The sequence below is a fragment of the Aestuariivirga sp. genome, from assembly GCF_047602625.1.
In the GTDB taxonomy this organism is placed as follows: Bacteria; Pseudomonadota; Alphaproteobacteria; order Rhizobiales; family Aestuariivirgaceae; genus Aestuariivirga.
In genome coordinates this window covers 1227420-1458105 of record NZ_JASGGV010000002.1, presented here as the reverse complement: position 1 = coordinate 1458105, position 230686 = coordinate 1227420, and the positions used below count along the sequence as shown (strand labels likewise).

Below are 230686 nucleotides of genomic sequence, written 5' to 3'. Positions count from 1 at the left end.
CACTTGCGGATGAATCGTGCTCTCTCTAGTGTCCGGCCTCCTTCAGGCCCCAGGAGTTCAGGCACATGGTAAAGGAAATTGGACATTTCGTGGGCGGCGCCCATGTGAAGGGCACATCGGGGCGTTTTGCCGACATCTACAACCCTAACACCGGCGAGGTTTCGGCCCGCGTGGCGCTGGCGAGCGGGGCCGAGCTTCGCGCGGCCATCGAAAATGCCAAGGCGGCGCAGGTGGGCTGGGCGGCGAAGAACCCGCAGTTCCGCGCCCGCGTGATGATGAAGTTTCTGGAACTTGCAGCGAAGCACAAGGAGGAGCTGGCCACGCTCATCTCCATGGAGCACGGGAAAACCATTCCCGATGCGCTGGGCGATCTGCAAAGGGGCGTCGAGGTGGCGGAATTCGCCGTTGGGATACCGCATCTCCTCAAGGGCGAATATACCGATGGCGCGGGCCCGGGGATTGACATGTTCTCGATGCGCCAGCCCTTGGGCGTCGTGGCGGGCATCACACCCTTCAATTTTCCGGCCATGATCCCGCTGTGGAAATGCGCACCGGCCATTGCCTGCGGCAACGCCTTCATCCTCAAGCCCTCGGAACGCGATCCGTCCTGCCCGATGCGGCTGGCGGAACTGTTCCTCGAAGCGGGGCTGCCGCCCGGCATTCTCAATGTCGTCAACGGCGACAAGGAAGCGGTGGACGGCATTCTCGACGATCCCGACATCAAGGCGGTGGGCTTCGTCGGCTCAACGCCGATCGCCCAATATGTCTATGGCCGCGCCGCCAATGCGGGCAAGCGCGCCCAGTGCTTCGGCGGCGCCAAGAACCACATGATCATCATGCCCGATGCCGACATGAACCAGGCCGTGGATGCGCTGATCGGCGCTGGCTATGGCTCGGCGGGTGAGCGCTGCATGGCGATCTCCGTCGCCGTGCCGGTGGGCGAAGGCACCGCCAATGCGCTGATGGAAAAACTGGTGCCCCGCGTCGAGAAGCTGAAGGTAGGCCTCTCCACAGACCGCGAAGCCGATTACGGGCCGCTGGTCACCAAACAGGCGCTGGAACGCGTGAAGGGCTATATCGACCTGGGCGTGAAAGAGGGCGCGACGCTCCGCGTCGACGGGCGCGGATTCAAAATGCAGGGCTATGAGAACGGCTTCTTCCTCGGCGGGTCGCTGTTCGACAATGTCACCAAGGACATGCGCATCTACAAGGAAGAGATTTTCGGGCCGGTGCTGACCGTGGTGCGCGCACAGACCTATGATGAAGGCGTCAAGCTGGTGAACGATCATGAATATGGCAACGGCACCGCGATCTTCACCCGCGACGGCGACACGGCGCGCGACTTCGCCTCGAAAATCCAGATCGGCATGGTGGGCGTCAACGTGCCGATCCCGGTGCCCCTGGCCTATCACACCTTCGGCGGCTGGAAGCGCTCGGGCTTCGGCGACCTCAACCAGCACGGGCCGGATTCGGTGCGCTTCTATACCAAGACAAAGACCGTCACGACACGGTGGCCCTCCGGCATCAAGGAAGGCGCGCAGTTCTCCATTCCGACCATGAGGTGAGGATGACGCCGCAGAAGCAGTTCGACGTGAACATGGCCGCCGCCGAGACCATCGCGCGGCGGCTGCCGATGATGTGGTGGGCGATGATGAGCCCCTCGCCGCAACGCTCGGCCGAGATGCTGCGCATGGTGGCTGAGAAGCAGCAGGCCTTTCTCGAAGGCGTGTGGGCGATGCAGCTTCAGATGGGCCAGGAGATGCTGCGCTTCTGGAGCGGGCAATCCATGGCGCGTTCGGCGGAGCGGGTGAGCGAAGCGGCGGCGGCCCCTGCCGTGACGCGGGTGCTGGCCAACCGGCGGCGTCTCCGGGCGAGGAAACGGATCTGAAGCATGGCGCTTGAGAAGGGCTATCATGTGCTGACGGCCGGGCAGCTTGCCAATGTGGTGACCTGCCTTGAGATGACGGCGAAACCGGCGCTTCGCCCGGCGCCGGGCGGCGAGGCATTTCGGCTGGAGCGCATGAGCGGCACGGACACCGAGCGCTTCCGCGCGCTGTTCTCCGCGATCGGCCGCGATCTCATGTGGTTCTCGCGCCTCGTCATGCCGCGCGAGAAACTGGCGTCGATCATCGGTGATGCAAATGTCGAATCCTATGTGCTGATGGATGACGCGCAAGAGCTTGGGCTTCTCGAACTGGATTTCCGCGAGGCAGGCGTGTGCGAACTCTCCTTCTTCGGGCTGGTGCCTCAGGCCATCGGCAAGGGGGCGGGGCGTTTCCTGATGAACGAGGCAATTGCGCGGGCCTGGGCCAGGCCGATTAAGCGGCTGTGGGTGCATACCTGCACCTTCGATCATCCCGGCGCGCTCGCCTTCTACCGCCGATCCGGCTTCGTGCCCTACCAGATGATGGTGGAGGTGCATGACGATCCGCGCCTGACGGGCCACATGCCGAAGGAGGCGTCCGCCAACGTGCCGCTCCTCGAGGTTTAGTCCGGCCGCCGGAGACGCGGCGTTTACCCTGTTTCCGGGCTCGTGTTGGGCGGCAACTTTCCCGTGACCATTTTGCGCCCACTGTCAGAATCGATGGTGGGAGTTTGCTGACATGGCAGGTTTGGCTGAGACGTTCGGGCATGAGCTGCCGCTGGTGCTGCTCCTGATCGCGCTGCTGGGCTTCCGGCGGCGGGTGAGCCCACGCGCCTCCATCCTGATCCGCGCGCCAATCGAGAAGGTGTTTGAACTCGTCGACTTCCGCGCCGGTGACATGCAGCGCTGGCAGCGCACCAAGGTGAGGTGCGAGCTTCTCGATGATGCACGGCAAACATACCGGCTGCATTTCACGACGCCCCTGGCGACGGGCGCGGTGTCGTCCTCGCAGGCCGATTTTCAGGTGACGCGGCGGCTGGCGCCGCGCGCCATCGACATCAAACGCATTGGCATCGACCATCTGCCGGAAAACAACCAGCTTCTCACCATGTCGGCCAGGCTTGCCCCGGAAGACGGCGGCACGCGGCTGACCATGGTTTATGAATGGGGATCGCGGCCCTTGCTGGCGCAGCTTCTGGCGCGCACCGATCTGTGGGGCAGCGTTTACCGTCTCAAGGGATTGGCCGAAACGGGCGTTCCCGACTACCGCACCGATGCGATGATTTCGGCCAGCGTGGCGCTGCTGACGGGCGCGCTGACGCTGATGACCTTTTCCTACGCCTTTGGCCACGCGGTTGCCGTGCTGGTGGTGGGGGCGCTGTTCCTGCACGAGATGGGGCACCTGCTCGCCTACCGGATGATCGGCCAGCCGTGGGGGCGCATTCTCTTCCTGCCGTTCCTCGGCGCCATCGCGGTGCCGCGCATCGGTTTCGTGACGCAGGCGCAAGTGGTGTTCTCGGCCATCATGGGACCGGCGATGAGCGTGATCATTCCGCTGCTGGCGGCTGTCTATGCGGCGGCGGACGGCCCCTATCAGGAGGGCGTGGTGCTGGTGGGCATCGTGGCGGCGGCACTCAACCTCTTCAACCTGCTTCCCGTCGAGCCTCTGGATGGCGGCGTGGTGCTGCGCTCGGTGCTGGCCCGCCTCATGGGGCAGAAGGCCCGCTTCGGGCTGATCGCCATCGGCGGCCTACTGCTGGCGGTGGGCGCTTACATTCACATGCCGATCATTTCGATCTTCGGCGGCATCGCCATTCTGGCAAACATCCGTCCACGGAAGATCGACGGCGGGCTTGAGCCTTTGTCGTCGCTGCAGGTGGCGATCTCGGCCTTCGGCTTCATGGCGACGGTGGCGGCCTATGCGGTGCTCTTGCGGTATCTCATCAGCTATGTCCCCATGGCGGCGTGACGATTCTCGACGCCTATAGCCAAGCCATCGCTGAGGGAACGGTGCGACCAGACGGCGCGCAGGCCCAGGTGGCGGCGCGACTCTCGGCATTGGCCGAAGAACTCGCTGAAAGCCGGCCGGCGGCCAAGGGCTTTTTCGCGCGGCTCCGCAAGGCCACGCCTGCCGCTCCTCCCAAAGGGCTTTACATTTATGGCGAGGTTGGGCGCGGCAAGACCATGCTGATGGACCTGTTCTTCTCAGGCGTTCAGGCGGAGCCCAAGCGGCGCATCCATTTCCATGCCTTCATGCAGGATGTGCATCAACGCCTTCACGCGGCGAGGGCCAGCAAGGCGGCAGATGCCATCGCACCCGTGGCGAAAGCCCTGGCGCAGGAGGCGCGGCTTTTGTGTCTCGATGAAATGCAGATCACCGACATTGCCGATGCTATGATCGTCGGGCGGCTGTTTGAAGGGCTGTACCAGGCGGGCACGGTGATCGTCACCACCTCGAACCTGCCGCCCGAAGGCCTCTACAAGGATGGGCTGAACCGGCAGCTTTTCCTGCCCTTCGTCCAGCTCATGCGCGAGAAGCTAGAGGTGGTGGCGCTGGACAGCACAACCGATTACCGGCTGGGCCGCATCAAGGCGCATGAAACCTATGTGACGCCGCTGGGGCCCGAGGCCGACAGGCGGATCGCGGCGCTGTGGCAGCGGCTGACCGACACGGCGCATGGCGCCCCGCTCGACCTTGACGTGCTGGGCCGCAAGCTGCATGTGCCGGAAGCCGCGCATGGCTGCGCGCGCTTCGATTTCGCTGATCTCTGCACGGCGGCGTTGGGGCCGCCCGACTATCTGGCGCTTGCGCAAGCCTTCACCACGGTGTTCGTGGAGAATATCCCCGAGCTTTCCCCGGCGCGGCGCAACGAGGCCAAGCGCTTCGTGACGCTGATCGACACGCTTTATGACGCGAGAGTCAGGTTTGTGGCCTCCGCAGCCAGCGAGCCCGAGGGCATCTATCCGGCGGGCGATGAGGCCTTTGCTTTTGCCCGCACGGTATCCCGCCTGCGGGAGATGCAATCGGCGGGATGGTGGGGCAAAAAAATCGCGGAAACTTGACGTTTTGGTCAAGATTTATGCGGATTTGAATGGCCCTTCGTCTTGAAGGTGCTACAGAAGGGGCCTACACAGCCGCCGTTTTTGCTTGGCAGGACGGCGTTTTCGCCCTTCGGAAGGATATCCAGACATGGCTCGGAAGAAAATCGCGTTGATCGGCGGTGGCATGATCGGCGGCACCCTCGCGCATCTCGCCGCCCTCAAGGAACTGGGCGATATCGTCATTTTCGACATTGCCGAGGGCCTGCCGCAGGGCAAGGCGCTCGATCTTTCGCAGTCAGGCCCGGTCGAGGGCTTCGACGCCAAATTGTCGGGCGCCAATTCCTATGAGGCGATTGCCGGGGCCGATGTCTGCATCGTCACGGCGGGCGTGCCGCGGAAGCCGGGCATGAGCCGCGATGACCTTCTCGGCATCAACCTCAAGGTGATGGCGTCAGTTGGGGCCGGCATCAAGCAGCATGCCCCCAATGCCTTCGTCATCTGCATCACCAACCCGCTCGACGTGATGGTGTGGGCGCTGCAGAAATATTGCGGGCTTCCGCCCGCCAAGGTGGTGGGCATGGCGGGCGTGCTCGACTCGGCGCGCTTCCGGCACTTCCTGGCCGACGAATTCAACGTCTCGGTGGAAGACGTGACCGCCTTCGTGATGGGCGGCCACGGCGACACCATGGTGCCGCTGATCCGCTATTCCACGGTGGCCGGCATTTCGGTGCCCGACCTCATCAAGATGGGCTGGAGCACGCAGGAGAAGATCGACAAGATCGTGCAGCGCACCCGCGACGGCGGGGCCGAAGTCGTGAGCCTGCTCAAGACGGGCTCCGCCTATTACGCGCCCGCCTCCTCGGCCATCGCCATGGCCGAGAGCTATCTCAAGGACAAGAAGCGCGTGCTGCCCTGCGCGGCGCAGCTGACCGGGCAATATGGCGTCACGGACACCTATGTGGGCGTGCCGGTGGTGATCGGCGCCAAAGGGGTGGAGCGGATCGCCGAAATCGCCCTCAACGCCGAGGACAAGGCGGGCTTCCAGAAATCGGTCGATGCGGTGCATGGGCTGATGGCGGCGGCCAAGACCATCGCCCCCGATCTCGCCTGATTGACCGGCACGTAAGGACAATTCCCCATGAACATTCACGAATATCAGGCCAAGGAAGTCCTCCGCGGCTTTGGCGTCGTCACCGGCAAGGGCATTCCCGCTTTTTCGGTGGATGAGGCGACGAAGGCGGCGGAGCAGCTTCCCGGCCCCGTGTGGGTGGTGAAGGCGCAGATCCATGCCGGGGGCCGCGGCAAGGGCGGCGGCGTCAAGGTGGTGAAATCCATCGCCGACGTCACGGCGGAAGCCAAGCGCATGCTGGGCATGACGCTGGTGACCCACCAGACAGGTCCCGAAGGCAAGACCGTGCAGCGCCTCTATATCGAGGACGGCACGGCGATCGCCCGCGAACTCTATCTCTCGATCCTCGTCGACCGGGCCACCTCGAAGGTGGCCTTTATCGCCTCGACCGAAGGCGGCATGGACATTGAGGAGGTGGCGCACAAGACACCGGAGAAGATCATCACCGTGCAGGTTGATCCGGCCGCAGGTTACCAGCCCTATGTGGGCCGCCGCATCGCCTCCGCCCTCAAGCTCGAGGGCGATCAGGTGAAGCAGTGCGTGAAGATGATTGGCCAGCTTTACAGCGCGTTCACGAGCAAGGACATGAGCCTGCTCGAGATCAATCCGCTCGTCGTCACCAAGGACGGCAACCTCGTATGCCTCGACGCCAAGATCAATTTCGATTCGAACGCGCTGGAGCGCCATCCCGACATCAAGGCGCTGCGCGATCTCTCGGAAGAAGATCCGAAGGAAATCGAGGCGTCGAAGTTCGATCTCTCCTATGTGGCGCTCGATGGCTCGATCGGCTGCATGGTGAATGGCGCCGGGCTGGCGATGGCCACCATGGACATCATCAAGCTCTATGGCGCGGAACCGGCCAACTTTCTCGATGTGGGCGGCGGTGCTTCCAAGGAAAAGGTGGCGGCGGCGTTCAAGATCATCACCGCCGACCCGCGCGTCAAAGGCATTCTCGTCAACATTTTCGGCGGCATCATGAAATGCGATGTGATCGCCGAGGGGGTGATCGCGGCGGTGAAAGAGGTGGGCCTCAAGGTGCCGCTGGTGGTGCGGCTTGAGGGCACCAATGTGGAGCTTGGCAAGAAGATCATCAAGGACTCCGGCCTCAACGTGATCCCCGCCGATGATTTGAACGATGCGGCGGAGAAGATCGTGAAAGCGGTGAAGGCGGCGTGATGGAGCGAAATCACGCTTCATTCCGTCACCCCGGCGAAAGCCCGGGTTCCGCTGCGGCTGCCGTGAAGCGGGATGCCAGCTTTCGCTGGCATGACGGCAGAGGGAGGGCATGGTCATGAACGAGGAGATCGCAGAGGCGATCCTCTACTACCTGCCTGCCGTCATTTTCCTTGCGGTGTTCGTCTGGATGAACATGCGCATCGGCAAGATTGCCAAAAGCACGAACGAACTTGTCATTCACAACACGGCAATGGCTGAGAGTCCCCGCGAGATTCGGGCCTTGCTTGAGAACAGGAAATCCTGATGTCCATTCTCGTCAATAAAAACACCAAGGTCATCTGCCAGGGCATCACCGGCAACAATGGCACGTTTCACACCGAGCAGGCGAAGGCCTATGGCACCAGGATGGTGGCGGGGGTGACGCCGGGAAAGGGCGGCACCACCCATGTGGGGCTGCCCGTCTATGACACGGTGATGGAAGCCAAGGAAAAGACGGGTGCCGATGCCAGCGTCATCTATGTGCCGCCGCCGTTTGCGGCCGATGCCATCCTCGAGGCGATCGACGCGGAAATTCCGCTGGTCATCGCCATCACCGAGGGCATTCCAGTGCTCGACATGGTGAAGGTGAAGCGGGCGCTTTCGGGCTCCAAGTCGCGCCTCATCGGGCCCAATTGCCCGGGCGTGCTGACGCCCAACGAATGCAAGATCGGCATCATGCCCGGCAACATCTTCAAGAAAGGTTCGGTGGGCATTGTCTCGCGTTCGGGGACGCTTACCTATGAAGCCGTGTTCCAGACGACGCAGGAAGGCCTTGGCCAGACGACCGCCGTCGGCATCGGCGGCGATCCCGTGAAGGGCACGGAGTTCATCGACATGCTGGAAATGTTCCTCGCCGATCCCGAGACCACCTCGATCATCATGATCGGCGAAATCGGCGGAGCGGCGGAGGAAGACGCCGCTGACTTCATCGCCCGCAGCAAAATCAAGAAACCGATGGCCGGATTCATCGCCGGGCGCACGGCGCCGCCGGGCCGCCGCATGGGCCATGCCGGGGCCATCATTTCGGGCGGCAAGGGTGGCGCTGAATCGAAGATCGAGGCGATGAAGCGGGCGGGCATCGCCGTCGCGGATTCGCCCGCTTTGCTCGGCAAGACACTGGTGAAGAAGCTGAAGGGGTAGCCCCCACCCGCCGCGCCTGGCGCGGCACCCTCCCCGCAGCGGGGGAGGGAAGATTTGCGGAGACGGTGAGATGAACAAGACGGACCTGACGACGGCCTTCGAGCAGACCTCCTTCCTCTATGGCGGCAATGCACAGTTCATCGAGCAGCTTTACGCGAGCTATCTCGAAGACCCGTCCAAGGTCGATCCGCAATGGCGTTCGTTCTTCGCAGGCCTTGAAGACAACCAGGCGGAAGCGAAGCAGCAGGTGGCGGGGCCTTCGTGGAAGCGCGCCGACTGGCCGCGACCGGAATCAGGCGATCTCGTTTCGGCGCTTGACGGCAATTATCCCGCACCACCGCCCAAGCCCGCTGCAAAAGGGGCTGCACCGGCGCCCGCCGCCGAAGGCAAGCCCGCGCTTTCGGTCGAGGAAGTGCGGAAAGCCACGATGGATTCCGTCCGTGCGCTGATGATGATCCGCGCCTATCGCATCCGCGGGCATCTGGCGGCGGACCTCGACCCCCTGAAGATCAAGGGTGCGCAAAGCAATCCCGAGCTTGACCCCGCCACTTACGGCTTCACCGAAGCCGACATGGACCGGCCGGTGTTCCTCGACAAGGTGCTGGGCCTCGACAAGGCCACGGTGCGCGAGATCGTCGACATCCTGAAGCGCACCTATTGCGGTACGCTGGGCGTCGAGTTCATGCACATTTCCGATCCCGACCAGAAGTCATGGATCCAGGAGCGCATCGAGGGGCCGGACAAATCCATCAGCTTCACGGCGCAGGGCAAAAAGGCGATCTTCACCAAGCTCGTGGAGGCGGAAGGCTTCGAGCAGTTCCTCAATGTGAAATATACCGGCACCAAGCGCTTCGGCCTCGACGGCGGTGAATCGATGATCCCCGCCATGGAGCAGATCATCAAGCGCGGCGGGCAACTCGGCCTCAAGGAAATCGTGCTGGGCATGGCGCATCGCGGGCGGCTGAACATGCTGGCGAACGTCATGTCAAAGCCGTTCTCGGCGATCTTCCACGAGTTCAAGGGCGGCTCCTCGACGCCGGGCGAAGTGGAAGGCTCGGGCGACGTGAAGTATCACCTTGGCACGTCGTCAGACCGCGCCTTCGACGGCAATACGGTGCATCTCTCACTGACCGCCAACCCCTCGCATCTGGAAATCGTCGATCCCGTGGTGCTCGGCAAGGCGCGCGCCAAGCAGGACCAGCGGCAGGACAAGGAGCGCACCTCGGTACTGCCGCTGCTGATCCATGGCGATGCGGCCTTCGCGGGGCAGGGCGTGGTGGCGGAATGTTTCGGGCTTTCGGGCCTGCGCGGCCACCGCTCCGGCGGCTCCATCCATTTCATCGTCAACAACCAGATCGGCTTCACCACCTCGCCGCATTTCTCGCGCTCCTCGCCCTATCCCTCTGATGTGGCGAAGATGATCGAGGCGCCGATCTTCCACTGCAACGGCGATGATCCGGAAGCGGTCGTCTATGCCGCCAAGGTGGCGATCGAGTTCCGGCAGAAGTTCAGGAAGCCGGTGGTCATCGACATGTTCTGCTACCGGCGCTTCGGCCACAATGAAACCGACGAGCCCTCCTTCACGCAGCCGCTCATGTACAAGCGCATCGCCCAGCATGAAACGGCGGTGACGCTTTATGGCCGCAGGCTCGTTGCCGAAGGCGTGATGACCGAGGCCGAGCTTGATGCGGTGAAGGCCGAATACAGGAAGACGCTCGACACCGACTTCACGGTTGCCGAGGCCTACAAGGCCAACAAGGCGGACTGGCTGGATGGCCGATGGGCCGGCATGAAGGCGGCGCGCGACCATGAGGATGCGCGCAAGGGAATCACCGGCGTTCCGGTGGAAAAGCTGCGCGAACTCGGCCTCAAACTCACCAAGGTGCCCAAGACCTTCAAGGTTCACCGCACCATGCAGCGCGTGCTGGATGCCAGGCGCAAGATGATCGAGGACGGTCAGGGCATCGACTGGGCGATGGCCGAGCATCTGGCCTTTGCCACGCTGGTAACCGAAGGCTTCCCGGTGCGGCTTTCGGGGCAGGACGTGCAGCGCGGCACCTTCTCGCAGCGCCATGCCGTTCTGATCGACCAGGACACGGAGAAACTCTATACGCCCGTCAACCATCTGGTGAAGGACCAGAAGGCCAAGCTCGAGGCCATCAACTCCATGCTCTCGGAAGAGGCGGTGCTGGGCTTCGAATATGGCTACTCGCTGGCCGAGCCCAACAAGCTCGTCATCTGGGAGGCGCAGTTCGGCGATTTCGCCAATGGCGCGCAGGTGGTGTTCGACCAGTTCATCTCGAGCGGCGAACGCAAGTGGCTGCGCATGTCGGGCCTCGTCTGCCTTTTGCCGCATGGCTATGAGGGGCAGGGGCCGGAACATTCTTCCGCCAGGCTCGAGCGCTATCTGCAGCTCTGCGCGGAAGACAACATGCAGGTGGCGAACTGCACGACGCCCGCCAATTACTATCACATTCTCCGGCGGCAATTGAAACGCGACATCCGCAAGCCGCTGATCGTGATGACGCCCAAATCGCTGCTGCGCCACAAGCGCGCCACCTCGCGGCTGGACGAGATGGGGGAGGGCACGAGCTTCCACCGCATTCTCTATGACGATGCGCAGACGGGCCCCAACGAGGCGATCAAGCTTGTCCCCGACGACCAGATCCGGCGCGTCGTGATGTGCACGGGCAAGGTCTATTACGATCTCTACGATGAGCGCGAGAAGCGCGGCCTCACCGACATCTACCTGATGCGCATAGAGCAGCTTTATCCCTGGCCGCACAAGGCGCTGATCCAGGAGCTGTCACGCTTCAAGAACGCCACCGATTTCGTGTGGTGCCAGGAAGAGCCCTACAATATGGGCGCATGGAGCTTCGTGCAGCCCAATATCGAGCGGGCGCTGGAGTTCGCGGGCGCTACCGTGACGAGGCCGCGCTATGCCGGCCGCGCCGCATCGGCCTCCACCGCGACGGGATTGATGAGCACGCATCTCAAGGAACTCCGGGCCTTCCTCGACGAAGCCCTGGGCGACAACAAGAAATAAGGGAAGAACCAGATGGCGAAAGAAATCCGCGTTCCGGCGCTGGGCGAGTCCGTCACCGAAGCGACCATTGCCAAATGGTTCAAGCAGCCGGGCGAGGCGATCAAGGTGGATGAGCCGCTCGTCGAGCTTGAAACCGACAAGGTGACGGTCGAGGTGCCCGCACCTGCCTCCGGCAAGCTGCTGGCCATCGACGCGCAGGCGGGATCGACGGTGAATGTCGGCGCGCTTCTTGGCTCGATCGAGGAGGGCGCGGCTGGTTCCGCATCCGCCGCCAAGCCCGCAGAGAAGAAAGCCGAGCCCGCGCCTGTTGCGGCAAAGGCCGAAGCGCCGCTGTCTCCCGCCGTGCGCAAGATGGTGGAAGAGAACAAGGTGGACACCGCCGCCGTAACGGGCACCGGCAAGGATGGCCGCATCACCAAGGGCGACGTGATGGAGCATCTGGCGAAGCCTTCATCCTCAGCACCGGCGGCGGAGGTGAAGCCGGTCATCATTCCGCCCGCACCCGTGGCGGTGCGCGCGCCTTCGGCACCCGAGGATGCGGCGCGCGAGGAACGTGTGAGGATGTCGCGCCTCCGCCTCACCATCGCCCGCCGCCTCAAGGATGCGCAGAACACGGCGGCCATGCTCACCACCTTCAACGAGGTGGACATGACGGCTGTGATGGCGCTGCGCAATTCCTTCAAGGACCTGTTCGAGAAGAAGCATGGCGTGAAGCTGGGCTTCATGAGCTTCTTCGTGAAGGCGGCGATCCAGGCGCTGAAGGAAATCCCCGCCGTCAACGCCGAGATCGACGGCGACGACATCGTCTACAAGAATTTCTACAACATCGGCGTGGCGGTGGGCACCGACAAGGGCCTCGTGGTGCCTGTGCTGCGCGATGCCGACCGCCTCTCCTTCGCGGGCGTGGAAAAGACGATCTCGGAGTTCGGCAAGAAGGCGCGTGACGGGCAGTTGCAGATCGCCGACATGCAGGGCGGCACCTTCACCATTTCCAATGGCGGCGTCTATGGCTCGCTGATGTCGACGCCGATCCTCAACGCGCCGCAGTCCGGCATCCTCGGCATGCACAAGATCCAGGAGCGGCCGATGGCGGTGAACGGGCAGGTTCTCATCCGCCCGATGATGTATCTGGCGCTTTCCTATGACCACCGCATCGTGGACGGCAAGGAGGCGGTGACCTTCCTCGTGCGCATCAAGGAAAATCTCGAAGATCCGCAGCGCGCGCTGCTGGACCTTTAGGATATGAGCAAGAATGTCGCCATCGTCACCGGCGGAAGCCGCGGCATCGGGCGCGCGGCGGCGCTGAAACTGGCGAAGGCCGGTTACGCCGTGGTTGTGAATTACACCGCCAATGCCACCGCCGCCGATGAGGTTGTGTCCGCCATCAAGGGCGCGGGCGGCGAAGCCGTGGCTGTCAAAGGCGATGTGGCACAGGAAGCGGATGTGCTGGCGATCTTCGCCGCCGCGGAAAGGCTGGGCCCGCTCAAGGTGCTGGTCAACAATGCTGGGGTGATGGACTCACAGGCGCGGCTGGACGAGATGAGCATTGCGCGCCTCACGCGCATTTTCGATGTGAACCTGACGGGTGCGTTTCTCTGCGCGCGCGAGGCGGTGAAACGCATGTCCATGAAGCATGGTGGCAGCGGCGGGGCGATCGTCAACCTCTCCTCCGCCGCTGCCGTTCATGGCGCGCCGGGCTTTGGCGTTGAATATGCGGCGAGCAAGGGCGCCATCGATCTGCTCACCATCGGACTTGGCCGCGAAGTGGCGGCGGAGGGCATCCGCGTGAACGCCGTGCGGCCCGGCATCATCGATACCGACATTCATGATTCATCCGGCATTCCCGGCCGCGTGAAGATGATGCGCGATGCGATCCCCATGAAGCGTGAGGGATCGGCGGATGAGGTAGCCGATGCCATTTTGTGGCTGGTGTCGGACCAGTCCTCCTATGTCACCGGAACCATTGTCGCGGTGGCCGGCGGCCGCTGCTGAGACGAGACAGGAACGAGAGCATGGCAGAGCATTTTGACGTGACGATCATCGGCACCGGTCCCGGCGGCTATGTGTGCGCCATCCGCGCCGCGCAGCTTGGCCTCAAGGTGGCGGTGGTGGAGAAGCGGGCGACGCATGGCGGAACCTGCCTCAATGTCGGCTGCATTCCCTCCAAGGCGCTGCTGCATGCCAGCGAGCTTTACAATGAGGCGGGCCATTCCTTCGCGAAAATGGGCATCACCGTGCAGCCGAGCTTCGATCTCGGCAAGATGATGGGCTTCAAGCAGGAGGCCATCGACGGCAACACCAAGGGCATCGATTTCCTGTTCAAGAAAAACAAGATCACCGTGTTCCGGGGTGCAGGCGTGATTGAAGCGCCGGGCAAGGTGAAGGTCGGCGACCAGGTTGTGGAGTCGAAATCCGTTATCATCGCCACCGGGTCCGATGTCGCGAAGCTGAAGGGCATCGAGATCGACGAGAAGACCATCGTTTCGTCCACCGGTGCGCTGGCGCTGGAGAAGGTTCCGGCCCGGCTGGCGGTGATCGGCGCAGGGGTGATCGGGCTTGAACTGGGCTCCGTCTATGCGCGGCTCGGATCGCAGGTGACGGTGATAGAATATCTCGACCGCATCCTGCCCGGCATGGATGGCGAAACCGCCAAGGCTTTCCAGCGCCTTTTGCAGAAGCAGGGCTTCACCTTCAAGCTGTCGTCAAAGGTGATGGGCGCAACGGCGGGCAAGGGCGGCGTGTCGCTGTCGGTGGAACCCGCGGCGGGCGGCGCCGCTGAAACCATCGAAGCCGATGTGGTGCTGGTCGCCGTGGGGCGTGTTCCGTATACGGAGGGTCTTGGGCTCGATGCGGCGGGCGTCAAGCGTGATGCGAAGGGCCGGGTGGAGGTGGACGATCATTTCGCCACCAGCGTGCCCGGCATCTATGCGATCGGCGACGTGATCCGCGGCCCCATGCTGGCGCACAAGGCGGAAGATGAAGGCATCGCAGTGGCGGAATTGCTGGCGGGGCAGGCGGGCCATGTGAATTATGATGTGATCCCCGCCGTCGTCTACACGACGCCGGAAGTGGCTTCGGTGGGCAAGACGGAAGAAGAGCTGAAGGCGGCGGGCATCGACTACAAGGTGGGGAAATTCCTGTTCCTCGCCAATGGCCGCGCCAAGGCGAACCAGACGACCGACGGCTTCGTTAAAATCCTCGCCGACGCCAAAACCGACCGCGTGCTGGGCTGCCATATCCTCGGCCCCCAGGCGGGCGAGTTGATCCATGAGGTGGTTGTCCTGATGGAATTCGGCGGCTCGGCGGAAGATCTGGCGCGCACCTGCCATGCCCATCCAACACTCGCCGAAGCCGTCAAGGAAGCGGCGATGGCGGTGGCGGGCCGGGCCATTCACGCATAGCGCGTGACGTCATCCTCGCCCAGATAATCGCCGGTCCGCACCTCGATCAGGACGAGCGGTTCGGACTTCCGGTTCGCCAGCCGGTGGCGCGCGCCAGGCGGAATGAAGAGCGACTGATTGGCTGATACAGTGCGGGTGATGTCATCCGCCGTCACCTCCGCCTCGCCCGAAATGATGATCCAGTGTTCGGCGCGGTGCTGGTGGCTTTGCAGCGACAGCGCCGCATGCGGATTGACGGTGATGCGGCGCACCGCGAAGCCTTCGCCGGACGCCAGCCTGTCGATGGTGCCCCAGGGCCGGTGGTCGCGAGTTGAGGTTTCGGCCTGCGGAACGGATTTTTCCCTGAGCGCCGCCACGGCCAGTTTCACATCCTGGGCGCGCGAGAGAGGGGCGACCAGAACGGCATCGCGCATCGCCACGGCGATCATGTCTTCAAGGCCGATGCCGACCAGCGCGATGTTTTCGGATTCGGAGCGCAGAAGCGTATCGCGGCAGGCGATGGCGGTGGCATTGCCTGAGGTGGCGGTGCCGGTTTCATCAGGCTTCGCCGCCGTCCACACGGCATCCCAGCCGCCGAGATCGGACCATGCGCCGTCGAAATCAACCACGGAGAGATTTTGCGCTTTCTCCATGATCGCGTGGTCGATGGAGATGGCGGTGGCGCTGCTCCAGGCTTGAGGGTCAAGGCGCGTGAAGGCGAGATCGGATGTTGCCCTGGAAACCGCTGCCTTGACGGCTGCAAGGATCGCTGGAGCCTCACGCGCGAAGGCGTTCACAATTATGCTGACGGAGAACAGGAAGATGCCTGCGTTCCAGAGATAACGCCCGGAGGCCAGCATCGCTTCGGCTTGGGGTTTTTCCGGCTTTTCCACGAAGCGGCGCAGCGGGCGCACGCCGCCTTTCGCACCTTCTGCGGGCTCGAGATAGCCATAGCCCGTTTCGGCGCGGGTGGGCGTGATGCCGAAGGTGACGATCTGGTTAGATGCTGCGGCCCCCGTGCCCAGCGTCACGGCGGCGCGGAATTTTGCGTCATCGCCGATTGCGTGATCGGACGGGGCCACCAGCATCAGCGCTTGCGGATCGCGCGCTTCAAGCCAGAGCGCTGCGGCCAGAACGGCGGGGGCGGTGTTGCGCGGTTCGGGCTCGATCAAAATGGCCTCAGGCGTGACGCCGATGGCGGCGAGCTGCTCGGTGACGATGAAGCGGAAATCCGCCGCCGTGATGATGACGGGGCGTGCAAAGTTTTCGCCGGAGAGACGCCGCACCGTTTGCTGGAACAGGCTTCCCTCGCCCACCAGATTTGCAAACTGCTTGGGATAGCTCTTGCGCGACAGGGGCCAGAGCCTGGTGCCGGAGCCGCCGCAGAGAATGACAGGATGAATCGCCATGCCGCCTAATAGCTTTTGAGAAGGCTCACATAGCAGCCTTCGACATCATCCGGAATGGCCAGGCCTTCGAGGAAGGCGCGCTGCCCGGCCAGAAGTTCATCGCGCTTCGTTTCCGCAGTTTCGGCGAAGGCCCGCCAGTCCTCTCCTTTGTGAATGACGGGAAGGCCGGGATAGTTGCGAATGTCGATCCCGCCATCCTCATCCTGCCAGACGGCGGCGGGAATCCCCGCCACAATGAAATCAAACAGGATCGAGGAGGGGGCCGACACCGCAAAGCGGAAGCGGCCAAGATTTTCGCGGTAGATCGGTTTTGAACTTTTCTTCACGCCCTCCGGCAGGGCCACACCCTTGATGTCGGTGTAGCGGCCGGCGGGGTGCGGGCGAAGCCACACCTCAAGCCCCAGCCCCCGCGCCTCTTCGGCGAAATCGGTGAACTGGGCGAGAAAGCCGGATTTGAGAATGGCGCTGCCGAGCCGCACGGAATGAAGGTTCTCGCAGATTAGGCAGGGCCGCATGTGCTTGCTTGGGGCGGTCCGGCGATGCGGCTGTTCGCCGGTCACCCGGGTTTCGCCCGTCAGGCCCTCGATCACGCGCGGCAGGGAAAACGTGTCATCGACTTCGCCGGAGTCAGGCTGCGGCAGCAACAAGGGCGGGCCGGTGATGATGAGCTTGGAGGATTCCCACGGGCCGACGGAGCGCAGGATGTCATTTCCGAACCAGCCGCAAATCACGTCGGCATTGAAGACGGCGTGGCGGCCGTGGGCGCGGTCATGCGCGGCATTGTGCAGGAAGCCCACGCATTCAAAACCGTGCTGCAGCGTCACGCACAGGAAACCCGATGGCGCGGCAGCAAAGATGTCATGCGCCGCCGCATGGGCATCGGCATTCGATTTCGGCGGCGGCAATCAGCAATCCATGATTGCCCTGCAGAAGCCGCACGGCCTCGAACGGGCTGGCACACTCATAAACGGGAATGCCCAGCCGCCCGCAGATGGCGCGCAATTCCATTTGCCAGACGCCTGTGCCATCGCGGCTAAAGAACTGGGAGGTGGCCATCACCATCACATCCGCCTGCGTGTGGCGGCGCGCCAGGGCGAGCAGCGGGCGGATGATGTTCACATCCTGCACCTGGTCGGCGAGGAATATGATGGAACGGCTCATGCGCTGCTCCATGAGGAGGGTTCCCCCAGCGCCAGCCTGTCGTTGACCACCAGATGGGCGCCGGGAAACAGCGCTTTGAGAATCGCTGCGGTCTGCTGCCTGATGGCGGGTGCGGCGGCGGCGAGCCTCGCAATGCCGGGCATTGCGAGAAGACGGGAGACAGCCTGATCCATCACCGGCACGCCTTGCCCCGGCATCAGTTCGCGGAAATTTGCGCCGCCGATCATGCCGTGCGGCTTGAGATGCTGATGCCATCGCGCTGCCAGCAGCCCGGCGGTGTTCTCCTCCACGAAGACCCGAACGCCAGCGTCCGTGGCCGTGAAGCGGATATTGCAATTCAGGTTTTCACGGCAGTCGGGGCCCAGCACCGTCAGGCAATTGAAGCGGGCGGCCAGCTTGTGGGCGCGGCCATCCGGCTGGGCGCCGTGGACGACCAGCAGGTGAGATGAAAACGCCTTGCCGTGTGCCGGTGCGTGCTCTGCAGGAGACTTGCAGGCGGACAGGGCGGCGAACATCGTTTCAACGCCGCTCACCGGATTGGCGAGCCTTTGCAGCGCGGCTGAAAAGGCTGGAAGGGTTTCGGGGCGGAGGCGGGAAAGCCCTCCGGCGTAATCCTTCATGAGCAGGCCTGCGTCTTCATAGATGAACTCCGCCAGCGGATCATACAGCGGAAAGCCCGCCGCCAGAACCTGCGTGCCCGACGCCAATGCGGTGATGGCGCGGTTGAGCGACTTCACGCGGCTGAAGGGCTGCGCGCTGACGGGAAGAAAGGCGGCATGGGCCTGCGCCAGCTCTTCCGCTTCGCGCTGCTCCGTCCATTCTTCGATTGTATAGGGGATGGGCAGGTGGCGGAGCCGGGCAAGCCCTTGGGCATTCAGGGCGCGGAGATTCGTCAGTATGCGGAGGGTCACCTCCACGCCCGGCGCCGCAAGGCCCGCCAAAAGCGCGCCATGGGCCGCAAGGTCATGGATGCCGACCGGAAAATAGGGATTGTCGCCGATGCCGAACCACAAGATCCGCAATTGGCGGCTGGCCGCGAATGATTCCTGCTTGCGCCTCAAGGCAAGGGCCATGTCTTCAATGCCCACGGCGGGCGCCGGATCGGCGATGATATGGACCGGCTTGCCGCCTGTCAGCGGCGCCATCGCTTCCGCGAGCCGCGGCGTCGAGCACAGATAGAAATCAACCGGCGCCTGCATGGCGGAAAACCATTGCCGGTAGCGCAGCAGGCGGGCGTCCTCATGCTGGGTGAAATAGTCGTCGAACACATCGATCCCAACCGGCTTTCCCGCCTGCCGCATGCGCCAGGCGAGGAGAACCGCAACCGGGGAATAGGTCTTGGCAAACACATAGGCATCGTGGCGGAAATCGCCGGGCGACAGAAATTCCGTGATGGGGATAATGTCGATGGCGTGCCCCATGCCGGGTGCTGCCGCCTGAAGCCGGTCATAGCGGATGCGGACGCCGGCGGAGGCCGCGAACTCTTCGGATGGTGTGACGACGCAAAGACGCATCAGCCGAGCCGCCGCAGGAGCGTGGTGGCGGACAGCAGCCGGTCGAGATCAACGGGGTGGATGTGCGCTGGTGCGAAGCCGTCGAAATCCGGCCCCCGCGTGGCGCGCCCCACATGGAAGGCGGAAACGGCGGTGGTGCACAGATTGGTCAGCCCGGCGGCAAGGGCGCGGACGCCGAAATCCGTGTCATTATGGTCTGCCGCCAGCCGGTCGTCCGCCACGCCGCCGAGCTTGATCCAGACATCGCGGCGAAAGGCCGAGAGCGTGAAGCTGTTCGCGGCGACGGGATATGTGGCCGTCCCAATCGCCGAGGCGCAGTCAGGCTCGCTCCAGGTGATGCGGGGCTTGCCGCCGAACGCTATTCCCATGGGGAACAGGCCGGCGGACTGATACCGTAGGCTGTCGGGCTTGCCGGGCGTTCCCTGCAGCAGCATGCAGGCGGCGGTTCCCACGCGCTGATGGGCAGCCAGGGTTGCCAGCACGGCCAGGGTGCGCGGATCGTGCAGGATCAAATCGCTGTCGATCACGCAGAGGGTGTCGCTTGTGGCGGCGGCGGCAGCGAGGTTGATGGCGGCGCTGTGGTTGAACGGTGCGTCAAGGTCCAGAATGCGCGTCGCGCCGGGGAATATCGCGTCAGCCGCCTGTTTGATGGCGCGGCGCTCTGCCGGGCCGGAGCGGTTGTCGACGATCAGGATTTCAAGCCATTTGGCGATCGTCTGGCTGGCAAGAGAGGCAAGCAGCGCCGTGGCATGAACAGCGCCGTTCCGCACCGGAATGATGACCGAGACTGCCGTGCCCCCGCGTTCAATCCCAAGCCTTTCCGGCGCAGGAAAAAGAGAGGCGCTATCCACCAGAGAAACGGGAGCGGTAAAGCGGATGGCCATCGGCGCCTCCGGAAGCGCGCCGTCAAGCCCGGCGTTCCCGGTATCCGAGAGTTGGGGATACACGAGCGGTCTTCCCTGCGGCTGAAAGGGCGCAAGCCAGCCGATGCCGGTCGGCAGTGAGACATACCAGCGTGGCCTGCCGTCACCCGCATCTGCGGTGACGAAGGGAACGGCGGTCCTGCCTCCGGCATCCGCCGGGGCTTGAAAAGCGAGGGCCGCAAGGGTGGGGAGAGCAGCGGCAGGCAGCGCAAGCGTCAGGGTTCCGCTGCGTTTGGCCGCCCCGTCCTGAGATCCGAGGCTCTCCGGCAAATGCACGCGCTCCGGTGCATCGCCGGGGATGGCGATGGTCAGCCCATGCGTCTCCGTTAGCCAGCGTAACATCGGTGCCTGCAGCAGCGGCTCGCCACCGTTGCAGGAGCGCGTATCGATATCGAGCGTGGAAATCCGCTTTGCGGTATTGTCCTGCGAACCGGAGGTGAAGGCGCGGAACAGCGTCATGGAATAGGCGCGGAGATCGGCGATGTAACCGGCCTCGCCGCCCATGGCGCGCAATTCGTCATGATGGAGGCCGCCCCGGCACAACGAGGGAAAGAGAACGGCATCCATCGCGACGATCTGGCCGTTGGCCGATGAAACCGTGAGCAGCATGGGGAGGCAGGGATTGGGCAGCGACGCGGAGAGAAATGCGATGCCATCCTCTTGAATCTGGGTGCTGCTCAACAGGTTCAGTTGAACTTCGGGGCCGCTTCCGGGCTGATAGATATTCACGCGATAGGGCGGGCGCTCGCCAAAGGCGGGTTTGACCGCCTCGATCCGCATCCTGAGTTCGTTGCTGGTGGCAAACCAGAGATCGGCGATGGTGAAGGCGCCACCGGGGGCGGCCAGATGAAGCATGCGAAACAGGCTGAGGTCTCGCAGTTTTGCCGCCTGTTCCGCCAGTTTCAGGCGCACGCTGCCGAATTCCAGGACGAGGGATTCGCAAGCCCCCCGTCCAGAAAGTTGCGCCATGGCCAGCAGCGGCGCGGCGGGAATGCGGAACCCCTTGGCTATTCCGGGCTGGCCCTTGATGCGGTCAACATCCGGCCGGGCGATCATCCGGCGGGCGGTGGCAACGGGGGTTCCGGCCATGCTGAGCACAAGGCCAGCGTTTTGCAGCGAGGCATCACGCGCCACATCGGCGTCGGCGATCGAGGCCCAGCCGTGAAAATCCCCGCCCGCCAACTGGTCAATGACGGCGGTTCCGGAAAAATTAAGATTTTTCATTCTGTTAACAATCCCGCCGAAAGCCCGGTTCTATCATGTTTCGGTCCGCTGCAACCAATTTTCAGCAGCGGTGATTGGCGGTTGACCGCGCCCGGAATAGTTTTCTAATGCGTAATATTGCGGTGCAACGGCATGATGGAGCGGGCCATGAAAATCTATGTCGGGTATGACAGCCGGGAAGACATTGCATGGCAGGTCTGCCGCCATTCCCTGCTGCGCCACAGCACGGCAGATTTGCCGGTGTTTCCGCTGAAGCTCCAGGCGCTGCGCGAGTTGGGGCTCTACACGCGGCCCGTGGATGCCAAGGCGTCCACCGAATTTTCGATCTCGCGCTTCCTGACGCCCTATCTGGCGGCTTATGACGGCTGGAGCATCTTTGTCGATTGTGACTTTGTGTTTACAACCGATGTGCGCAAGGTACTTGACACGCTCGACCCGGCCAAGGCCGTTTATGTGGTTCAGCATGATTACACCCCGGCGCTGGCTGTCAAAATGGACGGCAAGGCGCAGCATGTCTATCCGCGCAAGAACTGGTCTTCCTTCATGGTCTTCAATGGCGGGCATGAGGCAGTGAAGGCTTTGACGCCCGAGGTTGTGAACAGCCAGACGCCGCAATATCTCCACCGGTTCAGCTGGCTCGAGGACAAGGATATCGGCTCGCTGCCGCTGAGCTGGAATTTTCTCTCCGGGGAATATCCAAAACCAGCGGAGATTCCCAACGCTATTCACTACACCAATGGCGGGCCATGGTTTGAAGGGCATCAGAACACCGACTTCGGCGAATTCTGGCTTGAGGAACGCGCGCTTTACGAGAAAAGCCCGATCGCTACAGCTTAGGGCAGGCCTCAGCGCGGGCGATGGCGGAGAGCACGCGCGCCACATCGCCTGCCGTTATGTCCACGGCAACCGGCAGTCCGATCACCCGGGGGGCCAGATCATCGGTCACCGCCATGGCGGTGCGGGGGCAGGTGGAAAACTCCGTTTGCCTGTGCAAACCGCCGCCATACCATAGGCGCGTGTCGATACCATCTTCCCTCAACTCCCTCAAGACAACGCCAGCCGTGCCGGGCAGAGTTTCATAGAGCACATAGGGGTTGGCGTGGCTCTCCGTTGCGTGAAGCAGGCCAGAGACACCCAAGTGCGATGCTTCCTGTCTATACAGGTTTGCCAAGCCTATGAATGAAGAGCGCTTTTGTGCCCAGCCATCAAGATCGGCGAGGCCTACGGCAGCGTGATATTCGCTGAGTTTTCCGTTGATGCTCGGCCCGACGCTGTTGCGGCCGTCGAAGAAACCGAAATTCAGGGCGCGCAGGCACCTGTCGATCAGCGGCGGATTTTCGGCCATGATGAAGCCGCCCTCGCCAGAACTCAGCGTTTTGGTGGCGTGGAGACTTACAACAATGGGAACTTCCGCCGAAATTTCTGGAAGCGCATCAAAGGATGCAGCGGCATCGATGACTGCAGGAATATTAGTTTCGATCCGAAACTGTTCCCATGACCTCACACTGCACAGTTTCCCATAAGGTGCTACGGGTATGACAGCGCCGATCTTGTCGCGTTCGGGCAAAGCGGCAATCACGCGAGGATCAAGCGCCCAGCTTTCCCTGTCCACATCGACGAGGAACGGCGTGTAGCCGCAGGCGGCGGCGGCAACTGCCGTGGCCACGAATGTGTAGGAGGGGATGGCGCAGAGAGGTTTTTGCGGCGTGGCCCGCCCGGCCACCGCGAGCAGGGTGGCGGTGAGCCCTGCCGTTCCCGATGCGGCCAGGGTGAGGCATTCGGGCCCCATGCCCAGATGCCCGGCCAGCCTCAGCCGGAACTCGCTCTCGAGCGGCCCGAAATTGGTGTAATGGCGGCTTTCGTCGATGCGGCGGAGGTATGGAAGCAGCGCCGCGGCATCCGGCAGGCGCGGACGGTTGACGGGCAGCAGCGGGCGCGCGTCCCGCCGCTGTCTATCGCGTTCCGCCGTTTTTCCGGACAATTTCACGCCATTCGGCAATGTCGCCCGCATAGATCTCGGCGGGAACGCGTCCCTCCTGAAAGCCGGACCGTGTGAAATGGTCGGCGCTGTCCTTGAACTGCCCGGCGGTGATCTGCTCGGCCACATCGGGATAAATCTTGCGATACCACGGATCATCCACCGGAATTTTCAGGGAGGCGCGCCTCTCGGTATAGCCGTCAGAGACATAATGCTGGAGGCCGGAGAGCAGCGTTCCCTTCTCGACCAGCGCGCGCACATCGTCATTGCGGCTCAAATAGTCAGCTTCGTCGAACACCGCGGCGGCGGCGGCGGCGAGAAGCTTGCGATAGGCTTCGACCGGCATCGTTACGCTCTCGCGGCCATTCGGCCCGCGCTCACGCCGCACCAGCGCGTTGAGAAACATGGGCGGCGGAACATAGGATGGCAGCCGTGCCGTGGCCGGAGCCCCGGCCTTCGCCACAACCGGCGCATCCTGTGCCGCCGGCTTCTGTTTTTTGACATCCGCTTTGGCAGCCGATGCTGCCGCCTTGCTGGGCCGTTCTGCCATGTTTCACTCCCGTCCCGGGTTTTGTAAGTTTGTCAGGCGGTTTTTTCAAGCGCGCCGGAGGCCGTGGCGCCGAACAGCGCGGCATCGCCAAGGCGCCAGCACCACATGGCGCGGCGCGGCCTGCCGTCCAGCATGCGCGACCAGAAGGCCAGCGTATAAAGCATCAGCAGGCGGAGGGAAGAAACGCGCGGCGGCAGCCGGAACATCTCCGCCATCGGCCCCAGCGCAATGCCCTCGCGCTGCAAGGCGGCGGCGATCGTCCGCCGGTCTTCAAACACCCGCGCCGAGGTCTGCCGGTAGGCCCTGACATCCTTCAGCACGAAGGACCTTTGCCACCAGTGCGGCAGCGGCGGAACGCTGGCGCCCAAGACATTTTCCCCGTGCTGCACATAATCGACAAGCGGCTGCGGAACCCGCACCACGGGCCCCATCGCCATCGCCGCCACGGCCGTCACATGATCATGGAGAACGGCGGAGGGAAGTCCGTCCATCAGTTTCACCGCAAGGCGGGCGGTGGCGGCGGTGAACACCGCCGTCATGCCGGTGACGCTGTTGAGAAGAATGGCGTCCAGAAGATCGGCCGCCTCCTCGCGGCGCTCGAAGCGGTGCAGGGACGGAGACACCACGCTACCATCGGCCCGCACCACCCGCGCATCGCAATGGGCCAGCGCGGCATTTGCCCCGCGCAACGCACTTGCGGTTTCAGCCAGCTTCCGCGGATGCCAGACATCATCCTGATCGCAATAGGCGAAGAGGCGATCCTCCGTGCCGCCGGCGGCCAGTGCCGCGGCGAGCCCCGCGGCAAAGGCCCCGCGCGCGCCCAGATGATGCGGCGGCTCGATGAGGCGCAGGGGATACCGGTGCAGCACGGGAGGCTGTGCCGCCCCTTCATCTCCCGCCCGGTCGAGCACGGCGAAGACCTCGATGGCCACGTCCTCCTGCGCGAACAGGCATTCAAGCTGCCGCTCCAGGCGCTGCGCATCGGGCTTGTAAATGGCGAGGATCACGGCAACGGAAAACATTGCCGGGCGGGCGGGCATCTGCCTGTTCGTCCGGTCTTATGCGGGGACGGCGCGGCGGGCCAGGACAGCGCCCGTTCCGGCATCCCGCACCTCGACCGACAGGGGCTTTCCGGCATAGAGGCCAGCCTCCAGCGGCACCTCGAAGGCATAGTCGCCGGCATCGCCGAAATGGCGCGAAAGATCATCGCGGGGGCGGTCGGCCACCACCTCGGCCACGGCTTCGCCGTTCACGGTGATCCTGATGTTCAGATGCTTGCCCGAAGCGGCGCGCGCCCACCCGGCGATCCGGTGCGGATTCACGATGTCGAGATTGCAGGAGACATTGCTGGCCAGCCTGTCCATCACCTCGGCATATTCGGAATCATTGGGGCGGATGACCGCCATCATGGCGGCCCGGGTGGCGGCATTGCTGCCCGCACCGCAGAAATCCTGAAGCGCTGTGATGATGGGCTGCGGCTCCAGCACGGCCTTTTCATAGGAAAACATGAAGACCGGGCGGCCGCTCTTGGCGATGAACCGCGCAAGCTGCGTTTGCAGTGCCAGGTTGGCGGCCATGTTGGACAGGAGATCGGCGCTGGTGGAAATGCGGTTGCGGTTGGCCACCGCCAGCACATCGCGGAAGACCACGACGAAGCGGGAATCGGGGATAGCGTCCAGCAAGTCCCAGTGGTTCTTGTAAGGCGCCTTGAAACCCCAGCGCCGGTGCGCCCCGAAGCGGGTGGCCAGCAGCGCGTCGAATTCGCCGCGATCCGGAGCCTTGTCTTTCAGGAGCTTTGCAAAATCCGGGTCTTCTGCCGTCACCGGAAGGGACTGGCCCATGAAAATGCCCGCCGCCTGCAGCAGCTTGGCCGTCATGGTGGTGCCGCCGCGCGGCATGCCAAGCACGCAAAACGCCGCCCGCGCGCCATCCGTCAGGGGTGCAGCATTCTCGACGAAAAAACCTTCATTGGCAGCCAAGGCAGCACCCTCTCATTGAACGGCGCATTGTGGCGTGCCGGACATTGAAATCACAGATTGTCCCGATAGGAAACAAAGTCAATTGCATAGATTTGTTCGATTTTCCGGCGGGTCCGGGGCGAGAGAAGCTGGGAATAGCTGGGGAATTTCTTGGCCGCAACATCATGCTTGGTGATTGGCGTGTCCTCGAAATTGCCGCCTGCCTGATCTTCCTGCGCCGCCTTCCGCTTTCCTTCCATCACGTGGAGCCACTCCATTGCGGTGAAATCCGTTTTCCGCAAGCCGAACCTATCTTCAAACACATTCAATTCCGCGAAGAGATCCTGTTTGCTCAGATTAATAACAAACTTGGGAACAGACCTGCGTTCAACAGGGTGAAACTGCGGTCTTAGGTGAACATCGACGTTCCAGAGATCAATCGATTCAAGCAATTCCAAATATTGCAAAAAAGAATATCCTGTCAACGAATTTACTGCCGGTCGCCGTTGATGCCTGTCAAAGAGCGGATCACAAATGCCGCACGCCAGTGCGTGCCGATACATGCTCACCGCACGGTCAAAAGGATCGCGGATCACTTTAAGGAACACATATTCGCTAAAGTCTTGCATCAGCGCGCTATGCCGCAATTCCGATTTTTCGTATATCATTTTGCGATGATCATGCGGCCAATTGGATAATTCAGAAATTTCGTCTCCAAAACCTGAAGCATGCGCAAACCACACGTAGATACTGGTACAGGCAGATTTTGCAGACCAAGAAACCATGAGATTGAGATCTTTGTTCAGCAGGACCGCTGGCCGCACGTCAGCAACAGATATCTCCGCTTCGCTCAAGGCAGAGGCACTCAAGCGGCTCACAAATCCAGGCTTCAATCTTGCAGCGCGTTTTTCTTCTCGACTGCGGTCCGATTTTCTTTTCGGTTTCAACGGTCTAATCATCCTCGAATTTTCTGGCTTGCTGGACCGGCTTCGATCCGCCGCTCAAGTCTTTGAGCTTGGGAATAGTAAAAGTGCTGGTTCCACACAATTCAATCCGCAAGTCATTTTCAGAAGCTGTTTCGGGAATCGCGAATTGGAATCCGCCTACTCCGTGCTCAATAATCCCCTTTTGTTTCAGATCGGCACGGAAGATATCAGCGGGTTTCTTCTCTAGAATTTCCCCGCGGCCGTTGCAAAGCGCTACCGTCGCAATCTTCCGCCCTCCGTCTGCAATCGCCCATCCGCGGATTTCTCGTGCGCTAGACTCTCGTTGCATTCACAACACCGCCGCCTATTTTTTCCTCCGCCCTCTTTCTCTTATCTGCTACCACAGCTTTGGCATGTTCGTAGAGTTCGAAGTCCAGGGGATTAAATTTTTGAACCATCGCCTCATATTTTTCACGGACTAAATCGCTGTTAAGCGCGTAGTTACCCACATTGCGGTGTTTTAACTCGAGTGGAATTCCCAGAAACTCAACTAGTCTCGGCAAGTCATCTTCTACTTGCTCCAATAGCCCGACGAAACCAATTTCTGAAATATCCAATTTGTTGCAAAGCCGCCATTGTATATTCTGGAAAAGAGGCGTCGCAATGAATTCTTCGAATGTTTTTGTATATCCGTGATGGCTCACGTGATGATTGTAATTAGAATAAATTTGGGCAAATGGTTCTCGCAAAAATGTGAAAAAAGAAGCGGGATGAAAGCTAGAGATAAATTTACTAGCTGGAAAATGCCCTATGAGCAGCATTTCTTTTGCGTGCTCTACATTGTTTCGAACTAACGCGCCCGCGTCGCCGGAAGTTGCAGCGCTGCGCAGCCATGGCGTGGAAATTTCATGGTTCACGTAGTCATAAATAACCAAATAGCCTTTTTTCTCGAATGATTGCACGATCGCAGTGCGAAGCGAGGTGCCCCCGGTCTTGGGGATGTGGAGGAAAACATAGTTGCGCAGCATGGCGTGTTCCAATTCTGCTCACTCAGATATTATCGAAAAGTCTTCGTATTTCTTTGTTAAGTTCGGCGAATAGAATTTATCGCGCAGGAGTTCACCGCCCCATTTCGATTTCATAAACAGGATCTCGTTTTTGAACCGTTCCTGTTTTACCGGGTCGTCTTCCGCACCCCGGCTGATCGAATTCATGGTGATAGAGTTCGGCGAAAGGAGTCCACACATTGTAGTACCCCGCCCTATGGACTTTCATGCAGAAATCGACATCGTTAAAGGCGACTTTGAGGTTTTCCTCATCGAGTCCGCCAACCTCATTGAATATCTTTTTCTTCACGACAAGGCAGGCCGCCGTCACCGCCGTAACATTATGCACCATGCGCAGACGGCCGAAATAGCCCTTGGCTTTGCGGTCGAAATATTTGTGGCTGTGACCGGCAACGCCACCAAGTCCGACGATCACCCCTGCATGCTGGATCGTGTTGTTGGGATAATACAGCTTCGCGCCAACGCAGCCAGTATCGGGGCGGGCCGCGAGGGAGACCATTTCGGTGAGCCAGTCCGGTGAAATCACCGTAATGTCGTTGTTGACCAGCGCCAGATATGTTCCCTTGGCGCTTTTGACGGCAAAATTGTTGATGGCCGAATAGTTGAAGGGATGCGGATAGGGCAGCACGCGGGCTGTTCCCGATTGCTCAAGTTCGCGGAAATATGAAAGTGCCACCGGATCGTCGCTGTTGTTGTCAACGACGATGATTTCGTATTTGGGGTAGGTGGTTTTCTCACGGATCGAGTCGATGCAGGCCTTCAGAATGTCATAGCCATTCTTCGTGGGGATGATGATGGATACGAGCGGCACTCTTTTCGGAAGGCTGTATTTGAGGCGATACCAGTTGGTATCGGGAATCTGCTCGACGCTTGCCGCAATCCCGTTATCGGCGGCGAACGACGAAAGCGCCTTGATGGCATTATCGATCGCATAATTCTTTGAGGACTCGTCATTCGCCATGGATTCTGCCGCAGCGCGCCAGTGATAGAGAACCTGCGGGACATGGACGATGGTTCCCGGCTTGATCATGGAGGTGATGCGCAAATTCAGGTCGTAATCCTGGCTGCCATTATAGACCTTCCGCCAGCCGCCCGCCTTCTCGATGTTCTTCCGCCGGTGAACGGTGAGATGGTTCAAATAGTTCTGGCTTAGGAACAGGTCAGGGTTCCAGTCGGGCTTGAAATAGGGGTCATAACGTTCGCCCTTCTCATCGAGCTTGTCCTCGTCCGAATAGAGGAGCTGCGCGTCCGGGCGCTTGGCGATGGTGATGGCCATTTCGGCCAGCGCATGCGGGCGCAATTCGTCATCATGATCGAGAAGTGCGATCCACGGCGCGGTGGAGAGGGCGAAGGCGGAGTTCGTGGCTTCGGCGATGTGGCCGTTCGCCTTGCGGTGAACGACCTTGATGCGCTTGTCGCGCGCCGCCCACGCATCAAGCTGCGGCCTGATCCACGCGGCGCTTGAATTGTCATTGGCGATGCAGAATTCCCAATGGGGATAGATCTGGTCAACAACGCTCTGAATCGCCTTGTCCAGCAGATCGGCGGGCGTGTTGTAAACCGGCATGAGCACGGCGAAGCGCGGCGGATCGGCGAGCGCGGCAACCTGGCTTTCATACGTGCCGCGGTCGGCGGGCGAATAATCGAAACGCCTGATCCAGGTCTGGTATTTTCCCGCCGCGCCGCTGGTCTCCTGCACCTGTTCGGTGCGTTCGAAGGCCACGCCATGCGCCATGCCATGGCGGATGGCCTTCACCAGGCGCCGCAGCTCGGGCTTTTCATCCCCGGCATTGGCGCCGTTGCGCATGGCGCGCATGGCGAAGGTGGCGTGCGTGACTTTGGTGACGCTGAACTGGCGGATGCGAAAGGCGCATGGCGCTTCGGCGGGATCGAAGCGCAGCAGCTTGCAGGCCTTGGGCACATAGGCATAGAGCCTGTAATGCCCGGATCCCGTCTGCCGCATCAGCTGCGAGGCATCCTCGCTGAAGCCATTGCGGCGGTGAAAATAAATGCGCGGAGCAACACGGTTTTCAAGAACTTCGAGATCAAGCTCCACCAGCAGCGGGCCGGAATTGGCGCGCTTCTCGAGACTGTAGATGATATAGGGATCAGGCCCGGTCGCCCGCCAGACATTGCCGTCAAGAACGAGATCGTTGGACGCCCCGGCGCGGAATGGCGCCAGGAGATCAGTGGAATGTTTTCTCGTTCTGCGTGGCCACATTATGCCTGTGTCATTTCACTGCCGGGGAAGCTCAGGACTTGGCCGGCTTTTCCGCCGCCACGGCCTTGCGCAGGCCCTCACGCTCCTGCACCAGCTTCTGGCGCTCCGCCGCGAGTTCCGTCAGGCGGATGTTCACATATTGCAGGCGCGCCCTGGGGGTTACGGTTTTCGGGGCGCCGGTTTTTTTCGCTGCTGCGGGTCCTGCCATTTTAATTAAACTCCCGGTGTTTTCCGCCTGTCCCTTCGCCCTGTTTAAAGTGCCGCAATGGCATGTCAAGACGGCTTTGTGCAATGCGGCATTAACCTCTGGCGCCTTGTTCTCGCCAAGTCTTCCTGCGCAACATCGCAGGACATCATGAGAGGTTCGCCCATGAAACTTCTGTCCCGCCTTGCGGCTGCTGCCCTCATCCCCCTGTTCGCCACGCAGGCGCTGGCGCTGGACTGCGCGCCGGGAAGCACGGGCCTCACTGCCCGTCCCCGTCCGGCGGAGACAGAACAGGGACGGTTCAAGATCTTTTGGCATGTGGCGACGCAGATCGAGGAACTGGCCGATGCGGCGGGCAATGCAGCCTATCAGCGTGACATTCAGGCGATCCAGCCGCTGGTCGATGGATATTACGTGAATGTGGTGCCGCCCGGCCTGCTGGCCTATTGGCCGGGGCGGCCCGTCCAGTGCTCAGTGAATTTCGGCAATGCTTTCAATGCCGGAAAAACCCTGCCGCCGGTTGTCGATGGAAAGGCAATATTGGCAGGCCCGGGTTCGGACAATACCGAGCAGCAATGCAAGTTAGAGCGCGCAAAGGATGGCGGGAACGCTACTGATGTTGGCGTCAAACATGCCGAGAAAATCAAGGAAGCGCTTCACAATCTGCAGCTTTCCAATGAGCAGAAGCGCGGCAAACTCGTGATGGGCGAGATGCTTCTTGCAACACCAGACCTTGCCGTCGATCAATCAAGTGGCAAAATTTCCGTGCAAACATTACCGCGCACCCTGTGCGTGTTCGCGCAAAGCGGCTTCGCGCCAGACATCATGATGATGTATCAGGAGCCCGTTCCTCAACTCCGGCAAGGAAACATGCTGAACCTGCCTGTGGGACCGGGCCGCTTTGGCAACGGGCCGCGCGTGGGCATGGTGAACAACAGCCCCTATAGCTTTGCCGCGGTCGCCAATGCTTTCAAGAGTGCGGGCGCTCCAGTTACGAATTTCGCGCCTAATCTCCGCGTCTGGAATCAAAATCTCGAACAGTCGAAATATTCCCGCTTTGCAAAGGACCCGTCTCTGGCGGCATTCGTTTTTGAAGGCGGCACCGCGCCCGTGAAAGGGCAGTCCACCCCGCGCATCCTGGGCTATGCGCAGGGTGCAGCGTGGATTCTGCAAAATACCGATGATGAGGTCGTTTTTCTTATGCCGACTTTTTACCTGCCGCAGGAAGCTGCGGCGCCAAATGGCGTCGATGGCCTTATTCCCCGGCTGGAGAAAACCATCCGTGATCTCAATGGCCGCATCGGAAGCGCCATGGGCTTGCCGCCCGGCAAGAACGCGATCTGCACCAGCCGCATCGCGCTGATCCCCGCCAGCTACGGCTCGCCTTTGCATCCGCAGACCTTCCCCGCGCAGCGCACCGGCGGGGCGTTCGCGGGCACCGTCACGGGCCAGATCGAGATGCTGGCGAAGCTCCGCACCGAACTGTGCGGAAAGGGCTAGAACCTGAAGGTGATGCCCGCCACCGGCCCTGCCAGTTTCGTATCGAACACGTGGCCGTCATTGCGGTAATCGACAGCCAGGATCTTGTAGCCCGCCGACATCGAAATGTTATCGGTGAAGCGGTAGTTCGCCGTGCCCAGCACCTGCCAGGTCGATTTCGAACCGATGCCGAAGCCGCCCACGTCAGCCTGCGCCAGAATCGAGAACTTGTCAGTGATGTTATAGAAAGCCCTAAGTCCGATGACGGGATCGACCCAGCTGAATTTCTCGCCGTATTTTCCGGTGAGCGGGCCAGCCGTCGCCGTCACATCGTTTGAAATGTGCCAGAAGCGCCCGCCGGCCAGCGCGTCGAGCGTAAAAGCCGCGTCATCGAGAACGCGGTAGCCGCCCATCAGCGTGGAGGTGAACTGCTTGGTATCAAGCTGGCCGGTGAGCGGTATGTCGCTGATGCTCAAATGACGCTTGTCTGTCGTGCTGACATACATGATGTCGCCTGAAAACACGAAGCGGTCATAGCGGCCCCAGATATTCACGAAGCCTCCCATGTTCAGGTGTTCGAGAATGTCGGAGAAATCCTTGTCCACATCGATTGTCGGCCCGCGCTTGAAGGGCGAGACATCGCCTTCAAGCCCCGCGCCCCACAAATACGGCGTTATCTGCAGAACCAATCCGGGATCGGAGGTTTCGGGAACCGAAAGATCGGCGGCCTGCGCGCTGCTTCCCAATGAGGCCAAAGCCGCCGCCGTCAAAATCCATTTCATTGTAAGCCCCCTATTGCAGCCGGTTCTTGTAGATGCGCCCATCTTTCATGATAAGCGCCAAATTCCTTTCCGGATCGGCGATCAGCTTGATGTCGGCCAACGGATCGCCATCGACGATCAACAGGTCTGCGAAGGCGTCCGGCTCGATGACGCCGACCCTGGCGGGGTAGGGCGTGCGCGGGCCTGACATGGCAAGCAGTTCGGCGTTGGTGCCCGTCGCCATGATGAGAATGTCGGCGGGTTCATACCAGCGCGTCAGCGTGGTGAGCAGCGCGCCCTGGTTGGCCGTGCCTGCGGGATTGAACAGGATATCGGTTCCCCATGCCGTCTTGAGCTTGAGGGACTTGGCAAAATTGTAGGCGTTGTCGGTGCCGGCGGCCACCTGAAGCTGCTTCTGCCGCGCCTCGCCGGTTTGCGGATTGGAAAATTCATTGTCGAGGAAGGCCTGGGTCGAAAGCCAGATGTCCTTCTCCTGCATCATTTTCGCCGTCGTCTCATCCATCAGCTGGCCATGCTCGATGCATTTGACGCCGCCCCGGATGGCCGTCTGGATGGCGCGCGGCGTATAGGCGTGGACGGCGACATAGGTGCCCCAATCCTCCGCCGCATCCGCGGCGGCGCGGAATTCCGGCTCCGTATACTGGCTGACATCGATGGGATCATAGGGGGACGATACGCCGCCGCCCGCCGCCAGCTTGAGTTGGCTGGCGCCCAGCATCAGCTGCTCGCGGGCGCGCTTGAGCACTTCGGGAACGCCATCGGCAATCGCACCCACGCCTGCCGCATCGGCGCGGCTCAACGGCGCATTGGGGCTTGAAGGGATTTCATAGGGAAAGCGGAAATCGCCATGGCCCGAGGTCTGCGAGATCATGGCGCCCGACGGCCAGATGCGGGGGCCGGGCGTCATTCCCATGTCGATGGCGCGCTTCAGGCCGAAGCTCGGCCCCGCCATGTCGCGCACCGTGGTGAAGCCGCGCAGCAGCGTGCGCTCGGCTTCCGCCGCCGCCGCGAGGTTGATGAAGCCGATCTCGGCCATCATCAGCACCTGCATGGGAAGCGAGGCCATCATGGTGTGCCAGTGATTGTCGATCAGTCCCGGCATCAGCGTCTTGCCGCCGCAATCGATCTTCTGCACATCGGGCGCGAGCGGCGCTTCTGAGGATTGAACAGCAGAAATCTTGTTGCCGCTCACGATCACCGTCTTGCCATCGGACAGCTTGCCGGCCTTGCCGTCAAAGAGGCGGATGTTGGTGAAAGCGATGGAGGATGGAGGAGCTGCGGGAATGCCCGCCATCGCCTCTTTCGGCCAGAACGCCATGAGCCCGGCAACGCCTGCGCCGCCCAGGAAGGCCCGGCGGGTGAATTTAAAGCTGAGGATGGCGTTCAGCCTTGCAAAGGCTGGCGTCTGGCAGAGGCAGCCGGGCGTGTGTGCGTGGCCATGCTCAAGCGCGTGCGGCATTTTCATCCTTCCCCCTCAAGGCGGGGAAGGATGAGCGTTCGAGCCTTCATGCGCAAGAGGCCATGCGGTCTCAGGCCAGCGCCTTCAATTCGCCGAGGATCGCCTCGCCCATCTGGGTGGTCGTGGCATTGGCCGCCGCGCTCCCTGCGATATCCTTGGTGCGGATGCCCTTGGCCAGCACATTGGCGATCGCCTGATCCACCTTGTCCGCCCATTCGCCGAGCCCGAAGGAATAGCGGAGCGCCATGCCGAAGCTGGCGATCATGGCGATGGGGTTGGCGGCGCCCGTGCCCGCGATGTCGGGTGCTGAGCCATGCACCGGCTCATAGAGCGCCTTGCGCCGCCCCGTCTTGGCATCGGGTGCGCCGAGCGAGGCGGAAGGCAGCATGCCAAGCGAGCCGGTGAGCATCGCCGCCACGTCGGAGAGCACGTCGCCGAAAAGGTTGTCGGTGACGATCACATCATACTGCTTCGGCCAGCGCACCAGCTGCATGGCGCAATTGTCGGCCAGCACATGCTCGAGCGTGATGTCCTTGTAGCTTTCGGCGTGAACGCGGGTGACGACCTCGTTCCACAGCACGCCCGTCTTCATCACATTGCGCTTCTCGGCGGAGGACACTTTCTTGCGCCGTGTGCGGGCGAGTTCAAACGCCACCTTGGAAATGCGCTCGATCTCGAATGTGTCATAGACCTGCGTGTCGATGCCGCGCTTCTGGCCGTTGCCGAGGTCGGTGATGGTCTTGGGCTCGCCGAAATAGACGCCGCCCGTCAGTTCACGGACGATCAGGATGTCGAGGCCTTCAACTACCTCGCGCTTGAGGGAAGAGGCATCGGCGAGGGCGGGATAGCAGATGGCGGGGCGCAGGTTGGCGAACAGGCCCAGATCCTTCCGGAGCCGCAGCAGGCCCGCCTCGGGGCGCACGTCGTAAGGCACCTTGTCCCATTTGGGTCCGCCCACCGCGCCGAACAGCACGGCATCGGCCGCCATGGCCTTCTGCATGTCGGCTTCGGAAATCGCCTTGCCATGGGCATCAAAGGCGCAACCGCCAACGAGGCCGCGGTCGATCTCGAACTTGGCAATGCCTTGTGCGTTGAACCAGCCGAGGATCGCCTCGACCTCGCGCATCACCTCGGGGCCGATGCCGTCACCGGGAAGCAGGAAAATCTTGAACGATGCCATGCGCAATCCTCACGCCTTGAAATTGTGGCGCGATGGGTAGCGGGGCCAAGCCCCCGAGGCAAGCGCGTTCTAAATATCCCTCACCTGCGTCACCCTGAAGGTGCGCAGGCGGTCGTCGTCTTCCTTGACGGACACATATTCGCCGGGCGCGAAGGCGTGGTCGCCGAAGCGGTAGCCTGACTCGTCGTCTTCCTCATCGCTATGAATGTCATAGTGAAAGGCCCATGAGCCGCCGGGCTTGCGCACCAGATGGCCCACGTCATCGGCTTCGCCGGGGCGGAAACGGCGGACGCGGCAGCGCTCTTTCAAGTCGTGGAAAGCCGCCACATCGATATGACCCTTGCCGTCGAGCGGGGCTGAAAACTCATAGCCGTAGTTGGGCGAGCCTTCGGGGAAATCGGCGTCGCGCGCCAGTTCCAGCCTGATCTTTTTTAACATGATGGTCCTGTCCTCAATGCGACATCAGCACGGGGCGGTTGAGCTTGGTGAGAACGGCCCGCGTCGCGCCGCCGAAAATGAACTCGGTGAGGCGGCTGTGGCCATAAGCACCCATGACGATGAGCCCGGCACCCGCGTCACTGGCGCAACGGAGCAGCGCCTGCCCCGCATCGGTGCCATCGGTGGGGAAGCCTTCCGTCTGCGCCTTGACGCCATGGCGGGCCAGGCTTTCGGCCAAATCGGCGCCCGGCACGGTGCCCTTGAGCGCCGGATCCTTCTGCGGATCGGCGCGGATGATGCGCACCTTCTTTGCCGCCTTGAGAAGCGGCAGGGCATCGAAGGCGGCGCGCGCCGCTTCGCGCCCGCCATCCCAGCCGACGATCACCTCGTCGAGCGACAGGGTGATGTCGCCGGTGAAGGGAAGGACGATGACCGGTCGGCCGGCGCCCAGAATGACCTGCTCGACGAAATCGCGCTCCACGCCGGTCGCGGCGTCAGGATTGGTGGTGGAGACAACGATCACATCGGCGGAGCGCCCCTGCGCGATGGTGTCGTCGGCGATCAGCGGCGTCTGCGCCTCGATCTCCTGATAGGAGAAGGGAACGCCTTCGCCGTTCATCGCCGCCTCGAAGGCCGAGCGCACGCTTGCGGCGGAATCCTTGAAATAGGTGCGGTTGCCTTCAAAGACCTGCGGCGCAGCTTCAAAGCCGACTGACGGATAGACCTGCACCGCCGGCACCACATAAAGCCCCGCCACATGGGCGCCGAGCGCCCGCGCCAACACGCCTGCGGATTTCGCCACGGCTGCAATGCGTGGCACTTCGTTCAGAGACACCAGAATGGTCTTGTAGGACATGCGGCCCTCCTCGCAATTTTCCAGTTTCCACCGGAAAGCTAGGGTGCGGGGCGGGAAGGTGCAATGACTATTCGGCGGCCTTCAGTGACGCAGGGTTGTTGGGGTGCTGCGTCCAGTTGGCATAGGCGGGATCGATGCGCCGTCCCGTGCGCGGATCGGTGCCGGAGGTCTGGCGCACCATGGTGATGCACTCATCCACGGGGCACACTTCCACGCAGAGGTTGCAGGCCACGCATTCATTGTCCATCACCTCGAAATGGCGCTTGCCATTCTTCTCCTTCATGATGGCCTGATGCGAGGTATCTTCGCAGGCGGCATAGCACCTGCCGCATTTGATGCAGAGATCCTGGTCGATCTTCGCCTTGGTGACATAGTTCAAGTTGAGATATTGCCAGTCCGTGACATTGGGCACGGCGCGGCCGCGGAACTCCTCGATGGTTGCGTAGCCTTTCTCGTCCATCCAGCGCGACAGGCCCGACTGCATCTCCTCGACGATGCGGAAGCCATAGGTCATGGCGGCGGTGCAGACCTGCACGGAGCCCGCCGACATGGCGATGAACTCCGCCGCATCGCGCCAGGTGGTGATGCCGCCGATGGCGGAAATGGGAAGCCCCCGGGTTTCTTGATCACGCGCGATCTCAGCCACCATGTTGAGCGCGATGGGCTTCACCGCCGGGCCGCAATAGCCGCCATGCGAGCCCTTGCCGTCAATCGTCGGCATGGGCGCGAAATTGTCGAGATCGACGGACACGATGGAGCTGATGGTGTTGATGAGCGACACGGCATCGGCCCCGCCCTGCAGCGCCGCGCGGGCGGGCTTCCTGATGTCGGTGATGTTGGGCGTGAGCTTGACGATCACCGGCATCCGCGTGTGCTGCTTGCACCAGCGCGCCACCATTTCGATATACTCAGGAACCTGGCCCACCGCGGCGCCCATGCCGCGCTCGCTCATGCCATGCGGGCAGCCGAAGTTCAGTTCCACCGCATCGGCATCGGTTTCCTCGACGCGCTTGAGGATTTTCTTCCACGGCTCTTCCTCGCACGGCACCATGAGGGAGACGACGACGGCGCGGTCCGGCCAGTCGCGCTTCACGCGCTTGATCTCCTGAAGATTTATCTCCAGCGGACGGTCGGTGATGAGTTCGATGTTGTTGAGGCCGAGCAGGCGGCGGTCAGCGCCGTGGATGGCGCCATAGCGAGGGCCGTTGACGTTGACGATGGGCGGGCCTTCCTCGCCCAGCGTCTTCCACACCACGCCGCCCCAGCCCGCCCTGAAGGCGCGGACGACGTTGTATTCCTTGTCGGTGGGCGGGGCCGAGGCCAGCCAGAAGGGATTGGGAGACTTGATGCCGACGAAGTTGGTGCGAAGGTCAGCCATGATATTACTCCTCGCGGGCTTGTGCCTACCGGCCCCGGCCGTCAAGATCGCTATCGCGGCGGTTGGGATAGTAGGGCTTTTTGAACTCAAGCTGGTAAAACAAGGTGCCGTGGATTCCCTGAACGGACGCCTTTTTCACCGGGCGTTTCCAGAGGTCCTCCATCATCTTCTCCATGTCGTCTACAGACGGGGCGTCGTCGAATACTTCATCGATGAAGGCGATATCCTGCCCCTCGCCTGGAAAGATCACGCTGAACAACTGTTCCGACGCAGCGAAGATGTCATAAGCACAATTGTCCGCGCCGTCGATGACCAGGATGTTCTTCATCTTGCGTTCAGCGCGCGGTGAATGGATTCGGCGGCAACTTTGCCGTCTTGGACGGCCGCGACCGTCAGGTCCTGGCCGCCCGCCACGCAATCGCCGCCCGCCCAGATGCCGGAGACGCTGGTGCGTTTTTCCGCGTCCACAGCGATGCGCCCGCCTTCCAGCAGCAGCGCGCCATCGAGCACATCCACATAGGTCTGGCCGATGGCCTTGAAGATCATGTCGGCGGCGAGATCGAAGGTTTCGCCGGTGCCCGCGAGCTTACCCTTCTTTTCTTCCGTATATTCGCAAGCGAGGCCCACGGCCTTGCCGTTCTTCACCAGAACCTTCTTCGGCATGACCCAGTGCTTGATGGTGACGCCGTTGATCTGCGCCAGATCCTGTTCATAGGGGCTGGCCTTCATTTGCGCTTCGCCGCGCCGGTAAAGAATCGTGACATCCTCGGCCCCCAGCTTTTTCGACTGCACGGCGGCGTCGATGGCCGTCATGCCGCCGCCGATCACCAGCACGCGGCGGCCTACGGGAATTCTACCGAAATTTTTTGCCTGCCGGAGACCGGCGATGAAATCGACGGCGTCCTCGATTCCCTCTGCATCCTCGTTCTTGGCGTTCAGCGCGTTCACACCGGCGAGGCCCAGGCCTAAGAACACCGCATCGAAACGAGCCTGAAGATCGGCGAGCTTCAGGTTCTTGCCCAGCGCCTTGCCATGTTCCACGCTGATGCCGCCGATCGCCAGGATGAAGTCCACTTCCTTCTGCGCGAAATGATCGACGGCCTTGTAGGTGGCGATGCCATATTCATTGAGGCCGCCGGATTTTTTGCGCGCCTCGAAGATCGTCACCTCATGGCCATGGAGCGCCAGGCGGTGGGCGCAGGCGAGGCCCGCCGGCCCCGCGCCGACCACAGCCACTTGCTTGCCGGTCGACTGCGCGCGCGCATAGGGGTGGCGCTCGTCGCCCATGGCGGCGTCTGTCGCGTAGCGTTGCAGCATGCCGATCTTGACGGGCTTTCCCTCCGCCTCGTTGCGGACGCAGGCTTCCTCGCACAGCGTTTCGGTGGGGCAGACTCTCGCGCACATGCCGCCCAGAATGTTCTGGTCGAAGATGGTCTTGGCGGCGCTCTTGGGCTGGCCGGTCTGAATCTCGCGGATGAAGAGGGGAATGTCGATCGAAGTAGGGCAGGCCGTCTGGCAGGGCGCATCGTGGCAGAAATAGCAGCGGTCGCTTTCCACCAACGCCTCGTGGTGATCGAGCGGCGGATGCAGGTCGGCGAAATTCGCCGCATAGTCTGACTTGGAAAGCCGGTGGGCCTGAATGTCGGGCCCCTTCGCTGCCGCCATGCGCTTCCTCCGCCGAAGCAATTGTCTTTTCACGGAGGATTACAGATTTTGTTCAAACGGTCAAATTTTTCCGTTTGCTTGACGGCCCATGCCGCGCCGCTTAACTCGCCTCCATGCCGCCGCCGCCCTCCGCCGATCCGATGGACCTCTTGCACGATCCCGCCATCGGCATGGCGGAGCTCAAAGAGGCAATCACCAGCGTCATGGCGCGCGACGATGATGCCGATGTGGCTCAAGCCATATCCGGAATTTTTGCAGGCGGTGCGGGGTTCCGGTCAAAGCGCCCGGCGCAAATCCTGTGGTGGTATCTGGCGCGCGAACAGGCCGCGCCGGACCGCCCGCGCCGCCGCGCGCTGCTGCCCGATGTGATGGCGGCGGCGGCCGATGAAACACCCTCAGCGGAGCGGGTGAGCCTGCTGGTTTCGCTTCTGGCGCGCTGCGTCTCAGCCCCGGCGGGCCTTGCGGATGCCGCGCGGCTTTCCGCCGTGCTGGAAAAAATTCTGCGCATCGCGCCGGAGCAACTGCTCACACCGCAGGTGATGGCATCGGCGCGGCGGCTGTCGCATGTGGGGTTGATGCGGGCGATGGCGGAACGCAGTTCCGGTGCGCCGGATGATGCGGACACGCAGCAAAGCCTCGCGGCAATTCTGCAGGCGCTGTTCAAGCTCAATGACCTGCAAGGCCTGGAGAATGCCGTTGATGGCGTCTGGCGGCGCGATCCGGCCAATGCGCAGATGAGCCTGCTTCTGGCGCGCGTGAAGGCTGGACAGGGAGCGGAGCCTGCGGAGGTTGCGCCGCTGTTCGAGGCGCTCGGTGAGGCGTGTGATCCGGCGGTCCAGGCCGCGCTGCTGTGGGCGGCGAGTTTCTGTTACGGCTGGCGCGATTATGACCGGGCACGGGCGTTCTATGCCTGCCTGCCCACCGATGCCCGCGTGCCGCCCAAGAATCGCGGGCAGATGAAGCTGCTCGGCTTTGCCGTTCCAGACGAGGCTGAAGCGGGGCAAACGCCTCTGTCGCCACTCGCCCTGGTCCTTGCGGAAGCCGGGGCGCTGTCGCGCGCCAGCATGGGATATGACAGTGCTGATGGCCCCGGTGATCTGGCGCAGGCGTTGCGCGCGCTGGCCGATGCGGCAGCGAAACTCACACTTGAAGACTCGCCAGACCTCACGGCAGGCCCGGCGCGCCTGCTGCAACTGGCGCGCGGGCGGTTTTCGCATTTCGAGATGGGTCCGCTGTCTCACGAAGAAAAATATGGCTGGATCGATCCCCGGCGGATGAGGGCGATCCATGACGGTCTTCTGGGCGTCGCGGCAGCCATTGCGGTAAATGCGGTGGAGGCGGCGCGGCTGGGCCATCTCCGGCTTCCTGTCGCCAGCCTTGTGAGGCTTGCCGAACTTGCAACCGATTGCCTGATGCACCGCGACGAGGCCCATGCGGCGCGCGCCATGCTGCTGCCGCTGGCCGATCTGGGCATTTCAGGTGCCGTCGTGAACCGCCTGCTGCAACGGACCGATTTGCAGGATGGCGCCATTGCGCAGGCGATGGCGCGCACGGACGATGCCGGGATGACCGGCCATGCCGTTCTCGACCGTGACGCATGGACGTCGCGCGAAGGGATCATCTGGACAATCCTGCTGGACGAAGCCCCGGTGTCATTCGATTTCGACATGGTGCTTCCCGATGGGGCCTTACGGCGCGAGGGCCATCATGTGGCGGGGACGCAGCTGATGGCCGCCCACGTGCCCGGCCTCACGCTCCGCGAGGCGGAGATTGTGTTGGGTCCACGGGGCTCCGTGTTGCGCGCGCAGCTCTGGCATTATCCGCAGGACTATCCGCCGCGCTCACCGCGCACCGTTGCGCAGGAAAAGCGCGGGGTGATCTGGCGCTGTGTGCCGCGGCGGGTGATTGCGGAGCCAGTGGTGGTTCTGGAAAGTTTCGACGTGCTGAGCCACCGCAACTATTATCACTGGACGCTGCTGATCCTCTCCCGCATCCGCTATCTGCTCGCCGAAGGCCATCTCGCGCGCCGCAAACTTGTGGTGCCGGATGATCTTTCTCAGTGGATGGAGGCGATGCTGTCGCTCATCGGCTTGCCAAGGGAACAGCGCGTGTCCATCGGGACCGATGAGGAGGTCGTGTTTTCCGATGCGCTGCTGGTGTCTTCGGTGGAACTCGCGTCCCCAATCCTCACGCTGGGATTGCGCGGCGCGATGATCAAGGCGGCGGAAGGGGATGACGCGCCCGGATTTCTCTATCTCGCGCGGCGCGGCAATCTCCGGCGCGCGCTTCTGAACGAGGACGAGATCGAGCAGGAGGCCGTGGCGCAGGGCTTCCGCGTGGTCTATCCTGCCGAGATGACGGTTGCCGAGCAGGTTTCACTCTTTTCCAGGGCGCGCGGCGTGGCGGGGCCGGAAGGCGCTGCCTTTACCAATACGATGTTCTGCAGGCCCGGCACCCGCATCCTGAGCATCCTCAGCCGCAACGATCTTTATCCGACTTTCACCGATCTGTCCGCCGTGTGCGGGCTCGCGCACCGCCAGCTTCTGGGGCGAGGCGAGCCCGATGCCGAGGGCTATCAATATATCTATGGTGCCTATGCCATCGACCGGCAGCAGGCGCGCGAGGCGCTGGCGTGGGTGACAGGAGGCCCGCGATGAATGATCACCCGGAACGTGCGATTGCCAAGGCCTGCGAAGACCGGCTTGCGCAGCACGGCGATACGCATCTGGGAAACGGCTATACGCGCAGCCCGGAAGAGGCTGAGGCGCAATATGCGATGATGCTGGAGGTGATCCGCGAGAAAGTCGGGCCCGTGACGGTGCTCGATTTCGGCTGCGGCCTCGCGCATCTCTTCGATCACATCAAGGCCAGGCCCGGGCTGTCGCATCTCGACTACACCGGCGTTGACCTTTCGGAAAAATATCTCGAGCTGGCGCGGCAGCGGCAGCCCGATGCAAAGCTGCTGTGCCTCAACATTCTTGAAAATGACAGCCGGCTTCCGGTGTTCGACTATGTGATCATGAACGGCGTGTTCAATTACCGCGGCGCCATCCCGCGCGGCGAGATGGTTGCCTACTGGCAGCGACTGCTCAGGGTGGCTTTCGCGCATTGCCGCAAGGGGCTCGCTTTCAACGCCATGTCGAAGCTGGTGGACTGGGAGCGCGATGACCTGTTTCATCTCTCCTTCGACGAGATGGCGGCGTTCGTGGGGCCGAACCTCAGCCGGCATTTCGTGATCCGTCACGATTATCCCGCCTATGAATTCACAACTTACGTCTATCGCAGCGCGACGCGGTTGTGATCACGCCCGAAGGCTTCGCTCATCCCGCCTATGCGGCGGTTTTCCGGGACTGGGGAGAGCCCTATGCGCTTGCCCGCTCGGGGGGAAGCGTTCTTCTGCGTAATATTCTGCATACGGACTATCGGGATGCGATGGGGTGCCATCCGCTGTTCTGCTGCCGTGACTGGTCCGGGCTCGGCGATGATCTCGACGATCTCGCGGCGCATGCCATCAGCGCCGTGATGGTGCCCGACCCCTTCGATGCGCCGGATGAAGAGAGGTTGCGCCGCATCTTCACGCGGGTGACGCCATTCAAGACCCATTATGTAACCGATCTTGCGCCGCCCATCGAAAGCTATGTTCCCCGCCGCAGGCTGGCCAGCGCCTCGCGGGCGATGGAGGGGATGCAGATCGGATTTGTTGACGCGCCCCACGTCCTGGCGGACTGGCTGCGCCTTCAGGAGGGCGATGCGGCCCGGCGGCTCAGAACCGGATTCAACACGCTGACGGAGGCGATGCTGGAGAGGTTTCTCTCCGTGCCCGGCGTCTTCGTGCTCGCCGCCCGCTATCTGGGAAAGACGGTGGGGATGCATCTCGGCTTTCATCAGGGCGATATCGTCTATCCGCATCTCGGCGCCTTCGATGATGCGGGATACCGGCTGGGCGCTTCCGCGGCGATGCAGATATTTGAAATCCGCCACTTCACGGGGAAGGCGCGCTTCATTGACTGGGGCGGCGTGCCGGGCGCCGCAAATGCCGAAACCGGCCTCAGCCGCTTCAAGCAGGACTTCTCGAACATGCGGCGCATGACCTATCTGTGCGCGAAGATTCTCAACCCGCAGGCTTATGATGAATTGTCCCGCCGCTGCCCGCCCACCGCTTATTTTCCAGCCTATCGCGCCGGCGAGATGACAGGGGGAGGCCCATGAAGCTCGAATTCCTGATGTGCGGCAATCACACCGACGCCTTCCTGTCGCAGGCCGCCATGTACCGGATGATGCTCGACTCGCATGGCGGCGATCACGCGCGGGCGCGGCTGGTGCTGTGCGTCGGCGGCCCGTCACGCGAAGCGTTGCCCGCGCGGTTCCGGCGCGCCTTTGAAAACATCGATCTCATCTGGGCCGGCCTCGAAGAATATGCGGAACGCGGCGACTATGCGCAGAGCGACCTGATCTACCGCGTGCTGGATGAGACAGCCGATCTTTCGGTGATCTGCGATGCCGATACGATGCTGGTGCGCCCGCTGCCGGAGGATTATCTCAAGGAGATGCAGCGCGGGCCGGCGCTCACCGGCTGCATCGCCCATTACCAGCCACCGCTGAAAGACTTTCGTGTGCCGCCGCCGCCCGCCATCGCAAGCGTGGAGGCGCTGTGGCAAATCCTCGGCGAGCGGCTGCTGGGGCACGGGATTGAAACGCCTTACCGTTACACGCTGAAAAAGAAGCCGGAGGATGTGCCGGGGCTTTGCCCCTTCTATATCAATCTCGGGTTCTTCGCCGGGCCGCCCAAAATGCTGAAGGCGTTTCATGCCGAACATCAGAAGATCGTGCCGGTGGTTCGCGGCATTCTGGATAACATGTTCTACGAGCAGCTCTCGGTGCCCTATGCCGCCGCGCGCGCCGAGCTTGCCACGCGCGCCTTGCCGATGCGCTTCAATTTTCCCAATGATCCGATTGCCGACCGCATGCACCCGGATGAGTTACGGCAGGCGGTGAACGTCCACTATCTCCGCACCACTCTTTTCGACCGCCACCGCATCTTCGCAACTGCGGAAGACTTTGCAGCCTTCCTTGCGCTGCACCTTGAGGGATCGAACAAGGTTTTCCGCGACGCCATAGCGCATGTGACGGGCAGTCACTATCCTTTCGGAGCCTGATAGACAGAGGGCGGCAGACGCTCTAATTGTACGACAATTAAAAAATCGAGGCACCCCATGACCGGCAACCCGAAGAAACCCCTCAAGTTCCGCTCGCAGAACTGGTTCGACAATCCCGCCAATGCCGACATGACGGCGCTTTATCTCGAGCGCTATCTGAACTTCGGCCTCACCAAGAACGAGCTGCAGGGCGGCAAGCCGATCATCGGCATCGCGCAGACGGGCTCCGATCTCTCGCCCTGCAACCGCGCCCATGTGGACCTCGTGAAGCGGGTGCGCGACGGCATCTATCAGGCAGGCGGCATTCCGCTGGAATTTCCGGTGCATCCCATTCAGGAAACCGGCAAGCGCCCCACCGCCTCGCTCGACCGCAACCTGTCCTACCTGTCGATCGTCGAAGTGCTTTATGGCTATCCCATCGACGGCGTGGTGCTGACGGTCGGCTGCGACAAGACCACCCCCGCCTGCCTGATGGCGGCGGCGACGGTTGACATTCCGGCCATCTGTCTGTCCTCGGGCCCAATGCTGAACGGCTGGTACAAGGGCCAGCGCACCGGCTCCGGCACCATCGTGTGGATGGCGCGCGAGAAGCTCGCCACCGGCGAACTCGACTATGAAGGCTTCGTCGATCTCGTCGCCACCTCCGCACCGTCCACGGGCTTCTGCAACACCATGGGCACGGCGACGACGATGAACTCGCTCACCGAGGCCCTGGGCATGTCGCTGCCCGGCAATGCGGCGATCCCCGCGCCCTACCGCGAGCGCGGGCAGATGGCGTTTGAAACCGGCAAGCGCATCGTCGGCATGGTGCATGAGGACCTGACGCCGTCGAAGATCATGACGCGCAAGGCGTTCGAGAACGCCATCGCCGTCAATACCGCCATCGGCGGTTCCACCAATGCGCCGAACCATTTGAACGCCGTGGCGCGGCACATGGGAGTCGAGCTCAATGTCATCGACTGGGAGAAGGTGGGCTACAATCTGCCGCTGATCGTCAATTTGCAGCCGGCGGGCGAATATCTGGGCGAGGATTATCACCGCGCCGGCGGCGTTCCCGCAGTCATCGCCGAACTCATCAAGGCGGGAAAGATTCACGAAGACTGCATGACCGCCAATGGCAAGACTATCGGCGAGAACTGCAAGGACAAGTTCTCCTGGGACAGGAGCGTCATCAAGGAATATGGCCAGCCGCTGAAGGAACATGCGGGCTTCAAGATGCTGAGCGGCAATCTCTTCGATTCCGCCATCATGAAGACCAGCGTGATCTCCGAGGAATTCCGCCAGCGCTATCTCTCGAATCCAAAAGATCCCAATGCCTTCGTGGCGAAGGCCATCGTGTTCGACGGGCCGGAGGATTATCACGCCCATATCGACGATCCGAAGCTCGGCATAGACGAGAATACCATCCTGTTCATCCGCGGCGTCGGGCCGCTCGGTTATCCCGGTGCCGCTGAAGTGGTGAACATGCGGGCGCCCAACTATCTTCTGGAAAAGAACATCCGCTCGCTCCCCTGCGTGGGCGACGGGCGGCAGTCCGGCACATCCGGTTCGCCGTCGATCCTCAATGCCTCGCCGGAAGCGGCGGCGGGCGGCGGCCTTGCCATTCTGAAAAACGGCGACAAGGTGCGCATCGACCTCAACAAGGGCACCTGCGACATGCTGGTGCCGGAGGCCGAGCTTCAGGCGCGGCGTGATGCGCTGGCCAAGGCCGGCGGCTACAAGGTACCGGAGAGCCAGACGCCGTGGCAGGAAATCTTCCGCGCCAATGTCGACCAGCTTTCGAACGGCATGGTGCTGAAGGGCGCCGTCAAGTTCCAGCGCATTGCCAAGACCAAGGGCATCCCGCGGGACAATCACTGAGATGATCGAGATCAGGTCGAAGTCGCTGCGCGCGGTGTTCAATCCGTTCGGCGCGAGGCTCGTGTCGCTGTTCACCGATGGCGTGGATGTGGTGGCGGGCGGCGATGGCATCGCCGATGTGGCGGTGGGCGAAATCTATGCCGGCACCACCTGTGGCCGCATCGCCGGGCGCATCACCAATGCGCGCTTTCCACTGGACGGCAGGATCGTAGAAGTCGCCCCCAACATGGAAGGCCGCCACCAGCTGCACGGCGGGCCAGACAATTTCGCCATCCGCACCTGGGAGGCGAAGGCCACCGGCGACAGCGTGCGTTTTTCGCTGACCTCGGCCGATGGCGACCAGGGCTATCCCGGCAAGCTGGACGTGACGGCGACCTATGCGATCGAAGACAATGTGCTCTCCGCCGATTTCGAAGCGAGGACGGACAAGCCCACGATCATCAACCTTACGAACCACGCCTACTGGAACATGGCAGGCAAGGGCAGCGGGCTGGCGCAGGCGGCGGTGATCGACGCGCACTCCTATCTGCCGCTTGATTCACTGAAGCTCCCGACCGGCGAGGTGAAGCTGGTGGACGGCACGCGCTTCGATTTCCGCAAGGAACGCGTGGTGGGCGAGGTCTATGACCATGCCTTCATCCTCAACGGCGCGCGCGGCGATTTGAAGCGCGCCATCCGCCTCAGCGATCCTGAGTCAGGCCGGGCGATGGAAATTTTCTGCACCGAAGGCTGCCTGCAATTCTATACCGCCGAACACTGGGGCCCGTCGATCCCCGGCAAATATGGCCCCCTTGCGCAATATGGCGCCATTGCGCTCGAAGCGCAGAACTTTCCCGACGCGCCAAACCATGCGAATTTCCCAAGCGGTGTGCTGCGCCCCGGCGAAACGTATCGCCACCGCATCGAATGGCGGTTTTAATTTGTCTTCTCCCCGCGGGACGCGGGGAGAAGGTGGACGCGCCCCGCGCGGCCGGATGAGGGCCGATGGCTCGCGAAGCGAGGCATCGGTGCCGAAAGTTCCGTCTTGCTTCGCAAGCCGGCCCTCATCCGCCCTTCGGGCACCTTCTCCCAAATGAATTTGGGAGAAGGGTGATCACAAAAAATTATACGGATCGACGTCCACCTGCAGCGATAGCGCGCCTTTGGGTTTTACGTCCTTCAGCCATTGCTGCAGGAAGGCCTGGATGTTCACGTCACGGCCGGCCTTGACGAGGAAGCGCCAGCGGTGGCGGCCGCGCACGATGGCGATGGGGGCGGGGGCGGGGCCGAGCACAGTGACGCCATCGCCCAACGGCACCAGCCGCGCCACATCGCGCGTGACGCGTTCGGTCTCCGCCGCATCAGTGCCGGACAGAATCACGGCAGCGAGGCGGCCATAGGGCGGGAGGCCCGCCGACTCGCGAATGGCGCGTTCCTGCGCCAGATAGCCGTCGCGGTCGCCATTCTTCAGCGCCCGCATCAGCGGATGATCGGGCACATAGGTCTGGATCAGCGCGCGGCCCGGTTTCTCGCCCCGCCCCGCACGGCCCGCCACCTGCGCCAGCAGCGCCCAGGTGCGCTCGGCCCCGCGCGGATCGCTTGATTCCAGCGCGAGGTCGGCATCGACGACGCCCACGAAGGTGAGATGGGGAAAATGATGGCCCTTGGCCACCAGCTGCGTGCCGATGACGAGGCGCGTTTCGCCATCCTCCACCTCGCGCAGCGCATCGCGGAGCAGCGTGCCGCGCGAAAGGTCGCTGGAGAGCACGCCGATCCTGACATCGGGAAACAGCCGCGCCGCTTCCTCCGACAGACGCTCGATGCCGGGGCCAACCGGCGTCAATTTGTTTTCGGCACCACAGGAGGGGCAGGCATGGGGGATCGGTTCCACATGGCCACAGTGATGGCACATCAGCTGGCGGCGGAAGCGGTGCTCCACCAGCGCCGCCGCGCAGTTCGGGCAATTCATGCGGTGACCGCAGGCGCGGCACAGCGTCAGGGGCGCATAGCCCCTTCGGTTCAGGAACAGCAGCGCCTGATCGCCTGATTGAAGCGTGCGGGTGACGGCCTCGACCAGCGGCGGCGACAGCCAGGCGCCCGGTTCCAGCTTCTGCAGCTTCATGTCGAGAAGCCCGACCTCGGGCAGTTCCGGGCGGCCATGGCGATCCGTGAGCCTGACGATGCCGTAGCGGCCGCGATCAACATTGACGAGCGACTCGAGCGAGGGTGTGGCGGAGGAGAGCACCACCGGAAACTTGCCGATCGATCCATAGAGCACGGCCATGTCGCGGGCGTGATAGGGAACGCCCTCATCCTGCTTGTAGGCGCTTTCATGTTCCTCATCGACGACGATGAGGCCGAGCTTCTTCCATGGCAGGAACAAGGCCGAGCGCGCGCCGACGACGATCTTCGCCTCGCCAGTGGCGATGCCCCTCCACACGCGCTCGCGTTCACGGGGACGGAGATCGGAATGCCATTGCGCGGGATCGCATCCGAAGCGCGCTTCGACGCGGGAGAGAAAACTTTGGGTGAGCGCGATTTCCGGCAGCAGCAGCAGCACCTGTGCACCGGACGCCAGCGCCGCCGCCATGGCCTCGAAATAGACTTCCGTTTTGCCCGATCCCGTCACGCCATCGAGCAGCATCACCTTGTGGGCGCGCGCCGCCACAACAGCGCGAAGCTCCTGCGCCGCCTTCTGCTGCTCGCGCGAGAGCCTCAATCCCCCCGCATTGAGATCGGGGGCCACGAAGGCGCGCAGGGCGGGCAGCGCCACGGCTTCCAGCGCGCCGTCCTTCACGAGGCTCTTGATGACCGAGGTGCCGACGCCTGCCGCATCGGCCAGTTCCGAGGCGCGCATGGCAAAGCCCTCGCGCGCTTCCTCCAGCACGCGGGCGCGCTGCGGCGTCATACGTTTGGGCGTTGCGCCCGTGGTGCGATAGGCGGTCTGCCCGCGGGGTTCGGCAAAGGCTGAAGGCACGCGCAGCACCATGCGCAGCACATTGCCCATGGGTTCGAGATAATAGGCGGCCAGCCAGCTCACGAATTTGCGGTGCGTCTCGGGCATCGGCGCCATGTCGAAGACGCCCAGCACATCACGGAGCCTCGTGCCTTCGGGCGCCTCCTGCCTCAGCGCCCAGACGACGCCAATCATCTGCCGGGGGCCGAGCGGCACGGCCACATAGCTTCCCGGCACAAGCGGCAGCCCCGGCGGGATGCGGTAGGAATAGGGGCCGTCCAGCGCCAGCGGCAGCAGCACATCGGCAATGGGGGCGGAATCGGCGGTCATCGCGTCTGAAATAGACGTGGAGGGAACCGGCTTCCAGCCCTATATCGGCAGCCATGACGGCCCCGCATGCGCGCGAAATCATCTGCTGGGAACCCGCCGCGCTGGCGCAGCGGCTGCGCGGGCAGAAACACCTGACGCTGCTCGAATCGGTGGCGCGGCAGGAGCATCTGGCGCGCTATTCCTTCCTCGCCTGCAATCCCGTGCAGAGCTTGCGCGTCGAGAAGGGCCGCGCGTTTCTCGATGACGTGGCGCGGGACGAAGCGCCGCTGGCGCTGCTCGACCGGCTCATGGCTGACAATGCGCAAGCGCACCTCGCGCATCTGCCGCCGTTTCAGGGCGGCTTCGCGGGCTTCATCTCCTATGAATTCGGGCAGGCGCTGGAGCCGTCGCTGCGGCTTCCCGGCTTCAGGCCCATTGTGCCTGATATGGTGCTGCACCGCTATGACACGGTGATCGCCTTCGACCACATGCAGGAGCGCGCCTGGATCATCGCGCGGCATGAACAGGATGCGGACGAGCTGGAGCGGCTGCTGAAGGCGAAGCCCGCGCCTTTGGGAAGCGCCGTCATCGAAGGCTGGTCTTCCAACTTCACGCGCGCGGCTTACGAGGCGGCGATTGCGCGAACGGTTGAGTATATTCTGGCCGGGGATATTTTTCAGGCCAACATCACGCAGATGTTTTCCGCCGCCATCCCGCAAGGCTTCGATGCTTTTGCATTCTATAAAGTGCTGCGGCAGACCAATCCCGCCACCTTCTCGTGTTTTCTCGATTATGGCGACGTTCAGGTGGCGTCGAGTTCGCCGGAGCGGCTGCTCAATTGCATGAACGGGAAAATCGAGGCGCGGCCGATCAAGGGCACACGGCCGCGCGATGCCGATGCGGCGCGCGATTCCGCCCTCATCATGGAACTGGCCACCAGCCGCAAGGACCGCGCCGAGAATGTGATGATCGTCGATTTGCTGCGCAACGATCTCTCGCGCGTGTGCCAGCCGGGCAGCGTGCGCGTGCCGGTGCTGTGCGGGCTTGAATCCTATGCCAATGTGCATCACCTCGTCTCGGTGGTGACTGGCGAATTGCTCCGTGAACAGACGATTGGCGGCCTGGTCGCCGCCGCCTTTCCCGGCGGCTCGATTACCGGGGCTCCCAAATTCCGCGCCATGGAAATCATCGGCGGCATCGAGCAGGCGCCGCGCGGCGTCTATTGCGGGTCGATCGGCTATCTCGGCTTCAATGGCGCGGTTGACCTCAACATCGCCATCCGCACGGCGCAGTTTTCGGGCGGCGTGGCGCGGGTGCAGGGCGGCGGCGGCATCACGGCGCGCTCGCAGCCGGCCGCCGAATATGAGGAAAGCCTCACCAAGGTGAAGCGCATCATGCAGGCTTTCGCGCCATGATCCTCATCGTCGATAATTACGACAGCTTCGTGCACAATATCGCGCGCTATTTCGTGGAGCTGGGCGAGCGCGTGCGGGTGGTGCGCAACGATGCGGTGACGGCTTCCGATCTTGATGCCAAGGCCATCGTCATTTCGCCCGGCCCCTGCACGCCGCATGAGGCGGGGCAATCGATCGGCATCGTCCGGGAGTTTTCGGGCAGGCTGCCCATCCTCGGCATCTGCCTCGGGCACCAGGTGATCGGTGAGGTTTTTGGCGGCGCCGTGACGCGGGCACGGCGGCCCATGCATGGCGAAAGCTCCGACATCCTGCATGATGGATCAGGCGTGTTCGAGGGCCTGCCCAACCGCTTTTCCGCCGGGCGCTATCACTCGCTGATCGTCGATCTCGAAGGCGCCGCAACGCCGCTTGAGGTGACGGCGCGCAGCGAGGACGGCGAGATCATGGGGCTGAAGCACCGCCATCACGCCACATTCGGTGTCCAGTTTCATCCCGAATCGATTCTGACCGAGCACGGATATGACATGCTGCGGAATTTCCTGAAGGTCACGGCATGAGTGCCGCGTGGTTCAACGGCGCCTTTGCCGATGGCCCGCTGGCGCTCGATCCGCGCGACAGGGGCCTGCTGCTGGGCGACGGGCTGTTCGAGACGCTGCTGGTTCTGAACCGCGTGGCCCTATGGGCGAACATGCATTTCGCCCGCATGGAAGGTTCGGCGCGGGAACTCGGCATTGGCTTCGACCGCGACCTGACGGACCGCGGCGTGGCCGAGGTGGTGGAGCGGCTGGACGATCAGCCTCACGTGTTGCGCGTGACGCTGACGCGCGGCTCGGGCGTGCGGGGCCTCGCGGGCACTGGCGGCACGTCGTCATTGCTCATCACGGCGGAACCGTTCGACAAGGCGCTGATGTTCAAGCCGGTGTCGCTCATCACTGCCTCCGTCACACGCGGTGTGCAGTCGATTGCGGCGCGCATGAAGACGCTCTCCTACATCGACAATATCTGGGCGGCGCGCGAAGCCCATGCACGGGGCGCTGAAGATGCGCTGATGCTGAACAGCGAGGGCCGCGTGGCCTCCAGCACCATCGCCAATGTGTTTCTTGTCAAAGGGCGCAAGCTCATCACGCCGGGGCGCGATCAGGCGATCCTCACCGGCGTCACGCGGCAGGCGCTGCTGGCCGCCGCAGCACGGGCCGGCTTCAAGCCGGAGGAACGCGCGGTGAAGCCGCAGGAGCTTCTCAAAGCCGATGCCGCGTTTCTCACCAATTCGCTGCGCTTCATCCGCCCCGTCACGGCGCTGGACCAGCAGGCGCTTGAAACCGCAGACCTTGCGCCCCTCACCGAAGCCCTGTGCGAAGCGGCACGGCTGCAATGCGGGGTTGATCCCCGGTTGATTTGAGACCCCTCCCGGCCTAGGGTCCGCGCCATCCCCGAACCCTTGAGAGAGGCAGCCCCCATGAAATTCTTTGTCGACACCGCCGAAGTGAAGGACATCCGCGAGCTCCAGGACATGGGGCTCATCGATGGCGTCACCACCAACCCGTCGCTGATCGCCAAGTCGGGGCGGAATTTCAAGGAAGTGATCGCCGAAATCTGCGCCATCTGCCCCGGCCCCATCAGCGCCGAAGTGGTGTCGCTTGACGCCGACGGCATGATCCGCGAGGGCCGCGACCTGCGCAAGATCGCCTCCAATGTGACGGTGAAGGTGCCGCTGACGCTCGATGGCCTCAAGGCCTGCAAGACGCTCACCGGCGAAGGCGCCATGGTCAACGTCACACTGTGCTTCAGCGCCAACCAGGCGCTGCTCGCCGCCAAGGCAGGCGCCACCTTCATCTCGCCCTTCATCGGCCGCCTCGACGACATTCATCAGGATGGCACGGAGCTCATCGCCGAGATCCGCCAGATCTATGACAACTACGCCTATGAGACGGAAATCCTCGCCGCCTCGATCCGCACGCCCCTGCATGTGAAGCAGGTGGCGCTGATCGGCGCCGATGTGGCGACCTGCCCGCCCGCCGTCATCAAGGCGCTGGCCAAGCATCCGCTCACCGACAAGGGCATCGAGCAGTTCATGGCCGACTGGAAGAAGACGGGCCAGACGATTTGATCGTCGAGCAGGCGATCCTGTCGATCCGGGCGGGGCAGGCGCAGGCCTTCGAGGAGGCCATGCGCCAGGCCCTGCCGCTGATTTCGGCCACGCCAGGCTTCATGGGGCTTGAGGTCAGGCCCTGCATGGAGACCGAAAACCGCTATCTCCTGCTGGTGCGGTGGGAGACTCTGGAGGCCCATACGGCGGGCTTTCGAGGGTCAGACCGCTATCCCCGCTGGAAGGCGCTGCTGCATCACTTCTACGATCCCTTCCCGCTGGTCGAGCATTACGGCGAGCCGGTGGCGAAGGCTTAAGCCGCTCACCATCCATAAACCATTCGGCCCTAGCCTTGAGCGCATGGCCGATTTCGCGACATGCCTGGCTGATGATGCCGCCGCCGCCGCCCAGCGCTGGCTGGCGGGGCTCAAATCCGAGCGCCGCATGTCCCTCCACACGCTTGAGGCCTATGGGCGCGACATGGGGCAATTCGCCTCTTTCCTGCAGCGGCATCTGGGGGGATCCGCTACGCTCAGCGATCTCGAAACGCTGGTCGCCTCCGATTTCCGCGGCTTCCTGGCGGCGCGGCGGGCCGAGGGCGCCGAAAGCCGCACCATCGCGCGCCAGCTTTCAACGCTTCGCTCCTTCTTCCGTTTCGCCGAACGGCAGGGGCTGTTCCGCAATGCGGCGCTTTCCGCCATCCGCTCGCCCAAGCTGCCGCATGCGGTACCGAAGCCCCTGTCGCCCGAAGCCGCGAAGGCCGTCACGGAAGCCGATGCTCTGTATACGGAGGAAACGCCGCAATGGGTGCTGGCGCGCGACCAGGCGGTGCTGACGCTTCTCTATGCCTGCGGACTCCGTATTTCGGAAGCCGTATCGCTCACGCCACGCGAGGCGGCCACCGATCCCTTGGTCATTCTCGGCAAGGGCAACAAGACGCGCATGGTGCCGGTGCTGCCCGCCGCGCGCGCGGCGATCAACGCTTATGAACGTCTATGCCCGTTTGCGCTCAAACCCCATGAGCCGATGTTCCGCGGCGTGAAGGGTGGGGCGCTGTCGCCGCGCATCGTGCAGCTTCTGGTCGAGCGGCTGCGCGGCGCGCTGGGCCTTCCCGATACGGCGACGCCGCATGCGCTCCGCCATTCCTTCGCCACGCATCTCCTCGGCAATGGCGCGGATTTGCGGGTGATCCAGGAACTCCTGGGCCATGCGAGCCTCTCCACCACGCAGATCTATACCGATGTGAACCGCAGTCATCTGCTGGAGCAATACCGGAAGGCTCACCCCCGCGCATGAGATATGTCCTGCTGCTTCTGTGCCTCTGCCTCGCGCATCCGGCACTTGCCGAACCGACGCTGTGCCATGGCAACGATCTCGCCGCCAAGATGCAGGCGGAAGACCCCAAGACCTATGCGGATGCCGAGGCCGAAGCGCGGGCGATCCCCAATGGCGAGGCGATCTTCTGGAAGATCGAAAAGCAAGGCATCGAGCCCAGCTATCTCCTCGGCAGTGCCCATGTGACGGACCCGCGCGTGACGGACATGCCGCCGGGCGCGGAAGAGAAACTCGCCAGCGCATCGGTGGTGGCGCTGGAACTCGCCGAACTCGTGGACAAGCAGAAGATGGCGGCGGCGATTTTCGGCAACGCCATCCTCATGGTGCAGCCGCCGGGGCAATCGCTGTGGGACATGATCCCCGATCAGGACGAAGCCCTGATCCGCGACAATCCAAACCTGCCGCCCCATGCGGGCGGGTCGCTCTACGGCTATCAGCCCTGGGTGGTGGCCGCCATGCTGGCCGTGCCGCTCTGCGAGACGCAGCGCAAGGCCGATGGCCTTCTGGTGTTGGACGAGAAAATCGGCGCGGCGGCCGCCGCCAATCATATTCAGGTGGTGGGCCTTGAAACAGTAACGGAGCAGCTCACCGTGCTGGCCAGCATGGCGAAGGAGGACCAGGTCAAATATCTGATCGCCACGGCCAAGCTCGGCGCCAAGGCCAGCGACTATCTGGAAACGATGATCAGCCTTTACATGCAGCGGCGCATCACCCTCTATATGCCCTTTGCCGAACACGCGCAGGCGATGACTGAGGATGACCGCAAGATCATGGCCTATGTGGACGAAGAGCTGATCCGCAAGCGCAACCACCGCATGGCCGAGAGAGCCGGGCCGCTCATCGACAAGGGCAATGCCTTCATCGCGGTGGGTGCATTGCACCTGCCGGGCAAGGAAGGGCTGGTGGCGCTGCTCAGGCAGGCAGGCTATAAGGTGACGCCCCTCAACTGAGCGTCTTTCCGTGCCTGTCATCACTTCCGTTTCTTCCGACATCACCCTTCCCAAAGAGGCCGCCGTCTGCGTCATCGGCGGCGGCATTGCAGGCGTTGCGACAACCCTTGAACTGGCCGAGCGCGGCGTTGACGTGGTGCTGCTGGAGAAGGGCGAGATCGCCGCCGAGCAATCCAGCCGCAACTGGGGCTGGTGCCGCCAGATGGGGCGGGACCCGCGCGAAATCCCGCTGATCCTCCAGGCGCTTGATTTGTGGCGCGGCATGAACCGCCGCATCAATGGCGATACCGGCTTCACCGAATGCGGCATCGTCTATCTCTGCGACAGCGATGCCGCGCTGGCGCGGCGCGAGGCCTGGTATGGCGAATATGCCAAGCCCTTCGGCCTGAGCAGCAGGCTGGTTTCCGCAGCCGAAGCGGCGTCGCTGATGCCGGGAAGTGCGGTGGCGTGGAAGGGCGGGCTCTATACCGCCAATGACGGCCGCGCCGAACCCTTCATCGCCGTTCCCGCCATGGCGGAAGCGGCGCGCCGCAAGGGCGCAAAACTCTTCACGCGCTGCGCGGTGCGCGGCCTTGAGACGAAGGCCGGGCGCATTTCATCGGTCGTCACTGAAAAGGGCGTCATCGCCTGCGATACGGTGGTGCTGGCGGGCGGCGTGTGGTCAAGGCGCTTCTGCGGCAATCTCGGCATCGAGCTGCCGCAGCTTGGCATCATCAATTCGGCAATGCGGACGGAGCCGATCGACACCGGCCTCACGCATACGGCCTCAGCCGCAAAATTCGCCATCCGCAAGCGCGCCGATGGCGGCTTCACGGTGGCCCACAGCCATCTTTCGACGGCGGATATCACGCCCGATTCCTTCCGGCTGTTCGGGCATTTCCTTCCCGCTCTGAAAACCCAGCTCGGCGGCCTGCGGCTCAGGCTGGGCAAGCGTTTCATCGATGAAGCGCGGCTGGCCAGGCGCTGGAATCTCGATGAGGTTTCGCCCTTCGAGCAGGTGCGGATCATGGACCCCGAGCCCGAACGCGCCATTCTCGATCAGGCGGAGACGAGCCTCAAGGCGCATTTCCCGGCCTTCCAGCCCATGAAGATCGCCGAACGCTGGGCGGGACTCATCGACGTGACGCCCGATGCCGTGCCGGTGATTTCGCCGGTTGAAAAGCTGCCCGGCTTCTTCATCGCCACCGGCCTTTCGGGCCACGGCTTCGGCCTTGGCCCCGGCGTTGGCAAGCTGATGGCCGAGCTGGTGACCGGCGAAACGCCCTGCGTCGACCCCTCCGCCTTCCGCCATTCCCGCTATTTCGACGGCAGCAACCCGAAGATCATCGCGGGATTCTAGGCTACGGGAAATCAGGCTGTTGCCGGGCCAAATTTTTCGTCAGCACGCTCAAGATAGGCTGAAATTTCATCCGGCGAGATAATCTGCCTGCCTATTGAGGAACGTTCGTCAGTATAGCCCAGTGCCGAGAGTTCGGAAATCATCGGGTCAACAAAGTAGCGGAAGTCTTCCGGCAAGAACCAATTCTTCCAGTTTCCGGAGGACGCTGTGCGGCGGATGAGCTGAGCGTTGACCGGAAGTTCGAATCGCTCAGGCAAGGGAAATCCCAGATATTGCTCCAGCGCAGCAACATTATGAGCGATGAAATCCTCATAGTGGATATTGAACAATGGCGAGTCATCCTTCACCAGAACTGCGGGAAGATATGCCAGCTCGCGCGTCAGCGAGAGAAACCTGTCGGGGTATTCATGCAGGGTTCCCACGACTTTACACAGTTCCATCACGCTCAGCGACGATGGCGTGTTTTCTTTCCGGAGCAGCGCGTTTCTGACTTTGCGCTGATGATCGGAACCTACCCGATTCAGACGCGTCGCCGCGATCCACATAAGCCTGCTGATGATGCTGTCGCGCGGGTCGCGTACGATCGCCACGCGGGCGGAAAAGCCTCTTACCAGCGCATGCCAGTCAGGCATTTTCACCAGCCGCTCAAGCAGAACCTTTGTGACGCCGGAAGCCTGGGAAAAATCGGCTATCTGTTCGGGTGTCTTGGGTTCGAACAAACCACGCAGGCTCTTGCCGTAATGCCGTTCGGCAGCGGATTTGAGAGAATAGTAGAGCGCCGAGGTTCCGGACTTTCCGGCGCCAACGACGATGATCCGGGCTGCGGCGGGCGTGGCTTTTGTCATGCGAAAGATCCGGAGACCGCTGTTTTCCAAAGCGCTGCCCGGCGCGGCGGGAAGGCCAGGCGGCAGTCCAGCGCTTCGGCCGTGAGGTTGGGATTGTAGTAGGGATCAATATCAAGGGCATCAGTCCATCGCGCGGCGAGCATGGCCTTTTCGCGGTTGAAGCGCGCCTGCTTTTCCGGCGTGTCTTCATATCCCCGGCTTGCCGACTCGAGATGATAAAGCCGCGCATGCGGGGTCCAGATCACCCGGTAGCCGGCCTTGCGGATGCGCAGGCAGAAATCCACATCGTTGTAGGCAACGGCAAAGCCTTCATCGAGGCCGCCGGTTTCCTGCCACACGCCGCGCGGAACCAGCATGCAGGCCGCCGTGACAATGGAGACATCCTGCGCCAGCCTCATGCGGTTTGCGTAGCCGGGCGCATTGGCGGGCTGGCCCTTGAACAGATGCGAGGGGCCGCCGCCCACGCCCAGCACCACGCCCGCATGTTGCACTGTGTTGTCGCCATACCAGAGCATCGACCCCACTGCGCCGATGCCATCGCGCATGGCGTGGCCCGCCATTTCGCGCAGCCATCCAGGTTCCGTCACCATCACATCGTTGTTCATCAGCAGCAGAAGGCTGCCGGTGGCATGACGGACCGCCTCGTTGTTGATCGCCGCATAGTTGAACGCGCCGGGGCAGGGAATGACCCGCACGCGCTGGTCGAGGGAAAGCTCTCTCAACACCGCATGCGTCGCCTCTTCCGCCGAGCCGTTGTCGGCGATGAGGATTTCGAGGTCAGGCCAACTGGTGCGGAGGCGCAGGCCGTTGACGCACTGTTCCAGAAGATCGGCCCGGTCACGCGTCGGGATAACCACCGAAATGCGCGGCGGTTTCACCGGCAGGGGCCAGATCACCCGGTGAAGGCCCGGCGCGATGCGGCGCACGGCAGGCGCGGGGAATCCGGGTTGGCGCGGCAATGCCCCTACATGCTCTTCGGCGCTGCGCTGAAGCTGTGCCGCTTCAACCTCGCTCAATGCGCTTGTGGCCTGCTGGTGATAAAGGACATGCGGCACGTGGGCGATTTTCAGGCCCGGATGGTTTCCCACTATCTGGAGGATGAGATCATAGACGGCACGGCGGCTGGGCAATCCGCGCCCCAGGCCGATTGCCAGTTCCGCGCTGAGCAATGCGAGGCGGCAGGCATAATCCTGCCCCAGAAAAAAATCGGGATTCCAGCCCATCTTGAAATGCGGCTTTTGGCGGATGCCGTCATCCGAAATTTCATCCTCGTCGGAATAGACGAGCGCGGGATGGCTGGGGACATGCGCCAGCAGCGTTTGCAGGGCGTGGGGCGGCAACATATCTCCCGCGCCCACGAATGACAGAAACTTCCCCCTGGCCTCGCCAAGCGCCGCATTGAAACTGCCGCACGCGAGGATGCGCACGCGAGGGTCCGGCCCCGCCGCATCTTCGGAGCCGCCAAGCGGGATCAGCAATTCCCAATTCGCATAAGTCTGGCCCAGCAGCGAAGAGGTGGTGCGGGCACGGTCGCTGGCGCGTCCCATGCCGGCGGGTGTGCCAAGCATCACCACGCTGATGAGCGGCGCGTGAGGCATTGCTGCCGCTTCGGCGCGCAACGCCTCCAGTTCTTCAGGGGATGGCGTATCGAAACGCCGCACCCAGTCGCCGTAGCTTCCCTGGGGCTGGGCGGGCAGTGGTTTGGGAGGCGTCGCCATCGGCTTTTGATAGGGCGGTGGCAGCGGGCTGTCACATGGTTTTTGCTGCAGTGGCCCGCCGTTCATGTCTTTGCTAGGCTGCCATGATGGCTGGCGAGACACATGCGGTATTTGTGGCGGGGTGCCACCGCTCCGGAACGTCAGCCATGGCGCGGGCGCTCAATCTCGCGGGGCTCGCGCTCCCCGGCGAACTCAGGGGGGCTGGCCGGGGCAACGACCACGGCCATTGGGAACCCATTGCCGTCACGCGGCTGAATGAAGACTTGCTGGAGTCCGTTGGGCGGAGCTGGTTCGATCCCAAGCCCTTGCCCGAGGGGTGGAGCGCGTCCGAAGCGGCCCGCGCCTGCGGCGGCAAGGCCGGCGACTTCATGCGCGATGCGGCGGCGGAGTCATTTGCCATCAAGGATCCGCGGCTGTCGCGCACCGGATCCGTGTGGCGCGCTGCAGCGGAGGCGCAAGGCCTTTCTCCCGCCGTGGTGATCATGTGCCGCAATCCCTATGACGTGGCGCGCTCGCTGGTGAGCCGGAATGGATTCAGCAAGATGCATGGCCTCCGGCTTTGGCAGAGCTATATGCTGGAGGCGTTGCGCGAAAGTGCGGGATTGCCGCGCGTGCTGGTGCATTATGAGGATCTCCTGGCCGATCCGCAGCGGGAGCTTGGCCGCGTCAGCGAGGCGCTCCGCATATCCGGCCTGAAAACCGGGGAAGCCGTGCCGTCCATCCGGCCGGAAGAATCGCATTCGCATGAGACGGCCGAATTTTTTCTCGCCCGCCCCACGGTGCCAGACGACATCAGGCAGCTTTACCGCCTGTGCCTTGATCCCCATGCGCGCGATGGCGTGGGCGCATTTGCCAGCCTTGAATGCGCATGGCGTGCGTGGTGGAGCAAGACGGATGGCGGCGATGGGCCATCGGCGCTCGCGCGCGGCAGCCCGGAGGCGTTCCTGAGCCTGAGCATGCAGGCGCTGAACGGCGGGCATCTTGGCGAAGCTTTGGAACAAGCGCGCAAGGCCGTTGCGGCGTCGCCCGCCCATGCGCCGCTTCATGCGCACCTGGGCAATATCCTGATCCATTGCGGGGATGCCGAAGACGCAATTGCATCGTACAGGGCAAGCCTTTCACTGGACGGCAAGCAGGCCGGCCTGGCGCTCACGCTGGCGCATCTGCTACGGAAGCGCGGCGAGCAGGCCGCCGCTCTAGACACGCTTGCAGCCTGCGCCGCCGCCAATCCCGGCGACGCCAAACTCAATCACGCCTTGGGCGACCAACTGCTGCTTGGCGGTGACCTGCCGGGCGCCGCCCTAGCGTTCGTAGCCGCGCTGGGACTTGAGGGGGAGACAGCACCCCTTGCCTTGAGTTTCGCACGTCTTGCACTGGCGGGCGGCGCAAGGGACGCGGCGCGCGGCCACGCCATGCGTGTTCTTCAGCTTGATGCCGCGAGCGATGCGGTCAGGGAGGCGGCGGAGCGTCTGCTCGAGAAGCTCCGCCGCTGAAGCTCAGGTGTGTTCGCGGATGATCGCAATGAGAAGCGAAATGATGAAGAACACCATGATCAAAATCATCGCCGCGGTGCCGATGACATAGACGTGATCGGGATAGATCGAGGAATCGGCGATCGATGGCTGGGTGACGACGACGAGGAACTTGCGCCGCTCCGCCGCCGCCATGCGCGCCGTTTCGAGCTGCGTGAGATTGGATTTGTAGACGCCCGTCAGAAAGTCGAGGTTGAACTGCATCTCCTTGAATTTCGCATCCAGTTCGGACAGCGCGTTGTCGGACGATCCGGCAAGCCGCCGCTTCTCGTTGTCGAGTTGCGTCTTGAGGGAAGCGATATCCGACTTCAGGCTCTGGATGATGGGCGAGGAGGCGCTCACTTCCGTCAGGCGCGCCTCCAGCTGGCTTTGCTTGCCGATCAGGCTTTTTTCAATGTCGCCGATGTTCGTTGTAACGAGGATGGCTTCGGATTGGGTGGTGAGCAGGCGGTTGTCGCGCTGGAAAGCGAGCATGGTGTCGCGGACATCGCGCATGCGCTTTTCGGACGCTGCGAGCTGCTGTTCGAAAAACGATGTCTGCTCGGTGTTGATCTTGTCGTTGAGCCTGTCGACGAAGATCTGGCTACGCTCGAGGATCGCGTTCAGCAGCGCCTGGGAATATTCGCGGTTGAAGGATTCGACATGCAGAAAGACCATCCCCGAATCGAGGTCGTATGTCGCCGTGATGTAATGCGCGATGTAGTCGTGAAACTGCTCCAGCGAATATGAGGCGGGCATACGGCTGAACCAGTCCACCTTGGGATCGGAATAATGCGCCCGCAAATTCATCTTGGCGTCGAGGTACTGCAGCATGTCGACGGACTGGACGAATTGCAGCAGCACCAGAGGATCATTGCCGCCCGAGCTTCCGCCGCCGACCAGTCCCAGCAGGGACGACGCGGCTGAACTGGTCGAGCCTCCATCCTGCTTGCTGATGGTGATCGCCGAATCCGAATGATATCGGTCGGTGGCGATCCGCAGCTCATAGACCGTCACAGCCAGAAGCGGCAGAACAAACAGAAGAAGAAACAGAACGGCGTTGGCGCGGCTTCTCATGGGCGGGCGGTTTCCTGAACTTATTCGCTGGATATTTTGGGTTCCGCGGCCTGGGCACGCCGCGACGACTGTTCTTCCCGGAGCCCGCGCAATTTCTGATTGGCTTCGGCCATCTGGCCGCGGAGGTCCGACATCGTGGCGCGCCTGTCCTTGCCCGGCGGCTCGCTCTTCAGGGCTTCGATCCTTTCGCGAATCTCACGCAATTCGGCCACGGCAAGTTTTATCGGGCCGCCGTGCGGGCGCTCGCGCGGCTGGTCGAGCAAGGGATGCTGCTGCCCAACCCTGGCGGCGCGCGCCAGCCTGCGCTTTTCCCGCCGTTCCTCAAGATCGACGGCCACCTGGCTGTGTGCATCGGCAAGTATTGCCGCCACACCATCTGCTTCCTGCACACCCTCGGCCGGCGCTCCTGCACCGGCGCTTGCGTGCTCCGCGGCCTTGCGCTCGGCCGCCACGGTGAATTTCGATTTCTTGGGTTTTTCGACGTTCAGTTTTTCGCGGCCGCCGAAGCGCTTTCCATAGGCGCGCAATCCCTCGCGCGCGTCATCGAAAAAATCGAGTTGGCCGTCGCCCAGAAGGATCACCGACTGGCAGAGCGCCAGCACTTCCTTCACATCATGGGTGGCGAGGATGAACCGCGATTCGGACAGGCGGTCCTTGATCATCGCCATGGCCTTGTCACGGAAGGCCTTGTCACCACCGGCGGAGATTTCGTCGAACAGGTAATAATCGAACTGCAGCGCCATCGACAGCGCAAAAGCCAGGCGCTGGCGCATGCCGGCGGAATAGGTTTTCACCGGCATGTCGAAGAACTTGCCGATATCCGCAAGTTCCCGCGTTTTTTCCATGGAGCCCTTCGTATCGGCGGGCGACAGGCCGTTGATGCGGGCCGCGAAGCGGGCATTCTCGGCGCCGGTCATGATGGTCTGCAGTCCCGGCGAAAGGCCCATGGACCAGGAAATCTTGCCGGTGCGCACGACGCGGCCTTCGCTTGGAATGTCGGCGCCCGAGAGAATGCGCAGCAGCGTGGATTTGCCGGATCCATTCGGCCCGATCACGCCGATGTTGCGGTCGCGCGGCAAAACCAGCGACACGTCCCGGAACACATAGTGTTTGCCGAAGCTGGTCGGATAATATTTCCCTGCCTTGATGAGCTCGATCATTTCTTTTCCAGCAGGCGGAAGCGGTTGGCGTAATAGCTGATGAAGCCGAGAAAGGCCAAGACCAGCGTGAACATCATCACATACCAGACGCTGGCCTGCTCGAACGGCCGCAGGCCGAGCGCGTAATAGCGGGTAAGCTCGGTCAGATGCGCAATGGGATTGTAGGCAAGGATCGCCGTGATCTCCGACGGCAGATGGCCGGCGGGGTAAAACACCGCCGAGAGAAACATCAGTGCGCGCGTCATCAGGCGGATGACCGTCTGCATGAATTTGTAGAGCGCATAATAGACGCTCAGGAAGAAAGCCAGCGCGAAGGAAAACGCCGTCGTGAGGATCAGCATCCCAATGAGCTGGGCGATCTTGTCGGTGCGGATTTCCAGCCCCACGAACCAGTAGAGAAAAAACAGGGTCAGCGCTGCGCCCAGAGTCACCAGCGCCCACTCGAGGATAAAGCGCGCGATGACGGCGTCGAACGGCTTGACCTGCTGATAGCTGTAGAAGGACACATTGGCGGTCAGGGCGCGCGGCACGCTGCCCATGGCGCGCTGGACCATGGCATAGGGCACCATCGACAACGCCACGAAAATGATTGTGCTGACGCCCGAGACTTCCGGCCTGCGCAGCATATACCAGAACAGGCACATGGCGAGCGTCTGAACCGCGGGCTCGATCATCACCCACAGCAGCGAGATCGCATAGCGCTTGCTGGCGCTGGTGACGAAATCCTTGAAGATCAGCGCGAAGACGACGTTGCGCTGGCGGCGGAAGCCCAGCACAAGGCTGCGGAAAAAGCCATCGGGCGTGACGTGTTCCGGAACCGCCGTCATTGGCCCGCCCCCATGCGCTGCCGGACCTTGCGATAGGCGATGACAGTGCGTCCCAGCGCGGTGCGCCAGATTTGTTCGGCTGCTTTGCTCCGTGCGACGGCGATGCGGTCGAGCACAACATCAGGCGGGCAGGGCAGGCCGGAAACTGGATCCCAGTATTTTGGATAGGCAAGGAGCGTCCCGGCCACGAGCTGATCGAGCGATAGCTTGATGCCCCGGCGCGCCGCAGGGTGCACATCCCCGGTCAGGCCCCAGCCAGCGTAAAACGGAATGCCATGAACGGTCACGGGAAGGCCTCGCAACAGGGCTTCGAATCCGGCGAGTGATCCATAGGTTTCGAGACGGTCAACACGTGCCAGTAATTCATCGAGGGATGCCGTCCGCGCGATCTCATCCGCATAGCGCCGTTCCTCTTCCGCCGTCAACGCCCCAGCACGGCCCAACCGCTCAACATCCGGGTGGGGCTTAAATATGACATGGGCCTCTGGCCAGCGCTCCCGCACGCTTTTCAACAGCGCAAGATTGATGTTGCCGGACTGTTCCTGCGGCCCGCCGAGGCGGACGGCCCAGTCATCGCCCACCTGCCCGATGGCCAGAATGCGTTGCCTGCCATCGCTTCTCACGGCCTGCGCGTCATCGCCATGAGGCAAATTGTATTTGGTGATTCGTTCGGCCACCAGCCGCTCGCGCAACACTCTGGCGCGCGCCAGCATCATGCCGTCAAAGTCATGGCCGCTCAGGATATGCTCGAGCCGCGAAGGGGCCGCCGCGTCGTAGTAAATCCCGATATCGTCAAAGACCAGCGAGAGGGGCGGATTGAAGGCCGCGCCCAGCCCGGCGGAGCGGATGAAGCCATCTTCGATGGCTAGGCAGGTGATGCCATGCCGCCGGGCCTCGGGGCGGAGCTTCCGGGCTTTTGGCGCCCAGGCCGCCAGCATAGCACCCTTGCCGTTGGCGGCCATGATGGCCTTGCCGGAATTGCCCTGAAACTCAGGCTTGCCATGCGGGCCTTCGAGCAGAACGGAGACGGCCTTGCGTTTCCAGCGCGGCAAGCCAACGCAGATCACCGGGCGTGAATTGGAAAAGTAGTGACGGCGGAGAAACCCCAGTTGCTCCACCGCCGTTTCGGCTGAGACGGGTGTGCGCCGCCAGGCATCGAAATAGTACGAGTAACGCAGATAGACGCCCGCCGCGAGTTCGGCCCGGCTCAGCATGCGCTTGCGGCGATCGCTCGTTTGCCTGTCATCGGTCAATCCCCAGCCGGCATAGAAAGGCATTCCGAAGCAAACCACCTCAAGACCCGCCATCACGCCTTCAAAGCCAAGCTGGCTGGAGACGGTGTAGATTTTGGGATGGAGATCAAACAGCGCCCACGGACAGAGATCGGCAGCGATCACCGGCGCATTGCGCGCCTCTGCGAGTTTCCGGAGATAGCCCTGTTTGGTTCCCGCCGCCGTTTCAGGGTGGAGCTTGGCAAATACTCCCGCGCCGGGATTTTCGTTGATGGCGGCGTTGAGCATCGCTTCAAAGGTCTTGCCATCCGCCATGCCGCCGATGACGGACTGATCGCCGAATGTCTGGTCTGTGACGATGACCAGCGGCTTATCGCGCGGCAGGCCGAGGCTTTCGAGGTTCTCGGCTCCGGTGTTGTATTTGGAGAGCCTGAGGCGGGCGATTTCGCCGAGCAAGGCTTCGGCGCGGCGGCATTCGTCAGCGCTGAAGGTTTCGCCGGCCAAAATCCGCTCGAGATCCGAAGGCTGCCGGGCGTCATAATAAATTCCGCTGCGGTCCATCACCAGCGCGGAAGGGCGCTGGGCCATGCCGGGCTTCAGGGAGCGCAGGAAGCCGTCTTCAATGGCGACATAGGGCAGGCGCCCTCGTTCGGCTGCGAGCCGCGCGCGATGCGCCGTGGGCTTGTGGCCCCATCCGGCCACGGCCAAGGCGTTTCCGGGCGAGAGCCATGCGCGGTTTGGAGTCATGCCTGTCAGGGCTTGCACCTCATCGGCCAGCCGCCACAGGCCGGCGGAAAAGATTGCGATGGAATGATCGTCTTTCATCCGTGCGGGATGTGCTGCGCGCCCCGGCGTGGAGACGTCAAGAGGCCTTGGCCTTGTCTTCCGCCAGCGTGATGTAATCCTGGGGCAGGAGGGGCGGCGCAACCATCCTTTGCACGAGATCGGGCAGCAGCGCGACGCGCCCCTGGCGGCTGTAGAAACCGCCATTCACCTGGCAGGTAAGCCGCAGAAGATTGACCAGCCGGTCGTAATAACGGATGTCCTTTTGCGGCCTTGCCCGGAAGAACGCCGCAAGGCGCATGCGCGGCACGATTTGCGGATGATTAAAGACGGCCTTGCCCAAAACCATGGTGGGGATGCCGCGGCGCAGCGCCTGATGGCAGGCGGTCGAATTCACCGCCGTTGCCGACACTGATTTTTCCAACAGCGGCACCAGCTTTCCCGTTTCGACGAAGAACACGCGGCCTTCGAGGTTCAGCCTTGCCGATTCCTCACGGATGAGGCGGGCGAGATTGATGACACCATTATCAAGCGGATGGTTCTTGAAGACGAGGATTGCGTCACGGGTTTCGCTGGCGGCAAATTCGGCGAGGCAGAACTCGACGAAGCCGCGCACCGAGGCAAAGCGGCTGTGCTCGCGAATCTGGGAGTCGCCATTCAATTGCAGGAGAACCAGATGCACGGGTTTGCCGAGGAGGTCGATCTCACGCATCGCGCGTTCGGTCTGCCTGCGCCGGTAGGGCCAGGAAAAAAGGCGTCCGAGCCACAGGGTGGCTTCTCCCGCGATGTCGAGTTCGCGGTGCGATAGATAGCGTGGGAAAACCGGCGTCAGCAGGAGGCAGTATAAATAATAGAGTATTCCTGAGAAGGCATAGCGGCCCAGCGTGCCGCGCAGCTGCAGCTCCGGTTGCGTGGGGATGTGATCGAGTTCGGGTGCGGAAAGCGCATCGAGGTCCAGCCCGGCGATGCTTGAATTGCCGTTCACGCCGTTCTGCTCGTAGGTGATCCAGTTTGGCCTGAGATAGCCCTCCTCAAGCACATGGATGCGGATGCCGAGCGGCTTCAAGACGGAAATCGCCACGCGGTGATAGGGGCGGCAGTCGCCATAAAGGACGAGGTCCGTGACCTGTCTCTGACGCGCGGCCGCAGCGATCCATTCCGGCCAGTCCGCAAAAGCGCGGCGATAGAGCAGGGCGCGGGCGAAGATGGAATCCACCAGGTCTCCGCCATTGAGAACGACGCGTGTTGCCTGATGGCCCTTGGCCATGAGCTCGCGCTGGAGATGGCGGAAGAATCCGCCGCACGGGCCCTGCAACAGAAGGAAATGACGTTCAGCCGGAACGTCCTGCGAATAGCCGCCAGCCGCCGCCGATACCGCTCTCACACAACCCCCTGCGCACCGCGCGCAAAATCACCCGACCATGCCTATCATAGCCATCCGCCCCAGCTATCGCAAGTTTCTGTTGCGCTGCATCAAGTGATTGATTCTCCAAAATTTAATCAATTTTTGCGGGGTTAATAACCTAAAAACGGGAGGCCAGCCAAATTCGTTAACATTTTATAAACCCGGTTAGTGCACGCGTAATGGACGGACGCGAAACTGAACCCCTGTTACAACCGGAATCTGTTCATGCAAGAATGGTCGCTTTCGCAAATCATCTCCAACCTGTTGCGTGAAGACGCGTCGTGGACGACGTCCAACATCACCTATTCCTTTCCCACCTCCGCGCCTTCCTGGTCGGTGTCGGCGGAGGGGGCCGGGTTCTCCGCCTTAAGCAGCGCACAGAAGGATGCCGCCCGCGTGGCCCTTTCGCTGTGGGACGACCTGATCGCCAAGAACATCACCGAAGTTTCCTCTGGCGGCCAGATCACCTTGCAGAACACCTCGGCCACCAGTTCCTATGCCTATACCTATTTTCCCGGAAGCTGGGCGGGTTCTGGCTCGGTATGGTTCAACAAGTCCTACGATGCCTCCTCAGGCACCAATGACCTGATGACGCCCAAGGTAGGCAACTGGGGGTTCACGACCTATCTGCATGAGCTTGGCCATGCCCTGGGGCTTGATCATCCCGCCGACTACACCAGCAGCTCCACCTATGCCAACAGCGCGCTCTATCCGGAGGATTCAACGCAATATACCGTCATGTCGTATTTCGACGGCAATGCCACCGGCGCCGACTGGCGGGCCAGCAACGGGGTCTGGTACGAGCCGCAGACGCCGATGCTGGATGACATCGCCGCCATCCAGGCGCTCTATGGCGCCGACACCACGACGCGCACCGGCAATACTGTCTACGGCTTTCATTCCACCGCCAACCGCGACGTGTTCGACTTCACCAAGAACGCCCATCCCGTGCTGGCCATCTGGGATTCGGCGGGCACCGACACGCTCGACCTCTCGGGCTTCTCCACCAATTCGCGCATCGATCTCGGGCAGGGGGCGTTTTCCGATTGCGACGGCATGACCGATAACATTGCCATCGCCTATAACTGCAATATCGAAAACGCCACCGGCGGTTCGGGCAATGATTCGATTACCGGCAATGCGCTCAACAACCGCCTGACCGGCAATGGCGGCGCCGACACGCTGCACGGCCTCGACGGCAATGACGTGCTGATCGGCGGCACCGGCAATGACGTGCTGGATGGCGGCAACGGCATCGACACCGCCAATTATTGCGCGGGCGGCGCCATCTCCATCAATCTCACGACGGGCGTTTTGGGCGGCGCCGCGGCGGGCGACAGTTTTGTCTCGATCGAGCGCATCACGGGCTCGAACACGGCGGGCGACACCATGGTGGGCAGCGCCGCAAGGGACCAGTTCTATGGCATGGGCGGCAATGATACGCTGAGCGGCGGCGGCGGCAACGACGTGCTGGCGGGCGGGGCCGGCGGCGATACGCTGACGGGCGGCGCGGGATGTGACGTCTTCCTGTTTCAGTCGCTCACCGATTCCACCGTTGCGGCCAGCGATACCATCACCGATTTCAAGCAGGGGCAGGACAAGATCCGGCTTTCCGCCATCGATGCCATCACCGGCGGCACGGACGATGCCTTTCATCTGGTCACCGGCGCCTTCACTCATCACGCGGGCGAATTGCACGCCATCATTTCCGGCGGGCAGACCTTCGTGGAGGGCGACGTGAACGGCGACGGCGTGGCGGATTTCCGCATCACGCTGACCGGCGCGCTCACCATGACGGCGGCGGACTTTATCCTTTAGTCCCGGGGCCTCAGGCCATCCAGCAAGAGCGTGAGCACGGCGGTTTCGGCCGCCCGCATATGATCGCCATCGCTTCCCAGCACGGCGCGCACCTGCGCGTCGAAATCCGCGTAGTGCTGGGTCGTCGCCCAGATGGCAAAGATCAGATGGCGCGGATCGACAGGGTTCAGCTGCCCCTCATCCATCCAGCGCTGGATGACCGCCGCCTTTTCATCCACCAGGTCACGCAGGGGCCCTTGCAGGAAATCGCTGATCGCTGACGCGCCATGCAGGATTTCATTGGCGAACAGGCGGGAGGCTTCCGGCCTCTCGCGGGAGAGGCGGATCTTCACCGTGATGTAGCGGGTCAATTCCTCCAGCGGATCGCCCGCCGCATCCATCTTGCGCAGGGGTTCGAGCCACAGGGTGAGCGTGCGCTCCAGCACGGCGGTATAGATGTCTTCCTTGCGGCGGAAATAATAGAGCAGGTTGGGCTTCGAGAGGCCGCAGCGGCTGGCGATCATGTCCACCGTGGAACCCCGGAAGCCGAAGGCCGAAAATACTTCCAGCGCCGCATCCAGAATCAGTTCCTCGTTCTGGGCCTGTATGCGGGTTTTCCGGGCAGGGTCTGGCGGTTCCTGAGGCATCTTGCCCATCCTGTTAATTCTTGATCAGATGGTCAAGAGCGGATAGTTTTTTCGCAAAGCACAAAAGCCTTGGGGAGCGAGATGGCGGCAAACGCCGTGATAGCGGCGAAGGATCTGAGCCTGACCTTCTCGACCGCCGATGGTCCGGTCTATGCGCTCTCCCAGGTCAATCTTGAGGTTGAGGAAGGGGATTTCGTGTCCTTCATCGGCCCGTCGGGCTGCGGAAAGACGACGCTGCTGCGCGTCATCGCCGATCTTGAGCAGGCAACGTCGGGCACGATCACCGTAAATGGCATGACGCCGGAACAGGCGCGGCTGGCGCGCGCCTATGGTTATGTGTTCCAGGCCCCGGCGCTTTATCCCTGGCGCACCGTCGAACGCAATGTCGGCCTGCCGCTCGAGATCATGGGGCTGGACAATGCCGCCGAACGCATACGCCGCAATCTCGATCTCGTGAACCTCTCGGGCTTCGAAAAGAAATTTCCCTGGCAGCTGTCGGGCGGCATGCAGCAGCGCGTGTCGATCGCCCGCGCGCTGGCCTTCGACCCGACACTGCTCCTGATGGATGAACCTTTCGGCGCGCTGGACGAGATCGTGCGCGACAAGCTGAACCAGCAATTGCTGGAACTGTGGGAGCGCACGGGCAAGACTGTCGTCTTCGTCACCCACTCCATTCCGGAAGCGGTGTTTCTCTCCACCAAAATCGTGGTGATGAGCCCGCGCCCCGGCCGCATCATCGACGTGATCGAAACGAAGCTGCCGCGCAACCGCACGCTCGACATCCGCGAGACGCCGGAGTTCCTGAAAATCGCCCACCGCGTGCGCGAAGGCCTGAAGGCGGGGCACAGCTATGAGGATTGACGCCATGTTTTCCTTCTCCCGTACGGGGAGAAGGGTTATTCCATGACCGCCCGCGGCACAGTCTGGCCCGTCACGGTGGTCTGCCTGGTGCTGATCGCCGTCTGGTATCTCGCCGCCATTCCGATGAACAGCGTCATCACCGCGCCCAAGATCGCGGCGGCGGGCGGCGGCTTGTGGAATACGCTTTCGTTCTCATGGAACGAGACGCGGCCCGTGCTGCCCGCGCCCCATCAGGTGGCGCAAGAAATCTGGAACAGCGTGTTCATGGTGGCGCCATGGAAGGTGAAGTCGCTGCTCTATCATCTCTGGGTCACGCTCTCCTCCACGCTGGCCGGATTCGTGCAGGGGACACTTTTGGGCATTCTCCTCGCCATCGGCATCGTGCATGTGCGCTCGCTGGAGAAAAGCCTGATGCCGTGGATCATCGCCTCGCAGACCATTCCGATTCTCGCCATCGCGCCGATGATTATCGTGGTGCTCGGCAAGACGGGGCTACCCGATATTGTCACCAAGTCGATCATCTCCACCTATCTCTGCTTCTTCCCGGTGGCGATCGGCATGGTGAAGGGCCTGCGCTCGCCCGACAAGCTGCAGCTTGACCTGATGCGCACCTATAATGCCAGCGCGTGGGATGTGCTGTGGAAGCTCAGGCTTCCGGCCTCGGTGCCGTTCCTGTTTGCCTCGCTCAAGGTTTCCGTCGCCATTGCGCTCACCGGCGCCATCGTGGCGGAATTGCCCACGGGTGCGGTGGCGGGCATCGGCGCGCGGCTGCTGCAAGGATCTTACTATGGGCAGACGCTGCAAATCTGGGCGGCGCTGTTCGTGGCGGCCTTCGCGGCGGCCGCCCTTGTGTGGCTCCTGGGGCGGCTTGAACTCATCAACGCGCGGCGTATGGGGGCAGCGCCTTGATCCGTGCACTGATCACCCTTCTGGTTCTTATGGCTTTGGCCGTGCTCATCTATCAGGGCTTCGGCGCGGTGGCGCCTCTGAAAGGTGGATACTGGCTGCTGTCCTTCCTGTTCATGGCCACCGGCTGGGCCGTTGCCTGGGCGGCGGGATGGGTGGCTGATGGCGCGCTGACGCGCGCCCATGCGCCTGAGCGCCTCGGCAATCTTCTGGTGCCCGCCCTGTTCGGCGTCGTCATCCTCATGGGATGGGAGTTCTATGTGGCGGGCTCCAAAATCCCGCTGGTGCTGCTGCCCGCGCCGTCGCAAATCTGGGCCAAGCTCATCTCCTCGGTGCCGGTCCTCGCCGCCGATTTCATGCAGACCATCGTGCGCGCGGTGATCCCCGGCTGGATCATTGGCTGCCTGTCCGGATTCCTCGTGGCGCTGCTGTGCGACCGAGTGGATTTCCTCAGGCGCGGGCTTCTGCCGCTCGGCAATCTGGTGGCGGCGCTGCCCATCGTCGGCGTGGCGCCCATCCTCGTCATGTGGTTCGGCTTCGACTGGCCCTCCAAGGCGGCGATGGTGGTGGTGATGACGTTCTTCCCTATGCTCATCAACACGCTGGCGGGACTTTCATCCGCTTCCGCCATGGAGCGCGACCTGATGCGGAGCTATGGCGCGTCGTGGTTCACGGCACTCGTCAAGCTCAGGCTTCCCGCCGCCATGCCGTTTATTTTCAACGCGCTCAAGATCAACTCGACATTGGCGCTGATCGGCGCAATCGTAGCGGAATTCTTCGGCACTCCGATCGTCGGCATGGGATTTCGCATGTCGACGGAGGTGGGGCGTCAGGGGCTCGACATGGTGTGGGCGGAGATCGCGGTGGCCGCGGTCACGGGGTCATTGTTCTACGGCCTTCTCACCCTCATCGAACGGCAGGTGACATTTTGGCATCCGTCCTATCGCAAATAGGCGGCAACTCAGGAAGAAGGAGTACAGGGAGATGAAGAAGTTTCTGATGGCGGCGGCGGCCGCTTCGGCCATGCTCGCCACATCCGTGGCGGCGCATGCGGAGGCGGTGACGCTGCAGCTCAAATGGGTTACGCAGGCGCAGTTCGCGGGCTATTACGTGGCGCTCGCCAAGGGCTACTACAAGGACGCCGGGCTCGACGTGACGATCAAGCCGGGCGGCCCCGACATCGCGCCGGAGCAGGTGATCGCCGGCGGCGGCGCCGACGTGATCGTCGACTGGATGCCCGCTGCGCTTGCCTCGCGCGAGAAGGGCAACATGCTCGTCAACATCGCCCAGCCTTTCAAGCGGTCGGGCATGATGCTCACCTGCCGCAAGGATACCGGCATCACCAAGCCGGAAGACTTCAAGGGCAAGACGCTGGGCGTGTGGTTCTTCGGCAATGAATATCCGTTCCTGTCGTGGATGGCCCATCTCAAGATGCCCACCACCGGCGGCCCCGATGGTGTGACGGTGCTGAAACAGGGCTTCAACGTCGATCCGCTGCTGCAGAAGCAGGCCGACTGCATTTCCACCATGACCTACAATGAATATCATCAGGTGCTGGAAGCGGGCATCAAGCCCGAAGACCTCGTGGTGTTCAAATATGAGGACCAGGGCGTGGCGACGCTGGAAGACGGCCTCTATGCGAGCGAGGACAAGCTGAAGGACCCGGCCTTCGTCGCCACCATGGCGAAGTTCGTCAAGGCGTCGATGAAGGGCTGGGACGACGCGCGTGCCAATCCGGCCGATGCGGTGAAGATCGTTCTCGAGAACGATGCCTCGGGCTCGCAGACCGAAGCGCACCAGACGACGATGATGGAAGAGGTGAACAAGCTCACCGAAGGTTCCGACGGCACGCTCGACGTGGCCGCCGCCGACCGCACGGTCGAGACGCTGCTTTCCGGCGGTTCCGATCCCGTCATCACCAAGAAGCCCGAAGGCGCCTGGACCAGCGCCGTGACAGACGCCGCGAAGGCGCTGAAGTAGGAACGCAATGTTACCCTTCCCCCCTCGCGGGGGAAGGTGGCGCGAAGCGCCGGATGAGGGGGCGAGGCGGTGGTCTGCGCAGCAGATCAATCGCTCCAGTGGAGCGATTGAAACCGCCGAACGCCGTGAGCAGAAGCGAACGGCCGGACAAATCCGGCCCTGCGCTTGCGCTCCGGGCGTTCGAGGCTCGAAATGGTCCACTGGACCATTTCGCAAGACGCCTCTCACCCCTCATCCGTCTCGCGCTGAGGCGCGATCCACCTTCTCCCGCAGGGGGAGAAGGGTGAAGGTAATTGAATCTCAAAACACCTGCTTCCGGATATATTCGCGCCATGTGGAGTTTCAGCCGCAATATCCTGCTGCTCTTGATGTTGCCCCTTGCTGCCCTCGCAGGCCCGGCCCGCGCCGAAACAACCCTGGTGGTGCGTATTGATCCCAATTCGTCCGAGCTCAATCCGCCGATTGGGCCCATTCTCGCGTGGTCCCGCGCCAAGAGAGTGACCTTCCAACAGGAATCGCAGGTCTTGCTGTTCCAGCAGGATAGAAAGGTTCCGCAGGCGCGGCTGATCGTTTACGGCACCAATCAGGAAGCTGCGATTCTGCAAACTCCGCCAGCCGCCGTCATTGTCACAATGCGGGCATATCTCGCCAATTTTACGGCGTCGGGAAACAGAAAGCCCGCTGCCATCATGATGGCGTTCGCGCGTGATGGGCAGTTTCAAGGAAATATCTTCTATGAGATCGCGCCATTTTTCGACGCGATCGGGCTGCCGGAGAAGCGCCAGCTCGACGACATCTTCGAGGTCGACTACGTGAATATCGTGAGCGGTCTCAGGCCGCCAAAACTCAAGTGACGAAGGCCGTCATCGTTCAGTCAAAACACCTGCTGCTTCGCCCGCGAGACAAAAAATCCGTGGCCCTTGGCGTTCACGCAGGCGAGGCCTTTCATGCTGGAGGTGCAGGTGATGCCGCCTTGCTGGAAGGAGCGGTTGTAGGGCAGCGGCGCGGCATCGGGCGTCATCACCGTGTCGCCATGGCAGACCACTTCGCCGCGCTTGGCCGTCGCCGAGACCGCGAAGCTGTCGCCCCATTCGAGATCGCAGTCGGATGGCGGCTTCCGGAAGCTGCGCGTGGAATTGAGAATGTCGCAGCGCACCTCGGGCGGCCCGTCATAGTCGAAATAGCTGCAGAAGATATTGCCCGATGGCGATTTGAAATTCGCCTGATCCGCTATCGCCACAGCAGCGCCGCCGATGAGCAGCACAATGACAGCGCCGCAGAGTTGGAGAGTCCGACGCATTTATTTACTCCCTCGCGCAGCTATCCTAGGCTGTGGTTGAAACGTCTTCAAGGCTGCACTGTGACCACACGCAGGCTTGCCGATCGTTCCCGAAGCCGTCACATTGACCAGCGCAATTCCACGAAGGAGCCTTTCCCATGACAACCCTCATCCGCGGCGGCACGGTCGTCAATCATGATTATTCCCGGCGCGCCGATGTGCTGATCGACGGCGGCCAGATCGTTGCGGTGGGCGAGGGGCTGTCTGGCACGGAAACCATCGACGCTGGCGGCTGCTATGTGATGCCGGGCGGCATCGATCCGCACACCCACATGGAATTCCAGTTCATGGGCACCGTGTCGGCGGATGATTTCGAATGGGGCACCAAGGCAGCGCTGTCCGGCGGCACCACGATGATCGTCGATTTCTGCATTCCCGCCCCCGGCGAATCCATGCTCAAGGCCTATCAGGCGTGGCGGCACAAGGCGGAGAAGGCGGCGTCGGACTATTCCTTCCACATGGCCGTCACGCAATGGAGCCCGCAAATCCACGACGAGATGGAAACCGTCGTCAAGACCTACGGCATCAACACCTTCAAACATTTCATGGCCTACAAGGGCGCCTTGATGGTGAATGACGACGAGCTCTACAATTCCTTCAAGCGCTGCGCCGAGCTTGGCGCGCTGCCGCTCGTTCATGCCGAGAATGGCGATGTGGTGGCGCGCATGCAGCAGGATTTGCTGGCCCGCGGCGTCACCGGCCCGGAAGGTCACAGCTATTCGCGCCCGCCGGAAGTGGAGGGCGAGGCGGCGAACCGCGCCATCATGATCGCCGACATGGCGGGGTGCCCGCTCTATATCGTGCATGTCTCCTGCGAACAGACGCATGATGCAATCCGCCGCGCCAAGCTGGCAGGACAGCGCGTGTGGGGCGAGCCGCTGGTGCAATATCTGGTGCTCGATGATTCTGAATATCAGAACAAGGACTGGGACTATGCGGCGGGCCGCGTGATGTCGCCGCCGTTCCGGAACAAGAAGCATCAGGATACGCTGTGGGCGGGCCTGCAATCGGGCACGCTGTCGGTGGTGGCCACCGATCACTGCTCGTTCAAGATCGCCCAGAAGCGCATGGGCGCCAAGAACTTCACCATGATCCCCAATGGCACCGGCGGGCTTGAAGACCGCATGCCGGTGTTGTGGACGGCGGGCGTCAATACCGGGCGGCTGACCAAGGAAGAATTCGTGGCCGCCACCTCCGCCAATATCGCGCGTATCCTCAACATGTATCCCAGGAAGGGCGCCGTGATGGCGGGCTCGGATGCCGATCTGGTGATCTGGGATCCCAAGGCTTCGAAGAAGATCAGCGCCAAGAAACAGGTGAGCCGCATCGAATATAATGTGTTCGAAGGCTTTGAATGCACGGGCGCTCCGAAAACGGTGATCTCGCGCGGCAAGGTCGCGTGGGAGCAGGGCGACATGCGCGCCAGGCCCGGCGACGGCGATTTCATCCCCCGCCCCGCCAACGCCCCCGTGCATCAGGCCAACGCCATCTGGAAGGGGTTGACCAAGCCGAAGGGCGTGACGCGCGTGGACGTGGTGCCGTGAAAATAAAAATCATTGCGGCGGTTTTATTGATCGGATTGGGACAACAGGTTCATGGAGCCACAAAGGATAAACCCAAGTTTCCATCCGGAAAGTGGGTTTTGTGCAATAGCATGAAGGAAAAGAAATCCGGCCGCATCGACATCATGATCGACAAAAGCAAAAATCCGACGGGCATCTGGTATTGCCGGGTCAAATAGCCGGTGTGTGAGCATCAAAGGTGGCTCGTCTTGTCTCTCCATGGCAGGCCCTCGAGCCTGCCATCCAGTGGTTCAGCATTCGCGCGGGTTGAAAGTCTGGGTCGCTGGGTTAGGCCAATCGCTGCGGATATGGCGGCCACGGGGAATGTGATAGTGATGCGGGCTCACACCGTCCTATTGCGCCGCGACCTGAAGTCGAAATGAGGAGAATGAGAATGGTCCGCTTGATATTTTCGATGGCTGTTTTGGCCGCGCTGGTCCTGTCAGGCCCAAGTGTCCGTGCTGGCACGCCGCAGGCCATCGACGACCCCGCCAAGTTCGCGCAGGAGATCAGTGATTTGATTGCGAAGTCACAAACTGAAGAAGCTGCATCACAGGTTGCAGCCATTGTTGGCGTTCCAGAACAGACGGCAATGCTTTCAGGCCTTGTGTCCACTTTCAAAGGGCATCCTCTGGGCGTGGAAGATAAGGTGATTGACAAAACGTTTGGGACCTCGTTGCACCAGATCATCTATATGTTCAGCTTTGATCAGGCGTCCTTTGTTTATGTGAGATACAATTTCAAAAAAACGGGGATTGGATGGATTCTCGCCAATTTCAACTACCAGACTGAGACGCAGGGGTTGTTTCCGCCGTCATTTGTCGAAAGCTATTGATGCCGCTACGCTGATTGGGGGGAAAGGACGCGCAATGCGAGGTGCGTATATTGGGCTTCTCCTCCTCCTCTCCGCTCCCGCGTCCGCCATGAACTGGGAGGGGCATGAGGACTGGTTTCTCGATGCGCCGATGTTCGATGCCTTCACCAGCCAGATGCCGAAGCCCTTGCCCAAGCCCTGGCCCTCCTGCGCGGAGATGCGGGCGCGCGCAAAATCCAACCCGTCCGAGCAGGTGGCGATCCCGGGTGCTAATTGCCATGAGCGGCGATGACAAGTTGCGTGCACAATGGCACTCTCGCCTAAAGCGAATCGAAAGGGCGGGGATAATCATGCGGCGAATGATCGGGGCGGTTCTGGTGCTGGCCTTGAGCGTGGGCGCGGCGGAGGCCGCCTCCTGCAGCAGCACCTCCGGCGCATTCCAGAGCTGGAAGCCCCAGATGGCAGCGGAGATGAAGGCCAAAGGCATCGGATCGCGCGGCATCGCGGCGCTGATGGCGGCGAGCTATTCCACCGGCACCATCAGGGTGGACCGCAACCAGCATTTCTTCCACCTCTCGCTCGACCAGTTCATGGCCAAGCGCGGGGCGGCGGGCATCATCGCGCAGGGCCGCAGGCTGAAGGCGGCCAATGCGGCGCTCTTCGCCCGGCTCGAAAGCCGCTATGGCGTGCCCGCCGGCCCCCTCATCGCCATCTGGGGCATGGAGACGGGCTTTGGCGCGGTGACGGGCAACCAGCCGACGATCTCCGCCGTCGCCACGCTTTCCTATGATTGCCGCCGCACCGATTATTTCACTGACCAGCTTTTCGCGGCGTTGAAGCTCGTCGATCGCGGCACGCTCTCCTCCTCCACCCGCGGCGCCATGCATGGCGAAGTGGGGCAGACGCAGTTCCTGCCGAAGAACATCCTGCTCTATGGCGCGGATGGCGACGGCAACGGATCGGTGAACCTCAATTCCAAGGCCGATGCGCTGGCGTCCACGGCCAATTTCCTCAAAGGCCAGGGCTGGGGTTCGGGCTCCTACCGGGCAGGCTCCTTCGCCATCTGGAATGCGGCGAGTGTCTATCAGAAGGCGCTGGCCATCATCGCGACGAAGATCGACGGTGGTTGACCGCCGCCATTGACGGGGCAAGCGCCCCTGTGGCCTGATGGCCGTTCAACGGGAGACAGTAACCATGGAATACCGTCAACTCGGCCGCTCGGGCCTGCGCGTGTCGCTGCACACGCTGGGCACCATGAATTTCGCCGGCGAAGGCTTTTTCAGCATGGCGGGAAGCCTCGGCCCCAAGGAGGCGGCGCGCCTTGTCGATGTCGCCATCGAAGGCGGCGTCAATCTTTTCGACACCTCCAATGCCTATACCACCGGGCGCTCGGAAGAGGCTTTGGGGGCGGTGCTGAAAGGCCGGTCGGACCAACTTCTGGTGGGCACCAAGGTGCGCTTTCCGATGGGCAAGGGCCCCAATGAATCGGGCCTGTCGCGCTTTCACATCATCCATGAATGCGAGGCCAGCCTGAAGCGCCTGCAGCGCGACCGGATCGACGTCTATTTCCTGCACGAGTGGGATGGGCTCACCCCCATCGAGGAAATCATGGAGGCGCTGGACACGCTGGTGAAGCAGGGCAAGGTCCGCTACACGGGCTGCTCCAATTTCTCCGGCTGGCACATCATGAAAGCGCTGATGGCGGCGGACAAACACAATTGGCAGCGCTTCTGCTGCCAGCAGATTCACTACACCATCGAGGCGCGCGAGGCGGAATATGAACTCGCTCCCATCGCCATCGACCAGGGCGTGGGCATTCAGGTGTGGAGCCCGATCGCCGGCGGCCTTCTCTCTGGCAAGTTCCGCCGCGACCAGCCGCCGCCGCAGATTTCGCGCCATACCGCCGGCTGGGGAGAGCCGCCGATCCGCGACGAGGACAGGCTCTACCGCATCATCGACGCGCTGGTGAAGGTGGGCGAGGCGCGCGGCGTTTCGGCAGCACAGGTGGCGCTGGCGTGGCTGGCGGGAAGGCCCGGCGTGTCGTCGCTGATCGTCGGCGCCCGCACCGAGGCGCAGCTCAAGGACAATCTCGCGGCGGCCTCGCTCACGCTGTCGGCGGAAGAGCGCAAGGGGCTCGATGATGTCAGCCAGCTGCCGCTTCTCTATCCCTACTGGCACCAGTGCAGCACCGCCGCCAATCACATGAGTGCCGCCGATCTGGCGCTGCTGGCGCCCCACATCGCCAGCCGCAAGCCGCGCATGTAACAGGCGCATTTGCGCGGTATATATTTCTCTCAGCGAAGTATATACCCAGGAGCAGATCATGGGCATTTCCATCAAGGACCCGGCCACCGACAAGGCGGTGCGCAAGCTGGCGAAGCTGCGCAAGGTCACGCTGACAGAGGCGATCCGCAGCGCCGTCATGCATCAGCCTGAACGGAGCAAGCAGGACAAGCAGGATGCGGCGCTGAAAAAATTGCAGGAGAAATGCGCCTCCTATCCCGCCACCGGCCTCAAGGCCGACAAGGCGTTTTATGACAGCCTCTACGAGGATTGAGCGTGTTCGCTGATGCATCGGATGTGGCCGCGCTGGAGGCCTTTGCGCGTTTTGGCAAGGGGCAGGGCCATCGCGCCGGACTCAATATGGGCGATTGCTTTTCCTATGCCTGTGCGAAGACGCGGAATGTGCCGCTGCTGTGCAAGGGCAATGATTTCATCCATACCGACATTTCACTCGCTTGAGGACATCATGACATCGAAGACCAATCTCACCATCAATCCGCAGCGCCTGTGGGACGCGCTGATGGAAACCGCGAAGTTCGGCGGCACGCCCAAGGGCGGCATCAAGCGCCTCACGGTATCGGACGAAGACAAGAAAGTGCGCGACTGGTTCAAGGCGGAATGCGAGAAGCTGGGCTGCAAGGTTCAGGTGGACTCGGTGGGCAACATGTTCGCCACAAGGCCCGGCAAGAACAATGCGCTGCTTCCCATCGCCATGGGCTCGCATCTCGACACGCAGCCGACGGGCGGCAAGTTCGATGGCGTGCTGGGCGTGCTGGGCGCGCTGGAAGCCATGCGCACTTTGGTTGACATGGGTTATGAAACCAATGCGCCTGTCATGATCGTCAACTGGACGAATGAAGAGGGCTCCCGCTTCGCCCCCGCCATGCTGTGCTCGGGCGTCTATGCCGGAGTATTCACGCCCGACTATGCCTATTCCCGCGCCGATCGCGACGGCATCACGCTCGGCGATGAGTTGAAGCGCATCGGCTATCTCGGCAGCGAGCCTGTGGGGTCGCACAAGTTCCAGGCGATGTTCGAGCTTCACATCGAGCAGGGGCCGATCCTCGAGGCCGAGGACAAGATGATCGGCGTCGTCACCGGCGTTCAGGGCATGCGCTGGTATGAGGTGACGGTGAGGGGCCAGGAATCCCACACCGGCGCCACGCCCATGGGGCTGCGCAAGAACGCGCTGCTGGCTTCGGCGCGGATGATCGAGGCGATCCATCAGGTGGGCATGGCGCATCTGCCGGGCGTCGCCTCGGTGGGGCTGATCGAGAACCGTCCCAACAGCCGCAATGTGGTGCCGGGCGAAGTGTTCTTTACCGTCGATCTCCGCCATCCCGATGAAAGCGTGCTTGACAAGATGGAAGCGGAATACCGCGCGGCGCTGCCGAAGATCGCAGCCGAGCTCAACGTCGAACTCGAAGAGAAGTGCATCTGGAAATCTCCCGCCGTGAAATTCGCGGCTCCCCTCATCGAGTGCGTGCGGAAGGGGGCCCAGCAGGCAGGCTACAGGATGCGCGAGATGGCTTCGGGTGCGGGCCATGACGCCGCCTATATCGCCCGCGTGGCGCCGACGACGATGATCTTCGTGCCCTGCCTCGGCGGCATTTCGCACAATGAGGCGGAGTCGACCACGCTCGAGGAATGCGGTGCGGGTTCGCAGGTGCTGCTCAATGCGGTTCTGGACTATGACCGGGCGCTGGCGTGAGGAATGACCTTGCGGCCCGGGCGCGCGAGATCGCGCTCAAGCTGACGGCTATTCCATCTGTCACCGGTTCAAAGGCCGAAGCGGAACTCCCCGCCTCGCTTGCGCAGATGCTGGGCGGCTTCGGTGAGGTGTGGACCGAGGCCGTTCCCGGCGATGCGGCGGGGCGCAGCAATCTTTTTGCGCTGAAGCGCGGCAAGGGCCGCCGCGCCATCGTGCTCACCGGCCATTTCGATGTGGTGCCGGTGGATGATTATGGCGCGCTGCAATCCCTCGCCTTCGATGCGGAGGGGCTGCTGCCCGCCATCATCGCCAGGCTGAAACAGAGCGGAGATAATCCGCAGGCGCTGGCCGATTTTGAAAGCGGCGATTATCTGCCGGGCCGCGGCCTTCTCGACATGAAGGCGGGCCTTGCGGCAGGAATTGCCGCCGCTGAAGCGTGGACCGGCGAAGGCAATCTGCTGTTCGTGGCCGTCTCCGATGAGGAAGACCGCTCGGCGGGTGCGCGCGCCGCAGCGCCGATGCTCAGCCGCATCGCACAGGCGCATGACCTCGATATCGCGCTGGTCATCAATCTCGATGCGATTTCCGATCAGGGCGACGGCGCCTTCGGGCGCAGCGTGGCAATGGGCTCGATCGGCAAGCAATTGCTCACCGCCTTCGTGGCGGGCAAGGAGGCGCATGCCTGCTACCCGGAAGATGGCGCGAATGCGGCCTATCTGGCCGCCGAACTGCTGAGCGAATTTGAATTGGCCCCGGAACTTGCGGAACACTCAGGCGATGAGACCGCAGCGCCGCCCACGGCGCTGGCCGCCAAGGATCTGAAGCAGGGCTATAATGTCACGACGCCCGCGCAGGCCTGGGTTTACTGGAACACGCTGCAACACCGCCGCAGCGCCGATCAAGTGTTGTCGATCGCCATGGATCTGGCACGGCGCGCCATGGTGCGGGCGGCGAAAAAAGTGAAGCGCGGCATTCCGGTGATGAGCTACGCCGATCTCGCGGCGCGGGTGCCGGAGGCCGAGCGCCAGCGGATTGCGGCGGAGATGGCTGCGCTTACCACGCTTGATTTTCCCGAGCGCGCCAAGCGCATGACGGCGGCGCTATGGGCGCTGTCGGGATTGAGCGGCCCTGCGGTGGTGATGGGCTTCGGCTCCATTCCCTATGCCGCCGTCTCGCTCAGGGACAAGGCGCTGGAAGAGACCATCATGGACGCCGCTGCGCCCTTCGGCCTCGGGCGCCTCCGCTATTTTCCCGGCATCTCCGACATGAGCTTCTTCGGCGAAGCGCCGGGCGGCCTCTCTGCCGCCGCCGCCAACACGCCGATCTGGGGCACAAGTTTCGCGATGCCCGAAAGTGCGGGCCTTCCCTGCATCAACATCGGGCCATGGGGGCGCGACTATCACCACTGGCTGGAGCGCCTTCATGCGCCTTATGCATTCGAGATATTGCCGCTGGCGCTGCTGGCGGTGATTGATGCGGTGATGAAGAGGCGCTAAGCGACGAAGCGCCAACGCAGGGAGATTCCATAATGGCGAATAAGGTTGTGAAGAAGGCCACCAAGAAACCGGCCAAGACGGTTGCGAAGAAGCCCGCCCGCAAGGCGGCGAAGAAGGCCTCCGCGCTCAAGCGCATCGGCGCGGGCAACCGCATGAGCGAAGCGGTGATCCATGGCGGCAAGGCCTATCTCGCGGGCTTCGTGGCCGAAGCCGCTGCCGGCAAATCGGTGAAGGAGCAGACCGCCGACATTCTGGCGCAGATCGACGCCACGCTGAAGCAGGCGGGTACCGACAAGACGCGCATCCTCAAGGCCAATATCTGGCTCACCGACATCGGCACCTGGGCCGAGATGAACGAGGCCTGGGACGCCTGGGCGGTGCCCGGCCAGACCCCGGCGCGCGCCACCGTCGAATCGAAACTCGCGGCCCCCGGCCTCGACGTCGAGATCATGGTGGAAGCGGCGATCTGACATTTAACACCCTTCTCCCAAATTTATTTGGGAGAAGGTGCCCGAAGGGCGGATGAGGGCCGTCTTGCGCAGCAAGACGGGACTGCCGCCACCGATGCCTCGCTTCGCGGGCCATCGGCCCTCATCCGGCCGCGCGGGGCGCGTCCACCTTCTCCCCGCATTCCGCGTGGAGAAGGGTGAAGAGAGAAGCATGATGGAAAGCCGCATGTTTTCACCCACGCTGAAATCCGTTTCCGCCGGTGTGCTGGAGATCGCATATTATGAAAGCGGCCCGGCGGATGGCGCGCCGGTGATCCTGCTGCATGGCTTTCCCTATGATGTCCACGCCTATGATGCAGTGGCGGAGAGCCTCGCAGGTGATGGCTTCCGGGTGATCGTGCCCTATCTCCGGGGCTATGGGCAGACGCGCTTTCTGTCGCCCGATACCATGCGCTCCGGCGAACAGGCCTCGCTCGGCTTCGATCTTCTGGCGCTCATGGATGCGCTGGCGATCCCCAAGGCCATTCTCGGCGGTTATGACTGGGGCGGGCGCGCCGCCTGCATCGTGTCAGCACTCTGGCCGGAGCGGGTCAAAGGCCTCGTCTCCTGTGGACAGGGATACAATATCCAGGACATCGCTGCCGCCGTCGATCCGGCACCGCCTGAGGAAGAGGCGCGCTACTGGTATCAATATTATTTCCACTCCGCCCGTGGTCGCACGGCGCTGGAGCAGAACCGCAGCGGCCTCTGCCGTTTCATCTGGAAGCTGTGGTCGCCAAGCTGGGCTTTCGATGACGAAACCTATGCGCGGTCCGCGCAGGCCTTCGGTAATCCCGATTTCGTGGACATCGTGGTCCACTCCTACCGCCACCGCTATGGCGGCATTCCCGGTGATCCCGCGCTGGCCTCCATCGAGGCGCGGCTGGCGCGGCAGCCTTCGATCGGCGTTCCCACCATTGCGCTCCAGGGCGGCGATGACGGGGTTGATCCTCCGTCCACGGAGGATCGTGACGCACCCCATTTTACCGGGCCTTACACGCGGCGGATCATCGCGGGCGCGGGGCACAATTTGCCGCAGGAAGCGCCGCAAGCCTTTGCCGATGCGATCCGCGAGGTTTCGCGCTGATCCTCAGCGCCCATCCTGCCAGCCATACCAGAGATAGGCGCCTTTCAGATAAAGCGGCCGGAACATGGGCAGCGGAAAGCGCGACAGCCTACGGGTCAGCACGGCGGGCATGGCGGCGCGGGCAGAACGGTCCAGCATCATGCGCGCCGCCGCCCTGCCGCACCATGTCGCCATCGCCACGCCATTGCCGTGATAGGCGAGCGAGGTCCATACGGATTTCTTCTCATCCATTGCCCCCACATAGGGCACGAGATCATAGGCCAGGCACACGAAGCCGCGCCAGAAATGGGTGATCTCGACGTCACGCCAGGCGGGGAACAGCTCATGGAAACTCTCGGTCAGCGACAGCCGCCGGGGTTCCGCGCCATCATCCGAGGCATCGGTGCCGCCCCGCCCACCGAACAGGAAGCGCCCGTTGGGCAGCAGGCGGAAATAATGCAGGAGGTTCCGCGAGTCATAGGCCATGAGCTCTGAGGTCCAGCCTTGCGCCTCGCGCTCCTCGAGCGTCAGGGGCCGCGTCACGATGATGCTGGAGAGAGCGGGCATGAGTCGCCCGGCGTGCCGCCATGACATGTCTTCCGGCGTATAGCCATTGGTGGCGATCAACACCTGCTTCGCCTTCAGCCGCCCCTGTGCGGTGGTGAGGATATGGCCGTCCTCATGCTCCTCCCAGCGCATCACCTGCGAGCGAGAGTGAATCTGCGCCCCCGCCCTGTGCGCGGCGCGGGCCAGCCCCCGCACATAGTTCAGCGGGTGCACGCCAAAGCCGATCGTGCTTCTTAAGCCGCCATGGAAGTTCGGCCCCCAGAGGCCTTGCGCCTTGAGATCGCCAGCGGAAAGAAATTCGGTCTCCTCGCCAAACGTCGCGCGGAGAAACGCCTGCTCCTCGCGGAAGCCCTCCACGCGGTTCGGCAGATGGGCCAGCGTCACCTCGCCCTGGCCGGTGATCCAGGCATCGATGCCGTGGCTGGCGCAGAGCTCGCGCACAAGCTCCACCGATTCCGCCATGGCGTGGTGGAAGCGCTTGGTTTCATCAAGGCCATAGCTCTTGATGAGCGAGGCATAGCTCCGCTTGTGGCTGCCGATGCAGGCAAAGCCGCCGTTCCGCCCCGAAGCGCCCCAGCCAATGGGGCCTGCCTCCAGCACCCGCACGTCGACGCCGCGCGCGGCCAGTTCCAGCGCCGCCGACAACCCTGTGAAGCCGCCGCCGATGACCGCCACCTCGCAGGATAGATTGCCCTCAAGGGTTGAAAGATCGAGCCCCAGCGGGTCGGCGGACGCCTCCCAGTAGCTGTCAACGGGCCTGTCGAAATGGAAGGCATGCGGATGGGTGGTGGATGGCATGATGCAGGCTTGCTAGCATCAGGGCCTTGCACACGCAAAGAGGATGGCATGAAGGCACTTGTTCTGGGGGCGGGGATCGTCGGCATCACCACGGCCTATGAGTTGAACCGCGACGGCTATGAGGTGACGGTGATCGACCGCGAGGCCGAGCCCGCCTCCTTCACCAGCTATTCCAACGCCGGGCTGTTCGCGCCCGCCCATGCCTATGCCTGGTCGTCGCCCGCCGCACCCGGCATCCTGCTCAAAAGCCTGTGGAAGGGCGATCAGGCGCTCAGGCTCAAGCTCTCGGCCGATCCCAAGTTCTGGCGCTGGATGTGGCTGTTCTGGAACGAATGCACGGCGGAGAGGGCGGCGCTCAACACGATGCGCAAGGCGCGCCTCTGCAATTACGCGCAATCGGTGTTCCACGAGACGGTGGCGCGCAGCAAGGTCGCCTATGACGGGCGGATGGGGGGCTTGCTTTATCTCTACCGCTCGCCCTCTGCGCTGGCGGCGGCCTCGGCTAAGTCCCGCGTCCTCACCGACAATGGCTGCGTGATCGAGACGCTGGACCAGGACGGCGTGGCGGCGAAAGACCCCGCACTGGCGCCCGTCAAATCCCGTTTCGCGGGGGCGCTTTATGCCCCCAATGACGAAAGCGGCGATTGCCGCCTGTTTGCCCGCAACATGGGCCAATGGCTTCAGGGCCAGGGCGTCACCTTCAAATTCGGCACCACCATCACCGGCTTCGAGACGGAGGGCGGCAAGATTTCAGCCGTCATCACCGACAAGGGCCGCGAGACGGCTGACGTGATCGTGCTGTCGCTCGGCGTCTATTCGCCGGCCTTGGCGAAGCAGCTTGGGCAGGACCTGCCGATCTATCCGGTCAAGGGCTATGCCTTCACCGCGCCCGTCGCAGGCCGCAACAACCCGCCCACCATCGGCGGCGTCGATGAGGAAACGCTTGTCGCCTATGCGCCCTATGGCAAGGACCGCATCCGGGTCACGGGAACGGCGGAGTTCTCGGGCTATGGCCGGGATTTTGCGCCCAAGGATTTCGCCACCATGCTCTCAACCATGCAGGCGCTATTTCCCGATGGCGCGGAGTGGTCGAAAGCCTCCTATTGGGCAGGCCTCCGCCCGATGACGCCGCAGGGCACGCCCATCCTCGGGCGCTCGCGCTACGCTAATCTCTGGTTCAACACGGGCCAAGGCCACATGGGTTGGACCATGAGCCATGGCGCGGCGCGCATCACGGCCGACCTCATTGCCGGGAAACCTGCGGCCATCCCGCTCGACGGTATGGCTTACGCAACGTAATGTAGCGCCTCATTCTCGCCCCATCCCGCTGTTTGTTGCGGCCCATCGCAACAAGGGGATGACCTAACGGAATGAGAAAACTGTTTGTGTGTGCATGCGCGGCGGCCCTGCTGGGTATTTCAGGGTTCGCCACCGGGGCCATGGCCAAATCGATGACCGGCATGGCCTCCTACTACAAACACGGAAAGCGCACCGCCAATGGCGAACGCTTCAACCCCGGCGGACTGACCGCCGCTCACCGCTCGCTGCCTTTCGGCACGCATGTCCAGGTGACCAACCTTGGGAACGGCAAATCCGTGGTGGTCAGGATCAATGACCGCGGGCCCTTCGTCAGAAGCCGCATCATCGACCTGAGCTATGGCGCGGCGCGCGCCGTGGGCGTTGCCTCCTCGGGCGTCGCCAAAGTGAGGCTCACCGTCCTCGACTGAAGTTTGTCCTGCGTAAAAAGTGCCCGGCCTTCGCGCCGGGCATTTTTGTCTCAGGGCCACGGGGTTGACCGCCCGGAACGGCTTTGCGAGGCTCGCCCTCCATTTTGAGGAGGGGCCGTTCCATGCAGATCATTTTCAGTGAAGATCACCGCCTGCATTTTCCGCAAGGCGAAATCTTCGGCGGCGAGTTTGTGACGCCCTTCGAGCGCCCTTCGCGCATGGAATATATCCTGCGCGAACTGAAGGCGCGGAAATTCACCGACATCAAGCCGCCCTCGGCACTCGACATGGGGCCGGTCAGAAAAATCCACGATGCCGATTATCTCACTTTCCTCGAAACCGGCTGGGCGGAATGGACGGCGGCGGGCTATCGCGGCGAAATGCTGGCGGCGGGGGTTCCCAACCGCTCGCTCCGCCAGAAGTGCCCCAAGAGCATCGATGGCAAGGTGGGCTATTACACCCATTCGGTTGAAACCTGCATCACCGCCGGCACATGGGGAGCCGCCAAGGCCTCCGCCGCCGTGGCGCAGACGGCGCAGAAGCTGGTGAGCGGCGGCGCACCCCATGCCTTCGCGCTCTGCCGCCCGCCCGGCCATCACGCGCATGACGACCTGTTCGGCGGCTATTGCTTCCTCAACAATGCGGCGATCGCCGCCGAAGGCTTCCGCGCCTCGGGGGCCAGGAAGGTGGCGATCCTCGATGTCGACGTGCATCACGGCAACGGCACGCAGGATATTTTCTACCAGCGCAATGATGTGCTGTTCATCTCGCTGCATGGCGCGCCCGAATATACCTATCCCTATTTCCTCGGCTACGCGGACGAGAAGGGCGAAGGCCCGGGTGAAGGTTTCAACATCAACTACCCCATCCCGCCGGGCGGTGCCTATGACGTGTGGGGCGCTGCGCTAGAGGATGCCTGCACGAAGATCGCCGCCTACAAGCCCGATGTGCTGATCGTGTCGCTGGGGGTCGATACGTTCAAGCTCGATCCGATTAGCCCGCTCAAGCTTGAGCATGAGGATTTCACCACCTATGGCGGGCGCATCGCCAGGCTGAAACTTCCGACGCTGATCGTCATGGAGTGCGGCTATGCCGTCGAGGCCATCGGCATCAACACGGTGAATGTGCTCGAAGGCTTCCTCAATGCGTGACCCGCGCTACGACATCCTGTTCGAGCCGGTGAAGATCGGGCCGGTCACGGCCAAGAACCGCTTCTATCAGGTGCCGCATTGCAATGGCGGCGGCTACCGCGACCCGTCCGCCGCCGCCGAGATGCGCCGCGTCAAATCGGAAGGCGGCTGGGGCGTCATCTTCACCGAGCAGGTGGAAATCCATCACACCTCGGAGATCACGCCCTTCATCGAACTCCGCCTGTGGGACGAGGACGACATGCCGGGACTCGTGAAAATGGCGGATGCCATTCACAGCAACGGCGCGCTGGCGGGGATCGAGCTCGCCTATAGCGGCGCCAACGGCCCCAATCTCTACACGCGCGAGGTGCCGATGGGGCCGGGACATTCGCCCATCCTCACCTTCACCAGCGATCCCGTGCAGGCCCGCGCCATGGACAAGGAGGACATCCGCAACCTCCGCCACTGGCACAAGCTTGCCTACCGCCGCGCCAAGCGGGCGGGCTATGACATTCTCTGTCTCTATGGCGCGCATGGTTTCGGCATCGTCCAGCATTTCCTCAGCCCACGGACGAACCAGCGGACGGACGAATATGGCGGCTCGCTGGAAAACCGATCGCGCCTTCTGAAAGAGCTGATTTCCGACGCCCGCGACGAGGTGGGCGATACCTGCGCCATCGCCGTCCGGCTGTCGCTCGACGAGATGGCGGGCGAGCAGGGCTTCTCCAACGCGCAGCTGCGCGACATGGTGGCGATGCATGCGGAGCTGCCCGATCTCTGGGATTTCGCGCATGGCACATGGGAGGCCTGTTCCGGCACCTCGCGCTTCAAGCCCGAAGGCGCGCAGGAAGACCTCATCCGCGGCATCAAGCAGTTGACGCCGAAGCCGGTCGTCGGCGTTGGCCGTTTCACCTCAGCCGACATGATGGTCCGGCAGGTGAAGCAGGGCATTCTCGATTTCATTGGCGCGGCAAGGCCGTCAATCGCCGATCCCTTCCTGCCCAAGAAGGTGGATGAAAACCGCATCGAGGACATCCGCGAGTGCATCGGCTGCAACATCTGCGTGACGGGTGACATGACCATGTCGATCTCGCGCTGCACGCAGAATTCCTCCTTCATGGAGGAATGGCGGAAGGGCTGGCATCCCGAGCGCATGCCGGCGAAAAAATCCGAAACGAAAGTTCTGGTGGTGGGCGCGGGGCCTGCGGGTCTTTCCGCCGCGCACCGGCTTGGCCTGCGCGGCTATGAGGTGGCGTTGGCGGAAGCGGGGGCCGACCTCGGCGGCCGCGTGACACGCGAGTCGAGACTCCCCGGCCTTTCCGCCTGGGCGCGGGTGCGCGACTATCGCGTCGGCCAGATCCAGAAGATGACCAATGTGAATGTCTACCGCGACTCGGCGCTCTCGGCGGATGACATTCTGGGCTTCGGCTTCGAGCATGTGGCGATCGCCACCGGGGCTACATGGCGGCGCGATGGCGTGGCGCGCTATCACCTGTTCCCGGTTGTCCTCGACAGCGCCATGCCGGTGTTCACGCCGGACGACCTCATGGCGGGCAAGCTGCCCTCCGGCCATGTGGTGCTCTATGACGACGATCACTATTACATGGGCAGCGTTCTCGCCGAGCTTCTGCTGAAGCAGGGCTGCCGCGTCACCTATCTCACCCCCTCCACCAAGGCGTCTGAATGGGCGACGAACACGCTGGAACAGGGCTATATCCAGCAGCGGCTTCTGGAGTCGGGCGTCGATGTGAAGGTCACGCGCGCGCTTTCTTCGGTTCAGACGGGCGGCGTCACCGCGTCCTGCACCTACACGGGGCGGACGGAGGAGATTGCCTGCGACGCCGTGCTGATGGTCACGGCGCGTCTGCCGGATGAATCGGTGTTCCTCGACCTGAAGACGCGGCAAGCGGAGTGGGCGGACAGTGGCATTCTCTCGGTCAAGGCCATTGGCGATGCGCAGGCCCCGGCGGCCATCGCCTGGGCCACCTATGCGGGCCATCGCTATGCAGAAGAACTGGATGAGCCGGATCAGGGCGATGCGCTGCCGTTCCGCCGCGAAGTTGCTAGAGTGAAGGACTGACCGCATGAGAAACGTCACCATGGCCATCACGCAAATGGCATCCCGGCAGGACTGGCAGAAGAACTGCGACACAGGCGAGGCGCTGGTGCGCGAGGCGGCATCGAAGGGCGCCAGGCTCATCCTGCTGCAAGAACTGTTCGACGCCGACTATTTCTGCATCGAACAGCATGTGCGCTTCTTTGCATCCGCGCATGAGCTGGAAAGCCATCCCACCGTCAGGCGTTTCGCGGCGCTGGCGAAGGAACTGGGCGTGGTGCTGCCCATCAGCGTGTTCGAGCGCGCGGGGCAGGCGCATTACAACACCACGGTGATCGCCGATGCGGATGGCAAGCGCCTCGGCTTCTATCGCAAGTCGCATATTCCCGATGGCCGGGGCTATCAGGAGAAATTCTATTTCTCGCCCGGCGATACGGGTTTCAAGGTGTGGGATACCGCCGTGGGCCGCATCGGCCTCGGCATCTGCTGGGACCAGTGGTTCCCCGAAACGGCGCGCGCCATGGCGCTGATGGGGGCGGAGGTGCTGCTCTATCCCACCGCCATCGGCTCCGAGCCGCCCAATCCCGGCTATGATTCCAGCACGCACTGGCAGAACACCATGCGCGGCCATGCGGCGGCAAATATCATGCCGCTGCTGGCCTCAAACCGGGTGGGCAAGGAAACCGCGCCCGACGGACGCTCCGACATTTTCTATGGCCGCTCCTTCATCGCCGACTATCAGGGCGAGAAGGTTGCCGAGATGGATCGCACAGAAGAGGGCGTGAAGCTCGCCACCTTCGACCTCGACGCATTGAGCGAACTCCGCCGCACTTGGGGCGTGTTCCGCGACCGCCGCCCCGAACTCTACGGCGCGCTGATGACGCTCGACGGCAAAACCAGAAGCGCCGCCGTCTAAACGTCCTCGCCCCGCGATAGCGGGGAGAGGAAAGGGGCCCGCCGCGCAGCGGTGGGAGAGGAGAGGGGCCAACGGATGTTCTCACAAAGAGTCCGGGTGCCCCTCTTCTCCCCCATCGCTCACGCGATGGGTCCCCTTCTTCCCCCCGTTGGCACGGGGTGAAGACAATTCCTCATCTCAGAGTTCAGGCCGCTTGTTCTTGCCTGTGTACCACCCGCCCACCGCTTTCTCGAACGCCAGCGCCGCCTTGAAGACGCGCGCATCATCCCAGGTGCGGCCGACGATCTGCATGGCGGTGGGCACGCGCGTTTCGGCGTGGCCGGTGGGCACCGACATCACCGGGCAATTGTGCAGCATGTTGAACTGGTGCGTCATCACCCAGCCGAATTCGGGGTCGGCCTTTTGGCCGTTCACGGTGAAGGATTGATCCCACGGATCGTGATCGGCCTTCACAGAGGGCGCATTGTTGGTGGGGCAGATGAACACGTCATGCGCGTCCAGCAAAGGCCCCAGCGTCTGGTACATCGCATGGGTGCGCGCCCAGGGCTTGTGCACATCGTCCAGTGTTGAGGCCTTTGATGCGGTCTCGGCGAATTTCAGCGCGTAGTCGGTCATCAATTCGGCATGCTCTTTTCGCTGCCAGATCGTCTGGCGGCCGAAATTCATCATGTTGTACCAGTGCAGGCAGTCGGCATCGACCTCCGCTGTCCAGCCGAGGTCCACTTCCGTCACCTTGGCCCCCAGCGCACGGAACACATCCAGGGCTGTCAGCAGATTGCGCCGCACGTCCGGTTCCACCTCCACGTAGCCCAGGTCGACGGAATAGGCGATCTTCATGCCCTTGATGGCGGCGGGCGCGAGCGGCACGGTCATCCGTGTACGGATCGAATCGTGGTCGCGCGGATGCGGCCCCGATGTCACGTTCTGCATCAGCGCCGCATCTCCCACGCTCCGCGTCATCGGCCCGCAATGGTTGAAGCGGTCGAAATTGGCGGGCGGGCCATCGGGGTTGCGGCCATGCGGCGGCTTGAAGCCGATCACGCCGCAGGCCCCGGCGGGAATGCGGATCGAACCGCCAATGTCGGTGCCCGTCGCCAGCGTGGTCAGCCCCGCCGCCAGCGCCGCGCCCGATCCGCCGGATGAGCCGCCCGGCCCCCAGTCCCTGTTCCACGGGTTGCGCGTCAGGCCCCAGATGCGTGATTGTGTCACGCCGGAGAGGCAGAATTCCGGCGTGGTGGTGCGGGCGAAGATGATGGCCCCGGCATTCTCAAGCCGCTCGATCATGGGGTCGGACTGATCGTCCACCGCGTCCTTGAAGATCAGCGAGCCATGGGTGGTGCGCTTGCCGCCCACCCGCTGCGCGTCCTTCACCGCCAGCGGCACGCCATCCAGCGCGCCGGTTGCCGCCCCGCGCTTCATGTAGCGCGCCTCGGCGGCTTTGGCCTTCGCAAGCGCCTCGCCGAAGTAGCGGTCGGCGAAACAGTTGATGGCCGGATTGACCGTTTCGCCGCGCGCAATCAGGGCTTGCAGCAGCTCAACCGGGCTCAGCTTTTTCTTTTTGAACAGCGCCCGCGCCTCCGTGGCCGTGAGATAGCAGAGTTCTTCGTTGGTCATGGACAGAGGCCTCGGTCTCAAGCTAGGGAGTGCGCCACTCTGATCTGGTTTCGGGAGGAAATCCATGGGCGGCAGGCTTCAAGGCAAGACGGCGATCGTGACTTCGGCGGGGCAGGGCATCGGGCGGGCTTCCGCCATCGCCATGGCGCGCGAGGGCGCAAAGGTATTCGCCACCGACGTGAACCCCGAGACGATCAAGACGCTGGCCGCCGAACATCCCGGTATGGATTGCTTCGTGCTCGACGTTCTCAAGCAGTCCGACATTGATGCGGCGGCGAAGCGCATCGGCACGCCCGACATTCTCTTCAACTGCTCGGGCTATGTGCATGCCGGCACCCTCATGGAGACCGACGACAAGGCGTGGGACTTCTCCTTCGACCTGAACGTGAAAGCCCACTTCCACATGATGAAGGCCTTCATGCCGGCGTGGCTGGCCCGCGGCAATGGCGTCATCATCAACATTTCCTCCGCCGCCTCATCCATCAAGGGCGTGCCGAACCGCTTTGTCTATGGCGCCACCAAGGCGGCGGTGATCGGCATGACCAAGGCGCTGGCCGCTGACTATACGTCAAAGGGCATCCGCGTGAACGCCATCTGCCCCGGCACGGTGGACAGCCCTTCCCTCATGGAACGGCTGAAAGCGCAGGGCGATTTCGAGAAGGCCAAGGCCGCCTTCATTGCCCGCCAGCCGATGGGCCGCATGGCCGATGCCTCGGAAATCGCCAATCTGGTCGTTTATCTGGCAAGCGATGAGGCAGCTTTCATCACCGGCCAGACATTTGTGATCGATGGGGGCTGGTCGATCTGAGTTTAATTCGCGCACCCCATTGGCAAGGCCTGAAACTTCGGCATAGGATGATCTCAACAGCCGCGTGTAAGCGGCGTTTGGGGAGAAGTCATCTTGGCAGCAGGCCAATACGCCATCGAGGCGATGGGCGTTACCAAACAGTTCCAGAGCGCGGGCTCCGACGCTTTCAAGGCGCTCGACAACGTCTCGGTCCGCATCAAGGAAAATGAATTTTTCACATTGCTGGGGCCATCGGGCTGCGGAAAGACCACGCTGCTCCGCCTGATCGCCGGATTCGATTTTCCGACCGAAGGGCAGATCATGCTCTACGGCCAGGACATCGCGCCGCTGCCGCCCTTCAAGCGGCCGGTGAACACGGTGTTCCAGAGCTATGCGCTGTTCCCGCACATGACGGTGGCGCAGAACATCGGCTTCGGGCTGGAAATGCAGGGCAAGCCCAAATCCGAAATCGACGCGCGCGTTTCCCAGATGTTGAAGCTGGTGCGCATGGAGGATCTGGCCAAGCGCAAGACCAGCCAGATTTCCGGCGGCCAGCAGCAGCGCGTGGCGCTCGCCCGCGCCCTGGCGCCGCAGCCAAAAGTTTTGCTGCTCGATGAGCCGCTCTCGGCGCTCGACTACAAGCTGCGCAAGGACATGCAGATCGAGCTGAAGCGCCTGCAGAGCGAGACGGGCATCACCTTTATCTTCGTCACCCACGACCAGGAAGAAGCGCTCACCATGTCAGACCGCATCGCGGTCATGTCCAAGGGCCACATCCTGCAGGTGGGCGGCCCGCGCGACATCTATGACCGCCCGTCCGAACGCTTCGTCGCCAACTTCATCGGCGAAACCAATTTCCTCGAAGGCGAAGCCAAGGGCGTGAAAGACGGCGTGGCACAAGTGAAGCTCGCAAGCGGGTCGGTGATTTCGGCCGGCTGCCCCGAAGGCTTCAAACCATCCGGCAAGGTTACGGTTGTTGTGCGCCCCGAGCATGCCGATCTCAAGAAAGAGAAGAAGGGCGCCACCGTCACCGGCACCCTCTCCACCATCGTCTATTTCGGCACCGACACGCATTATCACGTGAAGCTCGACAAGGATGGCGGCGAGTTCGTGGTCCGCCACCAGAACAGCCGCACCGGCAGCATGGGCTTCAAGCAGGGCGACGCCGTGGGCATCGCCTTCGACGATGACGCCGCCCAGGTGCTGAGGGACTGACCATGGCAGAGCTGTCGCAAGCCGCCGCCGTTGCCCTCGCTGCCGACAAGGCGGCGACCAAGCGCAACATCTGGCTCACCATGCCGGCGATCATCATTATCGCGGTCTTCGGCATCCTGCCGCTCGTCATCATCGCCATCTATTCCTTCCTGAAGGCGGCGGATTACGGCGGCGTGGAATGGCAGTTCTCGACCGACGGCTATACTGGCTTCCTGTTCCAGCGCGACATCTTCGACGACTCGCTGCAATTCTCGCCCGATTATCTGATCATCTATTTCCGCACGCTGATCTATTCGATCATCACCACGGTCGTCTGCCTGCTGATCGGCTACCCGACTGCCTATTACATGGCCACCCGCCCGCCCGAGCAGCGCAACTGGTGGGTGCTCATCATCACCATTCCCTTCTGGTCGAACCTCCTGGTGCGCACCATCGCCATCATGGTGATCATCCGCGATGAGGGCCTCATCAACACGGTGCTGATGAAGCTTGGCATCATCAGCCAGCCGATCACCATGCTCTATACCGATTTCGCCATCATGCTGGGGCTGCTCTATGCCTTCCTGCCCTTCATGGTGCTGCCGCTCTATGCCAGCTTGGAAAAACTCGATTTCCGCATGGTGGAGGCGGGCTACGATCTTTATGCCAGCAAGTGGGAAGTGCTGAAGCGCATCATCATTCCGCTGTCGATGCCGGGCATCATCGCCGGTTCGCTCCTGGTGTTCATTCCGGCGCTCGGCGCCTATGTGACGCCGGTCATCCTCGGCGGCGGCACGCATCTGATGATCGGCGACCTGATCGCTCAGCAGTTCGGCACCGGGCGCAACTGGCCGCTCGGATCGGCGCAGGCGCTGATCCTCATGGCGGCGGTGCTGGTGGCGCTCATCTACTACGTGCGCAACACCTCCGGGCAGGTGAAGCATGGCTGAGAATCGCGCCCCCATCGACATCAAGGCCCAGCCCGGCTTCAAGGCGGCGGCCTTCTTCTGCGTGTTCCTGCTTTATGTGCCCATCGTCATGCTGATGGTGCTGTCGCTGAACTCGGGCGACGCGGTCAGCTATTTCGAGGGCTTCAGCTTCAAATGGTATGGCGTGGCGCTGCAGAATGACGATTTCTACAGCGCTACCCAGAACACCCTCACCATCACCATCGTTGCCACCATCGTCTCGACCATCGTCGCCACGCTGGCCGCCATCGGCACCACGCGCGTCAAGCCGTGGAAAGGGCTGGGCAGCGCCTTCATGGTCATCAACCTGCCGCTGATGGTGCCGGAGATCATCACCGCCGTCGCCACGCTGTCGTTCTTCGCGCTGCTGGCGGGGGCGCTCGGCCTCAATTTCGGCATCGGCAACCTGATCCTCGCCCACACGGTGTTCTGCATTCCCTTCGCCTACATGCCCATCAAGGCGCGGCTCGAGGACATGGACCTGACGCTGGAAAACGCCGCCGCCGATCTCTACGCATCGCCCTGGCAGGCGTTCCGCCGGGTCACGCTGCCGCTGCTGATGCCCGGCATCGCATCGGGCGCGGCGCTGGCGTTCATTACTTCATTCGACGACTTCACCATCACCCAGCTCGTGGCGGGACCGGGCCAGACCACCCTGCCGCTGTTCATCTGGAACCAGACACGCAAGCCCATGACGCCGGAGATCAACGCCATCTCCACAATTCTGCTGCTGGTATCGATCATCTTCGTGATGTCGTCGTTCATCATCGCACGGCGGCGAAAATAGGAAGACTTCAAAACACAAGGGAGACGAACGTGAAGAAAGCACTTTTGGCGGCCATTTCCATGATGGCCATTGGCGCCCTCGCGGGGCCTGCCCTCGCGGATGGCGAATTGCACATCTACAACTGGGGCAACTATACCAACCCCGACCTCATCAAGAAGTTCGAGGAGACCTACAAGGTCAAGGTCACGATGGATGACTATGACTCGAACGAAACCATGCTCTCCAAGGTGCGCGCCGGCAATTCCGGCTACGACATCGTGGTGCCTACGGACTACACCGTGCAGATCATGATCGGCGAAGGCCTGCTCGAGAAGACCGAGCCCAGCCAGATGGAGAATTTCAAGAACGTCCGGCCGGAGTTCGTGAACGTCTATTGGGACGATGGCCGCCACTATTCGGTGCCGTGGCAGTTCGGCACCACGACCTTCACGGTCAACATCGCCAAGTACAAGGGCGACATCAACACCCTCGCCATCCTGTTCGATACGCCGGCCGACCTCAAGGGCCGCATCAACATGCTGGACGACATCAACTCCGTCATGCATGCCGCCGAGCGCTATCTCGGCATTCCCCGCTGCGGCGACGACAAGGCCAATCTCAAGAAGCTGAACGACCTCTTGCAGAAGGCCAAGCCCGACTGGCGCACCTTCAGCTACGACACACAGGCCAAGATGCTCTCGGGCGACGTCGACGTGACGCAGGACTGGAACGGCGACAGCTTCCGCATCCGCCAGAAGCTGCCCACCGCCACCTATGCCTGGCCCAAGGAGGGCATTGAAGGCTGGATGGACAATGTCACCGTTCTCAAGGGCGCCAAGAATCTCGAGAACGCCAAGCTGTTCCAGAACTTCATCATGGACCCCAAGAACGCCGCGCTGATCTCGGACTTCGCGGGCTATGATAACGGCATCAAGGACAGCCACCAGTATGCCGCGAACCCCGACTGGGCGTCCTCGCCGGAAATCAACATTCCGAAGGATGCGCCGACGCCGGAATTCGTGAAGCCCTGCTCGCCGGAAGTGGTGGCGATCTACAACAAGATCTGGACCAACCTGCGCAAGTAAGGTTTGATCCCGCAAGGCTTTGAGGGAGGCTTCGGCCTCCCTCTTCATTTGAGGAGAGCGTCATGGCGTCGTTCCGCAATTCCGATCCGAAGGTGCCGTTGATGGAAGGCTCGCCGCCGCAGCTCATTCCGCCGCGGATGGATTGGGACAGGCCGCCGTGGAACCGCTGGGCCTTCCAGCATATCCGCGAAATCCTGCCCACCGCCGAAGTGTGGCGGGGCTATGGGCCGGTGCGCATCCTGGGGCGGCAGGACGCTGATCTTGATGCGTTGCCCGTGAAAGCCGTGGGCGAGGGGATGACGACCCTCTCGGGCCTCCTCGATGAGACGTATACGGACGGTTTTCTGGTGCTCAAGAACGATGTCATCGTCCATGAGCGCTATTTCAACGGCATGACCTACCGCACGCCGCATCTCTCGCAGTCCGTCGCCAAGTCGGTGACGGGAACGGTGGCGGGCATTCTCGTGGGCCAAGGCGTTCTCGATGTGAACGCGCCCATCACGCAGTATCTTCCCGAACTCTCCGACACCGCCTATCGCGGCGCCACGCTGCAGCATGTGCTCGACATGACGAGCGGCGTCACCTTCAGCGAGGACTACACCGATCCCTATTCGGAAATCGGCAAGGTGGATGTGGCCTCGGGCTGGAAGCCCATCCCGCCCGACACCAATCCCTCCTTCCGCTGGCCGCGCCATGTTTTCGAACTCATCCTCGAACTCGACAGGCTGGAGCGGCGGCACGGCGATCTCTTCGCCTACCGCTCCATTGAAACCGATGTGCTGGCCTTCTGCATGGAGCGCGCCACCGGCCGCCGCCTGCCGCAGCTTGTCTCGGAAGAGCTGTGGCAGAAGATCGGCGTCGAAGAGTCCGCTTACTTTACGCTGGACCCTGCGGGCTATGCGCTGGCAGACGGCGGCTTCAACGCGACGCTTCGGGATTATGGCCGCCTCGGCCTCTTGTGGCTTGAGGGCAGCGGCGGGCTTCTGCCGCCCGAATGGATCGAGGCCACGCGCACCGGCAATCATGCGATCTTCGGCGAGCCCTATACGTTCACGCTGCCGGAAGGCGCCTATAAAAACCAGTGGTGGGTCGAGGACCCGCGCGCGCGTTCGCTCATGGCGCGGGGCGTGTTCGGGCAGATGATCTACATCAACTGGGCCGAGCGCATGGTGGTGGTGAAGCTCTCCACCTGGCCGGATTTTCTGTCCACGCCCTTCACGCTTGCCACCAACGCCGCCCTTCACGCCATTGCCGAGGCCATCAGATGAGCGATCCCGATCTCTGCTACATGCCTGCCACCGAAGCGATCCGCCGCTTCAAGGCCAGGACTCTCTCGCCGGTGGAGTTGATGCAGGCCGTCATCGCCCGCGCCGAGGCGGTGCAGAAGAAGGTCAACGCCTTCACCTACACGCATTTCGACGAGGCCATGGATCTCGCCCGCAAGGCGGAAGCGAAATACGCCAAGGGCCAGCGCACCGGGGTTCTGGAAGGCCTGCCCATCGGCATCAAGGACGAGAGCTATATCAAGGGCAAGCCGACATCGGGCGGCTCGCTCATCATGAAGGACTATGTGGCGAAGCACACCTCGCCGCAGAACGAGCGCATTTTGAAAGCGGGCGGCATTGCCCATGCGCGCACCGCCACGCCGGAATTTTCCTGCGCGGGCTATACATGGTCGAAGCTGTGGGGCGTCACGCGCAATCCGTGGAACCGCAAGTTCACGCCGGGCGGATCATCGGGCGGTTCCGCCGCCTCGCTGGCGTCCGGCACTTCGGCTATCGCCACGGGCTCCGACATCGGCGGCTCGATCCGCATTCCCGCTTCCGCCTGCGGGCTGGTGGGCTTCAAGCCGCCCTATGGCCGCAACCCCGACGATCCGCCCTTCAATCTCGATTTCTACTGCCACACCGGCCCCCTGGCGCGCACGGTGTCTGACGCCATTCTCCTGCAGAATGTGATGAGCGGACCCTATGCGGGAGATATTTCCACGCTCCGCCCCAAGCTCACGCTGCCCACCGCCTACAAGCCCATCAAGGGCATGAAGATCGCCTTCTCGATGGACCTGGGCTTCTATGAGGTGGACCGTGACGTGCAGAAGAACACGCTGGCGGCGCTCGATGTGTTCCGCTCGCTCGGCGCGCAGGTGGATGAGGTTGATCTCGGCTGGACGCACAAGACGCTTCAATCCGGCATGGCCTATCTCGATCATCTCTTCGGCGCCTCGCTGGCGGGCCTTCTCAACACGCACAGCCGCGAGATGACGAGCTATGCGCGGCACTTCGCCAAGTCCGGGCAGAAGTCCAAGGCCACGGATTTCGTGGCGACGCTGTCGACCGTCAACGAGATGTATGCGAAGCTGGGGCCGCTGCTCGAGCGTTATGACGTGCTCATCTGCCCCACCAATGCGCTGCCAGCGGTCGCCGCGGATTTTGATCAGTCCACGGATAAACTCAGGATCAACGGCAAGCCGGTCAATCCGATGCTGGGCTGGGTGATGACACTGCCCTTCAACATGCTGAGCCGCTGCCCGGTGCTCACCATGCCGTCGGGCCGGGCCAGAAACGGCGTGCCCACCGGCATCCAGATCGTCGGGCGCAGCTATTCCGATGCCGATGTGTTCCGCTTCGGCATGGCTTACGAGGCGGCGGCGCCCAAATGGTATGAAACGGCTGCTACGCGCCCGGCGCTTTAGCCCTTCATCGCCCCGTAACAGTGTGTTTCTATGGGCTGGCCATCGCCATCAAGGAGACATTCCATGCGCCGCACCCTGCTTCTGTCCGCCGCCGTTCTGGCGGGCCTCGCCCTTCCCGCGGCGGCCGATCCGCAATCGCTCACGCTGCTCAGCATGAACATGTGGGGTGCGGGCGCCAATGCGCAGAAGCCCATCGATGAAACGGTGGCGGTGTTCAAGGCGGTCAACGCCGACATCATCGCGGTGCAGGAAACCGTGCCAGAGCCCGATCCCTGCACGGCGGAGGTCTGCCAGGCCACGGAGAACAGCCGCCTCAAGGACCTCGCCGATGCGCTGGGCTATCACTATCACGAGTTCAAGCACAACACCGACAATCACTGGGCCGATGGCGTCTTGAGCAAATATCCCTTCGGGCAGGAGACGCCCAATGGCGTCGGCGTCGAGATCGACGTGAACGGACGCAAGATCGTCGTCTATTCGATGAACCTCGATGATGCGCCCTACCAGCCCTATCAGCTTCTCAATATCGAATATGATAAGTCGCCCTTCATCAAGACGGCGGCGGAGGCCGAGGAATGGGCGTCGAAGACGCGCGGCAAGGCGCTGGAGCTTCTGGTGGCCGACATCAAAGCCGAAGAGGCAGCCGACGCGCAATTCGTGATGGGCGATTTCAACGAGCCCAGCCATTGGGACTGGACGGAGAACGCCGTGAAGGCGGGCCACCAGCCCCTCGCCGTCAACTGGCCGACGACGCGCGGTGTCGAGGCGCAAGGCTTCGTGGATACGTTCCGCACCGCCTTTCCCGATGAGGTGGCCAAGCCCGGCATGACGTGGACACCCACCACCTCTCCCGATGACAAGGAAGATCATCACGACCGCATCGATTTCATCCTGGCGAAATCGAAAGAGCTGAAGGTCATCAGCGCCGGGATCGTCGGCGAGAAAGCGCCGGAGGCCGATCTGGTTGTCACACCGTGGCCGTCGGACCATCGCGCCACCATGGCGAAGGTGGCGTTTTAAATCCCGTCTTTCCCGCGCAGGCGGGAACCCCGCTTCTCTATCGCGAGCCTCACCGCTTCAAGCGGGGCCCCCGCCTGCGCGGGGGTGACGGACATTTTCAGTTCAGATGAACACCCGGCGCTGCCGCGCTACTCCGCCACTTCCTGCGCTGACCAGATGCGCTCGATGCCATCTACCTTCTTCACGGCAAAGCGCTTGTAGCCCTTGCCTTTGCGAAACGTGACGAGATCGGCGCCATCGGCGGCGGCAAACGACATGCTGCCGTCCGTGTAGACGCGCCAAGCCACCACCTTGGCCATCACCGGAAAGGCCTTGGCACAGGCGTTGTTGTCTTCGTAAAAAGTGAGCCTGTAGCCCTGCTCCACCTTGTCTTCGTAGAGCGACACGGTGCAGCGGTCGTCATTGGCATTGGCCATCACGCCCACATCACCCAACATCTCTTTCACCTTGCTGGCGGGCGCCAGCTTGGGTGCTGCTGTTGCAATCGGAATGGCTGACAGGAGAGCAAGAAAGGTGAGCGCCGCGCGTGTCATGAAAACCTCGCAGAATGACAAAGCCCCCAAGCGGCAAGCTTTGCACACAATCGGCCAAGCGAAAAGGGGCGTTACGTTCCGTCCACCTTCTCGATGGTGAAGATGCCGTCCGTCTCGGGCTCGGAGATATAGCGGTCGTCGGGCGTGTAGAAGCGGATCAGCTCATGGCGCTCGGCATCGGCGAAGACGATGGCCCAGCCTTCCATCAGCCGCCACGCCGTCACCTTGTCCATCACCGGAAACAGCTTGATGCAGCGCTTCGAGACATCAATCTCCATGCCGCCGATCGTCGTGTCGCGCTTCAGCACCACGGTGCAATGTTTCTTGCCGCTCTCGTTGCTGATCTTGTAAGTGCCGAACATGTCGTCATACATCGCCTTGTCGACGGTGGCCGGATCGATCGGTTCTTCGGCAAGGGCGGGCGTCGTCAGCAGAACGAGGGTGAGAAGAAGTTTGCGCATCGCGACTCACATGGTGATTCCGGGAAGCTTCAGGCCCTGTTCCTTGGCACAGTCCACGGCGATCTCATAGCCCGCATCGGCATGGCGCATCACGCCGGTGCCGGGATCGTTCCACAGCACGCGTTCGAGCCTTCTCGCCGCGTCATCGCTGCCATCGGCCACCACGACCATGCCGGCATGCTGCGAATAGCCGATGCCCACGCCGCCGCCGTGATGCAGCGATACCCAGGTGGCGCCGCTCGCGGTGTTGAGCAGCGCGTTGAGCAGCGGCCAGTCGGAGACGGCATCGGAACCGTCCTTCATGCTTTCCGTCTCTCGGTTGGGCGAGGCGACGGAGCCTGAATCGAGATGATCGCGGCCGATCACGATGGGCGCTTCCACTTCGCCGTTCTTCACCATCTCGTTGAAGGCGAGCCCCAGGCGATGGCGTTGGCCCAGCCCTACCCAGCAGATGCGGGCGGGCAAGCCTTGAAAGGCAATCCTCTCGCGCGCCATGTCCAGCCAGTTGTGCAGATGAGGATCGTCGGGGATCAGTTCCTTCACGCGCTGGTCGGTCTTGTAAATATCGTCCGGGTTGCCGGAGAGCGCCGCCCAGCGGAAGGGGCCGATGCCGCGGCAGAACAGCGGGCGGATATAGGCTGGCACGAAGCCCGGAAAATCGAAGGCGTGGGTCAAGCCCATTTCCAGCGCCATCTGGCGGATGTTGTTGCCATAGTCGAGGGTGGGAACGCCCATGTGCCAATAGTCGAGCATCGCCTGCACATGCACCTTCATGGAGGCCATGGCGGCGGCCTTCACCGCCTGCGGATCGGTGGCGCGCTTGTCTTCCCATTCCGCCAAGGTCCATCCGGCGGGCAGATAACCGTTCACGGGATCATGGGCCGAGGTCTGGTCGGTCACCGCATCGGGCCGGATTCCGCGCTTCACCATTTCGGGAACGATCTCGGCGGCATTGCCGAGCAGGCCGACGCTCACCGGCTTTCCCTGCTTGTGGGCGCGGTCGATGATCTCCAGCGCCTCGTCGATGGTCGAGGCCTTGGTGTCGAGGTAGCGGGTGCGCAGGCGGAAATCGATGCGCGAGGGCTGGCATTCGATGGCGATCATCGAGGCGCCGGCCATGGTGGCGGCCAGAGGTTGCGCACCACCCATGCCGCCCAGGCCCGCCGTCAGAAACCATTTGCCCTTGAGGTTGCCGCCATAATGCTTGCGGCCCACTTCGGCGAAGGTTTCATACGTCCCCTGCACGATGCCCTGCGTGCCGATATAGATCCATGAGCCGGCCGTCATCTGGCCGTACATCATCAGGCCCTTCTTATCGAGCTCGTTGAAATAGTCCCAGTTGCCCCAGTGCGGCACCAGGTTGGAATTGGCGATCAGCACGCGCGGCGCATCCTTGTGGGTGCGGAAAATGCCCACGGGCTTTCCCGATTGCACCAGCAGCGTCTCATCGTCTTCGAGTGATTTGAGCGAGGCGACGATCCTGTCGAAGGCTTCCCAGTTGCGCGCCGCGCGGCCGATGCCGCCATAGACGACCAGTTCCTCGGGCCGTTCGGCAACGCCCGGATCGAGATTGTTCATCAGCATGCGGAGCGGCGCTTCGGTGAGCCAGGATTTGGCCGAGAGCTTTGTGCCGGTGGCGGCCTTGATGACGCGGGAATTGTCGCGGCGGGTGGTCATTGGGGTCTCCTTCAGGATTGCGGCTGGCCGTTGGGCGTGGTGCGGTAACGGCTGTAAAGGGCGTAGCGGCTGGCGGGATAGGTGAGGGTGGCCACCGTCACCACCTGCCCCTCGCTCCATGAGCGGCGGTGGAGGACGAGGCAGGGTTCTTCCGGCCCGATGCCGAGCAGGCGCTGCTGGTCGGGTGTGGGCATCGCCGCTTCCACCGTGTGTTCCAGTTCATCCACCGGCAGCGTCGCCACCAGATAGGCGGTGGGCGTGGTGTGGCTGAAATCCTGGGTGAGGAAATCGGGCGCCGCGGCCGGGTTCACGTAGCGGTCCTCGATCTGCACGGGAACGCCGTTCTCCTCATGCACGAGGCGGAGATGATAGACGCTACGCGGCAGGCGGAGTTCAAAGGCATCGGTCAAGGGCGGCGGCGAGGTGATCTGCTCGCGGTGGACGATGCGCGCCGTGTGGCGGTGGCCCCTCTGCTCGATTTCCTCGGCGATGTTACGAAGCTCCATCAGGCTGGTGCGGGCGGGCGGTTCCTTCACGAAGGTGCCCACGCCCGGCACGCGATCCACGAAGCCTTCCGCCGTCAATTCGCGGAGCGCCCGGTTGGCCGTCATGCGGCTGATGCCGAAGCTCTCCACCAATTCGTTCTCGGAGGGCACGCGGCTGCCAGGCGCCAGTTTGCGGCTCCTGATCTGGGTGACGATGTGATCCTTCACCCGCGCATAGAGGGGCTGGGCGTCGGTCATGCGAGGTCTCCGCGCACGATCCTGCCGTTCTGGATCACGGCGGCCAGCGGGTTGAAGCCCAGCGGATAGGCGAGGTCGCCGGGGCGGGGCACGTCCCACAGCGCCAGGTCGGCGCGAAGGCCCGGCGCGATGCGGCCGCGATCCGCGAAGCCGAGTGCGCGGGCGGCGTGGGCGGTGACGCCGAGCAGCGCCTCTTCCGGCGTCAGGCCGAAGAGCACGCAGGCCATGTTCATGGCTGTCAGGATCGAATGGACGGGCGAGGTGCCGGGGTTGAGATCCGTCGCCACCGCCATCGGCACTCCGGCCTTGCGGAGGGCCGCGACCGGCGGAGCCTGTTTCTCGCGGAGGTAATAGAAGGCGCCGGGCAGCAGCACGGCCACGGTGCCGGAGGCGGCGATGACGCCGACGCCGGCCTCGTCCAGATATTCGATGTGGTCCACCGACAGCGCGCCGTGGCGGGCGGCCATGGCGGAGCCGCCCTGGTTCGAGAGCTGTTCGGCATGCAGCTTCACCGGCAGGCCCAGGCTTTTCGCCACTTCAAAAACTGATTCAACTTCCTCAACCGAGAAGGCAATGCCTTCACAAAAGGCATCAACGGCGTCCGCTGCCCTGAATCTGGAAACGTCCAGAAGTACCTGATTTTTCACGATATTCAGGTATTCCTCACGCTTCTCCTTAAACTCCGGCGGCAGCGCGTGGGCGCCCAGATAGGTGGTGGTGACGGAGACCGGGCGCTCCTGTTCCAGCGCCTTCGCCACCTTCAGCATGCGGAGTTCAGTCTCGCGGTCGAGGCCATAGCCGGATTTGATTTCGATGGTCGTCACGCCCTCGGCCAGCAAAGAGTCGAGTCGCTTCAATGCACTCTCGGCCAGTTCTTCATCGCTGGATGAGCGGGTGGCGCGCACCGTGGCCATGATGCCGCCGCCCGCCCTGGCGATCTCGGCATAGGGAACGCCGGTCAGGCGCAGTTCAAATTCATTGGCGCGGTTGCCACCGTAAACGAGATGCGTGTGGCAATCGATGAGGCCGGGGGTCATGAGCCTGCCGCCGCAGTCGATGGCCTTGCCCTCTGGCGCATCCGCCGCCGGCCCCGCCCAGCGGATCAATCCGTCTTCCACAAGCACCGCCGCGTTGGGCATCAGGCCATAGCCGCCGGTCATAGTCGCGAGGGTGAGGTTGGTGAGGAGCATGCCAGAATCCACTTGTATAAGGTTGTATATACAGTATAGTGCGCAACATGGAAAGCCGAAAATTTCATTTCGCGCAGGCGCTGCTGCCGGAAGGCTGGGCGAAGGACGTGAGCGTCGCCGTGGGTGCGAACGGGATGATCCAGTCCGTCACCGCGAATGGGCGCGGCGGGCGCAAGATCATGGGCGCCGCCATTCCCGCCATGCCCAATGTCCATTCCCACGCGCATCAGCGGCTGATGCAGGGGCTGGCGGAGAAGGCAGGCCCGGGCGCCGACAGTTTCTGGACGTGGCGCGAGGTGATGTACGGCTTCGCGCTGAGGCTCGGGCCGGATGATCTCGAAGCCGTGGCGGCGCAGCTCTATGTCGAAATGCTGAAAGCCGGATTCTCGGTGGCGGGCGAGTTCCAGTATCTCCACCATCAGCCCGATGGCGCGCCCTATGACGAACCGGCGGAGCTTTCGCTGCGCTGCCTCTCGGCGGCGGAGCAGGCGGGCATCGCCATCACGCTCTTGCCCACGCTCTATGCCCATGGCGGCTTCGGCGGGCAGCCGCCGGTTACGGGCCAGCGCCGCTTCATCCATTCGGCGGACAGCTATCTCCGCATGCACGAGACGCTGGCCAAGGCCTGCGCCACGCACCCGCTGCGGCGGCTCGGCATTTCCCCGCATTCGCTCCGTGCTGTCACGCCTGCCTTATTGCAAGAGGTGCTGAACGGCATCGCCCCCGATGCGCCTGTCCATATCCATGTGGCGGAGCAGGTGAAGGAGGTCGAGGACTGCGTCTCCTTCTCGGGTCTCAGGCCTGTTGAAATGCTGCTGGAGAACTTCGATCTCTCCCCGCGCTGGACGGCCATTCACGCCACCCACATGACAGCGCGCGAGACGCAGCGCCTCGCGGCGTCCGGTGCCGTCGCCGGCCTCTGCCCCACCACCGAAGCCAATCTCGGCGATGGCATTTTCCCGGCCACCGATCATCTGAAAGAGGGCGGGGCCATCGCCATCGGCTCCGACAGCCACATCACCGTCTCGCCTTCGGAAGATCTGCGCATGCTCGAATATTCGCAGCGCCTTCGTGACCGCACGCGCAATGCGCTGGCCTCTGGCCCCGGCGCTTCGACAGGGCGCACGCTTTATGCTGCGGCGCTCAAGGGCGGGGCGACATCCATGACCCAGCCGGTGGGGGCGATCGCGCGGGGGCATCGCGCCGATATCGCCGTGCTCGACACAGAACACCCTTCGCTCATCGGCCGCAGCGAAGACCAGCTTCTCGACAGCTGGATTTTTTCCGCCGGCAATCCGGCCGTCGCGCATATGCTGGTGGGCGGCGAACATGTGGTGAAGAACGGCCGCCATATCCGCGAAGACGACATCGAAACCCGCTTCCGCAACACCGTCCGGAGACTGATGACATGATCCGCATCGGCGACACGCCGTTAAGCCTCGATGATGTGAAGGCCGCGCTCGCAGGCCCCATCCAGGTTGATCTCACGCAGCACGCGCGCGCCCGTATCACGCGGAGCGCGGAGACGGTCACGCGATTGCTGGCCACGGGCGATGCGATCTATGGCGTCAACACCGGCTTCGGCAAGCTGGCCAAGACGCGCATCGCCAACGATCAACTCAATCTGCTCCAGATCAATATCGTGCGCTCACATGCGGCGGGGGTGGGCGAGTTGTTGCCGCGCGCCGTGGTTCGCCTCATTCTTCTCCTCAAGCTCAATTCGCTGGCGCAGGGCGCTTCGGGAATTTCGCTGCGGGCCATGCAGACTTTGGTGGCGCTGATCAACACCGATGTGCTGCCTTGCATTCCGGGCCAGGGTTCGGTCGGCGCATCGGGCGACTTGGCGCCCCTCGCGCATCTGAGCCTCGTGTTGATTGGAGAAGGCGAGGCGGAGGCTCACCACAAGCGGGTCGGCGGGCGTGAGGCGTTGCGCATCGCCGGGCAGCACCCGGTGCCGCTCGGCCCCAAGGAAGGGCTGGCGCTGCTGAACGGCACGCAGGTCTCCACCGCGCTGGCGCTGGCCGGCTTGATCGGCGCGGAACGTAATGCCGCCGCGGCGATCCTTTCCGGCGCCATGTCGGTTGATGCCGTCATGGGCTCCGATACGCCCTTCGATCCGCGCATCCATGCGCTTCGTCCCCATCCGGGGCAGACGCTGGCGGCCTCGCATTTTCGCAGGCTGCTGGCGGGCAGCGCCATCCGCGCCTCGCATCTCGAAAATGATGACCGCGTGCAGGATCCCTATTCCTTCCGCTGCCAGCCACAGGTGATGGGTGCCTGCCTCGATCTTCTCGCCAATGCGGCGCGCACGCTGATGATCGAGGCCAATGCGGTGTCCGACAATCCGCTGGTCTTCGCGGAAGATGGCGCGGTGCTGTCGGGCGGCAATTTCCATGCCGAGCCCGTGGCCTTCGCGGCTGACATGATCGCCATGGCGATTGCCGAAATGGGCTCGCTTTGCGAGCGGCGCATCGCGGCGCTGATCGACACGACGATTTCGCTGCTGCCGCCCTTCCTCATCCGCAATCCCGGCCTCAATTCGGGCTTCATGATCCCGCAATGCACCGCTGCCGCGCTGATGAGCGAGAACAAGCAGATGTCGCATCCGGCATCCGTCGATTCAGCGCCCACCTCTGCCAATCAGGAAGATCACGTCTCGATGGCCACCCACGGAGCGCGCAGGCTCGGGCCGATGAATGCCAACCTGTCGCGCATCATCGCCATTGAAATGATGGCGGCGGTGGAGGGCTTCGAGTTCCGGCGGCCGCTCGCCTCGTCGGTCATTCTCGAAGCCGCGCATCTCCTGATCCGCAGCAAGGCGGCCAGGCGCGATGAAGACCGCGAGTTCTCAACCGACACCGAGGCCGTGGCGGGGCTGGTCGCCTCCGCCGCGTTTGATCCGTTCGTGCCGCAGCTTCTTCCGGATCTGGGATGCCGCTAGAGATTTTCGATCACCCCTGGCCGGCGCTCAGGCGCGCCGCAGCCCTTTGGCCTGATGCCGATGCGCTGGTGTTTCCGCATCAGGGCGCGCGTTACAGCTTCCGCCGCTACCATGATGAGGCGCTGGCGCTTGCCGCCGCCCTTTCGGCGCGCGGCCTCAAGGCGGGGGATCACATTGCGTTGCTGGCCGAGAACCGCGTGGAATGGCCGGTGGTGCAGATGGCCTCAGCTGCTTTGGGTGCCGTGTTCGTGCCACTCAACACGCACTACAGGAAGGATGATCTCGCTTATGCGCTGAAACAGTCCGATGCCAGGGCATTGATCTGCTCCACCAGCTACCGTTCCAATCCCTATCTTGAAAATGTCACGGCGCTCCGGCCGGAGTTGCCGCTGCTCCAGCATGTCTTCACGCTGGAAGAGGACTATCCGCAGCTCATCGCCGAGGCGCATGACTTCACGCCCGCCGTGGCCGATCCAGCATCCGTGGCCGCTTTGCTTTATACGTCGGGCACCACCGGATTTCCAAAAGGTGCGCTGCTTTCCCACCGCGCCATGATGATGAATGCGCGGGGTGCCGCCACCCGCATGGGGTTCCGCACCGGCGACCGTTGGACGTCGATCATCCCGCTCTTTCACTGCGCGGGCTGCATCATGAATATTGAGGGCGCGCTGCAATTCGGCGGTGCCTATGTGGGCGTGCCGAGTTTCGATCCAGAGCTGATGTTCAAGGTGATCGAGGCCGAGCGCTGCACCTTCATGTCGGGCGTTCCAACCTCCTATCTCGCCATGCTCGATCATCCGGCGCGGAAGCAATATGATCTCTCAAGCCTGCGCGCCGGCTCTTGCGGCGGGGCCGACTGCAACCCCGATGTGCTGAAGCGTTGCGCGGGGGAATTTCCGATGCCCGGCCTTGCCCAAGTCTACGGGCAGACGGAAGGGGCGACGCTCTTTGCCTGCCCGCGCCATGACGATCCGCTGCGCTGGGAGACGGCGGGCGAAATCCTTCCCGGCTATGAGGTGCGGATCGCCGATCCCGTGTCCTTGGCGCTGATGCCGGATGGCGAAATTGGCGAGGTACAGGCGCGCGGCCCCATGGTGATGGAAGGCTATTACAAAAAGCCCGAGGACACGGCGGAGACGATCCTGCCCGATGGCTGGCTGCGCAGCGGCGATCTTGGTTACCTGCGGCCCGATGGCCGTCTTGTCGTCGCAGGCGGGCGTTTGCGCGACATGATCATCCGCGGCGGCGAGAACATCTATCCCGCCGAGATCGAAAACGTGCTGCAGCAGCATCCCGCCGTGGCGCAGATCGCCGTCTTCGCGGTGAAGGACGATTATTATGGCGAGGCGGTCGCCGCCGCCGTGGCGCTCGCTCAGGATGTGAAGGCCGATGATCTCCGCGCCTTCTGTTCATCGCGCATTGCCAAGTTCAAGTCTCCGGCGGTGATTTACAAAGTGAAAAATTTTCCGCTCACGCCATCGGGCAAGATCCGTAAGATTGAACTTCGTCAGTGGGCGGAGGAGAAGCGCATGGACATTCTCGCATGACGCTCACCTTCTGGTTTGATGTGCATTCGCCGTGGTGCTACCTGGCCGCGCATCGCATTGGCGATCTGGCGCGCAAGCACAAGCGTGAGTTGTTGTGGCGGCCCCTTCATCTCCCCACCATGGCGGACCAGATCAACGGGCGGCGCCCGCTCGAAGCCAATCCGGCTTTCGTTGCCTGGTATCAGCAGGATTTGCAGGACTGGGCGGCATTGCAAAAACTTAATGTGCACTATCACTCACACTACCCGCTGCGCAATTCGCGCGCCCTGCGCGCCTGCCTGTGGGCTGCGGAACAAAACAAGGCCGAATCATTCGTCAAACGGGTTTTGCTTGGTTATTGGGCGGAAGAAGGCGACATCAGCAGCCTCGATCAACTTGCATTGTGGGCCGGGGATTGCGGCCTCGATGGCGAGGCCGTGAAAGCGGCGGCGCAGAGTGAAACTTACAAGGCGCAAGTTGCGTCAAATACACAGGAAGCCATAGCGCGCGGCGTATTTGGCGTGCCCACTGTTGATACGGGAACGAAACTTTATTTTGGTAACGACCGGCTTGATCTGCTCGATCTCCATCTAACTTCGCAGCCGATTTGATTTGATTCGCTGGGTCAACCGCGCTAGGCGGGGTTATTCACATCACAACATGGATCGACACGCATGTACCTGACCAAGCGGCAAACTTCCAATTTGAAGAAGATCATCGCGACCGCACAGAAACTTCTCGATCAGGCCGCCAAGGCCCCGGCGCCCGTCAAGGTTTCAAAAACCGGCAAGAGCAAGCGCCATCGCCGCACCGCCGTTGAGGCGAAGAAGATGCGTGCTGAAATCATGGCCCAGCGCAAGAAGGGCGTCCCCGTCACCAAGCTGGCCGAACGCTACAACGTCAGCACAGCTTACATTTACATGATCAAGTAGCGGGTCGAGAGGCTCAGCCCTTGCTGAGCCTTCCCGTTTCCGCGAGATAAGCCACGATGCGGTCGGCCGCCGCTTCGGCGGGCGTAATCACCGTATCGACGCGGATTTCCGGGCGCTCCGGCGCTTCATAGGCCGATGAAATGCCGGTGAAGTGCTTGATCTCGCCGCGCCGCGCCTTGGCATAAAGTCCCTTCACGTCGCGCTTCTCGGCATCGGCCAAAGGCGTATCCACGAAGACCTCGACGAATTCTCCCTGCGCCACCATTTCGCGCGCCATCAGCCGTTCCGAACGGAAGGGCGAGATGAAGGAGACGAGCACGATCAGCCCCGCATCCACCATCAGCTTCGAGACTTCGGCCACGCGGCGGATATTCTCCACGCGGTCGGCGTCGGAGAAGCCCAGGTCGCGGTTCAGTCCGTGGCGGATGTTGTCGCCATCCAGCAGATAGGTCATGTGGCCTGCTGCGTGCAGTTTCTTCTCCACCAGATTGGCGATGGTTGATTTGCCCGCGCCCGAAAGGCCGGTGAACCACAGGATCGCCGGCTTCTGGCCTGAAAGTGCCGCGCGCGAGGCCTTGCTCACATCCACCGCCTGCCAGTGAATGTTGGCGGCGCGGCGCAGCGCGAAATGGATCAGTCCCATGCCGACCGTGTTGTTGGAGAACCGGTCGATGATGATGAAGGAGCCGAGCTGCTTGTTCTCCTTGTAGGGCGCGAAGGCCAGCGGCTTGTCAAGCTCGAGGTTGCAGACGCCGATCTCGTTCAGTGACAGGCTCTTCGCCGCCACATGCTCCATGGTGTTGACGTTCACCTTGAACTTGAGTTCCTCAAGCGAGCCGGGGATCAGCGAGGTGCCGGACTTGATGAGATAGGGGCGGCCCGGCAGCATGGGCTCGTCACCCATCCACAGGATCTCGACTTCAAACTGGTCGGAGACTTCAACAGGGTCATTGGCAATCGAGATCACGTCGCCGCGGCTGGCGTCCACTTCATCAGCGAGCGTCAGCGTGATGGACTGCCCGGCCTTGGCCTCCGCCAGATCGCCGCCATAGGTGACGATGCTGGTCACTGTGGACGTGCGCGCCGAGGGCATCACCTTGATGGCGTCGCCCGGCTTCACGGTGCCCGATGCGATGGTGCCGGAGAAGCCGCGGAAATTCTGGTTGGGCCGGTTCACCCATTGCACCGGCATGCGGAAGGGCTTGGTGTCGAGATCATCGCCCACCGGCACGGTTTCCAGATGCGCCATCAGCGTCGAGCCGTGATACCACGGCATCTTGGGCGAGCGGTCGATCACGTTGTCGCCGGCCAGTGCCGAGAGCGGGATGACGGTGATGTTCTCGGCCCCCAGCGTGCGTGCGAAGGCGCGGTAGTCCGCCTCGATCTTCTCGAAGACGTCCTGCCGGTAGTCCATCAAATCCATCTTGTTCACCGCCACCACGAGATGGCGGATGCCGAGCAGCGTGCAGATGAAGGTGTGGCGGCGCGTCTGCGTCAGCACGCCCTTCCTCGCGTCGATCAGGATGATGGCGAGATCGGCTGTTGATGCGCCGGTCGCCATGTTGCGCGTATATTGTTCATGCCCCGGCGTGTCGGCGACGATGAACTTGCGCTTGTCGGTGGTGAAGGCGCGGTAGGCCACATCGATGGTGATGCCCTGCTCGCGCTCGGCGGCGAGGCCATCGACGAGCAGCGCGAAATCGAGATTGCCGCCCTGCGTGCCCATCTTCTTGGAGTCGGCTTCGAGCGCCGAAAGCTGATCCTCGAACAGCATCTTCGCTTCATAGAGAAGCCTGCCGATCAGCGTCGACTTGCCATCGTCCACGGAGCCGCAGGTGATGAAGCGCAGCAGATCCTTCTGCTCCTGCGACTGCAGATAGGCCTCAACATCGCCGCCGGTATATTCGATAAAGCGGGTCATGCGAAAACTCCTCCCCCAGCCGTCATCCCCGCGCAGGCGGGGATCCCGCTGCGATTGACGGGCATGAATGGCGATGCAAATTTGAACCGATGCGCGATGAAAAGTTCCCGGCCGTCTACATCATGGCCAGCCGCTACCGCGGCACGCTCTATGTCGGCGTCACCAGCGCGCTGTGGACGCGCGTGTGCGAGCACAAGAACGAAGCGTTTGGCGGCTTCACGAAGCAACACAACGTCAAGACGCTGGTATGGTACGAGCATCATCACACGATGGAAGATGCGATCCGCCGCGAGAAGCGCCTGAAGAAATGGAATCGCGCGTGGAAATTCCGCATCATCGAGGAGATGAACCCGGCGTGGGCCGATCTCCATGAGGCGATTGATCCCATCGCCACGCTCGTGCCGCTCGACGCGGGCCCCCCGCCTTCGCGGGGGTGACGGCATTTTTAGTGCCATCAGAAATATCCTTCCTGCTTCTTCTTCTCCATCGAGGCGGCCTGGTCCTTGTCGATGACGCGGCCCTGGCGTTCGGAGGAGGTGGCGACGAGCATTTCCTCGACGATGTCGAGCAGCGTCGTGGCGTTGGATTCGATGGCGCCGGTCAGGGGATAGCAGCCCAGCGTGCGGAAGCGGATGCGCTTCATCTCCGGCGTCTCGCCGGGATTGAGGCGCATGCGGTCGTCGTCCACCATGATCATCTGGCCGTCGCGCCACACCACCGGTCGTTCGGCGGCAAAGTAAAGCGGCACAATGTCGATCTTCTCGCGGTGGATATATTGCCAGATGTCGAGCTCGGTCCAGTTCGACAGCGGGAAGACGCGGATCGACTCGCCCTTGTTCTTCCTCGTGTTGTAGAGGTTCCAGAGTTCGGGGCGCTGGTTCTTGGGGTCCCAGCGGTGGCGCGTATCGCGGAAGGAGAAGATGCGCTCCTTGGCGCGGGATTTTTCCTCATCGCGCCTTGCGCCGCCGAAGGCCGCGTCGAAGCCATATTTGTCGAGCGCCTGTTTCAGCCCATCGGTCTTCATGATCTGCGTGTGAAGGGCCGAGCCATGGTCGAAGGGGTTGACGTTCTTGGCGACACCTTCGGGATTGATGTGGACGATCAGTTCAAGGCCGAGCTTCGCTGCCGTCTCATCGCGCATCTTGATCATGTCGCGGAACTTCCAGCGCGTATCCACATGCATCAGCGGGAAGGGCGGTTTCGAGGGATAAAAGGCCTTCATGGCGAGATGCAGCATCACGGCTGAATCCTTGCCGATGGAATAGAGCATGACAGGCTTTTCGCATTCCGCCGCCACTTCGCGGATGATGTGGATCGATTCCGCCTCAAGGCGCTCGAGATGGGTGAGGCGGCCGGGATCGAGGGCCGGGGCAGCGGGGGAAACGGGCATGGTTTTCTCCGGGGCGGGGGTGGCTGCGGGTCTTTGCTGGCCCATCCAGCCCCTCACCTTGTTGATGGTGCGGGTGGAGGGCGAGCGGCCTTTGCGCAGGTCGAACACGAAGGAGGGGTCGCCCAGCGCCTGCTTGCCGAGCGAGGTCGGGTCGATCCCGCTGGCCAGCAGAAAGCGGTCGATCTCCGACAGGAAAGTCCTGGCAATGTCATCCATGGAGGCGCGATAGCACCGAATGGCCTACCCGTCGAGAGGGAATATCCTATTTTAGTGCATAAATGCCCCGAGCCAATCCTATCAAAAGGATAAGTCCTATTCTCGGTGATAAAATTTTACTGCCATCCAAATTATTTTTCCTGTAGGGAAAATCATGGACCAGAAACCGCGCGCGAAATCCCCAAAATCCTCCGCCTTGCCCTATCAGGAGCCACATGCCGGCCGCACCGTGATGGATGGCAAGCTGCTGGAGGAGGCGATCGGACGCGAGGTGAAGGGCTTCCGCGAAAAGCTGGGCCTCACCATTTCGGAACTGGCGAAATCGGCTGACATGTCGGCGGGCATGCTGTCGAAGATCGAGAACGGCGCCACCTCGCCGTCGCTCGCCTCGCTTCAGGCGCTCGGCCGGGCGCTGCAGGTGCCGGTCACCGCGCTGTTCCGGGGCTTTGAGGAAACCCGCGATGCCACCTTCGTCAAGGCGGGGCAGGGGCTTACCATCGAGCGCCGCGGCACCCGGGCCGGCCACCAATACCAGCTTCTCGGCCACAGCCCGCACGGCCCGGTGATGGTCGAGCCTTACATGATTACCCTGACGCACGAGTCAGATGTATTCCCCACCTTCCAGCATGCGGGGCTCGAATTCCTCTATATGATCGAGGGAAACGTAGTCTACCGCCACGGCGACAAGACCTATGACATGCACCCCGGCGATGCCCTGTTCTTCGACGCCGACGCGCCGCACGGGCCGGAAGAACTCCGCAAACTGCCGATCCGCTATCTGTCGGTGATTTCCTACCGGAGGGAGGAATGAAGGGCTGGCTGCGAACATGCGCCTTCGCGTTCATCTTTAGTTCGATTTGGTTGTTAAAGGCTGAGGCATCTGAAATGGATTTGAGGCTGAACACAAATGCGAAGGCGTTTCAGGAATTTCTTGGCGATCCGGAGAGCGATCCCTGGCAGTTCCTGTTTTTTGATAACCCCAAAATGGATGATCACGGGAAATGGGGCGAAATCGATAGCGCAGATTTCAAGTTGCTGAATCCTGACCAGCAGCTGTTTGTGTTGGCTGGAGATGCGGATGGAGAAATCCAGAATGGCGGCGTAGGCCAGCTTTTTTTCAATAAGGGCGGATATGTGCCGCAAATGGAATCGGCATTCGCGGGGAAGGGATGCACGGAAGCCGCGAATTTGCTTGGCAAAGAAATTGAGAGGCTGTCGCACACAAGCTTCATGGCTGACTGGACTGCGGCTCAACAGCAATTTACCGCCAATAACCAGAGTGGAGACAAAGAAGCGGCATGGGAAAAATATATGGGACTCATGGAGAAATACTTTCCCGAGAATGACGACGGCGATGACTCATCGCAAGCTTACGATGTCATACGGGACAGTACGCTGGCCTGCATTCGCAGATACATTGCGCGCCACGCCGACAGCTTTGTCGTCATTTCAAAATGACTGTTGCGAGCCATCCTGACGCGAGGCAAGAAGTGACGCGCCTGTCAATCACCGAAATCAAGGCGCGATGGCTGGAAATCATGGCGCGGGTCGAAGCGGGTGAAACTATTGTCGTCACCCGTCACGGCAAGCCCGTGGCCGATCTTCACCCGCACCGGCCAGCGGATCGTTGATCATTTGACGTTTGATCATGTTGGCGGTTCGAGCAGCAAGACTCTCCCCCCTATCCGTCACCCTCGCGGCGGCGAGGGTCCCGCTTCATGGCGGGGGCAAGCGGGATTCCCGCCGTCGCGGGAAAGACGGCATTTCGCATCGTGAGGTTTGAATGAACGTGCTTCTCCGCTCCCTGTTCTGCGTGGCCCTTCTCCTCGCAAGCCTGCCCGCTTCGGCCCAGGTGAAACTCTCCGGCACCTTCACGGCGTCGAAGGATTGCCCGGCTGTCGTGTCGATCAAGAAGGGAACGAACCCCGACAATGCCGCGGTGTCCCCGGGCCACAGCTATGATCTCCTCGGCAAGAACAAGGACGACGCCACGCACTACTGGATCACCGTGCCCGATGCCAAGCCACCGCAGCGCTGGGTGGCGATCGGCTGCGGCGTGATCGGCACTGCCGATGCAGCACCACCCGCCACAACTCCGGATGACAAGGGCAAGGATAAAACCGCCGTCAAGCCGGGCTCGCAGCTCTATGTCCTGGCGCTCTCCTGGGAGCCGGCCTTCTGCGAGGAGCTGCCTGACAAGGCTGAATGCAAGGCGCAGACACCGGATGGATTCGACGCGACACATTTGAGTCTGCACGGCCTCTGGCCGCAGCCGCGCCGCATTGCCTATTGCAATGTCTCCACCGCCGACATTGATGCCGACGGCAATCACCGCTGGGACGATTTGCCCGAACCCGATCTCACCCCTGCCACCAAGGCGGCACTCGATAAAGTGATGCCCGGCACCCAGTCGGTGCTGGAGCGCCATGAATGGACAAAGCACGGCACCTGCTATCCCGGCGGCAATGCCGACCAATATTTCCGCGATGCCATCCGCATGGCGGAGGCTATCAACGCCTCGCCCGTTCAGGCCCTGTTTGCCCAGAGGATCGGCCAGAAGGTGACAAATGCGGAAATCCGCGCAGCCTTCGATCAGGCGTTCGGCGTGGGCGCCGGGCAGCGCGTCAGGCTGTCCTGCAAGAGCGACGGCGGGCGGCAGCTCATCGTGGAAATGACGGTGGGCCTCAGGGGCGACATTTCATCGGGCACTTCGGTGGCCGATCTGATCGCCGCCGCAGGCCCCACCGATCCCGGCTGCCCGGGCGGCATTGTGGACCCCGCAGGGCTGCAATGACATTCCCCAAGTGAAAAAATAGTTCCTGCTGGTTGAAACGGCCAAAATGCCCTGATATGACTCCCGCACCACTCGTCAGGGAGCATGCGCCATGTGCGGCATCGTCGGACTTTACCTCAAGAACCCCAAGCTGCAACCCAAGCTGGGCGAGATGTTCAAGCCCATGATCATCGAGATGACCCACCGGGGGCCGGACTCGGCGGGCGTCGCCGTCTACCGCAACCCGGTGAAGAAGAATCACACGAAGTTTTCGCTCGCCCATGACGATGCGAAATATGACTGGAAGAAGATCGATACCGGCCTCGAGAAGGCGCTCAAGTGCGATGCCACCATCAAGGTAATCGGCAACCACTGCATCCTCGTCACCACCGGCAAGGAAGATGCGGTTGTCGCCTGGCTGAAGAAGCATCACCCGGAGGTGCGCGTGGTGGGCTCGGGCCATACCATCGAAATCTTCAAGGAAACGGGGCTGCCCGAAAACGTCTATGAGAAGTTCGATCTCGAGAAGGCCAAGGGCACGCACATCATCGGCCACACCCGCATGGCCACCGAAAGTGCGGTCACCACGGCAGGCTCGCATCCCTTCGCCACCGGCGCCGATCTCTGCCTCGTCCACAATGGCTCGCTCTCCAACCACAACCGCCTGCGCGAAAATCTCAAGCGCGAGGGCATGGAATTCCAGACCGAGAACGACACCGAAGTCGCCGCCGCCTACATGACATGGAAGCTGCGCTCGGGCGCCACGCTCAAGGAAGCGCTGGAAGACGGCCTCAAGGATCTCGATGGCTTCTATACCTTCCTGGTCGGCACGGCGGATGGCTTTGCCGTGGTGCGCGATCCCATCGCCTGCAAGCACGCCGTCATGGCCGAAACCGATGACTGGGTGGCGATGGCCACCGAATACCGCGCCATCGCGCATCTTCCGGGTGCTGACGACGCCAAGATATGGGAACCGGAACCGACGACGATTTACACCTGGGGCGGACACGCATGAACGAACTTGATCTCAAGACGCTGGGTGTGCGGGGCATCAACCAGCACCTGCACGGCCTGGCGAAATCCACCAACGAGCGCCACTGGGCCATCAAGAATCCGATGGGCCAACATTCGATCGCCGTGGGGCTCGATGGCCCCTTCCATGTCGAAGTGCATGGCCATGTTGGCTTCTATTGCGGCGGCATGAACAAGGAGTCGGAGATCATCGTGCACGGCCATGCCGGCGTCGGCGTCGCCGAAAACATGATGTCCGGCCTCGTGTGGATCAAGGGCAACGCCTCTGAATCGGCGGGCGCCACCGCCAATGGCGGGTTGCTGGTCATCGATGGCGATGCCTCGTCACGCTGCGGCATTTCGATGAAGGGCGTCGACATCGTGGTGGGGGGCTCGGTCGGCCACATGTCGGCCTTCATGGCGCAGCGCGGCAATCTCGTCGTCTGCGGCGATGCGGGCGAGGCTTTGGGCGACTCGATCTATGAGGCGCGCCTTTATGTGAAGGGCAAGGTCGCCAACCTCGGCTCCGACTGCATCGAGAAAGAGATGCGGGCGGAACACCTTGAAGATCTGGCGAAGCTGCTCGAGGCCGCCAAGCGCAAGGACCGGCCGCAGGATTTCCGCCGCTATGGCTCGGCGCGCAAACTCTACAATTTCAATGTCGATCACGCCGACGCATACTGAGGGCTGAGATGGATATCAACACACCCCACACGCTTCCCCGGAAGTCGGCGACCTTCGACGATTATACGCTGTCGGAAATCCGCCGCGCCGCCACCACCGGCATCTATGACATTCGCGGTGCGGGCGCCAAGCGCAAGCTGCCGCATTTCGATGACCTGCTGTTTCTGGGCGCATCGATCTCGCGCTATCCGCTGGAAGGCTACCGCGAGAAATGCGGCACCGATGTCGTGCTCGGCACGCGCTATGCGAAGAAGCCCATCGAACTCAAGATTCCGATCACCATCGCGGGCATGAGCTTCGGCTCGCTCTCCGCACAGGCCAAGGAGGCGCTGGGCCGTGGCGCTTCGATGGCGGGCACCTCCACAACGACGGGCGACGGCGGCATGACGCCGGAAGAGCGCGGGCAATCCAAGCAGCTCGTCTATCAGTATCTCCCGTCGCGCTATGGCATGAACCCGGACGATCTCCGCAAGGCCGATGCGATCGAGGTGGTGGTCGGCCAGGGTGCGAAGCCCGGCGGCGGCGGCATGCTGCTGGGCCAGAAGATTTCCGACCGCGTGGCCGCCATGCGCTGCCTGCCCAAGGGCATCGACCAGCGTTCGGCCTGCCGCCATCCTGACTGGACGGGGCCGGACGATCTCGAAATCAAGATTAACGAACTCCGCGAAATCACCGAATGGGAAAAACCCATCTATGTGAAGGTCGGCGGCACCAGGCCCTATTATGACGTGGCGCTGGCCGTCAAATCCGGGGCCGATGTCGTGGTGCTCGACGGCATGCAGGGCGGCACCGCCGCCACGCAAGAGGTGTTCATCGAGAACGTCGGCATCCCGACGCTCGCCTGCATCCGCCCGGCGGTGAAGGCCCTTCAGGATCTGGGCATGCACCGCAAGGTGCAGCTCATCATCTCGGGCGGCATCCGCAACGGGGCCGATGTGGCGAAGGCGCTGGCGCTCGGCGCTGATGCGGTTGCCATCGGCACGGCGGCGCTGGTGGCGCTGGGCGACAATGACCCGCACCTGGAAGAAGAATACAAGGCGCTCGGAACCACGGCCGGCGCCTATGACGATTGGCACGAGGGCCGCGATCCCGCCGGCATCACCACGCAGGATCCGGTGCTGGCGGCGCGTCTCGATCCCGTCAAGGCGGGCCGGCGTCTCTCCAACTATCTGAAGGTCATGACGCTTGAGGCGCAGACGGTGGCGCGCGCCTGCGGCAAGAGCCATCTGCACAATCTCGAGCCCGAGGATCTCTGCTCGCTGACCGTCGAAGCCGCCGCCATGGCGGGCGTTCCGCTGGCCGGCACCAACTGGATACCGGGACGGGGCGGATACTGAGCATGGAGCTGACGGCGCTCGGCCTCTTCGCTGCCGCCCTGCTGGTGAATGCGGGTTCGCCCGGTCCCAGCGTCGCGGCGCTGGTGGCGCGCGTCATCAGCGGCGGCATCGGCAGCGTGCTGCCGTTCCTCGCCGCCATGTGGATCGGCGAGGCGGCGTGGCTCGTTGCCGCCGTGCTGGGCCTGGGCTTCGTGGCCAAGACCTTCTATCTCGCCTTCGCCACGCTCAAATATATGGGCGTCGCCTATCTGGCCTGGCTGGCGTGGAAGATGTGGCATGCGCCGGTCGATGCGGAAGCCGCGGCGCTGCCCTCGCAGCGTTCGCCGTTCAAGATGTTCTTCACCGGCATGGCGCTCACCCTCGGCAATCCCAAGATCATGGTCTTCTATCTGGCGCTGCTGCCGTCGCTCATCAATCTCGATCACGTCTCGGGGCTCGGCCTTGCCGAACTCGTCGGTGTGGCGCTCATGGTGATGATGACGGTCGATCTTGCCTGGGCCTTCGCCGCCGCCTGGGCCAGGGGCTGGCTCAAAAGCCCACGCGCCATGAAACTCGCCAATCGCGCCAGCGCCACCGCCATGGGCGGCGCTGCCGCCATTATCGCAACACGTTAAAACAAGACGCAGGGAGAAACGAAATCATGGGCGACCTCGCCAAATATGCCAAGGACAACGGGATCAAGTTCTTCCTGTTCAACTTCACCGACCTGTTCGGCACGCAGCGCGCCAAGCTGGTGCCCGCCGAAGCGGCAGGCAAGATGCAGAAGGCGGGTGCGGGCTTTGCCGGCTTCGCCACCTGGCTCGACCAGACGCCGGCGCACCCCGATATTCTGGTGATGCCCGATACCAATGCCATCATCCCGCTGCCGTGGCGGCCGGAGGTCGCGTGGGTTGCGGGCGAGCCGTGGATGAAGGGTGAGCCCCTCGCTCAGGCGCCGCGCGTGGTGCTGCGCAAGATGACGGAAGCGCTGGCCGCCAAGGGCATGACGCTGATGGCCGGCGTCGAACCCGAATTCCATCTCATCAATGCCGATGGCTCGGCGGTGTCCGACAGCCGCGACACGCAGGAGAAGCCCTGCTACGACCAGGCCTCGATCATGCGCCGCCTCGATGTGATCGGCGAGATCACCACCACGATGATCGCGCTGGGCTGGGGCCCCTACCAGAACGACCATGAGGACGCCAACGGCCAGTTCGAGATCAACTGGAACTTCAACGACGCGCTCACCACGGCGGACCAGCTCGCCTTCTTCAAGTTCATGGTGAAGTCAATCGCCGAGAAACATGGCCTCCGCGCCACCTTCATGCCCAAACCCTTCATCAACCTCACCGGCAACGGCTGCCATGTGCACATCTCGGTGTGGGACAAGGCGCGCAAGAAGAACCTGTTCGAGGATCCGAAGGGCGAACTCGGCGTGTCGGAGCTCGGCTATAATTTCATCGGCGGCCTGATGCAGCATGCGGCGGGCATGGCGGCGATCACCAACCCCACCGTCAACAGCTACAAGCGCATCAATGCGCCGCGCACCATTTCGGGGGCCACATGGTCGCCGTCGTCGATCACCTATGGCGGCAACAACCGCACCCACATGGTGCGCATTCCCGACCAGGGCCGCTGCGAATACCGCCTGCCGGATTGCGCCGCCAACCCCTATCTGCTGCTGGCCGCCATCATGGCGGCGGGCATGCATGGGGTTGAGGAGAAGATCAATCCCGGCCAGCGCCTCGACATCGACATGTATGCCGAGGGCCACAAGATCAAGGATGCGCGCAAGCTGCCGCTGAATCTCCTCGACGCGCTGCGCAATTTCGAGGGCGACAGTTATCTGCAGAACGCGCTGGGCAGCGAGGTGTCGCAAGGCTATCTCAAGCTCAAGCACAATGAATGGAACCAGTATTGCCGCCATCTCACCCAGTGGGAGCGCGAGTCGACGCTGGATTGCTAAACCGCTCGTCCTCCCCCGCCTGCGGGGGAGGAAAGGGGCCCGGCGCGCAGCGGCGGGAGAGGAGAGGGCCTTCGGGCGCCTGAAGCCCCTCATCTCCCCGCTGCCTTGCAGCGGGACCCTTCTTCTCCCGCTCTGCGGGAGAAGACGCAAAGGACAGGTCGATGAAATATTCAGTCTTCTCACTGCTGAAGAACACGCTCTCCGGCCACAAAAATTGGACACCGGCGTGGCGAGAGCCCGAACCCAAGGCCTCCTATGACGTGGTGATCGTCGGCGGCGGCGGGCATGGGCTGGCCACCGCCTATTACCTCGCCAAGGAGCATGGCCTCCGCAACATTGCGGTGCTTGAAAAAAGCTGGCTCGGTTCGGGCAACATCGGCCGCAACACCACCATCATCCGCTCCAACTACATGCTGCCCGGCAACAACCCGTTCTACGAATGGTCGATGAAGCTGTGGGAAAATCTCGAGCAGGATTTTAATTTCAACGCCATGGTCTCGCAGCGGGGCGTCCTCAACCTCTGCCACACCGATGCGCAGCGCGATGCTTTCGCCCGGCGCGGCAATGCCATGCGGATCGACGGCGTCGATGCCGAACTGCTCGATGCCCACGCGGTCAGGGAGATGTATCCCTTCCTCGATTTCCAGAACGCGCGCTTTCCCATCAAGGGCGGGCTGATCCAGCGGCGCGGCGGCACGGTGCGCCACGATGCGGTGGCGTGGGGCTATGCGCGGGGCGCTGATTCACGCGGCGTCGACATCATCCAGAATTGCGAGGTGAAGGGCATCCGCATCGAGAACGGCCAGGTGAAGGGCGTTGAAACCACGCGCGGCTTCATCGGCTGCAAGAAGCTGGGCCTCGCGGCGGCGGGCAATTCGTCCGAGGTCGCTGCCATGGCGGGCATGAAACTTCCCATCGAAAGCCATGTGCTGCAGGCCTTCGTGTCGGAGGGCCTCAAGCCCTATGTCGATGGCGTCATCACCTTTGGCGCGGGGCATTTCTATGTTTCGCAGTCCGACAAGGGCGGCCTCGTGTTTGGCGGCGATATCGATGGCTATAATAGCTATGCACGGCGCGGCAATCTGCCGATGGTCGAGCATGTGATCGAGGCGGGCGTCGCCATGATCCCCGGCCTCTCGCGCATCCGCGTGCTCCGCTCATGGGGCGGCATCATGGACATGTCGATGGATGGTTCGCCGATCATCGACAAGACGCATATCAACGGCCTCTATCTCAATGCGGGCTGGTGCTATGGCGGCTTCAAGGCAACGCCTGCGTCCGGCTGGTGCTTCGCGCATACGATTGCGAAAGACGAGCGCCACACACTGAACGAGGCCTACCGGCTCGACCGCTTCCGGCGCGGCTACATGATTGACGAAAAAGGCCAGGGCGCAACGCCCAACCTGCACTGAGGATGTGAGAGATGCTGATTCCATGCCCCCATTGCGGAACACGGCCGGTCGAGGAGTTCACCTTCCTGGGTGACGCCTCGGTGAAGCGCCCGCAGTCCAATGATCCCGCCACCATGGATCAGTGGTTCGACTATGTGTATCTGCGCGACAATCCCAAAGGCCGCTTCGATGAATATGTGCATCACTCCGGCGGCTGCCGCTCGTGGCTTGTGGTGAGCCGCAACACCCAGACGCATGAGGTCTATGGTTGCGTGACAGCAAAGGCATGGGCCGCGAAATGACCTCCTTCCGTTTGCCAGAGGGCGGGCTGATCGACCGCGCCACCACGCTGAACTTCGCCTTCGACGGCAAGGCCTTCACCGGCCATGCCGGAGACACGCTGGCCTCGGCGCTGATCGCCAATGGCGTGCACCTCATGGGCCGCTCGTTCAAATATCACCGCCCGCGCGGCGTCATTTCGGCGGGCGCATCGGAGCCCAACGCGCTGATGACGGTGCGCCATGGCGGCCGGCAGGAAGCCAACACCCGCGCCACCATGATCGAGCTTTATGATGGCCTCTCCGCCATCAGCCAGAACCGCTGGCCGTCGCTCAGGCGCGACATCGGCGCCATCAATTCGCTGGCCTCGTCGATGTTCGTGGCGGGCTTCTACTACAAGACCTTCATGTGGCCCAAAAGCTTCTGGGAGAAGATCTATGAGCCCCTGATCCGCCGCGCGGCGGGCCTTGGCGTTGCGTCCAAGGAGGCCGACCCCGACAAATATGAAAAGAGCTATGCCCATTGCGACCTGCTGGTGATCGGCTCAGGCCCCGCCGGCCTCATGGCGGCGCAGACGGCGGCGCGCTCCGGTGCGCGGGTGCTGCTGGCCGATGAAGGTTCACGGCTCGGCGGCTCCCTGTTGTGGGAGAATGAGGAGATCGGCGGCCAGCACGGGCGTGACTGGGCGGAAAGTGTCATCGGCGAACTCTCGGCCATGCCCAACGTCACGCTTCTGCCCCGCACCACCGTGTTCGGCTGGTATGACGGCAACATCTTCGGCGCGGTGGAGCGGGTGAGCGACCACCTCCCCGAGCCTTCGCCTTATGAGCCGCGCCAGCGTTACTGGCGCATCATCGCCAAAAGGGCCGTGCTGGCGGCGGGTGCCGAAGAGCGCCCCATCGCCTTTGGCGGCAATGACGTGCCGGGCGTCATGCTGGCCTCCGCCATGCGCGCCTATGCCAACCGCTATGCGGCGGCGGCGGGCAAATCCGTTGTGGTGTTCGCCAACAATGATTCAGCCTACCGCACGGCGCGCAACATGAAGACCCATGGCGTCCATGTCGAGGTGATCGTCGATACGCGCGCCGATGCCAGGGCTGAGGCGGGCGGCATCCCGGTGCTCCGTGGACGGACGATTTCGGACGTGAAGGGCGGCAAGGGTGTGGCCAGCATCGATCTTGACGGTCACAGCCACATCCCCTGCGATACGGTGGCCATGTCGGGCGGCTGGAGCCCGATCGTCAACCTCATGTGCCATCGCGGCGCAAAGCCCCGCTGGGACGAAAAGATTTCCGGCTTCGTGCCCCCCGATGTGGGCGAAGGCTTTGTGGCGGCGGGCTCGGCTGCGGGCCACATGCTGCTGTCGGACTGCCTGAGCGATGGCGCGCGCGCCGGCACGCTCAAGGGCAAGACGCCCGCCGTTCCCACATGCAACGATGACGTCTTCGCCATCACGCCGTTCTGGTGGGTCAAGACCTCAACCGGCAAGGCCTTCATCGACTACCAGAACGACTCAACCGCCAAGGACCTGCCGCTGGCGGCGCGCGAAGGCTACAATGATGTCGAGCTCGCCAAGCGCTACACCACCACCGGCATGGCGACCGACCAGGGCAAGCTCGGCAATGTGAACGCCATCGCCATCCTTGCCGAAGCGACGGGCAAGAGCATGGACGAGGTGGGCACCACCACTTTCCGCCCCTATTATACGCCGGTCTCCTTCGGCGCGATGGCAGGCCCCTTCACCGGACACCACTTCCAGCCGGTGCGCAAGACGCCGCTCCATGAATGGGCGGATGAGCAGGGCGCGGTCTTCGTCGAAACGGGCCTGTGGATGCGCTCCTCGTGGTTCCCGCGAGAAGGCGAGGACTGGCTTGCCTCCGCCTCGCGCGAGGTGAAAGCCACGCGCGCCGGCGTGGGCTTGTGCGATGTCTCGACGCTCGGCAAGATCGACGTTCAGGGCAAGGATGCGGGCGCGCTTCTCGACAGGCTTTATTGCAACACCTTCTCCACGCTGGCAGTCAACAAGGCGCGCTATGGGCTGATGCTGCGCGAGGACGGCATCGTCTATGATGACGGCACCACGTCGCGCCTGGCGGATGATCATTTCGTGATGACCACCACGACCGCCAATGCGGCCAAGGTCATGTCGCAGCTTGAATTCGCGCATCAGGCGCTGTGGCCCGATCTCGATGTCACCTACACGTCGGTCACCGAGCAATGGGCGCAGATGGCGGTGGCCGGTCCCAAATCGCGCGCCACGCTGCAGAAGATCGTCGATGGCGTCACCCTCAACGACGAGAGCTTCCCCTATCTGGCGGCGAAGGAGATCAGCGTCCTGGGCGGCATCCCGGCGCGGCTGTTCCGCATCTCCTTCTCGGGTGAACATGCCTATGAGCTGGCGGTGGGCGCTGATTACGGAAACATGGTGGCCCGGGCGCTCATGCAGGCGGGCGAGGAATTCGGCATCACGCCCTATGGCGTCGAGGCGCTCTCCATGATGCGCATCGAGAAGGGCCATGTGGCGGGCGGGGAATTGAACGGCACCACCACGGCGGGCGATCTGGGCCTCGGCAAGATGATGTCCACCAAGAAGGATTTCATCGGCCGCATGATGGCGCAGCGCGAAGGGCTGGTTGATCCCAACCGGCAATGCGTGGTCGGCATCCGCCCGGTCGAGAGGGATGGCCGCATCCGCTCCGGCTCGCATCTCTTGAAGCGCGGCGACAAGCCGTCGATGGCCAATGATCAGGGCTATATCACCTCCGTCGCGTGGTCGCCGATGCTGGACAAGTGGATCGGCCTGGCGCTGCTTGCCAATGGACGCGCGCGGCATGGCGAGATCGTCCATGTCTTCGATGGCCTGCGCAATCATCATGTGCTGGCGGAGATTTGCGATCCCATGCATTTCGACAAGGAGAATGCGAGGCTCCATGCCTAAATCGCCCGCCAAACAGCCTGCCGTTGCCGAACAGAGTTTCCCGCGCGTTTCGCCCCTCGCTGACGTGGCGATCCAGGGCCGTTTCGGCGCTGATCAGGGTGCGCCCGGCGTGTTTCTTTCGGTGCGCCATCCCTGTTCCATCGTCACCGTCATCGCGCGGCAAGGTAAGGCTGCGGCGGTCAAGAAAGCGCTGGGCGCCTCGGCGCTGTGGGCGGGGCCGGACCAATATTACGTGGTGGCCGATCAACGGGGCGAGGGCGCGCTTTACCGCGAGCTGAAGCAGGCGCTCGACGGGTCAGCCTCGGTGATCGACCAGAGCCACGGCCGCGTCATCCTCCGCATCTCAGGCCCCAAAGCCCGCGCCGTTCTGGCCAAGGGCACGCCGGTTGATCTGCACACGGATCAATTCGCGATCGGCCAGAGCGCCGTCACCCAGATGGCGCATGTCGGCATCCACCTCACCCGCACCGGAGAGGATGCCTTCGAACTCTCCGTCTTCCGCGGCTTCGCCGAAAGCTTCTGGGAATGGCTAACCGAGCAATCAGAAGAATATGGCTATCAGGTGATGTAGCGATTCCCCTTCTCCCCTTGCGGGAGAAGGTGGCGCGCAGCGCCGGATGAGGGTGAGAGGCGTCTTGCGAAATGGTCCAGTGGACCATTTCGAGCCTCGAACGCCCGGAGCGCAAGCGCAGGGCCGGATTTATCCGGCCGTTCGCTTCTGCTCACGGCGTTCGGCGTTTTCAATCGCTCCACTGGAGCGATTGATCTGCTGCGCAGACCACTGCCTCACCCCCTCATCCTTCTCGCGCTGACGCGCGATCCACCTTCCCCCGCGAGGGGGGAAGGGAAAGCCTAAAGCCTCTCCGCCAGCCGCACGATCCTCTTGCAGGCTTCGGCGATGTCGTGCTCATCCACGGTCAGCGCCACGCGCAGGTGGCCCGCGCCACCCGCCCCGAAGCTTTCGCCGGGCATGGTGACGACGCTTTCCTCATCCAAGAGCTTCCGCGCGAAGGCCTCGCCGGAAAGTCCGGTCTTGCGCACGTCCACCATCACGAACATGCCGCCCTCGGGCATGCGGGCCGAGACATGCTTCGAGCCTTTGAGCCCCGCCACCAGCGTGCGGGCGCGTGTCTCATAGGCGCGCTTCATGTCGGCGACTTCCGGAAATGCATTGTCGAGCGCGAAGGCGGTGGCGTCCTCGAGGAAGGGCTGCGAGCCGAACAGCATGGTCTCGGTCACCGGCAGCGCATTGGCGCAGAACTGCTCCGACGCGGCAATCCAGCCGCAGCGGAATCCCGGCATGGCGTGGGATTTCGACACCGAGGAAACCACCACCGTGCGCTTCTCCAGCCAGTCCTCATCGAAGGGCGAGGCGAACACCGTGTTGCCGTAGGTGAGCGTGGCATAGACCTCGTCCGAGACGATCCACAGGTCATGTTTCTCGCACACCCGGCCGATCTTCTCGATCTCGCTCCGAGTGAAGACGGCCCCCGTGGGATTGTTGGGGGTGTTCATCAGCAGCACGCGTGACCGGGGCGTGATGGCCTTTTCAAGCTGCTCGGCTTTCAGGTGAAAGCCGTGGTCGGGGTCGACGCGCACCGGCACCGGCACGCCGCCCGCCGCGGCGATCACGCCCTCATAGGTGGCGTAATAGGGGTCGGGCATCAGCACCTCGTCGCCCTCATCCACCAGCGTCATCATGGCGGCGTAAAGGGCGGTCTGCGTGCCGGGCAGGAACAGGAACTGGTCGGTGGAGATGGCCCTGCCGGTGCGGGTTGAATACAGGCGCGACAGGGCGTTCAGTACCTCCGGTTCACCCCGTCCGCTCGAATAGCGGGTGCGGCCAGCCCGCATCTGGCGGTTGGCCACGTCCATGATGGCTGAGGGCGGCGGCAAGTCCGGCTCGCCGATCGACAGGAAGATCATCGGCTGGCCTTCCAGCGCGCGCCTACGGCCTTCGATGTGCACCGCCCATTTCTCCGAGCCGAGGCCAGCCAACCTTTTTGTAATGCCTGCAAATTTCATGGGAACCACCTTGCTTCGGCGCTGCTTGTAGTGCATGCCCTAGGTGCGGTCGAGAGGCCGCCCGAAGGGGCTTTACAAATTAAAACAGGGCGTTAGATTTGTGCGCCGCACAAATCTTTCTGGAATTCGAGTGCATGAGTACAACACGGCGTCAGATCCTCGGGATGACGGCGAAGCTGGCGGGCGTGATGTTTGCCATGCGTCAGGGATGGGTGCCTGCCCTCGCCGATGATGCGCCGCCGTTTCTCGATACGGCGGCCGACTACAGCGAGGATTTCGTCCGCAAGCTGGCGGAAGACCTGTCCAAGAAGCCCTATCAGGACAACAAGGTCACCATGCCGCCGGGCTTCGAGAAGCTCACCTACGACCAGTACCGCGACATCCGTTTCAATCCCGACAAGTCGATCTGGAAGGGCCAGGCCCCCGGCTTCTCCTTCGACCTGTTCCATTCGGGCTTCCTCTACACCACGCCGGTCGACATTTTCGTGGTCGACGACGGCAAGCAGGCGCGCATCAAATACTGGCCGGACTTTTTCATCTTCGGCCCGCAGGCGCCGAAGACCGACGGCAAGACCGACATGCACTATTCGGGCCTCAGGCTGCGCTATCCCATCAACAGCAAGGACGTGCAGGACGAGTTCGTGGTGTTCCAGGGCGCGTCCTATTTCCGCGCCGTGCCCAAGGGGCTGCTCTACGGGCTGTCGGCGCGCGGCCTCGCCATCGATACCGGCCAGCCGACGGGCGAGGAGTTTCCGCAGTTCCGCAGCTTCTGGGTGAGAAAGCCCGATGAGGGCGCCTCCACCATCGTCGTCGAGGCGCTGCTCGACAGCCCTTCGGTGACGGGGGCCTACAAATTCTCGATCAAGCCGGGCGACGACACGCAGGTCGATGTCGAGATGACGCTTTTCCCGCGGAAGGACATCGCCCATTCCGGCATCGCGCCGATGACCAGCATGTTCCTTCTCGATTCGCTGTCGCGGCCGGTGGAGGATTTCCGCCCCGCCGTCCATGATTCGGACGGGCTGATGATGCAGACAGGTCCCGGCGAATGGCTGTGGCGGCCGCTCGCCAATCACGCCACGCTGCAGGTCTCGGCCTTCGTGGACCAGAGCCCGCGCGGCTTCGGCCTCATGCAGCGGAAGCGCGACTACCGCGATTTCCTCGATCTCGAATCGAAATATGAATTGCGCCCCAGCCTCTGGTGCGAGCCGATCGGCGACTGGGGGCAGGGCGATATCGAGCTGTTTGAAATCCCCACCCAGCTTGAATCGAACGACAACATCGTTGCCTTCTGGCACCCCAAGGATCCGCTGAAGCAGGGCGAGAGCTATAATTTCGTCTACCGCCTGCACTGGTGCGTGGACTGGCCGCTGGGCCAGCAGATGCCGGTGGCGCGCACGGTGCTGTCGAGCACCGGGGCCGATCCCGATTTCTCCGAAAGCAATGTCGAATACGACATCAACCAGCGCCGCTATGTCATCGAGTTTTCAGGCGGCGATCTTTCCGGTACACTCACCCCCGATGTGACGGCGAGTGCCGGCAAGATCGACAAGGTGCACATCGTCCAGAACGACATCGCCAAGACGATGCGGCTGTCGTTCGAGCATGACGTGAATGGCGTTGACATGGCAGAGCTGCGCGCCGTGCTGAAGCGCGGCGATGCAAAGGTAACGGAGACATGGCTGTTCCGCTGGACCAGAAGCTAGAGGCGCTGCCGCCCGAGCGGCCGCTGGCCATGCCGGTGCAGGATCTGCGCCGCTGGCCGGGCGGCCCCACCCCGTTGCAGAATCTCAAGCGCGTCACGGTGGCGCGTATCCTGGTGTTCGGCGGCTCGGCCATCATCACCGCCATCGGCACCTATGGCATGTATCAGGTGATCAGCCCCGCCAACATCACCTGGCTGCAGATGCTGTTCGCCACGCTGTTCGCGCTCACCTTCGCGTGGATTTCCTTCTCCTGCGCCAGCGCCTGCTTCGGCTTCCTGCTGCTGCTCCTCAACAAGCATTATGCGCCGAAGCTGGCGGCGCTTGCGGATACGGGCCGCACGGCGCTCCTGATGCCCGTCTATAATGAAGACCCCGAGCGCGTCTTCGCCACGCTGGAGCGCATGGGCCGGGCGCTGCAAAAGCAGGACGCCGGTCAGCACTTCGATATCTTCATCCTCAGCGATACGCGGAAGGACGATGTGGCGAAGCGCGAGGTGGCCTGCTTCGAGGCGCTGCAAAAATCCTTCGCGGGCAAGATGAAGGTCTATTACCGCCGCCGCGAGCAGAACCATCACCGCAAGGCCGGCAACATCGCCGATTTCGTCACCCGCTGGGGCGGCGGCTATGCCCACATGATCGTCCTCGATGCCGACAGCGACATGTCGGCGAATACGCTCATCACTTTGGCGCGCGCCATGGCGGCCGATCCCTCGTCCGGCATCATCCAGACGCTGCCGCTGCTCCGCAACCGCTGGACGCCCTATGCGCGCATGATGCAGTTCGCAGGCCGCGTCTATGGGCCGGTGATCGCCGCCGGGCTTTCGGCCTGGCACGGGCGGGACGGCAATTACTGGGGCCACAACGCCATCATCCGCACCGAGGCCTTCGCGGAAGCGGCGGGATTGCCTGAACTTCCGGGCCGCAAGCCCTTCGGCGGCCATATCCTCAGCCATGATTTCATCGAGGCGGCGCTGATCCGCCGCGCGGGTTATGCCGTCTACATGCTGCCCGATCTCGGCGGCTCCTATGAGGAAACGCCGCCGTCGCTCATCGATCTCGCGGCGCGTGACCGGCGCTGGGCGCAGGGCAACCTGCAGCACATGAAGATCGTCACGGCAAAAGGCCTGCACTGGGCCAGCCGCGTACATCTGATCCAGGGCATCATGTCCTATCTCGCCTCGCCGCTGTGGCTGGCGCTTTTGCTCACGGGCCTGGGCCTTGCCACGGTGGCGCGCTACACCAAGCCCAATTATTTCCCGGATGGCTTTTCGCTGTTCCCCGCATGGCCGGTGTTCGATCCCGAACTCGCGCTTCGCCTTCTCGGCGTCACCGCCTTCGTGCTCTATCTGCCGAAGGTTCTGGGCGTGATCATTGCGCTCCGCGATCCCCAGATGCGGAAAGGCTGCGGCGGCACGTTTGGCCTCATCAAGAGCTTCATCGCCGAAATCTTCCTGTCGATGGTGCTGTCGCCCATCATGATGATGATCCAGTCGCGCTTCGTGCTGGATATTTTCTCAGGCCGCGATTCCGGCTGGAATACGCAGAACCGTGACGAGCAAGCCGCGCCCTTCAAGGAACTGGCGGCCAAGCATGCCGTCCATGTGTTGTTCGGCATTGGCTTCGGCGCGCTGGCCTTCATGATCTCATGGGCCACTTTCTTCTGGTTTCTGCCGATCATGGGCGGGCTGGCGCTGGCGCCCGTCATCTCATGGGCCACGGGCCTTCCCGCCGTCGGGCGATGGTTGTGGCGCGCCAATCTGTTCCGCATCCCCGAGGAACAGGAGACAGCCGCCAACTCTCAAATCAAGGCTGAGGCGGCAGGGGCACTTCTTCAGCCTGCGGAATAAATCCCGCCCTCCCGCGTGATGCGCAGATGCGCCGCGCCGCACAGCGTTGCGAACTCTGTTTCGCTTACGGCGAGGACGGCGCAGGGCTTGCCATACAGCGTTTCCGCCACCTCGGCCCCGATGGCCAGATTGACGTCGGGCTTCACCAGAATGATGGCGGCGGGCGCGGTGCCAAGCCGGATCGCCTCCGCGATGGCGCCAGGCGCGGAGCCTGAGCCCCGGCTTTCGCGCATCAGCAAAATGGTCCCCGCCACGCATTTCCCGCGCTGGGGATGATGCACGTCGAGGATGATGCCGGTGCGCGGCTCGAAGGCGCCCCAGAAGCTCAATGGCTCATCCAGTTTCAGCACCGGGCCTTGCGCTACAGCGCCATGCAGAACTTTGGCAGCGATCATGCCGCCACCCATGAGGCGGGGTCGCGCCATACTTCTCCACGCACGGCACTTTCCGCGCACTCCTTCAGCGAGCCGAAGGCCACCTCCACGCCCAGCATGCCCGGCGCGTAATAGGCCCATTTCGCGGCATTGGTCATCACCCGGCCCTTCAGCGCCCGGATGCGCGGCGAATAATAGCTGCACACATCCACAGGCGTTTGCACGCCCGCCTTTTCGAGTGTTGTGATCAGCCCTTGTTCGGCAGCGATGGCGCGCACGGCGCGGCTCGTGGTGACGATGACGGGAAGCCCCGTTTTCACGCGCCGTCCGTCCAGCAGGCGCACCAGCGCACGGAACTCCTCCAGCCCGAAATGCGGCGTCCCCAGCGCAACGGCGTCGAGCGGGCCATCGCGTGCGGTGGAGAGATCGCGGTGGGCGCGGCGGAGATCGTCCGTATGCAGAACATGCGTCTCGCCGCCTGCGAATACGCATTCAAGTGCTGGCGCTTCCGGCGTCACGCCAAGCCCATGCCAGAGTTCAACGCCGCCCGCCGCCGCGACAGCCGAGGAGACCGCCTTCAGTCCGTACAGCGGCGTGGCCTTTGGGATGCCGGAGATCACCGGGACTCGCGTTCCGGCAATCCGCCCCGCCACATAGCCAAGCAGATGCGGAAACAGATCGTCCCCGCGCCAGTTCTCGGGAAGCGTGCCTGCATCGATGTGCAGACCGGCGCGGCGGCCCTCGTCGAGATGCAGCCCAGCATAGGGGGCCTTGCCGGTCAGCGCGCAGGCGACATCGAGATAGTCGCCATATTTGTTGGTCCGCGCGCCGACGACGGAATTGTAATAGGAGACGGCGTTGGATTCCCCCGCCGCGATGTGGTCGCCGAGCCCAGGCCCGCCGGAAAGCTGATAAGGCGCGCAGGTCCAGGTGGGCACGAAGCCCATGGCGGCATAAAGCTCCATCACCGCCCTGGCGCCCCGCACCATGCCGGGGTCGTCGCGCTCATCGCGAAGCTCCGGATTGGCCAAGCTCACCACGCCATTGTTGGTCCATGTGATCACGGCGGGCTTCGCACCATGGTCCGCCAGGTAGCGGGCGAAATCCACATGCGACTGGCCGGTGTAGAAGCAGGCATCGATATGCGCGAAGGAGACGGGAACAAGCCGCTCCGCTCCCATGATCTTCGCCGCCTTGGCGACGAGGCCCATGGCCAGTTTCAGCGCGGGGCCACGGTCTCCCGCCAGCATTCCTCTTTCATCATCGGTGAGCCCGAGGCTCACGGCTTCACCTGTTCCTGCGCCAGCCGGTTCAGCGTCACGTAATCGGTCTTGCCGGAGCCGAGCAGCGGCAGTTCGGGCCGCACGATGATGTTTTTCGGAATCATCAGCTCCGTCGCACCACCCTGCTTCAGCGCATCCGAGACCTGCTTGCGGTCCAGCCCCTCGCGGGTCGAGAACAGCACAAGCTGCTCGCCCTTCTTGGCATCGGGCACCGCCACCACGGCATGCAAGTCGTCGGGGAAGGCGCTGTGCAGCTTTCCTTCCACCGCCGAGAGCGAGATCATCTCGCCCGCCACCTTGGCGAAGCGCTTGGCGCGGCCGAGGATCGTCACATAGCCATGCTCGTCCACCTTCACGATGTCGCCGGTGTCGTACCAGCCATCGGGCGGCGGCTCGATCACGCCGGGGTTGTCGGCGCGCAGATAGCCCAGCATGATGTTGGGGCCCTTCACGAACAGGCGCCCGCCTTCCTCGATGCCCGGCACCGGATCGAGGCGGTAGTCGATCCGGTCGAAGAGACGCCCCACCGTGCCGGTCTTGTTGTGCATCGGCGTGTTGAAGGCCAGCACCGGCGAGCATTCGGTGGCGCCATAGCCTTCGAGGATGCGCAGGCCGAATTTCTCCATCCAGATGTCGCGCGTCTCGGGCTTCACGCGCTCGGCGCCCGCCACCACGAGGCGCATGTTGAAGAAATCATAGGGGTGGGCATTGCGGGCATAGCCCATCAGGAACGTATCGGTGCCGAACAGCACCGTGGCATTGGTGTCGTAGCAGAGTTCCGGCACCACCTTGTAATGGAGTGGCGAGGGATACTGGAACGAGCGCACGCCCGCGAACACAGGCAGCAGCACGCCCGCCAGAAGCCCAAAGGCATGGAACATCGGCAGCGCGTTGAACACGATGTCCTGCGCCGTGAAGGCGATGCGGGCGCCCGCCTGGTTGCGGTTGGCGTTGAGATTGCGGTGCGACAGCACCACGCCCTTCGGCACACCCTCGGAACCCGAGGTGAAGAGGATCACCGCCGGGCTGTTGGGATCGGCGGAGGCTCCGGCGCGTTTCAGCGCCGCATGCGGGAACAGGCGGGCGCGGACGCCATAGAGCTTGTCGAACAGCCCCACCGTGTCGCGCAGGTCCTCGAGATAGATGACCTTGCGGTTGCGCTGGAGAATCTCGAGGTCTTTTTCCATCTGCCCCGCCTCGATGAAGCGGCGCGAGGTGACGATGGTGGAAGCTTGCGCCGCGGTCAGCGCCGCCGCCATGTTCACAGGCCCCGTCGAGAAGTTCAGCATGGCGGGCACACGGCCCGTGGTGTGCAGGCCGAAGAAGGTCACCACCGAGGCGATGGCATTGGGCAGCAGCAGGCCGATGTTCTTTTCGCCCGGCGTCAGCCTGGCGATGCGGCGGCCCAATATGAAGCTTCCCATCAGCAGCCGGTTGTAATCGGCAGGCTTCCGCTGGATGTCCTCCATGATCGGGTGATCGCCGCCATGGGTGTGGCGCGCATCGATCAGGGCTTGCAACAGCGTCTGGTCGAAATGCGAGGTCTGGAAGACCATGTCGGTCATCACGTCATACAGCTTGTCGGCCTGGTGCTGGCGGAGTGCCGCGCCCTTCAGGCCCTCGGGCGCGTCGAATCGCACCGGTGGCAGGAAGGTGAGCGTGATCTTGGGAAACCAGCGGAGCCTGAGCTTGCCGCGCATGCGCGAGAAGGGCGAATAGATCGCTCCCTCGATGCGCACGGGAAGCACCTTGGCATCGGCCATGGCGGCGATAGCGCCCGGGCCTTCGTACACTTTCATCAGCGCGCCCGTCACGCTCAACCGCCCTTCGGGGAAGATCACCACCCGGCGGCCCTTCTTCAACTCATCCACCAGCACGCGGATCGCCATGGGATTGGTCGGATCGATGGGGATCATGTTGAAGAAATGGAAGGCGAGCCTGGCCCACCAGGCCTGCGCCACATGGGTGTTGATGGCGAAGGACGCGCGCTCGGGCAAAAAGGCTGAGAGGATGGGGCCGTCGAGATAGGAGGTGTGGTTGGCGATGATCACCGCCTTCCGCCCCGCTGCATGGAAATTCTCCTCGCCCTTCACCTCCACGCGATAGAGCAGCTTGAAAATCCATTGCGCGATGCTGGCGGCGAGTTCCTGCGGCAAAAGCCTGCAAATCAAGATCGCCGCGATGCCATTGGCGACGGCGAGCGACAGGAACATCGTCCGCTGCGAGAGATGCAGCACTTCCAGCACCAGCACCGAGAAGATGGTGGCGGCGATCATGAACAGCGCGTTCAGGATATTGTTAGCGGCGATGACGCGCGAGCGCTTGGGCGGCGAGGAGCGCTCCTGCATGATGGCGTTGAGCGGCACCGCATAAAGCCCGCCCGCGAAGGCCACGCCGAAGAGATCGACGATGGCGCGGCAGCCATGGAAGGTGGAGAAGAACGCTGAAACGCCAAGCTCCGATTGGCCCGCGAACATGGCGTCGATCGATCCCGCCGTGAAATAGAAGTCGATCAGGAACAGCGTCATCAGGATCGCCGCGATGGGCACGAATTTCGCCGACACTTCGCCCTTCAGCAGCGTGTTGGTGAGCATCGAGCCCGCACCGATGCCAATGGTGAAGGTGGCGTTGAAGATGTTGAAGACATTCTGGTCGGCATGCAGGATGTCCTTGGTGAAGACAGGAAGCTGGTTGAGGATCGCCAATCCTAAAAACCAGAACCATGATGCGCCGAGCACGGCATAGAACACATCCCAGCGTTCGCGCGCATAACCGATGATCTTGAAGGTCTGTCGCGGCACGTTCCAGTCGATCTTGCCCTTCTCGACGGAAGAGGGCGCGGGCAGCATTTTCCACGCCGCGGCATAGGCGATCACCGCCAGCACCACAATGGTGGCCGAGAGAAGCGTACGCGAAGGATAGGCCAGCACCAGCGCGCCGCCGAAGATCGTGCCGAGCAGGATCGAGGCGAAGGTGCCCATCTCGATCAGCGCATTGCCGGCCACGAGCTGGTCCGGCCTTAAATATTGCGGCAGGATTCCATATTTCACCGGCCCGAAGAAGGCGGCGAGCGAACCGGCGAGGAACAGCACCAGAAGATCGAGCCAGGCATTGTCGAGCCAAAGTGCTGCGGCGCCGAAGAGCATCACGGCCAGTTCCGCCAGCTTCACGCGCCTTGCGACGAGCGCCTTGTCGGCCAAGTCGGCCAGTTGCCCGCTGATCGCCGAAAACAGCAGATAGGGCAGCACGAAGAGCGCGGCGCCCGCCTGCACGAAGAGGGTGGCATTCCAGCCCTGGCGCTGCGCCATGTCATAGACGATCAGCACGGCGATGCCGTTGCGGAGCGCATTGTCGTTGAAGGCGCCGATCGCCTGCGTCACGAAGAGCGGCAGGAATTTGCGGGTCTTGAGAAGGGCCAGCTGGGTTTCTTCGGTCATGTGGTCCTCGAAAGCTGCCCGCCCCTTATGTCAGAGCAGGCAGATTCGTTCAAAATGCGAGGGAAGACCTTACCAGCCGCAAAGTTTCCAGATGATTGCCGCTGAGATGCCTTGCCCCGGCCTTCCCCAGCCTCTCGCGGCGGGCAGGGTCAAGCGCGAAGCCGATGAAGTGCACGCCATTGGAAAGGCCAGCCTCCACGTCGTTCAGATTGTCGCCGATATAGACGATGCGGTCCTTGGGGAGCCTTGAGGCCGCAATGGCCTTGGCCACCGTCTCGCGCTTGTGGCCGGAGCCTTCAGCGCCGAAGGCCAGTGCCGAAACAGGCTCCCACAGGTCCAGTGCCGTCAGCCGCTGCTCGGCGGCGCGCCGGAAATTGGCTGTCGCGATGCCCAGCCTGAAGCCGTCCAGCGCCGTCAGCAAGTCCCGCGCGCCGGGAATTTCAACCGGCCTTGTGGTTGCGGCCAGCACGTCCAGATAGTCCCGTGCAATCGCTTCCGCCTCACCAGCGGGAAGCCCGTGACGGTCCAGAATTTCCGCGACGATCTTCTCGTCATTGCGGATCTTGTAGGAGTCCCAGTCGCGCGACAGGCCCTGAAGCCCATAGCGGCGCTGGAAGGGCACGAAAAAGGCGTCTTCCTCCTCCGCCGTCAGCTCCAGCAGCACGCCATCGACATCGAAGATGATGGCTCCGTCAGCCATTCACCATCCGGGGCGTCATTTCGATCAGCGTCGGCCCCTCGGCCTTGAGCGCGGCCTCGATGGCAAGCGTCAGCGCCTTCAATGATCCCGGCTTTTCGGCGTGGCAGCCATAGGCTTTGGCCAGCATCTGGAAATCCGGGTTCATCAGCGTCACATTGTTGGGCTGGATGCCCGCATGCGCCATGCTGTCGTGGATGGCCCCTAGCCTCTCATTGTTCCACACGAAGACGATCACCGGCAGCCTGTGCTCCACCGCCGTGCCCAATTCGTTCAGCGTGTACTGGATGCCATAGTCGCCATGCAGCACCGCCACCGGCGTCTTGCCCGCGCCGAATTTCGCGCCGATCCCGGCGGGAAGGCCAAAGCCCAGCGTGCCGAAGCCCACGGGATGAATCCAGGTGTGGGGATGGGAGACCGGAAAATCCTCATTCCCCGCATAGGCGATCTGCGTCATGTCGGAGGCGATGATGGTTTCGGGCGGCAGGCTCCCACGGATCACGCCCAGCACCTTCGCCAGCATGGCGCGCGCCGGGTCGGAGGTATCGACTGCAATCTGCGCGGCAGGGCTTGGCGCACCGCGCTTCGCAATCTGCGGGTTCAAGGCGTCGAGCGCTTCCTTTGCATCACCCAGAATGGCGATCTCGGCGATGTGCGGGCGGGCGAGCGAGGAGGGATCGATGTCGATGCGGATCAGGTTCTTCTCGATCACCACCTCGGTGTTCCAGAAATCCGTTTCCGCCATTTCGGAGCCCACGCAGAGAATGGCATCGCTCGCCTGCAATCGCTCCATGGCGGCGGGCTGGGCCAGCCGGTAACCGAGGCACAGCGGATGGTCTGCCGGCACCGCGCCCTTGCCGGCCACAGTGGTGAGAATGGGGGCGTTGAGTTTCTCGGCGATCTCCAGCGCCGCCTTTCCGGCGTCCAGCGCGCCGCCGCCCAGCACGATGATGGGCTGCTTGGCGGCGTTCAATCGCTTGGCCGCCGCGGCGAGCTGCTGAGGATCGGCCAGCGGCTTCTTCGGCAGGGCGCGGGCCGTCCAGCCTTCGCCCGCCGCTTCCTTCAGAATGTCGAGCGGCACTTCAATATAAGCGGGCCGTGGCCGCTGGCTGGCGAAATTGGCGAAGGCGCGGGCAATGGCATCGCGCACGTCCTTGGGCGTATAGGCGCGCATGTGCAGCGCCGTCACCGTGGCGGCAGCGCCCCGCTGGTCCAGCATCTCGTGCAGGCGGCCGCGCCCTTGCGCTGAATCCTTCACGTCGAGTGCTGTGGCGATCACCAGCACCGGGCTTGAGTCAGACCACGCCTGCCCGATGGGGGTGAGGATATTGAGAACGCCGGGGCCGGTGATGGTGAAGCACACGCCGGGCTTGCCGGTGGCTCTTGCATAGCCATCGGCCATGAAGCCCGCGCCCTGTTCGTGGCGCACCAGCACATGCTTTATTTTCGAGCGCGGCAGGGCGCGGTACATCTCGATATTGTGGACGCCGGGAATGCCGAAAATCGTATCGACGCCATAATCCTCGAGAAGCCCGACGAGGGCCTCGCCGGTTGAAAGTTCTGCGCGTTTCGCCATGTCATGCGGCCTGTGTTGTGGAAGCGGGCGGGTTCACGGCGTGGCATGCCACAAGGCTTGGGCCATGGGCAAGCAGCGCCGGATTGAGGCCTACACAGGTGTCAAACGCAATGGGGCAGCGGGGATGGAAGGTGCAGCCCGTGGGCGGCTTCAGCGGTGAGGGCAGTTCGCCCTTCAGCACGATGCGCTGGCGCTTTTTCGCGGGGTCGGGCTGCGGCGTGGCGGAGAGCAGCGCCTGCGTATAGGGATGCTGCGGGTTGGCGAATACCGCTTCGCGCGGGCCTTTCTCGACGACGCGGCCCAGATACATCACCATCACCTCATTGGCGATGTGCTTCACCACCGAGAGATCATGGCTGATGAACAGATAGGCGAGGTTGTGCCTGTCCTGAATGTCGGCGAGGAGATTCAGCACCTGCGCCTGGATCGACACGTCGAGCGCCGAGACGGGTTCATCAAGCACCAGGATCGCCGGGTCGAGCATCAGCGCCCTTGCAATGGCGATCCTCTGGCGCTGGCCACCGGAAAACATGTGCGGGTAGCGGTCATAATGTTCAGGCCTCAGGCCCACGCTCGCCATCATGGCGCGGGCTTTTTCGGTGCGCTCGGCTTTCGATGCTTTGGTATTCACGAGCAGCGGCTCTTCCAGAATATGGCCGATCTTCTGGCGCGGATTCAGCGAGCCATAAGGATTCTGGAACACGATCTGCACCGTGGGGCGCAGCTCTTTCAACGTGGCGGGGGACGCGCCCGCCACCTCCTTGCCCTCGATCACCAGCGAACCGGATGTCGGCGGCTCGATCATGGTCACGAGGCGGGCCAGGGTAGATTTGCCGCAGCCCGATTCCCCAACGACGGCCAGCGTCTTCCCACGCGCCAGCGTGAAGCTCGCGCCGTCCAGCGCCTTGAGGGTCGCAGGCGGCGCGAAGGCCCCGCGCGAGACGCTGTAATAGCGGGTGAGGTTTTGCGCGTTGAGCACCGTGGTCATGCTGCCTTCTCCACGCCGGGGTGGCCCTCGGGCTTGCCGTTGACGAGCGGATAGTGACAGAGCGTGCCCTTGACGCGGATCGGCACAGCATTGCGGCACAGTTCCGTCGCATAGACGCAGCGGGGCGCGAAGAGGCAGCCCTTCGGCCTGTCGAACTGCCCCGGCACGACGCCGGGAATGGAGGGCAGCCTGCGGCCTGTGGCGCGTTCGGGCAGGGCCGAGAGAAGGGCTGCCGTATAGGGATGGTGCGGATCGCGGAAAAGGTCCGCCACCTTCTGCTCCTCCACCTTCTGCCCCGCATATTGCACGCTCACGCGCTCCGCCGTTTCAGCGACGACGCCCATCGAGTGTGTGATGAGCACGAGGCCCATGCCGGTGTCCTTCTGCAGCTTGACGAGGAGTTCGAGAATCTGCGCCTGGATGGTGACATCGAGCGCGGTGGTCGGTTCATCGGCAATCAGCAGCTTGGGATTGCAGGCAATCGCCATGGCGATCATCACGCGCTGGTTCATGCCGCCCGACATCTGGTGCGGAAAGGAAGAGAGCCGCTGCTCGGCGGCGGGAATGCCCACGGCCTTGAGCAACTCCACGGCGCGTGCCTTGCGCCCCGCCTTGTCGAGGTCGAGATGCGCCTTCAGCGCTTCCGTGAGTTGAAAGCCCACGGTGAAGCAGGGGTTGAGGCTCGTCGCCGGCTCCTGGAAGATCATCGCAATGTCCTTGCCGATGATCTGGCGGCGCTCCTTCGCGGTCAGCTCCAGCATGTTGCGGCCGTCGAAGACCATGCGGTCCGCCGTCACCTTGGCCGTCCACGGCAGAAGCCCCATCACGGCCAGCATCGACACGGACTTTCCCGACCCCGACTCGCCGACGATCGCCAGCACTTCGCCCCTGTCGACGGAGAGCGACACGCCATCCACGGCGCGGAACCAGCCGGAGGAGGTCTTGAATTCAACCGTGAGGTTCTGGATGTCGAGAAGGGGCATTGTCAGCTTCTCCTCAGGCGGGGATCGAGCGCGTCGCGGAGGCCGTCGCCCATCAGGTTGATGGCGAGGACGGTGATGAGGATGGCGATGCCGGGCAGCGCCACCACCCAGGGATTTGACGACATGAGATCGCGGCTGTCGGCCAGCATGGAGCCCCATTCGGGCGTCGGCGGCTGAGCACCCAAGCCCAAAAAGCCCAGCCCCGCTGCTTCGAGGATGGCGTCGGAAACGCCGAGCGCGGCCTGCACGATGAGCGGGGCCAGGCAATTGGGCAGCACGGTCGAGGTCATCAAGCGCCAGCGGCCAACCCCTGCGACTTTTGCCGCCGTCACATAATCCTTGGTCAGTTCGGTCATCGCCGAGGCGCGCACGAGGCGCACATAGCGCGGCAGGCCGACGATGGTGACGGCGACGATGGTGTTGGTGAGGTTGGGGCCGATCACCGCGATGATGAGGATGGCCAGCACCAGCGAGGGGATCGCCATGATCAAATCCATCACGCGGATGATCACCACATCCACGAGGCCGCCGAACCATGCGGCAGCGAGGCCCAATGCGATGCCGAACACCATCGACACCGCCATGACGGCGAGGCCGATGAACAGCGACACGCGGCCGCCATACATGAGCCTGCTCAGCGTATCGCGGCCCACTGCGTCGGTGCCGAGGAGGAAGCGCGGGTCAGCGCCGTTCAGCCAGATGGGCGGCAGCTTGGTGAAGCCCTTGTATTGCTCGAAGGGATCATGCGGCGCGAAGACCCCGGCGAAGATCGCGAAGAACACGATGATCGCCACCACGGCGAGGCCGATCACCGCGCCGCGGTTTTCGCGGAAGGCCAGCCAGAAGGCGCGGAACGGCCCCGGGGGTGCGGGAACGGCGGTCACCGCCGTTGCATCAGTGGCCATGGCGGATCCTCGGATTGATGAGGCCATAGAGGAGGTCGATCACCAGATTGACGAGGATCACCAGCACCGAGATCAGCATGATGCCGCCCTGCAGTGCCGGGTAATCGCGGCGGCTGATCGAAATCGACCAGCCATTTGCCAACGCCTGGCCAGGAGAAGATGTTTTCGGTCAGCACCGCGCCCGCCAGCAATCCGCCCACCTGCAGGCCGATCACTGTCACCACCGGGATCAGCGCATTGCGGAGCGCGTGGACGCCGACGATGCGCCGCCACGGCAGGCCCTTTGCTTTTGCCGTGCGCACATAATCTTCTTCCAGCACCTCCAGCATCGCCGAGCGCGTCATGCGCGCCACCACGGCGAGCGGCACGGTGCCCAGCACGATGGTGGGCAGGATCAGGTGCCGCACGGCATCGAGGAACGCGCCCTTCTGGCTCGACAGCAGCGAGTCGATCAGCATGAAGCCGGTGACGCTCGGATAATAATATTTCACGAGATCGATGCGGCCCGAGACAGGGGTGAGATGCAGGGTGTTGGACATCAGCAGGATCAGCATCAGGCCCCACCAGAAGATCGGCATGGAATAGCCGGTGAGCGCCAGCCCCATCAGCGCCTGGTCGTAAAAGCTGCCGCGCTTCGCCGCCGCGACAACACCGGCGGGAATGCCGAATACCACCGCGAAGATCATGGCGCAGATCGAAAGCTCGAGCGTCGCCGGAAACAGCGTGAAGAACTCATGCAGCACCGGCGCCTTGGTGCTGATCGACACGCCGAAATCGCCGTGCAGCAGGCCCCACACATAATCGGCGAACTGTTTCCATATCGGCTGGTCGAGGCCCATCTGGTGGCGCAGTTCCGCCAGCCGCTCGGGGCTGATGCCGCGCTCGCCCATGCGCACTTCGATGGGATCACCCGGCACGAGGCGGATGAGCATGAAGGTCACGAACATCAGGGCAAAGATCGTCGGCAGGGTCAGCGCCAGACGCTTGAGGAAGAAACGGAGCATCGCCAATCCTTAGCGGCAGGCTGGGGAGAGGTCAAAAGCGGGTCTCAAATAGAAGCGGGGACCGGCATCCACCGGTCCCCGTCCGTTCATGCCTTGTCAGGCAATCATTCCGCCACGTCGACGTTCTGGAACTCGTGCGAGCCGAGCGGGCTCACCTTGTATCCCGTCACTTCCTTGCGGATCGGCTCGAACACCGTCGAATGGGCGATGTTGAGCTGCGGCTGCTCGGCGGCGATGATCTGCTGCGCATCCATGTAGAGCTTGGTGCGCTCGGCCGTGTCGGCGCTTTCCGCCGCCTTGGCGATATCTTCCTGGAACTTGGCGTTGCACCACTTCGGAATGTTGTTGGAGTTGGGCTTGCCCTCCTTGTTGCAGCCGAAGAGGATGGCGAAGAAGTTGTCGGGATCGCCATTGTCGCCGGTCCAGCCGAGGAAGCCCATCTGGTGCTCGCCCGCCTGCATGCGCTTCCTGTACTCGCCCCACTCGTAGGACACGAGCTTGGCGTGGATGCCCACCTTCTCGAGGTCGGCCTGCACCATTTCGCCCATGCGCTTGGCGTTGGGGTTATAGGGGCGCTGCACCGGCATCCACCAGAGATCGGTGTCGAGCGAAGTAATGCCCGCCGCCTTCAGCATCTCCTTGGCCTTCTCGGGATTGTATTCCACATCCTTCACCGAGTCGTCGTAAGACCACATGACCGGCGGGATGGGGTTCTTGGCCTTCTGGCCGGCTCCCTGATAGACTTCCTTCAGGATGGCATCGCGGTCGATCGCCATGGCGATGGCCTGGCGCACTTCCAGCTTGTCGAAGGGCGGCTTCTCGTTGTTGAAGGCGAGATAGCCGATGTTGAGGCCCGCCTGCGAGAGCAGGTTGATGTCGGGGTTGGTCTTCATCTCGGCGAGGTCGGCCGGGTTCGGGGCGATCATCACCTGGCATTCATTGGCCTTGAGCTTCGCATAGCGGGCGGTCGCGTCGGGGGTGATGGCGAATACGAGGTCATCCACCTTGGGCTTGGGGCCCCAGTAATCGGGATTGGCCTTGAAGCGGATCACCGCGTCCTTCTGATAGTCCACGAACACGAAGGGGCCGGTGCCCACCGGCACCTGGTCAAACTGTTCGGGCGTGCCCTTCTTCATCAGGTAATCGGCATATTCGGCCGATTCGATCGAGGCGAAATCCATGGCAAGGTTGGCGAGCATCGGCGAGTTCGGAACCTTGAGCTTCATCACCACCGTGTAGTCGTCGGTCTTGGTGAGGGAGTCGATCAGGTCCGGCATGCCCATGTCGTTGTAATAATCATAGGCACCGCCCGAAACCTTGGCATAGGGATGATCGGCCTTGCCCTGGCGCTCGAAAGACCACAGCACGTCATCGGCGTTGAAATCGCGGGTGGGGGTGAAGCCGTTCACGCCGGAATGGAACTTGACGCCCTTGCGCAGATGGAAGGTCAGCGTCTTGCCGCCGTCGGTCACGTCATAGCTTTCGGCGAGGCCGGGCTGCACCTGGGTGGTGCCGGGGGTGAATTCGACGAGCTTGTTGAACACCGGGCGCGCCGCGTCGAAGCTGGTGCCGGTGGTGTTGATGGCGGGGGTGAAGTTCTCGGGCGAGCCTTCGGAGCAATAGACCAGCGTCTTGGCATTGGCCGCTCCCGCCGCCAGCACCGTCGAGGCCAGCAATGCGGCGCCGAGAAGTTTTCGGAATTTCATTTTTGAGTCTCCCTGACATTTTTTGGACGCCCCGCCGGGGCGTTGGATCAAGCTAAGCACACTTTTTCCGGATGATCAAAATTTGCGCGAAACCCGCCCATGAATGCCCGGTGAACGGGAAATTCCGCTGCAGTTCAGGCTCTGGGCGCAAAGGTGGCATCACAACGGAAACATCTGGAGAGGAGAACGCCACCATGAACATCATCGCCAAGCTCGCCCTGTCAGCCGGACTTCTGGCCGCCGCCTGTTCCGCTGCCGAGGCAAAAGTCAACAATCAGAACGCCCCCACCGCCGCCGTGCTCAAGGCCTGCGACAACACGCCGGGCTGCGACTATCACCTGACCCAAGACGGCGCCATCGTGGGCTGCAGCAAGCACGCCTGCTTCAACTGCGGGCGCAGTGGCTGCGTCGGCATCACCGACATCGTCACGCAGCCCAAGGGCGACCGCCCGAAAGTCATCAGCGTGTCAGGCGCAGCCATCAAACAGCCGGTCCATCTGATGAAGCCCGGCAGCGTGAAGGTGATCATCCCCAACCACGTCACGCTGCATTGAAGCGGACGCTTAATTCTCAACACGTCACTCCCGCGCAGGCGGGAACGACGGGATGTTTGACGTTTTAACCCCTCACGCCGCCTCGGGCCTTGGCAGCAGCGTGAAGTGTCTTTCAATCGCCTCAGCCGCCGCCTCCGCGGCCCGCGTGGCGCGGTGGCGTTTCGCTGAGGCCAGCACCACGCGTTGCGGCGGCAGGGCATCGGCGATGGGCTTCACCATCAGCCGCTTGCCGTCATAGGCGGCATCGATGCGGGGCCTGGTGTGCGACAGCGCCACGCCCATGCCATTGGCCACGAAGCTCCGCTGCAATTCAAAACTTCCGGCCCTGAGGATGCGCTGCGGCTCCACGCCATGGCCATGCAGCAGGCCCAGCACATAATTGGCCGACGCCGGCTGGTCGAGCAGCACCAGGCATTGGCTTTTCAACTCCTTCAGCCGCACCGCCCTGGCGCGGGCCAGCGCATGGCGCGGGTGCATGAGGATGAAGGGCTGCAACTCATAGAGCGTTGCCGCCGCAAACCCAGTGTCCAGCCCCACATCATAAGTGATGGCAAGGTCGGCGCTGCCGTCCTTCAGCCCCGCCAGCATGCCGTCCAGCGTATCCTCGCGATAGGTAATGCGCAGAGATGGCAGGTCCTTCTCCAGCCGCGTGAGCAGGGCTGGCAAATAATAGGGGGCCAGCGCCTCGTAGATGGCCAGCGTCACCTCGCCCGCCACCGGGCGCTCCGCCTTGCCAAAGCCAGAGATGCCCGCCGCCTCCTTCAGCAAATTGCGGATTTCCGGAAACAGCGCGCGGCCAAAGCCCGTCAGCCCCACGCCCTGCCCATGCTGGCGGGTGAACAGCGGCGTGCCGTAATGGCTTTCCAGCGCCGCGATGGCGGCGGAAATCGCCGGCTGCGAGACGTTCAGCCGCCGCGCCGCCGCCGTCACGTTGCCTGCCTCCGCTGCCGCCAGCCCATAGTGAAGCTGGCGCAGGGACAGCGGCGGCAATCCGATTTTCTGATGACCGGCATCCATCATTATTATTTTACGTGATGCACCGGGGATGGCAAGATGCGCCCATACACCGGAGGACATCCCATGAGCGCACCCATCCTGCCTGCCGAAACCATTGAAGCCTTCCGCCGCGATGGCGCTTGCGTGCTGCGCGGCTATTTCAAGCCGTGGATCGAGACGTTGCGGGCCGGCGTGGCGCGCAACCTCGCGGAGCCTTCGGCGGACGTCAAAATCTATCAGGGCAAGGATGGCGCCGGCCGGTTCGTGGGCGACTATTGCAACTGGGACCGCATCCCCGAATACAGGGATTTCATCTTCAACTCCGATGCTGCGGCGATCGGCCAGCAGCTCATGGGGACGAAGACCGTGCGCCTCTTCCACGAGCATGTGCTGGTGAAGGAGCCGGGCGCGGACGTTCCCACCCCCTGGCATCAGGACCAGCCCTATTATTGCGTCGATGGCAATGAAACCGTGTCCTTATGGATTCCGCTTGATGCGGTGCCGCGCGAGCGTACGCTGGAATTCGTGGGCGGCTCGCACACGTCAGGCAAATATTACCGTCCCGAGCGGTTCAACAAGCAGGCCCTCAACGAGAATGATGGCCTGGAGCCCGTGCCCGACATCAACGGCAACCGCAGCGCCTTCAACATCCTCGGCTGGGCGCTGGAGCCGGGCGATGCGGTGGCCTTCAACTACCTCACGCTGCACGGCGCGCCCGCCAACAAGTCAGCGACCGAACAGCGCCGCGCCTTCTCGCTGCGCCTGATGGGCGACAATGTGCGCTACGCGCGGCGCGAAGGCATCAACACCTCGCCCCCCTTCCGCGGTGTAACCCTCCCCCACGGCTCCGTGATGGACGCGCCGGAATTCCCGCTTCTGGCGGGGTAAATAAATCTTACTTACATGTCTTCCCTCCGCGCGAGCGGGGGGAAGAAGGGGACCCATCGCGCAAGCGATGGGGGAGAAGAGGGGCACCCGGTCTCTTTGTGAGAACATCCGTTCGCCCCTCTCCTATCCCATCGCGTTGCGATGGGCCCCTTTCCTCTCCCCGCTGCCGCGTGGCGAGGACGCCATCCGTCTGTCATCCCGGCGGATGCCGGGACCCAGACTTTCAACCGGCACGCCGCTGCTCAAGGCTGGGCACCGGCTTTCGCCGGTGTGACAGGTGAAAGGGGTGTCCGATCCTTCTCCCTCTCCGCATTGCGGGGAGGACCGGGTTGGGGCGGGGGGAGTGAAAAGAAAGAAACGATCATCCCGAATGTCTTCCCCTGCGAAGCGGGGGAAGAAGGGACCCGCTGCGGAGCAGCGGGGAGATGAGGGCCTTTCGCTGCCGGCGTCCGCCCCTCACCTCCCCGTCGCTGCGCGACGGGTCCGTCCCGGCCGCTGCGCGGCGCTCGCAAGGGCTCGCCCTCTCCCGCCCTGCGGGAGAGGGCGACGTCAGAAATTGACAGAGTCAATTTGGGGCGCGTGATTTTGGCAACTTAAATGCAACCGGCACCTACTCAAAAACCACCCCGCGCCACGCGTTTTCACGCCGAAATGCATCAAAAACCGTGTGCTTTCAGGCCTAGGAAATGTTTCACATGAAACATCGTGGGCGAAAAATTTGGCACCACTCCGCCGCGAATTTTCGCGCCCGGAACCCTATCCCTTGAACCGCTCCGGGGCGATTTCCGCCAGCACCAGGCCCTCGGCCATGATGTCGGCGGGCGGGGCTTCCTTCCGCACCAGCGCGGCGGCGAGGCGGGAGAGGGCGGGCGAGGTCTGGATGCCATAGCCGCCCTGGCCGATCAGCCAGAACAGGCCCTCGACGCTCCGGTCGTAGCCCACCACCGGGTTGCCGTCCGGCGCGAAGGAGCGAAGGCCGCCCCAGGTGTGCTCGACGCGCGTCACCTCGATGCCGGTCGCCTGCTGGAAGCGTTCGATCCCCTCGGCCAGCGTCATGTCATCGGCGAAGGCGTCATGCGGCTCGACCGGCGTCGCATCGGCGGGCGACACCAGAAGCCGCCCCGATTGCGGCTTGCAATACCAGGTCTCGCCAATGTCGCCGATCATCGGCCAGCCGCCGGCATCGATCCCTGCGGGCGGCGGAATGACGGCGATGGAGCGCCGCTTGGGCTGCAGGCCGATGGGCCTGGCGCCTGCCAGTTCAGCCACCCGGTCGCCCCAGGCGCCCGACGCGTTGACGATGATCTGGGCCTTGAACTCGTCCGGCCCCGCCGTCACGCGGAAGCGCTTGCCCTCGCGCGCGATGGCCGTCACCTGATGGTCGCAGGCGACAAGGCTGCCGTTGGTCTTGATCTGGCGCAGGAAGGATTGATGCACGAGGTCGACGTCGATGTCGGCGGTGCTCGGATCGAGAACGGCGCGGGTCGCGTAACCCTCGACCAGCAGCGGGAATTTCGCCTTGGCCTCGGCCATCGAAATCTCGCGCATGCCCTGCTGCGCCTTCATCAAGTCGTCGAAAGCCTTCTGCTGATGGGCGGGCATCAGGAACATCGTCTCGCGCGGGGTCAGCGCGTTGAGCGCGTCGAACTGCGTGCGCGCCGCGCGGGTGAGCGCACGGATCGAGGCCGGGCCATAGTTCGGCTCATAGGTGGCGGCGGAGCGCCCTGTGGTGTGATAGCCGGGGCGGGATTCCATTTCGGCCACCACGACTTTGTGGGTTGCGGAGAGGTGAGCCGCCACCGAAGCGCCCGCAATGCCGGCGCCGATGACGATGATGTCGAAGTCCTGCTGCATGATGGCTCCTGATAGGAGGCTCCCGCCCCTTGCACAAGCGGGCCATCATCGGCCAATCTCATGGGCGTCATGACACACACGCATTTGCCCTTCCCCCTCGCCGAATATGAGCGCCGCATCGCTAAAACGCGCGCCGCCATGCAATCCCGCAACCTTGACGTGATCCTCGTTTCGGATCCCTCCAACATGGCCTGGCTCACCGGCTATGACGGCTGGTCCTTCTATGTGCATCAAGGGGTGATGCTGGGGCTTGAGGGGGAGCCCGTATGGTGGGGGCGCGGCATGGATGCGCAGGGTGCCAAGCGCACCGTGTTCATGAAGCCAGAGAATATCGTGGGCTACGACGACACTTACGTTCAGAACCCGGCCAAGCACCCGATGGAACAGTTGAGCGCCGAGATCGCGGCGCGCGGCTGGGACAAGGCGCGGATCGGCGTCGAAATGGACAATTACTGGTTTTCCGCCGCCGCCAACGAGACGCTGCGCGCAAGGCTGAAGGACGCGTCCTTCGCCGATGCAACGGGCCTCGTCAACTGGCAGCGCATCGTCAAGAGCGATCACGAGGTGGAGTTCATCCGCCGCGCCGCCAAGATCGCCGATGCCATGCATGCGAAGGTGATCGAACTGGTGGAGCCGGGCCTCCCCAAGAATGTGCTGATCGCCGAAATCCAGAAGCAGGCGGTATTGGGAGCGGGCGGCCATTGGGGCGATTATTGCGCCTTCGTGCCGATGACGCCGTCTGGCCTCGACGCCACGGCCCCGCATCTCACCTGGGATGACCGGCCCTTCAACAGCAATGAAGGCACCTTCTTCGAATTGGGCGGCTGTTACCGCCGCTATCACGCGCCGCTGTCGCGCACCGTCTATCTCGGCAAGCCGCCGCAGAAGTTCCTCGAGGCTGAAAAAGCGGTTTCAGAGGCCACTGAAGCGGGGCTCGCCGCCTGCACGCCCGGCACCACCTGCGGTGAGGTGGCCGACGCCTTCTTCGGCACCCTGCAAAAGCGCGGATTCACCAAGGATTCACGCGCCGGCTATTCGATCGGCCTCTCCTATCCGCCCGATTGGGGCGAGCGCACGCTGTCGATCCGGCGCGGCGACAAGACGGTGCTCGAGCCCAACATGACGCTCCATTTCATGCCCGCACTCTGGCTCGACGACGGCGGTCTCGAACTGTCGGAAACCATCCTCATCACGCACAAGGGCGCGGAATGCCTGTGCCAGACGCCCAGGAAGCTGGTGATTAAGGCTTAGGCTTGCTCAGGCGTCGTCGCGGGCCAGCCCGAGGATGCCGCAGAGGACGCGGTTGGGAACGGGGAGAAGCGCCAGACCATTGTCATCGAGCGCGGTGCCGAGTTCCGCCGCGCAGGCAAAGAGGTTTTCCTCTTCCTCCGGCAGCCCCAGCGCCGTGGCGGCGGTGGAGAAACATTGCCGGTCGCCGTCCCGTGCGCTCGCCACCATGGCCATCAGGCAGCATTCATCGCGGCAGATGCGGCGGCAATTGACGGGATAGGTCTGGAAGGGCCGCTGGGCATTGGCGCGGAGGCCCCGCACCAGGCGGGCGAGGCAGAACAGCGGCGCTCCCGCCGCGCGCGGGCCCAGTTCGCGCGTGAAGGCATCGTGGGCGTTTTCCCAGCAATCGACACATCCCGTTTCATAGCCGCCCGCCCATTGGCGCATGCCGTCCAGCAGCAGCTTTTCAGGGCGGCGGGAGAGATAGTCCGCAATGGCAGTGGAGGCGTGAACCGAGGCCATGATGTTCTCCGGGTGATTCATGGGCCGGGGCGGCGAATGCGCGCCGCCCCTTATATTCAGGCGTTCCGCTGTTTGCGGCGGCGGGCGAGGACGCCCAGCCCCACGAGGCCGGAGGCCAGCAGGGGCAGCGCCCCCGGAACCGGAACCGGCGAAACCTCGGGCGCGTCATAGAATGACACGTTGCGCGGGCGGTCGGGGTAGGTGCCCTGATCCAGGCGGTCGAGCACGAAGCTCCATTCGCCGGCGCCGAAGAAGGTGCCATCGCCGTCGAGATCGAGCAGGCGGATGATCCAATCACCGTTCGCGCCGGAGGCGTTGGAGGTGATCAGCACTTCGCCCGTCTCCTGGTTCACCGACAGGCCAAAGCCGGCGAGGAAGGTGTAACCCGCGCCGAGCAGCGTCGTGCTCCATGCCTGGACGACCTCCGACGCCTGATCGATGATGCCGTTGCCGTTCAGATCGTGCAGCGAATAGACCGCCGACACGCCGGAAGACGCCAGCCACTGCCACGTCAGCAACCCGCCCTTGTAGGTATCCATGGCGAAATCGAAATTGGCGCCAAAAGCCTGCCCTTCGGTGGCGAAGGCCGTTACTTCACCGGCGCCAATCACATTGTCGCCGTTGGCGTCGACGGCGCGGTAAATCACATCCGGCGTGGTGCCTGCCGTATCCATAATGTAGGCGGTGTCGCCGTCGAAGCGGATTTCAAACGGCGAGGAGGCGCTGTTGAGGCCGGTGAGCGACAGCCATTTGGTGGCTTCGCCCTCGTCATTGGCGTCACCATCGCCGTTGAGATCGACGGTGCGATAGACCCAGTCACCCGTGGGGCTTCCCGTAGTGTCGGCTTCAACGATATAGACCGCGCCATCAGGCCCTTCGGCGATGCCGTTCGGCGTGTTCAGCTTGAAGCCTTCGGCATTGTCGCTGCCCGAGAACCAGACATGCGCTTCATCGGCATCATTGGCATCGCCATCGGCATTGTTGTCACTCAGCCGGTAGACGCTGTCGGTATTGCCCTCGCCAATCAAAATGGTCTTGTTGGTTTTGGATTGGGAAAGAGAAAATACGTTGCCGGAAGCGCCTGTCAGGCCGCTCAGATTTCCGGAATCAAAGAAGGATGTCGTTTCGCCGGCATCGTTCATGTCACCGTCGCCATTGCGGTCGACGGACAGCACGATCTGGTTCGTGGCCTGATCCGAGAAGAGAAATGTCGAGGACACCGTCGCGGCGCTGGCCGAGGAGGTGAAGGCGGCCGATGCCAGCACTGTGCCCGACAGCAGGCTCCATCGCAGGATATTCATGTTGCACTCCGTTCTTGCTTTTCCCTGTGTGAAAAGTGGAGTGGCTGAGGGGGTAGGCGACCCGGGCTTGGCTCACCGCCAGAACTGAAGTTCAGGCAGCGTATCTTGAAAACCGCAGGGCGCTTTTCAAGTTCTTCAAAAGACTGAAGATTTCAATAGTCCGACTAATTCACTCGGATATATTGCCAATTTTTAACAAATCGTCAACACTTTCTCCATGAGCGTTTGGAGCGTCAGCCATGCCTGCCGCAAAAATGGCGTTAGGCGCGTTTGCCGGGTCATGTAGAGTGTGCGCCGTTCCGCACAATCAGCCCGAGTTGCAGCATGGCTCCTTTCAACCAACCCGTATCCGGACTTGTAACGCCCCGCTTTGGTGGCATCGCGACCTTCATGCGGCTGCCGCATGTGCCGCTGGAACAGGCCAAGGATGTTGACATCGGAATTGTCGGCATCCCATGGGACGGCGGCACGACGAACCGGCCTGGCCCCCGCCACGGACCCCGCCAGATGCGCGATCAATCATCCATGGTCCGCCGCATGCACCAGACCATGCACATCGTTCCCTATGATCTGGCGAATGTGGCCGATCTCGGCGATTGCCCCGTCAATCCTGCGAATGTGGATGATGGAGTCACGCGTGTCGAAACCTATTTCAAGACTCTGGTGGGCAAGGGCATCCGGCCGCTTTCAGCAGGCGGTGACCATCTCTGTTCGTTGCCGGTGCTGCGCGCTGTCGGCGAAAAGCGCCCGGTTGGCATGATCCACTTCGATGCCCACACCGACCTCTATGACGGCTATTTCGGCGGCTTCAAATATACCCATGGAACGCCCTTCAAGCGCGCCATCGAAGAGGGTGCGCTGGATCCCAAGCGTACCATCCAGATTGGTTTGCGCGGATCAATGTATGATCTCGAAGATTTCAAATATGGAGAGAAGATGGGCGTACGCCTCGTCCGGATCGAGGAGGCGATGGAGAAAGGCCCCAAGGCCATCATGGCGGAGGCGCGCAAGATCGTCGGCGATGGCCCGGTTTATGTGAGCTTCGACATCGACATGCTCGACCCTGTCTATGCGCCGGGCACCGGCACACCGGAGATCGGCGGGTTCACGACCTTCCAGGCGCAACAGATGCTGCGGGAACTGCGAGGCCTGAACATCGTGGGGGCCGATGTCGTTGAGGTGTCGCCGCCGTTCGATCCGTCGGGCATGACGGCTTATGCTGGCGTGGTCATGATGTTTGAAATTCTCTGCTCGATGGCCGAGGACGTCGCGAAGAAACGGAAATAGCGTGGGAAACGCCGGCACATCATCCTGGCTGATCTGGGCGCTGCTGTCAGCGATTTTCGCGGCATTGACGGCCATTTTCGCCAAGGTGGGCGTTTCTGGAATCAATTCAGATTTTGCCACCTTCATCCGCACGCTGGTGGTGGTGGGGGTTTTGGCGGTGATCGTGACCGCGACGTCGCAGTGGCAGCCTTTCTCTGAGATCAGCGGCAAGACCTGGGTTTTCCTCGCGCTTTCGGGGCTGGGAACAGGCGCTTCGTGGCTCTGCTATTTCAGGGCGCTGAAGATCGGTGAAGCCTCACGCGTGGCGCCAATCGACAAGCTGAGCGTAGTCTTCGTGGCGATCTTCGGATTATTGTTCCTCGGCGAGAAACTGAACAGCGCCAATTGGGCGGGCGTTGTTTTGATGGCGGCCGGGCTTATTCTCATCGCGTGGCGCTGAACACCACAATCTCAATCTCGGTGGGATTGAAATTGTTGCAAGGGTTGAGAATTTGCGGGCAATTGGAAACGATGGCCAGCACGTCCATCTCGGCGCGGATGTCGACATGATCGCCACCGCGCGATGAACCAAGGGCAATCGCTGCATCACCCGCTGCTCCAACCGGCACGGTCATGAACCAGTTCACATTCGGCACGATGTCACGCCAGCCGAGGCCATGCGGCGCCAAAGCCTTGAGAAAATTCTCCCGGCATCCTTCATTCGCAACGCCGTAGAGCAAGCGGTTCGAGGGCGCGGAGCAACATCCCCCAATGGTGTCATGGCCGCCGAAGCTGTCGTCCACGATGGTGAAAAGAGGATTGGCGCGGTCGGAATAGAGAACATCGCCGGTTGTCAGCAGTATATGCCCGGCTTTCTTGATCGTGTTCGGTGCATGATAGCGCTCTTCCGGGTCGCTGGCATTATAGCACAGGAAATCCACCGCCTGCTGACCCTGAGTATCGATAATGCGCAGGGTTTCGCCTTTGTGGATCACGCGACTCCACGGCGCGCGGGCGGCAATGGTTTCGCGATACAGTTCAGGCAAGGGGTATCTCGAACAGCCTGCCCCACTGCGGCAGCTTGTCGTTGATACCGGCAAGGCGGAGCGCGTGCCATGCCATGGCGTGATTGGACGATGTGACGGGCAGGTCGATCTCCGCCTCGATTTCACGTGCGGCTTCAGCCAGACGCACCGAGGTGCAGGAGACGAACACGGCATCGACGGGTGCATGCGAGAGAATCGTGCTGATGCTTTTCTTGATCGAGGCCGGTGTGATGGCTGCAACGATGCCATCATCCTGCTCGTTGAAAGACCCGAAGACCGGAACCACGAAGCCACGGGCGCGGATATAGTCCGCCACGATACGGTTCACATCGGCGCGGTAGGGGGTGAGCACGCCGATGCGCTTTGCTTTCAGGGCACGGAAAGCGGCAAAGGCAGCGGTGATCGGCGTCGTGCATTTCGCATCGGGCCTCACGCTCCGGATGCGCTCGAACACCTGTTCTTCCCCAATCGCCATCGAGGCGGAGGTGCAGCCATAGGCCACGACATCCAGTTGCGAACCGGGAAGAATCACATCGGTGGCCGAGGCGATACGCGGCTCCATAGCGCGAAGTGTTTCGGGGGTGATCTGCGCGTCGTTGAGGATGCGGCTTTCATATAGCGCAACACCCTTGAGCGGCGTGACGATCTGACGCCATTCATGCTCGATCGTGTAGTCGGTCGCGAGGACAATGAGGCCCAGCCGGGCGCGCGCGGCAATGCCTCCATCTGTGTCGAATGGAAGATGCTCGATCAGGATCATGTCCGTTTCGGGTTTCACATTGCGGACGGCTTCATTCATGGGGCGCAGCTCCGGTTTGCCCCACGGTATCAGAGAAGCGGCGGGATACCTATAGTGTGCGCCATGATTCGGATTGCAGAACAGATCCGCGCCATGCGCGGCTGGCGCCGCGTTTGCCTCGCGTTTGGGGCTGGCGCCGTGATGGCCCTGGGATTGCCGCCGCTCGATCTCTGGCCGCTGGCCTTCTTGGCGGTTCCCGTGTTTCTCCTGTTGCTGGAAACTGGAGCGGGCGCCCGGGCGTTCTGGCTGGGGTGGGTGTTTGGCTTTGGCTATTTCATCGTGGCGCTGCACTGGATCGGCTTTGCCTTTTTTGTCGATGCGGCGGTCTATCTGTGGATGATGCCCTTTGCTGTGGGCGGGCTTGCAGCCTTCATGGCAATCTATTGGGGGCTGGCAGCCTGGGTGGCGCGGCTGCTTCACTTTCAAGGATTTTCACTGATTACCGGGTTTGCTGCTCTTCTTTCGATTGCGGAGTGGCTTCGAGGGCATTTGTTCACGGGTTTTCCATGGGCGGCTCCCGGCTTGATGGTGGATGGCATGGGCGGCGTTGCGCAATCCGCCTCGGTGACCGGCATGACGGGACTGACCTTGCTCATCGTTTTGTGGGCTGGCCTGCTTCTGAAGCTGGAAAAGCGCCGGACATGGGTCCTTCTGGCGCTACTGCCGATGCTTTGGGGGCTTGGCGCGTGGCGTCTTTCTTCCTCGCCGCCTGCTGACGTTCCTGGCATCGCCTTGCGGCTGGTTCAGCCCGACATCGCGCAGAATGAAAAATGGCGCGAAGACAATGCGCGCCATATTTTCGATACGCTTCTCGCACTTTCGGTCGCGCCAACGCCAGAACACCCCGATGGCCTTTCGTCCGTCACCCACGTTATCTGGCCGGAATCGGCGGTGCCATTCTTCATCGATGAAAGCCCCGTGGCGAAGCAGGACCTCGGGCGGCTTCTGGGTGGCCACACGGTGCTCATCACCGGCTCTCTGCGCCGCGGCAAAAGCCGGACAGGGCCGGACGGCGACGAGGCGGTGTTCAACAGCATCATCACTTTCGACGGCAATGCAGATGTCGTGGCGCGCTATGACAAATGGCGGCTGGTGCCGGGCGGAGAGTTCCTGCCTCTGCAGTGGCTGCTCGAGCCCCTGGGATTCAAGAAGGTGGTAACGCTTCCAGGCAGCTTCGTGCCTGGGCCTGGGCCTGTGACAATTTCGGTGCCCGGATCGCCACCCGCCGCGATGCTCGTATGTTATGAAGCAATCTTTCCCCAAGGTCTGATTGATGCGCTCCATCGTCCGGCATGGATTGTCAATGTTACCAATGATGGCTGGTTCGGCAATTCCACGGGGCCATGGCAACATCTTGCGCAGGCGCGTTTGCGGGCGATCGAACAGGGTCTTCCCATGATCCGCGACGCCAACACCGGTGTTTCTGCGGTGATCGATGCGAAAGGCCGCATCAGGAAATTTCTTGGCATAGGGCAACAAGGTATTATCGACGCGGCTCTGCCGGCCGCTGATCCTGCGACACTCTACGGCAGGTTTGGTGATCTTGCCTTTGCCTTCATGGCGTTGCTGGCATTTGCTCTTTCAATGGGCAAAAATCCCGGTTTTTCCCGTTAATGACTAACCTTCGGCGTTCAATTTATTTGCGCTGCTACTGTAAAGCGATTACAACCTGACACGCCTGATTCAGCTTGCCTGAACGTGGGCATCAGACCGGGGGGCAAATTGGTCTGAGGGTGATATGACAAAACGCGATCCGAATTTTATCGACGTGCACGTCGGAAACCGCATTCGCATGCGGCGGCAGATTGTTGGCATGAGCCAGGAAAAGCTCGGCGAATTGCTGGGTATCACGTTTCAGCAAGTGCAGAAATACGAAAAGGGTTCAAACCGCATCAGCGCCAGCCGGCTCTATCATGCGGCCAAGACGCTGGGCGTGCCGGTACAATTTTTCTTTGAAGATCTTCCGGGTGGTGAAGACCGCGGATTTGGTGAACCGCGCGAAGAAGATACGGTGATGACCGCGCTCATGAATGCGGACGGAGTGGCGCTGGCCAAGGCCTTCCGTGACGCCGAAAGCGCCGGAAAGCGGCGGTTGATCAGTTCCATGGCCCGGTTGATTGCCGATGCGCGGGTCCCAGAAACCCATTAGTTTTCCTGTTGTTTGATTGCTTGACCCCGCGCGCGAGACTTGCCAAAACGGCGCGTCATTCCGCAGGGGTCGAAATCCAAACATGCCACGCAAGAATTATGTCTTCACCAGCGAATCCGTGTCCGAAGGCCATCCGGACAAGGTGTGCGATCGCATCTCCGACGAGGTGGTAGACCTCTTCTACCGGGAGGCGCTGGAGCAGGGCATGGACCCATGGGCGGTGCGGGTCGCGTGCGAAACGCTGGCCACGACCAACCGTGTGGTGATCGCGGGCGAATACCGTGGGCCTTCCTCCGTGACGCATGACAAGATCGAGGCCGTGGCGCGCAAGGCCATCAGGGACATCGGCTACGAGCAGGCCGGTTTTCACTGGGATACCGCGAAGATTGAAATTCTGCTGCACGGGCAATCCGCCGATATTGCCGTGGGCGTGGATGCGGGCGAGAAGAAGGATGAGGGCGCGGGCGACCAGGGCATCATGTTCGGCTATGCCTGTGACGAGACACCGGAACTCATGCCGGCGCCGATTTATTATTCGCACCGCATCCTCAAGACGCTGGCGGAGGCCCGGCGCTCCGGCAAGGAGACGCGGCTCGGACCTGATTCCAAAAGCCAGGTGACTGTTGCCTACAAGAACGGCAAGCCGGTCGGCGTGACACAGATTGTCGTCTCTCATCAGCATACCGATGAAAGCATGACGTCGAAGGACGTTCTAGAATCTGGTGAAGCCCTATGTGAAGAAGGCGCTGCCCAAGAACTGGATCAGCAAGGATACGGTGTGGCACGTCAATCCCACCGGCAAGTTCTATATTGGTGGCCCTGACGGCGATGCCGGACTCACGGGGCGCAAGATCATCGTGGATACCTATGGCGGCGCGGCGCCCCATGGCGGCGGCGCATTCTCTGGCAAGGACCCGACGAAGGTTGACCGTTCCGCAGCCTATGCGGCGCGCTATCTGGCCAAGAATGTTGTGGCGGCGGGGCTCGCCAAGCGTTGCACCATCCAGCTTTCCTATGCGATCGGCGTGTCGCAGCCGCTGTCGATTTACGTCGACACGCATGGCACGGGCAAGGTCAAGGAAGAGAAGCTTGAAAAGGCGATTGCCAAGGTTATGGATCTTTCACCGCGTGGCATCCGCAGCCATTTGAACCTCAACCGACCCATCTATGCGCGCACATCGGCCTACGGCCATTTCGGCCGCAGCGCCGACAAGGATGGCGGCTTCTCCTGGGAGAGGACCGATCTGGTGAAGGCGCTCAAAGCCGCGGTGAAGTGAGCGAAACTCCAAAACGGCACCAGTTTTATGGACGGCGCAAGGGTCATGCCTTGCGCCGTCATCATTTGTCATTGATCAATGATCTGTTGCCCAGTCTCCGGGTCGATCTTGCTGCGCCGCTCGCCAACTGTGGGCCGGAGGTGTGGCTGGAAATCGGATTTGGCGGCGGCGAGCATCTCGCGCACCGCGCCGAATTGTCTCCTGAGGTGTCATTCATTGGAGCCGAACCTTTTGTCAACGGCGTAGCGAAGCTGCTGGTCATCGTCGAGGAAAAGAACCTCGCCAATATCCGCATTCACGATGGCGATGCACGCTACCTGCTTGAGGCACTGCCGGATGCTTCGCTTGCCCGCATCTATTTGCTCTACCCTGATCCGTGGCCGAAGACGCGGCATCATCAGCGCCGTTTTGTCGGGGATGAAACAATTTCGCAGTTTCACCGGCTTCTGAAGCCCGGTGGCCTGTTTTTGTTTGCCAGCGACATCGCAGACTATGTGGCATGGACTCGTCACCACGTGGCACGGCATGCCGGATTTTACGAGGAGATGTCAGACCCCCAAGGCTTCGAGCACTGGATTCAAACGCGCTATGAGGCCAAGGCAAAACGCGAAGGGCGAAGCTCCTCTTATCTCATGTTCCGCAAGCAGCGCTTACTTGAACAGTGACGCATTGACCAGGAAATGCATGGCGATGCTGGCGGCGTAACCGAGCGCTATTGCCCATGACCATCTGAGATGACTGGCGAAAGTGTAGATGCCTTTTGACTGGCCCATCAGCGCCACACCCGCAGCCGAACCAATGGATAACAGCGAGCCACCAACACCGCAGGTGAGTGTGATCAGCAGCCATTGTCCGTCATTCATGGGCGGATTCATGTTCAGCACGGCGTACATCAAAGGAATATTGTCGACGATTGCCGAGAGTACACCGACAACGATGTTGGCTATCGTCGGGCCCAATCCGGCATAAAGAACGTCGGACACAAGCGTCAGATAGCCCAGCACGCCAAGGCCGCCGACAGCAAAAAGGATTCCGAAGAAAAACAGCAGGGTGTCCCATTCCACCCTGGCGATTTGGGCAAAGCTGTCCAGAACCATGTCCTCGTTCTTGTAGCGTGCCGCGCCGCGCTGCAGGGCATATGACCAGGTTTGCAGGTAACCAAGGCCCAGCATCATGCCGAGTGCCGGCGGCAGATGAAGCAAATTCTTGAATGAGATGGCCGTCACGATAGTAAGTGTAAAAAGCACGACAACGCCGATGGCCCCGGGCTTCATCCGAGAGCGGTCTATTTGAGTGTCCGGTCGTGTGGAAGGAACCGCGAAATGCATGATGAGTGCAGGCACCAACCAGTTCACGAACGCGGGAATGAAGAGATCGAAAAATTCCCAGAAGCTGAGTTTACCTTTCTGCCAGACCATGAGCGTGGTGATATCGCCAAATGGCGTGAATGCGCCCCCAGCATTGGCGGCGACAACCAGGGAGACGCACGACACAGCGGTGAACCGACGCGACCTGCCGCCAACGGCCAGCACCACCGCGCCCATGATAAGCGCGGTTGTCAAATTGTCCAGCACGCCCGATAGCAGAAAAGCCAGTGCGCCGGTCAGCCAGAAAAGCTGGCGGTAGGAAAGGCCTAGGCTTGTGAATTTCGCCCGCAGGACCTCGAAGACACGGCGTTCTTCAAGTGTGTTAACATAGGTGATGGCCACCAGAAGAAAGAGAAACAGCTCACCATATTCCTCGATCACGGCAAGCGCGTGTTCATGAGCCGCATCCGCCTTTCCGGCCATGGCATAAGCGATGCCGATCAAGGCCCAGATGAGGCCAGCGGCGAGGAGTACGGGCTTTGATTTCCGGAGATGCAGAGGTTCTTCGAAGATCACGAAGCCATAGGCGATGATAAAAATCGCCACAGCGGCAAGCCCGGACCAGTGCGACGAGAGATCAAGCATCGGCGTTCTCAATCTGGGAAGACGGTTTGGCCTGCATCGGTGACAAGAAATCTAAGCGGGTCGATCGCAGCGGAACTGAGTGCTTCATTTAGCCAAGCAGCGGGCGCATCAATTGCCTCATCGGTCAATTGGATTGTGCTGTGGTGAATGGCGATGCTTGTCTGGCTTCCGAGCGCCGCATGAGCTGCGACAGCTTCTTCCGGATTCATGTGCTGTGGCTTCATGATCGATTGCGGCTCATAGGCGCCAACGGGGAGCAGCGAAAGGCGCGGCGGGCCGAAGGCGGTGTGAATGTCGCGGAAGGTCTGGCCATCGCCATAGCCCGTGTCGCCTGCGAAGTAGATGATAGCGCCGGGTGCCTCGATCACGAAAGCACCCCACAGCGCCTTGTTAGTGTCGAAGACGCCGCGTTTCGACCAATGCCGGGCAGGCGTACAGGTGATCCGTACAGTGCCGAAATCCACGCCATCGCCCCAGTCCATCTCCTGCGCGGGAAGGGGTTTCGGGAGATACGAGGCGTTGCCAAGCGGCGTGAAAACACGCGGCGCATGAATGCGGGCGAGATCCCCAAGTGCCGAGAGATCCATATGATCGTAATGGCTGTGGCTCAGCAGGATGAGGTCGATTGGCGGCAAGGTATTTGCAGTGAGTGCAGGCGGTGTGACACGTTTCGGCCCGGCCCACGACACTGGGCTGGCGCGCAGGGAAAGCAGCGGATCGGTGAGGATGTTGAGGCCCGCCGTCTGGATCAGCACCGTGGACTGGCCGAGCCAAGTGGCGGCCAGTTTGTTGCCTTCCACCCGTTGCGGCGGAGGTGGATATGGCTTGAGCGGCACATGATCCGGCCAGCGGGCGCGGGAACCGTTCAGCTGCCATTTCAACAGAGCGCGCAGGCTGGTGCGGGCCGCAGGTTTGAACCGGCCTCTTTCGCGTGGGGCGGGGCCAAATCTAACCGGCAAGGCCTGCAGCCTCCAGGACTGGATGCGGCGTGACCTGCTGCTGTCCGTAGAAGGGCCGGTCATGCACCACAATAACGAAGAGTGAGATGGAGATGGCCAAAGTAATAACGCTCAAGGCGAGGGCGCGCGAAGCAGGCCAGCGGCCGTGGCAAATGCCAATCACGCTCAGGAACAGCAACGCAAGGGAAATGACCGTAAACCATTGGCCGCCGCTCACCACATCCTGCGCCATTGTCAGGCGCTGGGCGCGGGCGGACGATAATTCATCGAGTTCCACCAGCATGCGTTGTTGCAACAGACGATTATCCTCTCCGGCGGAAAAGCCCAGCAGCACGGCGCGATAAATGCCGCTCAGCGCCGCTTCCGCCTGTGGCGATCCGCCATGTTCGGCCATCGTATCCCATTCGGCCGCGGAAGCTGAGGCATAGTCCTGCGTGAGCTTCAAGAATGTGTCGTGCGCAGGGCCTGTCATCGAATCCATATAGGTCCGGATGACGCGAAGGGTGCGTGCCTCGGCATGCACGGCTTCGCCAGCCTGGTTTTCTGTGGCCCAAACGGAATTGGCGAGAAAAGTCACCGACAACACAAAGAGTGTGCCGCACAAGGTTTGAAGGATCGGGGATAGATCGGAAACATGCGCCAGCAAGCGCCCGGCGACGGCAGTTTTGAGAATCTGGTAAATCACCGCAGCCACCAGCCCCGTCATGCAGAACACGAAAAGGAACATGCCCCACGGCGGCCAGTTGAACAGGAAATCAGGCGTCATGGGCGATCACCATCAGACCGTGCGCAAATACCATTCAAAGTCGCGCGCCGTGGGTTCGGCATAGAAACGGTCTGCCTCGACTTCCTTCAGCGTGCAATAGGTGTCGACGAATTGCTTGCCAAAATATTCCTTGAGGATCGAGGCGCGGCCAAAGGCGTCGATGGCGTCAAACCAGTTGCCAGGAATATATTTGGCACGGCGTTCATAGCCATTGCCAGCCACGGGATTTCCGGGATCGGCCTTTTCTGTAATGCCGTAATGCATGCCGGCGAGAATTGCAGCCATCACCAGATAGGGGTTGGCGTCAGCGCCCGAAGGGCGATGTTCAATGTGGCAAGCCTTTGCGGGGCCAGCGGGAATACGGAGCGAGACCGTCCGGTTGTTGATACCCCAGCTTGCGGCGACAGGCGCATAGGAATTGCGGCGGAAGCGGCGGTAGGAGTTGGCGTTGGGGGCGAATATCAGCATTGATTCCGCCATCGCCGCCTTGAGGCCGCCGACCGCATGCATGAGCAGCATGTTCTCTTGCGGGTCTTCGGCGGCGAACAGGTTCTCACCCTGTTCATCGCCGAGGCTGACATGGATGTGCATGCCAGACCCCGTCCATTCCGAATAGGGCTTGGCCATGAAGGTGGCGGCGAGGTTATGCTTTTCCGCCACCGCCTTGATGAGGCGCTTGAGCATGATGCCCTCATCGCAGGCTTTGAGCACGTCGGCGCGGTGGCGCAGCACAATCTCCATCTGTCCCGGTGAATATTCCGAGATCAGTGTCTTGGCGGGAAGCCCCTGAACCTCGCACTGCGCGTAAAGATCGCGGAAGAAGGGCGCAAAATCATCCGTATCCTGAAGATAATAGGCCTGATAGTGCTGCGGCCGGTGCTCGTTAATCTGTGACTTCGGGGCTATCGGCTTGCCGGCCAGCGCCGAGGCGCGGTCCATGAGATAGAACTCTAGCTCAACGGCGCCCACCGGCGTCATCTTGAGTTCGGCGGTGAAACGCTCGACGATCTTCTGCAACACGCTGCGCGGATCAAACCAATGAGCCGTGCCCTCCAGTTCATGAACGGAGGTGAGATATTGCGCCGAGGGTTCATCCATCCACGGCACGCGCACGAGGCTGCCGGGCACTGGCCACAGCAGAACGTCGCGGTCGCCTTCATCGAAGACGAGGCCGGTTTCGGGAACGTCCTGCCCCGTCACATCGAGGACGAGCGCAGAAATGGGGAGGAAGCGGCCGTCCTTCCAGGCGGGCACCAGTTCATCGCGCCGCAGCGTCTTGCCGCGCGCCACGCCGCAAATATCTGTCCAGACGACATGGATCGAGGAAATATCGGGGTTTGCGTCGAGAAATGCCTGGGCTTCAGCCTCGCGGCGGGGAAACATGAGAGTCATGGCTTAATATCCGTTGTTAACCCATCAGTTCGGCAAGGCAGCGGTCGAGCGTGCCGACCAGCGTGTTGACGTGCGCCTCGGTGGTGGCCGGGCAGATGAGCAGCATGTTGTGGAACGGCGTGACAATCACGCCGCGGTTCAGAAGATAATGGTGAACGGCCAGATCGACCGGGCGGTGGATAACCTTTGCTGCCTCGCCGCCATTGCGCGGGCGTTCGGCCACGCACATGAACTCAACGCGCGCACCGGCGCGCACGGCATGCCAGGGCGCCTTATGTTTGATGATGACGTCCGATATGCCCTTTTCGAGCTTCTTCGCCAGGGCGATCGGGGGGGCAAAAGCTTTTTCGGTGAAATAGGTTTCCAGTACGGTGCGCATGAGCGCCAGTTGAATCTTCGAGCCCGCAAGGGTGGTGCCGATGCCGGAATGGCCGGGTGTGCGGGTGGAAATGTATTTGCGGATTTGCGCAGCAACCTGATCTGAAAACCCGTAGACGGCGGCCGGGATGCCGCCGGCGATGGGCTTGCCCAGCACCAGGCCATCAGGTTCGAGCCCATGAGCGCGCGTGTAGCCGCCCGGCCCGGACGACATGCAATGCGTTTCATCGATGATGAGCAGCGTTCCGGTGCGCCGGGTGATCTCCCGCAGTTTTGCATGGAAGCCTTCATCGGGCAGCACCATGCCGACATTGGTCATGATCGGCTCGGCAAGGACGCAGGCGACATCTCCCGGGGCCAGCGCTGCCTCAAGGGCGGGAATGTCGTTGAACTCGACCACCTTGGTGAGGTCTGTCAGGTCACGCGGTTCACCGATGAGGGCGGGATCGGCCACGAGCTTTCCATTTTCCAGCGTCACATAGGTTTCATCGACAGCACCGTGATAACAGTGATTGAAGACCAGTATCTTCCGCCGGCCCGTCACGGCGCGGCACCAGCGCAGCACCGCGCGATTGGCGTCAGACGCCGTTGCGGTGACCTGCCAGAACGGCAAGCCGAAACGGTCTGCCAGCAGTTCGCCCACTGCCGCAGCGTCTGTTGATGGCATCATGGCCGTGAAGCCATGCGCAGCCTCGCGCTGCAGTGTCTCGACCACCGGCGGAGGCGCATGGCCGAACATTGCGCCAGTGTCGCCCAGGCAGAAATCGATATAGCTGTTGCCGTCCGCGTCCGTGACATCGACGCCCGAGGCCTTTGCGACGAAAAGGGGGAAGGGCGTTCCCCAATCCACCATCCAGTGCATGGGAACGCCGCGCAGCCAGTGTTTTGCCGCATCCTCCGCCAGACGTTTCGATTGCACGTTGCGCTGGGTGAAGAGGGCGTCTTCACGGGTGAGCATGGCGGTGATCGAGGCATCCGGAATGGCGCGCGGCATGATGTCCTTCTGGTTGGTTTCGGCTGCGTAATCTCCTAGCACGGGGCAAGGGGGCCAAGACAACCCCCATGGATTTTGCCGGGGGAATCTGGTTTACACCGCAGCCGGTTGCCAAGGAGTTTGCCATGAGCCGCATCGTCTACGTGAACGGGGAATTCGTGCCGGAAGAGCAAGGGAAGATTTCGATCTTCGACCGCGGTTTCCTGTTTGCGGATGGTGTTTATGAGGTGACAGCCGTGGTGAACGGCAAGCTGGTTGAATATGATCCGCATATGGAGCGGCTGGACCGTTCGCTCCGTGAACTGAACATCGCGTGGCCGTGCACGACAGACGAGCTCAAGGCCATGCATCTGGAAATCGTGAAGCGCAATGCGCTGAAGGAAGGCCACATCTATATGCAGGTAACGCGCGGCGCCGCCGACCGCGATTTCAAATTTCCCAAGGATGTGAAATCGACTTTGATCGCCTTCACGCAAACCGGCTCCCTGATCGACAATCCCAATGCCAAGACAGGCGTCAAGGTTGTCACCGTTCCGGACATTCGCTGGGAGCGGCGCGACATCAAATCCGTCATGCTGCTGGCCCCGGTGCTGGCGAAGCAGGCAGCGGCCGAAAAGGGTGCGTCCGAGGGCTGGATGGTGGAGGACGGGAAGATCACCGAGGGGGCTTCGTCCAACGCCTATATCGTGAAAGACGGCGTTGTCATCACCCGGCCGCTCTCCCACGCGATCCTGCCCGGCTGTACGCGCCGCGCCCTGATGCGGCTGGCGAAGGAGCATGGCGTCAAGGTTGAGGAACGGCTGTTCACGCCGGACGAGGCTTATGCGGCGGATGAGGCCTTCCTCACCAGCGCCACGCAATTCGTGATGCCGATTGTCGAGATCGACGGCAAGCGCGTCGGCGGCGGCCAGCCGGGTCCGTTGGTGCGCAAGCTGCGCGAGTTCTATCTGGAAGAAGTGGTGAAGGGGTAGGCGGAATTACCTCTGCTTCATGTGCCAGTCCGGGTTGATCCACGGTTCGAGGTTCGAGGGCGGCAGCGGATCTTTGCCGAGGATGTGATCGGAAGCTTTTTCGCCGATCATCAGGGTGGGGGCGTTGAGATTGCCGTTAGTGACCTGCGGCATGATCGAGCTATCGGCAACGCGCAGGCGCTCGATGCCGATGACGCGGCACTCCGGATCGACCACCGCCATGGGATCAGCCGCTCCGCCCATCCTGCAGGTGCCGCAGGGGTGATAGGCGCTCTCGGCGTGATGGCGGATGAAGTCGTCAATGGTCTCGTCGCTCTCCACATCGGCTCCGGGTTGAATTTCCGACTCGACGTAGCGCAGCATGGCGGGCTGGCGGAACAGTTCGCGCGTGAGCCGCACCGACCGCCGCCATTCCGGGAGATCATCGGGATGGGAGAGGTAGTTGAACAGGATCGCGGGGTTCTGGCGCGGATCGTTGTTCCGTATACGGACGAAGCCACGTGATTTTGAACGCATCGGCCCCACATGCACCTGGAAGCCGTGGCCGGCAAAGGCCGCCTTGCCGTCATAGCGCATGGCGGCGGGCAGGAAATGATACTGGATGTCGGGATATTCAATTCCCGCCGCTGAGCGGATGAAGCCGCAGCTTTCGAAATGATTGGTGGTGCCGAGGCCGGTGCCGAAGAACAGCCATTCGGCGCCAATCAACCCTTTTGAAAACCAATTGAGCTTGGAATAGAGCGTGACAGGCTCCCTGGAGCGCATCTGGAAATAGATTTCCAGATGATCCTGCAGATTTTCGCCCACACCTTTCAGCGGATGCACCACGTCCACGCCAGCGGCTTTGAGCGTTTCCGGTGCGCCGATGCCTGACAGTTGCAGGATCTTAGGCGAGTTGATGGTGGAGGCGGCGATAATCACTTCGCGGCGGGCGGCCGCGGACAGCACTTCGCCCGCCACATCATATTCAACGCCCACGGCGCGCTTGCCGTCCAGCACGATGCGGCGGGCGAAGGCGCCTGTCTCAACCTTGAGATTGGGGCGTTTCATGGCGGGGCGGAGATAGGCATTGGCGGCGGACCAGCGGCGGCCCAGATGGACCGTCATCTCCATGGGGCCGAAGCCTTCCTGCTGATGGCCGTTGTAGTCTTCGGTTACGGGATAGCCTGCCTGCCTCCCCGCTTCGATGAAGGCCTGATAGAGCGGGTTGCTGCGCGGGCCTCGCTTCACATGCATCGGCCCCCTGGTGCCGCGCCAGCCTTCCTCGCCGCCGTGGGAATGTTCCTGGCGCTTGAAATAGGGTTGCACGTGGCGGAATCCCCAACCCTTGGCGCCCATCTCCTCCCAGGTGTCGAAATCGCGGGCGTGGCCGCGCACATAGACCATGCCGTTGATCGACGACGAGCCGCCCAGAACCTTGCCGCGCGGCGTTGCGAGGCGGCGATTGTTCATGTGCGGTTCGGGCTCTGTCTCGAAGCCCCAATTATAGAGGCTCATGTTCATGGGATAGGACAGGGCCGAGGGCATCTGGATGAAAGGCCCGCGGTCGCTGCCGCCATATTCCAGCACCAGCACGCTGTTCTTGCCGTCTTCCGACAGGCGGTCGGCCATCACGGCGCCGGCGGAGCCCGAACCGATGATGATGAAATCGAAGCTTTGCGACGGCTGCATGATTACTTGGCGCGACGGGCGGAATCGGAAAGCGCTTCGAGGGCGCGGATGCGGGCCTGCGTTTCGGGCCAGCTGGCATCGACGACAGCGCCCACCAGCGCCTCGGCGACGAACAGCGGGAGAATGTTCGAATCCCAGCTTGATGGGGCTTCAATGCGGAGCGGAAGGGTTTGCACGGCAAGTCTCGCGATAGGGCTGATCCACTGGTCAGTAATCAGCACGATCCGGGCGCCGCGCTCTTTCGCCGATGCGGCAAAATCCAGCATGCGCGCGTCATAACGGCGGATATCGAAGATCACCAGCACGTCCTGCCTGTCCATATCGAGCAAATGCTGGGGCCAATGCGAAGGCGTGGCGGGCAGGACGGACACCTGCGGCCTCGCCATCCGCAAATGGGTGCCGAGATAGGTGGCGATGGCGTGGGTGATGCGTCCGCCTGCGATATGGATACGCTTCCGCCTGTCCACCAGCAGCGCCACCACGGCGTCGAAGCTGCGGTGATCCATGAGCTTCAGCGAACCCGACAGGTTTTCCATGGCGGCGCGGGCAAACCTGTTCAGCACATGGGCTTCCGGCGCCTCCGCCGCCCAGCGGTCATGCTTGGCGATGGGATTTTGCAGCTGTGCCGAAAGTTCGGCGCGGAGTTCTTCCTGAAAGGCGGGAAAGCCGGAAAATCCCAGTTTCTTGGCCAATCTCAACACGGAAGGTGTGGAAACGTCAGCCTCGCGGGCGAATTCGGTGATGCTTACCAAACCGGCCATGGGATAGTTGGCAAAGAGTGTTGCCATCAGTTTGCGCTCGGCAGCGGTCAATTCCGCGGATTGGGTGCGCAGGCGTTCGGCAATGGTTGTCGGCTGATGCGGTGGCATGGCGTTCCCCCGGGATGATCCCTGCAACTGTAACGAATTTGACAGGTCGGGCACAATCTGAAATTATCGCTTCAGATCGAAAAAGAATCTCTGGGAGCGGCGAGGAATGCAGGCTGGCCTTCTCGATGGTGAGGAAGCGGCGGCGATTACGGTCAATCCGCACGGACGTTCGCCCTGTGTGCTGGTGTGCGAACACGCTTCGCACCGCCTGCCGAAAAAACTTGGCACGCTGGGATTGGCCGAGGACGATCTGAAACGCCATATCGGCTGGGACATCGGGGCTGAGAAAGTGTCCCGGCTTCTGTCGCGCCTGCTCGACGCGCCCCTGGTGCTGCAGCGCTATTCCCGGCTTGCCTATGATTGTAACCGGCCGCCTGAATCGCACGACGCGATGCCGGAGATCAGTGAAACGACGGCCATTCCCGGCAACAAGGGGCTTTCGCCCGAAGCCAAGATGGCGCGCGTCGCCGCGCTCTACAGGCCGTTCCACGCGGCCATTGCAGCGGTGCTCGACAGCCGCGCCTGCGCCAGCATCAGCACGATGGTGATCACGCTGCACAGCTTCACGCGCATCTACAAGGGCAAGACCCGCGATGTGGAACTGGGCATCCTTCATGACCGCGACACGCGCCTTTCCTCAAAGCTGATCAAGAGTTTTCCCAATGTGGATGCGCGGCTGAACGAGCCTTATGGGCCAAAGGATGGGGTGCTGCACACATTGAACCTTCATGCCGCGCCGCGCGGGCTTCCGCACGCGATGATCGAAATTCGCAATGATCTGATCGCCCAGGAGCGCGGTCAGGATGAGTGGGCGCAAAAAATCGCTGTCGTGCTCGGGCAGGCGGCCATGTAAGATCGTGCTTGCCGGCGGCCCGCCGGACTTAACGGGCACCACAAAACAAAACGGGGATTGGGGAAGAAACGATGACTGCAAGTGGTTATACGGACAAAGACAAACACGAGGACATAAAAGTCCTTCATAGCATGGGCTATGCTCAAGAACTGGAGCGGCGCCTCAGCCGCTTTTCGAATTTCGCTGTTTCGTTTTCCATTATCTGCATCCTGTCCGGAGGCATCAACTCGCTGGCACAGGCAACTTCTGGCGCGGGCGGAATCGGCATTGGCATCGGCTGGCTGGTTGGCTGTTTCATTTCACTGACGTTCGCCGTCGCGATGTCGCAAATTGCATCTGCCTATCCGACAGCGGGGGGCCTTTATCACTGGGGGTCGATCCTGGGAAACAGAGGCACGGGCTGGGTGACGGCGTGGCTCAATCTTCTGGGCCTGGTCACGGTTCTGGGAGCGATCAATGTGGGCACCTGGACGTTTTTCGTCGGTGCCTTCGGCGCAGCGCTTGGAATTGAAAACACGCTCGTCAACCAGATGATCTTTCTGGTGATCATCACAGGCGGCCAGGCGCTGATAAATCATCTCGGAATCAAGCTGACGGCAAGACTTACCGACTTTTCAGGCTACCTGATCTTCTTCGGATCAATCCTGATCGCCGTCGTCTGCCTGGCATTTGCGCAAACATGGGATTTCGGGCGGCTCTTCACTTTCACGAACTATACGGGCACGGCGGATGTCTGGCCGCAGGTTTCCAATGTCTGGGCCTTCGCGCTGGGTCTGCTGCTGCCGATTTATACAATCACAGGCTACGATGCGTCCGCGCACACTTCGGAAGAGACTATCAAGGCGGCGCATTCCGTGCCGCGCGCGATGGTGATGTCGGTCGTTTGGTCGGCACTCTTCGGATATCTGTTCCTTGCCGCCTTCGTTTTGATGATTCCCGATATGGATGAGGCGGCCAAGCAGGGGTGGAATGTATTTTTCTGGGCCTTCGATCAGCGCGTCAGCCCCGGTATCAAGGAGTTTGTGTATCTCGTGGTCTTCGTTGCACAGTTGCTGTGTGGCCTCGCCACTGTCACTTCGGTGTCACGGATGATTTTTGCCTTTTCCCGCGACGGAGGCTTGCCGGCGTCGGGAGCCTTGTCGAAGGTCAGCCCGAAATTCCGCACGCCCGTGGCGGCGATCTGGACCGGTTCAATACTGTCGGTTCTTTTCGTTTGGGGATCTTCTGACGTATCAGTCGCCGGAACCTCCGCCTATACGATCGTCGTGTCCTGCACGGTCATCTTCCTTTTTCTGTCCTTCACTGTTCCGATCATTCTCGGCATGATGGCGTGGGGCACGCCAAAGTGGGATAAAATGGGGCCGTGGAACCTTGGGAGAGGCGTGTTCATACTGTTCGCCGTCCTGTCACTGATCTCGATGATCATAATCTTCCTGCTCGGCATCCAGCCGCCCAACGACAAGGCGCTCTACATCACGGTGGGCTTCTTCGTGCTGACAGCGGTGATCTGGTTCGCCTTCGAGCGGCGGAGATTCCAGGGGCCGCCGCTGGGCGACATCATCGCGGCAAGACAATCGGCCATCAAGGCGGCCGAAGCCGCTGTCGGTGAAAAGCTGCACTGAAATGGACGCTGCCGGGCGCGGCCGATCATGGCCGCGCCTTTTCAATTCATATCTTGAGGACATCATGACCACCGGAATGCTCACCCTTGCCGAGCTGAAAAAAGAAGTTGCCGCAGGCACCATCGACACCGTGGTTGCAGCGCTTGTGGACATGCAGGGCCGCCTCATCGGCAAGCGGTTCCACGCACAGTATTTCGTCGACGGTGGGCATGATGAAACCCATGGCTGCAACTATTTGCTCGGTGTCGACATTGAGATGGAGCCGGTGCCGGGTTACAAGGCGACGAGCTGGGAAAAGGGCTATGGCGATTTCGTGCTGAAGCCCGACATGGCAACGCTCCGGCGCATCCCGTGGCTTCCCGCGACGGCGCTCGTTCTTTGCGATATTCTCGATCATCACACGCATGAGGATGTGCCGCACAGCCCGCGCGCCATGCTGAAGAAGCAGCTGAAGCGCCTCTCCGATCAAGGGCTCGTTGCCTATATGGCCTCGGAGCTCGAATTCTTCCTGTTCGATGACAGCTATGAGATTGCCAATGCCAAGGGCTATCGCAGCTTGAAGACGTCCGGCTACTACATCGAGGATTACAATATCCTGCAGACCTCCAAGGAAGAGGTCTACATGCGGGCGCTGCGCAATGGTTTGGCGGGTGCGGGCATTCCGGTCGAGAATTCCAAAGGCGAATGGGGGCCGGGGCAGGAGGAAATCAACGTCAAATATGCAGAGGCCCTCGAGATGGCCGATCGCCACGCCATCATCAAGAACGGCGCCAAAGAGATCGCCTACAATGTCGGCAAGGCCGTCACCTTCATGGCCAAGTGGGACTATGGGATGGCGGGCAATTCCTCGCACATCCACCAGTCGCTGTGGACGAAGGACGGAAAGTCTCTGTTCGCCGACCCCAAGGGCGAACATGGCATGTCCGCGATGATGAAGCATTATCTCGCAGGCCAGCTTGCGCATGCGGGCGAGATCACCTGGTTCCTCGCGCCTTATGTCAATTCCTACAAGCGCTTCATGGCTGGTACCTTCGCGCCGACGCGGGCGGTGTGGAGCTTCGACAACCGCACGGCGGGCTTCCGCATCTGCGGAGCGGACACCAAGGCGATCCGCGTGGAATGCCGGGTGGGCGGTGCTGACCTCAACCCCTACCTCGCCTTCGCGGCGCTGATCGCGGCAGGCCTCGACGGCATCGAGAAGAAGATGGAGCTGGAGCCGGTGGTTTCGGGCGACATCTACGACACCTCACGCAAGCTGCGGGAAATCCCCAAGACCCTGCGGGATGCGGCGAAGCTTCTGGATGAATCAAAATTCCTGCGCGGGGTGATGGGCGATGATGTGGTCGATCACTATGTTCACACGGCGAACTGGGAGCAGTTCGAGTTCGACCGCCGGGTGACCGATCTCGAACTGAAGCGCGGCTTCGAACGCTATTGAGTTTTCCATGACCGACAAGATCACCTGCATTTCGCCGGTGGATGGCAGCGCCTATGCGAGCCGTCCGCTGGCCACCGACGCCGAAATTGCGGCGGCTTTTGCTTCCGCTCATGCCGCGCAGGAAAAATGGAAGCGCGTGCCGCTTGCCGAGCGGGCCGCCTATTGCTCCGCCGCCGTTGATGCCATGCTGGCGATGAAGGACGAGATCGTTCCTGAACTCGCATGGCAGATGGGCCGCCCGGTGCGCTACGGCGCTGGGGAATTGCGCGGTTTCGAGGAACGCGCGCGCTATATGATCTCGATTGCGGCCGAGGCGCTGGAGACTATCGTGCCTTCGCCCAAGGATGGCTTCACGCGCTATATCAAGCGTGAACCGCTGGGCGTCGTGTTCACCATTGCCCCTTGGAACTATCCTTATCTCACGGCGGTCAATTCCATCATCCCCGCGTTGATGGCCGGAAACACCGTGGTGCTGAAGCATGCCGCGCAGACGCTCCTGGTCGCGGAACGGTTCCAGTCTGCGTTTGAAAAAGCCGGATTGCCCAAGGGCGTGTTCCAGCATCTGGTGATGAGCCACGCGCAGACGGCGAGAGCGATCTCCGCCCGCGCCGCCAATATGGTGTGTTTTACGGGTTCCGTGGCCGGCGGCAAGGCGATGGAACAAGCGGCGGCAGGCTGCTTCATCAACATGGGGCTGGAGCTGGGCGGTAAGGATCCGGCCTATGTGCGCGCCGATGCCAATATGGCGCATGCGGTGGAAAATCTGGTCGACGGCGCATTTTTCAATTCCGGACAGAGCTGCTGCGGCATCGAGCGCATCTATGTGCACAAGAGCCGCTGGGACGAGTTCATCGACGGCTTCGTGTCGCTGACAAAACAATATGTGTTGGGCTCGCCGCTCGACGAAGCGACGACGCTGGGGCCGCTAGTGAAGGCCGCAGCCGCGCAATTCGTGCGCGGGCAGATTGAGGCGGCGGTGAGGGGCGGCGCCACGGCGCATATCGACCCGAAATCCTTCAAGATGGATAGGCCAGGCACGCCCTATCTGGCACCGGAGGTTCTCACCAGCGTCAATCATCAGATGAGCGTGATGATGGAAGAGAGCTTTGGCCCCGTCGTCGGCATCATGAAGGTCGCCGATGATGCGGAGGCGATCTCGCTGATGAACGACTCGCCCTATGGGCTCACCGCGGCGATCTGGACCGAGGATGAAAAGGCTGCCCAGAAGATCGGCGATGAAATTGCCACGGGCACCGTGTTCATGAACCGCTGCGACTATCTCGACCCGGCCCTCACCTGGACGGGCGTAAAAGACACCGGCCGCGGCGCAACCCTTTCCGTGGTGGGCTATGAAGCCCTGACACGGCCCAAGAGCTATCATCTGAGGACGAAGATATGACCATTCCGAATCGCAATCTCAATTATCCCACCGCCCTCAAATATGGCGCGGGGCGCATCAAGGAACTGGCCGAACACTGCAAGGCCTGTGGCATCCAGCGCCCGCTGTTCGTCACCGATCCGGGGCTTGCCGCCATGCCGATGGTGCAGGCGATCATCGAGGATTTGCGGAAGGTGGGGCTTGGCGTGGCGCTGTTCAGCGATGTACGGCCCAATCCGGTGGAATCCAACGTCCTTGAAGGCGTCAAGGCCTATGTGGCGGGGAATCACGATGGCGTGGTCGCCTTTGGCGGCGGCTCGGGCCTCGACGTCGGCAAGATGATCGCACTGATGAACGGCCAGAAGATTTCGCTGTTCGATCTTGAAGACATCGGCGACTGGTGGACAAGGGCAGATGCGAAGCTCATCGCGCCCATCATCGCGGTGCCCACCACGGCGGGCACGGGATCGGAAGTGGGGCGTGCAGGCGTCGTCACCCATCCCGTCACCCATGAGAAGAAGATCATCTTCCATCCGGCGATCATGCCGAAGGTGGCGATCCTCGATCCGGAACTGACCGTGGGCCTTCCCGCGAAGCTCACCGCCGCCACCGGCATGGACGCACTGGCGCATAACATCGAAGCCTATTGCGCGCCCTTCTATCATCCGCTCTCGGTCGGCATCGCGCTGGAAGGCATGCGGCTTGTGAAGGACAATCTGGCCAAGGCGGTGAAGAAGCCCAAGGATCTCGATGCGCGCGGCAATATGCTCGTCGCTTCCGCCATGGGCGCAACCGCCTTCCAGAGGGGCCTCGGGGCCATTCACGCGCTCTCGCATCCCTTTGGCGGCCTCTATGATGCGCATCACGGCCTGCTCAACGGCATCATCATGCCCTATGTGCTGAAGGCCAACCGCAAGAAGATCGAGAAGGATATCGAGCGCGCCGCCGCCTATCTCGGCATCAAGGGCGGCTTCAACGGTTTTCTGAAATGGGTGCTGGCGCTCCGCAAGGAGATCGGCATTCCCCATGCGCTGAAGGATATCGGCATCGACACCAAGCGGCTTGATGAGGTGGCGGCGATGGCGGTGAAAGACCCCTCCGCCGGGGGCAATCCCATCCAGTTCACGGAAAAGCAGTACAAGGCGTTGGCCAAGAAATGCGTGACGGGAGATCTCTAGTATTTTCCCGCCGCAGCAACCCCAGGATGCGGCAGGCTGGGCAAACCTTCACACCTGAATAATTCTCAACAGAAAACACCGAATTATATGGGGATATCCGGCCTCCGCCATGACTGAAGCGGGTTGTATCAGAGGTTAACATCACTTAAGACTTTCTTAAAATGCGATTTTGTGCGATGCACATAGCGAATCGCAAACAGGAGAGTCGGCGATGTTCAGGAAGATGCTTCTGACGGTCGCGTGTCTGGCTGGGTTTGCTTCGGCGGCGAATGCCGCAGTGTTGTTCGAGGATACATTCGACAGCAACACCGCCGACCAGTTGAACGGTACGCCGACGGGATGGACGGTTTCGCAGGGCACTGTGGACATCATCGGCGCCGGCGGAAGCTTCGACTGGTATCCTGGCAACGGCAGTTACATCGACATGAACGGTTCGACCGGCCAGTCTGGCCGCATGGACAGCACCACGGTGCTGTCGCTGGTCGAAGGCGTGACCTATCAGATTTCGTTCCTGTACGGAAACAACAAGAATTCGGCTGACAACGGTTCCACGGAAACGCTCGATTTTGGGTTCGGGTCGCACGCTGCGGCACAGCTCAGCCTTACCGGCGGCCTCTCGACCTTTCTTGTGATGACCTACACTTTTGTGGCGACGGCCGCCGATGCAGCCGGTGGCAGCCTGTATTTCATCGGCGGCGGCACGAACGAAGCGGATAATGGCGGCATCATCATTGATGACGTGGCGCTGTCTTCCGTTCCGATTCCGGGCGCGCTTCCGTTGCTGGTGACCGGTCTTGTTGGTGTTGGCGTACTGGCGCGCAAGCGCCGCCGTGCTGTTTAACAAACATCTGGAGGCGGGACAGTGATGATGAAGAAGCTTGCGCTTGTCGGCGTCGTGATCGTGGCGGCTTCGGCTCCGGCCTACGCCAATCTCGTGCAGAACGGCAGCTTTGAGACCGGCATCACGCCCGGTGGATTTACGACGGTGTTTAACGGTGACAGCACCAGCATTGACGGCTGGACGGTGACCGGCAACAGCGTCGATTATATCGGCAGTTATTGGGCGGCATCGGACGGAAGCCGGAGCATTGACCTTTCTGGCAATGACGTCGGCGGGCTGACGCAAACGATCTCGGGATTGAATGTGGGGCAGAGCTACACCCTGTCCTTCGATTATGCCGCCAACCCTGACTTCACAGGCCCAAGGTCGATGAGCTTTTCGCTCGGCAGCTTCACGGGCACATTGGTCAATGTCACGAATAGCCCCAATGCTGGCTGGCTAAGTTACGTTGTGACGTTTGTTTACAACGGCGGCGGTGACCTGCTGTCATTCACGCAGTTGGATGGCGGCCCTTACGGCGTGGCGCTCGACAATGTTGACCTCAATGCCGTTCCGGTTCCCGCAGCCTTGCCGTTGCTGGGTTCGGCTTTGGCAGGCGGTGCGTTTCTCGGCTGGCGGCGCCGCAAGGCTGCGAAGGCCTGAAGATTTCCATGTCGTCTTCAAGCAGCGGCCTCCGGGCCGCTGTTTTTGTTTGTGCGATTGCTTAGCCTGACACCGGGCCGTCGCCACTCAGGGACGCCAGAAGCATCAGCGCGCCAAGGCATGTGATGGCGATGCCGCCGCCGATGCGCAGCATGAAGGATAGGCGGCCCAGCCAGCGATCATTGCCGCGAGACAGCCGCATGGCGAGCGATTTGGAATAGACCGAAAGTGCCGCGATGGCAGACACGGTGATGAACGTGCCAATCGCCATGGCGAAGGTGGCCGCAACGCCCGCCCAATACAGGCCAAGCTGATAGGCTGACAGCAGGACCAGGAAGGCTCCGCTGCAGGGACGGATGCCGACGGAAAAGGCAAGCGAGAATGCCTTCCGCCATGACCAGTCGCCCTGCACCTCGGTCGAAGTTGGCAAATGCGCGTGGCCGCAACCGCAGTTTTCCGTATGCACATGATCGGCTGGAAGCGGGTTCACGATCTCGAAGTGATGGCCGCTGGGGGAAGCCGCAACGGGTACAGGTGCTGGCGTCGTGCGCAGATAGGGCCGAAGTGCTGTCCAGATGAGGTAAAGCCCCACGCCGGTGATCATGGCGAAGCTGGCGCTTTCCAGAACCGCGCCCACGTCGCGCACCATGCCTGCGGCGCCTGCAACAAGAAGCAGCAGGCTACTGACCACAGCGATGGCCGTCAGCGCCTGAATGATCGAACTCATGAAAGCAATAAGAATGCCGCGCCGCAATTCGCTTTCGGTGGCGAGCAGCCAGGCTGAAATCACGGCCTTACCGTGCCCCGGCCCCGCAGCATGGAAGACGCCATAGGCAAAGGCCACCAGCATCAGCATGAGAGACGCTGCCAAGGGTTTTTCCGATGCGATGCCGTGCATGGCATTCTTCATGCTGCCGTAGAAAACCTGCTGCTGGTCGCGCATCCACAGAACGGGGTCTTCCGTAAACGGAGTAACCTGCAGGGAGCCATCGGGATTGCGCGGCTGCACCAGCAGCTTGCGGCGATCAATCTTCACCACGGGCGCCGCGGATGGCTGAGTGTCCGCGAGAGCGGGGCCGGCGATCAGGCCAATCAGCAGAAAGGCCGCGAAGACATATCTGGCGAAGGCAATCATGGGGCGCATGCGATGTCCACCGCCTGGGCGAACAGCCCGCCAAAATCCTCGTTGTCCGCCGGTTTCCAATCCACGCCCTTGGTGGCGAGCATTTTCATCGTCTGGTCAAGCTGCGCGCTGGTCGGGATGGGCGTCAATTTCATGTGGCAGCTCTTCGGCATCGCGCCTGACACTTTGGCGCCTTGGGTCTTTGGATATTCGAAATCTATGAAGAATTCGGGGTCATAAACCTTGAGCGAAAATTCACCTTCGCGCGGGTCGAGGGGATGCTGCAGGGGAATGGTGAAGCGCAGCGTCAGGCGGCCATTGGCATAATCCTGATCGGGATCGATGGCGTCGGAGAATTTCTGGATCTGGCCATTCATCCGCATGAAGATGAAATAGCCATAGGTCTTGAGAGAGGAGAGATTCACAGCGGTGAGCGGGGCCAACTCCGCAGCGCTGAACTTGCCGTCGCCATCGGTGTCGAGTCCGTCTGTTGCTTGCGCGGAATAGCCCTTGTCGAATGTCCATTCGACGCGCGTACCGGTGATCTCCCCGTCGGGATTGAAAAGCACGATCGAGCGCATGTCGGCCCAGACATGCGGATGCGCGCTGGCGCATGATGCGGTGAAAACCATCAGGAGCAGCGCGAGCGACACCTGTTTCATGAGGCGCAGTCAACCGCAATGGGCTGTGCGAACATGGCGCCAAAATCCTCATTGTTTTCGGGCTTCCAGTCCGTGCCCTTGGTGGCAAGCATGGCGCGCGTCTGGTCGATCTGTGCATCGGTGAGGAGCGGCTTGATGTCGAGCTTGCAGCCTGGAGGCATGGCGCCGACCACGTCAACCGGATCGTCCTTGTCGAGTTCGATGTCGACGAAGAAATCCGGATCATAGACCTTGAGCACGAACTGCCCGCTGCGCGGATCAACAGGCGCTTTCAGCGGCACCCGGAAATGCATCTCCAGCTTGCCGTTGCTCCAGATCTGGCCGTAGTCCGTGGCTTCGCTAACAGCAAGTTTTTCACCGTTGAGGCGGGCCACGGTGAAGTAGTCATAGTCCTTCAGGACATCGAGATTGTTGCGGGTAAGAGGCGCCAGCTCTTCTTCGCTGTAGACGCCGTCACCATTGGTATCGAGGCCTTCGAGCGCCATCTCGGTGTATTTCTTGTCGAAGGTCCAGTCGATGTCGATGGCGCTGATCTGTCCCTGATCGTTGAACACGATGCTGGCTTCAAGCGTGGCCCATACATGCGGGTGCGCAAGGGCAGGCGCGGCGCTGAACAGAAGCGCAGCGCCGGCCAATGCGGTTTTCAGCGTCCGTATTTCCACCACGTCCCCTCGGAATCGATGGGGATGAGATGATCGGGCAATGCGGCAAAAAAGTGAAGTTACCGATCATCCAGAAAGGCAGGCGGTGAGCGATGACGCAAGTTTCTTCAGAATTTGTGCGTAAGCGCCGGGCCCAGGTTCGAGATCGGCGCCCAATCCGTCAAGCACGCCGGATTTTGCAGGTGATCCCTCGACAATGGCCTGCACATATTTGTCCTGGAACTGCGGCTCGCGGAACACGCAGGCCGCACCTGTTTCTTTCAGCTTGGCGCGCAGTTCTGCAAGGCGCTGAGCTGAGGGCGAGGTGGCGGAGACATCGGAAATGCTGCCCACCGCGTGCACGCCAAAGCGGTTTTCGAAATAATGATAGGCGTCATGGAAGACGATGAAGGGTTTGTCCTTCACCGGAGCAAGCTCTGTCTTGATTTCCGCGCTCACGCTGTCGAGGGTTGCGGCGAAGGCCTTGGCATTCGCATCATAGGCAGCGGCGTTGGCGGGGTCTTCCTTTGCAAGCGCGGCAGCAGCGCCGAAGGCCATGGCCTTCGCATTTTCGGGGTCGAGCCAGATATGAGGATCATACTTCAGCACCAGATCGGTGTTGGATGCGTTGGTGGGCTGGGGTTCGTCCGTGTCGGGCTCCCAGGCGCCGCCCTCCCGCACAGGCAGCACCTTCACGCCCGCTGAATGGGAGAGCTGGGTGAAATGTTTGCCGTTCACGGCTTCCGTGCCGTCGAGTTCGCCCAGCTTGAATTCCAGCCCGTCATCCACGGTGAAGACGAGATCGGCCTTGCCCAGCGCGTCGATTTGTTCCGGCGTGAGGGCTGCCGTGTGTTCGGAGAGGCGGCCCTTGAGGAGCAGTTGCGGCTTTCCCGTGTCGCCCATCACGGCTGATACGATGCTGTAGACCGGCACGATGGAGGTGATAACTGTAGGAGACGCCAATGTGGCGGCAGGCCAGAGGAACAGGGCAGAACAGGCGAGTAGCGAAAACCGGCGCATCAATCACTCTTATGTAATGTTATAATATAACATACATAGTTCGACCGCTCCGTCAAGCGGTGACAGGAACGTGACCATGCGCGCGTTGAATATCGGGCCTCGCCCTGCCATTGACGTGCCCATGGATTTGCAAGTTCCGATTTCGGCGGCACTGGTGGCGGGTGTCGTGAGTTTTCTCAGCCCCTGCGTGCTGCCGCTGGTGCCACCCTATCTTTGCTTCATCACCGGCGCGTCGCTGGAGGACCTGACATCCACCGAAGCCGAGGCAAAAGTGCATTGGCGGCGCACGCTCACGGCGGCGCTGCTTTTCGTGCTGGGTTTCACCACCATCTTCGTGCTGCTGGGGGCAGGCGCATCGGTGATCGGCCAACTGCTGCGCGCCCATCTGGCGCTCTTGGCGCAGATCGCCGGCGTGTTCATCATCCTGATGGGGCTGAACTTCCTCGGTCTGTTTCACATTGGCTTCCTGAAGCGCGAGGCGCGCTATCACACGGAAACACGGCCAGCCTCGTTGCTGGGGGCCTATGCGGTGGGCCTTGCCTTCGCTCTGGGGTGGACGCCCTGCATCGGACCGGTGTTGGCGGCAATTCTGTCGATCGCTGCCAGTGAACAGGACGTCGCCAAGGGTGCGGGTTTGCTGGCCGTTTATTCTCTCGGGCTCGGCATCCCTTTCCTGCTGGCGGCGGCGGGGGTGGGCTCTTTCCTGTCCTTCCAGAGCCGTTTCCGGCGTCATCTCGTGCTGGTGGAGCGGGTGATGGGAGCGCTGCTGGTGCTGACCGGCATCATGTTCCTCACGGGAACGATGCAGGACCTTTCCTATTGGCTGCTGGAGCAGTTTCCGGCGCTGGGCCGGATCGGCTGAGTTCAATCGGTTGCCCATGCGGCGTGGCGCGGGCGGCTTTATCCCAGGCATCAATGCGGTTGAGGCGTTCGGCCCTGGTCATCGCGCCTTTTTGCGTAACGAGGGTTTCCAGCGCTGAGAGCCAGCTTTCGTAATAGCTGCGTTTGGTATCTTGCCGGAGTGCCGCACCCAGGGCTTCAGCCCATTCCACAGGTGTGAATAGTCCCTGTTCCTGCAGCTTCACCGCCATGGCGAAGGCTTGCGCCTCCCAGGGTTCCGCGAAGGGGTGTTCGTCAGGCGGCATCGAGATAGGGCTCCCACAGGTCGACGCAGACACTGTCCGCGGTGTCCTTTCCCCACAGTTCCCGCGCGGTGAACTTCACCGCATAGAGCCAATGCGGATCGTCGCCCTTGCCATGGGCGGAACTGTCGGGAAACACATGGCAGCCATGGACCATCACAATCTCTCCCACGCGCCTCCTCGCATAGCGCGGCAGGCGGGTGTGGCCTTCAGGGTTTATGTTCCGTGTACGGACTTTATCTCCAGCGGCGAAGCGCGGGGTGGTGGAAGAGGATCGCTCCGCAGGCCCGCCACGTTTCAGGATGGCCGGAATTTCCGCTGCCCGGGCCACGCGCTTCACGTTCAGAGGCGGCAACTGCATGCGGCCTGTCTTTTCTTCTTCCGGCGTCGCAAGGCCAAGTGCATAAAGCTGGTCCAGCAGCGCATAGTGGCGCATCTCGTAATAGCTGGACCGCCAGTAGAGTTCAGGATCAAGGCGCTCGCGCGCATGGCGGGCGGTGTCGATGTTCCAGCTTCCCGTCATGCCCATGGCGAGGTTCACGGCGAAGGCGCGGCGTTCCCAGTCCTCGTGAAAGAACGGCTCGTTCTTTTCCGCCACGACCGGGCCGAAACCGGTGAAGCCGCCCATGTCATGCGGGCCGTTCATGCGGCTGCTCCCGCCAAAGCGGTGCCAATCATCGAGTCGCGGGAGATAAGGGCTGCAAGCTCGTCCTCGCCCAGCCCCCCGGTATTTTCGGGGCGCATCGGAATGACGAGATAGCGCACCTCCGCCGTCGAATCCCAGACACGGATCTCCGTTGTCTCGGGCAGGTTCAAGCCGAATTCGGCGAGCACGGCGCGCGGTTCGATCACAGCGCGCGAGCGGTATGGCATGGATTTATACCAGGCCGGCGGCAGGCCCAGCACCGGCCACGGGTAACAGGAGCACAGTGTGCAGACCACCATGTTGTGGAGCTGTGGCGTATTGAACAGCGCCACCATGTGTTCGCCCTGGCGGCCCTCATAGCCCAGAGAAACGATGGCCGACGTCGCATCGCGCTTCAGCCACGCGGCATAGGCCGGATCAACCCACGCTTTTGCCACCACGCGCGCGCCGTTGCGGGGGCCCACCTTGTTCTCATAGGTGTCGATCAGCACATCCAGCGCAGCCGGGTCGACATAGCCTTTCTCGACCAGCAGCGATTCGAGCGCCTTCACGCGCAGGGCCAGCGGCGAAAGCTCCGAGCCCTCGTGATCGTGGTCATGTCCGTCATGCGGCATATTGTGTTTCCCGGTGTTCAGAATAGCATAGCGCAAGGGCGGTGCGGGGGAGAAGCGGAATGGCGAAGCTCGAAGGGGTGCGGGCCTGTGTGTTCGATGCCTATGGCACGCTGTTCGACGTGCACGCCCCGATGCGCAAGCTCGCCGCCGAGATCGGCCCCAGGGCAGATGAGATTTCAAAACTCTGGCGGCAGAAGCAGCTTGAATATACCTGGCTCCGCAGCCTGATGGGCGTTCACGCCGATTTCTGGCATGTGACGGGCGATGCGCTGGATTATGCGCTCGATGCGCATGGAGTCGAAGAACCGGGCCTTCGCGATGAGATCATGGCTCTCTATCTCAAGCTCGACGCCTATCCCGATGCGGAGCCGATGCTGAAGGCGGTGAAGGCAAAGAGCCAGCGCACTGCCATCCTCTCCAACGGCAGCCCGTCGATGCTGGATGCGGCGGTGCGGTCCGCCGGGCTTGAACGGCTGTTCGATTTCGTCCTCTCGGTTGAGGATGTGGGCATCTACAAGCCCAGCCGCCGCGTTTACAGGCTGGCCATGCAGAAGCTGCAAATTCAGGATGCGCCATCGGTGTGCTTCGTTTCAGCCAACACATGGGATGCGCAGGCGGCAGCGCAGTTCGGCTTTCAGGTGGCGCGGGTGGACCGCTTTGGCCTCCGCGACGACAATATCCCCGGCCGCCCCGACAGGCTGATCAAGGATCTTTCGGAGCTTGCCGCTTTGATCTAGGCGATCTTGCGCGGCTTGGCGTTCCGGGCAGATGCGTGGGCACGCACGGCATCGCCAAAAGCTTCAAACAGCTTCACCGAATCGGGATTGTTGCGCGCCTTGTATTCGGGGTGCCACTGGGTGCCGAGTGCGAAGGTGGATGCGCCCTTCACCGACACGGCTTCGATGATGCCATCAGGCGCCGCCGCTTCCGCCGTGAGACCGGGGGCCAGTTTCGCCACACCCTGGCGGTGGATGGAGTTCACCATCGTCTCGCGCTTACCGAGGATTTTTTCCAGGACGCCGCCGGGCGTGATTGTGATTGCATGTTTGGGGCCGTAACGGAGATCGGTGTCATCGGATTTCGGCGCGCGGTGATCGAGGCGGCCTTCGCCCCGCTGCAATTCGGTTTCCAGCGTGCCGCCCAGCACGACGTTCAGTTCCTGAAATCCCCTGCAGATGCAGAACAGCGGAATGCCACGCTCGACCACGCGCTTGATGAGCTTCAGCGTCATCGCATCGCGGGCGTGGTCATAAGGTTCGTGGTCTACCGTCGGCTCCGCGCCATAGTGCGGCGGATGGACGTTGGACACGGCCCCGGTCATCAGGATGCCGTCGAAATGATCCAGCAGGCCGTCCAGCGCCAAGGCATCGATGATCGATGGGATCATCAGCGGCGTGCAGCGGGAGACTTCCGCCACGGCGCGCACATATTTGTCGCCCAGCGAATGAAAGAGGAAACCGTGGCTTTCATAGGTATCGGCGGGAAGGCCGACGAGCGGCGACAGGGCAGTCATGCGGGCAAAGCCTTGTGAAGTGCTGGATTTGACGTCTAGATAGCGCAAAGCGCCAAACCATGTCCAATCCATGACCGATATCGTTCCCGCCTCAAGGCTTTTCGACCTCACGGGCGAAGTGGCCTTCATTACCGGCGCGTCGTCGGGGCTTGGCGCGCGCTTTGCCGAAGTGCTGGCGGCGCATGGGGCCAAGGTGGTGCTGGCGGCGAGGCGGATGGAGCGGATTTCCGCCCTCTCGGAACGCATCGGATCGGCCCTGCCGCTGGCATTCGATGTCACGGACCGGGCCGGCTATGCCGCAGCGTTTGATCAGGCCGAGGCCGCGCTCGGGCCAGTGACTTTGCTCATCAACAATGCCGGGGTTTCGGGCCAGCCGCGCTTCCTCGGCACGCCGCCCGAGGATTTCACCTTCGTTCAATCCACCAATGTGGATGCGGTGTGGCATCTCTCGCAGTTCTTCGCGCAACGGCTGGTGGCGGCAGAACGGCCCGGCGCCATCATCAATATGGCTTCGATCGCCAGTTTCCGCGTGGGGGCCACATCGGCCAGCTATGCGGTGAGCAAGGCGGCGGTGGAGCAGATGACCAAGGCACATGCCTTTGAACTGGCGCGCCATGGCATCCGCGTCAACGCCATTGCTCCCGGCTATATCTGGAGCGAGATGACGGAGGCGCATTTGAACTCCGATGCCGGCAAGGCGATGCTCAAGCGCGTGCCGCAGCGGCGGGCGGGCGATCCATCCGATCTCGATGGTGCGTTGCTGCTTCTTGCCTCTCCCCGCGCCTCCGGTTTCATGACTGGCACGACCATCGTGGTGGATGGCGGCCATCTCACCTCTTTCAGCTAGGAACGGACATGGACTTCTCGCTTCCGCCGGAGATCGACACGCTGCGCCTGAAGGTGCGGGATTTCGTGGCGCGCGAGATCCTGCCGCTGGAGGCGGATCGCGGCAACTACGATCAGTACGACAATATCCGGCAGGATGTGCTTGAGCCCTTGCGGGTGAAGGCCAGGGCTGCAGGGCTTTGGGCGCCGCAGATGCCGGTGGCGCGTGGGGGGCTGGGCCTGCCGAAAGTGGGATGGGCGGCTTTTTATGAAGAAGCGAACCGCTCCATCTTTGGGCCTCTCGCGTTCAACTGCGCGGCGCCCGATGACGGCAACATGAACATTCTCAACCTCACGCTGAAAAGTGAGACGGAGCGGGATAAATGGCTTCAGCCCATCATTGACGGCAAAATCCGCTCGTCCTTTGTGATGACGGAACCCGCCCCCGGCTCCGGCTCCGACCCCGGCGGCATGATGCTGACGCGGGCGGAAAAACGCGGCGGAAAATATGCCGTGTACGGACGGAAATGGTTCATTTCCGGCGCTGACGGCGCCACGCATTTCATCCTCATGGCGCGCACATCGGATGATCCGCGCAAGGGGCTTTCGGCCTTCCTGTTCCACAAGGACCAGCCGGGATGGAAGATGGTGCGGCGCATTCCCACCATGGGGCCGGATGAGCTGGGCGGCGTATGCGAGCTTGAATTCGACGGGCTTGAAATCCCAGAAGAGAACAGGCTGCTGGAAGAAGGCGATGGCCTGCGCATCACCCAGATGCGGCTGGGCCCAGCACGGCTCACCCATTGCATGCGCTGGCTTGGGCTTTCCAAACGCTGCCTCGAGACCGCGCATGATTATGTGAAGGAACGCAGGGCCTTTGGCAGCACATTGGCGGACCATGAAAGCGTGCAGATCATGCTGGGAGACCTTGCGGCGGAGATCGAAAAGGGACGGCTTCTCACCATGCATGCCGCCTGGGTGCTGGATCAGGGCGGCAAGGCGCAGAAGGAAATCTCCATGGCGAAAATCCATGTGGCGGAAGTTCTGAACCGCGCCGCCGACATGGGCATCCAGCTGTGTGGGGCGAAGGGCTATTCCACCGATACGGTGCTGGGCTGGATCTACCGCTATGCCCGCTGCGCCAAGCTGGTGGACGGCGCATCGGAAGTGCACAAGATGGTTCTGGCCCGCCATTATGCCAAAGAAGGCAATGATTTCTGGCAGTGGGGATGAGTTGGCATCCCCGCCCAAATGTCTATAGTCGGCCCATGCCGAAAGCCACGCCAAGCCTCGCCGACAAATATGACCTGACGATCCCTAAGGTTTTCCTCAGCGGGCCGCAGGCCATCGTGCGCATGGTCCTGATGCAGTCCGAACTCGACCGGCGCGCCGGGCTGAACACGGCGGGTTATGTGACGGGCTATCGCGGCTCTCCGGTGGGCACGGTGGACAATCAGTTCCAGTCAGCGCGCGGGCTTCTCGCGCCGCGCAATATCAAGTTTCAGCCGGGCCTGAACGAGGACTTGGCCGCCACCGCGCTGTGGGGCAGCCAGCAGGCGGAGATGCGCGGCGAGGGCAAGTTCGATGGCGTCTTCGGCGTCTGGTATGGCAAGGGGCCGGGCGTCGACCGCTCGGGTGATGTGTTCCGCCATGTGAACATGGCGGGCACCTCAAAGCATGGCGGCGTTCTGGCCATTGCGGGCGATGACCATTCCGGCGAGTCCTCAACCGTCATACACGCCAGCGACGTGGCGCTGTCCGACGCGATGATGCCGGTGCTGAGCCCGGCGGGCGTGCAGGAGATCATCGACTACGGCCTGTTCGGCATTGCCATGTCGCGCTTCGCCGGTGTGTGGGTCGGACTCAAGGGCATGCATGACACGGTCGAGTCCTCCGCCGTGGTCGAGGCAGGGCTGGAGCGCAAGCCCTTCGTCATTCCGGATGACGCGCCAATGCCGCCGGATGGCGTGCATATCCGCCCCAATGACGACCGCGTGCCGCAAGAGGTGCGGCTGCACAGTTTCAAGATTCCGGCGGCATTGGCTTTCGCGCGCGCCAATGGCATCAACCGCGTGGTGATGAATGGCGGTGCCGCGCCAAAACTCGGCATCGTGGCGGCAGGCAAGAGCTATCTTGATGTGCGACAGGCGCTGGAAGAACTTGGCATCGATGAGGTGCGGGCGGCAAAGCTTGGGCTCCGCCTGCTCAAGATCGGCATGGTGTGGCCGCTCGAGCCCGAGATCATCCGCAGCTTCGCCAGGGGCCTCGATACCATCATGGTGGTGGAAGAGAAGCGCTCGCTGATCGAGATGCAGCTGCGCGATATTCTCTATGCGGAGAAACAGCGCCCGCGGGTGATCGGCAAGACAGATCAGGACGGAAAAACGCTCTTCGCACCCTATGGCGTGCTGGAACCCAACCAGATCGCCGTCGCGGTGGCGCGCTGCATTCAGGACCGCGCGGTGAGCGATTGCGCTGCCACGTTTCATGCGGAAGGGCAAGCGGGGCGCAACCAGGCCGATCTCGCCCAGCGCATCCCCTATTTCTGCGCAGGCTGCCCGCATAATTCCTCCACCGTGCTGCCCGATGGCGCGCGCGGCTATGCGGGCATCGGCTGCCACTGGCTGGCGCAATTCGTGCCCGGCCGGAAAACCGAAGGCGCCACCCACATGGGCGGTGAAGGCGCAAACTGGATCGGCGAGGCACCGTTCTCAAAGCGGCAGCACGTGTTCCAGAACATTGGCGATGGCACCTACAATCACTCCGGCCTGATGGCGATCCGCCATGCCGTGGGATCGGGCGTCAACATCACTTACAAGATCCTGTTCAATGACGCCGTGGCGATGACGGGCGGCCAGCGCAATGATGGCGGCCTCACGGTGCCGCAGATTGCCAATCAGGTGCGTTCCTTCGGAATCGACCGCATCGCCATCGTCTCGGATGAGCCCGACAAATATCCCAGCAAATCCGCCTTCCCGCCTTTCGTGAGTTTTCATCACCGCAGCGAATTGCAGGAGGTGCAGAGCGGCCTCATGCAGGTGAAGGGCGCCAGCGTCCTGATCTATGACCAGACCTGTGCCGCCGAAAAACGGCGGCGGCGCAAGAAAGGCGAGTTTCCCGATCCCAGCCGCCGGGTGTTCATCAATGAAGCGGTGTGCGAGGGCTGCGGCGATTGCGGCGTGCAATCCAATTGCGTGGCGATCGAGCCGGTTGAGACCGAATTCGGGCGAAAGCGGCAGATCGATCAATCCGCCTGCAACAAGGATTTTTCCTGCCTCAAGGGCTTCTGCCCCAGCTTCGTGACGGTGAAGGGCGGCGAACTCATTCGCGGGGCTTCACCGCAGGCAGCGGCTGGCGATGCAACGCCGTTTCCGGTGATCCCCGAACCGGAGTTGCCGAAACTCGATCAGCCCTGGAACATTCTGGTCACCGGCATCGGCGGAACCGGCGTCGTCACCATCGGCCATATCCTTGGCATGGCGGCGCATATCGAGGGCAAGGGCGCGGCGCTCATCGACATGGTGGGCATCTCGCAGAAGAATGGCGCTGTTGTCACGCATCTCAAAATCGCGGCTGCGCCCGAAGCGATTTCGGCTGTCCGCGTGGCATCGGGTTCAGCGGATTTGATCCTCGGTTGCGATCTGGTCACATCCGCATCCGAGCGCATTCTGGCGGGCGCATCGCGGGCGCGGACAGCGGCGGTGGTGAATGCGCATGAAACCATGCCGGCGCAGTTCACGTATGATTTCAATTTCACGCTGCCGGGCGGCGCGCTGTCGCTGCGGGTTGGCGCTTCGGTGAAGCCCGGCAATCTCTTCGCCATCGATGCAACGGAAATCGCCACGGCCTTGCTCGGCGATTCCATCGCGGCAAATCTCTTCACGCTGGGTTATGCATGGCAGAAGGGTCTGGTGCCTGTCGGCCGCGAGGCGATTGAAGAGGCGGTGCGGCAGAACGCCGTGTCGGTGAAGATGAATTTGGCGGCCTTCCTGTGGGGCAGGCGCGCTGCGGCGGATGAAAAGGCTGTGCGCGCGGTGATTGCTGCAAAGCTGCCACCCGCCGCAAAGCCGCAGGCGCTGGATGAGATCATCGCGCGGCGAGTGGCTTTTCTCACTGATTACCAGAATGCCGCCTATGGGGAATCCTACAGGGGCTTTGTGGACAGGGTGCGCGAAGCTGAAAGCCGCCTGCCGGGAAAGAGCGGGCTTGCGGAGGCGGTGGCGCTGAGCCTGTTCAAGCTGATGGCCTACAAGGATGAATATGAAGTGGCGCGCCTTTATACCGATGGCCGGTTTGCGCGGGACATCGCAAAGAAATTTTCCGGTGATTACAGGCTGAACTTCCACCTCGCGCCGCCTGTGCTGGGACGCACGGATGCCTTCACGGGCAAGCCGGTGAAAAGTACATTCGGCCCGTGGATGATGACCGGTTTTCGTATTCTCGCCAGCCTCAAGGGCCTGCGTGGCACGGCCTTCGATATCTTCGGGCGCACCGAGGAGCGGAAGAAGGAGCGGGCGCTGATCACTGATTACCGGGAGCGTATGCTGCAGGTGATTGAGCAAATCACGGCGCAGAACCATGCTGTAGCCGTTGAACTTGCCTCATTGCCGCAGGAAATCCGCGGTTTTGGTCATGTGAAAGACGCGGCCATCGCGAGAGCCCTGACGCGTGAAGCCGAACTGATGACGCGGTTCAATCAAGCACCGGCTCTGCGCGCGGCTGCGGAGTAAAACAACCCGTCAGGCCGCCGCGCGATCCACGTGCCAGGTGATACGCCACGCGGGCAGAACCAGGCGCGCGGTGGTGCCCACGCCATATTCACTTTCAATCGTGACGGTTCCACCGTGCAGCATGGCGATGCGGCGCGCGATGGCGAGGCCAAGCCCGATGCCGCCAAAGCGACGGGAATGCCCGGCGTCGGCCTGAACGAAAGGCTCGAAGATGCGGTCGATGTCTTCCTTGCGGATGCCGACGCCTTCGTCCCTGACAGCGATGGCGAGGCCGCCGGTGTCCGTGCGTTCAAGGGAAATGTTCACGAAGCCGCCCGAGGGCGAAAACTTCACGGCATTGGAAATCAGATTGATGAGAATCTGCTTGATGCGGGTGATGTCGCCTTTCACCTCCACGCCATCCACGATGCGGGCAATGATGGTCGTGTCGGTCTTTTCCGCCGCGTCCCGGCACATCTTGGCGGCGATCTCCACGAGTTCGGCGGCATCGGCTTCCTGCTCCACCAGTTGTAGCGTGCCCTTTTCGATGCGCGTGGCGTCCAGAATGTCGCTGATCAGCGATTGCAGATGCTTGCTGCTGCCCAGTATGGTGTTGAGATGATCAATCCGCTGCGCCTCGGTGATGGCATCGGCGTGCGGCGAAATGAGGAGTTCGGCGAAACCGACGATGGCGTTCAGCGGCGTGCGCAGTTCATGGCTCATCACGGCGAGGAACTGCGATTTGGTTTCACTTGCCTTCTCCGCCGCCTCCTTGGCCTCGATGAGTTTGGTTTCGGTGCGGTGATCGCCGGTGATGTTATGCGCGGCGCCGCGGTATCCCGAAAAATTGCCATCGGCATCGAACATGGGTTTGGCGGTGATGCGCCACCAGCTTTCATGCCCGCCCAGCCGTGTGGTGACACGGTGGCCGTCGACAGGCCGGTAGGCCCGCATGGTGGCCAAGAGCGCGTTCCAGCCGGGATCATCCGGGACTTCGCACATGGCATCAGCGATCAAGCGTCCTGTGATCGCGGCTGGCTTGATGTTCAGCGCGTTGAAGAGACTGGGTGACGCATAGACAATCCGCCCCTGGCCGTCAGTTTCCCACAGCCAGTTTCCTTCACTCTCGTCAGCATCGCTCAGGAGAAGGGAAATGATCTCGTTCTGCTTCTTGATCTCGTCTTCGGCATGGGCATGAAGGCGGGCGGCCTCGTGCGCGTGCAGGATCATGATGGCCACGCTCAGGCAATAGAGAAGCGAAAACGCGCCAAGTGCTATTCCTGTTGTTCCACCAATCTTGATCGAAGCGAGGATCAGCGATCCGGCGATCAGCGCACAAAACAGAATGGCCGAGGACTGGACGCGGGCCAAGGCAAGCGAGCCAAGTCCGGATATGCCGAAGGTAATCGCGACGGCCAGGAGGCGCAGTTCCGCTCCGGCATCGAAAAACAGGGCGGGGAATGCCGCCCACACGAGGCCAAGCAAAATCGTGCAAAATTCATGCAGATGCAGGCTGGCCTGTTTGCTGACGGGTTTGAATCTTTGGCAGTATCCGGCGATCAAAAGCGGGAGCAGGGATGCGGCGACAGCCGCCGTCACCCAGCCCAAAACCAGCGTCGGGGAAGCGTGATCGATGGCGATTCGCGCAAAGCCCAGCGCCACCAGGGCGCTTGAAAAGAGGAAGAGGATCGGAAGGGTGACGGAATTGCTGGGCGGGCCGCCGTCTGCCGGTGCTTCGGCGCGGGCAATGAGGGACCGCCACCGCAATTCGGTGCGGCGCAGCACATGCCCAAGCCCGGCCTTCATGTCCGTTGTCGCCAGTTCTCTCATTCCAGCGTCCGGAATTATGATCTTTTTGCATTTGCAAGGCGTTAACGGCGGGGTAGTGCAATGTTTCATGCAAGGAAGCGACATGCCCACCGCTGAAAATATTTGGCCGCCCGGCCATCCGGCCATCCGGACCGGCAAGATCGGGGTCCTTCTGGTCAATCTGGGCACCCCCGAGGCCACGGATTACTGGTCGATGCGGCGCTATCTGAAGGAATTCCTGTCCGATCGCAGGGTGATCGAGGTGAGCCGCCCTTTGTGGTGGCTGATCCTGAACGGCATTATCCTGCAGACCAGACCGCAGAAGAGCGGTCATGCCTATGGCAAGATTTGGAACCGGGAACTGGATGAATCGCCGCTCAAGACGATCACTCGCGGGCAGGCGGAAAAACTTGCGGCACGGCTCAGGGACTTGCCGGATGTGATTGTCGATTGGGGCATGAGGTATGGCTTGCCGGCGATGAATGACCGGATTGCCGCGCTGAAAGAGCAGGGTTGCGACCGCATTCTGATCTTCCCGCTCTATCCCCAGTACAGCGCGGCCACCACGGCCACGGTCATGGACAAGGCCTTTGACGGGCTGAAGGCCATGCGCTGGCAGCCGGCGCTCCGCAGCGTGCCGCCCTATTATGATGATCCAGCGCATATCGAGGCGCTGGCACAGAGCATCGAGGCCCACCTCGCCACGCTATCCTGGGCGCCTGACCTGATCCTTGCTTCCTTTCACGGCCTGCCGCAGACCTATTTCGACAAGGGTGATCCCTATTACTGCCACTGCCAGAAAACCGCCCGCCTGCTGCGGGAGCGGCTGGAACTGCCGCCGGAGAAGCTGCGGGTGGTGTTCCAGTCGCGCTTCGGCCGGGCGGAATGGATCAAACCTTACGCGCAGGACAGCGTGGCGGCGCTCCCTGCCGAGGGCGTCAAAAAGCTGGTGATGGTGATGCCGGGTTTCGCGGCGGATTGCGTGGAAACGCTTGAAGAGGTGGGCATCGGCCTCCGCGAGACGTTCCTGTCGCGGGGTGGTGCGGAATTTTCGGCCGTTCCCTGCCTGAATGACAGCGACATATCGGTCGCCATGCTGGAAACCATATTACGCCGCGAAATAAAAGGGTGGGCCTGATGCCCTTGCGGCGCATCTGATCAATCCCCATTCTTCCTGCCGCCGGCCACGGCGGACCGGTTTGGGAGAACAGCATGTTTCAAGGAGCTAGCGTTTTCGTTCTGGTGGTGCTGGCGGTTGTCGTCTTCTACCTCCTGCGGGCGATCCGCATGGTGCCACAAGGCTATAACTACACGGTCGAGCGCTTCGGGCGGTACATCCGTACACTGGGGCCGGGGCTTGGCCTGATCGTTCCTTTCATTGACCGCATCGGTGCCAAGCAGAACATGATGGAGCGGGTCATTCCGGTGCCTTCGCAGGAAGTCATCACCAAGGACAACGCCATGGTGACGGTGGATGGCGTGGCTTTCTACCAGGTGCTGGATGCGGCGCGGGCGACCTATGAGGTCAACAATCTCGAGAACGCCATCATCAACATGACGATGACCAATATCCGCACCGTCATGGGCTCACTCGAACTCGACAATCTTCTCTCGCAGCGCGACGAGATCAACCACCGCCTCCTGAGCGTCGTCGACAAGGCGACGGAGCCGTGGGGCGTCAAGATGACCCGTATCGAGATCAAGGACATCAACCCGCCGCGCGATCTGGTGGACTCGATGGCGCGCCAGATGAAGGCCGAGCGCGAGAAGCGCGCCTCCATTCTGGAAGCCGAAGGCCTGCGGCAGGCCGCCATCCTGAAAGCGGAAGGCGAGAAGCAGTCTGTGGTTCTGCAAGCGGAGGGCCGCCGCGAGGCTGCTTTCAAGGATGCCGAGGCGCGCGAACGGTCAGCGGAGGCTGAAGCCAAGGCGACGGAGATGGTCAGCAACGCCATCGCTTCGGGCAATGTGCAGGCGATCAATTATTTCGTCGCCAACAATTATATCAAGGCGCTGGAAACCCTGGCGCAATCGCCCAACCAGAAGGTGCTGATGATGCCCGTCGAGGCGTCATCCGTGATCGGATCGATTGCCGGCATTTCCGAACTGGCGCGGGAAGCCTTCGGCACGCAACCGCAGCCTACTCCTCCGGCGCGGCGCACCGGCTCCGGCGTGCCCGGCATTCCGTCCAAATCATCGTAAGGGGTGAAAGCCATGTCAGCCTTCTTTCCCATGCTCGATGGCTGGGTGTGGTGGATCATTGCCGGCATTCTGCTGATGCTGGAACTCACCGCGCCCGGGGTGTTCTTCATCTGGCTGGCCATACCGGCAGCACTTGTCGGCGTGCTGGATCTGCTGTTTCACCTGAATTGGCAGATCGAGCTGCTGATCTTCGCCGCGCTGTCGCTGGTATCGGTCTATGGCGGGCGGCGGTTTCTTGCCGCGCGCCGCGTGCTGGACAGTGACAAGCCGAGCCTGAACCGCCGCATGCTGGATTATATCGGCCGGAGCTACATTCTCGACCAGCCCATCACCGAAGGGCGCGGCCGCCTGTCGATCGATGGCACGCAATGGGATGTGTCGGGTGAAGACGCGCCAACCGGCACGCGCGTCAAGGTGACGGCGGTGGACGGCATGAAGCTGAGGGTGGTGAAGGCTTAAGCCGCGCCGATGCGCAGCAGATCGTGAATGTGGACAAGACCCACAGGCTCTCGCGCCGCATTCACCACGAAAAGGCTGGTGATCTTGGCGGAGTTCAGGATCTCCAGCGCTTCCGATGTCAGCGCGTCCGGATCAATAGTCTTGGGATTGCGCGTCATCACCTCGCCCACGGTACGGTCCAGCAGGTTGCGGTCCATGTGGCGGCGCAGGTCACCGTCGGTGACAATGCCAATGAGACGGCCAGCGGCATCCACCACGCCCAAGCAACCATAGCTGCGAGACGTCATGACCAGCAACGCCTCCGACATGCGCGGAGACTCAATGGTAAGCGGAAGCTCGGACTGCTTGTGCATGATGTCGCGCACGTGAGTGAGTTGCGCGCCCAGCCTGCCGCCGGGGTGGAAGTTCTTGAAGTCGCGCGGGCCGAAGCCTTTTTCTTCCAGTAGCGCAATGGACAGCGCATCGCCGAGAGCAAGTTGCATCAGGGTTGAGGTGGTGGGGGCCAAGCCATTGGGGCAGGCCTCCTTGGCACGCGGCAGGACCAGCACCACGTCAGCTTCTCCCGCCAGCGTGCTTTGCGCCTGCGCGGTGATGGCGATCAGCGGCACGGCAAAGCGGCGCGAATAGGTGAGAATGTCCCTGAGTTCCGGCGACTCGCCCGAATTCGACAGCACGACGATCACATCATCAGGGGTGATCATGCCCAGGTCGCCATGGCTTGCCTCGGCGGGATGCACGAACATGGCAGGCGTGCCTGTCGAGGCCAGGGTGGCGGCGATCTTGCGGCAGACATGACCACTCTTGCCCATGCCGGTGAGGATCACGCGGCCCTTCGCCTTGCGCAGCACATCTACGGCCTGGGCGATCTGTTCTCCCAGTGGCCCCTCCGCCGCCTTCACCAGCTGCGCCATGCCTTCGGTTTCCGTGGTGAGTGCCCGGAGGGCCGATGCGCGCCAGGCAGCGCCAAGCGGAACGGGGGAGGTCTGGGGACGGTTCATGGTTCAGATTTAGGCGCGTTCCCCCCAAAAAGGAAGCCGCCAGCTTCGATACAGGCCGTCAACCACCCATTAACCATACGCTCCCTAGAGTCCAGCGCAGGAGTTTCTGGATGGTGTGTGGGCGGCGCTTTGCCAGCCTGGCTTTGGCCGGATTGATCGGCATGACGGGTGCGGCCCTGGGCCAGCAGGCGCCCGCCTTGCGCACGACCATTGATGACACCGATTCGGACGTGGCGGCCGATACCTCCGATACGCTTCCGCAGGCCGTGCCGCTGCCCCGCGAAACCTCGCTCACCGTGAAACCGTTGGAAGAGCCGCCGCCGATGATCCGCCGCAAGGCCGCAACTGACCCTTATGCGCCGCTTGGCATCGATACCGGAGGCCTCACGCTTTATCCCTCGATCATGATCGGCGGCGTCTATTCGTCGAACATCAAGCAGTCGCATGATGACAGGGACGCGGCCCCCGGCGTTCTTCTCAAACCATCGCTCAACTTTGCCAGTGACTGGAGCCGCCACAGCCTGACGGGTTCCGCCGATCTCGACCTTGAACGCTATGCCGACAAGGACAAGACGCTGCTGCGCAGCGGCGATGCGGATATCGATCTTCGCCTCGACATCCGCCACGACCGGCGGGTGGAGCTTGGGCTTTATGCGACGCTCGACGATACGGGGCTGGGTAACAGCGAGGTGCCGGCAACCGCCATTGGCGTGCGGTCTGAACAGATCGTGGGCGGACGCGCCGCCTATATTCAGGACTTTGGCCCGATGGAAGGCCGGGTGACGGCGGGTGTGTCCTACAACCACTATGATGACGTGAAGCTGTCTGGCGGCGGCAAGGAAGACAACGGCGACCGCAATTTCTGGGCCCCCTCCCTTGCCTTGCGCGCCACCTACACCGATCCGCCTCTGCTCAAGCCCTTTGCCGAATTGGCCTATGTGCCGCGCCTCTACACGCGGTCCCATGACCGCAACGGGCTGGAACGGTCTTCCAATGGCTATTCCGCCACTGCAGGCGTGATGATCGACGACAATCCCATCTGGGGCGGCAGCCTTGGGCTGACCTATCTCCTGCGTGATTATGAAGATCCCAGCCTTGAAACCACGGGCGCGCTCGGTCTCGTGGGCGATGTCAGTTGGTCTCCCACCGATCTGACGCAGGTGGTGATGACGGCCACCACCTCCATCGACGATTCCGTGTCCACGGCCTCAAACGGCAACCGTATCTGGACGCTTGATGCGGAACTAACCCAGGCCATTCGCGACAATGTTGATCTCAAGGGGGGCGGCGGCCTTGAGATCGAAAAGCAAAGCGGCGGCAATGATGTCACTTACACGGCCAATGCGGGCGTGGACTGGAAGATGAACCCCCAGCTCACCTGGTCGGCGGCTTATGATTTCACCTATCTGGATGCTGTCACATCATCGCGGAGCTATACCGAGCACCGCGTCACCGCAGGCATCACGCTTCAGCCCTAGCTCAGGATCTTCTTGAGCGCGGCGCGGAAGTCGGGGCCGATGTCGGGGCGCTCCAGCGCGAGCGCGACATTGGCCGAAAGAAAGCCCACCTTGTCACCGCAGTCATAGGTGGTGCCCTTGTATTTGACGCCCCAGAAATCCTGCGCCGCCATCAGGCGGATCATCGCATCGGTGATCTGGATTTCACCACCCGCGCCCGGTTTCTGCTTTTCAATTTCCCCGAAGATTTCCGGCTGCAGAATATAGCGGCCCGAGATGATGAGGTTTGAGGGTGCCTTGTCGCGTGGCGGCTTTTCCACCATGCCGTCGATGGTGAAGGCGTTGTCTTTCCAGTCTTTCGCGCCCACCACGCCATAGCGGTGCACATGCTCCCACGGCACTTCCTCAACCGCGATGCCGTTGCCGCCGCGCTGATTATAGACATCCATCATCTGCTTCAGGCAGCCAGGCCTGGCATGCATCACCATGTCGGGCAGCAGCAGCGCAAAGGGCTCGTCGCCCACGATGTCGCGCGCGCACCATACCGCATGGCCCAGACCCTTGGGCTCCTGCTGGCGGGTAAAGCTGGTTTGGCCTGCTCCCGGCAAATCCTTCTCCAACTCGGCCAGGGCCTCCGACTTGCCGCGCGCGCGCAGCGTATCCTCGAGCTCATACTGCTTGTCGAAATGGTCCTCGATGACGCTCTTGTTACGGCCGGTCACAAATACGAAATGCTCGATCCCCGCATCGCGCGCCTCGTCCACCGCAAGCTGGATCACCGGCCGGTCCACAACCGTCAGCATTTCCTTGGGCATGGCCTTGGTGGCGGGCAGGAAGCGCGTGCCCAGGCCTGCGACGGGAAATACGGCTTTCTTGATCGGACGCGGCATGATTTACCCTTCATTAACGGCGTTGCAGACGTGCGCGGCAGCATTAAGCTGGCCTTGGCTGACATCTAACTAATAGCGTGTGAAAAGGTTCAGACAAAGACCCTGTGGTTTTTGCGCGGTGGAGTTTTCGGCATGACGGTTCTGGTGACGGGCGGCGCGGGCTATATCGGCAGCCACATGGTGCTGGCGTTGACCGACGCCGGCGAAGACGTGGTGGTCCTCGACAATCTCTCCACCGGGCACTGGTGGGCGATTTCACCCAAGGCTAAGCTGGCGGAAGGCGACATCGGCGACGAGGCGATGCTGGCGCGGCTGATGGCGGAACATCAGTTTGATGCCGTGGTGCATTTCGCAGGCTCGATCGTGGTGCCGGAGTCGGTCACCGATCCGCTGGCCTATTATCTCAACAATACGGTGAAATCGCGCAGCCTGATGGCGGCGGCGGTCAAGGCCAAGGTGCCGCGCTTCATCTTCTCCTCGACGGCGGCGGTTTATGGCGAAACCACAAATGAGCCGGTGTTTGAAACCGTGCTACCCAAGCCCATCTCGCCCTATGGCACGTCAAAGCTCATGACCGAATGGATGCTGCGCGATGCCCATGCGGCCTATGGGCTGCAATATATCGCGCTCCGCTATTTCAACGTCGCGGGGGCCGATCCGCAAGGCCGCACCGGGCAATCAACGCCGCGCGCCACCCATCTTATCAAGGTCGCCTGCCAGACGGCGCTGGGGCAGCGCAGCCACATGGATGTCTATGGCAGCGACTATGATACGCCCGATGGCACCTGCCTTCGCGACTATATCCATGTCAGCGACCTCATCGCCGCGCATATGGACGGGCTGGCGCATCTCCGCAAAGGCGGTGAAAGCGGCATTTTCAATTGCGGCTATGGCAAGGGCTATTCGGTGCTTGAGGTGATCAAGGCCGTCGAAAAAGCTGAAGGCGCGCCCTTCAAAGTGAACATGGTGGGCCGCCGGGCGGGCGATCCCGCCGCCATCGTCGCCGGGGCCAGGCGGGTGCGCGAAGTTTTGGGCTGGCAGCCCAAATACGACGATCTCGACACCATCGTGTCCTCCGCGCTCGCCTGGGAGCGGCGGCTGGCGCAGCGCAACGCGGCCTGATTGCAGCCGCATTTGGCGGTTGAAATGGTTCCCTGTTAGGATTGCCTTGCCGCATCCGAATCCCAGGGACGCCGATGAACCGCAGACACTTGATGCTTTGGGCGCTGAGCCTGCCATTGCTGCAGGCCACGCCCGCTTTTGCCGACGCCAAGTTCGAGGCTTTCATTCAGACGCTGTGGCCCATCGCCAAGGCCAATGGCATTTCGCGCGATCTGTTTGACCGCGCCTTTGCCGGCATCACCGATCCCGATCCCACGGTCCTGAAGCTCGCCAACAACCAGCCGGAATTCACCTCCACCACCTCGGCCTATCTCGAAAAAGCTGTCACGCCCATCCGTATTGATACGGGGCAGCAGAAGCTTGCATCGGAGGCGAAGCTGCTCTTGGCCATCGAAGCCAAATATGGCGTGGACCGGCGCATCCTGCTCGGCATCTGGGGCATGGAATCGAACTTCGGCAAGGACAAGGGATCGATGAAGGTGATGCGCTCGCTCGCCACCCTCATGTATTCCGGCCTCAAGAAACAATATGCGCGCGAGCAGTTCGTTGCGGCGCTGAAAATCCTCAAACGCGGCGTGGTGACGCCGGAGAATTTTACTGGCTCGTGGGCGGCGGCGCTGGGGCATACGCAGTTCATCCCCACCTCCTATCTCTCCTACGCCGTCGATTGGGATGGCGATGGCGTGAAAGATATCTGGAACTCAAAAGAAGACGCGCTGGCCTCCACCGCCAATTATCTCGCGAAGAGCGGCTGGAAGGACGATCGGCCTTGGGGATGGGAAATAACCCTGCCCAAGGATTTCAACCTCGCGATGATCGGGCGGCAGAAATGGCGGACCGTGGCGGAGTGGCAGAAGCTGGGCGTGGCGCGCGCCGACGGCAAGCCGTTCGGATCCTCGCAGGCCTCGGCCTTTGTCATGGTGCCGCAAGGCGTTTCGGGTCCCCGCTTTCTGGTCACCCAGAATTTCATGGCGATCATGGATTACAACCTCTCGCATTCCTATGCGCTGGCGGTGGGCCACTTGGCAGACCGCATCCGCGGCGGCGGGCCCATTCTCGCAAGCTGGCCCGATGTGACCTATGATCTGACATTCAAGCAGCGGGTGGAATTGCAGCGGACCTTGACGGCCAAGGGCTTTGAGACGGGCGGCGATGACGGGCGGTTTGGCGCCCGCACCTATGAAGCGATCATCGCCTTCCAGAAAAGCGCCGGATTGCCGCTCGATGGTGTGCCGTCGCTCAAGCTGCTTGAGCGGGTGCGGAAAAGCTGAGCCATGCGCTTCATCATTTTCATGCTGGTGATGATGCTGGGCGGGCTTGCGGAGGCGCAGCAGGTTGTTACGCCTGTCATGGGCTCGTCGGCCAGTGATGACGGCGCCCAACCTGTGGCAAGCCAGACCCATATTCTGGTGATCGGTGACGCGCTGGGCGGCGGGCTGGGGGCCGGCTTCTCACGTCTTGCCGAATCCGATGGCTCGCTCGACATCACGCTCCGCTTCAACGAAGAGTCAGGCATCGCGAGGCCCGAAGTTTATGACTGGGGCGATACGGTTCCGAAAATCCTCGATGGCAAGAGTTACGATGCCGCCGTGGTGCTGATCGGTTCAAACGACCGGCAGATGATCCGCGATGGCGATTTCCGCTATGCCTTCGGCACCGATCCGTGGAAAGCGGCCTATGTGAAGCAGCTTGACCGCGTGCTGGATGCCTTCAAGGCGGCGGGCATTCCGGTTTACTGGGTCAGCCTGCCGCCAATGCAGGACTTGGCCTATGACGGCGATCTGAAAATCGTCAGTGCCTTGCAGAAGCAGGAAGTTGAGAAGAGGGCAGCGCATTATGTGGATCTGCGCGCCGATTTTCTTGGCAAGGATGGGGCCTATATCGACAGTGACACGGACAGTTCCGGCGCGCCCCGCAAGCTGCGCGGCAAGGATGGCGTGAGTTTCTTCAAGCAGGGCAATGACCGTATGGCGGAGCTTGTGCTGGCCGCCATCCGCTCCGCCACGCCGCAGGCCCTGCCGAAGAGCGGCACGCCCGTAACGGCCAAGACATCCGCTCCTGCTGCAGCTTTGCCGCCTGTGGCAGAGTTGCCGGTGTTCGGGCAGGCGGGCTCGACCGGCGAAGACCAGTCATTCCGCGCCGAGGATGTTCTGGTGGCCATGGGGCCGGGCGGTGCGGGGCTTGTGGCGCTCCGGGCTTTGGCCCAGCCGGGAAGCGCTGCCGAACGGATGTTCGTGACCGGCGAGGCCGCGCCGCCGCCAAAAGGCCGTGCCGATGATTTTTCGCTCAAATAATTTACTTGAATTCGCCGATGGCGCGGATGAAGCGGGCGATCTCGTCCTCGGTGTTATAGTAATGCACGCTGGCGCGGACGACATCGTGATAGCCGCGCTTCAGGAGATCGAAGCGGGCGCGGTCGCCCGATGACACCGAGACATTGATGCCCTGGGCGCGAAGCGCCATCTTGATGGTTTCGGCTGCGTGGCCCTGTTTTACGAAGGTGACAATGCCGGATTGCCGCGTACCCGTATCGGTGAGCGTGACGCCGCGAAGTTTCGAGAGTTCTTCCCGCAGGAGTTTTGCGAGACCGAGCACGCGCTGTTCGATTTCTTTCAATCCGATGGACCGCGCATAGCGGATCGCCTCGGCCAATCCCAGCTTGCCCGCGTAATAGCATTCCCAATTCTCAAAGCGGAGCGCGCCGGGCGCGAGGGTGTACTCATTGTCTTCCGGCCAGTCGGCGGAATGAAGATCGACGAACACGGGTTCAAGCCGGTTCGCGAGCTCCCGCTTCACATAGAGAAAGCCGGTGCCGCGCGGCCCCCGCAGGAATTTGCGGCCCGTGGCGGAGAGCATGTCGCAGCCGATCTCTTCCACGTTGACATCAAGCTGGCCGACGGACTGGCAGGCATCGAGCAGGAACGGGACGCCAGCCGAACGCGCCACCTTGCCGATCTCCGCCGCAGGATTGATGAGGCCGCCATGGGTTGGAATATGGGTGATGGAAATCAGCCTGGTGCGGGCGGTGATCATCCGCTTGAGGGCCGCAACGTCGAGCTGGCCCTGATTGTCGTCCGGCACCACCTCGATCACCACGCCCTTGCGCTTCGCCATCTGCAAATAGGCGAGATAGTTGCTCGAATATTCGGCCTGCGCGGTGAGGATGACATCGCCTTCCTTCAGGGGCAGGGAATAAAACGCCATGTCCCAGGCGCGGGTGGCGTTCTCGACATAGGCGATTTCATCCGGCGCAGCGCCGATCAGCCCGGATGCCTCGCTGTAGAAGGCTTGCATGCGGGACGCCGCTTCATCCTTCGCCTCATAGCCACCGATCTGGCGCTCGCGCTCGAGGTGCGCCACGACGGTGTTGTGAACCGGGTCGGGCGTGAGAGATGAGCCGGCATTGTTGAAATGCAGGACGTGTTTCACGCCCTGCGTTTCGGCGCGGTAACGGGCAATGTCTTCCGGGGTCATCTCGGAAGGTTAGACATGCCCATGAGATATTCGTCAACGGCGCGCGCCGCCTGCCGCCCTTCGCGGATGGCCCAGACGACGAGCGACTGGCCACGCCGCATGTCGCCAGCTGCGAAAACCTTGTCCACCGTGGTGCGGTAGTTCTTGACGTTGGCCTCCACATTGCCACGGCCATCGAGCTTTACCCCTAAGCTCTGCAACATGCCTTCATGAACGGGGTGCACGAAGCCCATGGCCAGCAGCACAAGATCGGCCTTGAGTTCAAAGGCCGAGCCCGGAATCTCCTGCATCTTGCCGTCGACGCGCACGCAATGAAGCAGTTTCACGGCGCCGTTTTCACCGGAGAACGATTTTGTCAGCACGGAGAAGTCGCGGTCGGCACCCTCCTGCTGCGAGGAAGAGGTGCGCATCTTCAGCGGCCAGTCCGGCCAGGTCAGCGCCTTGTTTTCCTTTTCCGGCGGCTTCGGCATCACCTCAAGCTGGGTGACGGACAGTGCCCCCTGGCGGAGCGAGGTGCCAATGCAGTCCGAGCCGGTATCGCCGCCGCCGATCACCACCACATGCTTGCCGTTGGCAAGAATCGGCTGGTTGGTGAGCGGCTGCTCCTTGGAGACGCGGCGGTTCTGCTGCGGCAGGAACTCCATGGCGAAATGAATGCCGCCCAGGTCGCGGCCGGGGATGGGAAGATCGCGGCCCTTCTCGGAACCGCCGGTCATCAGCACGGCATCGAAGCTGTCGACAAGCTGCTTTGCATCCTGGGTGACGCCGATGTGAACGCCGTGATGGAAGGTGACGCCCTCCGCCTCCATCTGCTTCACGCGGCGGTCGATCAGGTGCTTCTCCATCTTGAAGTCGGGAATGCCGTAGCGCATCAGTCCGCCCGCCTTGGCGTTCTTCTCGAAGAGATGCACGGTGTGGCCAGCGCGCGCCAGTTGCTGTGCGGCGGCCAGGCCCGAAGGGCCGGAGCCCACGACGGCCACCTTCTTGCCCGTCTTCTCGCCAAAGGATTCCGGCTTGATCCAGCCGTTCTCCCACGCCTTGTCGACGATGGCGCATTCGATGGTCTTGATGGTGACGGGCGTGTCCTCGATGTTCAGCGTGCAGGAAGCCTCGCAGGGCGCGGGGCAAACGCGTCCGGTGAACTCGGGGAAATTGTTGGTGGAGTGAAGGTTGCGCGACGCTTCCTCCCAGCCGCCGTTGTAGACCAGATCGTTCCAGTCGGGGATCTGGTTGTTCACCGGGCAGCCGTTGTGGCAATAGGGAATGCCGCAGTTCATGCAGCGCGCCGCCTGGTTGCGCACCCCCTCATCCGAGAGCGGGATCACGAATTCGTTGTAATGCCGCACGCGGTCTGCCGCCGGCGTATATTTGCGATCCTGCCGCTCGATCTCAAGGAAGCCTGTGACCTTGCCCATGTTACGCGCTCCTCTTGAGGCCGATGGTCATGCCATCGCTGGTTTCCTGCGCCTTCTCCAGTTCCTGAAGAGCGCGGGCATATTCGACCGGCATCACCTTCACGAATTTCGCCAGCATGGCCTGCCAGTTGTCGAGGATCGCCTGGGCGCGTGACGAGCCGGTGTATTTCACATGGCGCGTCAGCAATTCGCGCACGCGCTCGGCGTCGTGGCGATCCATATGCGCGGTCACGTCCACAAGGCCGTGTCCTTCGAGGTCACCGCCATGATGGTGCAGGCGCTCCAGCGTGTCCTCTTCTTCCGGCACGGGCTGCAAGTCCACCATGGCGAGGTTGCAGCGCTGCGCGAAGTCTCCGGCCTCGTCCAGTACGTAGGCCACGCCGCCCGACATGCCGGCGGCGAAGTTGCGGCCCGTCTCGCCGATCACCAGCACGCAGCCGCCGGTCATATATTCGCAGCCATGGTCGCCCACGCCCTCGACAACTGCGATGGCGCCGGAGTTCCGCACCGCGAAGCGTTCGCCCGCCACGCCCCGGAAATAGCATTCGCCGGTGATGGCGCCATAAAGCACCGTATTGCCGACGATGATCGATTTCTCAGGCACGAAGCCGATGTTCTCCTGCGGGCGCACCACGAGGCGTCCGCCCGAGAGGCCCTTGCCGACATAGTCGTTGGCCTCGCCGGTCAATGTCAGCGTCATCCCATGCGCGGCCCAAGCGCCAAAGCTCTGGCCTGCGATGCCGTTGAAGGAGACGCGGATCGTATCATCGGGCAGGCCTTCATGGCCGTAACGCTGCGCCACGGCGCCGGCCAGCATGGCGCCTGCCGTGCGGTCGGCATTGCGGATCAGGGTTGCGATCTCCACCGCCTTGCCATGCTCCAGCGCGGGTGCCGCCTCGGCAATCAGCTTGCGGTCGAGAATGCGGTCGATGCCGTGATCCTGCGCCGTCACATGCTTGATGGCGAGGGGGCCGGTCACGTCAGGCTTGGCGAAGATGCGCGAGAAGTCGAGGCCCTTGGCCTTCCAGTGGGCAATCGCCTCCTGCTGGTCGAGCCATTGGGTTTCGCCGATCAACTCGTCGTAGGAGCGCATGCCCATCGCCGCCAGATGCTCGCGCACCTCTTCGGCCACGAAGAAGAAGAAGTTGATGACATGCTCGGGCTGTCCGGTGAAACGCTTGCGCAGCACCGGGTCCTGCGTCGCCACGCCCACAGGGCAGGTGTTGAGGTGGCACTTCCGCATCATGATGCATCCCGCGGCGATCAGCGGTGCGGTGGCAAAGCCGATTTCATCAGCGCCGAGCAGCGCCGCGATCACCACGTCGCGGCCGGTGCGGATGCCGCCATCGGCCTGCACCGTGATGCGGCCGCGCAGATCGTTGGCCACCAACGTCTGTTGGGTTTCGGCAAGGCCGATTTCCCATGGCGACCCCGCATGCTTGATCGAGGTGAGCGGCGATGCGCCGGTGCCGCCTTCATAGCCCGAGATCGTCACATGGTCGGCATGCGCCTTGGAGACGCCCGCCGCCACCGTGCCCACGCCCACTTCCGAGACGAGCTTCACTGAAACAAGCCCGGCGGGGTTCACGTTCTTCAGGTCGAAGATCAGCTGCGCCAGATCCTCGATGGAATAGATGTCGTGATGCGGCGGCGGCGAGATGAGGCCGACGCCCGGCGTCGAATGGCGCACCTTGGCGATGGTGGCGTCCACCTTGTGGCCGGGCAATTGGCCACCTTCGCCGGGCTTGGCACCCTGCGCCATCTTGATCTGCATCATGTCGGAGTTGACGAGATATTCCGCTGTCACGCCGAAACGCCCGCTTGCCACCTGCTTGATGGCGGAGCGCATGGAATCGCCATTGGCCAGGGGCTTGAAACGGTCCGCTTCCTCGCCGCCCTCGCCGGTGTTGGAGCGGCCGCCGATGCGGTTCATGGCGATGGCCAGCGTGGTGTGCGCCTCACGGCTGATCGATCCATAGGACATGGCGCCGGTTGCGAAACGCCTGACGATGCTGACCGTCGGTTCCACCTCCTCGATGTCAACCGGCGCGCGGCCCATTTCCTCAGCCGTCCGTATACGGAACAATCCGCGCATGGTCTTCAGCCGTTCGGACTGCTCGTTGATGAGGCGCGCGTAGTTGCGGAACTTGTCCCTGGAATTGCCACGCACGGCATGTTGCAGGTTGGAAACGGTTTCCGCCGTCCACACATGCGCTTCGCCGCGCATGCGCTGGGCATATTCGCCGCCCACGTCCAGGCTGGCGCGGAACACCGGATTTTCGCCAAAGGCATCTTCGTGTCGGCGGAAGGCTTCGGCGGCAATCTCGCTGAGGCCCACGCCTTCGATCTGCGTGGCCGTGCCGGTGAAATATTTGCGCACGAACTCACTGGAGAGGCCCACGGCGTCGAAAATCTGCGCGCCGCAATAGGACTGATAGGTCGAGATGCCCATCTTGGACATCACCTTCAGCAGCCCCTTGTCGATGGCCTTGATGAAGCGCTTGCCCGCTTCATAGGCCGTCACCTCTTCCTCAAGCTGCGGCAACATGGCCTCCAGCGTCTCGAAGGCGAGATAGGGGTTCACGGCTTCGGCGCCATAGCCCGCAAGCGCCGCGAACTGGTGCACCTCGCGCGGCTCGCCGGATTCTACCACCAGGCCGACTGCGGTGCGCAGGCCCTTGCGGATCAGATGATGATGGGTGGCTGATGTGGCGAGCAGCGCCGGGATCGGCACTCGCTCGGCCGAGACGGCGCGATCAGAAAGAATGATGATGTTATAGCCATCCTTCACGGCGCGCTCGGCAAGGCCGCACACCGAGTCGAGGGCGGCTTCCATATATTCCGGGCCGTTCGCCACGTCATAGGTGATGTCGATGGTGGCGGTGCGGAACGGATTGTCGGAGACGGCGCCGATGGTGCGCACGCGCTCAAGGTCTTCATTTGTGAGGATGGGCTGCGCCACCTCAAGCCGCATGTGCTTCGAGGTGCCCTTGAGATCGAGCAGGTTCGGGCGCGGGCCGATGAAGGAAACGAGCGACATCACCAGCTCTTCGCGGATGGGGTCAATCGGCGGGTTGGTCACCTGCGCGAAGTTCTGCTTGAAATAGGTGTCGAGCAGCTTGGCCTTGTCGGAGAGCGCTGAGATCGGCGCATCATTGCCCATCGAGCCCACGGCCTCCTGGCCGGTCTGCGCCATGGGAGCCATCAGGATCTTCAAATCTTCCTGCGTGTAGCCAAAGGCCTGCTGGCGGTCGAGCAGCGGCACGGTGGAACGGGCGCGCTTGGTGCGGGCCTGCGGCAAATCCTTCAGCACCACCTGGGTGCGCTTCAGCCAGTCCTTATAGGGATGAGCGGTGGCGAGGGTCTTCTTCAGTTCCTCATCGGAGATCATGCGCTTCTGCTCAAGATCGATGAGCAGCATCTTGCCGGGCTGCAGCCGCCACTTGTGGGTGACGTGTTCTTCCGCGAATTGCAGGCAGCCCATCTCGGAGGCGAGCAGGATATAGCCGTCATCGGTCGTCATGTAGCGCGATGGGCGAAGGCCATTGCGGTCGAGCGTGGCGCCGATCAGGCGGCCGTCGGTGAACACCATGGCGGCGGGGCCATCCCACGGCTCCATGAGGGCAGCGTGATATTCGTAGAAGGCGCGGCGGTCCTCATCCATAAGCGGATTGCCGGCCCAGGCTTCGGGGATCAGCATCATCATGGCATGGGGCAGGGAGTAGCCGCCCATGTGCAGGAATTCGAGCGCGTTGTCGAAACACGCAGTGTCGGACTGGCCTTCGTAGGAAATCGGCCACAGCTTTGACAGGTCCTCGCCGAGAATATCGGACTTCATGTTGGCCTGGCGCGCCGCCATCCAGTTATAGTTGCCGCGCACCGTGTTGATTTCACCGTTGTGGCAAACGAAGCGGTAGGGGTGCGATAGCGGCCAGCTTGGGAAGGTGTTGGTGGAGAAGCGCTGGTGCACCATGGCGAAGGCGGATTCCACCAGCGGGTCTTCGAGGTCGCGGTAATAGGCGCCGAGGTCCTTGCCGAGCACGAGGCCCTTGTAGACGATGGTGCGGGCCGAGACGGAGACGGGATAATAGGTCTTGCCCTTGCTGCCTAGGACTTCCAGCACGCGGTTCGACACGACCTTGCGGCAGACGAACAGCTTGCGCTCGAAATGCGCTTCATCGCGGATGGTGGGGCCACGGCCGATGAAGAGCTGGCGATGAACCGGTTCGGTGCCCTTCACGGAATAGCCGAGAATCGACGAATCGACGGGCGCGTCGCGCCAACCCAGAACCTTCAAGCCTTCCTCACGGGAGGTTTCCCACCAGATGCGTTCGATGTCCTGCCGGTAGACCGGTTCGCGTGGCATGAAGAGCTGCGCCACGCCATAATGCTGCGGGCCGGGCAGTTCAAATCCCAGCCGCTTGGCTTCCGCCGCGAAGAAGGCGTGTGGAATCTGGATCATGATGCCAGCGCCATCGCCCGCCTTGGGGTCGGCGCCCACGGCACCGCGATGCTCAAGGTTCTTGAGGATCGACAGGCCATCGCTCACGAGGCGATGAGCTTTGACGTTATGGATGTTGGCGACGAGGCCAATGCCGCAGGCATCATGTTCGTTGCGCGGGTCGTAAAGACCATGCGCCTCGGGCAGGCCTTCCGGCCGCTTCATCATGTTCATTGCCCCAACTCCTCTCCCAACGTCATCCTATTCTTGCGCAATCAGCCCCCAAGGGAAACCGGCTGCGATGGTGGGTCTGATCGTGGAGGCGGGGCCTTCGGGTGGCCGCCAGAACCCCTGCCTCAGGATCAAACCCGTGGCGCCTGTGCCGGCGCGCGAGCCTGCCTCTATTTGCGTTTGAGAGGCGTAGCGCCGCGCGCGGCGGTGGCACCGGCGGCGCGATTGGCCGTCGTATTCTGGGTCCTTGTGGTCGTATTCCGGGTCATCCGGCGGGTCCACTTGCCTTGAATTGCCATAAAAGGTCAGGGTTACTGACCTTTTATGTATGCCAGAATGAGGGGCGTCCCGCAAGGAAGGAATCACGGGATGCAGAAATACGCAATAATATTGCGCAGTCTTGATTTTTCCCGAAAATGAAATAAAATCTCTGATATGGAAAATCCAGAAGCCAACCTCGATCATCTCATCGCCGGCCGTTTGCGCCAATTGCGCGTCGGCCGGGGGTGGTCGCTAGATCAATTGGCGCAGCAAAGCGGGGTTAGCCGGGCCACGCTTTCGCGTTTGGAGAATGCGGAGGTCAGCGCCACGGCCAATGTGCTGGGAAGGCTCTGCGCCGTTTATGGGCTTACTATGTCCCGGCTCATGTTCCTAGCGGAAGAAACATTCACGCCGCTCGTGCGCGCCGAAACTCAGTCGGTCTGGCGCGATAAGCAGGCGGGCTTCACGCGCCGTTCGGTGTCTCCACCTGCCGCCAAACTGTCCGGAGAAGTGATCGAATGCTGGCTGGAGCCCTTGGTCCGCATCGCATACGCCCATCCGCCGCGCCCGGGGCTCGAGCATCACCTGGTGATGGTGGAAGGCGAACTCATACTCACCATTGAGGGGAGCCTGCATACTTTGCGCACGGGCGATTGCCTGCGTTACCGGTTATTCGGTGAAAGTCTGTTTGAGACTGGCGCGGTGCTGGCGCGGTATTTCCTGTTTACAGTGTGAGGATGGAATGGACATCAGATCTGGCGGACTTGACGATCCCCGCGTGGTGGCGTTGCTTCGCCACCACTTCGACAAATGCCACGAGGTGACGCCGCCGGGGAGCGCCCATGTGTTCGACCTGTCGAGGCTCAAATCGCCTGATGTGGATTTCTGGGGCGTGTGGGAGGACGAGACTCTTCTGGCGTTCGGCGCGATGAAACGGCTGGATGCCCTACACGGCGAAGTGAAATCCATGCACACGGCCGAGGCTGCACGGCGGCGTGGCGCGGCGAGCCTTGTCCTCCATCACATCGTTCAGGAAGGGCGCGCGCAGGGGCTGAAGCATCTGAGCCTCGAAACCGGATCATTCGGTTATTTTGAACCGGCGGTAGCACTCTATAAGTCTCACGGTTTCGTGGAATGCCCGCCATTTGGCGACTATAGACCCGATCCCAACAGCCTGTTCCTGACGCTGACGCTCTAGGCCAGCATGCCCAGTGACCGCAGCGACACATAGATGCCAGTAGCGATCACCAGCGCGCCAAACAGGGGTTGCAGGATTTTCGCACTGACGCCCATCCGGTTTCCGGCCACGGCGCCGGCGATTCCTCCCGCAATGAAGAACGCGACCATTCGCCAGTTCACTTCGCCCGCCAGCGAATAGGTGATGGCGGTTGCGGCCCCGAAAGCGGCGATTGCCGCCAGTGACGTCGCCGCCGCATTGCGCATCGGCATGCCGGTGGCGAAGAGCAGGGCCGGGACGATCAGAAAGCCGCCGCCAATCCCGAAGAATCCCGCCAGCGCTCCGACCGCCAGGCCAGACGTGGCAAGCCACGGCAGCATGTGCCGCGCCGTATGCCGTGTCAGGCGCACGTCCGGGTCGCCCTCGGCATCTTTCTTCAAGAGCATGAGAATGCCGACGATCACCATCAGCAGGCCGAACAGCGGAATGAGCTTTTCACCCGGCAATCTCAGCGCGAGATTGGCGCCTAGCACGGTGCCGAGAAGGCCGAAGCCCGTGAACACCACGCCGCATGGCCATTTCACCAGCCCTTGCCTTGCCTGTGTAAAGAGGCTGGAGAGCGCGCTGAGCGACACGGCGACGGCGCTGGTGCCGATCGCCATGTGCGCCGAGGGAACGCCCACCACATAAAGAAGAAGCGGTACCGCGATGATCGAGCCGCCGCCGCCCAGAAGGCCGAGCACAAGGCCAACCACGCCGCCGGAAAAAGCGGAGAGAAGATCGGTGATGGTCATGCGTTCACGCGTGGGCAGTGTGGTTCGGGGGCATCAGGGCGCGGATTTCTGCCAGCCCCTGCCGGTGACCCCCATGAAAACAAGGCCCGCGCCAATCGCGGCAGAGAGCGCGTAGAAGCCGGGATTGACGAAAAATCCAAGGGCCGCGCCAAGAACGACCAGGCTGCCCGCGGCGATCTGCACCTGCCGGTTCATTTCCAGCGGCCGGCTGTGATCCTTGCTGATGGGAAGCCCGGCGGCGCGCCAGGCTTCAAGGCCGCCATCAAGGATGAAGGCCGCGCAACTCGTTCCCTGTGACAGGCGATCTTCATTCACCCTCGTCCGGTTGCCGGACTTGCAATGAAAGATCATCACCTGGCCTTCGCGCCCGGTGAGCGTGGTTTCGCCAAGTGTTGAGAGCGGCACCGACGATGCGCCGGGAATGCGCTCATGCGCGTGCTCATCGCGTTCGCGGATATCGATGAGCATGGCGCCCTGGTCGATAAGTTGCCTGGCTTCCGCGGGTGAAACATGGCGAAGCGGCATTCTGGAGTCTCCTGTTCAGCAATAGATGGATTTGAGCGTTACCAGCACCTGTGCAACGGCAGGATTGGCGATGCGGTAGAAGATTGTTTGCGCCGCGCGTCGGGAAACAACGAGGCCTTCCTCGCGCATCAGCGCCAGATGCTGCGACAGCGCCGACTGGCTGAGGCCAGCGCTTTCGCCCAGGCTCGAAACATTCATTTCCCCGGCTTTGATCAGCTTGCAGAGGATCACCAGCCGCCTTTCGTTGGCCAACGCCTTCAGCAGCCGCGCCGCTTCACCGGCACGGTCCTGAAAGGTGGCAAGATCAAGCTCCTCAACACTCATCACAGCCTCAATATTAGATGTTGATAATTTAGAATATTCTAATATATTGTCAAGGAAACAGGAAAGGAGATTTTCAATGCCTTCCAAACCCGTGATTCATGCCTTTTTCGACGTGCCAACCAATACGGTGAGCTATCTTATCGCCGATCCCGGGACCAAGGCCGCCGCCGTCGTCGATCCGGTTCTCGACTATGACCACAAATCGGGAAAAGCTTCCGCCCAATCGGCCGATGCCATTCTGGCCAAGGCCCGCGCGGAAGGTTTTCACATCGAACTGGTCCTCGAAACCCATGCCCATGCGGATCATTTGTCGGGCGCGCCCTACATCAAGTTCAAGACGGGCGCCAAGGTGGCGATCGGTGAACATATCCGCGATGTGCAAAAGATTTTCCGCCCGGTGTTCAACGCGCTCGATGTTTCGGGAGACGGTTCGGAGTTCGATATCCTCTTCAAGGACGGCGATATTTTTTCGGTCGGCTTTCTCAAGGGCGAGGTGATTGCCACGCCCGGCCATACGCCCGCTTGCGTTTCCTACAAGATCGGCGATGCCGTATTCGTGGGCGATACGATCTTCATGCCGGACTACGGCACGGCGCGCGCGGACTTTCCGGGTGGCGATGCACGGCAACTCTACCGATCCATCAAGCGCATCACGTCGTTGCCGCGCGAAACGCGGCTGTTCATGTGCCACGACTACCTGCCGCAAGGCGGCCGTACCAATTATGCGTGGGAAACAACGGTGGGCGAGGAGATTGACCGCAACATCCATGTGCATCAGGGCGTGTCGGAGGACGAGTTCGTGAACATGCGCCAGTCGCGCGACGCCACGCTCTCGGCGCCGGTGCTACTCATGCCGTCGATCCAGGTGAACATGCGGGCCGGCAAACTGCCGCCCGCCGACAGCAATGGCGTGCACTACATCCGCGTACCCATCACGCTGGCAAGCTGATTTGCGAATCCCGCGCCGTGCCGCTAGGGGTTGATGCGCAACCCCTCATGGGCGCGAGGACGTCTTGGCGCAACCTTCCCATCTCCGCGGCATCGGCGCGATGCTGCTTGCTGCAGGCGTGTTCGTCGGCAACGACACCTGCATGAAACTCGCCATGGAGGATGCTCCGCCCTTTCAGGTGCTGGCCATGCGCGGCCTTGCCGCCTGCATCTGGTGCCTGCCGCTGGTGCTGTTCACGGGCCAGGGCCGGGCGTTGCCGCTTGCGGCGAGCCCATGGGTGGTATTGCGATCGCTGTTCGAGCTTTCGGCCATTCTCATGTTCATCCTGGCGCTGAATCAGATGGCGATCGCCGATGTGACGGCCATCCTGCAGATTTCGCCGTTTCTGGTTTTGCTGGGCGGCTGGATGATCTGGGGCGAACGGATATCCGGCGGGCGGCTGCTCCTTATCGCCATCGGCATCATCGGCGCCTTGATGGTGGCGCAGCCGGGTTCCTCCACCGCCTCGCCTTTCGCCATTCTCGGATTTGCGGCGGCGGTGGGCGCTGCGGCGCGCGACATAGCCTCCCGCAAGGTTGGCGCCAATGTTCCGGCGCTTGTCGTCACCTTCGCCGTGCTGGTGATCGTGATGGTTGCGGCCTTCTTTTGCATGCTGCTGTTCGAGACTGCCGTGATGCCCACCCGGCGCGCGCTGGCCTTGATGGCGCTGGCGGGTTTCCTGCTGATGTGCGGTCACGCCTTTGTGTTCCTGGCATTCCGGCTCGCGCCCGCACGCGCGGTTGCGCCATTCAACTACAGCTCCACGCTTTGGGCGGTGGTGTCCGGCATCGTGGCTTTCGGGCATTTTCCCGATGGCCTGGCGCTCATCGGCATGGCGCTCATCATTCTCACAGGGCTAGGCGTGATCCTTCTCGAGGGCCGCATCCGGCAGGGCGCCCTTCCTTCACTTGATCCTGACGCCTCTGTGATTTCCAAGTGAGCGCGATGTTTGGCATGACTGTGCGCGTTGCTTGGTTTCAAACTTTTACTCAACAGGGAGACATCCGATGGACACTACGAAACGCGCAAGCCTTCTCGCCATCGCGGGCGCACTGGCGGCTGCCGCCGCCGTGACATCCGTACCGGCGCGCGCTGATGACATGGAAAAATGCTACGGCATCGCGCTCAAGGGGCAGAACGACTGCGCGGCGGGCGAAGGCACGAGCTGCGCTGGAACCTCGACCATCGACTATGATGGCGCGCACTGGAAATATGTAAAGACCGGCACCTGCGCGGCGATGGATACGCCGATGGGCAAGGGTTCGCTCACCCCCATCAAGCGCCCGGCGTGACGCTCACCTCCACCATTCCGCCGCGCGGTGGCATCGGCCTCAAGGCCGAGCACTACCGCGCGGTGCTCGCGGAAAAGCCCGACATCGGTTTCTTCGAGGTCCATGCGGAAAACTACATGGGCGCGGGCGGCCCGCCGCATCGCTATCTGACGGCGGTGCGCGAGGCCTATCCGCTTTCGCTTCACGGCGTGGGCCTGTCGATCGGCGGGCCACTGCCGCTGGACCGCAGTCATCTGACGCGTCTGAAGACGCTGATTGCCCGCTATCAGCCGGCACTGTTTTCCGAGCATCTGGCCTGGTCTACCCATGATACAGGTTTTCTCGCGGATCTTTTGCCCCTGCCCTATAGGGCGGAAACACTCAAACGCGTCTGCGATCATATCGATGAGACGCAAATGGCGTTGGGGTGCCAGATGCTGCTTGAAAATCCGTCAAGCTATCTGGCTTTTGAGGAAAGCACTTACAGCGAACCGGATTTCATCCGGGAGATTGCGCGCCGCACCGGCTGCGGGCTGCTGCTCGACATCAACAATGTGTTTGTCTCGGCCCATAATCTCGGATTCGATCCGCTCGCTTATATCGCGCAATATCCACTTGCGGCTGTGCGGGAAATCCATCTGGCAGGCCATGACGAACGCCATGATGGCGCGGGTCAGCCTGTCCTGATCGATGCGCATGGCTCTCCGGTGGCTCAGGATGTGTGGGCGCTTTATGAGCATGTTGTTCGCCGCACCGGCTCCCTTCCCACGCTCATCGAGCGCGACAATGACATTCCTCTGCTTGGAGAACTCGTTGCGGAGGCGCAGCGTGCCGATGCCGTCATGCGCGCTTGCGTCAGGGCTGCCGCCTGATGCGCGAGCGCCAGTTTCAGGCGGCGATTGCCGGGCGGGAGATGGCGCCCCATCCGCGCTTTCCCATTTATCTGAACAATGTCGCAGCGGGATTGCTGACGGCGCTGCGGGTGCGCTTTCCCGCCACCGAGGCGCTGCTGGGCCAGCAGGAATTTGCGCGCGCCGCCACGGCCTATGTGCGGGAGACGAAGCCGCTCTCCGCCGTCCTGATTTCCTATGGCGAGAGTTTTGCCGATGCGATCGCCGATCCTGCCATCCGGGATGTGGCGCTCCTCGAGAATTTCTGGTGGCGCGCCTATCACGCAGCGGATGTTGCACCGCTTCCGGCAACTTCCTTTGCCGCACTTGACGTGGAGGCGCTTGAAACCTCGCGTCTTGTTTTTCATCCCTCGGTGTCTTTGTTCTCCTCGCCTTTCGCAGCCGGAACGATGTGGGGGACCCGAGAGAGAGGCACACCGCACCATCTTCAGCACGTGCTGGTTTCCCGTCCCGAGGCGGAGGTGAATGTGACCCTGCTGGATGAGCCCGTTTTTCAGTTTCTGGCGCGGCTCATGGAAGGGCTCACGCTGCCAGCGGCACTGGGAGGCAATGATCCCGGCATGGTCCGTATTCTGATCGAAAAACTGCTCATCGTCTCAATTGCCTCTTTGGATGCATCATGAAAAACCTTGCCGCGCGGCTGATCCGCCTGTTTGAACAATTCCCCTATTCGCTGCTGGCGCTGCTTGGGCGGCTTTCCATCGGGCTGGTGTTCTTCAATTCCGGGCAGACGAAGCTCGAGGGTGCGCCTCTCTGTCTCGGGCGGCATTTCTGCTTCAAGCCCAATCCCTTCGATCTGGCGCCATCCACCTTCACGCTGTTCGAGCATGACTATGCACTGCCGCTCGTCCCGACGTGGATCGCCGCGCATCTGGCGGCCTTCAACGAATTCACGCTGTCGATCCTGCTGTTTATCGGCCTTGCCACGCGCTTCTCGGCGCTCGGCCTTCTCGTCATGACGCTGGTGATCGAGATCTTCGTCTATCCCGATGCCTATGTTTTGCACGGCACCTGGGCCACCATCCTTCTGATGCTGATCACATTGGGGCCTGGCAAGATCTCCCTCGACCATATTCTGGCGAGGCGGTAGAGAGGGCTCCTTCCGCAGGAGCCTGCCCCCATGAATTTCGCGTCCGACAACGTCTATGGCGTTCATCCTCTGATTCTCGAAAGCCTCGCCGAAGCCAATGCGGGAACGGCATCCTCCTATGCGGGCGATGACCTGTCGCGGCGTTCGGAAGAGAAGCTGTCGGAGATTTTTGGCCGCGAGGTACGGGCCTTTCTGGTGACGACAGGCACGGCGGCGAACGGGCTGGCGCTTTCCGCCTTGACACCCGGCTACGGTGCCATTCTCTGCCATGGGGAAGCGCATATTTTCTGCGATGAATGCAATTCGCCGGAATTCTTCACCGGCGGCGCAAAGATCATCGGCATTCATGGGCCCGCCGGCAAGATCACGCCGGCGCAGATCGAGAAGGTTCTGAAAGGCTTCATCCGCGGCGAGCATGATCCCAAGCCCAAGGGCGTGTCGATCACCAATGCCACGGAGCTTGGCACGCTTTATTCCCCAGCCGAGGTCAAGGCGATTGCCGATCTCGTTCATCCGCGCGGCATGAAGCTGCACATGGATGGCGCGCGCTTTGCCAATGCGGTGGCAAGCCTCGGCTGCCCGCCCGCCGATCTCACCTGGAAGGCAGGCGTGGACGTCATGTCTTTCGGCGCCACCAAGAATGGCGCCATGATGCTGGAGGCCGTTGTGTTCTTCGACCTCGCGCTGGCGGAGGATTTTGCCTATCGCCGCATGCGGTCCGGGCAGCTTGTGTCGAAGAGCCGCTATCTCGGCGCGCAGATGCTGGCTTATCTCAAGGACGATCTGTGGCTGAAGAACGCGCGGGCGGCCAATGGGTTGGCGGCGAAGCTGGCCGAGGGTTTGCGCACCATACCAGCCGTACGCATTCCCAATCCGGTTCAGGCGAATGAAGTCTTCGCGATCATTCCCCGCCGCCTGAACGATGCGCTGCTGGCCGAAGGCGCCAAATTCTATGACTGGATGCCGGACAGCCTTGGCGATGCGATCAGGGATGATGAAATTTTCGTCCGCTTCGTGCTGTCCTTCGCCACGCCCCAACAGGATGTGGAGGCGTTCATCGCGCTGGTGAAGCGGCTGACGAAGTGAAACCATTGTCATAAAAGAGCGTTAGGCACGGCGCAGCCTTGCTCCTAAAGTCCAATTGTACGCGTTTGGAAGGAGCAGGACATGGACAGCAACACGCTTGAGCTGATGGACCGCTACTGGCGGGCGGCGAATTATGTGTCCGTCGGCCAGATCTATCTGATGGACAATCCGCTGCTTCGCGAGCCGCTCAAGGCCGGGCATGTGAAGGCGCGCCTTCTCGGACATTGGGGAACGACGCCCGGCCTCAACTTCATCTATGTTCACCTCAATCGCATCATCAAGGAACGCGATCTCGACATTCTCTATGTCTGCGGCCCCGGCCATGGCGGGCCTGCGATGGTGGCCAACACCTGGCTTGAAGGCACCTATAGCGAAATCTATCCGGCCATTCCGCAGAATGCCGAGGGCATGCAGAAGCTGTTCAAGCAATTTTCCTTTCCCGGTGGCGTGCCCAGCCATGTGGCGCCGGAAACGCCGGGCTCCATCCACGAAGGCGGCGAATTGGGCTATGCGCTCTCGCATGCCTATGGCGCGGCCTTCGACAATCCCGATCTGGTGGTGGCCTGCGTGGTGGGCGATGGCGAGGCGGAGACGGGGCCTCTTTCCGCTGCATGGCATTCCAACAAGTTTCTCAATCCCCGCATTGATGGCGCGGTGCTGCCGATCCTGCATCTCAACGGCTACAAGATCGCCAATCCCACCATCCTCGCCCGCATGAGCGATCAGGAACTGACCGATCTCTTCACCGGCTTTGGCTATGAGCCCTATTTCGTCGAAGGCGAAGAGCCAATGCCGATGCACAAGGCGATGGCCCGGATATTCGATAAAGTGTTTGACCGTATCCGCGTCATCCAGAACGAGGCGCGTTCGAGCAGCAAGGACGTGCGGCGGCCGCTGTGGCCGATGATCATCCTGCGCAGCCTGAAGGGCTGGACGGGGCCGAAGGAGGTTGACGGCCTCAAGGTTGAAGGATTCTGGCGCGCCCATCAGGTGCCGGTGTCCAATGCGCGGGAAATTCCGGAACACCGGAAAATCCTCGAAGGCTGGATGCGGAGCTATCGCGCCGAAGAACTGTTCGACGCGTCGGGCCGGCTCATGCCGGAGCTCGCGGCGCTGGCTCCCAAAGGATTGAAGCGCATGGGTGCGCTGCCTCAAGCCAATGGCGGCCTGCTGCGAAAATATCTGGCGCTCCCCAACTGGAAAACACTGGCGCTTGATGTGCCCACGCCCGGCGCGCGCGACGGCGAAGCGACGCGGCAGATGGGCATCTATCTCCGCGAGGTGATGAAGCTCAACGCGGCCAATCGCAATTTCCGGCTGATGGGGCCGGATGAAACGGCGTCGAACCGGCTCGACGCGGTGTTCGATGTGACGGAGCGTGTCTGGATGGAAGGCATCGAGCCTTATGACGTGCATTTGGCGCGCGAAGGCCGAGTGATGGAGGTTCTCTCAGAACATCAGTGCCAGGGATGGCTGGAGGGCTATCTCCTCACCGGCAGGCACGGGCTGTTCTCCTGCTACGAGGCTTTCATCCATATCGTCGATTCGATGGTGAACCAGCATGCGAAGTGGCTGAAAACCTCATCGCATCTCCCGTGGCGCAAGCCCATTGCGTCGCTCAACTATCTCCTCACCTCGCATGTGTGGCGGCAGGATCACAATGGTTTCAGCCATCAGGATCCGGGCTTTGCCGATTTTGTGGCCAACAAGAAGGCCGATATCGTGCGTCTCTATTTCCCGCCCGATGCCAACACGCTGCTGTGGGTGACGGACCATTGCCTGCGTACCTATAACCGCATCAACGTCATCACCGCCGGCAAACAGCCTGCGCCGCAATGGCTGACGGCTTCACAAGCGGAAAAGCACTGCGAGGCGGGTGCGGGCATCTGGGATTGGGCCTGCACCTGCGATCCCGCCGAAGAGCCTGATGTCGTGATGGCTTGTGCGGGCGATGTGCCGACCATGGAGACGCTCGCTGCCGTCAGCATCCTCAGGAAGGCACTGCCGAAGCTTAAAATCCGCGTGGTAAATGTCGTCGACCTGATGACGCTGATGTCACATTCCGAGCATCCGCACGGGTTCACCGACCAGGCCTTCGATGCGCTCTTCACTTATGACAAGCCGGTGATCTTCGCCTATCACGGCTATCCCTATCTCATTCACAGGCTCACCTACCGGCGCACCAATCACGGCAATTTCCATGTGCATGGGTTCCGTGAGGAGGGAACGACGACAACGCCCTTCGACATGGCGGTGATGAATGAGCTGGACCGCTTTCATCTCGTCCTCGCGGCGGTCAAATATCTCCCGGCCTTCGCGGAAGACGCGCAGCCGCTGGTGGATGAGCTGGAGCAAAAGCTCGCGGAGCATGTGCGCTACACGCGCGAATATGGCGAAGACATGCCGGAGATCACCGGCTGGCGGTGGAGCTAGGGCTCAGGCGGTTTCAACGGGTGTCACGGCGGCGCTTCCGACGTCGCCCATGTGAAGGCCGATGTGCTCGATCAGCTTCTTGCGCGTGAGCATGGCCACGCGGCGGGGAAAATCGCCAAGCTCCCGCTCGCGCGCCACAACAGTGATGGTGCGCGTAAGCCGTGCGGCGGGCAGCGGCAAGACCTTTAGTGGCATCTGCTCTACGAAGCCGTCGATCAGCAGTGTCGGCGACAGCAGCGTGAAGCCCATGCCGTTGCAGACGCAGGCCGTCACCATGCTTGACCTGTCGGCCTGGATCACCTGCTCGGGCTTCAGGCGGATGCGCCGCAGATGCTGCGCCACCTGCCGTCCGACGCTGGTTGAATCGGCGAATCGGATCAGCGGCAGGCGCTTCTGGATGGCGTCGAGATTATCCGTTGGGCCGCGGTATTTGGCGGGAAGAACGAGGAGATATTCCTCCTGCAGCACCGGATGACGTTCCAGCCCTTCCATGTCGTAGAAGGGGCTCGACGAAATCACCAGATCGGCGCGCTTGGCGCGCAGCAGCGCTTCGTGGTCGACGCTCAATCCCGCGTGCAGCGTCACGTCATTGACGCCAAAACCCTTCTTGGCCAGCGCCACGAGGCCGGGCGAAAGCGTGGTGGCGATCGAGGCGAGTATGCCCAATCGCAGCACGCTGATCGGCGTTGGGCCTTGATGGCGCATCTCGGTTTCAAGATCGCCCACCACGTTCAGAATGCGTGCCGCATGCTGGTGCAGCAGCGTCCCTGCCTGGGTCAACAGCGCCGGCCGCACCGAACGGTCAAACAGCTTCACGCCATAGGATTTTTCCAGCGCGCTGATGTGCTGGGAGGCCGCTGATTGCGTCATCCCCAGCATGCGCGCGGCGGCGGTCATCTGGCCTGTCTCAGCCACGGCTTCAAACACCTCCATGCCTTTCAGGAGGTTGGAGTTGACGCGCGCGGCGGATTTTCGCTTCATTTTTCTGGTCATGCCAACCATTAGAAATCCTAATGATAGGCTCCGTCAATTGAGTTTTGCGGAGTCGCATGGAAACTGCCACGCATGACCTCTCCCCAGCCCACGCGGCGCAGGCGCGCCGGATCGTCCGATAGGCCCGAACAGCTGCGCGCGCCCTATATCCAGCGCAAGCTCGGAACTTTCAGCGTCTTGAGCGAGGAAGGCCTGTCGCTGATTGAGGCCAATGCCGATACCATTCTCCAAGAAACTGGCATGGAATTCACCGGCGATCCGGAAATCCTCGAAATCTTCAAGGCGGCGGGCTGCGACGTCAAGGACACGCGCGTCCATTTCGAGAAAGGCTTCTGCCGCAAGACCATTCAGGCGACCGCGCCGAAGCTGTTCATGCAAAACGCGCGCAACCCCGCCAACACGGTGCAACTGGGCGGCGATGCCACAGTGCTTTGTCCGTCCTGGGGGCCGCCCTTCGTGCATGATCTCGACAAGGGCCGCCGCTACGCCAGCTATTCCGATTTCATTTCGCTGGTGAAGCTGCACCAGACCATTCCGTGGCTTCACCATTCGGGCGGCGTGGTGTGCGAACCCGTCGATCTCCCCGCCAACAAGCGCCATCTCGACATGCTTTATGGCCACATCCGCTATTCCGACCGCGCCTTCATGGGAGCTTTCATCGGGGCCGAGCGCGCTGGCCACGCCATCGACATGGCGCGGATCGTGTTCGGTGCCGATTATGTCGCGAATAATCCGGTGCTCTATTGCGTCTCCAATACCAATGCGCCGCTGGTGCTCGACTCGCACATGTCGGGCGCACTCAAGACCTATGCGCGCGCCAACCAGCCCGTCGCCTGCACCCCCTGGGTTCTGACCGGCGCCATGAGCCCCACAACCGTTGCCGGCACGCTGGCGCAGGTGCTCGCCGAAGCAACGGCCTGCCTGTCGCTGGTGCAACTTGTCAATCCCGGCGCGCCCTGCCTCATGGGCAGTTTTGCCTCCACCATGTCGATGCAATCCGGCGCTCCCACCTTCGGAACGCCGGAAGCAGGACTGATGGTTCTGGCTGCTGGGCAGTTGGCGCGGCGGCTCGGCGTGCCGCTCCACACGGTGGGAACGCTGTCGGCCTCCAAGCTGCCGGACGCGCAGGCCGAACAAGAAGCGGCATGGGGCCTTCTTATGTCGATGTTCGCGGGCGCCAATCTTATCAATCACGCCACCGGCTGGCTCGAGGGCGGGCTCGTCACATCCTTCGAGAAAACCATGATCGACGCCGACCTGTGCGGCAAGGTGGGCCGCTTCTTCGATGGCATTGACTTGAGCGAAAATGCCCAGGCCATGAGCGCCATCGCCGCCACAGGTCCCGGCCAGCACTATCTGGGCAGCGATCACACGCGCCTCAATTTCATGAGCGCGCTGTTCCGCCCGCTGACGCCCGACAACAATTCCTTCGAGCAATGGCAGGCCGAAGGCTCGAAGGATGCCGCCACCCGTGCCAATGCGCTGTGGAAGAAGCAGCTTGAGAATTATCAGGACCCCGGCCTCGATCCGGCGATTGACGAAGAACTCAAGGCCTATATGACGCGCGTGAAATCGCAGCAGCCGGACATGAATTATTTCTGATGAAGAACATCATCATCATCGGCGGCGGCGCCGTGGGCCTGAGTGTGGCCTATCATCTGGCGCGGCGCGGCGAGAAACATGTGACGCTGCTGGAGCGCAACCAGCTGACGTCAGGCACGAGCTGGCACGCGGCGGGGATCGTCGGGCCGCTACGCGCCACGGCGGCGATGACGCGCATCGCCTCTCACGCACTGAAGCTGTTCCCCGGACTTGAAGCCGAAACCGGCATGAGCACGGGCTACCGCCGCACAGGCGGCTATTGGCTGGCGCGAAAGGCCGAACGCATGGATGAGCTGCGGCGCATCGCCAGCGTCGGCCGTCACATGGGTTTGACGCCGGAGATCGTGACGCCCGATCAGGTGGATGTTCCGCAGCTGGCGCTCGGCGATCACGCGGGTGCGCTGAAAGTGCCCGAAGATGCGAACGTCAATCCCGTCGATCTCTGCATGGCCTATGCGCGGGCTGCGAAAAACCATGGGGCGGTGATCCGCGAGGGCGTGGAGGTGTCGCGCATTCTCGTGACGGACGCCCGTGTCAGCGGCGTCCGCCTTGGCGATGGCAGCGAACTTCCTGCCGATTGCGTGGTGCTGTGCGCGGGCGCGTGGTCGAAGAAGCTCGCGGATGAAATTGGCGTGGCGCTGCCGCTGCAGGCGGTGCAGCACATGTATATTGTCACCGAGCCCATGCCGGGACTGCCCAACCCCTTCCCCGTGGTGCGCGATCTTGATACCGGCATCTATGTGAAGGGCGATGCGGGGCGGCTGGTGATCGGCGGCTTCGAGCCCAATGCGAAGGTGTGGGACCCCTACGGCCCCGAAGGCAACCGCGCCTTTCTGGAAATGCCGGAAGACTGGGACCAGTTCTCGCCTTTCATGGAAGCGGCCCTCGCACTGGTGCCGCAACTCGCCGAAACCGGCATCCAGCGATTCATGAACGGCCCTGAGAGCTTCACCGCGGATACCGGCCCCTTGGTGGGCGAGACGCCGGAGGTCGATGGGCTGTTCGTCGGCTGCGGCATGAACTCGGTGGGCATCATGAGTTCGGCCGGGATCGGCGCCGTGCTGGCCGACTGGATTGCCGAGGGAGCGGAGCCGCGCGATCTCTGGGGCATCGATATCGCCCGCATCGATGCGCGCACAGCGTCGTCGGAGCACATGAAGGCGCGCATGGAGGAGGCGGTGTCCGATCTCTTCGCGCTGCACTGGCCGTTCAAGCAGCCAAAGGCAGGGCGCGGCCTTCGCACTTCGACGCTTCATGAAAGCTGGGCGAAGCGGGGCGCGGTGTTCGGCCTGACGGTCGGCTGGGAGCGCGGCCTCTGGTATGCGCGGAATGATGCGGAGCGCGAACTTCCCTATTCGGTGGGCGAACAGCCCTGGCAAGCGATTGCCGAACGTGAAGCCGCTCACATGAAAGACGGCGCGGCGCTGCTCGATCTTTCGCCGTTCACCAAGATCGACATTTCAGGTGCCGATGCGCTCTCCTTCATCAACGGGCTGGCGACTGCGCAGATGGATGTTGCGATTGGCCGCGCCGTCTACACGCTGATCCTTAATGACAGGGGCGGCATCGAAGCGGATGTGACGATCACCCGCCTGGCGCCTGATCTGTTCCGCTTGGTGTCGGGCGCCGCCACCCGCCGCCGTGACGCCGCGCTGTTGCGCCGCGCGGCGAAGGGCTTTGACGTTCAGCTTGCCGATCGCACGGAAGATTTCTGCATCATCGGCGTGATGGGGGCAGGCGCGCGAAAGACACTTTCGGCGCTGTCACAGGATGACTGGACGGATTTTCCCTTCAGCACGGCGCGGGAGGTGAAGATCTCTGGTGTTCCCTGTCTCGCCACGCGCATTTCCTATGTCGGTGAACTTGGCTGGGAAATCACGGTTGAAAACAATCAAGCCGCGAAACTGTTCGAGGCGCTGATCGGCGCGGGCGCAAAGCCCATGGGCCATTATGCGCTGAATGGCTGCCGCATCGAAAAGGGCTATCGCCATTGGGGCCATGATCTTGGCCCCGAAATCACGCCGCTGGACGCGGGCCTGGGCTTCGCGATGGACTGGAAGAAATCCTTCCGCGGCAGGCAAGCGCTGCTCGCACAAAAAGACGGCGGTCTCACGCAACGCCTCGTGCTGCTTGACGTCGAAGGCCATCCGCTCATCCTCCATGACGAGCCGGTGATGGAAAACGGCAAGGTCGTGGGACTCACGACATCGGGGGCCAAAGGCGTGCGCACCGGGTTGACGCTGGCGCTGGCGCTGGTGAGCGTGAAACCGGGCGAGACACTCAACGAAACGGCCGGGCGGCATTTCAGCGTCGATGTGGCGGGCCGCACCTATCCCACAACGGTGCTGGCTAAAGTGCCCTATGATCCCGCCGGCGAAAGGATGCGTGCATGAGCGAGTTTCAGGTGGTGATCATCGGCGGCGGCGCCATGGGCGTGTCGCTGCTCTATCATCTCGCCAAGCAGGGCTGGCGCGATTGCGTGCTGGTGGAGAAGAACGATCTCACCCACGGCTCCACATGGCATGCGGCGGGCCTCTGCACGCATTTCGCGCATAACCCCACCATCCAGGAATTGCGCGCCACCTCGGTGAGGCTCTACCGCGACATTCTTCCGGAAGAAACGGGCGAAAGCTGCGGCTTCCACCGCTCGGGCGCCATGCGAGTCACCCGCAATCCCGACCGCATGGATGAATTCCGCCATGTCGCCGGACTTTCGGAATTCACCGGCTATCCGCTGGAAATCCTGACACCCCAGCGCATTGCCGAACTGCATCCGCTCGCCACGCTCGACGGCTTGATCGGCGGCATCTACGAGCCGGATGACGGGCATGTCGATCCCTCGCTTGCCACCAATGCCATGGCGAAGGTGGCGGTGAGAAACGGCGCTGCCATCCAGCGCTATAATCCCGTTCACGCCATCCGCCGCGAAGGTGATCGCTGGGTCGTCGAAACCACGAAGGGCAAGCTCAGCGCCCAGCATGTCGTCAATGCTGCTGGCACATGGGGCTTCGAGATCGGCCAGATGATGGGCGTGAATGTGCCCTCGGTGCCGGTGCTGCACCAATATCTCGTCACCGATACGGTGGCCAATGTTGCGGCGCGGCAGAAGGCGGGGCTGGCCGAGCTGCCGATTATCCGCGATCCGGAAGAAAGCTGGTATTGTCGGCAGGAGCGTGACGGCTTCATCCTGGGGCCTTACGAGAAGCAGGCGCAGGTGTGGTCTGTCGATGGCGTGCCGCCGGATTTCGGCGCCGAACTGATGCCGCCCGATCTCGACCGCGTCGAACACATCATCGAAGCCGCCATGGCGCGCGTTCCGGCGCTTGGCACGGCGGGCATCAAGACGGTGGTGAACGGTCCTATCACCTTCACGCCCGATGCCAATCCGCTGATCGGCCCGGCCTTCGGCATGCCCAATGCATGGCTGCTGACGGGCTCATCCATGGGCGTGATGGAAGGCGGCGGCTCGGGCAAATTCCTCGCGCACTGGATGGTGCATGGCGCGCCGCCCATGGATGCGCTGGCGGTGGACAGCCGCCGCTTCGGCCCATGGGCCGACCGCGCCTACCGGGTGGACAAGGCGATCGAATGTTTCGGCTTGCAGTTCGGCGTGCATTTTCCGTTCGAGGAGCGCCCGGCGGGCCGCAAGATCCGCGTCTCGCCGCTTTATGACGCGATGCGCGGGCAGGGCGCTGTCATGGGATCGGCGCACGGCGCTGAACGCCCCAACTGGTTTTCATCCCGGCCGGACGATGAGACGAAGGACAGCTTTCACCGCACCAACTGGTTTGACGCCGTGGCGCGTGAGGTGGATGCGGTGCAGAACCGCGTGGCGCTTGCCGATCTCTCTGTGTTCTCGAAGTTTGACGTTACGGGTCCGGATACGCTCAGCTTTCTCGATGCGCTGGGCGCCAACACACCGCCGAAACCCGGCCGCATCGGTCTCACCCATGCGTTGACACCCGCGGGCGGCGTGGCGAGCGAATTCACGGTCACGGTGCTTGATCCCACGCAGGCCTATCTCACTTCGGCGGCTGCTTCGGAGGAAATGGATTTCGATCTTCTCCGCGCTCGCGCCCACGGCTTCAACGTCACCATCCGCAATCGCACCGATGAGCTGGCGGTGATCGGCCTCATGGGGCCGAAATCGGCGGAGGTTTTGGGCAAAGTCATCTCCACGCCGCTCGGCGCGTCTTTTCCATGGCTGTCGGCGAAGCACATCGAGATTGCCGGCGTGAAAGCATTGGCGCTGCGCGTCTCCTATGTCGGCGAACTGGGATGGGAGCTGCATCTTGCGCGGGCCGATGCATTGCGTGTCTTCCGCGCGCTTCAGGAAGCAGGGAAAGAATTTGGCGTTGGCTACTATGGCGCCTATGCCGCCAACAGCATGCGGCTTGAGAAAGCCTATCGCGGCTGGGGCATGGATCTCACGACCGAGCGCACGCCGCTGGAGAACGGACTTGGTTTTCTGGTCAAGCCCGATGGCCGCAGCTTCATTGGCCGCGAGGCGATGCTGAAGCGCCAGCCGGGCTGGGACATGGTGCTGCTCGAAATCGACACCACCGAAAACATCGAACCCTTCTATTCGCACACCGTGTTCGCTGAAGGCCGCCCCATTGGCGTCGTTACGTCGGGCGCCTATGGGCACCGCGTCAAGAAATCGCTGGCGCTGGCCTTCCTGCGTGAACCGCACATCCGTTCCGGACTCACCGTCAAATTGCTGGGCCGCGAACGCCCCGCCGTCATTCTTGCCACGCCGCCCTATGATCCGCAGAACCTGCGGCTCAAGGCCAACTGACCCAGGAGGATTGATCCATGGCCGATTATCTCGAAACGGAATGGTCTTCCGCCGCCACGGCGGCGCGGCGCGAACGCTATTACGCGCAATCGCAAAAGAAGTTCGTGCCCTTCAAGGAGCCAATGGTCTTCAGGAAGGGCTCGATGCAATATCTCTGGGATACCGAGGGCAAGAAATATATCGACCTGCTCGGCATGAACGTGTGCATCTCCGTCGGCCACTCGCATCCGAAAGTCGTCGCCGCCGCCATGGCGCAGGCGCAGGAACTCACCCATTGCACCACCATGTTTTATCATCCGACCCCTGCGCATTTCGCGGAGGAACTCGCGGCCACCATGCCGAAGGGCCATGAGTGGGTGGTGCATTTCACCAATTCGGGCTCTGAAGCGATCGATCTCGCCATGGTGATGGCCAGAACCTATACCGGCAACCTCGATCTGCTGGCCCTTCGCACCGCCTATCACGGGCCGACATCGGCGGCGCAGTCCTTGACCGGCATCGCCGGTTTCCGCCATCCCGGCATGCCGGGCAATGTCGCCTTCGTGGCGGAGCCCAACCAGTATCGCGGCATCTTCGGACCGGGCACGGAGCCTTATCTCGATGAGATCGAGCGCACCATTGCCTCGGCCACCACAGGCAAGGTGGCGGGCATTTTCGTGGAGAGCGTGCAGGGCTATGGCGGCATCGTGGAAATGCCCAAGGGCTATATGTCGGGTGCGGCGGAGCGCGTGCGAGCGGCTGGCGGGCTTTACATTGCTGATGAAGTGCAATCGGGTTTCGGCCGCACCGGCGATCATATGTGGGCGTTCGAATCCGATGGCGTGGTGCCCGACATCGTGGTGATGGCCAAGGGCATCGGCAATGGATTTCCGCTGGGCGCCGTCGTGGCGCGCAAGGCCATCGGAGATGTGATGGCGGAAAAATTCATGTTCCATACCTATGGCGCGAACCCGACGAGCTGTGCGGCGGGCCGCGCCGTGCTCAAGGTGATCGCCGAGGAAAAGACGCAGGAAAATTCGCGCCAGGTGGGTGCCGCGCTTCTTGAGCGGCTCAAGGATTTGCAGCAGCGCCACACGGCGATCGGCGACGTGCGCGGGCGCGGGCTGATGCTGGCGATCGAAATGGTCAAGGACCGCAAGTCAAAGGAGCCGGATGCCGATGTCACGGCGGCGGTGTTTGAAAGCTGCCGGGGGCAGGGCCTCATCCTTTCCAAGTCTGGCCCCAACCGCTCGGTGCTGCGCATGGTGCCGCCCATGTGCCTGTCGTTGCAGGATGTCGACAGGGTGGCGGATGGCCTTGACCGCGCCTTCACGGAGGCCGCCGCGTGAGCCATCCCATCATCGCGCTGTGGTCGCATCCGCGGTCCATGTCGACCGCCTTCGAGCGCATCATGCGGGCGCGGGGCGATCTCACCTGCCTGCATGAACCCTTCATGTATGATTACTATATCAACCGCGCCAAGAAGCAGATGCCGCACTTCGATGCGATGGACGATCATCCGCGCAGCTATGACGCCATCCGCGACATGATTATCAGGAAGGCCGAGCAGGGGCCTGTGTTCTTCAAGGACATGAGCTATTACGTGATCCCGCACATGCTTGAGGACGATGCGTTCCTCCGGCGCGTCACGCACAGCTTCCTGATCCGCGATCCCAGGGCGTCGATCACCTCCTATGCCAAGCTCGATCCGGACTTCACGTCCGAGGAACTGGGCTATGAAGCGCAGTGGCGGCACATCGAAGGGTTGGCCGGAAAAACCGAACGCCCGCCGGTCATCGTGCTAAGCGAGCGCGTGCAGGTTGATCCGCAGGGCGAGATGCACCGCTATTGGCAGGGTGTCGGCCTGTCCGACAAGCCGGAAGCCCTGCACTGGGGCGACGATGTGCCGAAGGACTGGCAGCAGGTGGCGAGCTGGCACGCCAATGCGTCATCCAGCAAGACGGTGCAGCCACTGACGCCGGAAAAGCGCAAGGAGATCGAGGCCGAGTTTGAAAAGCTCGCCGCTGCGCAGCCACGCTTCAGGCAGATGTTCGCGCAACATGTGCCCTTCTATGAAAAGCTGGCCCGGTTGGGCGCGCATCCATAGACGCAGTGCATTAGCGTTCGCTCAGTTCTTGAAGAGCGCCGCTCCGTCCGGCGCGTATTTCGCGACTTTCTCCGGATCGAGGCTGACGCCGATGCCGGGCTGCAGCGGAATTTCCAGATAGCCCTCCGCATCAAGCGTGAAAGGTTTGGTGAGGATGCCATCCACATAGGCGCTGCCGCCGATGAACTCCACCACATCGGTGTTGGGCATGGCGGCGGATATTTGCAGATCGGCGGCAACGCCGATGGCGGTGTTCCAGCCATGGCCGATGTAACGCACGCCGAATTCCTCCGCCATCCAGGCGATGCGCCGCTGTTCGCTGATGCCGCCCACCTTGGTGGCGTCGGGCTGCACGATGTCAAAGGCGCCGCGCGACAGCCAGGGCGTGAAAGACTGCCGCCGTGTAAGCACCTCGCCGCCCGCGATCGGCACAGGGCTCTGCTTGCGAAGTTCGATAAAATCCTCGAGCGCATCGGGCTTCAGCGCTTCCTCGAACCAGCCGATGTCATAGGCCTCCAGCATGCGAGAGGTCCGGAGCGCCCATTTGAGGCCCTGCGGCCAATAGGCATCGCTGCCGCCCGCATCCACGAACAGCTTCGTATCGTCGCCAAAGCCTTCGCGCGCCGCTTTCACGATAGCTTCATCCAGCTTCACGCTGTCGCGGCGGCCAAACGGGCCCCAACCGATCTTGAGGGCGCGGAAGCCATCGGCACGCGCCTTGGCCGCCACCTCGCGCATCAGGCCCGGCTCTTCCATCAATATCGAGCAATAGGGCATGACGCGCTTGCGGTAGATGCCGCCGAGAAGCCGCGCCACCGGCTGGCCCAGCGCCTTGCCGAGAATGTCCCACAGGGCAATGTCGATGCCGCTGACGGTGTGAGTGAGGGTGCCGCCACGCCCCATCCAGAATGTATGCTGGTGCATTTTTTCCGAGACACGCTCGGGCTCCAGCGCATTTTCCCCGCGATAGAGCGGCTCCAGAACCTTGAGCGCCGCCTGCACGAGGCCGCCATTGGTGAACACGCTGCCGTGGCCGATGACGCCTGCTTCCGTATGCACGGCGATCAGCGTGTGCACGGAATCCTCGGGGCGGATTTCGTTGGACCATCCGCCCTTTGGAGATTCACCCAACAGAGGGGCGGCCACGATCTTGCGAATGGTGAAGTCTCTGCTGCTCATCACGTCCTGTCCTGTTAGCGCATCACGCGTTTGAGAAAGCCCTGCGTGCGTTCGTGCTGCGGCTTCTCGAAAATCTGTTGCGGCGTTCCCTGTTCCACCACGGCGCCCTTGTCCATGAAGATCACGCGGTCCGCAATCTCCTGGGCGAATTTCATTTCATGGGTGACGATC

General features: G+C 62.3%; 209 protein-coding genes and 3 pseudogenes (1 of these 212 running past the window's edge). 126 read left to right on the top strand and 86 right to left on the bottom strand.

What is annotated here, in order from left to right; translation table 11 throughout:
- Positions 1 to 65 precede the first annotated feature (65 nt).
- From QM694_RS12095 to lpdA, 13 genes are all read left to right on the top strand, one after another.
- Complete coding sequence (locus QM694_RS12095; protein WP_415007182.1) at positions 66 to 1565, top strand: CoA-acylating methylmalonate-semialdehyde dehydrogenase; 1500 nt, start codon at positions 66 to 68, stop codon at positions 1563 to 1565.
- A gap of 2 nt (positions 1566 to 1567) precedes the next feature.
- Positions 1568 to 1888 carry a hypothetical protein gene (locus QM694_RS12090; protein WP_415007181.1) on the top strand — a complete coding sequence of 107 codons (321 nt, stop codon included), beginning with the start codon at positions 1568 to 1570 and terminating at the stop codon, positions 1886 to 1888.
- Between the two features lie 3 nt (positions 1889 to 1891).
- Complete coding sequence (locus tag QM694_RS12085) at positions 1892 to 2491, top strand: GNAT family N-acetyltransferase (protein WP_415007180.1); 600 nt, start codon at positions 1892 to 1894, stop codon at positions 2489 to 2491.
- A gap of 112 nt (positions 2492 to 2603) precedes the next feature.
- Positions 2604 to 3833, top strand: coding sequence for a site-2 protease family protein (locus QM694_RS12080; RefSeq protein WP_415007179.1), 1230 nt, complete (start codon positions 2604 to 2606; stop codon positions 3831 to 3833).
- Complete coding sequence (zapE, locus tag QM694_RS12075; protein ID WP_415007178.1) at positions 3830 to 4927, top strand: cell division protein ZapE; 1098 nt, start codon at positions 3830 to 3832, stop codon at positions 4925 to 4927. The genes QM694_RS12080 and zapE overlap by 4 nt, the downstream gene beginning before the upstream one ends.
- A 127-nt stretch (positions 4928 to 5054) precedes the next feature.
- A complete protein-coding gene (gene mdh / locus QM694_RS12070) occupies positions 5055 to 6017 on the top strand; it encodes a malate dehydrogenase (protein ID WP_415007177.1) in 963 nt (320 codons plus the stop codon).
- A gap of 27 nt (positions 6018 to 6044) precedes the next feature.
- Complete coding sequence (sucC, locus tag QM694_RS12065) at positions 6045 to 7211, top strand: ADP-forming succinate--CoA ligase subunit beta (protein WP_415007176.1); 1167 nt, start codon at positions 6045 to 6047, stop codon at positions 7209 to 7211.
- Between the two features lie 115 nt (positions 7212 to 7326).
- Positions 7327 to 7515 carry a hypothetical protein gene (locus QM694_RS12060; protein ID WP_415007175.1) on the top strand — a complete coding sequence of 63 codons (189 nt, stop codon included), beginning with the start codon at positions 7327 to 7329 and terminating at the stop codon, positions 7513 to 7515.
- Positions 7515 to 8390, top strand: a complete 876-nt coding sequence (gene sucD, locus QM694_RS12055) for a succinate--CoA ligase subunit alpha (protein ID WP_415007174.1) — start codon at positions 7515 to 7517, stop codon at positions 8388 to 8390. Before QM694_RS12060 ends, sucD begins: the two co-directional genes overlap by 1 nt.
- Before the next feature lie 70 nt (positions 8391 to 8460).
- Positions 8461 to 11436: a 2-oxoglutarate dehydrogenase E1 component gene (locus QM694_RS12050; RefSeq protein WP_415007173.1), complete on the top strand. Its 2976-nt coding sequence runs from the start codon at positions 8461 to 8463 to the stop codon at positions 11434 to 11436.
- A 12-nt stretch (positions 11437 to 11448) separates the two neighbouring features.
- Positions 11449 to 12675, top strand: coding sequence for a 2-oxoglutarate dehydrogenase complex dihydrolipoyllysine-residue succinyltransferase (odhB, locus tag QM694_RS12045; protein WP_415007172.1), 1227 nt, complete (start codon positions 11449 to 11451; stop codon positions 12673 to 12675).
- 3 nt (positions 12676 to 12678) lie between these two features.
- Entirely contained in the window at positions 12679 to 13428 is a 750-nt protein-coding gene (locus QM694_RS12040) for an SDR family oxidoreductase (RefSeq protein ID WP_415007171.1), read from the top strand.
- 20 nt (positions 13429 to 13448) lie between these two features.
- Complete coding sequence (gene lpdA, locus QM694_RS12035) at positions 13449 to 14837, top strand: dihydrolipoyl dehydrogenase (RefSeq protein WP_415007170.1); 1389 nt, start codon at positions 13449 to 13451, stop codon at positions 14835 to 14837.
- Here lpdA and QM694_RS12030 read toward each other — a convergent pair.
- The 5 genes from QM694_RS12030 to QM694_RS12010 are packed head-to-tail and all read right to left on the bottom strand — an operon-like array spanning position 14828 to position 21047.
- Positions 14828 to 16225: a mannose-1-phosphate guanylyltransferase/mannose-6-phosphate isomerase gene (locus QM694_RS12030; RefSeq protein ID WP_415007169.1), complete on the bottom strand. Its 1398-nt coding sequence runs from the start codon at positions 16223 to 16225 to the stop codon at positions 14828 to 14830. The genes lpdA and QM694_RS12030 overlap by 10 nt on opposite strands.
- A gap of 5 nt (positions 16226 to 16230) precedes the next feature.
- The gene (locus tag QM694_RS12025) at positions 16231 to 17130 is read right to left on the bottom strand and encodes a hypothetical protein (protein ID WP_415007168.1); all 900 of its coding nucleotides are present in this window, start codon (positions 17128 to 17130) and stop codon (positions 16231 to 16233) included.
- Positions 17084 to 17386 carry a hypothetical protein gene (locus QM694_RS12020; RefSeq protein WP_415007167.1) on the bottom strand — a complete coding sequence of 101 codons (303 nt, stop codon included), beginning with the start codon at positions 17384 to 17386 and terminating at the stop codon, positions 17084 to 17086. The genes QM694_RS12025 and QM694_RS12020 overlap by 47 nt, the downstream gene beginning before the upstream one ends.
- Positions 17383 to 18900: a hypothetical protein gene (locus tag QM694_RS12015; RefSeq protein WP_415007166.1), complete on the bottom strand. Its 1518-nt coding sequence runs from the start codon at positions 18898 to 18900 to the stop codon at positions 17383 to 17385. The genes QM694_RS12020 and QM694_RS12015 overlap by 4 nt, the downstream gene beginning before the upstream one ends.
- Entirely contained in the window at positions 18900 to 21047 is a 2148-nt protein-coding gene (locus QM694_RS12010; protein WP_415007165.1) for a glycosyltransferase family 2 protein, read from the bottom strand. Before QM694_RS12010 ends, QM694_RS12015 begins: the two co-directional genes overlap by 1 nt.
- Positions 21048 to 21194: 147 nt before the next feature.
- Between QM694_RS12010 and QM694_RS12005 the strand changes: the two genes are divergently transcribed.
- Complete coding sequence (locus QM694_RS12005; RefSeq protein WP_415007164.1) at positions 21195 to 21884, top strand: glycosyltransferase; 690 nt, start codon at positions 21195 to 21197, stop codon at positions 21882 to 21884.
- Here the strand turns inward: QM694_RS12005 and QM694_RS12000 are convergent.
- The 9 genes from QM694_RS12000 to QM694_RS11960 all read right to left on the bottom strand — a co-directional run bounded on the left by QM694_RS12000 (position 21874) and on the right by QM694_RS11960 (position 29955).
- Positions 21874 to 23034 carry a DegT/DnrJ/EryC1/StrS family aminotransferase gene (locus QM694_RS12000; RefSeq protein ID WP_415007163.1) on the bottom strand — a complete coding sequence of 387 codons (1161 nt, stop codon included), beginning with the start codon at positions 23032 to 23034 and terminating at the stop codon, positions 21874 to 21876. The two genes, QM694_RS12005 and QM694_RS12000, sit on opposite strands and share 11 nt — an antisense overlap.
- On the bottom strand, positions 23000 to 23575 hold the full coding sequence (locus QM694_RS11995) for a hypothetical protein (RefSeq protein WP_415007162.1): 576 nt from the start codon (positions 23573 to 23575) through the stop codon (positions 23000 to 23002). The genes QM694_RS12000 and QM694_RS11995 overlap by 35 nt, the downstream gene beginning before the upstream one ends.
- A 32-nt stretch (positions 23576 to 23607) precedes the next feature.
- A complete protein-coding gene (locus QM694_RS11990) occupies positions 23608 to 24615 on the bottom strand; it encodes a glycosyltransferase (protein WP_415007161.1) in 1008 nt (335 codons plus the stop codon).
- 18 nt (positions 24616 to 24633) lie between these two features.
- Positions 24634 to 25554, bottom strand: coding sequence for a hypothetical protein (locus QM694_RS11985; RefSeq protein WP_415007160.1), 921 nt, complete (start codon positions 25552 to 25554; stop codon positions 24634 to 24636).
- A gap of 50 nt (positions 25555 to 25604) precedes the next feature.
- The gene (locus QM694_RS11980; RefSeq protein ID WP_415007159.1) at positions 25605 to 26480 is read right to left on the bottom strand and encodes a sulfotransferase family 2 domain-containing protein; all 876 of its coding nucleotides are present in this window, start codon (positions 26478 to 26480) and stop codon (positions 25605 to 25607) included.
- Between the two features lie 4 nt (positions 26481 to 26484).
- A complete protein-coding gene (locus QM694_RS11975) occupies positions 26485 to 26808 on the bottom strand; it encodes a hypothetical protein (RefSeq protein WP_415007158.1) in 324 nt (107 codons plus the stop codon).
- Positions 26792 to 27487, bottom strand: coding sequence for a sulfotransferase family 2 domain-containing protein (locus QM694_RS11970; RefSeq protein ID WP_415007157.1), 696 nt, complete (start codon positions 27485 to 27487; stop codon positions 26792 to 26794). Before QM694_RS11970 ends, QM694_RS11975 begins: the two co-directional genes overlap by 17 nt.
- 91 nt (positions 27488 to 27578) lie before the next feature.
- The gene (locus tag QM694_RS11965; RefSeq protein WP_415007156.1) at positions 27579 to 29747 is read right to left on the bottom strand and encodes a glycosyltransferase family 2 protein; all 2169 of its coding nucleotides are present in this window, start codon (positions 29745 to 29747) and stop codon (positions 27579 to 27581) included.
- 31 nt (positions 29748 to 29778) lie between these two features.
- Positions 29779 to 29955 carry a hypothetical protein gene (locus QM694_RS11960; RefSeq protein WP_415007155.1) on the bottom strand — a complete coding sequence of 59 codons (177 nt, stop codon included), beginning with the start codon at positions 29953 to 29955 and terminating at the stop codon, positions 29779 to 29781.
- 162 nt (positions 29956 to 30117) lie between these two features.
- Between QM694_RS11960 and QM694_RS11955 the strand changes: the two genes are divergently transcribed.
- Positions 30118 to 31452 carry a hypothetical protein gene (locus QM694_RS11955; protein ID WP_415007154.1) on the top strand — a complete coding sequence of 445 codons (1335 nt, stop codon included), beginning with the start codon at positions 30118 to 30120 and terminating at the stop codon, positions 31450 to 31452.
- Here the strand turns inward: QM694_RS11955 and QM694_RS11950 are convergent.
- The 8 genes from QM694_RS11950 to QM694_RS11915 form a co-directional block, all read right to left on the bottom strand.
- Positions 31449 to 32213: a hypothetical protein gene (locus QM694_RS11950; protein WP_415007153.1), complete on the bottom strand. Its 765-nt coding sequence runs from the start codon at positions 32211 to 32213 to the stop codon at positions 31449 to 31451. The genes QM694_RS11955 and QM694_RS11950 overlap by 4 nt on opposite strands.
- 10 nt (positions 32214 to 32223) lie before the next feature.
- Positions 32224 to 33672 carry an amidohydrolase family protein gene (locus QM694_RS11945; RefSeq protein WP_415007152.1) on the bottom strand — a complete coding sequence of 483 codons (1449 nt, stop codon included), beginning with the start codon at positions 33670 to 33672 and terminating at the stop codon, positions 32224 to 32226.
- A 70-nt stretch (positions 33673 to 33742) separates the two neighbouring features.
- A complete protein-coding gene (leuB, locus tag QM694_RS11940; protein WP_415007151.1) occupies positions 33743 to 34852 on the bottom strand; it encodes a 3-isopropylmalate dehydrogenase in 1110 nt (369 codons plus the stop codon).
- A gap of 69 nt (positions 34853 to 34921) precedes the next feature.
- Positions 34922 to 35290, bottom strand: coding sequence for a hypothetical protein (locus tag QM694_RS11935; RefSeq protein WP_415007150.1), 369 nt, complete (start codon positions 35288 to 35290; stop codon positions 34922 to 34924).
- Between the two features lie 13 nt (positions 35291 to 35303).
- On the bottom strand, positions 35304 to 36146 hold the full coding sequence (locus QM694_RS11930; RefSeq protein ID WP_415007149.1) for a universal stress protein: 843 nt from the start codon (positions 36144 to 36146) through the stop codon (positions 35304 to 35306).
- Positions 36147 to 36213: 67 nt separating this feature from the next.
- A complete protein-coding gene (gene preA / locus QM694_RS11925) occupies positions 36214 to 37524 on the bottom strand; it encodes an NAD-dependent dihydropyrimidine dehydrogenase subunit PreA (protein ID WP_415007148.1) in 1311 nt (436 codons plus the stop codon).
- 25 nt (positions 37525 to 37549) lie between these two features.
- Positions 37550 to 37852, bottom strand: a complete 303-nt coding sequence (locus tag QM694_RS11920) for a hypothetical protein (RefSeq protein WP_415007147.1) — start codon at positions 37850 to 37852, stop codon at positions 37550 to 37552.
- A complete protein-coding gene (locus tag QM694_RS11915) occupies positions 37849 to 39189 on the bottom strand; it encodes an NAD(P)-dependent oxidoreductase (RefSeq protein ID WP_415007146.1) in 1341 nt (446 codons plus the stop codon). The genes QM694_RS11920 and QM694_RS11915 overlap by 4 nt, the downstream gene beginning before the upstream one ends.
- A 113-nt stretch (positions 39190 to 39302) precedes the next feature.
- Between QM694_RS11915 and QM694_RS11910 the strand changes: the two genes are divergently transcribed.
- Genes QM694_RS11910 through QM694_RS11885 form a run of 6 tightly spaced genes read left to right on the top strand, consistent with a single transcriptional unit; the run spans position 39303 to position 47124 of the window.
- Positions 39303 to 41846 (top strand): glycosyltransferase family 61 protein, encoded by a 2544-nt coding sequence (locus QM694_RS11910; protein WP_415007145.1) that lies wholly within the window; start codon positions 39303 to 39305, stop codon positions 41844 to 41846.
- Complete coding sequence (locus tag QM694_RS11905) at positions 41843 to 42490, top strand: class I SAM-dependent methyltransferase (RefSeq protein ID WP_415007144.1); 648 nt, start codon at positions 41843 to 41845, stop codon at positions 42488 to 42490. The genes QM694_RS11910 and QM694_RS11905 overlap by 4 nt, the downstream gene beginning before the upstream one ends.
- On the top strand, positions 42487 to 43398 hold the full coding sequence (locus QM694_RS11900; RefSeq protein ID WP_415007143.1) for a GNAT family N-acetyltransferase: 912 nt from the start codon (positions 42487 to 42489) through the stop codon (positions 43396 to 43398). The genes QM694_RS11905 and QM694_RS11900 overlap by 4 nt, the downstream gene beginning before the upstream one ends.
- On the top strand, positions 43395 to 44345 hold the full coding sequence (locus QM694_RS11895; RefSeq protein WP_415007142.1) for a hypothetical protein: 951 nt from the start codon (positions 43395 to 43397) through the stop codon (positions 44343 to 44345). Before QM694_RS11900 ends, QM694_RS11895 begins: the two co-directional genes overlap by 4 nt.
- 57 nt (positions 44346 to 44402) lie before the next feature.
- Positions 44403 to 46205 (top strand): IlvD/Edd family dehydratase, encoded by a 1803-nt coding sequence (locus QM694_RS11890; RefSeq protein ID WP_415007141.1) that lies wholly within the window; start codon positions 44403 to 44405, stop codon positions 46203 to 46205.
- A 1-nt stretch (position 46206) separates the two neighbouring features.
- Complete coding sequence (locus QM694_RS11885; RefSeq protein WP_415007140.1) at positions 46207 to 47124, top strand: aldose epimerase family protein; 918 nt, start codon at positions 46207 to 46209, stop codon at positions 47122 to 47124.
- A gap of 174 nt (positions 47125 to 47298) precedes the next feature.
- Here QM694_RS11885 and QM694_RS11880 read toward each other — a convergent pair whose 3' ends face one another.
- Positions 47299 to 49470, bottom strand: a complete 2172-nt coding sequence (locus tag QM694_RS11880; protein ID WP_415007139.1) for a primosomal protein N' — start codon at positions 49468 to 49470, stop codon at positions 47299 to 47301.
- Between the two features lie 53 nt (positions 49471 to 49523).
- Between QM694_RS11880 and pabB the strand changes: the two genes are divergently transcribed.
- The 8 genes from pabB to QM694_RS11840 are packed head-to-tail and all read left to right on the top strand — an operon-like array spanning position 49524 to position 56574.
- Positions 49524 to 50864, top strand: coding sequence for an aminodeoxychorismate synthase component I (gene pabB, locus QM694_RS11875; RefSeq protein ID WP_415007138.1), 1341 nt, complete (start codon positions 49524 to 49526; stop codon positions 50862 to 50864).
- A complete protein-coding gene (locus tag QM694_RS11870; protein WP_415007137.1) occupies positions 50861 to 51421 on the top strand; it encodes an anthranilate synthase component II in 561 nt (186 codons plus the stop codon). The genes pabB and QM694_RS11870 overlap by 4 nt, the downstream gene beginning before the upstream one ends.
- Positions 51418 to 52263 (top strand): aminotransferase class IV, encoded by an 846-nt coding sequence (locus QM694_RS11865; protein ID WP_415007136.1) that lies wholly within the window; start codon positions 51418 to 51420, stop codon positions 52261 to 52263. Before QM694_RS11870 ends, QM694_RS11865 begins: the two co-directional genes overlap by 4 nt.
- Positions 52264 to 52320: 57 nt before the next feature.
- The gene (gene fsa, locus QM694_RS11860) at positions 52321 to 52971 is read left to right on the top strand and encodes a fructose-6-phosphate aldolase (RefSeq protein ID WP_415007135.1); all 651 of its coding nucleotides are present in this window, start codon (positions 52321 to 52323) and stop codon (positions 52969 to 52971) included.
- Positions 52968 to 53267 carry an antibiotic biosynthesis monooxygenase family protein gene (locus QM694_RS11855; RefSeq protein ID WP_415007134.1) on the top strand — a complete coding sequence of 100 codons (300 nt, stop codon included), beginning with the start codon at positions 52968 to 52970 and terminating at the stop codon, positions 53265 to 53267. The genes fsa and QM694_RS11855 overlap by 4 nt, the downstream gene beginning before the upstream one ends.
- 43 nt (positions 53268 to 53310) lie before the next feature.
- Positions 53311 to 54246, top strand: coding sequence for a tyrosine recombinase XerC (locus QM694_RS11850; RefSeq protein WP_415007133.1), 936 nt, complete (start codon positions 53311 to 53313; stop codon positions 54244 to 54246).
- Entirely contained in the window at positions 54243 to 55235 is a 993-nt protein-coding gene (locus QM694_RS11845; protein ID WP_415007132.1) for a TraB/GumN family protein, read from the top strand. The genes QM694_RS11850 and QM694_RS11845 overlap by 4 nt, the downstream gene beginning before the upstream one ends.
- 10 nt (positions 55236 to 55245) lie before the next feature.
- Positions 55246 to 56574 (top strand): NAD(P)/FAD-dependent oxidoreductase, encoded by a 1329-nt coding sequence (locus tag QM694_RS11840; RefSeq protein ID WP_415007131.1) that lies wholly within the window; start codon positions 55246 to 55248, stop codon positions 56572 to 56574.
- Between the two features lie 11 nt (positions 56575 to 56585).
- Here QM694_RS11840 and QM694_RS11835 read toward each other — a convergent pair whose 3' ends face one another.
- Both QM694_RS11835 and QM694_RS11830 read right to left on the bottom strand, forming a co-directional pair.
- Positions 56586 to 57419, bottom strand: a complete 834-nt coding sequence (locus QM694_RS11835) for a hypothetical protein (protein ID WP_415007130.1) — start codon at positions 57417 to 57419, stop codon at positions 56586 to 56588.
- Complete coding sequence (locus tag QM694_RS11830) at positions 57416 to 59137, bottom strand: glycosyltransferase family 2 protein (RefSeq protein ID WP_415007129.1); 1722 nt, start codon at positions 59135 to 59137, stop codon at positions 57416 to 57418. Before QM694_RS11830 ends, QM694_RS11835 begins: the two co-directional genes overlap by 4 nt.
- 86 nt (positions 59138 to 59223) lie before the next feature.
- On the opposite strand from QM694_RS11830, the gene QM694_RS11825 reads away from it, so the two are divergent.
- Positions 59224 to 60630 (top strand): hypothetical protein, encoded by a 1407-nt coding sequence (locus QM694_RS11825; protein ID WP_415007128.1) that lies wholly within the window; start codon positions 59224 to 59226, stop codon positions 60628 to 60630.
- A 3-nt stretch (positions 60631 to 60633) separates the two neighbouring features.
- Here QM694_RS11825 and QM694_RS11820 read toward each other — a convergent pair whose 3' ends face one another.
- Genes QM694_RS11820 through QM694_RS11800 form a run of 5 tightly spaced genes read right to left on the bottom strand, consistent with a single transcriptional unit; the run spans position 60634 to position 67111 of the window.
- Positions 60634 to 61725, bottom strand: a complete 1092-nt coding sequence (locus tag QM694_RS11820) for a hypothetical protein (RefSeq protein WP_415007127.1) — start codon at positions 61723 to 61725, stop codon at positions 60634 to 60636.
- A gap of 20 nt (positions 61726 to 61745) precedes the next feature.
- Positions 61746 to 62885, bottom strand: a complete 1140-nt coding sequence (locus QM694_RS11815; protein WP_415007126.1) for an ABC transporter ATP-binding protein — start codon at positions 62883 to 62885, stop codon at positions 61746 to 61748.
- Positions 62882 to 63712 carry an ABC transporter permease gene (locus QM694_RS11810; RefSeq protein WP_415007125.1) on the bottom strand — a complete coding sequence of 277 codons (831 nt, stop codon included), beginning with the start codon at positions 63710 to 63712 and terminating at the stop codon, positions 62882 to 62884. The genes QM694_RS11815 and QM694_RS11810 overlap by 4 nt, the downstream gene beginning before the upstream one ends.
- Complete coding sequence (locus QM694_RS11805; RefSeq protein ID WP_415007124.1) at positions 63709 to 65769, bottom strand: capsular polysaccharide biosynthesis protein; 2061 nt, start codon at positions 65767 to 65769, stop codon at positions 63709 to 63711. The genes QM694_RS11810 and QM694_RS11805 overlap by 4 nt, the downstream gene beginning before the upstream one ends.
- Before the next feature lie 37 nt (positions 65770 to 65806).
- Positions 65807 to 67111 carry a hypothetical protein gene (locus QM694_RS11800; RefSeq protein WP_415007123.1) on the bottom strand — a complete coding sequence of 435 codons (1305 nt, stop codon included), beginning with the start codon at positions 67109 to 67111 and terminating at the stop codon, positions 65807 to 65809.
- Positions 67112 to 67357: 246 nt separating this feature from the next.
- Here QM694_RS11800 and QM694_RS11795 point away from each other — a divergent pair, with 246 nt between their 5' ends.
- Positions 67358 to 68950 (top strand): M10 family metallopeptidase C-terminal domain-containing protein, encoded by a 1593-nt coding sequence (locus tag QM694_RS11795; RefSeq protein WP_415007122.1) that lies wholly within the window; start codon positions 67358 to 67360, stop codon positions 68948 to 68950.
- On the opposite strand, the gene QM694_RS11790 is transcribed toward QM694_RS11795, so the two are convergent.
- The gene (locus QM694_RS11790) at positions 68947 to 69576 is read right to left on the bottom strand and encodes a TetR family transcriptional regulator C-terminal domain-containing protein (protein WP_415007121.1); all 630 of its coding nucleotides are present in this window, start codon (positions 69574 to 69576) and stop codon (positions 68947 to 68949) included. The genes QM694_RS11795 and QM694_RS11790 overlap by 4 nt on opposite strands.
- Positions 69577 to 69657: 81 nt before the next feature.
- On the opposite strand from QM694_RS11790, the gene QM694_RS11785 reads away from it, so the two are divergent.
- The 5 genes from QM694_RS11785 to QM694_RS11765 all read left to right on the top strand — a co-directional run bounded on the left by QM694_RS11785 (position 69658) and on the right by QM694_RS11765 (position 74177).
- Positions 69658 to 70437: an ABC transporter ATP-binding protein gene (locus QM694_RS11785; RefSeq protein ID WP_415007120.1), complete on the top strand. Its 780-nt coding sequence runs from the start codon at positions 69658 to 69660 to the stop codon at positions 70435 to 70437.
- 42 nt (positions 70438 to 70479) lie between these two features.
- The gene (locus tag QM694_RS11780) at positions 70480 to 71346 is read left to right on the top strand and encodes an ABC transporter permease (RefSeq protein WP_415007119.1); all 867 of its coding nucleotides are present in this window, start codon (positions 70480 to 70482) and stop codon (positions 71344 to 71346) included.
- A gap of 113 nt (positions 71347 to 71459) precedes the next feature.
- Positions 71460 to 72296 (top strand): ABC transporter permease, encoded by an 837-nt coding sequence (locus tag QM694_RS11775; protein ID WP_415008622.1) that lies wholly within the window; start codon positions 71460 to 71462, stop codon positions 72294 to 72296.
- 46 nt (positions 72297 to 72342) lie between these two features.
- The gene (locus tag QM694_RS11770) at positions 72343 to 73323 is read left to right on the top strand and encodes an ABC transporter substrate-binding protein (protein WP_415008621.1); all 981 of its coding nucleotides are present in this window, start codon (positions 72343 to 72345) and stop codon (positions 73321 to 73323) included.
- 293 nt (positions 73324 to 73616) lie between these two features.
- The gene (locus QM694_RS11765; RefSeq protein ID WP_415007118.1) at positions 73617 to 74177 is read left to right on the top strand and encodes a hypothetical protein; all 561 of its coding nucleotides are present in this window, start codon (positions 73617 to 73619) and stop codon (positions 74175 to 74177) included.
- A 20-nt stretch (positions 74178 to 74197) separates the two neighbouring features.
- Here the strand turns inward: QM694_RS11765 and QM694_RS11760 are convergent, their stop codons facing one another.
- On the bottom strand, positions 74198 to 74623 hold the full coding sequence (locus QM694_RS11760; RefSeq protein ID WP_415007117.1) for a DUF6636 domain-containing protein: 426 nt from the start codon (positions 74621 to 74623) through the stop codon (positions 74198 to 74200).
- 137 nt (positions 74624 to 74760) lie between these two features.
- Between QM694_RS11760 and hydA the strand changes: the two genes are divergently transcribed.
- From hydA to QM694_RS11700, 12 genes and pseudogenes are all read left to right on the top strand, one after another.
- Entirely contained in the window at positions 74761 to 76206 is a 1446-nt protein-coding gene (hydA, locus tag QM694_RS11755; RefSeq protein ID WP_415007116.1) for a dihydropyrimidinase, read from the top strand.
- Positions 76203 to 76403 (top strand): hypothetical protein, encoded by a 201-nt coding sequence (locus QM694_RS11750; protein ID WP_415007115.1) that lies wholly within the window; start codon positions 76203 to 76205, stop codon positions 76401 to 76403. Before hydA ends, QM694_RS11750 begins: the two co-directional genes overlap by 4 nt.
- 215 nt (positions 76404 to 76618) lie before the next feature.
- On the top strand, positions 76619 to 77059 hold the full coding sequence (locus QM694_RS11745; RefSeq protein WP_415007114.1) for a hypothetical protein: 441 nt from the start codon (positions 76619 to 76621) through the stop codon (positions 77057 to 77059).
- A gap of 88 nt (positions 77060 to 77147) precedes the next feature.
- Positions 77148 to 77330: a hypothetical protein gene (locus QM694_RS11740; RefSeq protein WP_415007113.1), complete on the top strand. Its 183-nt coding sequence runs from the start codon at positions 77148 to 77150 to the stop codon at positions 77328 to 77330.
- A 58-nt stretch (positions 77331 to 77388) separates the two neighbouring features.
- Entirely contained in the window at positions 77389 to 78168 is a 780-nt protein-coding gene (locus tag QM694_RS11735) for a lytic murein transglycosylase (RefSeq protein WP_415007112.1), read from the top strand.
- A 64-nt stretch (positions 78169 to 78232) separates the two neighbouring features.
- Entirely contained in the window at positions 78233 to 79303 is a 1071-nt protein-coding gene (locus tag QM694_RS11730; RefSeq protein ID WP_415007111.1) for an aldo/keto reductase, read from the top strand.
- Between the two features lie 58 nt (positions 79304 to 79361).
- Complete coding sequence (locus QM694_RS11725; protein ID WP_415007110.1) at positions 79362 to 79595, top strand: type II toxin-antitoxin system VapB family antitoxin; 234 nt, start codon at positions 79362 to 79364, stop codon at positions 79593 to 79595.
- Positions 79596 to 79624: 29 nt separating this feature from the next.
- Positions 79625 to 79780, top strand: a pseudogene (locus QM694_RS11720) (type II toxin-antitoxin system VapC family toxin); the annotation flags it as partial.
- 7 nt (positions 79781 to 79787) lie between these two features.
- A complete protein-coding gene (locus tag QM694_RS11715) occupies positions 79788 to 81032 on the top strand; it encodes a M20 family metallo-hydrolase (protein ID WP_415007109.1) in 1245 nt (414 codons plus the stop codon).
- Positions 81029 to 82528 carry a M20/M25/M40 family metallo-hydrolase gene (locus QM694_RS11710; RefSeq protein ID WP_415007108.1) on the top strand — a complete coding sequence of 500 codons (1500 nt, stop codon included), beginning with the start codon at positions 81029 to 81031 and terminating at the stop codon, positions 82526 to 82528. Before QM694_RS11715 ends, QM694_RS11710 begins: the two co-directional genes overlap by 4 nt.
- Before the next feature lie 32 nt (positions 82529 to 82560).
- Positions 82561 to 82998, top strand: a complete 438-nt coding sequence (locus QM694_RS11705) for a RidA family protein (RefSeq protein ID WP_415007107.1) — start codon at positions 82561 to 82563, stop codon at positions 82996 to 82998.
- A gap of 220 nt (positions 82999 to 83218) precedes the next feature.
- The gene (locus QM694_RS11700; protein ID WP_415008620.1) at positions 83219 to 84103 is read left to right on the top strand and encodes an alpha/beta fold hydrolase; all 885 of its coding nucleotides are present in this window, start codon (positions 83219 to 83221) and stop codon (positions 84101 to 84103) included.
- Between the two features lie 3 nt (positions 84104 to 84106).
- Here the strand turns inward: QM694_RS11700 and QM694_RS11695 are convergent, their stop codons facing one another.
- Entirely contained in the window at positions 84107 to 85447 is a 1341-nt protein-coding gene (locus QM694_RS11695) for an NAD(P)/FAD-dependent oxidoreductase (RefSeq protein ID WP_415007106.1), read from the bottom strand.
- Between the two features lie 48 nt (positions 85448 to 85495).
- Here QM694_RS11695 and QM694_RS11690 point away from each other — a divergent pair, with 48 nt between their 5' ends.
- From QM694_RS11690 to aguB, 5 genes are all read left to right on the top strand, one after another.
- The gene (locus QM694_RS11690; protein WP_415007105.1) at positions 85496 to 86746 is read left to right on the top strand and encodes a D-amino acid dehydrogenase; all 1251 of its coding nucleotides are present in this window, start codon (positions 85496 to 85498) and stop codon (positions 86744 to 86746) included.
- 71 nt (positions 86747 to 86817) lie between these two features.
- The gene (locus QM694_RS11685; RefSeq protein WP_415007104.1) at positions 86818 to 87174 is read left to right on the top strand and encodes a septal ring lytic transglycosylase RlpA family protein; all 357 of its coding nucleotides are present in this window, start codon (positions 86818 to 86820) and stop codon (positions 87172 to 87174) included.
- 122 nt (positions 87175 to 87296) lie between these two features.
- Positions 87297 to 88325 carry a histone deacetylase family protein gene (locus tag QM694_RS11680; RefSeq protein ID WP_415007103.1) on the top strand — a complete coding sequence of 343 codons (1029 nt, stop codon included), beginning with the start codon at positions 87297 to 87299 and terminating at the stop codon, positions 88323 to 88325.
- The gene (locus QM694_RS11675; RefSeq protein ID WP_415007102.1) at positions 88318 to 90384 is read left to right on the top strand and encodes an FAD-dependent oxidoreductase; all 2067 of its coding nucleotides are present in this window, start codon (positions 88318 to 88320) and stop codon (positions 90382 to 90384) included. The genes QM694_RS11680 and QM694_RS11675 overlap by 8 nt, the downstream gene beginning before the upstream one ends.
- A 4-nt stretch (positions 90385 to 90388) precedes the next feature.
- Positions 90389 to 91276: an N-carbamoylputrescine amidase gene (aguB, locus tag QM694_RS11670; RefSeq protein ID WP_415007101.1), complete on the top strand. Its 888-nt coding sequence runs from the start codon at positions 90389 to 90391 to the stop codon at positions 91274 to 91276.
- Between the two features lie 177 nt (positions 91277 to 91453).
- On the opposite strand, the gene QM694_RS11665 is transcribed toward aguB, so the two are convergent.
- The gene (locus tag QM694_RS11665; protein WP_415007100.1) at positions 91454 to 92890 is read right to left on the bottom strand and encodes an amidase; all 1437 of its coding nucleotides are present in this window, start codon (positions 92888 to 92890) and stop codon (positions 91454 to 91456) included.
- Positions 92891 to 92954: 64 nt separating this feature from the next.
- Here QM694_RS11665 and QM694_RS11660 point away from each other — a divergent pair, with 64 nt between their 5' ends.
- The 8 genes from QM694_RS11660 to QM694_RS11625 all read left to right on the top strand — a co-directional run bounded on the left by QM694_RS11660 (position 92955) and on the right by QM694_RS11625 (position 101402).
- Complete coding sequence (locus QM694_RS11660) at positions 92955 to 93698, top strand: SDR family oxidoreductase (RefSeq protein WP_415007099.1); 744 nt, start codon at positions 92955 to 92957, stop codon at positions 93696 to 93698.
- A gap of 123 nt (positions 93699 to 93821) precedes the next feature.
- On the top strand, positions 93822 to 94892 hold the full coding sequence (locus tag QM694_RS11655; protein WP_415008619.1) for an ABC transporter ATP-binding protein: 1071 nt from the start codon (positions 93822 to 93824) through the stop codon (positions 94890 to 94892).
- Between the two features lie 11 nt (positions 94893 to 94903).
- Positions 94904 to 95821, top strand: coding sequence for an ABC transporter permease (locus QM694_RS11650; protein ID WP_415008618.1), 918 nt, complete (start codon positions 94904 to 94906; stop codon positions 95819 to 95821).
- Positions 95814 to 96626, top strand: coding sequence for an ABC transporter permease (locus QM694_RS11645; RefSeq protein WP_415007098.1), 813 nt, complete (start codon positions 95814 to 95816; stop codon positions 96624 to 96626). Before QM694_RS11650 ends, QM694_RS11645 begins: the two co-directional genes overlap by 8 nt.
- A 29-nt stretch (positions 96627 to 96655) precedes the next feature.
- A complete protein-coding gene (locus QM694_RS11640; RefSeq protein WP_415007097.1) occupies positions 96656 to 97690 on the top strand; it encodes an extracellular solute-binding protein in 1035 nt (344 codons plus the stop codon).
- 62 nt (positions 97691 to 97752) lie between these two features.
- Positions 97753 to 98958 (top strand): serine hydrolase domain-containing protein, encoded by a 1206-nt coding sequence (locus QM694_RS11635; RefSeq protein ID WP_415007096.1) that lies wholly within the window; start codon positions 97753 to 97755, stop codon positions 98956 to 98958.
- Positions 98955 to 100382, top strand: a complete 1428-nt coding sequence (locus QM694_RS11630) for an amidase (RefSeq protein WP_415007095.1) — start codon at positions 98955 to 98957, stop codon at positions 100380 to 100382. Before QM694_RS11635 ends, QM694_RS11630 begins: the two co-directional genes overlap by 4 nt.
- 63 nt (positions 100383 to 100445) lie before the next feature.
- Positions 100446 to 101402 (top strand): endonuclease/exonuclease/phosphatase family protein, encoded by a 957-nt coding sequence (locus QM694_RS11625; RefSeq protein WP_415007094.1) that lies wholly within the window; start codon positions 100446 to 100448, stop codon positions 101400 to 101402.
- A gap of 128 nt (positions 101403 to 101530) precedes the next feature.
- Here the strand turns inward: QM694_RS11625 and QM694_RS11620 are convergent, their stop codons facing one another.
- From QM694_RS11620 to hutI, 5 genes are all read right to left on the bottom strand, one after another.
- A complete protein-coding gene (locus tag QM694_RS11620; protein ID WP_415007093.1) occupies positions 101531 to 101935 on the bottom strand; it encodes an AprI/Inh family metalloprotease inhibitor in 405 nt (134 codons plus the stop codon).
- Between the two features lie 71 nt (positions 101936 to 102006).
- On the bottom strand, positions 102007 to 102396 hold the full coding sequence (locus QM694_RS11615; protein WP_415007092.1) for an AprI/Inh family metalloprotease inhibitor: 390 nt from the start codon (positions 102394 to 102396) through the stop codon (positions 102007 to 102009).
- A 6-nt stretch (positions 102397 to 102402) separates the two neighbouring features.
- Positions 102403 to 104073 (bottom strand): urocanate hydratase, encoded by a 1671-nt coding sequence (gene hutU / locus QM694_RS11610; protein WP_415007091.1) that lies wholly within the window; start codon positions 104071 to 104073, stop codon positions 102403 to 102405.
- 11 nt (positions 104074 to 104084) lie between these two features.
- Entirely contained in the window at positions 104085 to 104816 is a 732-nt protein-coding gene (gene hutC / locus QM694_RS11605) for a histidine utilization repressor (protein WP_415007090.1), read from the bottom strand.
- A complete protein-coding gene (gene hutI, locus QM694_RS11600) occupies positions 104813 to 106006 on the bottom strand; it encodes an imidazolonepropionase (RefSeq protein WP_415007089.1) in 1194 nt (397 codons plus the stop codon). Before hutI ends, hutC begins: the two co-directional genes overlap by 4 nt.
- Positions 106007 to 106053: 47 nt before the next feature.
- On the opposite strand from hutI, the gene QM694_RS11595 reads away from it, so the two are divergent.
- The 5 genes from QM694_RS11595 to QM694_RS11575 all read left to right on the top strand — a co-directional run bounded on the left by QM694_RS11595 (position 106054) and on the right by QM694_RS11575 (position 111405).
- Entirely contained in the window at positions 106054 to 107418 is a 1365-nt protein-coding gene (locus QM694_RS11595; protein ID WP_415007088.1) for a formimidoylglutamate deiminase, read from the top strand.
- Positions 107415 to 108947: a histidine ammonia-lyase gene (gene hutH / locus QM694_RS11590; RefSeq protein WP_415007087.1), complete on the top strand. Its 1533-nt coding sequence runs from the start codon at positions 107415 to 107417 to the stop codon at positions 108945 to 108947. Before QM694_RS11595 ends, hutH begins: the two co-directional genes overlap by 4 nt.
- Positions 108938 to 110494: an AMP-binding protein gene (locus tag QM694_RS11585; protein ID WP_415007086.1), complete on the top strand. Its 1557-nt coding sequence runs from the start codon at positions 108938 to 108940 to the stop codon at positions 110492 to 110494. Before hutH ends, QM694_RS11585 begins: the two co-directional genes overlap by 10 nt.
- Positions 110491 to 111084, top strand: a complete 594-nt coding sequence (locus QM694_RS11580; RefSeq protein WP_415007085.1) for a 2-hydroxychromene-2-carboxylate isomerase — start codon at positions 110491 to 110493, stop codon at positions 111082 to 111084. The genes QM694_RS11585 and QM694_RS11580 overlap by 4 nt, the downstream gene beginning before the upstream one ends.
- A 63-nt stretch (positions 111085 to 111147) precedes the next feature.
- On the top strand, positions 111148 to 111405 hold the full coding sequence (locus tag QM694_RS11575; protein ID WP_415007084.1) for a hypothetical protein: 258 nt from the start codon (positions 111148 to 111150) through the stop codon (positions 111403 to 111405).
- 13 nt (positions 111406 to 111418) lie between these two features.
- Here QM694_RS11575 and cysN read toward each other — a convergent pair whose 3' ends face one another.
- On the bottom strand, positions 111419 to 113326 hold the full coding sequence (gene cysN / locus QM694_RS11570) for a sulfate adenylyltransferase subunit CysN (protein WP_415007083.1): 1908 nt from the start codon (positions 113324 to 113326) through the stop codon (positions 111419 to 111421).
- A gap of 89 nt (positions 113327 to 113415) precedes the next feature.
- Here cysN and QM694_RS11565 point away from each other — a divergent pair, with 89 nt between their 5' ends.
- Positions 113416 to 113763 (top strand): GIY-YIG nuclease family protein, encoded by a 348-nt coding sequence (locus QM694_RS11565; RefSeq protein ID WP_415007082.1) that lies wholly within the window; start codon positions 113416 to 113418, stop codon positions 113761 to 113763.
- A 17-nt stretch (positions 113764 to 113780) separates the two neighbouring features.
- On the opposite strand, the gene cysD is transcribed toward QM694_RS11565, so the two are convergent.
- On the bottom strand, positions 113781 to 114716 hold the full coding sequence (gene cysD, locus QM694_RS11560) for a sulfate adenylyltransferase subunit CysD (protein WP_415008617.1): 936 nt from the start codon (positions 114714 to 114716) through the stop codon (positions 113781 to 113783).
- A 370-nt stretch (positions 114717 to 115086) separates the two neighbouring features.
- Between cysD and QM694_RS11555 the strand changes: the two genes are divergently transcribed.
- From QM694_RS11555 to QM694_RS11495, 13 genes are all read left to right on the top strand, one after another.
- Positions 115087 to 115743 carry a helix-turn-helix domain-containing protein gene (locus tag QM694_RS11555; protein WP_415007081.1) on the top strand — a complete coding sequence of 219 codons (657 nt, stop codon included), beginning with the start codon at positions 115087 to 115089 and terminating at the stop codon, positions 115741 to 115743.
- On the top strand, positions 115740 to 116390 hold the full coding sequence (locus tag QM694_RS11550; RefSeq protein WP_415007080.1) for a DUF4375 domain-containing protein: 651 nt from the start codon (positions 115740 to 115742) through the stop codon (positions 116388 to 116390). The genes QM694_RS11555 and QM694_RS11550 overlap by 4 nt, the downstream gene beginning before the upstream one ends.
- 32 nt (positions 116391 to 116422) lie before the next feature.
- Positions 116423 to 116563: a type II toxin-antitoxin system Phd/YefM family antitoxin gene (locus QM694_RS11545; protein WP_415007079.1), complete on the top strand. Its 141-nt coding sequence runs from the start codon at positions 116423 to 116425 to the stop codon at positions 116561 to 116563.
- 152 nt (positions 116564 to 116715) lie between these two features.
- Positions 116716 to 117726: a ribonuclease T2 family protein gene (locus QM694_RS11540; protein WP_415007078.1), complete on the top strand. Its 1011-nt coding sequence runs from the start codon at positions 116716 to 116718 to the stop codon at positions 117724 to 117726.
- A 91-nt stretch (positions 117727 to 117817) separates the two neighbouring features.
- Positions 117818 to 118720, top strand: a complete 903-nt coding sequence (locus tag QM694_RS11535; RefSeq protein WP_415007077.1) for a class II glutamine amidotransferase — start codon at positions 117818 to 117820, stop codon at positions 118718 to 118720.
- Positions 118717 to 119400: a protein GlxC gene (locus tag QM694_RS11530; RefSeq protein WP_415007076.1), complete on the top strand. Its 684-nt coding sequence runs from the start codon at positions 118717 to 118719 to the stop codon at positions 119398 to 119400. The genes QM694_RS11535 and QM694_RS11530 overlap by 4 nt, the downstream gene beginning before the upstream one ends.
- Before the next feature lie 8 nt (positions 119401 to 119408).
- Complete coding sequence (locus tag QM694_RS11525; protein WP_415007075.1) at positions 119409 to 120737, top strand: FMN-binding glutamate synthase family protein; 1329 nt, start codon at positions 119409 to 119411, stop codon at positions 120735 to 120737.
- Positions 120738 to 120739: 2 nt separating this feature from the next.
- Positions 120740 to 121351 (top strand): LysE family translocator, encoded by a 612-nt coding sequence (locus tag QM694_RS11520; protein ID WP_415007074.1) that lies wholly within the window; start codon positions 120740 to 120742, stop codon positions 121349 to 121351.
- Between the two features lie 26 nt (positions 121352 to 121377).
- A complete protein-coding gene (gene glnT / locus QM694_RS11515) occupies positions 121378 to 122682 on the top strand; it encodes a type III glutamate--ammonia ligase (RefSeq protein ID WP_415007073.1) in 1305 nt (434 codons plus the stop codon).
- 161 nt (positions 122683 to 122843) lie between these two features.
- Entirely contained in the window at positions 122844 to 124094 is a 1251-nt protein-coding gene (locus QM694_RS11510) for a sarcosine oxidase subunit beta family protein (RefSeq protein WP_415007072.1), read from the top strand.
- Between the two features lie 11 nt (positions 124095 to 124105).
- Positions 124106 to 124375, top strand: a complete 270-nt coding sequence (locus QM694_RS11505) for a sarcosine oxidase subunit delta (RefSeq protein ID WP_415007071.1) — start codon at positions 124106 to 124108, stop codon at positions 124373 to 124375.
- Positions 124372 to 127290 carry a sarcosine oxidase subunit alpha family protein gene (locus QM694_RS11500; RefSeq protein WP_415008616.1) on the top strand — a complete coding sequence of 973 codons (2919 nt, stop codon included), beginning with the start codon at positions 124372 to 124374 and terminating at the stop codon, positions 127288 to 127290. Before QM694_RS11505 ends, QM694_RS11500 begins: the two co-directional genes overlap by 4 nt.
- The gene (locus QM694_RS11495; protein ID WP_415007070.1) at positions 127283 to 127861 is read left to right on the top strand and encodes a sarcosine oxidase subunit gamma; all 579 of its coding nucleotides are present in this window, start codon (positions 127283 to 127285) and stop codon (positions 127859 to 127861) included. The genes QM694_RS11500 and QM694_RS11495 overlap by 8 nt, the downstream gene beginning before the upstream one ends.
- A 281-nt stretch (positions 127862 to 128142) precedes the next feature.
- Here the strand turns inward: QM694_RS11495 and QM694_RS11490 are convergent, their stop codons facing one another.
- Positions 128143 to 129315, bottom strand: a complete 1173-nt coding sequence (locus QM694_RS11490) for a pyridoxal phosphate-dependent aminotransferase (protein ID WP_415007069.1) — start codon at positions 129313 to 129315, stop codon at positions 128143 to 128145.
- A 134-nt stretch (positions 129316 to 129449) separates the two neighbouring features.
- Between QM694_RS11490 and QM694_RS11485 the strand changes: the two genes are divergently transcribed.
- Positions 129450 to 131021, top strand: a complete 1572-nt coding sequence (locus QM694_RS11485) for a glucan biosynthesis protein (RefSeq protein ID WP_415007068.1) — start codon at positions 129450 to 129452, stop codon at positions 131019 to 131021.
- Entirely contained in the window at positions 130994 to 132868 is a 1875-nt protein-coding gene (mdoH, locus tag QM694_RS11480) for a glucans biosynthesis glucosyltransferase MdoH (protein ID WP_415007067.1), read from the top strand. The genes QM694_RS11485 and mdoH overlap by 28 nt, the downstream gene beginning before the upstream one ends.
- Here mdoH and QM694_RS11475 read toward each other — a convergent pair.
- The 10 genes and pseudogenes from QM694_RS11475 to QM694_RS11430 all read right to left on the bottom strand — a co-directional run bounded on the left by QM694_RS11475 (position 132853) and on the right by QM694_RS11430 (position 145821).
- Complete coding sequence (locus QM694_RS11475; protein ID WP_415007066.1) at positions 132853 to 133293, bottom strand: aconitase X swivel domain-containing protein; 441 nt, start codon at positions 133291 to 133293, stop codon at positions 132853 to 132855. The two genes, mdoH and QM694_RS11475, sit on opposite strands and share 16 nt — an antisense overlap.
- A complete protein-coding gene (locus QM694_RS11470) occupies positions 133260 to 134525 on the bottom strand; it encodes an aconitase X (RefSeq protein ID WP_415007065.1) in 1266 nt (421 codons plus the stop codon). Before QM694_RS11470 ends, QM694_RS11475 begins: the two co-directional genes overlap by 34 nt.
- On the bottom strand, positions 134522 to 137962 hold the full coding sequence (locus QM694_RS11465; RefSeq protein ID WP_415007064.1) for an acyl-[ACP]--phospholipid O-acyltransferase: 3441 nt from the start codon (positions 137960 to 137962) through the stop codon (positions 134522 to 134524). Before QM694_RS11465 ends, QM694_RS11470 begins: the two co-directional genes overlap by 4 nt.
- Before the next feature lie 49 nt (positions 137963 to 138011).
- Positions 138012 to 138662 carry an HAD family hydrolase gene (locus QM694_RS11460; protein ID WP_415007063.1) on the bottom strand — a complete coding sequence of 217 codons (651 nt, stop codon included), beginning with the start codon at positions 138660 to 138662 and terminating at the stop codon, positions 138012 to 138014.
- Positions 138655 to 140235 (bottom strand): 5-guanidino-2-oxopentanoate decarboxylase, encoded by a 1581-nt coding sequence (locus tag QM694_RS11455; protein ID WP_415007062.1) that lies wholly within the window; start codon positions 140233 to 140235, stop codon positions 138655 to 138657. The genes QM694_RS11460 and QM694_RS11455 overlap by 8 nt, the downstream gene beginning before the upstream one ends.
- A gap of 1 nt (position 140236) precedes the next feature.
- Positions 140237 to 141223: a peptide ABC transporter ATP-binding protein gene (locus QM694_RS11450; RefSeq protein ID WP_415007061.1), complete on the bottom strand. Its 987-nt coding sequence runs from the start codon at positions 141221 to 141223 to the stop codon at positions 140237 to 140239.
- Positions 141220 to 142206 carry an ABC transporter ATP-binding protein gene (locus QM694_RS11445; RefSeq protein WP_415007060.1) on the bottom strand — a complete coding sequence of 329 codons (987 nt, stop codon included), beginning with the start codon at positions 142204 to 142206 and terminating at the stop codon, positions 141220 to 141222. The genes QM694_RS11450 and QM694_RS11445 overlap by 4 nt, the downstream gene beginning before the upstream one ends.
- A gap of 2 nt (positions 142207 to 142208) precedes the next feature.
- Positions 142209 to 143111 carry an ABC transporter permease subunit gene (locus QM694_RS11440; protein ID WP_415007059.1) on the bottom strand — a complete coding sequence of 301 codons (903 nt, stop codon included), beginning with the start codon at positions 143109 to 143111 and terminating at the stop codon, positions 142209 to 142211.
- Positions 143101 to 144115: pseudogene (locus tag QM694_RS11435) on the bottom strand (ABC transporter permease subunit). Before QM694_RS11435 ends, QM694_RS11440 begins: the two are co-directional and overlap by 11 nt.
- Positions 144116 to 144219: 104 nt before the next feature.
- Positions 144220 to 145821, bottom strand: coding sequence for an ABC transporter substrate-binding protein (locus QM694_RS11430; RefSeq protein WP_415007058.1), 1602 nt, complete (start codon positions 145819 to 145821; stop codon positions 144220 to 144222).
- Positions 145822 to 146015: 194 nt separating this feature from the next.
- Here QM694_RS11430 and QM694_RS11425 point away from each other — a divergent pair, with 194 nt between their 5' ends.
- A complete protein-coding gene (locus tag QM694_RS11425; protein ID WP_415007057.1) occupies positions 146016 to 146375 on the top strand; it encodes a hypothetical protein in 360 nt (119 codons plus the stop codon).
- Between the two features lie 72 nt (positions 146376 to 146447).
- Here QM694_RS11425 and QM694_RS11420 read toward each other — a convergent pair whose 3' ends face one another.
- The gene (locus QM694_RS11420) at positions 146448 to 147365 is read right to left on the bottom strand and encodes a LysR family transcriptional regulator (RefSeq protein WP_415007056.1); all 918 of its coding nucleotides are present in this window, start codon (positions 147363 to 147365) and stop codon (positions 146448 to 146450) included.
- Positions 147366 to 147455: 90 nt separating this feature from the next.
- Here QM694_RS11420 and QM694_RS11415 point away from each other — a divergent pair, with 90 nt between their 5' ends.
- A complete protein-coding gene (locus QM694_RS11415) occupies positions 147456 to 148259 on the top strand; it encodes a phytanoyl-CoA dioxygenase family protein (RefSeq protein ID WP_415007055.1) in 804 nt (267 codons plus the stop codon).
- 756 nt (positions 148260 to 149015) lie between these two features.
- Here the strand turns inward: QM694_RS11415 and QM694_RS11410 are convergent.
- Positions 149016 to 150113 (bottom strand): NAD(P)/FAD-dependent oxidoreductase, encoded by a 1098-nt coding sequence (locus QM694_RS11410; RefSeq protein WP_415007054.1) that lies wholly within the window; start codon positions 150111 to 150113, stop codon positions 149016 to 149018.
- 69 nt (positions 150114 to 150182) lie between these two features.
- On the opposite strand from QM694_RS11410, the gene QM694_RS11405 reads away from it, so the two are divergent.
- Positions 150183 to 151364: a M24 family metallopeptidase gene (locus QM694_RS11405; RefSeq protein ID WP_415008615.1), complete on the top strand. Its 1182-nt coding sequence runs from the start codon at positions 150183 to 150185 to the stop codon at positions 151362 to 151364.
- Between the two features lie 6 nt (positions 151365 to 151370).
- On the opposite strand, the gene QM694_RS11400 is transcribed toward QM694_RS11405, so the two are convergent.
- Positions 151371 to 151865 carry a hypothetical protein gene (locus QM694_RS11400; RefSeq protein WP_415007053.1) on the bottom strand — a complete coding sequence of 165 codons (495 nt, stop codon included), beginning with the start codon at positions 151863 to 151865 and terminating at the stop codon, positions 151371 to 151373.
- A gap of 56 nt (positions 151866 to 151921) precedes the next feature.
- On the bottom strand, positions 151922 to 153166 hold the full coding sequence (locus tag QM694_RS11395) for a VPLPA-CTERM sorting domain-containing protein (RefSeq protein WP_415007052.1): 1245 nt from the start codon (positions 153164 to 153166) through the stop codon (positions 151922 to 151924).
- A gap of 324 nt (positions 153167 to 153490) precedes the next feature.
- Between QM694_RS11395 and speB the strand changes: the two genes are divergently transcribed.
- Both speB and QM694_RS11385 read left to right on the top strand, forming a co-directional pair.
- Positions 153491 to 154453: an agmatinase gene (gene speB, locus QM694_RS11390; RefSeq protein WP_415007051.1), complete on the top strand. Its 963-nt coding sequence runs from the start codon at positions 153491 to 153493 to the stop codon at positions 154451 to 154453.
- A gap of 1 nt (position 154454) precedes the next feature.
- A complete protein-coding gene (locus QM694_RS11385) occupies positions 154455 to 154892 on the top strand; it encodes an EamA family transporter (protein WP_415007050.1) in 438 nt (145 codons plus the stop codon).
- Here QM694_RS11385 and QM694_RS11380 read toward each other — a convergent pair.
- Entirely contained in the window at positions 154876 to 155478 is a 603-nt protein-coding gene (locus QM694_RS11380; RefSeq protein ID WP_415007049.1) for a DUF1989 domain-containing protein, read from the bottom strand. The genes QM694_RS11385 and QM694_RS11380 overlap by 17 nt on opposite strands.
- Entirely contained in the window at positions 155471 to 156277 is an 807-nt protein-coding gene (locus tag QM694_RS11375) for an Asp/Glu racemase (RefSeq protein WP_415007048.1), read from the bottom strand. The genes QM694_RS11380 and QM694_RS11375 overlap by 8 nt, the downstream gene beginning before the upstream one ends.
- 63 nt (positions 156278 to 156340) lie before the next feature.
- Between QM694_RS11375 and lnt the strand changes: the two genes are divergently transcribed.
- The 4 genes and pseudogenes from lnt (at position 156341) to trmB (ending at position 160368) form a co-directional block, all read left to right on the top strand.
- On the top strand, positions 156341 to 157891 hold the full coding sequence (lnt, locus tag QM694_RS11370; protein ID WP_415007047.1) for an apolipoprotein N-acyltransferase: 1551 nt from the start codon (positions 156341 to 156343) through the stop codon (positions 157889 to 157891).
- A 124-nt stretch (positions 157892 to 158015) separates the two neighbouring features.
- Positions 158016 to 158426: a helix-turn-helix domain-containing protein gene (locus tag QM694_RS11365; protein ID WP_415007046.1), complete on the top strand. Its 411-nt coding sequence runs from the start codon at positions 158016 to 158018 to the stop codon at positions 158424 to 158426.
- Positions 158427 to 158508: 82 nt separating this feature from the next.
- Positions 158509 to 159703: pseudogene (gene metK, locus QM694_RS11360) on the top strand (methionine adenosyltransferase).
- Positions 159700 to 160368 (top strand): tRNA (guanosine(46)-N7)-methyltransferase TrmB, encoded by a 669-nt coding sequence (trmB, locus tag QM694_RS11355; RefSeq protein WP_415007045.1) that lies wholly within the window; start codon positions 159700 to 159702, stop codon positions 160366 to 160368. Before metK ends, trmB begins: the two are co-directional and overlap by 4 nt.
- Here trmB and nhaD read toward each other — a convergent pair.
- The 5 genes from nhaD to QM694_RS11330 all read right to left on the bottom strand — a co-directional run bounded on the left by nhaD (position 160354) and on the right by QM694_RS11330 (position 166144).
- Complete coding sequence (gene nhaD, locus QM694_RS11350) at positions 160354 to 161655, bottom strand: sodium:proton antiporter NhaD (protein ID WP_415007044.1); 1302 nt, start codon at positions 161653 to 161655, stop codon at positions 160354 to 160356. The genes trmB and nhaD overlap by 15 nt on opposite strands.
- 8 nt (positions 161656 to 161663) lie before the next feature.
- Positions 161664 to 162536 carry an MBL fold metallo-hydrolase gene (locus QM694_RS11345; RefSeq protein WP_415007043.1) on the bottom strand — a complete coding sequence of 291 codons (873 nt, stop codon included), beginning with the start codon at positions 162534 to 162536 and terminating at the stop codon, positions 161664 to 161666.
- 67 nt (positions 162537 to 162603) lie between these two features.
- Positions 162604 to 163320, bottom strand: coding sequence for a hypothetical protein (locus QM694_RS11340; RefSeq protein WP_415007042.1), 717 nt, complete (start codon positions 163318 to 163320; stop codon positions 162604 to 162606).
- 72 nt (positions 163321 to 163392) lie between these two features.
- Entirely contained in the window at positions 163393 to 164772 is a 1380-nt protein-coding gene (locus QM694_RS11335) for a glutamine synthetase family protein (protein ID WP_415007041.1), read from the bottom strand.
- Between the two features lie 16 nt (positions 164773 to 164788).
- Complete coding sequence (locus tag QM694_RS11330) at positions 164789 to 166144, bottom strand: aspartate aminotransferase family protein (protein WP_415007040.1); 1356 nt, start codon at positions 166142 to 166144, stop codon at positions 164789 to 164791.
- 125 nt (positions 166145 to 166269) lie between these two features.
- Here QM694_RS11330 and QM694_RS11325 point away from each other — a divergent pair, with 125 nt between their 5' ends.
- Entirely contained in the window at positions 166270 to 167115 is an 846-nt protein-coding gene (locus QM694_RS11325) for a D-amino-acid transaminase (protein ID WP_415007039.1), read from the top strand.
- A 6-nt stretch (positions 167116 to 167121) separates the two neighbouring features.
- Here QM694_RS11325 and betA read toward each other — a convergent pair whose 3' ends face one another.
- On the bottom strand, positions 167122 to 168786 hold the full coding sequence (gene betA, locus QM694_RS11320; protein WP_415007038.1) for a choline dehydrogenase: 1665 nt from the start codon (positions 168784 to 168786) through the stop codon (positions 167122 to 167124).
- Between the two features lie 2 nt (positions 168787 to 168788).
- Positions 168789 to 169655, bottom strand: coding sequence for a MurR/RpiR family transcriptional regulator (locus tag QM694_RS11315; protein ID WP_415007037.1), 867 nt, complete (start codon positions 169653 to 169655; stop codon positions 168789 to 168791).
- A 106-nt stretch (positions 169656 to 169761) separates the two neighbouring features.
- Here QM694_RS11315 and QM694_RS11310 point away from each other — a divergent pair, with 106 nt between their 5' ends.
- The 7 genes from QM694_RS11310 (at position 169762) to QM694_RS11280 (ending at position 177607) form a co-directional block, all read left to right on the top strand.
- The gene (locus tag QM694_RS11310) at positions 169762 to 170508 is read left to right on the top strand and encodes an N-formylglutamate amidohydrolase (protein WP_415007036.1); all 747 of its coding nucleotides are present in this window, start codon (positions 169762 to 169764) and stop codon (positions 170506 to 170508) included.
- Between the two features lie 71 nt (positions 170509 to 170579).
- The gene (locus tag QM694_RS11305) at positions 170580 to 172130 is read left to right on the top strand and encodes an amino acid permease (protein WP_415007035.1); all 1551 of its coding nucleotides are present in this window, start codon (positions 170580 to 170582) and stop codon (positions 172128 to 172130) included.
- 64 nt (positions 172131 to 172194) lie between these two features.
- A complete protein-coding gene (locus QM694_RS11300) occupies positions 172195 to 173568 on the top strand; it encodes a glutamine synthetase family protein (RefSeq protein ID WP_415007034.1) in 1374 nt (457 codons plus the stop codon).
- 7 nt (positions 173569 to 173575) lie between these two features.
- Positions 173576 to 174967: an aldehyde dehydrogenase family protein gene (locus QM694_RS11295; protein ID WP_415007033.1), complete on the top strand. Its 1392-nt coding sequence runs from the start codon at positions 173576 to 173578 to the stop codon at positions 174965 to 174967.
- Positions 174964 to 176124, top strand: a complete 1161-nt coding sequence (locus tag QM694_RS11290; protein ID WP_415007032.1) for an iron-containing alcohol dehydrogenase — start codon at positions 174964 to 174966, stop codon at positions 176122 to 176124. Before QM694_RS11295 ends, QM694_RS11290 begins: the two co-directional genes overlap by 4 nt.
- A 211-nt stretch (positions 176125 to 176335) precedes the next feature.
- Positions 176336 to 176965, top strand: coding sequence for a hypothetical protein (locus tag QM694_RS11285; protein WP_415007031.1), 630 nt, complete (start codon positions 176336 to 176338; stop codon positions 176963 to 176965).
- Positions 176966 to 176989: 24 nt separating this feature from the next.
- On the top strand, positions 176990 to 177607 hold the full coding sequence (locus QM694_RS11280) for a DUF642 domain-containing protein (RefSeq protein ID WP_415007030.1): 618 nt from the start codon (positions 176990 to 176992) through the stop codon (positions 177605 to 177607).
- Positions 177608 to 177668: 61 nt separating this feature from the next.
- Here QM694_RS11280 and QM694_RS11275 read toward each other — a convergent pair whose 3' ends face one another.
- The 4 genes from QM694_RS11275 to QM694_RS11260 form a co-directional block, all read right to left on the bottom strand.
- The gene (locus QM694_RS11275) at positions 177669 to 178751 is read right to left on the bottom strand and encodes a nickel/cobalt transporter (protein ID WP_415007029.1); all 1083 of its coding nucleotides are present in this window, start codon (positions 178749 to 178751) and stop codon (positions 177669 to 177671) included.
- The gene (locus tag QM694_RS11270; protein ID WP_415007028.1) at positions 178739 to 179392 is read right to left on the bottom strand and encodes a DUF1007 family protein; all 654 of its coding nucleotides are present in this window, start codon (positions 179390 to 179392) and stop codon (positions 178739 to 178741) included. Before QM694_RS11270 ends, QM694_RS11275 begins: the two co-directional genes overlap by 13 nt.
- On the bottom strand, positions 179389 to 180054 hold the full coding sequence (locus QM694_RS11265; protein WP_415007027.1) for a DUF1007 family protein: 666 nt from the start codon (positions 180052 to 180054) through the stop codon (positions 179389 to 179391). The genes QM694_RS11270 and QM694_RS11265 overlap by 4 nt, the downstream gene beginning before the upstream one ends.
- Before the next feature lie 66 nt (positions 180055 to 180120).
- Positions 180121 to 181053: a zinc ABC transporter substrate-binding protein gene (locus QM694_RS11260; RefSeq protein ID WP_415007026.1), complete on the bottom strand. Its 933-nt coding sequence runs from the start codon at positions 181051 to 181053 to the stop codon at positions 180121 to 180123.
- Positions 181054 to 181174: 121 nt separating this feature from the next.
- Between QM694_RS11260 and QM694_RS11255 the strand changes: the two genes are divergently transcribed.
- On the top strand, positions 181175 to 181915 hold the full coding sequence (locus QM694_RS11255) for a cytochrome c biogenesis CcdA family protein (protein ID WP_415008614.1): 741 nt from the start codon (positions 181175 to 181177) through the stop codon (positions 181913 to 181915).
- On the opposite strand, the gene QM694_RS11250 is transcribed toward QM694_RS11255, so the two are convergent.
- The 3 genes from QM694_RS11250 to nthA are packed head-to-tail and all read right to left on the bottom strand — an operon-like array spanning position 181845 to position 183455.
- Positions 181845 to 182198, bottom strand: coding sequence for a nitrile hydratase accessory protein (locus QM694_RS11250; protein ID WP_415007025.1), 354 nt, complete (start codon positions 182196 to 182198; stop codon positions 181845 to 181847). The genes QM694_RS11255 and QM694_RS11250 overlap by 71 nt on opposite strands.
- A complete protein-coding gene (gene nthB / locus QM694_RS11245) occupies positions 182188 to 182841 on the bottom strand; it encodes a nitrile hydratase subunit beta (RefSeq protein ID WP_415007024.1) in 654 nt (217 codons plus the stop codon). The genes QM694_RS11250 and nthB overlap by 11 nt, the downstream gene beginning before the upstream one ends.
- Positions 182838 to 183455: a nitrile hydratase subunit alpha gene (gene nthA, locus QM694_RS11240; RefSeq protein WP_415007023.1), complete on the bottom strand. Its 618-nt coding sequence runs from the start codon at positions 183453 to 183455 to the stop codon at positions 182838 to 182840. The genes nthB and nthA overlap by 4 nt, the downstream gene beginning before the upstream one ends.
- Before the next feature lie 59 nt (positions 183456 to 183514).
- Here nthA and QM694_RS11235 point away from each other — a divergent pair, with 59 nt between their 5' ends.
- Positions 183515 to 184192, top strand: a complete 678-nt coding sequence (locus QM694_RS11235; RefSeq protein ID WP_415007022.1) for a haloacid dehalogenase type II — start codon at positions 183515 to 183517, stop codon at positions 184190 to 184192.
- On the opposite strand, the gene QM694_RS11230 is transcribed toward QM694_RS11235, so the two are convergent.
- Positions 184189 to 185040 carry a gamma-glutamyl-gamma-aminobutyrate hydrolase family protein gene (locus QM694_RS11230; RefSeq protein WP_415007021.1) on the bottom strand — a complete coding sequence of 284 codons (852 nt, stop codon included), beginning with the start codon at positions 185038 to 185040 and terminating at the stop codon, positions 184189 to 184191. The two genes, QM694_RS11235 and QM694_RS11230, sit on opposite strands and share 4 nt — an antisense overlap.
- Here QM694_RS11230 and QM694_RS11225 point away from each other — a divergent pair.
- The 3 genes from QM694_RS11225 to QM694_RS11215 are packed head-to-tail and all read left to right on the top strand — an operon-like array spanning position 185039 to position 190523.
- On the top strand, positions 185039 to 185815 hold the full coding sequence (locus QM694_RS11225) for an SDR family NAD(P)-dependent oxidoreductase (RefSeq protein ID WP_415007020.1): 777 nt from the start codon (positions 185039 to 185041) through the stop codon (positions 185813 to 185815). The genes QM694_RS11230 and QM694_RS11225 overlap by 2 nt on opposite strands.
- An 8-nt stretch (positions 185816 to 185823) precedes the next feature.
- The gene (locus tag QM694_RS11220; RefSeq protein ID WP_415007019.1) at positions 185824 to 187026 is read left to right on the top strand and encodes an acyl-CoA dehydrogenase family protein; all 1203 of its coding nucleotides are present in this window, start codon (positions 185824 to 185826) and stop codon (positions 187024 to 187026) included.
- A complete protein-coding gene (locus tag QM694_RS11215; RefSeq protein ID WP_415007018.1) occupies positions 187023 to 190523 on the top strand; it encodes an indolepyruvate ferredoxin oxidoreductase family protein in 3501 nt (1166 codons plus the stop codon). Before QM694_RS11220 ends, QM694_RS11215 begins: the two co-directional genes overlap by 4 nt.
- A gap of 9 nt (positions 190524 to 190532) precedes the next feature.
- Here QM694_RS11215 and QM694_RS11210 read toward each other — a convergent pair whose 3' ends face one another.
- A complete protein-coding gene (locus QM694_RS11210; RefSeq protein ID WP_415007017.1) occupies positions 190533 to 192332 on the bottom strand; it encodes an ATP-binding protein in 1800 nt (599 codons plus the stop codon).
- Positions 192333 to 192414: 82 nt separating this feature from the next.
- Here QM694_RS11210 and hemH point away from each other — a divergent pair, with 82 nt between their 5' ends.
- The 3 genes from hemH to QM694_RS11195 all read left to right on the top strand — a co-directional run bounded on the left by hemH (position 192415) and on the right by QM694_RS11195 (position 194969).
- Entirely contained in the window at positions 192415 to 193449 is a 1035-nt protein-coding gene (gene hemH / locus QM694_RS11205) for a ferrochelatase (protein WP_415007016.1), read from the top strand.
- A gap of 74 nt (positions 193450 to 193523) precedes the next feature.
- Positions 193524 to 194510, top strand: coding sequence for an SPFH domain-containing protein (locus QM694_RS11200; RefSeq protein WP_415007015.1), 987 nt, complete (start codon positions 193524 to 193526; stop codon positions 194508 to 194510).
- Between the two features lie 12 nt (positions 194511 to 194522).
- Positions 194523 to 194969 (top strand): NfeD family protein, encoded by a 447-nt coding sequence (locus QM694_RS11195; RefSeq protein ID WP_415007014.1) that lies wholly within the window; start codon positions 194523 to 194525, stop codon positions 194967 to 194969.
- On the opposite strand, the gene QM694_RS11190 is transcribed toward QM694_RS11195, so the two are convergent.
- Positions 194966 to 195967 carry a KpsF/GutQ family sugar-phosphate isomerase gene (locus tag QM694_RS11190; protein WP_415007013.1) on the bottom strand — a complete coding sequence of 334 codons (1002 nt, stop codon included), beginning with the start codon at positions 195965 to 195967 and terminating at the stop codon, positions 194966 to 194968. The two genes, QM694_RS11195 and QM694_RS11190, sit on opposite strands and share 4 nt — an antisense overlap.
- A gap of 110 nt (positions 195968 to 196077) precedes the next feature.
- Between QM694_RS11190 and QM694_RS11185 the strand changes: the two genes are divergently transcribed.
- Positions 196078 to 197445 carry an outer membrane beta-barrel protein gene (locus QM694_RS11185; RefSeq protein WP_415007012.1) on the top strand — a complete coding sequence of 456 codons (1368 nt, stop codon included), beginning with the start codon at positions 196078 to 196080 and terminating at the stop codon, positions 197443 to 197445.
- Here the strand turns inward: QM694_RS11185 and galU are convergent.
- Positions 197442 to 198314 carry a UTP--glucose-1-phosphate uridylyltransferase GalU gene (gene galU / locus QM694_RS11180; protein WP_415007011.1) on the bottom strand — a complete coding sequence of 291 codons (873 nt, stop codon included), beginning with the start codon at positions 198312 to 198314 and terminating at the stop codon, positions 197442 to 197444. The genes QM694_RS11185 and galU overlap by 4 nt on opposite strands.
- Positions 198315 to 198446: 132 nt before the next feature.
- Between galU and galE the strand changes: the two genes are divergently transcribed.
- From galE to QM694_RS11165, 3 genes are all read left to right on the top strand, one after another.
- The gene (galE, locus tag QM694_RS11175) at positions 198447 to 199436 is read left to right on the top strand and encodes a UDP-glucose 4-epimerase GalE (protein ID WP_415007010.1); all 990 of its coding nucleotides are present in this window, start codon (positions 198447 to 198449) and stop codon (positions 199434 to 199436) included.
- A gap of 74 nt (positions 199437 to 199510) precedes the next feature.
- The gene (locus QM694_RS11170) at positions 199511 to 200707 is read left to right on the top strand and encodes a lytic murein transglycosylase (RefSeq protein WP_415007009.1); all 1197 of its coding nucleotides are present in this window, start codon (positions 199511 to 199513) and stop codon (positions 200705 to 200707) included.
- Positions 200708 to 200710: 3 nt separating this feature from the next.
- Positions 200711 to 201730, top strand: coding sequence for a DUF459 domain-containing protein (locus QM694_RS11165; RefSeq protein WP_415007008.1), 1020 nt, complete (start codon positions 200711 to 200713; stop codon positions 201728 to 201730).
- A gap of 1 nt (position 201731) precedes the next feature.
- Here the strand turns inward: QM694_RS11165 and QM694_RS11160 are convergent, their stop codons facing one another.
- The 4 genes from QM694_RS11160 to QM694_RS11145 are packed head-to-tail and all read right to left on the bottom strand — an operon-like array spanning position 201732 to position 209462.
- On the bottom strand, positions 201732 to 202910 hold the full coding sequence (locus QM694_RS11160; protein ID WP_415007007.1) for an aminotransferase class V-fold PLP-dependent enzyme: 1179 nt from the start codon (positions 202908 to 202910) through the stop codon (positions 201732 to 201734).
- Positions 202907 to 204325 carry a glutamate synthase subunit beta gene (locus tag QM694_RS11155; protein ID WP_415007006.1) on the bottom strand — a complete coding sequence of 473 codons (1419 nt, stop codon included), beginning with the start codon at positions 204323 to 204325 and terminating at the stop codon, positions 202907 to 202909. Before QM694_RS11155 ends, QM694_RS11160 begins: the two co-directional genes overlap by 4 nt.
- Position 204326: 1 nt before the next feature.
- Positions 204327 to 209000 carry a glutamate synthase large subunit gene (gene gltB / locus QM694_RS11150; RefSeq protein WP_415007005.1) on the bottom strand — a complete coding sequence of 1558 codons (4674 nt, stop codon included), beginning with the start codon at positions 208998 to 209000 and terminating at the stop codon, positions 204327 to 204329.
- A gap of 27 nt (positions 209001 to 209027) precedes the next feature.
- Positions 209028 to 209462, bottom strand: coding sequence for a hypothetical protein (locus QM694_RS11145; protein ID WP_415007004.1), 435 nt, complete (start codon positions 209460 to 209462; stop codon positions 209028 to 209030).
- On the opposite strand from QM694_RS11145, the gene QM694_RS11140 reads away from it, so the two are divergent.
- Positions 209433 to 209993 (top strand): helix-turn-helix domain-containing protein, encoded by a 561-nt coding sequence (locus tag QM694_RS11140; protein ID WP_415007003.1) that lies wholly within the window; start codon positions 209433 to 209435, stop codon positions 209991 to 209993. The genes QM694_RS11145 and QM694_RS11140 overlap by 30 nt on opposite strands.
- 7 nt (positions 209994 to 210000) lie before the next feature.
- Positions 210001 to 210456 carry a GNAT family N-acetyltransferase gene (locus QM694_RS11135; protein ID WP_415007002.1) on the top strand — a complete coding sequence of 152 codons (456 nt, stop codon included), beginning with the start codon at positions 210001 to 210003 and terminating at the stop codon, positions 210454 to 210456.
- Here QM694_RS11135 and QM694_RS11130 read toward each other — a convergent pair.
- The 3 genes from QM694_RS11130 to QM694_RS11120 are packed head-to-tail and all read right to left on the bottom strand — an operon-like array spanning position 210453 to position 212081.
- A complete protein-coding gene (locus tag QM694_RS11130; RefSeq protein WP_415007001.1) occupies positions 210453 to 211229 on the bottom strand; it encodes a sulfite exporter TauE/SafE family protein in 777 nt (258 codons plus the stop codon). The genes QM694_RS11135 and QM694_RS11130 overlap by 4 nt on opposite strands.
- Before the next feature lie 33 nt (positions 211230 to 211262).
- The gene (locus QM694_RS11125) at positions 211263 to 211754 is read right to left on the bottom strand and encodes a rhodanese family protein (RefSeq protein WP_415007000.1); all 492 of its coding nucleotides are present in this window, start codon (positions 211752 to 211754) and stop codon (positions 211263 to 211265) included.
- Positions 211755 to 211769: 15 nt separating this feature from the next.
- Entirely contained in the window at positions 211770 to 212081 is a 312-nt protein-coding gene (locus tag QM694_RS11120) for an ArsR/SmtB family transcription factor (protein WP_415008613.1), read from the bottom strand.
- Between the two features lie 73 nt (positions 212082 to 212154).
- Here QM694_RS11120 and QM694_RS11115 point away from each other — a divergent pair, with 73 nt between their 5' ends.
- The 8 genes from QM694_RS11115 to QM694_RS11080 all read left to right on the top strand — a co-directional run bounded on the left by QM694_RS11115 (position 212155) and on the right by QM694_RS11080 (position 219857).
- A complete protein-coding gene (locus tag QM694_RS11115) occupies positions 212155 to 213027 on the top strand; it encodes an MBL fold metallo-hydrolase (protein ID WP_415006999.1) in 873 nt (290 codons plus the stop codon).
- Between the two features lie 64 nt (positions 213028 to 213091).
- Positions 213092 to 214006 carry a DMT family transporter gene (locus tag QM694_RS11110; RefSeq protein ID WP_415006998.1) on the top strand — a complete coding sequence of 305 codons (915 nt, stop codon included), beginning with the start codon at positions 213092 to 213094 and terminating at the stop codon, positions 214004 to 214006.
- A gap of 67 nt (positions 214007 to 214073) precedes the next feature.
- Positions 214074 to 214358 (top strand): DUF2282 domain-containing protein, encoded by a 285-nt coding sequence (locus QM694_RS11105; protein ID WP_415006997.1) that lies wholly within the window; start codon positions 214074 to 214076, stop codon positions 214356 to 214358.
- Positions 214355 to 215209 (top strand): DUF692 domain-containing protein, encoded by an 855-nt coding sequence (locus tag QM694_RS11100; protein WP_415006996.1) that lies wholly within the window; start codon positions 214355 to 214357, stop codon positions 215207 to 215209. Before QM694_RS11105 ends, QM694_RS11100 begins: the two co-directional genes overlap by 4 nt.
- Positions 215209 to 215871: a putative DNA-binding domain-containing protein gene (locus QM694_RS11095; protein ID WP_415006995.1), complete on the top strand. Its 663-nt coding sequence runs from the start codon at positions 215209 to 215211 to the stop codon at positions 215869 to 215871. The genes QM694_RS11100 and QM694_RS11095 overlap by 1 nt, the downstream gene beginning before the upstream one ends.
- On the top strand, positions 215868 to 216338 hold the full coding sequence (locus QM694_RS11090) for a DoxX family protein (RefSeq protein WP_415006994.1): 471 nt from the start codon (positions 215868 to 215870) through the stop codon (positions 216336 to 216338). The genes QM694_RS11095 and QM694_RS11090 overlap by 4 nt, the downstream gene beginning before the upstream one ends.
- A gap of 30 nt (positions 216339 to 216368) precedes the next feature.
- Positions 216369 to 217424 carry a threonine aldolase family protein gene (locus QM694_RS11085; RefSeq protein WP_415006993.1) on the top strand — a complete coding sequence of 352 codons (1056 nt, stop codon included), beginning with the start codon at positions 216369 to 216371 and terminating at the stop codon, positions 217422 to 217424.
- A gap of 81 nt (positions 217425 to 217505) precedes the next feature.
- Positions 217506 to 219857 carry a phosphoketolase gene (locus QM694_RS11080; RefSeq protein ID WP_415006992.1) on the top strand — a complete coding sequence of 784 codons (2352 nt, stop codon included), beginning with the start codon at positions 217506 to 217508 and terminating at the stop codon, positions 219855 to 219857.
- A 3-nt stretch (positions 219858 to 219860) separates the two neighbouring features.
- Here QM694_RS11080 and QM694_RS11075 read toward each other — a convergent pair whose 3' ends face one another.
- Positions 219861 to 220850, bottom strand: coding sequence for a LysR family transcriptional regulator (locus QM694_RS11075; protein ID WP_415006991.1), 990 nt, complete (start codon positions 220848 to 220850; stop codon positions 219861 to 219863).
- A 72-nt stretch (positions 220851 to 220922) separates the two neighbouring features.
- On the opposite strand from QM694_RS11075, the gene QM694_RS11070 reads away from it, so the two are divergent.
- From QM694_RS11070 to QM694_RS11050, 5 genes are read left to right on the top strand one after another with little or no spacing between them, the layout of a single operon-like run.
- The gene (locus QM694_RS11070) at positions 220923 to 222452 is read left to right on the top strand and encodes a trimethylamine methyltransferase family protein (RefSeq protein ID WP_415006990.1); all 1530 of its coding nucleotides are present in this window, start codon (positions 220923 to 220925) and stop codon (positions 222450 to 222452) included.
- Positions 222452 to 224845 (top strand): GcvT family protein, encoded by a 2394-nt coding sequence (locus QM694_RS11065; protein ID WP_415006989.1) that lies wholly within the window; start codon positions 222452 to 222454, stop codon positions 224843 to 224845. The genes QM694_RS11070 and QM694_RS11065 overlap by 1 nt, the downstream gene beginning before the upstream one ends.
- Positions 224842 to 227250, top strand: coding sequence for a GcvT family protein (locus tag QM694_RS11060; protein ID WP_415006988.1), 2409 nt, complete (start codon positions 224842 to 224844; stop codon positions 227248 to 227250). Before QM694_RS11065 ends, QM694_RS11060 begins: the two co-directional genes overlap by 4 nt.
- Before the next feature lie 17 nt (positions 227251 to 227267).
- Positions 227268 to 228578 carry an aspartate aminotransferase family protein gene (locus QM694_RS11055; protein WP_415006987.1) on the top strand — a complete coding sequence of 437 codons (1311 nt, stop codon included), beginning with the start codon at positions 227268 to 227270 and terminating at the stop codon, positions 228576 to 228578.
- Positions 228575 to 229336, top strand: coding sequence for a hypothetical protein (locus tag QM694_RS11050; RefSeq protein WP_415006986.1), 762 nt, complete (start codon positions 228575 to 228577; stop codon positions 229334 to 229336). The genes QM694_RS11055 and QM694_RS11050 overlap by 4 nt, the downstream gene beginning before the upstream one ends.
- A gap of 21 nt (positions 229337 to 229357) precedes the next feature.
- On the opposite strand, the gene QM694_RS11045 is transcribed toward QM694_RS11050, so the two are convergent.
- Positions 229358 to 230515: a mandelate racemase/muconate lactonizing enzyme family protein gene (locus QM694_RS11045; RefSeq protein ID WP_415006985.1), complete on the bottom strand. Its 1158-nt coding sequence runs from the start codon at positions 230513 to 230515 to the stop codon at positions 229358 to 229360.
- 14 nt (positions 230516 to 230529) lie between these two features.
- Positions 230530 to 230686 carry the final stretch of an amino acid ABC transporter ATP-binding protein gene (locus tag QM694_RS11040; RefSeq protein ID WP_415006984.1) on the bottom strand. 599 nt of this gene lie beyond the right edge of the window, so the window shows 157 of its 756 coding nt (coding positions 600-756); its start codon lies off the right edge, out of view; it ends in the stop codon at positions 230530 to 230532.

Coding starts and splice junctions, on each gene's coding strand:
- betA (WP_415007038.1), bottom strand. CDS start 168,786: ATGCAGCCGTCGCAAAGCTTCGATTTCATCATCATCGGTTCGGGCTCC.
- QM694_RS11210 (WP_415007017.1), bottom strand. CDS start 192,332: ATGAGAGAACTGGCGACAACGGACATGAAGGCCGGGCTTGGGCATGTG.
- QM694_RS11715 (WP_415007109.1), top strand. CDS start 79,788: ATGACATCGAAGACCAATCTCACCATCAATCCGCAGCGCCTGTGGGAC.
- QM694_RS11665 (WP_415007100.1), bottom strand. CDS start 92,890: ATGACCAACGAAGAACTCTGCTATCTCACGGCCACGGAGGCGCGGGCG.
- QM694_RS11300 (WP_415007034.1), top strand. CDS start 172,195: ATGACCACCGGAATGCTCACCCTTGCCGAGCTGAAAAAAGAAGTTGCC.
- QM694_RS11260 (WP_415007026.1), bottom strand. CDS start 181,053: ATGCGCCGGTTTTCGCTACTCGCCTGTTCTGCCCTGTTCCTCTGGCCT.
- QM694_RS11455 (WP_415007062.1), bottom strand. CDS start 140,235: ATGGCGAAACGCGCAGAACTTTCAACCGGCGAGGCCCTCGTCGGGCTT.
- nthB (WP_415007024.1), bottom strand. CDS start 182,841: ATGAACGGCCCGCATGACATGGGCGGCTTCACCGGTTTCGGCCCGGTC.
- QM694_RS11795 (WP_415007122.1), top strand. CDS start 67,358: ATGCAAGAATGGTCGCTTTCGCAAATCATCTCCAACCTGTTGCGTGAA.
- QM694_RS11145 (WP_415007004.1), bottom strand. CDS start 209,462: ATGATCGAGGTTGGCTTCTGGATTTTCCATATCAGAGATTTTATTTCA.
- QM694_RS11340 (WP_415007042.1), bottom strand. CDS start 163,320: ATGACGGGGCTGGTGGCTGCGGTGATTTACCAGATTCTCAAAACTGCC.
- QM694_RS11075 (WP_415006991.1), bottom strand. CDS start 220,850: ATGACCAGAAAAATGAAGCGAAAATCCGCCGCGCGCGTCAACTCCAAC.
- QM694_RS11935 (WP_415007150.1), bottom strand. CDS start 35,290: ATGTTAAAAAAGATCAGGCTGGAACTGGCGCGCGACGCCGATTTCCCC.
- hutU (WP_415007091.1), bottom strand. CDS start 104,073: ATGACCACCCGCCGCGACAATTCCCGCGTCATCAAGGCCGCCACCGGC.
- QM694_RS11870 (WP_415007137.1), top strand. CDS start 50,861: ATGATCCTCATCGTCGATAATTACGACAGCTTCGTGCACAATATCGCG.
- QM694_RS11085 (WP_415006993.1), top strand. CDS start 216,369: ATGAATTTCGCGTCCGACAACGTCTATGGCGTTCATCCTCTGATTCTC.
- QM694_RS11975 (WP_415007158.1), bottom strand. CDS start 26,808: ATGCAACGAGAGTCTAGCGCACGAGAAATCCGCGGATGGGCGATTGCA.
- sucD (WP_415007174.1), top strand. CDS start 7,515: ATGTCCATTCTCGTCAATAAAAACACCAAGGTCATCTGCCAGGGCATC.
- QM694_RS12030 (WP_415007169.1), bottom strand. CDS start 16,225: ATGGCGATTCATCCTGTCATTCTCTGCGGCGGCTCCGGCACCAGGCTC.
- QM694_RS11135 (WP_415007002.1), top strand. CDS start 210,001: ATGGACATCAGATCTGGCGGACTTGACGATCCCCGCGTGGTGGCGTTG.
- QM694_RS11625 (WP_415007094.1), top strand. CDS start 100,446: ATGCGCCGCACCCTGCTTCTGTCCGCCGCCGTTCTGGCGGGCCTCGCC.
- QM694_RS11170 (WP_415007009.1), top strand. CDS start 199,511: ATGAACCGCAGACACTTGATGCTTTGGGCGCTGAGCCTGCCATTGCTG.
- QM694_RS11225 (WP_415007020.1), top strand. CDS start 185,039: ATGACCGATATCGTTCCCGCCTCAAGGCTTTTCGACCTCACGGGCGAA.
- cysN (WP_415007083.1), bottom strand. CDS start 113,326: ATGACCCGCTTTATCGAATATACCGGCGGCGATGTTGAGGCCTATCTG.
- QM694_RS11895 (WP_415007142.1), top strand. CDS start 43,395: ATGAAGCTCGAATTCCTGATGTGCGGCAATCACACCGACGCCTTCCTG.
- QM694_RS11475 (WP_415007066.1), bottom strand. CDS start 133,293: ATGGCGCGACCCCGCCTCATGGGTGGCGGCATGATCGCTGCCAAAGTT.
- QM694_RS11950 (WP_415007153.1), bottom strand. CDS start 32,213: ATGAAATGGATTTTGACGGCGGCGGCTTTGGCCTCATTGGGAAGCAGC.
- QM694_RS12020 (WP_415007167.1), bottom strand. CDS start 17,386: ATGAGCCGTTCCATCATATTCCTCGCCGACCAGGTGCAGGATGTGAAC.
- mdh (WP_415007177.1), top strand. CDS start 5,055: ATGGCTCGGAAGAAAATCGCGTTGATCGGCGGTGGCATGATCGGCGGC.
- QM694_RS11760 (WP_415007117.1), bottom strand. CDS start 74,623: ATGCGTCGGACTCTCCAACTCTGCGGCGCTGTCATTGTGCTGCTCATC.
- odhB (WP_415007172.1), top strand. CDS start 11,449: ATGGCGAAAGAAATCCGCGTTCCGGCGCTGGGCGAGTCCGTCACCGAA.
- QM694_RS11055 (WP_415006987.1), top strand. CDS start 227,268: ATGGCCGATTATCTCGAAACGGAATGGTCTTCCGCCGCCACGGCGGCG.
- preA (WP_415007148.1), bottom strand. CDS start 37,524: ATGGCTGACCTTCGCACCAACTTCGTCGGCATCAAGTCTCCCAATCCC.
- QM694_RS11445 (WP_415007060.1), bottom strand. CDS start 142,206: ATGCCCCTTCTCGACATCCAGAACCTCACGGTTGAATTCAAGACCTCC.
- QM694_RS11865 (WP_415007136.1), top strand. CDS start 51,418: ATGAGTGCCGCGTGGTTCAACGGCGCCTTTGCCGATGGCCCGCTGGCG.
- QM694_RS11295 (WP_415007033.1), top strand. CDS start 173,576: ATGACCGACAAGATCACCTGCATTTCGCCGGTGGATGGCAGCGCCTAT.
- sucC (WP_415007176.1), top strand. CDS start 6,045: ATGAACATTCACGAATATCAGGCCAAGGAAGTCCTCCGCGGCTTTGGC.
- QM694_RS11945 (WP_415007152.1), bottom strand. CDS start 33,672: ATGCCGCACGCGCTTGAGCATGGCCACGCACACACGCCCGGCTGCCTC.
- QM694_RS11325 (WP_415007039.1), top strand. CDS start 166,270: ATGAGCCGCATCGTCTACGTGAACGGGGAATTCGTGCCGGAAGAGCAA.
- QM694_RS11220 (WP_415007019.1), top strand. CDS start 185,824: ATGGACTTCTCGCTTCCGCCGGAGATCGACACGCTGCGCCTGAAGGTG.
- QM694_RS11660 (WP_415007099.1), top strand. CDS start 92,955: ATGGGCGGCAGGCTTCAAGGCAAGACGGCGATCGTGACTTCGGCGGGG.
- QM694_RS11270 (WP_415007028.1), bottom strand. CDS start 179,392: ATGAAACAGGTGTCGCTCGCGCTGCTCCTGATGGTTTTCACCGCATCA.
- QM694_RS11965 (WP_415007156.1), bottom strand. CDS start 29,747: ATGTGGCCACGCAGAACGAGAAAACATTCCACTGATCTCCTGGCGCCA.
- QM694_RS11530 (WP_415007076.1), top strand. CDS start 118,717: ATGAACGAACTTGATCTCAAGACGCTGGGTGTGCGGGGCATCAACCAG.
- QM694_RS11805 (WP_415007124.1), bottom strand. CDS start 65,769: ATGAAAGACGATCATTCCATCGCAATCTTTTCCGCCGGCCTGTGGCGG.
- QM694_RS12010 (WP_415007165.1), bottom strand. CDS start 21,047: ATGAAAAATCTTAATTTTTCCGGAACCGCCGTCATTGACCAGTTGGCG.
- QM694_RS11970 (WP_415007157.1), bottom strand. CDS start 27,487: ATGCTGCGCAACTATGTTTTCCTCCACATCCCCAAGACCGGGGGCACC.
- QM694_RS11115 (WP_415006999.1), top strand. CDS start 212,155: ATGCCTTCCAAACCCGTGATTCATGCCTTTTTCGACGTGCCAACCAAT.
- pabB (WP_415007138.1), top strand. CDS start 49,524: ATGACGGCCCCGCATGCGCGCGAAATCATCTGCTGGGAACCCGCCGCG.
- QM694_RS11740 (WP_415007113.1), top strand. CDS start 77,148: ATGAACTGGGAGGGGCATGAGGACTGGTTTCTCGATGCGCCGATGTTC.
- QM694_RS11395 (WP_415007052.1), bottom strand. CDS start 153,166: ATGAATATCCTGCGATGGAGCCTGCTGTCGGGCACAGTGCTGGCATCG.
- QM694_RS11635 (WP_415007096.1), top strand. CDS start 97,753: ATGGCGTCGTTCCGCAATTCCGATCCGAAGGTGCCGTTGATGGAAGGC.
- hydA (WP_415007116.1), top strand. CDS start 74,761: ATGACAACCCTCATCCGCGGCGGCACGGTCGTCAATCATGATTATTCC.
- QM694_RS11890 (WP_415007141.1), top strand. CDS start 44,403: ATGACCGGCAACCCGAAGAAACCCCTCAAGTTCCGCTCGCAGAACTGG.
- QM694_RS11990 (WP_415007161.1), bottom strand. CDS start 24,615: ATGCCCGCCCGCCCGGCAATGTTTTCCGTTGCCGTGATCCTCGCCATT.
- QM694_RS11535 (WP_415007077.1), top strand. CDS start 117,818: ATGTGCGGCATCGTCGGACTTTACCTCAAGAACCCCAAGCTGCAACCC.
- QM694_RS11850 (WP_415007133.1), top strand. CDS start 53,311: ATGGCCGATTTCGCGACATGCCTGGCTGATGATGCCGCCGCCGCCGCC.
- hutI (WP_415007089.1), bottom strand. CDS start 106,006: ATGCTCCTCACCAACCTCACCCTCGCGACTATGACCGGCGGCTATGGC.
- QM694_RS11930 (WP_415007149.1), bottom strand. CDS start 36,146: ATGTCCTACAAGACCATTCTGGTGTCTCTGAACGAAGTGCCACGCATT.
- QM694_RS11095 (WP_415006995.1), top strand. CDS start 215,209: ATGCGCGAGCGCCAGTTTCAGGCGGCGATTGCCGGGCGGGAGATGGCG.
- QM694_RS11810 (WP_415007125.1), bottom strand. CDS start 63,712: ATGACGGCGGTTCCGGAACACGTCACGCCCGATGGCTTTTTCCGCAGC.
- QM694_RS12040 (WP_415007171.1), top strand. CDS start 12,679: ATGAGCAAGAATGTCGCCATCGTCACCGGCGGAAGCCGCGGCATCGGG.
- QM694_RS12050 (WP_415007173.1), top strand. CDS start 8,461: ATGAACAAGACGGACCTGACGACGGCCTTCGAGCAGACCTCCTTCCTC.
- QM694_RS11565 (WP_415007082.1), top strand. CDS start 113,416: ATGCGCGATGAAAAGTTCCCGGCCGTCTACATCATGGCCAGCCGCTAC.
- QM694_RS11785 (WP_415007120.1), top strand. CDS start 69,658: ATGGCGGCAAACGCCGTGATAGCGGCGAAGGATCTGAGCCTGACCTTC.
- QM694_RS11505 (WP_415007071.1), top strand. CDS start 124,106: ATGCTGATTCCATGCCCCCATTGCGGAACACGGCCGGTCGAGGAGTTC.
- QM694_RS11645 (WP_415007098.1), top strand. CDS start 95,814: ATGGCTGAGAATCGCGCCCCCATCGACATCAAGGCCCAGCCCGGCTTC.
- QM694_RS11580 (WP_415007085.1), top strand. CDS start 110,491: ATGACGCTCACCTTCTGGTTTGATGTGCATTCGCCGTGGTGCTACCTG.
- QM694_RS11620 (WP_415007093.1), bottom strand. CDS start 101,935: ATGACACGCGCGGCGCTCACCTTTCTTGCTCTCCTGTCAGCCATTCCG.
- QM694_RS11835 (WP_415007130.1), bottom strand. CDS start 57,419: ATGACAAAAGCCACGCCCGCCGCAGCCCGGATCATCGTCGTTGGCGCC.
- QM694_RS11525 (WP_415007075.1), top strand. CDS start 119,409: ATGGATATCAACACACCCCACACGCTTCCCCGGAAGTCGGCGACCTTC.
- QM694_RS11250 (WP_415007025.1), bottom strand. CDS start 182,198: ATGCCGCCTGACGAACACCCCTTCGCGGAACCCTGGGAGGCGCAAGCC.
- QM694_RS11130 (WP_415007001.1), bottom strand. CDS start 211,229: ATGACCATCACCGATCTTCTCTCCGCTTTTTCCGGCGGCGTGGTTGGC.
- QM694_RS11520 (WP_415007074.1), top strand. CDS start 120,740: ATGGAGCTGACGGCGCTCGGCCTCTTCGCTGCCGCCCTGCTGGTGAAT.
- QM694_RS11090 (WP_415006994.1), top strand. CDS start 215,868: ATGAAAAACCTTGCCGCGCGGCTGATCCGCCTGTTTGAACAATTCCCC.
- QM694_RS11140 (WP_415007003.1), top strand. CDS start 209,433: ATGGAAAATCCAGAAGCCAACCTCGATCATCTCATCGCCGGCCGTTTG.
- glnT (WP_415007073.1), top strand. CDS start 121,378: ATGGGCGACCTCGCCAAATATGCCAAGGACAACGGGATCAAGTTCTTC.
- lpdA (WP_415007170.1), top strand. CDS start 13,449: ATGGCAGAGCATTTTGACGTGACGATCATCGGCACCGGTCCCGGCGGC.
- QM694_RS12060 (WP_415007175.1), top strand. CDS start 7,327: ATGAACGAGGAGATCGCAGAGGCGATCCTCTACTACCTGCCTGCCGTC.
- QM694_RS11045 (WP_415006985.1), bottom strand. CDS start 230,515: ATGAGCAGCAGAGACTTCACCATTCGCAAGATCGTGGCCGCCCCTCTG.
- QM694_RS11200 (WP_415007015.1), top strand. CDS start 193,524: ATGTTTCAAGGAGCTAGCGTTTTCGTTCTGGTGGTGCTGGCGGTTGTC.
- cysD (WP_415008617.1), bottom strand. CDS start 114,716: ATGCCCGTTTCCCCCGCTGCCCCGGCCCTCGATCCCGGCCGCCTCACC.
- QM694_RS11310 (WP_415007036.1), top strand. CDS start 169,762: ATGCAGGCTGGCCTTCTCGATGGTGAGGAAGCGGCGGCGATTACGGTC.
- QM694_RS11305 (WP_415007035.1), top strand. CDS start 170,580: ATGACTGCAAGTGGTTATACGGACAAAGACAAACACGAGGACATAAAA.
- QM694_RS11280 (WP_415007030.1), top strand. CDS start 176,990: ATGATGAAGAAGCTTGCGCTTGTCGGCGTCGTGATCGTGGCGGCTTCG.
- QM694_RS11375 (WP_415007048.1), bottom strand. CDS start 156,277: ATGAATGAAGCCGTCCGCAATGTGAAACCCGAAACGGACATGATCCTG.
- QM694_RS11440 (WP_415007059.1), bottom strand. CDS start 143,111: ATGGCCACTGATGCAACGGCGGTGACCGCCGTTCCCGCACCCCCGGGG.
- QM694_RS11195 (WP_415007014.1), top strand. CDS start 194,523: ATGTCAGCCTTCTTTCCCATGCTCGATGGCTGGGTGTGGTGGATCATT.
- QM694_RS11105 (WP_415006997.1), top strand. CDS start 214,074: ATGGACACTACGAAACGCGCAAGCCTTCTCGCCATCGCGGGCGCACTG.
- QM694_RS11335 (WP_415007041.1), bottom strand. CDS start 164,772: ATGACTCTCATGTTTCCCCGCCGCGAGGCTGAAGCCCAGGCATTTCTC.
- QM694_RS11905 (WP_415007144.1), top strand. CDS start 41,843: ATGAATGATCACCCGGAACGTGCGATTGCCAAGGCCTGCGAAGACCGG.
- QM694_RS11820 (WP_415007127.1), bottom strand. CDS start 61,725: ATGAGAAGCCGCGCCAACGCCGTTCTGTTTCTTCTTCTGTTTGTTCTG.
- nhaD (WP_415007044.1), bottom strand. CDS start 161,655: ATGCTTGATCTCTCGTCGCACTGGTCCGGGCTTGCCGCTGTGGCGATT.
- QM694_RS11915 (WP_415007146.1), bottom strand. CDS start 39,189: ATGGCGGCAGCGAAGGGGCCCGACATTCAGGCCCACCGGCTTTCCAAG.
- QM694_RS11425 (WP_415007057.1), top strand. CDS start 146,016: ATGAACATCATCGCCAAGCTCGCCCTGTCAGCCGGACTTCTGGCCGCC.
- QM694_RS11155 (WP_415007006.1), bottom strand. CDS start 204,325: ATGGGCAAGGTCACAGGCTTCCTTGAGATCGAGCGGCAGGATCGCAAA.
- QM694_RS11430 (WP_415007058.1), bottom strand. CDS start 145,821: ATGAAATTCCGAAAACTTCTCGGCGCCGCATTGCTGGCCTCGACGGTG.
- QM694_RS11235 (WP_415007022.1), top strand. CDS start 183,515: ATGGCGAAGCTCGAAGGGGTGCGGGCCTGTGTGTTCGATGCCTATGGC.
- QM694_RS12015 (WP_415007166.1), bottom strand. CDS start 18,900: ATGCGTCTTTGCGTCGTCACACCATCCGAAGAGTTCGCGGCCTCCGCC.
- QM694_RS11705 (WP_415007107.1), top strand. CDS start 82,561: ATGGCGAATAAGGTTGTGAAGAAGGCCACCAAGAAACCGGCCAAGACG.
- QM694_RS11735 (WP_415007112.1), top strand. CDS start 77,389: ATGCGGCGAATGATCGGGGCGGTTCTGGTGCTGGCCTTGAGCGTGGGC.
- QM694_RS11215 (WP_415007018.1), top strand. CDS start 187,023: ATGAGTTGGCATCCCCGCCCAAATGTCTATAGTCGGCCCATGCCGAAA.
- aguB (WP_415007101.1), top strand. CDS start 90,389: ATGAGAAACGTCACCATGGCCATCACGCAAATGGCATCCCGGCAGGAC.
- QM694_RS11125 (WP_415007000.1), bottom strand. CDS start 211,754: ATGCCGCTTCGCCATGTTTCACCCGCGGAAGCCAGGCAACTTATCGAC.
- QM694_RS11615 (WP_415007092.1), bottom strand. CDS start 102,396: ATGCGCAAACTTCTTCTCACCCTCGTTCTGCTGACGACGCCCGCCCTT.
- QM694_RS11450 (WP_415007061.1), bottom strand. CDS start 141,223: ATGACCACGGTGCTCAACGCGCAAAACCTCACCCGCTATTACAGCGTC.
- QM694_RS11160 (WP_415007007.1), bottom strand. CDS start 202,910: ATGACCCCGGAAGACATTGCCCGTTACCGCGCCGAAACGCAGGGCGTG.
- QM694_RS11060 (WP_415006988.1), top strand. CDS start 224,842: ATGAGCGAGTTTCAGGTGGTGATCATCGGCGGCGGCGCCATGGGCGTG.
- QM694_RS11825 (WP_415007128.1), top strand. CDS start 59,224: ATGGCTGGCGAGACACATGCGGTATTTGTGGCGGGGTGCCACCGCTCC.
- QM694_RS12090 (WP_415007181.1), top strand. CDS start 1,568: ATGACGCCGCAGAAGCAGTTCGACGTGAACATGGCCGCCGCCGAGACC.
- QM694_RS11575 (WP_415007084.1), top strand. CDS start 111,148: ATGTACCTGACCAAGCGGCAAACTTCCAATTTGAAGAAGATCATCGCG.
- QM694_RS11165 (WP_415007008.1), top strand. CDS start 200,711: ATGCGCTTCATCATTTTCATGCTGGTGATGATGCTGGGCGGGCTTGCG.
- QM694_RS11190 (WP_415007013.1), bottom strand. CDS start 195,967: ATGAACCGTCCCCAGACCTCCCCCGTTCCGCTTGGCGCTGCCTGGCGC.
- hutH (WP_415007087.1), top strand. CDS start 107,415: ATGATCCGCATCGGCGACACGCCGTTAAGCCTCGATGATGTGAAGGCC.
- mdoH (WP_415007067.1), top strand. CDS start 130,994: ATGGCTGTTCCGCTGGACCAGAAGCTAGAGGCGCTGCCGCCCGAGCGG.
- QM694_RS11490 (WP_415007069.1), bottom strand. CDS start 129,315: ATGAAATTTGCAGGCATTACAAAAAGGTTGGCTGGCCTCGGCTCGGAG.
- QM694_RS11780 (WP_415007119.1), top strand. CDS start 70,480: ATGACCGCCCGCGGCACAGTCTGGCCCGTCACGGTGGTCTGCCTGGTG.
- gltB (WP_415007005.1), bottom strand. CDS start 209,000: ATGAACATGATGAAGCGGCCGGAAGGCCTGCCCGAGGCGCATGGTCTT.
- QM694_RS11910 (WP_415007145.1), top strand. CDS start 39,303: ATGCCGCCGCCGCCCTCCGCCGATCCGATGGACCTCTTGCACGATCCC.
- speB (WP_415007051.1), top strand. CDS start 153,491: ATGGCTCCTTTCAACCAACCCGTATCCGGACTTGTAACGCCCCGCTTT.
- leuB (WP_415007151.1), bottom strand. CDS start 34,852: ATGGCATCGTTCAAGATTTTCCTGCTTCCCGGTGACGGCATCGGCCCC.
- QM694_RS12085 (WP_415007180.1), top strand. CDS start 1,892: ATGGCGCTTGAGAAGGGCTATCATGTGCTGACGGCCGGGCAGCTTGCC.
- QM694_RS11315 (WP_415007037.1), bottom strand. CDS start 169,655: ATGCCACCGCATCAGCCGACAACCATTGCCGAACGCCTGCGCACCCAA.
- QM694_RS11290 (WP_415007032.1), top strand. CDS start 174,964: ATGACCATTCCGAATCGCAATCTCAATTATCCCACCGCCCTCAAATAT.
- QM694_RS11845 (WP_415007132.1), top strand. CDS start 54,243: ATGAGATATGTCCTGCTGCTTCTGTGCCTCTGCCTCGCGCATCCGGCA.
- hutC (WP_415007090.1), bottom strand. CDS start 104,816: ATGACCGACGCCCAGCCCCTCTATGCGCGGGTGAAGGATCACATCGTC.
- QM694_RS11255 (WP_415008614.1), top strand. CDS start 181,175: ATGGATTTGCAAGTTCCGATTTCGGCGGCACTGGTGGCGGGTGTCGTG.
- QM694_RS11685 (WP_415007104.1), top strand. CDS start 86,818: ATGAGAAAACTGTTTGTGTGTGCATGCGCGGCGGCCCTGCTGGGTATT.
- QM694_RS11540 (WP_415007078.1), top strand. CDS start 116,716: ATGAACGTGCTTCTCCGCTCCCTGTTCTGCGTGGCCCTTCTCCTCGCA.
- QM694_RS11595 (WP_415007088.1), top strand. CDS start 106,054: ATGGAAAGCCGAAAATTTCATTTCGCGCAGGCGCTGCTGCCGGAAGGC.
- QM694_RS11510 (WP_415007072.1), top strand. CDS start 122,844: ATGAAATATTCAGTCTTCTCACTGCTGAAGAACACGCTCTCCGGCCAC.
- QM694_RS11495 (WP_415007070.1), top strand. CDS start 127,283: ATGCCTAAATCGCCCGCCAAACAGCCTGCCGTTGCCGAACAGAGTTTC.
- QM694_RS11885 (WP_415007140.1), top strand. CDS start 46,207: ATGATCGAGATCAGGTCGAAGTCGCTGCGCGCGGTGTTCAATCCGTTC.
- QM694_RS11920 (WP_415007147.1), bottom strand. CDS start 37,852: ATGAAGAACATCCTGGTCATCGACGGCGCGGACAATTGTGCTTATGAC.
- QM694_RS11790 (WP_415007121.1), bottom strand. CDS start 69,576: ATGCCTCAGGAACCGCCAGACCCTGCCCGGAAAACCCGCATACAGGCC.
- QM694_RS11070 (WP_415006990.1), top strand. CDS start 220,923: ATGACCTCTCCCCAGCCCACGCGGCGCAGGCGCGCCGGATCGTCCGAT.
- QM694_RS11500 (WP_415008616.1), top strand. CDS start 124,372: ATGACCTCCTTCCGTTTGCCAGAGGGCGGGCTGATCGACCGCGCCACC.
- QM694_RS11460 (WP_415007063.1), bottom strand. CDS start 138,662: ATGGCTGACGGAGCCATCATCTTCGATGTCGATGGCGTGCTGCTGGAG.
- QM694_RS11695 (WP_415007106.1), bottom strand. CDS start 85,447: ATGCCATCCACCACCCATCCGCATGCCTTCCATTTCGACAGGCCCGTT.
- lnt (WP_415007047.1), top strand. CDS start 156,341: ATGATTCGGATTGCAGAACAGATCCGCGCCATGCGCGGCTGGCGCCGC.
- QM694_RS11065 (WP_415006989.1), top strand. CDS start 222,452: ATGAAGAACATCATCATCATCGGCGGCGGCGCCGTGGGCCTGAGTGTG.
- QM694_RS11585 (WP_415007086.1), top strand. CDS start 108,938: ATGCCGCTAGAGATTTTCGATCACCCCTGGCCGGCGCTCAGGCGCGCC.
- hemH (WP_415007016.1), top strand. CDS start 192,415: ATGCCCACCGCTGAAAATATTTGGCCGCCCGGCCATCCGGCCATCCGG.
- QM694_RS11080 (WP_415006992.1), top strand. CDS start 217,506: ATGGACAGCAACACGCTTGAGCTGATGGACCGCTACTGGCGGGCGGCG.
- QM694_RS11550 (WP_415007080.1), top strand. CDS start 115,740: ATGAAGGGCTGGCTGCGAACATGCGCCTTCGCGTTCATCTTTAGTTCG.
- QM694_RS11230 (WP_415007021.1), bottom strand. CDS start 185,040: ATGGATTGGACATGGTTTGGCGCTTTGCGCTATCTAGACGTCAAATCC.
- galE (WP_415007010.1), top strand. CDS start 198,447: ATGACGGTTCTGGTGACGGGCGGCGCGGGCTATATCGGCAGCCACATG.
- QM694_RS11815 (WP_415007126.1), bottom strand. CDS start 62,885: ATGATCGAGCTCATCAAGGCAGGGAAATATTATCCGACCAGCTTCGGC.
- QM694_RS11410 (WP_415007054.1), bottom strand. CDS start 150,113: ATGCAGCAGGACTTCGACATCATCGTCATCGGCGCCGGCATTGCGGGC.
- QM694_RS11690 (WP_415007105.1), top strand. CDS start 85,496: ATGAAGGCACTTGTTCTGGGGGCGGGGATCGTCGGCATCACCACGGCC.
- QM694_RS11275 (WP_415007029.1), bottom strand. CDS start 178,751: ATGCGCCCCATGATTGCCTTCGCCAGATATGTCTTCGCGGCCTTTCTG.
- QM694_RS11955 (WP_415007154.1), top strand. CDS start 30,118: ATGAAACTTCTGTCCCGCCTTGCGGCTGCTGCCCTCATCCCCCTGTTC.
- QM694_RS12005 (WP_415007164.1), top strand. CDS start 21,195: ATGAAAATCTATGTCGGGTATGACAGCCGGGAAGACATTGCATGGCAG.
- QM694_RS11405 (WP_415008615.1), top strand. CDS start 150,183: ATGACACACACGCATTTGCCCTTCCCCCTCGCCGAATATGAGCGCCGC.
- QM694_RS11730 (WP_415007111.1), top strand. CDS start 78,233: ATGGAATACCGTCAACTCGGCCGCTCGGGCCTGCGCGTGTCGCTGCAC.
- QM694_RS11960 (WP_415007155.1), bottom strand. CDS start 29,955: ATGGCAGGACCCGCAGCAGCGAAAAAAACCGGCGCCCCGAAAACCGTA.
- QM694_RS11655 (WP_415008619.1), top strand. CDS start 93,822: ATGGGCGTTACCAAACAGTTCCAGAGCGCGGGCTCCGACGCTTTCAAG.
- QM694_RS11725 (WP_415007110.1), top strand. CDS start 79,362: ATGGGCATTTCCATCAAGGACCCGGCCACCGACAAGGCGGTGCGCAAG.
- QM694_RS11285 (WP_415007031.1), top strand. CDS start 176,336: ATGTTCAGGAAGATGCTTCTGACGGTCGCGTGTCTGGCTGGGTTTGCT.
- QM694_RS12080 (WP_415007179.1), top strand. CDS start 2,604: ATGGCAGGTTTGGCTGAGACGTTCGGGCATGAGCTGCCGCTGGTGCTG.
- QM694_RS11185 (WP_415007012.1), top strand. CDS start 196,078: ATGGTGTGTGGGCGGCGCTTTGCCAGCCTGGCTTTGGCCGGATTGATC.
- QM694_RS11400 (WP_415007053.1), bottom strand. CDS start 151,865: ATGGCCTCGGTTCACGCCTCCACTGCCATTGCGGACTATCTCTCCCGC.
- QM694_RS11465 (WP_415007064.1), bottom strand. CDS start 137,962: ATGACCGAAGAAACCCAGCTGGCCCTTCTCAAGACCCGCAAATTCCTG.
- QM694_RS11745 (WP_415007114.1), top strand. CDS start 76,619: ATGGTCCGCTTGATATTTTCGATGGCTGTTTTGGCCGCGCTGGTCCTG.
- QM694_RS11775 (WP_415008622.1), top strand. CDS start 71,460: ATGGCCACCGGCTGGGCCGTTGCCTGGGCGGCGGGATGGGTGGCTGAT.
- QM694_RS11880 (WP_415007139.1), bottom strand. CDS start 49,470: ATGACCGCCGATTCCGCCCCCATTGCCGATGTGCTGCTGCCGCTGGCG.
- QM694_RS11675 (WP_415007102.1), top strand. CDS start 88,318: ATGCGTGACCCGCGCTACGACATCCTGTTCGAGCCGGTGAAGATCGGG.
- QM694_RS11995 (WP_415007162.1), bottom strand. CDS start 23,575: ATGGCAGAACGGCCCAGCAAGGCGGCAGCATCGGCTGCCAAAGCGGAT.
- QM694_RS11365 (WP_415007046.1), top strand. CDS start 158,016: ATGACAAAACGCGATCCGAATTTTATCGACGTGCACGTCGGAAACCGC.
- QM694_RS11555 (WP_415007081.1), top strand. CDS start 115,087: ATGGACCAGAAACCGCGCGCGAAATCCCCAAAATCCTCCGCCTTGCCC.
- QM694_RS12095 (WP_415007182.1), top strand. CDS start 66: ATGGTAAAGGAAATTGGACATTTCGTGGGCGGCGCCCATGTGAAGGGC.
- QM694_RS11680 (WP_415007103.1), top strand. CDS start 87,297: ATGCAGATCATTTTCAGTGAAGATCACCGCCTGCATTTTCCGCAAGGC.
- fsa (WP_415007135.1), top strand. CDS start 52,321: ATGAAATTCTTTGTCGACACCGCCGAAGTGAAGGACATCCGCGAGCTC.
- QM694_RS11415 (WP_415007055.1), top strand. CDS start 147,456: ATGAGCGCACCCATCCTGCCTGCCGAAACCATTGAAGCCTTCCGCCGC.
- QM694_RS11630 (WP_415007095.1), top strand. CDS start 98,955: ATGAGCGATCCCGATCTCTGCTACATGCCTGCCACCGAAGCGATCCGC.
- QM694_RS11330 (WP_415007040.1), bottom strand. CDS start 166,144: ATGCCGCGCGCCATTCCGGATGCCTCGATCACCGCCATGCTCACCCGT.
- galU (WP_415007011.1), bottom strand. CDS start 198,314: ATGCCGCGTCCGATCAAGAAAGCCGTATTTCCCGTCGCAGGCCTGGGC.
- QM694_RS11770 (WP_415008621.1), top strand. CDS start 72,343: ATGGCGGCGGCGGCCGCTTCGGCCATGCTCGCCACATCCGTGGCGGCG.
- QM694_RS11830 (WP_415007129.1), bottom strand. CDS start 59,137: ATGGCGACGCCTCCCAAACCACTGCCCGCCCAGCCCCAGGGAAGCTAC.
- nthA (WP_415007023.1), bottom strand. CDS start 183,455: ATGCCGCATGACGGACATGACCACGATCACGAGGGCTCGGAGCTTTCG.
- QM694_RS11485 (WP_415007068.1), top strand. CDS start 129,450: ATGAGTACAACACGGCGTCAGATCCTCGGGATGACGGCGAAGCTGGCG.